214 protein-coding genes, 3 tRNA genes and 2 pseudogenes (2 of these 219 running past the window's edge) are annotated in these 226,718 nt (G+C 60.9%); 88 read left to right on the forward strand and 131 right to left on the reverse strand.

The features are described from left to right. The 5 genes from ACX2DJ_RS08735 to ACX2DJ_RS08755 form a co-directional block, all read left to right on the forward strand. Positions 1–34, forward strand: partial view of an ABC transporter ATP-binding protein gene (locus tag ACX2DJ_RS08735; RefSeq protein ID WP_462572102.1) — the 3' end only. It extends 905 nt beyond the left edge of the window; the window shows 34 of its 939 coding nt (coding positions 906–939); its start codon lies off the left edge, out of view; it ends in the stop codon at positions 32–34. Then, positions 34–801: an ABC transporter permease gene (locus tag ACX2DJ_RS08740; RefSeq protein WP_462572103.1), complete on the forward strand. Its 768-nt coding sequence runs from the start codon at positions 34–36 to the stop codon at positions 799–801. The genes ACX2DJ_RS08735 and ACX2DJ_RS08740 overlap by 1 nt, the downstream gene beginning before the upstream one ends. A 20-nt stretch (positions 802–821) precedes the next feature. Continuing rightward, positions 822–1,946, forward strand: a complete 1,125-nt coding sequence (gene tgt / locus ACX2DJ_RS08745; protein ID WP_462572105.1) for a tRNA guanosine(34) transglycosylase Tgt — start codon at positions 822–824, stop codon at positions 1,944–1,946. A gap of 137 nt (positions 1,947–2,083) precedes the next feature. After that, on the forward strand, positions 2,084–4,075 hold the full coding sequence (locus ACX2DJ_RS08750; protein WP_462572106.1) for an alpha/beta hydrolase family protein: 1,992 nt from the start codon (positions 2,084–2,086) through the stop codon (positions 4,073–4,075). Between the two features lie 53 nt (positions 4,076–4,128). Next, the gene (locus ACX2DJ_RS08755) at positions 4,129–4,440 is read left to right on the forward strand and encodes a chorismate mutase (RefSeq protein ID WP_462572107.1); all 312 of its coding nucleotides are present in this window, start codon (positions 4,129–4,131) and stop codon (positions 4,438–4,440) included. 73 nt (positions 4,441–4,513) lie between these two features. On the opposite strand, the gene rpsD is transcribed toward ACX2DJ_RS08755, so the two are convergent. The 7 genes from rpsD to rpiB all read right to left on the reverse strand — a co-directional run bounded on the left by rpsD (position 4,514) and on the right by rpiB (position 8,943). After that, the gene (rpsD, locus tag ACX2DJ_RS08760; RefSeq protein ID WP_462572108.1) at positions 4,514–5,128 is read right to left on the reverse strand and encodes a 30S ribosomal protein S4; all 615 of its coding nucleotides are present in this window, start codon (positions 5,126–5,128) and stop codon (positions 4,514–4,516) included. Between the two features lie 194 nt (positions 5,129–5,322). Continuing rightward, positions 5,323–5,637, reverse strand: a complete 315-nt coding sequence (locus tag ACX2DJ_RS08765) for a hypothetical protein (RefSeq protein WP_462572109.1) — start codon at positions 5,635–5,637, stop codon at positions 5,323–5,325. Positions 5,638–5,751: 114 nt separating this feature from the next. Beyond that, on the reverse strand, positions 5,752–6,480 hold the full coding sequence (locus tag ACX2DJ_RS08770) for an RNA methyltransferase (RefSeq protein ID WP_462572110.1): 729 nt from the start codon (positions 6,478–6,480) through the stop codon (positions 5,752–5,754). Then, complete coding sequence (gene nrdR / locus ACX2DJ_RS08775) at positions 6,467–6,937, reverse strand: transcriptional regulator NrdR (protein ID WP_462572111.1); 471 nt, start codon at positions 6,935–6,937, stop codon at positions 6,467–6,469. The genes ACX2DJ_RS08770 and nrdR overlap by 14 nt, the downstream gene beginning before the upstream one ends. 8 nt (positions 6,938–6,945) lie before the next feature. Further along, entirely contained in the window at positions 6,946–7,164 is a 219-nt protein-coding gene (locus ACX2DJ_RS08780; protein WP_462572112.1) for a hypothetical protein, read from the reverse strand. 4 nt (positions 7,165–7,168) lie between these two features. Next, a complete protein-coding gene (glyA, locus tag ACX2DJ_RS08785) occupies positions 7,169–8,482 on the reverse strand; it encodes a serine hydroxymethyltransferase (RefSeq protein WP_462572113.1) in 1,314 nt (437 codons plus the stop codon). Beyond that, positions 8,479–8,943: a ribose 5-phosphate isomerase B gene (gene rpiB / locus ACX2DJ_RS08790; protein ID WP_462572114.1), complete on the reverse strand. Its 465-nt coding sequence runs from the start codon at positions 8,941–8,943 to the stop codon at positions 8,479–8,481. Before rpiB ends, glyA begins: the two co-directional genes overlap by 4 nt. Before the next feature lie 497 nt (positions 8,944–9,440). Between rpiB and ACX2DJ_RS08795 the strand changes: the two genes are divergently transcribed. Further along, on the forward strand, positions 9,441–10,358 hold the full coding sequence (locus tag ACX2DJ_RS08795) for a hypothetical protein (protein WP_462572115.1): 918 nt from the start codon (positions 9,441–9,443) through the stop codon (positions 10,356–10,358). 33 nt (positions 10,359–10,391) lie between these two features. On the opposite strand, the gene rpoD is transcribed toward ACX2DJ_RS08795, so the two are convergent. The 3 genes from rpoD to ACX2DJ_RS08810 are packed head-to-tail and all read right to left on the reverse strand — an operon-like array spanning position 10,392 to position 14,813. Beyond that, the gene (gene rpoD / locus ACX2DJ_RS08800; protein ID WP_462572116.1) at positions 10,392–12,455 is read right to left on the reverse strand and encodes an RNA polymerase sigma factor RpoD; all 2,064 of its coding nucleotides are present in this window, start codon (positions 12,453–12,455) and stop codon (positions 10,392–10,394) included. A 9-nt stretch (positions 12,456–12,464) separates the two neighbouring features. Continuing rightward, positions 12,465–14,348 (reverse strand): DNA primase, encoded by a 1,884-nt coding sequence (gene dnaG, locus ACX2DJ_RS08805; RefSeq protein ID WP_462572117.1) that lies wholly within the window; start codon positions 14,346–14,348, stop codon positions 12,465–12,467. Between the two features lie 12 nt (positions 14,349–14,360). Next, the gene (locus ACX2DJ_RS08810; protein ID WP_462572118.1) at positions 14,361–14,813 is read right to left on the reverse strand and encodes a GatB/YqeY domain-containing protein; all 453 of its coding nucleotides are present in this window, start codon (positions 14,811–14,813) and stop codon (positions 14,361–14,363) included. Positions 14,814–14,991: 178 nt separating this feature from the next. On the opposite strand from ACX2DJ_RS08810, the gene carA reads away from it, so the two are divergent. From carA to greA, 3 genes are all read left to right on the forward strand, one after another. Further along, on the forward strand, positions 14,992–16,236 hold the full coding sequence (gene carA / locus ACX2DJ_RS08815) for a glutamine-hydrolyzing carbamoyl-phosphate synthase small subunit (RefSeq protein ID WP_462572119.1): 1,245 nt from the start codon (positions 14,992–14,994) through the stop codon (positions 16,234–16,236). Between the two features lie 268 nt (positions 16,237–16,504). After that, positions 16,505–19,828 (forward strand): carbamoyl-phosphate synthase large subunit, encoded by a 3,324-nt coding sequence (gene carB / locus ACX2DJ_RS08820; RefSeq protein WP_462572121.1) that lies wholly within the window; start codon positions 16,505–16,507, stop codon positions 19,826–19,828. Between the two features lie 113 nt (positions 19,829–19,941). Beyond that, the gene (greA, locus tag ACX2DJ_RS08825) at positions 19,942–20,418 is read left to right on the forward strand and encodes a transcription elongation factor GreA (protein WP_462572122.1); all 477 of its coding nucleotides are present in this window, start codon (positions 19,942–19,944) and stop codon (positions 20,416–20,418) included. A gap of 71 nt (positions 20,419–20,489) precedes the next feature. On the opposite strand, the gene ACX2DJ_RS08830 is transcribed toward greA, so the two are convergent. The 6 genes from ACX2DJ_RS08830 to ACX2DJ_RS08855 all read right to left on the reverse strand — a co-directional run bounded on the left by ACX2DJ_RS08830 (position 20,490) and on the right by ACX2DJ_RS08855 (position 23,080). Next, entirely contained in the window at positions 20,490–20,981 is a 492-nt protein-coding gene (locus tag ACX2DJ_RS08830) for a GNAT family N-acetyltransferase (protein WP_462572124.1), read from the reverse strand. A gap of 11 nt (positions 20,982–20,992) precedes the next feature. Further along, the gene (locus ACX2DJ_RS08835; protein ID WP_462572125.1) at positions 20,993–21,223 is read right to left on the reverse strand and encodes a DUF4170 domain-containing protein; all 231 of its coding nucleotides are present in this window, start codon (positions 21,221–21,223) and stop codon (positions 20,993–20,995) included. Between the two features lie 115 nt (positions 21,224–21,338). Beyond that, the gene (locus ACX2DJ_RS08840) at positions 21,339–21,686 is read right to left on the reverse strand and encodes a hypothetical protein (protein WP_462572126.1); all 348 of its coding nucleotides are present in this window, start codon (positions 21,684–21,686) and stop codon (positions 21,339–21,341) included. Then, on the reverse strand, positions 21,676–22,065 hold the full coding sequence (locus ACX2DJ_RS08845; protein WP_462572127.1) for a hypothetical protein: 390 nt from the start codon (positions 22,063–22,065) through the stop codon (positions 21,676–21,678). Before ACX2DJ_RS08845 ends, ACX2DJ_RS08840 begins: the two co-directional genes overlap by 11 nt. Continuing rightward, positions 22,062–22,502 (reverse strand): phage holin family protein, encoded by a 441-nt coding sequence (locus ACX2DJ_RS08850; protein WP_462572128.1) that lies wholly within the window; start codon positions 22,500–22,502, stop codon positions 22,062–22,064. The genes ACX2DJ_RS08845 and ACX2DJ_RS08850 overlap by 4 nt, the downstream gene beginning before the upstream one ends. A 23-nt stretch (positions 22,503–22,525) precedes the next feature. Further along, on the reverse strand, positions 22,526–23,080 hold the full coding sequence (locus ACX2DJ_RS08855; RefSeq protein ID WP_462572130.1) for a hypothetical protein: 555 nt from the start codon (positions 23,078–23,080) through the stop codon (positions 22,526–22,528). A 170-nt stretch (positions 23,081–23,250) separates the two neighbouring features. On the opposite strand from ACX2DJ_RS08855, the gene eno reads away from it, so the two are divergent. Then, the gene (eno, locus tag ACX2DJ_RS08860) at positions 23,251–24,537 is read left to right on the forward strand and encodes a phosphopyruvate hydratase (protein WP_462572131.1); all 1,287 of its coding nucleotides are present in this window, start codon (positions 23,251–23,253) and stop codon (positions 24,535–24,537) included. Here eno and ribH read toward each other — a convergent pair. The 4 genes from ribH to gyrA all read right to left on the reverse strand — a co-directional run bounded on the left by ribH (position 24,534) and on the right by gyrA (position 29,995). Then, entirely contained in the window at positions 24,534–24,956 is a 423-nt protein-coding gene (ribH, locus tag ACX2DJ_RS08865) for a 6,7-dimethyl-8-ribityllumazine synthase (protein WP_462572132.1), read from the reverse strand. The genes eno and ribH overlap by 4 nt on opposite strands. A 4-nt stretch (positions 24,957–24,960) precedes the next feature. Then, positions 24,961–26,208, reverse strand: coding sequence for a 3,4-dihydroxy-2-butanone-4-phosphate synthase (gene ribB / locus ACX2DJ_RS08870; RefSeq protein ID WP_462572133.1), 1,248 nt, complete (start codon positions 26,206–26,208; stop codon positions 24,961–24,963). Between the two features lie 107 nt (positions 26,209–26,315). After that, positions 26,316–27,158 (reverse strand): TauD/TfdA dioxygenase family protein, encoded by an 843-nt coding sequence (locus tag ACX2DJ_RS08875; RefSeq protein ID WP_462572134.1) that lies wholly within the window; start codon positions 27,156–27,158, stop codon positions 26,316–26,318. Next, entirely contained in the window at positions 27,155–29,995 is a 2,841-nt protein-coding gene (gene gyrA, locus ACX2DJ_RS08880) for a DNA gyrase subunit A (protein ID WP_462572135.1), read from the reverse strand. Before gyrA ends, ACX2DJ_RS08875 begins: the two co-directional genes overlap by 4 nt. Positions 29,996–30,298: 303 nt before the next feature. On the opposite strand from gyrA, the gene ACX2DJ_RS08885 reads away from it, so the two are divergent. Continuing rightward, positions 30,299–31,669, forward strand: coding sequence for a hypothetical protein (locus ACX2DJ_RS08885; protein WP_462572136.1), 1,371 nt, complete (start codon positions 30,299–30,301; stop codon positions 31,667–31,669). Between the two features lie 70 nt (positions 31,670–31,739). On the opposite strand, the gene ACX2DJ_RS08890 is transcribed toward ACX2DJ_RS08885, so the two are convergent. Genes ACX2DJ_RS08890 through ACX2DJ_RS08905 form a run of 4 tightly spaced genes read right to left on the reverse strand, consistent with a single transcriptional unit; the run spans position 31,740 to position 34,448 of the window. Continuing rightward, complete coding sequence (locus ACX2DJ_RS08890) at positions 31,740–32,453, reverse strand: NYN domain-containing protein (RefSeq protein WP_462572137.1); 714 nt, start codon at positions 32,451–32,453, stop codon at positions 31,740–31,742. Positions 32,454–32,493: 40 nt separating this feature from the next. Beyond that, positions 32,494–33,135 (reverse strand): carbonic anhydrase, encoded by a 642-nt coding sequence (locus ACX2DJ_RS08895; RefSeq protein WP_462572138.1) that lies wholly within the window; start codon positions 33,133–33,135, stop codon positions 32,494–32,496. A gap of 24 nt (positions 33,136–33,159) precedes the next feature. Beyond that, positions 33,160–33,468 (reverse strand): P-II family nitrogen regulator, encoded by a 309-nt coding sequence (locus ACX2DJ_RS08900; RefSeq protein WP_462572139.1) that lies wholly within the window; start codon positions 33,466–33,468, stop codon positions 33,160–33,162. Further along, a complete protein-coding gene (locus ACX2DJ_RS08905; protein WP_462572140.1) occupies positions 33,465–34,448 on the reverse strand; it encodes a sodium-dependent bicarbonate transport family permease in 984 nt (327 codons plus the stop codon). The genes ACX2DJ_RS08900 and ACX2DJ_RS08905 overlap by 4 nt, the downstream gene beginning before the upstream one ends. A gap of 81 nt (positions 34,449–34,529) precedes the next feature. Here ACX2DJ_RS08905 and lipA point away from each other — a divergent pair, with 81 nt between their 5' ends. Both lipA and ACX2DJ_RS08915 read left to right on the forward strand, forming a co-directional pair. Further along, complete coding sequence (gene lipA / locus ACX2DJ_RS08910; protein ID WP_462572142.1) at positions 34,530–35,486, forward strand: lipoyl synthase; 957 nt, start codon at positions 34,530–34,532, stop codon at positions 35,484–35,486. Beyond that, a complete protein-coding gene (locus tag ACX2DJ_RS08915) occupies positions 35,486–35,947 on the forward strand; it encodes a type II toxin-antitoxin system RatA family toxin (RefSeq protein ID WP_462572143.1) in 462 nt (153 codons plus the stop codon). The genes lipA and ACX2DJ_RS08915 overlap by 1 nt, the downstream gene beginning before the upstream one ends. Here ACX2DJ_RS08915 and ACX2DJ_RS08920 read toward each other — a convergent pair. Continuing rightward, positions 35,908–36,414: a CinA family protein gene (locus tag ACX2DJ_RS08920; RefSeq protein ID WP_462572144.1), complete on the reverse strand. Its 507-nt coding sequence runs from the start codon at positions 36,412–36,414 to the stop codon at positions 35,908–35,910. The genes ACX2DJ_RS08915 and ACX2DJ_RS08920 overlap by 40 nt on opposite strands. Positions 36,415–36,427: 13 nt before the next feature. Continuing rightward, positions 36,428–37,576, reverse strand: coding sequence for a bifunctional 2-C-methyl-D-erythritol 4-phosphate cytidylyltransferase/2-C-methyl-D-erythritol 2,4-cyclodiphosphate synthase (locus ACX2DJ_RS08925; protein ID WP_462572145.1), 1,149 nt, complete (start codon positions 37,574–37,576; stop codon positions 36,428–36,430). Between the two features lie 80 nt (positions 37,577–37,656). On the opposite strand from ACX2DJ_RS08925, the gene dusB reads away from it, so the two are divergent. The 7 genes from dusB to hflX all read left to right on the forward strand — a co-directional run bounded on the left by dusB (position 37,657) and on the right by hflX (position 46,890). Next, complete coding sequence (dusB, locus tag ACX2DJ_RS08930; RefSeq protein ID WP_462572146.1) at positions 37,657–38,673, forward strand: tRNA dihydrouridine synthase DusB; 1,017 nt, start codon at positions 37,657–37,659, stop codon at positions 38,671–38,673. Next, complete coding sequence (locus ACX2DJ_RS08935; protein WP_462572147.1) at positions 38,670–39,767, forward strand: two-component system sensor histidine kinase NtrB; 1,098 nt, start codon at positions 38,670–38,672, stop codon at positions 39,765–39,767. Before dusB ends, ACX2DJ_RS08935 begins: the two co-directional genes overlap by 4 nt. Further along, on the forward strand, positions 39,764–41,176 hold the full coding sequence (locus ACX2DJ_RS08940) for a sigma-54-dependent transcriptional regulator (protein ID WP_462572148.1): 1,413 nt from the start codon (positions 39,764–39,766) through the stop codon (positions 41,174–41,176). The genes ACX2DJ_RS08935 and ACX2DJ_RS08940 overlap by 4 nt, the downstream gene beginning before the upstream one ends. Before the next feature lie 59 nt (positions 41,177–41,235). Further along, positions 41,236–43,479, forward strand: a complete 2,244-nt coding sequence (locus ACX2DJ_RS08945) for a sensor histidine kinase (RefSeq protein WP_462572149.1) — start codon at positions 41,236–41,238, stop codon at positions 43,477–43,479. Further along, on the forward strand, positions 43,479–44,852 hold the full coding sequence (ntrX, locus tag ACX2DJ_RS08950; RefSeq protein WP_462572150.1) for a nitrogen assimilation response regulator NtrX: 1,374 nt from the start codon (positions 43,479–43,481) through the stop codon (positions 44,850–44,852). Before ACX2DJ_RS08945 ends, ntrX begins: the two co-directional genes overlap by 1 nt. Before the next feature lie 179 nt (positions 44,853–45,031). Next, positions 45,032–45,574 carry an RNA chaperone Hfq gene (gene hfq / locus ACX2DJ_RS08955; protein WP_462572152.1) on the forward strand — a complete coding sequence of 181 codons (543 nt, stop codon included), beginning with the start codon at positions 45,032–45,034 and terminating at the stop codon, positions 45,572–45,574. A gap of 26 nt (positions 45,575–45,600) precedes the next feature. Next, on the forward strand, positions 45,601–46,890 hold the full coding sequence (gene hflX, locus ACX2DJ_RS08960; RefSeq protein WP_462572154.1) for a GTPase HflX: 1,290 nt from the start codon (positions 45,601–45,603) through the stop codon (positions 46,888–46,890). Here the strand turns inward: hflX and mazG are convergent. From mazG to ACX2DJ_RS09000, 8 genes are all read right to left on the reverse strand, one after another. Continuing rightward, a complete protein-coding gene (gene mazG / locus ACX2DJ_RS08965; RefSeq protein WP_462572155.1) occupies positions 46,885–47,646 on the reverse strand; it encodes a nucleoside triphosphate pyrophosphohydrolase in 762 nt (253 codons plus the stop codon). The two genes, hflX and mazG, sit on opposite strands and share 6 nt — an antisense overlap. Positions 47,647–47,903: 257 nt before the next feature. Beyond that, positions 47,904–48,671 carry an MBL fold metallo-hydrolase gene (locus ACX2DJ_RS08970; RefSeq protein WP_462572156.1) on the reverse strand — a complete coding sequence of 256 codons (768 nt, stop codon included), beginning with the start codon at positions 48,669–48,671 and terminating at the stop codon, positions 47,904–47,906. Then, positions 48,668–49,444 (reverse strand): TatD family hydrolase, encoded by a 777-nt coding sequence (locus ACX2DJ_RS08975; RefSeq protein ID WP_462572157.1) that lies wholly within the window; start codon positions 49,442–49,444, stop codon positions 48,668–48,670. The genes ACX2DJ_RS08970 and ACX2DJ_RS08975 overlap by 4 nt, the downstream gene beginning before the upstream one ends. Beyond that, on the reverse strand, positions 49,444–51,015 hold the full coding sequence (gene metG / locus ACX2DJ_RS08980) for a methionine--tRNA ligase (RefSeq protein ID WP_462572159.1): 1,572 nt from the start codon (positions 51,013–51,015) through the stop codon (positions 49,444–49,446). The genes ACX2DJ_RS08975 and metG overlap by 1 nt, the downstream gene beginning before the upstream one ends. Next, the gene (locus tag ACX2DJ_RS08985) at positions 51,008–51,970 is read right to left on the reverse strand and encodes a DNA polymerase III delta subunit-related protein (RefSeq protein WP_462572160.1); all 963 of its coding nucleotides are present in this window, start codon (positions 51,968–51,970) and stop codon (positions 51,008–51,010) included. Before ACX2DJ_RS08985 ends, metG begins: the two co-directional genes overlap by 8 nt. A 5-nt stretch (positions 51,971–51,975) precedes the next feature. Next, positions 51,976–52,608, reverse strand: a complete 633-nt coding sequence (tmk, locus tag ACX2DJ_RS08990; RefSeq protein WP_462572576.1) for a dTMP kinase — start codon at positions 52,606–52,608, stop codon at positions 51,976–51,978. Beyond that, entirely contained in the window at positions 52,605–53,786 is a 1,182-nt protein-coding gene (locus ACX2DJ_RS08995) for a D-alanyl-D-alanine carboxypeptidase family protein (RefSeq protein ID WP_462572161.1), read from the reverse strand. The genes tmk and ACX2DJ_RS08995 overlap by 4 nt, the downstream gene beginning before the upstream one ends. A gap of 75 nt (positions 53,787–53,861) precedes the next feature. Beyond that, positions 53,862–54,914, reverse strand: a complete 1,053-nt coding sequence (locus ACX2DJ_RS09000) for a lytic murein transglycosylase (RefSeq protein WP_462572577.1) — start codon at positions 54,912–54,914, stop codon at positions 53,862–53,864. A 146-nt stretch (positions 54,915–55,060) separates the two neighbouring features. Here ACX2DJ_RS09000 and ACX2DJ_RS09005 point away from each other — a divergent pair. Then, a tRNA-Ser gene (locus ACX2DJ_RS09005) sits at positions 55,061–55,150 on the forward strand. A 111-nt stretch (positions 55,151–55,261) separates the two neighbouring features. Here ACX2DJ_RS09005 and ACX2DJ_RS09010 read toward each other — a convergent pair. From ACX2DJ_RS09010 to ACX2DJ_RS09025, 4 genes are all read right to left on the reverse strand, one after another. Next, positions 55,262–55,453, reverse strand: coding sequence for a hypothetical protein (locus ACX2DJ_RS09010; protein ID WP_462572162.1), 192 nt, complete (start codon positions 55,451–55,453; stop codon positions 55,262–55,264). Between the two features lie 359 nt (positions 55,454–55,812). Beyond that, on the reverse strand, positions 55,813–57,684 hold the full coding sequence (locus tag ACX2DJ_RS09015; RefSeq protein ID WP_462572163.1) for a cation:proton antiporter domain-containing protein: 1,872 nt from the start codon (positions 57,682–57,684) through the stop codon (positions 55,813–55,815). Positions 57,685–57,707: 23 nt separating this feature from the next. Continuing rightward, positions 57,708–59,117: a dihydrolipoyl dehydrogenase gene (gene lpdA, locus ACX2DJ_RS09020; protein WP_462572165.1), complete on the reverse strand. Its 1,410-nt coding sequence runs from the start codon at positions 59,115–59,117 to the stop codon at positions 57,708–57,710. Positions 59,118–59,289: 172 nt separating this feature from the next. Further along, positions 59,290–60,585, reverse strand: a complete 1,296-nt coding sequence (locus ACX2DJ_RS09025; protein ID WP_462572166.1) for a pyruvate dehydrogenase complex dihydrolipoamide acetyltransferase — start codon at positions 60,583–60,585, stop codon at positions 59,290–59,292. A 123-nt stretch (positions 60,586–60,708) separates the two neighbouring features. Here ACX2DJ_RS09025 and ACX2DJ_RS09030 point away from each other — a divergent pair, with 123 nt between their 5' ends. Next, complete coding sequence (locus ACX2DJ_RS09030) at positions 60,709–61,155, forward strand: universal stress protein (protein ID WP_462572167.1); 447 nt, start codon at positions 60,709–60,711, stop codon at positions 61,153–61,155. 12 nt (positions 61,156–61,167) lie between these two features. Here the strand turns inward: ACX2DJ_RS09030 and rnr are convergent, their stop codons facing one another. The 8 genes from rnr to radA form a co-directional block, all read right to left on the reverse strand. Next, positions 61,168–63,423, reverse strand: a complete 2,256-nt coding sequence (gene rnr / locus ACX2DJ_RS09035) for a ribonuclease R (RefSeq protein WP_462572168.1) — start codon at positions 63,421–63,423, stop codon at positions 61,168–61,170. 34 nt (positions 63,424–63,457) lie between these two features. Then, positions 63,458–65,002: a proline--tRNA ligase gene (proS, locus tag ACX2DJ_RS09040; RefSeq protein WP_462572169.1), complete on the reverse strand. Its 1,545-nt coding sequence runs from the start codon at positions 65,000–65,002 to the stop codon at positions 63,458–63,460. Positions 65,003–65,059: 57 nt separating this feature from the next. Further along, positions 65,060–65,614: a polyhydroxyalkanoate synthesis repressor PhaR gene (gene phaR, locus ACX2DJ_RS09045; protein WP_462572170.1), complete on the reverse strand. Its 555-nt coding sequence runs from the start codon at positions 65,612–65,614 to the stop codon at positions 65,060–65,062. A 66-nt stretch (positions 65,615–65,680) separates the two neighbouring features. Continuing rightward, complete coding sequence (gene alr / locus ACX2DJ_RS09050) at positions 65,681–66,730, reverse strand: alanine racemase (protein ID WP_462572171.1); 1,050 nt, start codon at positions 66,728–66,730, stop codon at positions 65,681–65,683. Next, positions 66,720–68,357: an MFS transporter gene (locus tag ACX2DJ_RS09055; RefSeq protein WP_462572172.1), complete on the reverse strand. Its 1,638-nt coding sequence runs from the start codon at positions 68,355–68,357 to the stop codon at positions 66,720–66,722. Before ACX2DJ_RS09055 ends, alr begins: the two co-directional genes overlap by 11 nt. 38 nt (positions 68,358–68,395) lie before the next feature. Continuing rightward, positions 68,396–68,839: an iron-sulfur cluster assembly scaffold protein gene (locus tag ACX2DJ_RS09060; RefSeq protein ID WP_462572173.1), complete on the reverse strand. Its 444-nt coding sequence runs from the start codon at positions 68,837–68,839 to the stop codon at positions 68,396–68,398. Then, positions 68,836–69,357, reverse strand: coding sequence for a CvpA family protein (locus ACX2DJ_RS09065; RefSeq protein ID WP_462572174.1), 522 nt, complete (start codon positions 69,355–69,357; stop codon positions 68,836–68,838). The genes ACX2DJ_RS09060 and ACX2DJ_RS09065 overlap by 4 nt, the downstream gene beginning before the upstream one ends. A gap of 12 nt (positions 69,358–69,369) precedes the next feature. Further along, entirely contained in the window at positions 69,370–70,737 is a 1,368-nt protein-coding gene (gene radA / locus ACX2DJ_RS09070; RefSeq protein WP_462572175.1) for a DNA repair protein RadA, read from the reverse strand. 70 nt (positions 70,738–70,807) lie between these two features. Here radA and ACX2DJ_RS09075 point away from each other — a divergent pair, with 70 nt between their 5' ends. Beyond that, positions 70,808–73,126, forward strand: a complete 2,319-nt coding sequence (locus ACX2DJ_RS09075; protein ID WP_462572176.1) for a patatin-like protein — start codon at positions 70,808–70,810, stop codon at positions 73,124–73,126. Positions 73,127–73,143: 17 nt separating this feature from the next. Here the strand turns inward: ACX2DJ_RS09075 and dnaJ are convergent, their stop codons facing one another. Beyond that, complete coding sequence (gene dnaJ, locus ACX2DJ_RS09080) at positions 73,144–74,274, reverse strand: molecular chaperone DnaJ (RefSeq protein WP_462572177.1); 1,131 nt, start codon at positions 74,272–74,274, stop codon at positions 73,144–73,146. Between the two features lie 76 nt (positions 74,275–74,350). Next, a complete protein-coding gene (dnaK, locus tag ACX2DJ_RS09085) occupies positions 74,351–76,276 on the reverse strand; it encodes a molecular chaperone DnaK (protein ID WP_462572178.1) in 1,926 nt (641 codons plus the stop codon). 177 nt (positions 76,277–76,453) lie between these two features. Between dnaK and ACX2DJ_RS09090 the strand changes: the two genes are divergently transcribed. From ACX2DJ_RS09090 to ACX2DJ_RS09105, 4 genes are all read left to right on the forward strand, one after another. After that, on the forward strand, positions 76,454–76,936 hold the full coding sequence (locus ACX2DJ_RS09090) for a copper chaperone PCu(A)C (protein WP_462572179.1): 483 nt from the start codon (positions 76,454–76,456) through the stop codon (positions 76,934–76,936). Positions 76,937–76,959: 23 nt separating this feature from the next. Continuing rightward, on the forward strand, positions 76,960–77,460 hold the full coding sequence (locus ACX2DJ_RS09095) for a vgr related protein (protein ID WP_462572180.1): 501 nt from the start codon (positions 76,960–76,962) through the stop codon (positions 77,458–77,460). Then, entirely contained in the window at positions 77,457–77,951 is a 495-nt protein-coding gene (locus ACX2DJ_RS09100; protein ID WP_462572181.1) for a GNAT family N-acetyltransferase, read from the forward strand. The genes ACX2DJ_RS09095 and ACX2DJ_RS09100 overlap by 4 nt, the downstream gene beginning before the upstream one ends. A gap of 111 nt (positions 77,952–78,062) precedes the next feature. Next, positions 78,063–79,235 carry a PrnB family protein gene (locus tag ACX2DJ_RS09105; RefSeq protein ID WP_462572182.1) on the forward strand — a complete coding sequence of 391 codons (1,173 nt, stop codon included), beginning with the start codon at positions 78,063–78,065 and terminating at the stop codon, positions 79,233–79,235. 51 nt (positions 79,236–79,286) lie between these two features. Here ACX2DJ_RS09105 and ACX2DJ_RS09110 read toward each other — a convergent pair whose 3' ends face one another. From ACX2DJ_RS09110 to hrcA, 4 genes are all read right to left on the reverse strand, one after another. Beyond that, complete coding sequence (locus ACX2DJ_RS09110) at positions 79,287–79,727, reverse strand: c-type cytochrome (RefSeq protein WP_462572183.1); 441 nt, start codon at positions 79,725–79,727, stop codon at positions 79,287–79,289. A 162-nt stretch (positions 79,728–79,889) separates the two neighbouring features. Continuing rightward, a complete protein-coding gene (locus ACX2DJ_RS09115; RefSeq protein WP_462572184.1) occupies positions 79,890–81,119 on the reverse strand; it encodes a threonine synthase in 1,230 nt (409 codons plus the stop codon). 8 nt (positions 81,120–81,127) lie between these two features. Further along, positions 81,128–81,712 carry a nucleotide exchange factor GrpE gene (gene grpE, locus ACX2DJ_RS09120; RefSeq protein WP_462572185.1) on the reverse strand — a complete coding sequence of 195 codons (585 nt, stop codon included), beginning with the start codon at positions 81,710–81,712 and terminating at the stop codon, positions 81,128–81,130. Between the two features lie 17 nt (positions 81,713–81,729). Continuing rightward, positions 81,730–82,773, reverse strand: a complete 1,044-nt coding sequence (gene hrcA, locus ACX2DJ_RS09125) for a heat-inducible transcriptional repressor HrcA (RefSeq protein ID WP_462572186.1) — start codon at positions 82,771–82,773, stop codon at positions 81,730–81,732. Positions 82,774–82,927: 154 nt separating this feature from the next. Between hrcA and rph the strand changes: the two genes are divergently transcribed. Further along, the gene (gene rph, locus ACX2DJ_RS09130; RefSeq protein ID WP_462572187.1) at positions 82,928–83,641 is read left to right on the forward strand and encodes a ribonuclease PH; all 714 of its coding nucleotides are present in this window, start codon (positions 82,928–82,930) and stop codon (positions 83,639–83,641) included. Beyond that, positions 83,638–84,267 (forward strand): RdgB/HAM1 family non-canonical purine NTP pyrophosphatase, encoded by a 630-nt coding sequence (rdgB, locus tag ACX2DJ_RS09135; RefSeq protein WP_462572188.1) that lies wholly within the window; start codon positions 83,638–83,640, stop codon positions 84,265–84,267. Before rph ends, rdgB begins: the two co-directional genes overlap by 4 nt. On the opposite strand, the gene ACX2DJ_RS09140 is transcribed toward rdgB, so the two are convergent. Then, positions 84,268–84,801 carry a CAP family protein gene (locus tag ACX2DJ_RS09140; protein ID WP_462572189.1) on the reverse strand — a complete coding sequence of 178 codons (534 nt, stop codon included), beginning with the start codon at positions 84,799–84,801 and terminating at the stop codon, positions 84,268–84,270. 49 nt (positions 84,802–84,850) lie between these two features. Here ACX2DJ_RS09140 and hemW point away from each other — a divergent pair, with 49 nt between their 5' ends. Together hemW and ACX2DJ_RS09150 are read left to right on the forward strand one after the other, a co-directional pair. Beyond that, positions 84,851–86,002, forward strand: coding sequence for a radical SAM family heme chaperone HemW (hemW, locus tag ACX2DJ_RS09145; protein WP_462572190.1), 1,152 nt, complete (start codon positions 84,851–84,853; stop codon positions 86,000–86,002). Further along, positions 85,999–86,901, forward strand: coding sequence for a tyrosine recombinase XerC (locus ACX2DJ_RS09150; RefSeq protein WP_462572191.1), 903 nt, complete (start codon positions 85,999–86,001; stop codon positions 86,899–86,901). The genes hemW and ACX2DJ_RS09150 overlap by 4 nt, the downstream gene beginning before the upstream one ends. Before the next feature lie 113 nt (positions 86,902–87,014). On the opposite strand, the gene gshB is transcribed toward ACX2DJ_RS09150, so the two are convergent. From gshB to rsmI, 3 genes are all read right to left on the reverse strand, one after another. Next, positions 87,015–87,971, reverse strand: a complete 957-nt coding sequence (gene gshB / locus ACX2DJ_RS09155; RefSeq protein ID WP_462572192.1) for a glutathione synthase — start codon at positions 87,969–87,971, stop codon at positions 87,015–87,017. Positions 87,972–88,098: 127 nt separating this feature from the next. Beyond that, positions 88,099–88,449: a YraN family protein gene (locus tag ACX2DJ_RS09160; RefSeq protein ID WP_462572193.1), complete on the reverse strand. Its 351-nt coding sequence runs from the start codon at positions 88,447–88,449 to the stop codon at positions 88,099–88,101. Then, the gene (rsmI, locus tag ACX2DJ_RS09165; protein WP_462572194.1) at positions 88,446–89,303 is read right to left on the reverse strand and encodes a 16S rRNA (cytidine(1402)-2'-O)-methyltransferase; all 858 of its coding nucleotides are present in this window, start codon (positions 89,301–89,303) and stop codon (positions 88,446–88,448) included. The genes ACX2DJ_RS09160 and rsmI overlap by 4 nt, the downstream gene beginning before the upstream one ends. 39 nt (positions 89,304–89,342) lie before the next feature. On the opposite strand from rsmI, the gene ACX2DJ_RS09170 reads away from it, so the two are divergent. Further along, the gene (locus tag ACX2DJ_RS09170; protein ID WP_462572196.1) at positions 89,343–90,512 is read left to right on the forward strand and encodes a penicillin-binding protein activator; all 1,170 of its coding nucleotides are present in this window, start codon (positions 89,343–89,345) and stop codon (positions 90,510–90,512) included. Positions 90,513–90,671: 159 nt separating this feature from the next. Continuing rightward, a complete protein-coding gene (gene parE, locus ACX2DJ_RS09175) occupies positions 90,672–92,648 on the forward strand; it encodes a DNA topoisomerase IV subunit B (protein ID WP_462572197.1) in 1,977 nt (658 codons plus the stop codon). Here the strand turns inward: parE and ACX2DJ_RS09180 are convergent. Both ACX2DJ_RS09180 and ACX2DJ_RS09185 read right to left on the reverse strand, forming a co-directional pair. Beyond that, positions 92,645–92,950 carry a putative quinol monooxygenase gene (locus ACX2DJ_RS09180; protein WP_462572198.1) on the reverse strand — a complete coding sequence of 102 codons (306 nt, stop codon included), beginning with the start codon at positions 92,948–92,950 and terminating at the stop codon, positions 92,645–92,647. The genes parE and ACX2DJ_RS09180 overlap by 4 nt on opposite strands. Continuing rightward, positions 92,947–94,167, reverse strand: a complete 1,221-nt coding sequence (locus ACX2DJ_RS09185; protein WP_462572200.1) for a bifunctional alpha/beta hydrolase/OsmC family protein — start codon at positions 94,165–94,167, stop codon at positions 92,947–92,949. The genes ACX2DJ_RS09180 and ACX2DJ_RS09185 overlap by 4 nt, the downstream gene beginning before the upstream one ends. Before the next feature lie 177 nt (positions 94,168–94,344). On the opposite strand from ACX2DJ_RS09185, the gene ACX2DJ_RS09190 reads away from it, so the two are divergent. Next, positions 94,345–95,223: an AAA family ATPase gene (locus ACX2DJ_RS09190; protein WP_462572201.1), complete on the forward strand. Its 879-nt coding sequence runs from the start codon at positions 94,345–94,347 to the stop codon at positions 95,221–95,223. A 9-nt stretch (positions 95,224–95,232) separates the two neighbouring features. Here the strand turns inward: ACX2DJ_RS09190 and ACX2DJ_RS09195 are convergent, their stop codons facing one another. Continuing rightward, positions 95,233–96,633 carry a methyl-accepting chemotaxis protein gene (locus ACX2DJ_RS09195; protein ID WP_462572203.1) on the reverse strand — a complete coding sequence of 467 codons (1,401 nt, stop codon included), beginning with the start codon at positions 96,631–96,633 and terminating at the stop codon, positions 95,233–95,235. A 125-nt stretch (positions 96,634–96,758) separates the two neighbouring features. Here ACX2DJ_RS09195 and ACX2DJ_RS09200 point away from each other — a divergent pair, with 125 nt between their 5' ends. From ACX2DJ_RS09200 to ACX2DJ_RS09210, 3 genes are read left to right on the forward strand one after another with little or no spacing between them, the layout of a single operon-like run. Continuing rightward, positions 96,759–97,943: a vWA domain-containing protein gene (locus tag ACX2DJ_RS09200; protein WP_462572204.1), complete on the forward strand. Its 1,185-nt coding sequence runs from the start codon at positions 96,759–96,761 to the stop codon at positions 97,941–97,943. After that, complete coding sequence (locus ACX2DJ_RS09205) at positions 97,940–98,599, forward strand: immunity protein Imm33 domain-containing protein (RefSeq protein ID WP_462572205.1); 660 nt, start codon at positions 97,940–97,942, stop codon at positions 98,597–98,599. The genes ACX2DJ_RS09200 and ACX2DJ_RS09205 overlap by 4 nt, the downstream gene beginning before the upstream one ends. Beyond that, positions 98,596–99,456: a DUF817 domain-containing protein gene (locus ACX2DJ_RS09210; protein WP_462572206.1), complete on the forward strand. Its 861-nt coding sequence runs from the start codon at positions 98,596–98,598 to the stop codon at positions 99,454–99,456. The genes ACX2DJ_RS09205 and ACX2DJ_RS09210 overlap by 4 nt, the downstream gene beginning before the upstream one ends. On the opposite strand, the gene ACX2DJ_RS09215 is transcribed toward ACX2DJ_RS09210, so the two are convergent. The 3 genes from ACX2DJ_RS09215 to ACX2DJ_RS09225 are packed head-to-tail and all read right to left on the reverse strand — an operon-like array spanning position 99,450 to position 102,225. Further along, on the reverse strand, positions 99,450–100,466 hold the full coding sequence (locus ACX2DJ_RS09215; RefSeq protein ID WP_462572207.1) for an aspartyl/asparaginyl beta-hydroxylase domain-containing protein: 1,017 nt from the start codon (positions 100,464–100,466) through the stop codon (positions 99,450–99,452). The two genes, ACX2DJ_RS09210 and ACX2DJ_RS09215, sit on opposite strands and share 7 nt — an antisense overlap. 2 nt (positions 100,467–100,468) lie before the next feature. Continuing rightward, positions 100,469–101,683, reverse strand: a complete 1,215-nt coding sequence (locus ACX2DJ_RS09220; RefSeq protein ID WP_462572208.1) for an exo-beta-N-acetylmuramidase NamZ family protein — start codon at positions 101,681–101,683, stop codon at positions 100,469–100,471. Beyond that, positions 101,680–102,225 (reverse strand): DOMON-like domain-containing protein, encoded by a 546-nt coding sequence (locus ACX2DJ_RS09225; RefSeq protein WP_462572211.1) that lies wholly within the window; start codon positions 102,223–102,225, stop codon positions 101,680–101,682. The genes ACX2DJ_RS09220 and ACX2DJ_RS09225 overlap by 4 nt, the downstream gene beginning before the upstream one ends. Before the next feature lie 47 nt (positions 102,226–102,272). On the opposite strand from ACX2DJ_RS09225, the gene tyrS reads away from it, so the two are divergent. The 4 genes from tyrS (at position 102,273) to cysK (ending at position 106,319) form a co-directional block, all read left to right on the forward strand. Next, on the forward strand, positions 102,273–103,502 hold the full coding sequence (tyrS, locus tag ACX2DJ_RS09230; RefSeq protein WP_462572212.1) for a tyrosine--tRNA ligase: 1,230 nt from the start codon (positions 102,273–102,275) through the stop codon (positions 103,500–103,502). Positions 103,503–103,653: 151 nt separating this feature from the next. Next, positions 103,654–103,992, forward strand: a complete 339-nt coding sequence (locus tag ACX2DJ_RS09235) for a PilZ domain-containing protein (protein ID WP_462572213.1) — start codon at positions 103,654–103,656, stop codon at positions 103,990–103,992. Positions 103,993–104,080: 88 nt separating this feature from the next. Then, positions 104,081–105,397: an MFS transporter gene (locus ACX2DJ_RS09240; RefSeq protein WP_462572214.1), complete on the forward strand. Its 1,317-nt coding sequence runs from the start codon at positions 104,081–104,083 to the stop codon at positions 105,395–105,397. A 1-nt stretch (position 105,398) separates the two neighbouring features. After that, complete coding sequence (cysK, locus tag ACX2DJ_RS09245; RefSeq protein ID WP_462572217.1) at positions 105,399–106,319, forward strand: cysteine synthase A; 921 nt, start codon at positions 105,399–105,401, stop codon at positions 106,317–106,319. A 140-nt stretch (positions 106,320–106,459) separates the two neighbouring features. On the opposite strand, the gene ACX2DJ_RS09250 is transcribed toward cysK, so the two are convergent. The 5 genes and pseudogenes from ACX2DJ_RS09250 to ACX2DJ_RS09270 form a co-directional block, all read right to left on the reverse strand. Then, a complete protein-coding gene (locus tag ACX2DJ_RS09250) occupies positions 106,460–108,265 on the reverse strand; it encodes an acyl-CoA dehydrogenase C-terminal domain-containing protein (RefSeq protein WP_462572218.1) in 1,806 nt (601 codons plus the stop codon). A 44-nt stretch (positions 108,266–108,309) separates the two neighbouring features. After that, positions 108,310–108,768: a MerR family transcriptional regulator gene (locus ACX2DJ_RS09255; RefSeq protein WP_462572219.1), complete on the reverse strand. Its 459-nt coding sequence runs from the start codon at positions 108,766–108,768 to the stop codon at positions 108,310–108,312. Between the two features lie 32 nt (positions 108,769–108,800). Beyond that, positions 108,801–109,184 carry a phosphoribosyl-AMP cyclohydrolase gene (hisI, locus tag ACX2DJ_RS09260; RefSeq protein WP_462572220.1) on the reverse strand — a complete coding sequence of 128 codons (384 nt, stop codon included), beginning with the start codon at positions 109,182–109,184 and terminating at the stop codon, positions 108,801–108,803. A 347-nt stretch (positions 109,185–109,531) separates the two neighbouring features. Continuing rightward, entirely contained in the window at positions 109,532–110,128 is a 597-nt protein-coding gene (locus ACX2DJ_RS09265) for a ComF family protein (RefSeq protein WP_462572578.1), read from the reverse strand. A gap of 54 nt (positions 110,129–110,182) precedes the next feature. After that, positions 110,183–110,353 (reverse strand): annotated as a pseudogene (locus ACX2DJ_RS09270) (double zinc ribbon domain-containing protein); the annotation flags it as partial. Positions 110,354–110,407: 54 nt separating this feature from the next. On the opposite strand from ACX2DJ_RS09270, the gene ACX2DJ_RS09275 reads away from it, so the two are divergent. Further along, positions 110,408–111,157 (forward strand): methyltransferase domain-containing protein, encoded by a 750-nt coding sequence (locus tag ACX2DJ_RS09275; protein ID WP_462572221.1) that lies wholly within the window; start codon positions 110,408–110,410, stop codon positions 111,155–111,157. 14 nt (positions 111,158–111,171) lie between these two features. Here the strand turns inward: ACX2DJ_RS09275 and ppdK are convergent, their stop codons facing one another. The 3 genes from ppdK to ACX2DJ_RS09290 all read right to left on the reverse strand — a co-directional run bounded on the left by ppdK (position 111,172) and on the right by ACX2DJ_RS09290 (position 117,165). Then, on the reverse strand, positions 111,172–113,835 hold the full coding sequence (ppdK, locus tag ACX2DJ_RS09280; RefSeq protein ID WP_462572222.1) for a pyruvate, phosphate dikinase: 2,664 nt from the start codon (positions 113,833–113,835) through the stop codon (positions 111,172–111,174). A gap of 60 nt (positions 113,836–113,895) precedes the next feature. Beyond that, a complete protein-coding gene (gene glyS / locus ACX2DJ_RS09285; RefSeq protein WP_462572224.1) occupies positions 113,896–116,133 on the reverse strand; it encodes a glycine--tRNA ligase subunit beta in 2,238 nt (745 codons plus the stop codon). A 117-nt stretch (positions 116,134–116,250) separates the two neighbouring features. Further along, positions 116,251–117,165 (reverse strand): glycine--tRNA ligase subunit alpha, encoded by a 915-nt coding sequence (locus ACX2DJ_RS09290; RefSeq protein WP_462572225.1) that lies wholly within the window; start codon positions 117,163–117,165, stop codon positions 116,251–116,253. Positions 117,166–117,344: 179 nt separating this feature from the next. On the opposite strand from ACX2DJ_RS09290, the gene ACX2DJ_RS09295 reads away from it, so the two are divergent. From ACX2DJ_RS09295 to ACX2DJ_RS09305, 3 genes are all read left to right on the forward strand, one after another. After that, positions 117,345–118,277 carry a TraB/GumN family protein gene (locus ACX2DJ_RS09295; protein ID WP_462572226.1) on the forward strand — a complete coding sequence of 311 codons (933 nt, stop codon included), beginning with the start codon at positions 117,345–117,347 and terminating at the stop codon, positions 118,275–118,277. Next, the gene (locus ACX2DJ_RS09300) at positions 118,274–119,158 is read left to right on the forward strand and encodes a TraB/GumN family protein (protein WP_462572227.1); all 885 of its coding nucleotides are present in this window, start codon (positions 118,274–118,276) and stop codon (positions 119,156–119,158) included. Before ACX2DJ_RS09295 ends, ACX2DJ_RS09300 begins: the two co-directional genes overlap by 4 nt. A gap of 118 nt (positions 119,159–119,276) precedes the next feature. Further along, positions 119,277–119,960: a 50S ribosomal protein L25/general stress protein Ctc gene (locus tag ACX2DJ_RS09305; RefSeq protein WP_462572228.1), complete on the forward strand. Its 684-nt coding sequence runs from the start codon at positions 119,277–119,279 to the stop codon at positions 119,958–119,960. An 81-nt stretch (positions 119,961–120,041) separates the two neighbouring features. Here ACX2DJ_RS09305 and ACX2DJ_RS09310 read toward each other — a convergent pair whose 3' ends face one another. Further along, on the reverse strand, positions 120,042–120,251 hold the full coding sequence (locus ACX2DJ_RS09310; RefSeq protein ID WP_462572230.1) for a hypothetical protein: 210 nt from the start codon (positions 120,249–120,251) through the stop codon (positions 120,042–120,044). 112 nt (positions 120,252–120,363) lie between these two features. Here ACX2DJ_RS09310 and pth point away from each other — a divergent pair, with 112 nt between their 5' ends. The 6 genes from pth (at position 120,364) to ACX2DJ_RS09340 (ending at position 125,350) form a co-directional block, all read left to right on the forward strand. Further along, entirely contained in the window at positions 120,364–120,933 is a 570-nt protein-coding gene (gene pth, locus ACX2DJ_RS09315; RefSeq protein WP_462572231.1) for an aminoacyl-tRNA hydrolase, read from the forward strand. Positions 120,934–120,976: 43 nt separating this feature from the next. After that, positions 120,977–121,972, forward strand: a complete 996-nt coding sequence (locus ACX2DJ_RS09320; RefSeq protein WP_462572232.1) for an SDR family oxidoreductase — start codon at positions 120,977–120,979, stop codon at positions 121,970–121,972. A gap of 64 nt (positions 121,973–122,036) precedes the next feature. Beyond that, entirely contained in the window at positions 122,037–123,137 is a 1,101-nt protein-coding gene (ychF, locus tag ACX2DJ_RS09325) for a redox-regulated ATPase YchF (RefSeq protein ID WP_462572233.1), read from the forward strand. Between the two features lie 17 nt (positions 123,138–123,154). Further along, positions 123,155–124,438 carry an alkaline phosphatase family protein gene (locus tag ACX2DJ_RS09330; protein WP_462572234.1) on the forward strand — a complete coding sequence of 428 codons (1,284 nt, stop codon included), beginning with the start codon at positions 123,155–123,157 and terminating at the stop codon, positions 124,436–124,438. An 18-nt stretch (positions 124,439–124,456) separates the two neighbouring features. Beyond that, complete coding sequence (locus ACX2DJ_RS09335) at positions 124,457–124,915, forward strand: MaoC family dehydratase (protein ID WP_462572237.1); 459 nt, start codon at positions 124,457–124,459, stop codon at positions 124,913–124,915. A 96-nt stretch (positions 124,916–125,011) separates the two neighbouring features. Continuing rightward, positions 125,012–125,350 (forward strand): GIY-YIG nuclease family protein, encoded by a 339-nt coding sequence (locus ACX2DJ_RS09340; RefSeq protein WP_462572579.1) that lies wholly within the window; start codon positions 125,012–125,014, stop codon positions 125,348–125,350. A gap of 63 nt (positions 125,351–125,413) precedes the next feature. Here the strand turns inward: ACX2DJ_RS09340 and ACX2DJ_RS09345 are convergent, their stop codons facing one another. Next, complete coding sequence (locus ACX2DJ_RS09345; protein ID WP_462572238.1) at positions 125,414–125,656, reverse strand: hypothetical protein; 243 nt, start codon at positions 125,654–125,656, stop codon at positions 125,414–125,416. Between the two features lie 62 nt (positions 125,657–125,718). After that, positions 125,719–127,542, reverse strand: coding sequence for a DNA mismatch repair endonuclease MutL (gene mutL / locus ACX2DJ_RS09350; protein WP_462572239.1), 1,824 nt, complete (start codon positions 127,540–127,542; stop codon positions 125,719–125,721). Positions 127,543–127,731: 189 nt separating this feature from the next. On the opposite strand from mutL, the gene ACX2DJ_RS09355 reads away from it, so the two are divergent. The 8 genes from ACX2DJ_RS09355 (at position 127,732) to ACX2DJ_RS09390 (ending at position 135,358) form a co-directional block, all read left to right on the forward strand. Further along, a complete protein-coding gene (locus tag ACX2DJ_RS09355) occupies positions 127,732–128,775 on the forward strand; it encodes a rod shape-determining protein (protein WP_462572240.1) in 1,044 nt (347 codons plus the stop codon). Between the two features lie 12 nt (positions 128,776–128,787). Next, positions 128,788–129,693: a rod shape-determining protein MreC gene (locus ACX2DJ_RS09360; protein WP_462572241.1), complete on the forward strand. Its 906-nt coding sequence runs from the start codon at positions 128,788–128,790 to the stop codon at positions 129,691–129,693. Further along, positions 129,690–130,250, forward strand: coding sequence for a rod shape-determining protein MreD (locus tag ACX2DJ_RS09365; protein ID WP_462572242.1), 561 nt, complete (start codon positions 129,690–129,692; stop codon positions 130,248–130,250). Before ACX2DJ_RS09360 ends, ACX2DJ_RS09365 begins: the two co-directional genes overlap by 4 nt. After that, positions 130,250–132,388, forward strand: coding sequence for a penicillin-binding protein 2 (gene mrdA / locus ACX2DJ_RS09370; protein WP_462572580.1), 2,139 nt, complete (start codon positions 130,250–130,252; stop codon positions 132,386–132,388). Before ACX2DJ_RS09365 ends, mrdA begins: the two co-directional genes overlap by 1 nt. Beyond that, a complete protein-coding gene (rodA, locus tag ACX2DJ_RS09375) occupies positions 132,385–133,500 on the forward strand; it encodes a rod shape-determining protein RodA (RefSeq protein WP_462572243.1) in 1,116 nt (371 codons plus the stop codon). Before mrdA ends, rodA begins: the two co-directional genes overlap by 4 nt. A 121-nt stretch (positions 133,501–133,621) precedes the next feature. Then, positions 133,622–133,697: transfer RNA gene (locus ACX2DJ_RS09380), tRNA-Lys, on the forward strand. 153 nt (positions 133,698–133,850) lie between these two features. Then, a complete protein-coding gene (locus tag ACX2DJ_RS09385) occupies positions 133,851–134,774 on the forward strand; it encodes a hypothetical protein (RefSeq protein WP_462572244.1) in 924 nt (307 codons plus the stop codon). After that, positions 134,774–135,358, forward strand: a complete 585-nt coding sequence (locus tag ACX2DJ_RS09390; protein ID WP_462572245.1) for a fasciclin domain-containing protein — start codon at positions 134,774–134,776, stop codon at positions 135,356–135,358. Before ACX2DJ_RS09385 ends, ACX2DJ_RS09390 begins: the two co-directional genes overlap by 1 nt. Before the next feature lie 120 nt (positions 135,359–135,478). Here ACX2DJ_RS09390 and ACX2DJ_RS09395 read toward each other — a convergent pair whose 3' ends face one another. Further along, positions 135,479–136,177, reverse strand: coding sequence for a lysoplasmalogenase family protein (locus tag ACX2DJ_RS09395; protein ID WP_462572246.1), 699 nt, complete (start codon positions 136,175–136,177; stop codon positions 135,479–135,481). A 25-nt stretch (positions 136,178–136,202) separates the two neighbouring features. Between ACX2DJ_RS09395 and trmFO the strand changes: the two genes are divergently transcribed. Next, positions 136,203–137,585, forward strand: coding sequence for a methylenetetrahydrofolate--tRNA-(uracil(54)-C(5))-methyltransferase (FADH(2)-oxidizing) TrmFO (gene trmFO, locus ACX2DJ_RS09400; RefSeq protein ID WP_462572247.1), 1,383 nt, complete (start codon positions 136,203–136,205; stop codon positions 137,583–137,585). 19 nt (positions 137,586–137,604) lie between these two features. Here trmFO and ACX2DJ_RS09405 read toward each other — a convergent pair whose 3' ends face one another. After that, positions 137,605–138,069: an EF-hand domain-containing protein gene (locus tag ACX2DJ_RS09405; protein ID WP_462572248.1), complete on the reverse strand. Its 465-nt coding sequence runs from the start codon at positions 138,067–138,069 to the stop codon at positions 137,605–137,607. 36 nt (positions 138,070–138,105) lie between these two features. Further along, entirely contained in the window at positions 138,106–138,765 is a 660-nt protein-coding gene (locus ACX2DJ_RS09410) for a squalene/phytoene synthase family protein (RefSeq protein WP_462572581.1), read from the reverse strand. A 177-nt stretch (positions 138,766–138,942) separates the two neighbouring features. Here ACX2DJ_RS09410 and ACX2DJ_RS09415 point away from each other — a divergent pair, with 177 nt between their 5' ends. The 3 genes from ACX2DJ_RS09415 (at position 138,943) to ACX2DJ_RS09425 (ending at position 141,124) form a co-directional block, all read left to right on the forward strand. After that, on the forward strand, positions 138,943–140,226 hold the full coding sequence (locus ACX2DJ_RS09415; RefSeq protein ID WP_462572249.1) for a pilus assembly protein TadG-related protein: 1,284 nt from the start codon (positions 138,943–138,945) through the stop codon (positions 140,224–140,226). Beyond that, the gene (locus ACX2DJ_RS09420) at positions 140,223–140,687 is read left to right on the forward strand and encodes a TadE/TadG family type IV pilus assembly protein (RefSeq protein WP_462572250.1); all 465 of its coding nucleotides are present in this window, start codon (positions 140,223–140,225) and stop codon (positions 140,685–140,687) included. Before ACX2DJ_RS09415 ends, ACX2DJ_RS09420 begins: the two co-directional genes overlap by 4 nt. 95 nt (positions 140,688–140,782) lie before the next feature. Next, a complete protein-coding gene (locus ACX2DJ_RS09425) occupies positions 140,783–141,124 on the forward strand; it encodes a hypothetical protein (protein WP_462572582.1) in 342 nt (113 codons plus the stop codon). Positions 141,125–141,173: 49 nt separating this feature from the next. Here ACX2DJ_RS09425 and ACX2DJ_RS09430 read toward each other — a convergent pair whose 3' ends face one another. From ACX2DJ_RS09430 to grxC, 8 genes are all read right to left on the reverse strand, one after another. Beyond that, the gene (locus tag ACX2DJ_RS09430) at positions 141,174–142,574 is read right to left on the reverse strand and encodes a pyruvate dehydrogenase complex E1 component subunit beta (RefSeq protein ID WP_462572251.1); all 1,401 of its coding nucleotides are present in this window, start codon (positions 142,572–142,574) and stop codon (positions 141,174–141,176) included. Positions 142,575–142,577: 3 nt separating this feature from the next. Next, complete coding sequence (pdhA, locus tag ACX2DJ_RS09435; RefSeq protein ID WP_462572252.1) at positions 142,578–143,657, reverse strand: pyruvate dehydrogenase (acetyl-transferring) E1 component subunit alpha; 1,080 nt, start codon at positions 143,655–143,657, stop codon at positions 142,578–142,580. A gap of 131 nt (positions 143,658–143,788) precedes the next feature. After that, positions 143,789–144,088, reverse strand: coding sequence for an FtsB family cell division protein (locus tag ACX2DJ_RS09440; protein ID WP_462572253.1), 300 nt, complete (start codon positions 144,086–144,088; stop codon positions 143,789–143,791). Between the two features lie 71 nt (positions 144,089–144,159). Then, on the reverse strand, positions 144,160–145,320 hold the full coding sequence (locus ACX2DJ_RS09445) for an acyl-CoA dehydrogenase family protein (RefSeq protein ID WP_462572254.1): 1,161 nt from the start codon (positions 145,318–145,320) through the stop codon (positions 144,160–144,162). A gap of 206 nt (positions 145,321–145,526) precedes the next feature. Further along, a tRNA-Arg gene (locus ACX2DJ_RS09450) sits at positions 145,527–145,603 on the reverse strand. Between the two features lie 37 nt (positions 145,604–145,640). Beyond that, entirely contained in the window at positions 145,641–146,102 is a 462-nt protein-coding gene (locus ACX2DJ_RS09455; protein ID WP_462572255.1) for a DUF1178 family protein, read from the reverse strand. Between the two features lie 9 nt (positions 146,103–146,111). Continuing rightward, entirely contained in the window at positions 146,112–146,930 is an 819-nt protein-coding gene (locus tag ACX2DJ_RS09460) for a carbon-nitrogen hydrolase family protein (protein ID WP_462572256.1), read from the reverse strand. 8 nt (positions 146,931–146,938) lie between these two features. After that, positions 146,939–147,202, reverse strand: coding sequence for a glutaredoxin 3 (gene grxC, locus ACX2DJ_RS09465; RefSeq protein WP_462572257.1), 264 nt, complete (start codon positions 147,200–147,202; stop codon positions 146,939–146,941). A 185-nt stretch (positions 147,203–147,387) separates the two neighbouring features. On the opposite strand from grxC, the gene ACX2DJ_RS09470 reads away from it, so the two are divergent. Next, complete coding sequence (locus tag ACX2DJ_RS09470) at positions 147,388–147,864, forward strand: Hsp20 family protein (protein ID WP_462572258.1); 477 nt, start codon at positions 147,388–147,390, stop codon at positions 147,862–147,864. A 414-nt stretch (positions 147,865–148,278) separates the two neighbouring features. Here ACX2DJ_RS09470 and ACX2DJ_RS09475 read toward each other — a convergent pair whose 3' ends face one another. The 3 genes from ACX2DJ_RS09475 to tpiA all read right to left on the reverse strand — a co-directional run bounded on the left by ACX2DJ_RS09475 (position 148,279) and on the right by tpiA (position 151,256). Continuing rightward, positions 148,279–149,913: a CTP synthase gene (locus ACX2DJ_RS09475; RefSeq protein ID WP_462572260.1), complete on the reverse strand. Its 1,635-nt coding sequence runs from the start codon at positions 149,911–149,913 to the stop codon at positions 148,279–148,281. A gap of 91 nt (positions 149,914–150,004) precedes the next feature. Then, positions 150,005–150,379, reverse strand: a complete 375-nt coding sequence (secG, locus tag ACX2DJ_RS09480) for a preprotein translocase subunit SecG (RefSeq protein ID WP_462572583.1) — start codon at positions 150,377–150,379, stop codon at positions 150,005–150,007. A gap of 115 nt (positions 150,380–150,494) precedes the next feature. Continuing rightward, complete coding sequence (gene tpiA / locus ACX2DJ_RS09485) at positions 150,495–151,256, reverse strand: triose-phosphate isomerase (RefSeq protein ID WP_462572261.1); 762 nt, start codon at positions 151,254–151,256, stop codon at positions 150,495–150,497. Between the two features lie 221 nt (positions 151,257–151,477). Between tpiA and ACX2DJ_RS09490 the strand changes: the two genes are divergently transcribed. The 9 genes from ACX2DJ_RS09490 to lexA all read left to right on the forward strand — a co-directional run bounded on the left by ACX2DJ_RS09490 (position 151,478) and on the right by lexA (position 160,891). Continuing rightward, positions 151,478–153,412, forward strand: a complete 1,935-nt coding sequence (locus tag ACX2DJ_RS09490; RefSeq protein WP_462572262.1) for a peptidylprolyl isomerase — start codon at positions 151,478–151,480, stop codon at positions 153,410–153,412. Between the two features lie 37 nt (positions 153,413–153,449). Continuing rightward, a complete protein-coding gene (gene trpE, locus ACX2DJ_RS09495; RefSeq protein WP_462572264.1) occupies positions 153,450–154,949 on the forward strand; it encodes an anthranilate synthase component I in 1,500 nt (499 codons plus the stop codon). After that, the gene (locus ACX2DJ_RS09500; RefSeq protein ID WP_462572265.1) at positions 154,949–155,767 is read left to right on the forward strand and encodes a phosphodiester glycosidase family protein; all 819 of its coding nucleotides are present in this window, start codon (positions 154,949–154,951) and stop codon (positions 155,765–155,767) included. The genes trpE and ACX2DJ_RS09500 overlap by 1 nt, the downstream gene beginning before the upstream one ends. Next, on the forward strand, positions 155,764–156,363 hold the full coding sequence (locus ACX2DJ_RS09505; protein ID WP_462572266.1) for an anthranilate synthase component II: 600 nt from the start codon (positions 155,764–155,766) through the stop codon (positions 156,361–156,363). Before ACX2DJ_RS09500 ends, ACX2DJ_RS09505 begins: the two co-directional genes overlap by 4 nt. Further along, positions 156,360–157,352: an anthranilate phosphoribosyltransferase gene (trpD, locus tag ACX2DJ_RS09510; protein ID WP_462572268.1), complete on the forward strand. Its 993-nt coding sequence runs from the start codon at positions 156,360–156,362 to the stop codon at positions 157,350–157,352. Before ACX2DJ_RS09505 ends, trpD begins: the two co-directional genes overlap by 4 nt. A 106-nt stretch (positions 157,353–157,458) precedes the next feature. Next, positions 157,459–158,247: an indole-3-glycerol phosphate synthase TrpC gene (gene trpC / locus ACX2DJ_RS09515; protein WP_462572269.1), complete on the forward strand. Its 789-nt coding sequence runs from the start codon at positions 157,459–157,461 to the stop codon at positions 158,245–158,247. 185 nt (positions 158,248–158,432) lie between these two features. After that, the gene (gene moaC, locus ACX2DJ_RS09520) at positions 158,433–158,906 is read left to right on the forward strand and encodes a cyclic pyranopterin monophosphate synthase MoaC (protein ID WP_462572270.1); all 474 of its coding nucleotides are present in this window, start codon (positions 158,433–158,435) and stop codon (positions 158,904–158,906) included. A gap of 2 nt (positions 158,907–158,908) precedes the next feature. Next, entirely contained in the window at positions 158,909–160,117 is a 1,209-nt protein-coding gene (locus tag ACX2DJ_RS09525) for a molybdopterin molybdotransferase MoeA (protein ID WP_462572272.1), read from the forward strand. Positions 160,118–160,204: 87 nt separating this feature from the next. Then, a complete protein-coding gene (lexA, locus tag ACX2DJ_RS09530; protein WP_462572273.1) occupies positions 160,205–160,891 on the forward strand; it encodes a transcriptional repressor LexA in 687 nt (228 codons plus the stop codon). A gap of 31 nt (positions 160,892–160,922) precedes the next feature. Here lexA and ACX2DJ_RS09535 read toward each other — a convergent pair whose 3' ends face one another. Next, entirely contained in the window at positions 160,923–163,130 is a 2,208-nt protein-coding gene (locus tag ACX2DJ_RS09535) for a ComEC/Rec2 family competence protein (RefSeq protein WP_462572274.1), read from the reverse strand. 28 nt (positions 163,131–163,158) lie between these two features. Between ACX2DJ_RS09535 and gltX the strand changes: the two genes are divergently transcribed. The 3 genes from gltX to ACX2DJ_RS09550 are packed head-to-tail and all read left to right on the forward strand — an operon-like array spanning position 163,159 to position 166,129. After that, complete coding sequence (gltX, locus tag ACX2DJ_RS09540; RefSeq protein ID WP_462572275.1) at positions 163,159–164,592, forward strand: glutamate--tRNA ligase; 1,434 nt, start codon at positions 163,159–163,161, stop codon at positions 164,590–164,592. A gap of 28 nt (positions 164,593–164,620) precedes the next feature. Further along, the gene (locus tag ACX2DJ_RS09545; protein ID WP_462572276.1) at positions 164,621–165,907 is read left to right on the forward strand and encodes a citrate synthase; all 1,287 of its coding nucleotides are present in this window, start codon (positions 164,621–164,623) and stop codon (positions 165,905–165,907) included. A 12-nt stretch (positions 165,908–165,919) separates the two neighbouring features. Next, complete coding sequence (locus ACX2DJ_RS09550) at positions 165,920–166,129, forward strand: hypothetical protein (protein WP_462572277.1); 210 nt, start codon at positions 165,920–165,922, stop codon at positions 166,127–166,129. Positions 166,130–166,154: 25 nt separating this feature from the next. Here ACX2DJ_RS09550 and ACX2DJ_RS09555 read toward each other — a convergent pair whose 3' ends face one another. The 4 genes from ACX2DJ_RS09555 to ACX2DJ_RS09570 form a co-directional block, all read right to left on the reverse strand. Continuing rightward, positions 166,155–167,534 carry a sensor histidine kinase gene (locus tag ACX2DJ_RS09555; RefSeq protein ID WP_462572278.1) on the reverse strand — a complete coding sequence of 460 codons (1,380 nt, stop codon included), beginning with the start codon at positions 167,532–167,534 and terminating at the stop codon, positions 166,155–166,157. A 3-nt stretch (positions 167,535–167,537) separates the two neighbouring features. Next, positions 167,538–168,494, reverse strand: a complete 957-nt coding sequence (locus ACX2DJ_RS09560) for a hypothetical protein (RefSeq protein WP_462572279.1) — start codon at positions 168,492–168,494, stop codon at positions 167,538–167,540. A gap of 23 nt (positions 168,495–168,517) precedes the next feature. Further along, on the reverse strand, positions 168,518–169,702 hold the full coding sequence (locus ACX2DJ_RS09565; protein WP_462572280.1) for a hypothetical protein: 1,185 nt from the start codon (positions 169,700–169,702) through the stop codon (positions 168,518–168,520). A 104-nt stretch (positions 169,703–169,806) separates the two neighbouring features. Then, positions 169,807–170,130, reverse strand: a complete 324-nt coding sequence (locus ACX2DJ_RS09570; RefSeq protein WP_462572281.1) for an Hpt domain-containing protein — start codon at positions 170,128–170,130, stop codon at positions 169,807–169,809. 70 nt (positions 170,131–170,200) lie between these two features. On the opposite strand from ACX2DJ_RS09570, the gene ACX2DJ_RS09575 reads away from it, so the two are divergent. Next, the gene (locus ACX2DJ_RS09575; RefSeq protein ID WP_462572282.1) at positions 170,201–172,819 is read left to right on the forward strand and encodes a coiled-coil domain-containing protein; all 2,619 of its coding nucleotides are present in this window, start codon (positions 170,201–170,203) and stop codon (positions 172,817–172,819) included. A gap of 21 nt (positions 172,820–172,840) precedes the next feature. Here the strand turns inward: ACX2DJ_RS09575 and ACX2DJ_RS09580 are convergent, their stop codons facing one another. The 20 genes and pseudogenes from ACX2DJ_RS09580 to ACX2DJ_RS09675 form a co-directional block, all read right to left on the reverse strand. Beyond that, positions 172,841–173,131, reverse strand: coding sequence for a DUF1467 family protein (locus tag ACX2DJ_RS09580; protein WP_462572584.1), 291 nt, complete (start codon positions 173,129–173,131; stop codon positions 172,841–172,843). Further along, a complete protein-coding gene (locus ACX2DJ_RS09585; protein ID WP_462572283.1) occupies positions 173,131–174,786 on the reverse strand; it encodes a ribonuclease J in 1,656 nt (551 codons plus the stop codon). The genes ACX2DJ_RS09580 and ACX2DJ_RS09585 overlap by 1 nt, the downstream gene beginning before the upstream one ends. A 13-nt stretch (positions 174,787–174,799) precedes the next feature. Next, positions 174,800–175,576: a type III pantothenate kinase gene (locus ACX2DJ_RS09590; RefSeq protein WP_462572284.1), complete on the reverse strand. Its 777-nt coding sequence runs from the start codon at positions 175,574–175,576 to the stop codon at positions 174,800–174,802. A 23-nt stretch (positions 175,577–175,599) separates the two neighbouring features. After that, entirely contained in the window at positions 175,600–176,310 is a 711-nt protein-coding gene (locus ACX2DJ_RS09595) for a biotin--[acetyl-CoA-carboxylase] ligase (protein WP_462572285.1), read from the reverse strand. After that, positions 176,307–177,770 carry an NADH-quinone oxidoreductase subunit NuoN gene (gene nuoN / locus ACX2DJ_RS09600; protein WP_462572286.1) on the reverse strand — a complete coding sequence of 488 codons (1,464 nt, stop codon included), beginning with the start codon at positions 177,768–177,770 and terminating at the stop codon, positions 176,307–176,309. Before nuoN ends, ACX2DJ_RS09595 begins: the two co-directional genes overlap by 4 nt. Beyond that, positions 177,770–179,323 (reverse strand): NADH-quinone oxidoreductase subunit M, encoded by a 1,554-nt coding sequence (locus tag ACX2DJ_RS09605; RefSeq protein WP_462572287.1) that lies wholly within the window; start codon positions 179,321–179,323, stop codon positions 177,770–177,772. Before ACX2DJ_RS09605 ends, nuoN begins: the two co-directional genes overlap by 1 nt. After that, positions 179,323–181,314, reverse strand: coding sequence for an NADH-quinone oxidoreductase subunit L (nuoL, locus tag ACX2DJ_RS09610; RefSeq protein ID WP_462572288.1), 1,992 nt, complete (start codon positions 181,312–181,314; stop codon positions 179,323–179,325). The genes ACX2DJ_RS09605 and nuoL overlap by 1 nt, the downstream gene beginning before the upstream one ends. A gap of 118 nt (positions 181,315–181,432) precedes the next feature. Continuing rightward, on the reverse strand, positions 181,433–181,738 hold the full coding sequence (gene nuoK / locus ACX2DJ_RS09615) for an NADH-quinone oxidoreductase subunit NuoK (protein WP_462572289.1): 306 nt from the start codon (positions 181,736–181,738) through the stop codon (positions 181,433–181,435). Continuing rightward, positions 181,735–182,358, reverse strand: a complete 624-nt coding sequence (locus tag ACX2DJ_RS09620; protein ID WP_462572290.1) for an NADH-quinone oxidoreductase subunit J — start codon at positions 182,356–182,358, stop codon at positions 181,735–181,737. Before ACX2DJ_RS09620 ends, nuoK begins: the two co-directional genes overlap by 4 nt. Before the next feature lie 143 nt (positions 182,359–182,501). Then, positions 182,502–182,990: an NADH-quinone oxidoreductase subunit NuoI gene (gene nuoI / locus ACX2DJ_RS09625; RefSeq protein WP_462572291.1), complete on the reverse strand. Its 489-nt coding sequence runs from the start codon at positions 182,988–182,990 to the stop codon at positions 182,502–182,504. Next, positions 182,987–184,042 carry an NADH-quinone oxidoreductase subunit NuoH gene (gene nuoH, locus ACX2DJ_RS09630; protein ID WP_462572292.1) on the reverse strand — a complete coding sequence of 352 codons (1,056 nt, stop codon included), beginning with the start codon at positions 184,040–184,042 and terminating at the stop codon, positions 182,987–182,989. The genes nuoI and nuoH overlap by 4 nt, the downstream gene beginning before the upstream one ends. Positions 184,043–184,175: 133 nt before the next feature. After that, positions 184,176–186,194, reverse strand: a complete 2,019-nt coding sequence (gene nuoG / locus ACX2DJ_RS09635; RefSeq protein WP_462572293.1) for an NADH-quinone oxidoreductase subunit NuoG — start codon at positions 186,192–186,194, stop codon at positions 184,176–184,178. After that, positions 186,194–187,489, reverse strand: a complete 1,296-nt coding sequence (gene nuoF / locus ACX2DJ_RS09640; RefSeq protein WP_462572294.1) for an NADH-quinone oxidoreductase subunit NuoF — start codon at positions 187,487–187,489, stop codon at positions 186,194–186,196. Before nuoF ends, nuoG begins: the two co-directional genes overlap by 1 nt. Beyond that, complete coding sequence (locus ACX2DJ_RS09645; RefSeq protein ID WP_462572295.1) at positions 187,486–187,647, reverse strand: hypothetical protein; 162 nt, start codon at positions 187,645–187,647, stop codon at positions 187,486–187,488. The genes nuoF and ACX2DJ_RS09645 overlap by 4 nt, the downstream gene beginning before the upstream one ends. Positions 187,648–187,699: 52 nt before the next feature. Beyond that, the gene (gene nuoE, locus ACX2DJ_RS09650) at positions 187,700–188,368 is read right to left on the reverse strand and encodes an NADH-quinone oxidoreductase subunit NuoE (protein WP_462572296.1); all 669 of its coding nucleotides are present in this window, start codon (positions 188,366–188,368) and stop codon (positions 187,700–187,702) included. A 438-nt stretch (positions 188,369–188,806) separates the two neighbouring features. Next, positions 188,807–190,018 (reverse strand): NADH-quinone oxidoreductase subunit D, encoded by a 1,212-nt coding sequence (locus tag ACX2DJ_RS09655; RefSeq protein WP_462572297.1) that lies wholly within the window; start codon positions 190,016–190,018, stop codon positions 188,807–188,809. Between the two features lie 11 nt (positions 190,019–190,029). Further along, positions 190,030–190,644, reverse strand: a pseudogene (locus tag ACX2DJ_RS09660) (NADH-quinone oxidoreductase subunit C); the annotation flags it as partial. After that, on the reverse strand, positions 190,641–191,204 hold the full coding sequence (locus ACX2DJ_RS09665; RefSeq protein ID WP_462572298.1) for a NuoB/complex I 20 kDa subunit family protein: 564 nt from the start codon (positions 191,202–191,204) through the stop codon (positions 190,641–190,643). The gene ACX2DJ_RS09665 and the pseudogene ACX2DJ_RS09660, both read right to left, overlap by 4 nt. Then, complete coding sequence (locus ACX2DJ_RS09670; RefSeq protein WP_462572299.1) at positions 191,201–191,575, reverse strand: NADH-quinone oxidoreductase subunit A; 375 nt, start codon at positions 191,573–191,575, stop codon at positions 191,201–191,203. Before ACX2DJ_RS09670 ends, ACX2DJ_RS09665 begins: the two co-directional genes overlap by 4 nt. 175 nt (positions 191,576–191,750) lie before the next feature. Beyond that, a complete protein-coding gene (locus ACX2DJ_RS09675) occupies positions 191,751–193,181 on the reverse strand; it encodes a coniferyl aldehyde dehydrogenase (RefSeq protein WP_462572301.1) in 1,431 nt (476 codons plus the stop codon). Between the two features lie 178 nt (positions 193,182–193,359). On the opposite strand from ACX2DJ_RS09675, the gene ACX2DJ_RS09680 reads away from it, so the two are divergent. From ACX2DJ_RS09680 to ACX2DJ_RS09690, 3 genes are all read left to right on the forward strand, one after another. Beyond that, on the forward strand, positions 193,360–194,559 hold the full coding sequence (locus ACX2DJ_RS09680; RefSeq protein WP_462572302.1) for a thiolase family protein: 1,200 nt from the start codon (positions 193,360–193,362) through the stop codon (positions 194,557–194,559). A gap of 72 nt (positions 194,560–194,631) precedes the next feature. After that, positions 194,632–195,018: a hypothetical protein gene (locus ACX2DJ_RS09685; RefSeq protein WP_462572303.1), complete on the forward strand. Its 387-nt coding sequence runs from the start codon at positions 194,632–194,634 to the stop codon at positions 195,016–195,018. A 37-nt stretch (positions 195,019–195,055) separates the two neighbouring features. Beyond that, positions 195,056–195,442 (forward strand): hypothetical protein, encoded by a 387-nt coding sequence (locus ACX2DJ_RS09690; RefSeq protein ID WP_462572304.1) that lies wholly within the window; start codon positions 195,056–195,058, stop codon positions 195,440–195,442. A 62-nt stretch (positions 195,443–195,504) separates the two neighbouring features. Here ACX2DJ_RS09690 and ACX2DJ_RS09695 read toward each other — a convergent pair whose 3' ends face one another. Beyond that, a complete protein-coding gene (locus ACX2DJ_RS09695) occupies positions 195,505–195,954 on the reverse strand; it encodes an SH3 domain-containing protein (protein ID WP_462572306.1) in 450 nt (149 codons plus the stop codon). A 124-nt stretch (positions 195,955–196,078) separates the two neighbouring features. Here ACX2DJ_RS09695 and ACX2DJ_RS09700 point away from each other — a divergent pair, with 124 nt between their 5' ends. Further along, positions 196,079–197,095 (forward strand): 2-hydroxyacid dehydrogenase, encoded by a 1,017-nt coding sequence (locus tag ACX2DJ_RS09700; RefSeq protein WP_462572307.1) that lies wholly within the window; start codon positions 196,079–196,081, stop codon positions 197,093–197,095. A 4-nt stretch (positions 197,096–197,099) separates the two neighbouring features. Here the strand turns inward: ACX2DJ_RS09700 and ACX2DJ_RS09705 are convergent, their stop codons facing one another. The 5 genes from ACX2DJ_RS09705 to ACX2DJ_RS09725 form a co-directional block, all read right to left on the reverse strand. Next, positions 197,100–198,503 (reverse strand): NAD(P)H-dependent flavin oxidoreductase, encoded by a 1,404-nt coding sequence (locus tag ACX2DJ_RS09705; RefSeq protein ID WP_462572308.1) that lies wholly within the window; start codon positions 198,501–198,503, stop codon positions 197,100–197,102. Between the two features lie 122 nt (positions 198,504–198,625). Continuing rightward, positions 198,626–199,345, reverse strand: a complete 720-nt coding sequence (locus ACX2DJ_RS09710; RefSeq protein ID WP_462572309.1) for a class I SAM-dependent methyltransferase — start codon at positions 199,343–199,345, stop codon at positions 198,626–198,628. Further along, complete coding sequence (gene prfB / locus ACX2DJ_RS09715) at positions 199,342–200,469, reverse strand: peptide chain release factor 2 (protein WP_462572310.1); 1,128 nt, start codon at positions 200,467–200,469, stop codon at positions 199,342–199,344. Before prfB ends, ACX2DJ_RS09710 begins: the two co-directional genes overlap by 4 nt. A gap of 144 nt (positions 200,470–200,613) precedes the next feature. Next, positions 200,614–203,133 carry a penicillin-binding protein 1A gene (locus ACX2DJ_RS09720; RefSeq protein WP_462572311.1) on the reverse strand — a complete coding sequence of 840 codons (2,520 nt, stop codon included), beginning with the start codon at positions 203,131–203,133 and terminating at the stop codon, positions 200,614–200,616. 70 nt (positions 203,134–203,203) lie between these two features. After that, on the reverse strand, positions 203,204–204,073 hold the full coding sequence (locus ACX2DJ_RS09725; RefSeq protein WP_462572313.1) for an N-acetylmuramoyl-L-alanine amidase family protein: 870 nt from the start codon (positions 204,071–204,073) through the stop codon (positions 203,204–203,206). 448 nt (positions 204,074–204,521) lie between these two features. On the opposite strand from ACX2DJ_RS09725, the gene ACX2DJ_RS09730 reads away from it, so the two are divergent. Beyond that, on the forward strand, positions 204,522–207,245 hold the full coding sequence (locus ACX2DJ_RS09730; RefSeq protein WP_462572314.1) for an Rne/Rng family ribonuclease: 2,724 nt from the start codon (positions 204,522–204,524) through the stop codon (positions 207,243–207,245). A 104-nt stretch (positions 207,246–207,349) separates the two neighbouring features. Here the strand turns inward: ACX2DJ_RS09730 and ACX2DJ_RS09735 are convergent, their stop codons facing one another. Next, a complete protein-coding gene (locus tag ACX2DJ_RS09735) occupies positions 207,350–207,985 on the reverse strand; it encodes a class I SAM-dependent methyltransferase (protein WP_462572315.1) in 636 nt (211 codons plus the stop codon). Positions 207,986–208,131: 146 nt separating this feature from the next. Beyond that, positions 208,132–208,878: an SDR family NAD(P)-dependent oxidoreductase gene (locus tag ACX2DJ_RS09740; protein ID WP_462572316.1), complete on the reverse strand. Its 747-nt coding sequence runs from the start codon at positions 208,876–208,878 to the stop codon at positions 208,132–208,134. Positions 208,879–209,122: 244 nt separating this feature from the next. Between ACX2DJ_RS09740 and ACX2DJ_RS09745 the strand changes: the two genes are divergently transcribed. Genes ACX2DJ_RS09745 through zapE form a run of 3 tightly spaced genes read left to right on the forward strand, consistent with a single transcriptional unit; the run spans position 209,123 to position 211,492 of the window. Continuing rightward, entirely contained in the window at positions 209,123–209,905 is a 783-nt protein-coding gene (locus tag ACX2DJ_RS09745; RefSeq protein WP_462572318.1) for a succinate dehydrogenase iron-sulfur subunit, read from the forward strand. Positions 209,906–209,909: 4 nt separating this feature from the next. After that, entirely contained in the window at positions 209,910–210,368 is a 459-nt protein-coding gene (locus ACX2DJ_RS09750; RefSeq protein ID WP_462572319.1) for a PaaI family thioesterase, read from the forward strand. A gap of 5 nt (positions 210,369–210,373) precedes the next feature. Next, positions 210,374–211,492, forward strand: coding sequence for a cell division protein ZapE (zapE, locus tag ACX2DJ_RS09755; protein ID WP_462572320.1), 1,119 nt, complete (start codon positions 210,374–210,376; stop codon positions 211,490–211,492). 3 nt (positions 211,493–211,495) lie between these two features. Here zapE and ACX2DJ_RS09760 read toward each other — a convergent pair whose 3' ends face one another. The 4 genes from ACX2DJ_RS09760 to ACX2DJ_RS09775 form a co-directional block, all read right to left on the reverse strand. After that, positions 211,496–212,419, reverse strand: coding sequence for a crotonase/enoyl-CoA hydratase family protein (locus ACX2DJ_RS09760; protein WP_462572321.1), 924 nt, complete (start codon positions 212,417–212,419; stop codon positions 211,496–211,498). 303 nt (positions 212,420–212,722) lie between these two features. Then, on the reverse strand, positions 212,723–212,953 hold the full coding sequence (locus ACX2DJ_RS09765; RefSeq protein WP_462572322.1) for a hypothetical protein: 231 nt from the start codon (positions 212,951–212,953) through the stop codon (positions 212,723–212,725). Positions 212,954–213,013: 60 nt separating this feature from the next. Continuing rightward, positions 213,014–214,240, reverse strand: a complete 1,227-nt coding sequence (locus ACX2DJ_RS09770; protein ID WP_462572323.1) for a pyridoxal-dependent decarboxylase, exosortase A system-associated — start codon at positions 214,238–214,240, stop codon at positions 213,014–213,016. Continuing rightward, positions 214,237–215,763 carry an acyl-CoA ligase (AMP-forming), exosortase A system-associated gene (locus ACX2DJ_RS09775; RefSeq protein ID WP_462572324.1) on the reverse strand — a complete coding sequence of 509 codons (1,527 nt, stop codon included), beginning with the start codon at positions 215,761–215,763 and terminating at the stop codon, positions 214,237–214,239. Before ACX2DJ_RS09775 ends, ACX2DJ_RS09770 begins: the two co-directional genes overlap by 4 nt. Before the next feature lie 147 nt (positions 215,764–215,910). Between ACX2DJ_RS09775 and ACX2DJ_RS09780 the strand changes: the two genes are divergently transcribed. Then, the gene (locus tag ACX2DJ_RS09780) at positions 215,911–216,213 is read left to right on the forward strand and encodes an acyl carrier protein (protein WP_462572326.1); all 303 of its coding nucleotides are present in this window, start codon (positions 215,911–215,913) and stop codon (positions 216,211–216,213) included. 11 nt (positions 216,214–216,224) lie between these two features. Here ACX2DJ_RS09780 and ACX2DJ_RS09785 read toward each other — a convergent pair whose 3' ends face one another. The 7 genes from ACX2DJ_RS09785 to ACX2DJ_RS09815 all read right to left on the reverse strand — a co-directional run bounded on the left by ACX2DJ_RS09785 (position 216,225) and on the right by ACX2DJ_RS09815 (position 224,564). After that, positions 216,225–217,421 (reverse strand): class I SAM-dependent RNA methyltransferase, encoded by a 1,197-nt coding sequence (locus tag ACX2DJ_RS09785; protein ID WP_462572327.1) that lies wholly within the window; start codon positions 217,419–217,421, stop codon positions 216,225–216,227. After that, positions 217,414–218,802, reverse strand: coding sequence for an NAD(P)H-hydrate dehydratase (locus ACX2DJ_RS09790; RefSeq protein ID WP_462572328.1), 1,389 nt, complete (start codon positions 218,800–218,802; stop codon positions 217,414–217,416). The genes ACX2DJ_RS09785 and ACX2DJ_RS09790 overlap by 8 nt, the downstream gene beginning before the upstream one ends. After that, complete coding sequence (gene ilvD / locus ACX2DJ_RS09795) at positions 218,799–220,658, reverse strand: dihydroxy-acid dehydratase (protein ID WP_462572329.1); 1,860 nt, start codon at positions 220,656–220,658, stop codon at positions 218,799–218,801. Before ilvD ends, ACX2DJ_RS09790 begins: the two co-directional genes overlap by 4 nt. 55 nt (positions 220,659–220,713) lie before the next feature. Continuing rightward, positions 220,714–221,439 carry an N-formylglutamate amidohydrolase gene (locus tag ACX2DJ_RS09800; RefSeq protein WP_462572330.1) on the reverse strand — a complete coding sequence of 242 codons (726 nt, stop codon included), beginning with the start codon at positions 221,437–221,439 and terminating at the stop codon, positions 220,714–220,716. Next, on the reverse strand, positions 221,436–222,233 hold the full coding sequence (locus tag ACX2DJ_RS09805) for a 4-(cytidine 5'-diphospho)-2-C-methyl-D-erythritol kinase (RefSeq protein ID WP_462572331.1): 798 nt from the start codon (positions 222,231–222,233) through the stop codon (positions 221,436–221,438). Before ACX2DJ_RS09805 ends, ACX2DJ_RS09800 begins: the two co-directional genes overlap by 4 nt. Further along, entirely contained in the window at positions 222,233–222,664 is a 432-nt protein-coding gene (locus ACX2DJ_RS09810; RefSeq protein ID WP_462572332.1) for an endonuclease domain-containing protein, read from the reverse strand. The genes ACX2DJ_RS09805 and ACX2DJ_RS09810 overlap by 1 nt, the downstream gene beginning before the upstream one ends. 238 nt (positions 222,665–222,902) lie before the next feature. Then, positions 222,903–224,564 (reverse strand): electron transfer flavoprotein-ubiquinone oxidoreductase, encoded by a 1,662-nt coding sequence (locus tag ACX2DJ_RS09815; protein WP_462572333.1) that lies wholly within the window; start codon positions 224,562–224,564, stop codon positions 222,903–222,905. A 194-nt stretch (positions 224,565–224,758) separates the two neighbouring features. Here ACX2DJ_RS09815 and ACX2DJ_RS09820 point away from each other — a divergent pair, with 194 nt between their 5' ends. Beyond that, positions 224,759–225,412 (forward strand): uracil-DNA glycosylase family protein, encoded by a 654-nt coding sequence (locus tag ACX2DJ_RS09820; RefSeq protein ID WP_462572334.1) that lies wholly within the window; start codon positions 224,759–224,761, stop codon positions 225,410–225,412. Further along, on the forward strand, positions 225,412–226,718 hold the 5' portion of the coding sequence (locus tag ACX2DJ_RS09825) for a lytic transglycosylase domain-containing protein (RefSeq protein ID WP_462572335.1). It continues 463 nt past the right edge of the window; the window shows 1,307 of its 1,770 coding nt (coding positions 1–1,307); its start codon is at positions 225,412–225,414; the stop codon falls past the right edge of the window. Before ACX2DJ_RS09820 ends, ACX2DJ_RS09825 begins: the two co-directional genes overlap by 1 nt.

Genomic DNA, 226,718 nt, shown 5'->3' on the forward strand with positions numbered 1-226,718 from the left:
CGTCTCACTTGTCAATGAAGTGGAGGCCGCCTGATGCCGTTCAATTTCCGCGGTGCCTGGTCGATTTTCACCCGCGAACTGCTGCGCTTTCTGCGGACGGGATTCCAGTCAGTACTGGCGCCCGTGCTCACCACCTCGCTCTATTTCATCGTCTTTGGCGCCGCGATCGGCAACCGCATGCCTGATCTGGGCGGGGTTGAATATGGCGCCTTCATTATCCCCGGCCTGCTGATGCTTACGCTTCTTGGTGAAACCACCTCCAACGCCAGCTTCGGCATTTATATGCCGCGCTTTACCGGCACGATCTATGAACTGCTCTCCGCGCCTGTCGGCGTGGCCGAGACGCTCATCGGATTTGTCGGGGCCGCGGCGGTGAAAAGCCTGATCCTGGCCAGCATCATCCTCGCAACCGCGCACCTGTTCGTCGATTATTCGATCGCGCATCCATTGCTGGCGGTCATTTACGTCGTGCTGGTGGCCGCTGCGTTCAGCCTCTTCGGCTTCATCCTGGGTATCTGGGCGGATAATTTCGAAAAGCTCGGCATTATTCCGATGCTTTTCCTCACCCCGCTCACCTTTCTTGGCGGCACCTTTTATTCGATCGATATGCTGCCCAAACCATGGGACACGATCGCGCTGTTCAATCCCATCGTCTATCTCGTCAGCGGGTTGCGCTGGACGTTTTATGGCAGCGCCGACGTCGATTTCGGCGTGTCGCTTGCCATAACGCTCGGCTTTCTAGCCTTCTGCACTGCGATCATTGCATTTATCTTCAAGACGGGCTGGCGCCTGAGAGCGTGAGACGCTAGGCGCGCGGCGCAATGGCACAGCGCTTCAACTTCACCATCCACGCAACCGACGGCAAGGCGCGCACCGGCAGCATATCGATGCTGCGGGGGGAAATCCGCACACCGGCCTTCATGCCGGTGGGAACTGCGGCAACGGTCAAAGCGATGAAGCCCGAAAGCGTGCAGGCGACGGGCGCGGACATCATCCTGGGTAATACCTACCACTTGATGCTGCGCCCCGGTGCGGAACGGGTCGCAAAGCTGGGCGGATTGCACAGCTTCATGAACTGGCCGCGTCCTATCCTGACCGACAGCGGCGGCTACCAGGTGATGAGCCTTTCAGAACTGCGCAAGCTGACCGAGCAGGGCGTCGAGTTCCGCAGCCATATCGATGGCTCCAAACACATGCTCACGCCCGAACGCAGCATGGAAATCCAGCGCTTGCTCGGCTCTGATATCGTGATGGCGTTCGACGAGTGCCCCCGAGCTGACCAGTCGCGCGACGTGATCGCGCGCAGCATGGAGCTGTCGATGCGCTGGGCCAGGCGCAGTCGCGATGGGTTTGACGGCGGCGAAGATCACGCCGGCCGCGCCGCGCTGTTCGGTATCCAGCAGGGCGCGCTTCACGAAGACCTGCGCCGTATCAGCGCCGACAAGCTCACCGAGATCGGTTTTGATGGTTATGCCGTGGGCGGGCTGGCGGTGGGCGAGGGGCAGGAGGCGATGTTCGCCACGCTCGATTTCGCGCCCGAGATGCTACCGCAGGACAAGCCGCGCTACCTGATGGGGGTGGGCAAGCCAGATGATCTGGTCGGGGCGGTCGAGCGCGGGATCGATATGTTCGATTGCGTTCTGCCGACACGCTCAGGCCGCAACGGGCAGGCCTTCACCAGGAACGGCCCGCTTAACCTCAGGAATGCCCGCCACGCGGAGGATACCGGCCCGCTGTGTGAGCGCTGCACCTGCCCCACCTGCGCCACCTATTCGCGCGCTTACCTGCATCATCTGGTTAAATCAGGGGAGATCCTCGGCGCGATGCTGCTAACCGAACATAATCTGTCCTTCTACCAGCAGCTTATGCAAGCGATGCGCGATGCGATCGGGGAGGGGCGGTTTGCGGCTTTCGCTGCGGATTTCCGGCGCGATTATCAGCCCTAAAAATTTGATGTTTACGCAGCACAAGCAGTTTGAATTTCTATTCAACGGTTTACACGTCTAGCTCTTTGACTAGATTCCCTCACTGGGAGTCACACACAGGGAGTCACACACAGGGAGTCACACACAGGGGGTCGCACATGACGAGATTGCTGAAGTTTACCGCCGGGGTCATGATTCTTGGTGCAGAATTGCCTCTGGCGGCACAACCCGGGGTTACAGAGGCTGAGATATTCGGCGCGCGATCGGACGTTATCGATATCAGTCTGTCACCTTCAGGCGAAAAGATTGTCCTCGTCTCCGCCGGGCCAGCGCATACCGAAATCGTCAACGTCATCGATTTCACCAAGGGCGCTGAGATCAAGCCGGTGCTGACCAACAGCGAGAAGATCGTCGACATCGACTGGTGCCAGTGGGCCAGCGATGTGCGACTCGTCTGCCAGTTTTCGGGCATGGGCGGCGGGGATGGCGGTTTGTTGGTTCCCTTTGACAGGCTGATCGCGCTCAATTCCGACGGCACCAATGTGAAAATGATCAGCCAGCGCGATTCGCTGCGCGCGCTCGGCTTCAACCAATTCGGGGGTGATGTCCTCGCGCTCGATGTGGCAGGCGAGGATGGCATGATCCTCATGACGCGCAACTTCGTGCCGGAAACCACGATTGGCACCCGGCTCGGCAACGACCGGAGCGGACTGGGGGTCGAACTGGTCGACACCGCCAATGCGCGACGGCGCTTGCGCGAGCAGCCCGACGATGCGACGATGCGCTACATCGCCGACGAGCAAGGACAGGTGCGGATCAGGATGCAGGCCCAGAGGGATTCGAACGGGCTCCTCACCGGAAACTTCCGCTATTTCTTCCGCAGGCCCGGCAGCAGCAGCTGGTCGCCGCTCGAATCCCTCCTGATTGATGGGCAAAGTACCGAGCGGATGACCCCGCTTGCAGTCGACAATGCTCGCAATGTGGTGATCGGCTTTGTCAGCAAGGGCGGCTATGACGCGATTGCCGAAGTGGCGCTCGATGGCACGGGCACGGGCAAGGTGCTGATGGCGCGCGGCGATGTTGACGTTGACCGGCTGATCCGGATCGGCCGCAAGAACCGCGTGGTGGGCGCAAGCTATGCTACCGAAAAGCGCCAGATCGTCTATTTCGACCAGGCACTGGCGAAGCTCGCCGCCGATCTTGGCAAGGTTTTGCCCGATCAGCCGCTGGTCAACATCGTCGGAGCCAGCGCGGACGAGCAGAAGTTGTTGCTGATCGCATCGAGCGATACGCAGCCAGGGATGGTTTACCTCTTCGACCGGCAGGCTCGCGCGCTTGAGCCGCTGTTGCCGCTTCGCCAGCGGCTCGAAGGGATGGCAATGGGTAAGATGCGCCCCGTGACCTATCCGGCACGCGACGGGACGGTGATCCCCGCCTATCTCACCCTTCCGTCGGGTTCGGACGGAAAGGGCCTGCCCGCCATTGTCCTGCCCCATGGCGGTCCTGCCGCGCGCGATGAATGGGGCTTTGACTGGCTGGTGCAGTACTTCACCGCCAAGGGCTATGCCGTGCTCCAGCCTAATTACCGCAGCTCGGCCGGGTATGGCGATGCCTGGTATGGCCGCAACGGGTTCAAGGCGTGGGACGTGGCCATCGGCGACATCAATGATGCCGGCCGCTGGCTGGTGAGCGAAGGGATCGCGGTTCCCGAGAAGCTTGCCATCGCAGGCTGGTCTTACGGCGGCTATGCGGCGCTGCAATCGCAGGTGCTCGATCCCACGCTGTTCAAGGCCGTGGTGGCGATTGCGCCGGTGACCGACCTCGGCTTTCTGGCCGAGGATGCGCGCGGGTACACCAATGTACGGATCGTGCGCGAACATGTCGGGGAAGGTCCGCATATCGCCGCAGGAAGCCCGCGCCGCCACGCCGAGAAGTTTTCCGCACCGGTCGCACTGTTCCACGGCACGCGCGATCTCAATGTCGAAGTGCGCCATGCGCAGGAGATGGAGAAGGCGCTCAGCCAGGCCGGCAAATCGGTCATCTACCGCGAATATCCCGATCAACAGCACGCGCTCGACGACAGCAAAGTGCGGGCCGAGATGCTGGCTGACATTGGTACGTTCCTCGACAAGGCGCTGGCGGGCAACTGAGGTGACCGGTAGCCCCTCGACAAGAGGCGCATCCTGCCTCTAGGACGCTGGCCATGACCGATAGTCCCTTGAACCCCGAAGATTGCACCAGCTTGGCCGAGGTGCGCGCCGGGGTCGATGCGCTAGACCGTGCGCTGGTGGCAATGCTCGCCACGCGGTTCGGCTACATGCGCGCCGCTGCCCGTATCAAGCCCTGCCGTGAAGCGGTGCGCGACGAGGCGAGAAAAGCGGGGGTCATCGCGGCGGCTGTCGCCGAGGCTGAAGCGCACGGCATCCCGGCCGATGTCGTCGGCGATATCTGGGAGCGCCTGGTCGAAGGCTCAATCGCTTACGAATTTGCCGAGTGGGACTGGATCAGGGGTTGACGCCTTCCTGAAGCAACAAAGAACAAGGGCGGCCCCGCAGGACCGCCCTCTTGCGTGACGATATCGTCAGATCTTAGCGCGAATAGAACTCGACCACCAGGTTCGGTTCCATGGTCACCGGGTAAGGCACTTCGTCCAGCTTGGGCACGCGGGTGAAGGTCACCTTGTCGTTGCCGTCGGGCGAGACGTAGTCGGGAATGTCACGTTCGGGGAGGCTCTGCGCCTCGATCACAAGCGCCATTTCCTTGGCCTTGCTGCCCAGGCTGATGACATCGCCGACCACAATGCGGCGGCTCGCGATGTTGCACTTCACGCCGTTGACATAGATATGGCCGTGAGAAACGACCTGGCGTGCCGAGAAAATCGTGGGCGCAAACTTCGCGCGATAGACCACCATATCGAGCCGCTGTTCGAGCAGGCCGATCAGGTTCTGGCTGGTGTCGCCCTTCATGCGCGACGCTTCCTGATAGGTGCGCTTGAACTGCTTTTCGGTCACGTCACCGTAATAGCCCTTGAGCTTCTGCTTGGCGCGCAGTTGCAGGCCAAAGTCGCTGACCTTGCCCTTGCGGCGCTGGCCGTGCTGGCCGGGGCCATAAGAACGCTTGTTGACCGGGGAATTCGGGCGGCCCCAGATGTTTTCACCCATCCGGCGGTCGAGCTTGTACTTGGCGCTTTTGCGCTTCGACATAAGTCGTATCCTTCAATCAGCTGGATCGCCCCACATGGCGACCATTCAACCCGGCATCGCACCGTCTGGCCGTTCACCAGGCGCGGCCACTGCTTCACCGGGGTGCAGGGCCAATTCGCGAAGTTGGGCGCTTAAAGGTTGACGATAATCAAGTCAAGCGTGCTGGTCTTGTCCAATATCGGCCTGTATCCGTTTCAACCAGAATTGAGCGTGCCAGTCTTCATCCGAAGGTCTTCGCCATTCTCAACCTTGGTATCTTCGTCATTCCAATCGTCCTGTGTCTTGCACTGGCGCGCGCCAGTGCGGAAACCGGTGTTCCGGATGGTCCTGCAAATCAGCTTCGGCTTTGGCTTTTTCTTTTCCGGTTGCTGGACTTGAGCTTCTGTCGCTTCCTCAATTTTGGAGGCGGTAGCTTGCGGAGTGCCTTCAGCGGCAGGCGGCGTAGCCAGCGACGGAGTGCCCGCTAGTAACAGGGCAGGGATCAGTATGGGGCAGGAGAAAAGGCGCATGAATAGGCTCCGATTGAGAAGACGTGGCTATGGTTGCGACTGCCTGACCGCCAGATGAATGTCGCCGCCATCTTTGGATAATTTATACAATGATTCAAAGATACTACAAGGGGATCAGGCTTGACGATCGGCTCGGCCGAGCGATGACAGCACGCCGCGCAGTGTCCTGATTTCCAGGTGATTCCAGCCTGGCTTGGTAAGCACGGTACGTAGCGTGCGCCGGGTTGCGTCCGCCCGCGCATCGGGCAGGAAATAACCTTTTGGCTCAAGCATGGATTCGAGATGGGCTATGAGCGCGTCAAGCTGCTCCTGCGGGGCAGGAGGCAAGTTTGCCTCATCTGCCGTTGGCTGAACCAACCCGGTTTGTTTTGACCATTCATAGGCGCACAGGATCACCGCCTGCGCCAGATTGAGAGAACCGAATTCAGGATTGATGGGCACCGTGAGTACGCTGCGCGCGAGCGCGACGTCTTCCGTCTCCAGCCCCGAACGCTCGGGCCCGAACAGGATCGCGCTCTTGCCCGGCTCTTCATGGATCGCTTGTGCAGCTTCATCCGGCCCCACAACCGGCTTGGTCACTCCGCGCTTTCGCACCGTGGTAGCATAGACATGGGCGCAATCGGCCACGGCCTCTGCGGTGGTCGCGAATACCTTCGCTCGTTCCAGTACGATATCTGCCCCGGCGGCCGCAGGGCCAGCATCAGGATTGGGCCAGCCATCGCGCGGAGTCACGAGGCGCAACTCGGTCAGGCCGAAATTGAGCATCGCGCGCGCCGCCTTGCCTATATTCTCTCCCAACTGTGGCCGGACGAGGACGATAGCAGGCTGGTTAGCTTGTCCCATCTTGCGCCGCTTCCTGCACCGTGCTGGCGAATTCCTTGAAGTCCTTGGCCTCGCTGAAATCGCGATAGACGCTGGCAAAGCGGATATAGGCGACACTGTCGATCTGCCTGAGGCCGTTCATCACCATTTCGCCTATCCGGGCAGAGGGTATTTCGGCATCGCCGGTGGTTTCTACCTGTCGCTGGATTCCCGAAACAAGTTGGTCGATCCGTTCCTGTTCGACCCCGCGCTTGCGGCAGGCCAGGGCAACAGATTGTTCAAGTTTGCCGCGGTCAAAGGCTTCGCGGCGGTTCCCGCTTTTGACAACGGTCACTTCACGCAATTGCACGCGTTCGAAAGTGGTGAAGCGAGCGCCGCAACTCGAACACTGCCGTCGGCGCCGGATCGAGGCGTTGTCCTCCGTCGGGCGACTGTCTTTTACCTGACTATCGTCATGGGCACAAAATGGACAGCGCATTCAGATGTTTATTTCTTGATACGTGAGTAGAGTGCAATGCCGGCTCCTGCTGCCAAGCCCAGAGGCCAGCTAACCACGGGCAGCAAAATGCCCGCTACGGCACCGATTGCCGCTCCGGTCAAAACCGGCTTGGTCGAGGGGTGCTTGACGCCCTGCTTGGCCATGCCGACGATTTCATCCTTCGCATCGCCAAGCAAGCCGCGGTCTTCAGGTTGATTCTCGCTCATGATGTTATCCTTCCGGGTAAACGGGGAAGGCTGCGCACAGGGCTGACACACGGCCGCGCACGGCCTCCTCTATTTGAGCATCGCCTTCCGGGCCGTTCTTGGCAAGCCCATCAACCACTTCGGCGATCAGCTTGCCGATCTTGCGGAATTCCGCCGGGCCGAAGCCGCGCGTAGTGCCCGCAGGCGTGCCCAGGCGGATGCCGCTGGTCACAAAGGGGCTGCGCGTATCGTAAGGGATGCCGTTTTTGTTGCAGGTGAGCCAGGCGCGGTCGAGGCCTTTTTCGGCGTCCTTGCCGGTCACATCTTTGGCGGTAAGGTCAACCAGCATCGAGTGGTTGTCTGTCCCGCCCGAGACGATCCGCAGGCCGTTTTCCTCAAGGCTTGCAGCAAGTGCGCGGGCATTTTCGACTACGGCATGGGCATAGGCACTGAAATCAGGGCGAAGCGCCTCCTGGAAGGCCACGGCCTTGGCCGCGACAATATGCATCAACGGGCCGCCCTGCAGGCCGGGGAATACCGCCATGTTCAGCGGTTTGGTCAGTTCTTCGTCATCCCACAGGATAACGCCTGAGCGGGGGCCGCGCAGGCTCTTGTGTGTAGTGGTGGTCACGACATGCGCGTGCGGGAAGGGTGAGGGGTGCGCGCCGCCCGCTACCAGCCCCGAAATATGGCTCATGTCGACCATCAGCCAGGCACCGACGGCATCCGCGACCTTGCGGAAGGCTTCCCAGTCCCAGATGCGCGAATAGGCGGTGCCGCCAGCGATGATCAGCTTGGGCTTGTGCTCCTTCGCGATTGCCATGACATCGTCCATGTCGATGCGTTCGTCATCCTTGCGGACGCCATAGGCGACGGGATTGAACCACTTGCCGCTCATATTGACCGGCGATCCATGGGTCAGATGGCCGCCCGAATTTAGGTCCAGTCCCATGAATGTATCGCCGGGCTGCAGGAGCGCCAGGAACACCGCCTGGTTCATCTGGCTGCCTGAATTGGGCTGCACATTGGCGAAATTGCAGCCGAACAGCTTCTTCGCGCGCTCGATCGCCAGCGTCTCGACGACGTCTGCATAGTCACAGCCGCCGTAGTAACGCTTGCCGGGGTAGCCCTCGGCATATTTGTTGGTGAAGACGCTGCCAGCAGCTTTCAGTACTGCCTTCGATGCGATGTTCTCGCTGGCGATCAGCTCGATCTTGTCCTGCTGGCGCTTGAGTTCGTTAGCTACGGCAGCTGCGACTTCAGGGTCGGCCTCGGCCAGGCTGTCATGCCAGAAGCGGTGCATGATGTCGGAATTCGCGGTAGGCGCGGTACTGCTCATTGAAGGGGCTCGATCGTATCAGTGTCAAAGGGCGGGTTGGAAAGCTTGTCGACGCGGCGCTGGTGGCGGCCGCCGGCAAATTCGGTGTCGAGGAAGGTGGTGACGCAAGCCTTTGCCATATCGATACCGATCAGCCGCGCGCCCAAGGCAATGCAATTGGCATCATTGTGCTCGCGCGCGAGCTTGGCGGAAAGCGGCTCGGAAACCATGGCGCAACGCACCGCGGGATTGCGGTTGATGCTCATCGAGATCCCCAGCCCGCTACCACACAGGCCGATACCGCGTTCGGCGGTACCTTCGGCGAGGACCGCAGCCAGCTTGTAGCCATAGTCGGGGTAATCGACACTGTCGTTCGAATGGGTTCCAAGGTCCGCCACTTCGTGGCCAAGCTCCATCAGCCATTCGGCTAGCTCGGCTTTAAGATCGGTGGCGGCGTGGTCAGAGGCAATGGCAATACGCATGGTTGGCAAATAGGGATGAGGGGCGATTCTTGCCACCCTTTATTGGGTTAAGCGCACAACTGCCTGGCGGCTTTCCGCCCTGCCGTTCCCGGAACAGGCGACTACGTACTCTTCTTGGTAATTATCAACGACGGCCGCTATTTTGTCATTAGCCCAATGTAACCATGATAACATATTCTCCGAATAGAAAATTGAAGTGGGTTGAGTCCTACTTCTATTTCAGGAGTCGAATAAGATGAAGAGGATACTGATAGGAATTGTTGCCTGTGCGGCCAGCCTTGGCGGTCTTGGTGCCACGGCTGCGTTGGCTGACGACGTTTTCACATTCCGCGATGGCGACGATTGTGTTACCGTTTCATGCGGCGCAGGTGGCTGCCAAGTCATCGATCGATTTCCATGCCCCAAAGAAGTCAGCGAGGGCGGTTGATATAAGCATTCGGGGAGCGGGCAGGCCGTTCCTCCCTTCAATCATTCGGTTGTGACTGCGAGGTTCCGCAATGAAATCCTGCAAGCTTCTTGCGCTGCTGGCCGCATTGGCGCCGGTTTCCGCATCGGCACAGAGTGCGAATGACAACGGCGACCCGGTTGCGGAATCCCCGCAGGCAAAAGATGGTCAAGCGATCATCGTTACGGGAGATCGCGAAAAGCAAGAGCGGGCGGTGCGTGATCTCACGCGGCGGGTTACGGCGCGCGCGCGAATAGACAAGCCGCTATCGCGTTTCTACCAGCCTTTTTGCCTGAAGATCATCGGCATCAAGCCCGAATATGCCAGCGCTCTGGCAGAGCGGATCGAGGACAATGCCCGCAAGGCCGAAGCACCTGTCGGGCGCGAAGGCTGCACGCCCAATGCATTGCTCATATTCACAAACGACGGGCGCGAGACCGTGGAGGCGCTCCGGCAGGATGAACCATGGCTGTTCACCGGTTTGCTGGACCATGAATTCACGCGCATGATGGCCGGTACCGGCGGTGCCTTTGCCTGGGAAACCACGGAATTGAAGGGGGTGGATGGGAGGCCGATTCGAATCCAACAAATTGAAATCAATGGCGTCAGGCGCGATGTGCCAATAAACGAGCAGTTCCAGACTGGTCGACTCAACCCCCCGATCCGCCTCGATACCATTGGATCAGTTGTGTTGATCGATAACGGCCATTTGCCGGGCAAGACGCTGGTCCAGCTTGCCGACTATGCCACCGTCCGATTGATATCACCCGGTGAGGATGCGCCTGCGGGCATGGAAAACGGCATCTCCACCATATTGTCGTTATTCACCGCACCCGAAACGGCGCCGCCTGAACTGACACGGTTCGATCTGAGCTATCTGGGGGCGCTATATCATCAGCGCCCAAATGCCAGGGCGGAATCGATCATGGATGCAACCGCTGCGGCCTATCGTCGCAGCGACACAGATTAAAGCCGACGACGATTTGCAGATAGCTGGCCCGCTTCACTGATCCAGGAAACTGCGCATCTTCCGTGAGCGGCTCGGGTGCTTCAGCTTGCGCAGCGCCTTGGCCTCGATCTGGCGGATACGTTCGCGGGTCACGCTGAACTGCTGGCCGACTTCTTCCAGCGTGTGATCGGTGTTCATGCCGATGCCGAAGCGCATCCGCAGCACACGCTCCTCACGCGGGGTGAGGCTGGCGAGCACGCGGGTGACCGTTTCCTTGAGGTTGGCCTGAATCGCAGCATCGACCGGGATGATTGCATTCTTGTCCTCGATGAAATCGCCCAGATGCGAATCTTCCTCGTCACCGATTGGTGTCTCGAGGCTGATCGGCTCCTTGGCGATCTTCATCACCTTGCGCACCTTCTCGAGCGGCATGGAAAGGCGGGCCGCCATTTCTTCCGGCGTCGGCTCGCGGCCTTCCTCGTGCAGGAACTGACGGCTTGTGCGGACCAGCTTGTTGATCGTCTCGATCATATGCACGGGGATGCGGATGGTGCGCGCCTGATCGGCGATGGATCGGGTGATCGCCTGCCTGATCCACCATGTAGCGTAAGTGCTGAACTTGTAGCCGCGGCGGTATTCGAACTTGTCGACCGCCTTCATCAACCCGATGTTGCCTTCCTGAATAAGATCAAGGAATTGCAGGCCGCGATTGGTGTATTTCTTGGCGATCGAGATCACCAGGCGCAGGTTCGCCTCGACCATTTCCTTTTTGGCAATACGTGCCTCGCGTTCGCCCTTCTGCACCATGTTCACGATCCGGCGAAGCTCGGGGAGCGACATACCGGTTTGGCTGGCGATATCAGCGATCTCGGCACGAATGCGTTCGATCGCGTCGGCTTCCTTCTCTGCAAAGGCAGCCCACTTCTTGTCCTTCTTCGCGTTATTCGCAAGCCAAGCTTCGTCAAGCTCGTTGCCGACATAGGCCTTGAGGAAATCCATCCGCTTGACCTTGTGACGCTCGGCCAGGCGCAGCATTTGTCCGCCCAGCGCGGTGAGGCGACGATTGAAGGCATAAAGATTGTCGACCAGAAATTCGATCTTGGTCGCGTGGAATTGCATGCTTTCCACTTCGGCCGTCAGCTCTTCACCCAGCTTTTCGTAGCGGTTTTCCTTAGCCTTGGGGAATTCCTTGCCCGCAGCTAGCGTATCGACACGTTCGGCTTGCAGCTTCTCAAAGGTCTTGAACAGTTTGGTAATGCGTTCAAACCGCTCAAGCGCCTCAGGCTTGAGTGCAGCCTCCATCTGCGCGAGCGACATTGTGTTATCTTCTTCGTCGTCATCGTCGTCGTCGCGCTTCTTGGACGAACCTTCTTCTCCGTCTTCGTCTTCGCCCTCATCTTCTTCTTCCACGTCGTCGTCATCGTCGCGGATCGTCGGGCCGGCGGTTTCCTCGGAAATCTCGCCGTCATCATCATCCTCGGCGCCTTCGGCCAACTTGTCAGGCGGAGGCTCTTTCGAAAGCATGGCGTCGAGGTCGAGAATCTCGCGCAGCTGCATTTCTTCATTATTGAGCGCTTCGGACCACTGGATAATGGCATGGAAAGTAATCGGGCTCTCGCACAGGCCCATGATCATCATGTCGCGGCCAGCTTCGATGCGCTTGGCGATGGCAATTTCGCCTTCGCGGCTGAGCAGTTCGACTGCACCCATTTCGCGCAGGTACATGCGCACCGGATCATCGGTGCGGTCGCCTGTCACGGTTTTCTTGGCAGATGCAGCAGGAACTTTCCTGGCGGCTTTCCCGCTATCTTCGTCGGCGTCATCGTCGGTGTCGTCGTCAACGGCCAACTCATCGCCTTCGGCGTCCTGCTCGACGTCGGCCTCCTCGTCATTCTCGACGATCTGCACACCCATTTCGGACAGTGCGGTCTGGACATCTTCGATCTGGTCAGGACTCATCTCGCCTGAAGGGAGCGCTTCGTTGAGCTCGTCATAAGTGACGTAACCCTTCTTCTTTGCCTTCGAGATGAGTTTCTTGATCAAAGATTCGTTGAGATCGATCAGCGGCGCATCATCGTCCTTGCCGTTGCCACCACCGCTCTTTGCTTTTGACGCCATAGGTCCGTGTCAGTCCGTTTTCATGTCGGAGACCGGCCCGTCAGCCGGTTCGCGAGAAATTTCCATGTTTGCCGCGACTGCGGCCTTCTTGCGCCCGAAGTTTTTCAGGCGTTCATTCAAAGCGGATAGCCGTTCTCGCAATCGGGTCTGTTCAGCGAAAGCCCCTTCAGGGTCATTATCAAACCGGGCCCTTGCTGCTTCAAGCGCAACAAAAAGGGCCGGCCTTTCGACCAGCAGCGATACAGCTTCAGCCAATTCCTCGCGCGCATCAACCGGGTTGGTGCCTTCTCTCAGGAAAGCGTATCGATTTTGATCCGGTGGGGCAGGAAGGCCTTTCTCCGCTGATATGGCGATGTCGGCTCGCGAATCAAGCGTTTCTGACAGTTCCAGCAAAGTTTCGACAGTTTCATGCATTTCCGGCTCGAGCCGAGCAAGGCGGCCCAGCGCCTCGGTATGGCGCAAAATTTCGCCCGGATGGCGCAGCAGGCCGTGAAGTACTGCGCGGGCAAGGTCATTGCGCGCACCGCCCGCCAAAGCCTTGCGCAGGCGGGCCGCTACATCGCCCGTCAGGCGTGGCGCCGGTTGTTGCCAGCCGGGCCTGGCCGTGCCGCTCCATTGGCGCTGCGGACGCGGGGGGAAGGCAAAGTCGGAAAAGCGTTGCAACAATTCGCGCCGGTAAAGCGCGCGAATATCGGGATCCTGAATGGCGTCTGCGTGCACGATCAGTCGTGCTTTCAACCCAGCCTTGTCTTCCGGTGTGCTTAGTTCCTGCGCATCGCGTTCGTAAGCCCACAATGTGTCGAGCAGGCTGGCAGGGGTTGCCAGCAGCTTCTCAATTGCCGCCGTCCCTTGCTGCCTGATCAGATCATCGGGGTCCAGCCCGCTTGGGAGATGCACCATTGAGAGGCTCTTGCCCGGTTGCAGCATCGGTAGCGCCCGGCCGATCGCGCGCATCGCCGCACGCTGGCCCGCAGCATCGCCATCAAAGCACAACACCGGGACATCGGCCATGCGCCACAGCATGGAGAGTTGAGTTTCAGTGAGCGCGGTACCAAGCGGCGCAACGACATCGGCAATCCCGGCATTGGCGAGCGCGATCACATCCATATAGCCTTCAACCACCACGATGCGGTTGGTCTGGCGGCTTGCAGGTCCAGCGCGGTGCAAATTGTAAAGAGTGCGGCCCTTGTCGAACAAAGGCGTGTCGGGAGAATTGAGATATTTCGCCGCGCCTTCCCGGTTTTCAAGAATGCGCCCGCCAAACGCAATCACCCGCCCGCGCGCGTCATGGATCGGCAGCATCAGCCGGTCGCGGAATCGGTCGTAAGGCGGTTTGTCATCCACGCTGATGAGCAGGCCGGTTTCGACCAGCATCGCCTCGTCAAATTGCGACAGCGCACCCTTCATTGAAACCTTGCTGTCGGGCGCATAGCCAAAACCGAATTGCTCGACGATACGGCGGCTGAAACCGCGGGTGCGCAGATATTCACGCGCGCGCTCACCATCGGGGCCGTGCAGATTGGCAGCGAACCATTCCTGCGCAGCGTCCATCGCATCGACCAGCGTGGCGCGCTTTTCGGCTTGCTGTGCCTCGCGCGGGTCAGGGCGGGGCACTTCCATTCCCGCCTGCTGCGCCAGTTCTTTCACCGCATCCATGAATTGCAACCCGCGCTGGTCGGTCATCCAGCGGATCACATCGCCATGCGCCCCGCAGCCGAAGCAGTGATAGAAGCCCTTCTCGTCATTGACGGTGAAGCTGGGCGACTTTTCGTTGTGGAACGGGCAGCAGGCCTTCCATTCGCGCCCCGCGCGCTGGAGCTTGGTCGTGCGCATGATGACGCTGGAAAGCGTCACCCGTGCGCGCAATTCGTCAAGCCACTGCGGGGAAAGCATTGCGGGACGATATTAGGAAAGCGCGGCTTTAACCAGCCCGCTTGCCTTGCCCATGTCAAGCTGTGCACCGTGGCGTGCCTTGAGCTCGGCCATAACCCGGCCCATGTCCTTGATCGAGCTGGCATCCAGTTCTGCCTTGATGGCTTCGATCGCCGCCGTCGTTGCGGCTTCGTCCATCATGGCGGGGAGGAATTCCTCGATCACGGCAAGTTCGCCGCGTTCCTGGTCGGCTAGTTCCTGCCGGCCGCCCTGTTCATACATCTCGATCGATTCGCGCCGCTGCTTGGCCATTTTCTGCAGCACTTCGATGATCAGATCATCGTCTGCTATCTCCTTGGACGAAGTGCGCATTTCGATGTCGCGGTCCTTGATCTTGGCGCCGATCAGCCGGAGCGCGGCGGTGCGCTCTTTCTCGCCCGCTTTCATGGCGGCAATGGTGGCGGCTTTGATGTCATCGCGAAGCATGAATTGGTATCCTTTGGTTGGTGCTTGCTGGGGCTGATAGGGCCAAATCGCGAAAATGGGAATTGTGCCCCGATTAGTCGTTATTTCAGCGCAAGTGCGGTTGACGCGGCAGGAAGGGATGGCTAGCGGCTCAAGCTTAGCGACATTGCCGGAAAACCCCTTACTCGGAGAGCCCCAAATGGCTTCTGCTGCCTCTCGACCTGCGCAACCAAAAGGTGCGACGGGTTGCCTCGTTCTGGCCGATGGCACGGTGGTCTGGGGCAGGGGCTTCGGCGCTACGGGGGAAGCGGTGGGCGAGGTGTGCTTCAACACCGCGATGACCGGCTACCAGGAAGTGATGACCGATCCCAGCTATGCAGCGCAGATCATCACCTTCACTTTCCCTCATATCGGCAATGTCGGCACGAACCCGGAAGATGTTGAAAGCAAGGTTGAAGGCGCGGTGGGCTGCATTGTGCGCGAGGACGTGACCTCGCCGAGCAATTTCCGCAGCTTGCAGGGCTTTGCCGAATGGCTGGCGGCGAATGGCAAGATCGGCCTGTCCGGCGTCGATACGCGCGCGCTGACGCGCCGCATCCGTATGAACGGCGCGCCCAATGCGGTGATCGCGCATTCGCCGGATGGCAAGTTCGATATCCCCGCGCTGCTCAATCGTGCGCAGGGCTGGGCCGGGCTGGAAGGGATGGATCTGGCGCAGGTCGTCACGCGCGAGACCAGCGAGGAATGGACCGGCGGGATTTGGCACCTGGGCGAAGGGTATGAGACGATGACGTCACCCCAGCGAAAGCCGGGGTCGGGTTCAGACCAGGACGAGAGCGATCCCAGCGTGCGCTGGGATGACGGTAGCCCGCATGTCGTCGCCCTCGATTACGGCGCGAAGGACAATATCTTCCGCAACCTCGTCCGCGCCGGGGCAAAGGTGACCGTGGTACCGGCCAAGACCTCGCTGGAGGATTTGCTGGCGCTGGGGCCAGATGGCGTTTTCCTGAGCAACGGCCCCGGCGATCCGGCCGCGACGGGCGAATATGCCGTGCCGGTGATTCAGGGCCTGTTAGAGCGCAATGTGCCCCTCTTCGGTATCTGTCTGGGGCACCAGTTACTGGCCCTTGCGGCGGGCGCGAAGACAGTAAAAATGCACCAGGGCCACCGCGGCGCGAACCATCCGGTCCAACGTGTGGGGGCAGGGTGGGGCGAGACCGCCGGGCTGGTCGAGATCACTTCGATGAACCACGGCTTCGCTGTCGACGCTGCTACTCTGCCTGACAGTGTGGACGAAACCCACGTATCCCTGTTCGACGGCTCCAACTGCGGCATCGCCATCAAGGGCAAGCGGGCCTTTGCGGTGCAATACCACCCCGAGGCATCGCCGGGGCCGCAGGATAGTTTCTACCTGTTCGAGAAGTTCGTGGGGATGTTGAGGTGAGAGTCGGACTCTTACTTGCCACAGCAGTGGTTCTCACGAGCGTCGGATGCACTGACGATCCGCGACCCTCTGCTTCACGCGAGCAGATCGAGGCAGGCTTGAGCACATGCGGGGTAACCGATGCGCAGATCAAGAAAGGGCTCGAAGACGTGACGACCGAGTTTGTCGTGAACTTCAGTAGCGAAACAGATTACACGGCACGCGAGTGCTTCGATGAACAAATGCAAAGCATGGATGTTTTGCAGACTACAGCTTGGTCAGGATAATAATGCCCAGACGCACTGACATCTCCTCCATCCTCGTCATTGGCGCCGGCCCGATCATCATCGGCCAAGCCTGCGAGTTCGACTATTCCGGCACGCAGGCGATCAAGGCGCTCAAGGAAGAGGGCTATCGCGTCGTGCTGGTCAATTCGAACCCGGCCACGATCATGACCGATCCCGAGTTTGCCGACGCGACCTATATCGAGCCGATCACGCCAGAAATCGTCGAAAAGATCATCGCCAAGGAACGGCCTGACGCGCTGCTGCCGACCATGGGCGGGCAGACCGCGCTCAATTGCGCGCTGTCGCTCAACAAGATGGGCGTGCTGGAGAAATACGGCGTCACCATGATCGGCGCCGATGCGGAAGCCATCGACAAGGCCGAGGACCGCCAGAAATTCCGCGAGGCGATGGACAAGATCGGGCTCGAAAGCGCGCGCAGCGGCATCGCGCATTCGCTGGAACAGGCGCTTGAAGTGCTTGAGACGACCAAGCTGCCCGCCATCATCCGCCCCAGCTTCACGCTTGGCGGCACCGGCGGCGGCATTGCCTATAACAAGGCCGAGTTCGAGCTGATCGTGCGCGAAGGGCTCGACGCTTCGCCTACGACTGAGGTGCTGATCGAAGAATCGCTGCTGGGGTGGAAGGAATACGAGATGGAGGTCGTGCGCGACCGCCATGACAATTGCATCATTATCTGCAGCATCGAGAATGTCGATCCGATGGGCGTGCACACCGGGGATTCGATCACGGTTGCGCCCGCGCTGACGCTGACCGACAAGGAATACCAGATCATGCGCAATGCCAGCATTGCTGTGCTGCGCGAGATCGGGGTCGAAACTGGCGGCTCGAACGTGCAATTCGCGGTCAATCCCGCCGATGGCCGGCTGATCGTGATCGAGATGAACCCGCGCGTATCGCGCAGCTCCGCGCTCGCCTCAAAGGCGACCGGCTTCCCGATCGCGCGCGTCGCGGCCAAGCTGGCGGTGGGCTACACGCTGGACGAGATTACCAACGAGATCACCGGCGCTACGCCCGCCAGCTTCGAGCCCACGATCGACTATGTCGTGACAAAGATCCCGCGATTCGCCTTCGAGAAGTTCAAGGGCGCCAAGCCCGAACTTGCCACCGCGATGAAGTCGGTCGGCGAGGTCATGGCAATCGGGCGCAATTTCCAGGAAAGTGTGCAGAAGGCGTTGCGCGGGCTCGAAACCGGGCTTGACGGGTTCAACCGCGTGCCTTCGCTCGAAGGCGTATCACGCGAAGTCGTTACCGCCGCGCTGAGCAAGCGCACACCCGACCGGCTGCTCTATGTCGGGCAGGCTTTCCGCGAGGGGATGAGCGTGGAGGAGATACACGCGCTTACATCCTATGATTCGTGGTTCCTGCGCCAGATCGAAGGCATCATCGCGGCGGAAAAACGGATTTCGGAAGACGGGCTGCCGCGCGATGCAGCCGAGTTGCGGCGGCTGAAGGCGATGGGCTTTTCGGACAAGCGGCTCGCCACGCTGGCGGTGCGCTCTGTCGGTGTCGCAGGCGGGCTGGGCGAAACGCAGGCCAAGCGTTCGGGACTGCTGCACGATGCGCTGCAAGCGATGGCAGGAGCCACCAGCGAGGATGAAGTGCGCAAGCTTCGTGAAAAGCTCGGCGTGCGCCCGGTGTTCAAGCGGATTGACAGCTGCGCGGCCGAATTCGAGGCAATCACGCCCTACATGTATTCGACCTATGAAGCGCCCAGCTTTGGCGAGCCCGAATGCGAGGCCAACCCCTCAGACCGCAGGAAGATAGTGATCCTTGGCGGCGGCCCCAACCGGATCGGGCAGGGTATCGAGTTCGATTACTGCTGCGTCCATGCCTGTTTCGCGCTTGCGGAAGCCGGGTTCGAGACGATCATGATCAATTGCAACCCGGAAACAGTCTCGACCGACTACGACACATCGGACAGACTCTATTTCGAGCCGTTGACAGCAGAGGACGTGCTCGAGATCCTGCGCGTCGAACAGTCGAAGGGCGAGTTGGTCGGCGTGATCGTGCAGTTCGGCGGGCAGACCCCGCTCAAGCTGGCGCAGGCGTTGGAGGATGCGGGGATTCCGATCCTTGGCACATCGCCCGATGCGATCGACCTTGCGGAAGACCGCGAGCGCTTCGCGCGGCTCGTCAACAAGCTCAAGCTCAAGCAGCCCGAAAATGGCATCGCCTATAGCCGTGACGAAGCGGCAGCAGTGGCTGCGCGGATCGGCTATCCGGTATTGCTGCGTCCCTCCTACGTGCTGGGCGGGCGAGCGATGGAGATCGTCGACAGCGAGGCGCAGCTTGACGATTATATCCGTACCGCCGTGAACGTATCCGGCGATAGCCCGGTGCTGGTCGATCAATATCTGCGTGATGCCATCGAGTGCGATGTCGATGCGCTGTGCGATGGCGAAGAAGTGCGGGTTGCCGGGGTAATGCAGCACATCGAGGAAGCTGGTGTCCACTCGGGCGATAGCGCCTGTACCCTACCGCCCTATTCGCTCCCCAAGGATATCATCGATCAGATGGAGCAACAGGCCGATGCACTGGCCAGGGCCTTGGGGGTCGTAGGCCTGATGAATGTCCAGTTCGCGGTGAAAGATGGTGAGGTTTACCTGATCGAGGTCAATCCGCGTGCATCGCGCACCGTACCCTTCGTCGCCAAGGCGATCGGCCAGCCCGTGGCCAAGATCGCGGCGCGGGTGATGGCAGGCGAAATGCTTGCCAATTTTGAACCCTTCAAGCGCGACCTGCCCTATATGGCGGTGAAGGAAGCGGTGTTCCCTTTCAGCCGCTTCCCGGGCAGCGATCCGGCCCTTTCCCCCGAGATGAAATCAACCGGCGAAGTGATGGGAATCGATCGCAGTTTCGATGCCGCTTTCTTCAAGGCCCAGCTTGCTGCCGGGATGGTCCTGCCATCTCAAGGCACGCTGTTCGTATCGGTAAAAGACAGCGACAAGCCGCATATCCTTCCGGCGGTGCGCACGCTGATCGAACAGGGCTTCTCTGCCATCGCCACCGGCGGAACGCAGGCCTATCTGGCCGAGCAGGGACTGCCGGTGGAGCGCATCAACAAGGTGGCCGAAGGGCAGCCGCATGTGGTTGACCGGATCATCGATGGAGACGTCGATCTGATCTTCAACACGACTGAAGGGTGGCAGAGCTTGCTGGACTCGAAATCGATCCGTGCATCAGCGCTGACGGAGAAGATTCCCTATTATACAACGGCGGCAGCCTCTGTTGCGGCGGCAAATGCAATTAATGCAGTAAACGCAAGCCAGCTTGAAGTCCGCTCGTTGCAGGACTATTATAGCTAGCGAACATTAGCTCTTTCCCCAAATTTCGACGCTCCCAAGGTTGCCTCGGCAGAAGCAGCCACGTCCGAAATAACTCTGAATATCAAAGGGAAGGGCGCTGGAGGAAAGACTGGATGGCTACGATGGAAAAGGTTCCGATGCTGGCTGAGGGCTATGAGCGGCTGACGGCCGATCTCAAGGTTCTGCGCGCGGAACGCCCGAAAATTGTCGATGCGATCGAGGAAGCTCGCGCGCATGGCGACCTGTCGGAAAACGCCGAATACCATGCCGCCAAAGAGCGTCAGGGCCAGGTCGAGGCGCAGATATCTGAGATCGAAGACAAGGTCAGCCGCGCACAGATCATCGATCCCACCATGCTATCGGGTGACAAGGTGGTGTTTGGAGCCACTGTGACGCTGCTCGATGAAGACGACAAGCCGATAAAGTATCAGATTGTCGGCCAGACCGAAGCGGACGCAAACCGGGGGCGGATATCCTACAACTCGCCTATCGCTCGCGCGCTGATCGGCAGGCAAGTAGGCGACGAGATCGAGGTCACGGTGCCATCGGGCGACCGGTTCTACCTCCTCGACAAGATCGAATTCATCTGATTGCTTATGATTTCCTACGCAAGCAGGAATTCAGCGCGAAGAGACTTTTGAGCTCCTGCTTTCGCAGGAGCTCAGACTAAGGCTTTCTCCATCGCATAATTGTGGATCGGCACTTCCCGGTCGTTGTGCTCGATCGCGAAGTCGCGCCGATGCGTGACGTGGTAGCCCGCTCGCTCGAAAGCGGGCAGGGCCAGCTCGCTAGCTTCGGTGTAGAGGCGGGCACATCCCCATTTGCGCGCTTGATCTTCTGCCGCGGCCAGCAATTGATCGGCGAGCCCTCGGCGTGTGTGATCGGGATGGCAGTAAAGATGGTCCAAATGGCCGTCCTGCTCGCACAGGGTATAGGCAACAGGCATGTCACTGGTTTCGGCTGCGACCATTATCCAATGTCCTTGTTCCGCACGCTCCAGAATACGTTCCCCGGCCGCTGGCGAACGCGCGGCCCAGGCGGCGACTTGCTCCGGTGAATATCCACGCCCACCGATTACGCGAACCGCCTCAGCGAAAATTTCACCGAGGCGCGGAGCATCGCTGCTCCGAAACAGGCGCAGTGTATAGGGCATGTCCCGAGCACTTATTCTTCCGGCTCGAGCAGGCGGTGGAGATGGACCACTACATATTTCATTTCGGCATCGTCCACTGTGCGGTGCGCATTAGCGCGCCAGGCCTCAACCGCGTCGTCATAATTGCTGAAAACGCCCACGACATGGACGCTTTCCGGATCCTGGAATTCCAGTGAACGGGGATCCTTCACGCGGCCACCCATCACCAGGTGCAGCCGCTGCTTTGCCTCATGTTCAGCCATGATCTTTCGTATCTCCTTGGGGAATCGCGCGCGCCATAGCCTAGCCTGCGGCTCAGGCAAGCAAAAGCGGGACGATCGGGAGAATCCGAGCGGTCAAGAGCCCGCTGGCACAGATTCAGTCAGCTGCGAGATCCTGCAGGTAGCCTTCATTCTGTGCCGCTTCATCGCGGCGTTCAGATGCGCGCTCGTACATAGTCAGGGCAAAGGCAATTGCGGCATCGGTGGCAATCCGTCCCAGAAAACCGGTGGCGGTGGCCGCCTTGCGCCCTCCGCGCGACAAAGTCCCCAAGGCTAGCCCAAGGGCGGCTGCGGCCCCAATCACCAGCAGGGGATTGGCTTTGACAAAATCGATCGCTTCGTGCGCTGCGTCGCGGGCATATTCGCTCGCTGGGCGGTTCGTGAGGCGCTGCTGCGCCTTCTCGATCCGTTCGCGCAAGGCTGTTCGATTTGCTTCACTGGTCATGATAGTCTTCCGCTTTCGGGTTTGCTTCTTGAACGCTGGCGTCGGCCTCGTCGGACGATTCTGTTGTCTGAGGCCCTCCATCGTCGCCTTCGGTCGCACCACCAACCAGTGCGGCAATCGGTTTACGTGCCAGCCACAGCGCTACACCCGTTCCCACAACTCCCGCGATCGCCGTGATCAGGCCACGATTGGCGCGCGCAGCACTCCCGGCGCGGTCAGCCAGATCAAGCGCATCATCGACCACCTTGTCGGCCAGTTCGGTGCCGATCCTCTTGCCGGAAACGGCTTCGCGTACACGCAGGAATTGGCCGAAAATGATCGATCGCGCAGTATTACGCATCTCCCGATCCTCGGATAACTGTCGCTTGAGGTCGCTCATTTGTCGGCATCCTCGTTCGCGTTATTGAATGCTTCTCCAATTTCGCGGGTGGAGCTTTGCATGCGCATCACAAGGATAAAGGCGCCAAGCAGCAGAAGGCCCACGACAATCGCTGTCGCGCCCCATGCGGTGACATGGGGAGTCAGGGCGATGACAAGGCCAACCACCAGCGCAATGAGCGCAAGGTGGATAAAGGCCAGCGCGAAGAGGCCTGACAGCACGGCTGACTTGCTGCGATTCGCCGCAAACGCGAGTCGGGTTTTCTGGAATTCGACTTCAGCCTGCACGAAGTTGCGGCCGTCCGAAACTAACGCCGCGACATCGTCGACCAGCGAAGGGCCGGACGGCGAACCGGCACGCTCGTCACCGCGCACCGCGGCTTCGAGTTCGTCATCTACATCGTCGGGGCGCGGATCAGGCCGATCCTCATCACGCATATCCAACCCCCTATGTTAAACGATCAGCCGCGCCCGCCGCGGAACAAACGGGCTACCAGAAATCCGAAAATCGCGGCAATGCCGATCGCGGTTCCAGGACTTTTGCGTACGAGTTCGCGCGCGTCCTCGCCGATCTCTTCGACGCTCTTGGATTCGAGCTTTGCGCTGGCTTCCTGTAGGCTGCGCGATGCTTTCCGGGCATAATCGCCATATTGTTCGCCAATTCTCTCGTCGATCTGTGGCGCAGTGTCGGCCACTATCTTGCCGAGAGATGCCAAGGCATCGCTGGCACGGGTTTTGCCTTCAACGGCAAGTTCGCCGGCCTTCGCCTTGGCTTCGTTTCCATAGGTCTTGGCTTCAGCAACCAGATCGGTACCTTTGTCACGAACCTGTTCGCGATACACGCCAGCACGCGCGCCAGCTTCTGCCTTCAGTGCGGCTGCGCCTGCACGGGCTTCATCAAGCGCCGCGTTGAAGCGAGATTTGGCTTCTGCAGTATTGTTGCTGGCCGCTTCGGTCTTTGCCGCCTTCTTGGCGGTGGGTTTCTTTTGGGTCTTGCTTTTGGTCGTCTCTACCATGATCCGTCCTTTGCCTTGTAATTCGATTATATCCGGCAAGAATACGTTTGCCGAACTGTTTTATAAGGTAACGCGGCTTGCGCCGCGATGTTCCGGCGCATAGAGCGCTGCCAATCCCCGATATGGTGGTGTCTTAGCCAATTACAACACATCGAGCCAGGAGCTTGCCCATGACCGCGATTATCGATCTGCACGGCCGCGAAATCCTTGATAGTCGTGGCAATCCCACGGTGGAAGTCGATGTGCTGCTGGAAGACGGAAGTTTCGGACGAGCTGCGGTTCCATCGGGCGCGTCGACTGGCGCGCATGAAGCGGTTGAACTGCGCGATGGCGACAAGGCCCGCTATATGGGCAAGGGCGTGCTCAAGGCGATCGAAGCAGTAAATACCGAGATTGCCGATACGATCCTGGGCCTTGATGCCGAAGACCAGCGCGATATCGATCTTGCCATGATCGAGCTCGATGGCACGCCCAACAAGGGCCGAATTGGAGCCAATGCTATCCTCGGCACCAGCCTGGCCGTGGCCAAGGCCGCAGCCAATGCGCGCGGGCTGCCGCTCTATTCCTATCTCGGCGGGGTGGCCGCACACGTCCTGCCGGTGCCGATGATGAACATAATCAACGGCGGCGAGCATGCCGACAACCCGATTGATATCCAGGAATTCATGATCATGCCGGTGGGGGCGGATTCTCTGGCAGAGGCAGTGCGCTGGGGCTCGGAAATTTTCCACACGCTGAAGAAGGGTTTGTCGGACAAGGGGCTATCGACCTCGGTTGGCGATGAAGGCGGCTTTGCCCCCAATCTTGCCAGTTCGCGCGCCGCGCTCGATTTCATCATGGCTTCAATAGAACAGGCCGGATTCAAGCCCGGCAGCGAAGTCGCGCTCGCGCTCGATTGTGCGGCGACCGAGTTTTATGCCGATGGCCGCTATGACATGGCGGGTGAGGGCACCTCGCTGTCGAGCGAGGAAATGGCGGACTATCTTGCGGCGCTGTGCTCCGATTATCCGATCCGCTCGATCGAAGACGGGATGGGCGAAGACGACCTTGATGGCTGGAAAATCCTGACAGACAAGATTGGCAGCAAGGTCCAGCTGGTGGGTGACGATCTGTTCGTGACCAATCCAAAGCGACTTGAAATGGGGATCGGCAATGGTCTTGCCAATTCACTGCTGGTGAAGGTCAACCAGATCGGCTCGCTCACTGAAACGCTGGCCGCGGTCGAAATGGCACACCGCGCCGGCTACACTTCGGTGATGAGCCACCGCTCTGGCGAGACCGAGGATTCGACGATCGCCGATCTCGCGGTTGCGACCAATTGCGGGCAGATCAAGACCGGCTCGCTCGCGCGGTCTGACCGGCTTGCCAAATACAATCAACTGATCCGGATCGAGGAAGAGCTGGGGGCCAGAGCGGTCTACGCCGGCCCGCAGTGCTTCGGAAGGCTGGCTGGCTAAGCCCCGAAGCGCTGCTGCAACTCGAGCAGGGCGAGCGCGGCCTTGGCAGCTTCGCCGCCCTTGTCCTTCTGCGCAGGGTCGGCGCGGACCAGCGCCTGCTGCTCGTTCTCGACCGTCAGGATTCCATTACCGATAGCGATCCCGTCCATCGTCAGCGCCATGATCGCGCGGGCGCTTTCCCCGGCGACGATCTCGAAGTGATAGGTTTCGCCGCGGATCACCACGCCGATCGCCACGAAGCCGTCATACTGGCCGCTTTCGGATGCGAGCGCGATCGCTCCCGGAATCTCGAGCGCGCCGGGCACGGTAATGACTTCCACCTTATGCCCCGCAGCTTCGATGGCAGCGCGCGCGCCGGCGATCAGCAGGTCATTGAGATGACCGTAGAAACGGGCTTCGACTATCAGGATGCGTGCCATCGGTTTACTCCGGGATTGGCATGAGACTGGCGATGTTGAGGCCAAAGCCTTCGATCGCCACAACATTGGGCTGCGAGTTGGTCAGCAAGATCATTTCGTGAATATTGAGATCGGCCAGTATCTGCGAACCGATCCCCACATTGCGCTCTTCGTCGCTATCGCTGTAAGTGCCGGTAGCCGAGCGATCGCGCAGGATCACGATCACGCCCGAGCCATGCTCGCCCACCGCAAGCATCGCGCGCTGGAGCGTACGCTTGCGCGGGCCGGGTTGGCCCAGCACATCGTCGAGTACCGAGATCGGATGAACACGGGTAAGTGTGGGCTCTCCCGCTACGACATGCCCCTTCTGCAGGACATAGGCCTCGCTGCCGTCAACTTTGTTTCGATAGGTGAGGAGGCGCCATTGCCCGCCGTAATCGGATTCAAAACTGCGTTCGTCGACCCGCTCGACCAGGTGATCGTTACGCCGGCGGTATTCGATCAGATCACGGATAGTGCCGATCTTGAGGTCGTGCTTGCGGGCAAAGCCGATCAGATCGTCGAGCCGTGCCATCGAACCGTCTTCGTTCATGATCTCGCAGATCACGCCGGAAGGATTGAGCCCTGCAAGGCGCGAGATATCGACCGCCGCCTCGGTGTGGCCAGCGCGCACCAGCACGCCGCCATCGCGGGCGGCAAGCGGGAATACATGGCCAGGGGTGACAATATCCTCCGGTCCCTTGCTGGAATCGATCGCCACCGAAACGGTGCGCGCGCGATCAGCCGCCGAGATACCTGTGGTTACGCCTTCTTTCGCCTCGATCGAGATCGTGAAAGCGGTCTGCATGCTTTCCTTGTTGTTGCGGCTCATCGGTTCAAGCCCGAGCTGCTCCACGCGCTTGCGAGCGAGCGCCAGGCAGATCAATCCGCGCCCATGCGTCGCCATGAAGTTGACCGCATTGGGTGTTGCCATTTGTGCAGGGATGATCAGGTCGCCTTCGTTCTCGCGATCCTCATCATCGACCAGGATATACATGCGGCCATTGCGTGCCTCGTCGATGATTTCCTCGATTGAAACGAGGGCGGGGCGGTCGTCGCTTTGCAGCAGGAAATTCTCCAGCTTGGCAAGCGTCTCTGCAGTTGGATTCCAGCTGGCATCTGTGCAGTCGCGCAGCGTATTGGCATGCAGGCCCGCAGCACGGGCCAGGCCAGCGCGGGTAAGTTTGCCTCTGTTTACGAGATCGCGGACTTGTTCAATGATCGTTGTGCTCATACGGCAATTCTAGCACATTATAATGTGACTACAAGATCAATTTGTAACATGTTAATGTGATTGGGTCGGCGCTGGAATATCGCCACCAAGCTTCTGTATTCAACTATCTAGGCCGTCCAACCCGCAATGGTCGTGCGGTGCAGCTCACGCCGGTAGCCTTCGTAACCACCAGTTGCCTTGTGGAGGACAGAGCGGTTGTCCCACATAACCAGCATGTCCGGTTCCCACCGGTGGCGGTAGATAAACTCCTCCCGGCCTTGCCATTCGGCAAGTTCAGACAGAATGCCGATCGCATCGGCTTGTGCCATGCCTTCGATCCCGACGATATAGCCTAGGGTAGAAAACAGCGCTTCCTCACCGGTTTCAGGATGGCGTTGCACCAGCGGATGAAGCTGCGTGGCGCGCGCGCTTTCATCTGGCCGAATCGCCATGCTACGGCCCCGGTCCTTATCGCCATAAGCCCCTTCAGGGGCATAGGCCATTTGGGCGCTATGGATCGCGATTAGCGTCCGCAGATACTCCTTGCGGTGGTCAGGCAGCGCTGCGAATGCCGCAACCTGATCCGCGAACAATGTGTCGCCACCGGTCGGCGGAATTTCGATCGCCAGCAAGCAGGTTCCGGCCGGCGGAGCCGCAAGAAAGCTCCAGTCGCTATGCCAGTTTTCGGCAAAGAGGGGTGTCTGCTCGTCGGCCTCGCGCAGGATTGCAGCAATGTGTTCGCGCCCTTCGATGGGAGCGAAGAACGGATCCTCGCCAAATCCGCCCATCGCAATAGTGAAGCGTTCAAGCGCGTCATCGTCCATGCTCTGGTCGGCAAGGGCGAGCACTTTGTACTTGAGCCATGCTGTTCGGATCTGAGCAACCAGCGCAGGCGAGAGCTCTTCCATCAGGTCAATTCCAGAGACGCGCGCGCCGCAAATCTGGCCTGACGGAATCACGGTTAGCGTCATCCGCCTGGCTCGCCTTCGATGTCCCGGTCGGATTGCGGCGGCGTGTAAGGTGTCGTCTCTTCGCTGCCGCGCCCTGCCATTTCCTCGACCACGGCTTCTTCCGCTTCGTTTTCGGGCGCCTCGGTTTCATCGATCAACACTGCGCTGACAATGGTTTCGTCTTCTGACACGTTGAACAGCCGCACGCCGGCCGAGCTTCGCCCGATCACGCGGAATGCTTTTTCAGCAGCATCTTCGTCATCGGTCAGATGGCGCAGGCCAAGCGGCAAGCGGATCAGCTTGGCCTGGTCGGTTACCAGCATCAGTTGTTGGTCGTGGCGAACCGGGAAGCTCGCCACCACCGGGCCGTTGCGCTTGATATTGTCAATGTTGACGATGCCTTGGCCGCCGCGCCCGATGCGGCGATATTCATAGGCGGACGAAACCTTGCCATAGCCATTGGCGCAGACAGTTAGGATGAATTGCTCATTCTCGACGAGCTCCGCAAAGCGCGCGGGATCGAGTTCGGGCTCACCTTCTTTCTCGGCCTTCCACGGCGCGAATTTCACATATTGCTCGCGTTCGTCTGCGTCGGTGCCGACACGGTGGAGGATCGAAAGCGAAACAACTTCATCATCGGCCTTCAATTTCATGCCCCGAACGCCGGTTGAGGTGCGCGAGGTGAACTCGCGGACATCATCACCCGCAAAGCGGATCGCCTTGCCCTGGCGCGTGGCGAGCAGCACATCATCGGTGGCCTCTAGCAAGGCCACTCCGATCAGCTTGTCATCGCTGGCATCGTCGAACTTCATGGCATATTTGCCGTTCGATGGAATGTTGGTGAAGGCGTCCATGCTGTTGCGCCTGGCGTTGCCTTTGGCAGTGGCGAATACCACCGAAAGCGCACCCCAGCTTGCTTCGTCTTCCGGCAGCGGCAATACGGTGCGGATTGTCTCGCCATCTTCAAGGGCAGGAAGCATGTTCACGATCGGCCGACCGCGCGTATTGGGCCCGCCTTCGGGCAGTTTCCAGACTTTAAGCCGATAGACCTTGCCCGATGTCGAGAAGAACAGCACGGGATTGTGCGTGCTGGTAACAAACATCTCTCGCACGGCATCTTCGTCCTTGGTGGACATGCCTGCGCGGCCCTTACCCCCGCGGCGCTGCGCGCGGAAGGTGGAGAGCGGGGTACGCTTGATGTAGCCATCATGGGTGACGGTGACGACCATCTCGTCGCGCTCAATCAGGTCCTCGTCTTCGAGCCCATCCCATGCGGGAGCGATTTCGGATACGCGCGGCGTCGCATAGGTGGCGCGGATTTCCTCTAGCTCTTCGCGCATCAAGCCATACAGCTTGGCGCGGTCCGCCAGAATCGAGAGGAATTCCTCGATCGCCAGGGAAAGCTCTTTCAGCTCACCGCCTATCTCATCGCGGCCAAGCCCAGTAAGGCGATGCAGGCGCAGATCGAGGATGGCCTTTACTTGCCGCTCACTGAGGCGATATGTGCCTCCCTCTTGATCTGCATCGGGGTCCATCGCTTCAATCAGGCGGATATATTGGGCGATATTGCCTATCGGCCAGTCACGGGTGAGCAATTTTGCCCGTGCTTCGGCGGGATTGGACGAACCGCGGATTATTGCGACCACTTCATCAAGGTTCGAAACCGCAACCACCAGGCCCAGCAATATATGCGCACGGTCGCGAGCCTTGTTGAGTTCGAACTTGGTACGCCGGGTGATGACCTGTTCGCGGAACTGGATGAAGGCCTGGATGATGTCACGCAGGGTGAGCACTTCGGGGCGCCCCCCCTTGATCGCCAGCATATTGGCCGGGAAACTCGCCTGAGCTGGCGTGTATCGCCATATCTGGTTGAGCACGACTTCGGGTGACGCATCGCGCTTCAGATCGATCACCACCCGCACGCCCTCGCGCGAACTTTCGTCGCGAATATCGGAAATGCCCTCGATCCGCTTGTCCTTGGCCGCCTCGGCGATCTTCTCCACCAGCCCGGATTTGCCGACCTGGTAGGGAATCGAAGTGAAGATGATCGACTGACGGCCTTCGCTTTTTGCGCCCCGCGTCGCTTCGATCTCGTGCCGCGCGCGCATAAGCACCGAACCGCGCCCGGTGGTATAGGCGGCCCGCGCGCCCGATTGTCCCAGTATCAGGGGGGCGGTCGGGAAGTCTGGCCCCGGGATATATTCGATCAGTTCCTCAGTCGTGATCGCAGGGTTGTCAATGAATGCCAGGCAGCCGGCGATCACTTCACCCAGATTGTGGGGCGGAATATTGGTAGCCATGCCCACCGCGATCCCACCTGCACCATTGACGAGCAGATTGGGGAAGCGCGCCGGCAGGACCGTAGGCTCTCGGCGCGAACCATCATAGTTATCGGCGAAATCGACAGTATCCTTGTCGAGATCGTCAAGCAGGCTATTGGCGACTCTGGCAAGGCGCGCTTCGGTGTAGCGCATCGAGGCCGGGGGATCGGGATCCATCGAACCGAAGTTCCCCTGGCCATCGACCAGTGGGACGCGCATCGACCAAGGCTGCGTCATACGCGCCAGCGCGTCATAGATCGCACTGTCGCCGTGCGGGTGATAGTTACCCATCACGTCGCCCACGATCTTGGCGCTCTTGCGATAGGGACGGCCCGCGACAAAGCCGCCTTCCTGGCTGGCGAACAGGATCCGGCGATGCACCGGCTTCAATCCGTCGCGCACGTCAGGCAGGGCGCGGCTCACAATTACGCTCATCGCGTAATCGAGATAACTTGCCTTCATCTCATCGACGATGTCGATGCGTTCGAATTCACCCAGTGGGTGAGGCGGCGGAAGGGTTTCGGTATCGTCGGTCAAGATGGGTCCGATCTAGCGCTGAGTGCGGGCTAAAGTCTGGTCCTTTATGTAGGCGCAGGCAGGTGCTTTCGCCACCGCTTGTCCGGCTCAAAAGCCGGACACAGGGTGTTTTTTCCACACATAGCGGCCCTTCTGGCACTTAAGCTGGCACGAGTTTGCTGCGTGTTCCATTCAAAGCGCGTTCAGCACGATTGACATAGGGAGAATTGCAAATTCGGCAAAGGCAGGCCATGGCACCGCCCGCATGTAATAATCCAGACGCCTGATCGAGGCGTTGTATCTTTGGTTTCAGGAGGCATCACAATGCGTTTTCTCATTTCCAATTCGCGTACCCGCAAGAAAGCCGGCTCGCATTTCGCTATGGCGATCGCGCTGGCGACTGGCACTGCGATGCTGAGCGGCGTGGTTGCAGAGCCTGCACAGGCTCAGCGCGAAAAGAAGGATCGCAAAAAAGAAAACAAGCCGGAATATTCGAAGGAGTTCATCGAAATGTTCCAGCCCATGCAGGAAGTCGTCAATGCAGAAGGCGGCGATATTGCATCGATCAGCCCACAGTTTGGCAATCTGATTGCCTTGTCGGTGTCGCCAGATGAAAAGATCGTGGCCGGCGGACTGATTTACAATGCTGGTGCAAAGACCGGTGACCGGGCTGCGCAGCTCGAAGGAATGAAGTTGATGCTTTCGAGTGGGAAGGTGGAAAGCGAGAATGTCGGGCGTTACAACTTCATTTCCTACCAGCTTGCCAACGCTCTGGGGCAGTATTCAGATTCGCGTACCTATCTACAGCGAGCGATCGATGGTGGTTTCACAGCCGACAATGTATCCAAGCCGATCATGCAGATCGCAATGGCGGAAAGCTTCATTACCGAAGAACGTTTTACCGAAGGTCTCGACTATCTCTCGAGAGCAATCAGCGAAGCCAAGGCGGAAGGCCTGCAGATCGATGAAGCGTGGTATCGCCGCGGCTTGAGCGTGGGCTACAACAACGAGGTTGTGCCGCAGGTCTATGACTTCGCTGCGGGCTGGGTTAAGGATTATCCTTCGCCCACCAATTGGCGCGACGCGATCAACATTGCCCGCAACCTCAACGAGTTCGATTCTTCTGCGATGCTTGATCTGCTGCGCTTGTCACGGCGTGTTGATGGGCTCCAGAACAAACAGGAATTCATCGCCTATGTCGAAGCTGCCGATCCGCGTCGACTGCCCAAGGAAGTGAAGCGGGTGATCGAGTTCGGCTACTCCTCCGGCCGGGTCAGCCGTGACGATATCTATCTCTCGGATTCGCTGAAAACCGCCGATTCTCGCATTGCCGCTGACCAGGCCGAACTGCCGGCACTGGAACGCGATGCCAATGCAGCTGGCGCCGGATTGCGCACGGTCGTTGCGGCGGGTGATGCCTTCCTGAGCTATGATCAATATGCCAAGGCTGAAACCTTCTATACCAAGGCGCTTGGAATACCCGGCGTTGATACGAATATGGTGCTTACCAGGCTTGGCCTCGCCCAGGCTGAGCAGGGCAAGTTCGATGAAGCTCGCGCAAACTTCGCCAAGGTTACGGGCCCACGGGTTCCGATTGCGAAACTGTGGACCGCCTATGTGGATCAACGCGACAAGGCTGCGCCTGCAGCACCGGCAGAACCGGCGGCTGCTACCGCAGTTGACAGCCCTGCCTGATTTCGAAGGCTGATTGCCCGATCAAGCGCGGTCCCTTCAGCGGGGGCCGCGCTTTTTTGCGGTCAATTCTTCAGCGCAAGCGCTTGACGTAGACCTGGCCATCCGAGCCGCGCTTCATTTCGAAACGGTCAAGCGAACGGATCAACTCCGATAGCCGGCGAAAGCCATAGTTGCGGACATCGAAGCTGGACCGGTTGCCGGCGATCTGGCCGACTTCCTGCAGTTTGGCGAAGCCTTCATCGTCGCGGTTAGAGGCCTTCCAGGCCCCGCCAAGAAGCTCGATCAGCTCCTCATCTACCGTGTTCTCGCCGGTTCCTGCAGCCGCACCACTGGTACCTTCACCCTTGATCAGTTTACCAATGTCGATGAAGCGCGTGCACGCGGTGCGCAGCGCTTCCGGCGTCTTGGCATCGCCAAAACAATAAACCGGCAAACCATCTTGCCGAAGCCGAGTAATCAGCGGGGTAAAATCGCTGTCGCTGCTCATGATCCCGAAGCCGTGGACCTTGCCCTGGTAAAGCAGGTCTACCGCGTCGATCGTCATCGCCATGTCAGTGGCGTTCTTGCCGCGAGTAAGATCGAATTGCTGGTGCGGACGAATGCCATAGCGATTGGTAATATCGGCCCAGCGTTTGAGCGCATCCTTGGCCCAATTGCCATAGGCGCGGCGGATGTTCACCTGTCCCAGCTCAGCCAGGACGGTAAGCACGGCATTTATTCCGCCCGGATCGACATTGTCGGCATCAATCAACAGGGCGATGTTCTTGGCGTTCATTTCAGACATGTCGCATTACTTGGAGTTAACGACACGCCCGGGCAAGGGATTAATCGACAGCCTTGAAATCACCGCTGGCATCATCATGCACATACAGCACTCCCTCGGAAATAGCGAAAAAGGCACCGCGAAGTTTAAGTTCGCCGCTGATTTCCTTTTCAGCCACCCATGGAAATGTGCGCAAGTTGGCCAGGCTCACCTTTACCGCTTCAAGTTCCATAGCGCGTTCTGCCTCGCGGCTCTGAGTGCCATATTGCGCGGCAACGGGCTCACGCGCTTCATCAAGCAAATGGATCCAGTCGGCCATGAACCCGCCTTTGCCAGGATCGTTGCCGTGGAAATCTTTCGTCAGCGCTGCCTTGCAGCCGCCGCACATCCCATGGCCCATGACCACGATCTGCTTTACCCGCAGCATCTGGACGGCAAATTCAACCGCCGCAGACACCCCGTGATGCCCGGCGCTAGTCTCGAATGGCGGAACCAGAGCGGCGACATTCCGCACGACAAATATCTCGCCCGGGTCCACATCGAAAATCTGCGCAGGATCAACCCGGCTGTCGCTGCAACCGATGATCATCAACTTAGGACTCTGCCCCTCTGCCACCAGCCTGTCGAAGCGGGCCCTCTGGCGCTGATAGCCATCGGCACGAAAACGCTTATAGCCTTTCAGCAGTTCGGCAAACTCAGGCATCGATAATCAAACCTTCCACGGGTGTTAGAAACGTTCGCCGCGGATTACCTGCACGTCCCACATGCTCAGCAATAATCCATGTGACGTCAGGATTGGGGCGATCTCTTCCGCGAGACGCATGGCCTTGTCTTCAGGCGCAATCGTCAAGATTAGCACCTTGTCGGTGCCCATTACGCGTTCTTCGCGCCAGTGCCCATCGCGGCCCTTGCCGGATTGCACCGGAACAATCGTCCAACCTGTGATTTCGGCTCGTTCAATTGCTGCCGTGACACGCTTTACCAGCGCGGTATCTGAAAGGATTTCGATCCGCTTGCGAGTAACAGTCTCGATCATGGTGCGGAGCCTCCCAAGCTTGCGAGCGCCGAGGCGAGGGCGCTGATCAGGCCGATGTTTATGAGTATGTTGAACGGGAAAGTGATGCTGAGCGACATGGTGAGGTAAATCCCCGGATCCGCTTCAGGTAACGCAAGCCGCATGGCTGCGGGCACCGCGATATAGCTGGCGCTTGCGCACAGTACGCCAAGCGCAGCCGCTGAACCGACGTCGAGGCCTATTACGGTCCCGAGGGCTGCGCCCAGTGCGCCATTTACCAGAGGCAAGCCAATCGCAATCACGATCAATCGCAAGGTCAGCGCGCGGGCATCCATGATCCTGCGCGCTGCGATCAGCCCCATGTCGAGCAGAAACAGGCAGAGGACGCCTTTGAAGCCCGCCTCGAAGAAGGGGCTGACCTCGGAGAAACCATCCGCTCCGCCGATCATGCCGATTGCAAAGGCGCCCAGCAGCAGCACCACCGAAGCATTGAAGAATACCTCGTGCAACAGTTCTCCCTTGGACTGATCGCCATTGGCGCCAAGGCCCCTTGCAAGCAGCAAGCCTGAGAGGATTGCAGGCGTTTCCATCGCTGCCATTACCGCCACCATGTAGCCGCCGGGCGGTTTGCCCTGAGCTTCAAGGATTTCAACTGCGGTGACGAAGGTTACCACGCTGACCGAACCGTAATGCGCTGCAACAGCGCCCGCATTGATCCGATCTAGACGGCCAAAGCCCTTCAGGACCGCTTGCGCATAGAATGGTATCAGGAAACTCGCGGCGATCCCGGCAGCCAGCGCCGCCAGCACCGTTCCATCGATACCTGATTTGGAAACCGCGACACCACCTTTGAGGCCAATGGCAGCCATCAAATAGAGCGACATGCCCTTTGCAATCGCCTCTGGGATCGCAAGGTCGGATCGGGCGAAAGCCGCGAGCAATCCGAGAACAAAGAACAACACCACCGGGGAAGTGAATGTTTGCAGAGCGCTTGCGTCCATGAGCCTGCCGTTAGCCAAGCATAAGTATTTGGGCAAGATGGAGCCATTGCGCGGCGCAACGGCTTTCCCTAGATGAGCGCCATGAACGACCTCTCGTCCAATCCGCCGGGCAGCGAAAGCCCGCGCCCCGCTCGCCAGCGCAAGCCAGACTGGATCCGCGTAAAGGCGCCCGTCAGTGAGGGTTATAATGAGACACGCAAGTTAATGCGTGAACTCAACCTCAACACGGTGTGCGAAGAGGCGGCATGCCCCAATATTGGTGAATGCTGGACCAAGAAGCACGCAACGGTGATGATCCTGGGCGATGTCTGCACGCGGGCCTGCGCGTTTTGTAACGTCAAGACCGGTATGCCGCGCTTGGTAGATCCGATGGAGCCTGAGAATACTGCGATTGCCGCAGCCAGGATGGGGCTGGAACACATCGTCATCACCAGCGTCGACCGCGACGATTTGCCCGATGGCGGGGCAGGGCAGTTCGTGAAGGTGATCAAGGCGCTGCGGCGCGAGACGCCCGATACCACGATCGAGATCCTCACGCCCGATTTCCGCGGCAAGATGCGCGCTGCTGTGGAAGCCATTTGCGAAGCCGGCCCAGACGTTTACAACCACAACCTCGAAACTGTTCCAAGGCTGTATCCGACCATCCGGCCCGGTGCTCGCTACTATGCTTCTTTGCGCCTGCTGGAAGAGGTGAAGCGCCACGATCCGATGATCTTCACCAAATCCGGCATCATGTTGGGGCTGGGCGAGCAGCGGCTTGAAGTGCATCAGGTGATGGACGACATGCGCAGCGCCGAGGTCGATTTCATCACCATGGGGCAATATCTCCAGCCGACACCGAATCATGCGACGGTTGAGGAATTTGTGACGCCTGACGCGTTCAAGGCCTTTGGCTCGATCGCTCGCGCCAAGGGTTTCCTGCAGGTTGCCGCAAGCCCGCTGACGCGCTCGAGTTATCACGCTGGCGACGACTTTGCGCAGATGAAGGCCGCGCGTGCTGAAAAGCTGGCCAAGGCACAAGCCCCCCAGAAGGCCTGATGCCAGGAGTCCGCGAGACCAGGCGATTGCCATATAGCGCCGAGCAGATGTTCGATCTGGTGGCTGATGTAGGTCGCTATGCCGAATTCTTGCCTTGGGTGATTGCCACGCGCGTGCGCTCCAACACTGAAACCGAGATGATTGCTGACATGGTGGTCGGCTTTAGATCACTGCGCGAAAAATTCACCTCGCGGGTCGAAAAGGATCGCCCGCATGTGATCGATGTCCATTACGTCGATGGCCCGCTCAAGGACCTCGACAACACATGGAAATTCCGGGCACGCCCCGATGGCGGTTGCGAAATAGATTTCTCCGTCGAATTCACGTTTAAAAGCCGGGTGTTTGAACGGCTCGCCGGACAGTATTTCGACCGCGCCTTTCACAAGATGGTAGCTGCGTTCGAGGCGCGCGCCGACGAGGTCTACGGAAGCAGCAACTCGAGTGCGCATAGCGTCGCCTGATGGCGAACACCAGCGCGGTCGAGGTCGTTGAACAGCTTGAGTTCGCCTTCGGGCTTGTCGTCGCCATTACGGGTTGCCCGGGCAAAGACAACCGTGCCGACCGGCTTGAGCTTGGTTCCGCCGTCGGGCCCGGCCACCCCGCTGATAGCTACCGCCACATCGGCATTGCTGCGCTCAAGCGCGCCCTTGGCCATGGCCCAAACGCAGGCAATCGACACCGCGCCGAATGTCTCGATAATGTCGAGCGGGACACCCAGGCTCTCCATCTTGGCCTCGTTGGAATAGGTCACGAAGCCGCGATCGAGCACGGCGGACGAACCTGGCACTTCGGTCAAGGCTGCCGCCACAAGGCCGCCAGTGCAGCTTTCGGCGAGTACGATCTTGCGCCCAGCCGCACCGTTTTGCTCAACCACCTTGCGGGCCAGCTCCTCAATGTCGGCGGGCAACAGTTTACCTGCGTCTATCATGCCTCTCTGCCTCCTAGTAACACTCAAGGCAGGCCACTGCCTGTGCCGCAATTCCTTCTCCGCGACCAGTAAAGCCAAGCCGCTCGGTTGTCGTCGCCTTGACGCTGACCTGTGTCAGATCAACGCACAAGAGCGCGGCCAGTTTCTCGCGCATCGCATCCCGATATGGGCCAATTCGCGGTTCCTCGCAGATGACCGTCACATCAAGGTTGGAAATCCGGTATCCGGCGGCATTGACCAGAGTCACTGCATGTTCGACAAACAGGGGGGAGGGCGCACCCTTCCATTGCGGGTCCGAAGGGGGGAAATGGGTGCCGATGTCGCCATCTCCGATCGCGCCCAGCAGGGCGTCGACAACGGCGTGAAGTGCAACATCGGCATCGGAATGCCCGGCCAGACCGCGACTGTGCGGGACATGTACCCCGCAGAGCCAGAGTTCCTCACCTTCCACGAGCCGGTGGACATCGAATCCCTGACCAATCCGCATTGGGGGAAGTGCAGCCATCAAGTCCTCCGCAAAGGTTACTTTCCTAAGCAGTTCGTCGCCTTCGACAAGTGCGACATTGCCGCCCGCTGCGATCAGTACCTGCGCATCATCCCCAGCGTCGGGTGCGCCCTGCCACGCGCGATGCGCGGCCAGGATGGCGTCAAACCTGAATGCCTGCGGGGTCTGCACGCGCCGCAATTGCTCGCGCGCGGCTGCACCGCTCATCATATTGCCAGCTGCAATCGCCAGGCTGTCGACTACCGGCAGGACCGGGATCGCCCCGGCATACTGGCCAAGCGTAGCGAGCAGGCGATCGATCACGGTACGGGCCAAGCCGGGACGCGCCGCATCATGGATGAGCACCCGCTCCGGAGTTTGAGACGCGAGCGCCTCTAGCCCGCTACGCACCGATTCCTGGCGTGTTGCGCCGCCGGTGACGAGGCGACAGCTATCGAGCCCGGTCAGTGCGAGCCGGGCGAGCTCCTCGGCGTCGTCGGCGATCACGACAATCACCTCGCTGGCCCCGCCATCCAGCATCGCCTCCACCGAGTGGCGCAACAAGGGCTTGCCGCGCCACCTGGCAAACTGCTTGGGCACATCGCCACCCGCGCGCAGGCCTTTGCCGGCCGCGACTACGATGGCCGCAAAGGAGGGAGGAGTGGAGCTATTGTTCACGGGCGCTCGCGCTTAAGGACTGGACGGGCCAAGTGCAATCCACTATGCGCTGCCCAAATTTTAGGCAACTGCATCAATTCATGACCGCGCTCCCAGCTCCGCCGGCCTTAAAGCCGATAAAGATCGGGCCTGTCACCATCGACACACCGGTGGTGCTTGCGCCGATGACGGGTGTCACTGATCTACCGTTCCGGCGGCTCGTGCGGCGCTATGGTTCGGGCCTTAATGTCACGGAAATGATCGCAAGCGAGGCGGCAATTCGCGCCACGCGGATCAGTATTCAAAAGGCCGAATGGGATCCGGCGGAGGAGCCGGTATCGATGCAACTGGTGGGCTGCGATCCGGCCAGCATGGGCGAAGCCGCCAGATTGCAGCAGGGCAATGGTGCGGCGATCATCGACATCAACTTCGGCTGTCCCGTGCGCAAGGTCGTGGGCCAATATGCCGGCAGTGCGCTGATGCGCGAAGTGCCGCTGGCGACAAGGCTGATCGAAGCGACAGTCAAGGCAGTGGACGTGCCGGTAACCGTGAAGATGAGGATGGGCTGGGATCACTCCAGCCTCAATGCCCCTGAACTGGCCAGGATTGCCGAGGATCTGGGGGTCAAGATGATCACCGTCCATGGCCGTACCCGCAACCAGATGTACAAGGGGCATGCCGATTGGGCCTTTGTCCGCAAGGTAAAGCAGGCGGTTTCGATCCCCGTGATCGTCAATGGCGACATCTGCACGATCGACGATGCGGCGCAGGCGCTCGAACAATCGGGCGCCGACGGATTGATGATCGGGCGGGGCGCCTATGGCAAGCCGTGGCTGCTGGGCCAGGTAATGCATTGGTGGAAGACCGGTGAAAAGCTCGAGAGCCCGGATTTCGACGAACAATACGCAACCTTGGTCGAGCATTACAACGACATGCTCGAACATTATGGCCGCGAAACCGGGGTCAAGATCGCGCGCAAGCATCTGGGCTGGTATACCAAGGGCATGCATGGCTCGGCAGAGTTTCGCAATCAGGTCAATTTCATCGACGATGCCGACCAGGTTCTGGGTGAACTGGAACGCTTCTACGTTCCGTTCCTGCGGCGCCGTGCTGCGTGAACCGGGTGGCTGACGTCGCTGGCGCCATCCCCGACCACGCGGCGCAGATCGGCGGCCTGGTATTCGCCGTGCTGCTGATCGACGGCCGCGGCAGGATCGCGCAAACCAACCACGCCGCAGAAATGCTGCTGGGCAAAAGCGAGAAGCGGATGTCCCGCCAGTGTTTGACTGAAGTTGTCACTCTTCACGACGAGCGCGTGCTCGATCACCTGGCCCGGCCCGACGCTTCGCTGGTTGCGCGCGACATAAGCCTTTTTGTCGATGGGCAGGAACACCGCGTGAATCTCACCCTCTCGCCGCTGTCAGCCTTTCCCGGTTGGCGCGTTGTCACGCTTTCCGAAACGGGGCATGATGATGCTTCGGGCGAGCAGGAGGGTGAAGCCGCGAGCCTTGGTGCTCCGGCAATCCTCGCGCATGAAATCCGCAATCCACTGGCCGCGATCCGCGGTGCGGCGCAGCTGGCCGCGCGCAGGCTTGAGCCCAAGGACCGCGGGCTCGCCCGCGTGATCACCGATGAAGTTGACCGGATCGCGAGGTTGATCGACCGGATGCAGCAGCTCGGGCGTTCGACACCGGAGGAATTGGGGCCCACCAACCTGCACGAAGCGATCCGTTCCGCGATCGCCACAGTGCGAGCGGCGGGAACCGAAGGCATCGAGATCCACGAGGAATTCGATCCCTCATTGCCGCCGGTGCTGGCCAATCGTGACGCGCTGGAACAGGTGCTCATCAACCTCATTTCCAATGCGCGCGATGCGCTTTTCGGAGGCGAGGTGGAAAATCCGCAGATCAGTGTGCGCACTCGCTTTGTCAGCGGATTTGCCTTCAGCGCGGTTCGCCTTGGACGCACTGTGAAACTGCCGATCGAGATCACCGTGACTGATAATGGTCCCGGCATCGATGAAGCGCTGCGCGATCACATCTTCGAGCCCTTCGTCACCTCTAAGAAGTCGGGGCAGGGGCTGGGGCTGGCGCTGGTGCGCAAGCTGGTGCGCGACATGCAGGGGCGCATCGGGCACGAGCGCGATACACGCGAAGGCTTGACCCATTTCCGCATTCATCTTGCGGTTGCATCTGGGGAGAAGGGCGCATGAGCGGATCGATCCTGCTGGTCGAGGACGACCGTTCTATCGCCACCGTGATCACGGCAGCGCTGGAGGATGAAGGCTTCTCGCTGCATCATTGCGAAAGCATCGCGGCGCGCGATCGCCTGCTGGCGGAGCATCGCTTCGATGCCATGCTGACCGATGTCGTTCTGGGCGATGGCGACGGGATCGAGACTCTCGATGCCGTGCGCGCGGCAGACCCGGACATGCCGGTGATCGTGTTGTCGGCGCAGAACACACTCGACACCGCAGTGCGGGCAAGCGAAACGCACGCCTTCGAATATTTTCCCAAGCCGTTCGATCTCGACGAGCTTGTGCGTGCGGTGAAGCAGGCTGCCGGCCAGCGTTCTGGGGCGGAGCCGGCACCCGCTACCGAAGGTGACGGCATGCCGCTGGTTGGGCGCAGCCAGGCGATGCAAGGCGTTTACCGCATGATCACGCGGGTTTTGCGTAATGATCTAACCGTGCTGGTGACCGGCGAATCGGGCACGGGCAAAGAACTTGTTGCCGAAGCGATCCACCAGCTCGGCGCGCGCAAGTCCGGCCCCTTCGTTGCGGTCAACACTGCTGCGATCCCCTCCGAACTGATCGAGAGCGAGCTGTTCGGCCATGAGAAGGGCGCCTTCACCGGGGCCGTGGCGCAGGCGATCGGCAAGTTCGAGCAGGCCAATGGCGGGACCTTGTTCCTTGACGAGATTGGTGACATGCCGGCAGAAGCGCAGACCCGCCTGTTGCGGGCCCTCCAATCGGGGCGGATCCGCCGGGTTGGTGGACGGCAGGAAATTTCCGTAGACGTTCGTATCATTGCGGCGACCAATCGCGACCTGGCCCCGCTGATAGCCGAGGGGAAATTCCGCGAAGACCTGTTTTACCGACTTAATGTGGTTCCGATCGAGATACCGCCGCTGCGCGAGCGGCGCGAAGATATCGAGGTGCTTGCCCAGCACTTTCTCAACCTCGCAGCTGAAGATGGTTTACCGCGTCATCAGATTACGCGCGACGCACTGGGGCGCCTTGAACAGCGGCATTGGCGCGGCAATGTGCGCGAGTTGCGCAATGTCATCTATCGACTTGCGCTGCTGGCGCGCGAGGATGTGATTGAGGGCAAGGTACTAGACGAGATCATCGGCCCTGAACGCGAGACCACGCCTGCCGATCGGCAGATCGACTTCGGGGGCGCGCTGCAATTGTGGCTCGCCGCCAATCATCCGCCGCCTGGAGCGCTCTATCATCATGCGCTTGCTGCATTCGAAAAGCCGCTGATGGAATATGCCCTTATGCAGACCGGCGGCAACCAGTTACGCGCCGCGAAACTGCTTGGAATCAATCGCAATACCTTGCGCAAGCGGTTGGGTGAATTGGCGATCAACGCTGACCGTTTCACCCGAGCGACCTGACCCGAGCGACAAAAAAACAACTTGCATAACTGCAACAATACAGTTGTATCTATGCAACTATGCAGCCACCCGCAGGTCAAGTTCTAAAAGGTGCTCCGCGATGGTGGCGTCGGTTCTCCCTCACCGCTCGCCGTGCAAACCTGTTCGTGTGGCTCGAAGTGGCTTCGGCCCTGGCGTTGCTGGTTGCGGTTTGGAGCGCATGGTACGCCTTTACCAGTGCGCCGCCCGACGGGACGATGCTGCCATCGCCCCAGGTCTCTTTTCTGTTGGTCGGCGCCTTGGTTCCTGCGATGGCCCTGGCGGTGCTGTTCGGAAGGCGCCTGGCGATGCGCCGCGCCGCTGGCAGCACGGCACGCTTGCATGTGCGACTCGTGTTTTTTTTCTCGCTTATTGCAGCCGTCCCAACTCTGCTGGTGGCAGGATTCGCGGCCTTCCTGTTTCAATCGGGCGTCGATTTCTGGTTTTCTGATGAGTCGCGCGGCCTGATGAACAATGCCAATGAGCTGGCTCAGGGTTATTATGACCAGAACCAGCGCGATGTTGCGGAAGAAACCGTCACCATGGCGGGGGACATGCGGTACTATCTCCAGCGGGGATCGCTGGCTGAAGAGGGCTTTGCCGATGTCTATGCCTATCAGGCGCAGGCTCGCGAAATCTCGGAAAGTGCGATTCTGCAACAATTGCCCGATGGCTCGCTGCGCACAGCGGCAATCCTGAATTTGGCTGAAGGCAGCCGTCCCCTGGAATTCAGCAAAATGGCTTTGCCCAAGCTCGACAATGGCGAGTTGGTGGTGGTTGAAGGCAGTTCGGAACGCATCGCGGCCCTGGCACCGATCGATCGCGAGGCCGGGATATATCTCTACAATGCGCGCAGCCCCGAAGAGGATTCGTTCAACTATTGGGAAAAGGCCCGTTCGGTTGCCGCGACCTATGAAGTTCTGACCAAGCGGGCGAGGGCGCTCCAGCTACGCTTCAATCTTGCCTTGTTCGTTGTCAGCCTGGCGCTGGTTGGGATCGCGGTTTGGTTCGCGCTGCGCTTCGCAGATCGTCAGGTTCAGCCGTTGACCGACCTGGTTGCGGCCGCGCGTGAGGTGGGTTCGGGCAATTTCTCGATGCGGGTTGCGGGGCGCACAGGGGCGGATGAAATTGGCCTGCTGAACCGCGCCTTCAATCGCATGACTTCGCAACTTGAGAAGCAAACCCAGGCGCTCGTCAACGCCAATCGCCAGATCGACGATCGACGAGTTTTCATGGAAGCGGTGCTGGATTCGGTTACTGCAGGTGTGATCTCGACCGATCCAAGGGGTCAGGTGCAATTGATGAACGGGTCTGCGCAAGCATTGCTCCAGCAACACGGCCAGCAGAGTTCGGCAGTCGGCATGCAGCTGAGCGATCTTTCTCCGCAAATCTCGGCAATGATCGAAGCCGGTCTACGCAGCGGGATCGTAACTCACTCCAATAACAATGAATTGCTGACGCTGGCAGTCAAAATTGTGCCCGAAAATGGCGGTCATGTCATAACGTTTGAGGATATCACTCGCCAATTGCTCGACCAGCGCCAGGCGGCATGGTCGGATGTCGCGCGCCGGATCGCGCATGAAATCAAAAACCCGCTTACCCCGATCCAGCTTGCCACGGAGCGGCTGAAACGGCGCTATCGCCGCCAGATAAAAAGCGATGGCGAACTGTTTGACGAATTGACCAACACCATTGTCAGGCAGGTAGGCGACCTCAGGAAAATGGTTGATGAATTCAGCTCTTTCGCGCGTCTGCCCAAGCCGACTTTCCGCCACGAAGACGCGCTTGACCTGGTACGTCAGGCGCTGTTCTTGCAGGAAGTGGCGCACCCGCAGGTGAATTTTGCGCTTACGCACGATGATCTCGAAACCGCTGCGATCAATTGCGACCGCCACCAGTTCGGCCAGGCGATGACCAATGTGATCAAGAATGCGGTTGAAGCTGTGGAGGCACGCCAACGCAATGCCGAGCCCGATTTTCGTGGCAATGTGTCAGTGACCATGAGCGACGATTTGTCGCATCTCACAATCACAATCGAAGACAATGGTGTTGGCTTGCCGCAGGAACGCGACCGCATAACCGAACCCTATGTGACAACGCGGGAAAAGGGCACCGGACTGGGCTTGGCGATCGTCAACAAGATCGTCGACGAGCATGGCGGCGACATGAGCTTTTCCAATGGGGAAGGGGGGGGAACGCGCGTTGTGATGCGGTTTGCGCGCGATCCGCTGGAACACGGATCTGGCAAAAGAAACGAAAGCAATGAACAAAGGGAGATGCCGTAATGGCACTCGAAATCCTGATCGTTGACGATGAACGCGACATTCGCGAGCTGGTTGCCGGTGTACTGAGTGACGAAGGCTATATCTGCCGCACCGCAGCTGACAGCACAAGCGCACTAGCCGCGATCGACGAGCGCCGCCCCAGCCTGGTATTGCTAGATGTATGGCTTCATGGCAGCCAGATGGACGGGCTCGAAGTGCTTGATGCAATCAAGGCTCGCGAACCCCAGCTGCCGGTGATTATCTTTTCAGGCCACGGCAATATCGACACGGCGGTGTCTGCGGTCAGCCGCGGTGCGATGGACTTTATCGAAAAGCCCTTTGAAGCCGAGCGCCTGTTGCTGCTGGTCGAACGGGCCACAGAAACCGAACGGTTGCGGCGGGAAAATATCCAGCTTCGCGAAGGATTTTCGCGCGGCGAGGAATTTACCGGCAACTCGTCGGTCATCAATGCAGTGCGCGCAACCCTCAAGCGAGTCGCCAGTACCGGCAGCCGCGTTCTGATCTCCGGCCCGGCGGGCGCGGGCAAAGAGGTTGCCGCCCGCCTGCTGCATAGTTGGAGCCCGCGTTCCGGCCACGCATTCGTGATCGTCAACTCCGCCCGCATCACCCCGGAGCGCTTTGAGCAGGAGCTTTTTGGTGAGGAAGCAGACGGTAAACTCGTGCGGCCGGGACTGCTTGAGCTGGCCGATGGTGGCACGCTTTATCTCGACGAAGTCGCTGACATGCCGCTTTCGACTCAGGCGCGCATACTGCGCGTTCTGACCGAGCAGAGCTTTGTGCGCGTTGGCGGCAGCAGGCAAATCGGGGTTGACGTTCGGGTGGTTTCTTCGACTTCGCGCAACCTGGCGCAGGAAATGGCCGACAAACGTTTTCGCGAAGATCTGTTCTATCGGCTCAATGTGGTGCCGGTTTCGATTCCCTCACTGGCCGAACGGCGCGACGACATTCCGGCGCTGGCTGAACATTTCTTCACGCGCTACGCCAGTGAGCAGGGGGTTCAGCCGCCAGAGATATCCCAACCGGCAATGGCGGCATTGCAGGCACATGACTGGCCCGGCAATGTGCGCGAATTGCGTAATGTGGTTGAACGCACGATCATCATGACCCCGCGCGATGAATTGAGCATGGTCGAGCCGCAGATGCTGCCGAGCGAGATTACCGGCGCGGCGGGTGAGCCGGTTGGCCCAACTATCTCCGATGTCATGGGCGTGCCCTTGCGTGAGGCGCGCGAAAGCTTTGAACGCGAATATCTGATGGTGCAAATTCGCCGTTTCTCGGGGAATATTTCGAAAACGGCGAGCTTCATCGGTATGGAGCGCTCTGCCTTGCACCGAAAGCTGAAGCTGCTGGGGATGACTGATCGTAAGGATTAGGAGCAGTACCGTTAGGCGCTTGGATCACCATGGCGCGGGATTTTACGCGATAAACTCCATTGCCCAAGGCGCTGAAAACCGTCATTGTGCATGACTGACACGGCGCCATGCCGGAGCAATCCGATCGGGCGCCAGATCGCGGACTGCAAAAAGCAGCCGCCAATAACAGGAGCATATCAATGTCTAGTGGGCGAATTCTCTCCGCACGTGCCCCGTCGGAAACTCCGGCCAAGCCCGATAATTCCGGCAAGCAAGCCAAGCTTCAAGACGCATTTCTCAACTTGCTGCGAAAGAACAAGTCACCGGTCACGGTGTTCCTGGTCAAGGGCGTGAAACTGCAAGGAATTGTAACCTGGTTTGACAATTTCTCGCTGCTTTTGCGGCGCGATGGCCAGTCGCAGCTGGTTTACAAGCATGCGATCTCTACCATCATGCCTGGGCAACCGATCGACGCTGAGCAGTTCGCCAGCCAACACGGCAATGCCCGGCAGCGGTTGCTGCAGGATGTTTTTCTTTCACGCGTCAGCGAAGCGGAAGTTCAGGTAACCATGTTCCTGGTCAACGGCGTGATGCTGCAAGGGCGGATTGCCGCCTATGATCTGTTCTGTGTGCTGCTTGAGCGCGACGGTTTCGTGCAATTGGCCTATAAGCATGCTGTATCGACCATTCAGCCCGCTTCGCCGGTGGATCTGGCCGATGATGACTGGGATGGCGACGACTGAGCTTCGACGATGATCTTCTGGGCGAGGTGACGCGCGGCGCGCGCGCACTCGTGCTGTGCCCCGATATCCGTGGCCAGTCCTACGCTATCGACGCTGCCGAACGGCTTGAGGAAGCATGCGGGCTGGCACTGGCGATTGGTGTGGTGATTGCAGATGCGCGGGTGGTGCCGGTGCGCACCATGCGCCCGGGCACGCTGTTCGGTTCAGGACAAGTCGAACAGATCCAGGCCGATTGCGAATTGCACGAAGCCGAGCTGGTCATTGTGGACGGCGCGCTGTCGCCGATCCAGCAGCGCAATCTTGAAGAAAAGCTCAGGCGCAAGGTGATTGACCGCACGGGCCTCATCCTGGAGATATTCGGCGAGCGTGCCGTTACCGCCGAAGGGCGGCTGCAGGTCGAATTGGCGCATCTCGATTACCAGCAGAGCAGGCTCGTGCGCAGCTGGACGCACCTTGAGCGGCAGCGTGGTGGTTTCGGCTTCCTTGGCGGCCCCGGCGAAACCCAGATCGAGGCTGACCGGCGCATGATCCGCCAGCGGATGGCGCGGTTGCGCAAGGAGCTGGAGCAGGTCCGCAAGACCCGCGGTCTGCATCGCAAACGCAGGGGGCGGGCGCCCTGGCCGGTCATCGCGCTGGTGGGTTACACCAATGCCGGCAAGTCGACCCTTTTCAACCGTCTGACAGGCGCGGAGGTGATGGCCGAAGACCTGTTATTCGCCACACTCGATCCAACCATGCGCGCGATTGAGCTGCCAGCGGTCGAAAAGGCGATCCTGTCAGACACAGTCGGTTTCATTTCGGACCTGCCAACCCAGCTGGTCGCAGCTTTCCGAGCTACGCTTGAGGAGGTTACTGGCGCGGATATAATCCTGCACGTTCGCGATATGGCTAACCCGGCCCATGAATCGCAGAAAAAACAGGTGTTGTCCGTGCTGGCAGAGCTTGGCGTAACTGACGACAATGGGGAGAGCACCATCCCGATCATAGAAGCCTGGAACAAGGTTGATTTGGTGTCGGCGTCGCGCGCAGATGAGCTGCGCGAAATGGCCGCGCTTCAGGGTGATGCCTTGGTCATTTCAGCGCAGACCGGCGAAGGTATCGACGCGCTGCTCGAGTGGATCGGCTCGATCCTCACCAAGGAATCGCGCGTTGTCGAGCTGGAATTACCTGCAAGTGATGGCAGGCGCATCGCCTGGCTCCACGCTAATGGCGAAGTGCTGGCAGAACAAGATCTTGGCGGGGGCAGGGAAGGGCCGCTGAGGCAATTCACGGTGCGTCTCAATCCCAAGCAATTGGGACAGTTCGCGCGATTATGACTTGTTTTCGGTGGCCTTGACCCGCTGCCAAAGTGCTTCCTGCTCATCCAGTGACAGGGCGGAGAAATTCCCGTCGGCCAACTGTTCCATTCCACGAAAGCGCCGTTCGAACTTGCGATTGGCGCCGCGCAGAGCCTCCTCGGCATCTATACCATGTGCGCGAACCAGATTGACTGCAGCGAACAGGAAGTCACCCGCTTCCTCAAAACGTTCGGAACTTGAGGTGGCAGCCGCAAGTTCCTCAAGCTCTTCGTTTATCTTTTCAATTGGGCCACTTGGATCGGGCCAATCGAAACCGGTGCGCGCGGCGCGCTTCTGTAGTTTCTGCGCCCGCATCAGCGCGGGAAGCGCATTTGCGACGCCGTCGAGGGCGCTGTTGGCGCCTTTTTGTTTACGTTCAGCGGCCTTGAGCGCTTCCCAGCGGCGATCTTCCATCCGGCCGCTTTCGCCGCCAAAGATATGCGGATGGCGCGCTTCCATCTTGTCCGATATTGCCTTTGCAACGTCCTCGAATGCGAAATAACCGGCTTCTTCCGCCATTTGGGCATGAAAAACTACCTGTAGCAGTAGATCGCCGAGTTCCTCACGCAGTTCGATTATATCGTTACGCTCGATGGCATCGGCGACTTCGTACGCTTCTTCGATCGTGTACGGTGCAATGCTGGAGAAGTCCTGCTTAATATCCCATTCGCAACCGCACTCAGGATCACGCAACCTGGCCATGATCGCCAGCAGGCGGGTGGTTTGCTCGATCACACCAGGATTCCCTGCATCACTCGATTGCGTAAACGGATAATATATATTATGTTAAATGTAAGATGGGTGCTCGTTGGCATATTGGCATTATCCCCCGGGGCCTACGATACTGAAAAGCAGGGCTACAGCGGTAAAGATCGCAGCCCATATCAACCCCATACGCAAGGCTTTGCTCCAACTCAGACGATATGAAGCCAAGGCACTGCCAGCCAAGATCAGCCAACCAAGCAAGGCTACAATCTGGACCGTATTTTCACTCACGCGTACAACTCCATACCGTCATAACCCACAATTACATTTTCCGGTGTTTCAGCCTCAAGCGACGCATAATCCATGGTTTTATCCAAATGGCTCAAGACCAAGCGCCGTGCACCGCAAAGTTTGAACATTTCCAAAGCCATTGCCAAATTTGCATGAGTTGGATGCGGCTCTCGCCTCAAACAGTCACTCACAAGAATATCCACATCGCTAAATAACTTGACCATCTCGTCAGTTATTTCACTGTAATCAGTGGCATAAGCGATGCTCTTTCCATCTGCTTCGAAACGGTAGCCGGTCGTCTCGCTTGGGCCATGCGGCATCTGACACCACTTTACCCCAAAACCAGCATGCATGCGAAGCCGGTCGAGCACTTCAAGCGTAGCAATTGTGGGATAACCGTGCTGCCCAGAGAATATATAGCCGAAGCGCTGCCTCAGCCGATATGCTGTGTCCTGACCAGCAAACCCCGAAATCGGTCCGCTCCGGTCGTACCGTAACGCGCGCAGATCATCGATCCCGTGGCAGTGATCAGCATGGTCATGCGTCCAGAATACACCGTCGAGCCGGTTGATATTGTTATCGAGCAATTGCTGGCGCAGGTCGGTAGAGGTATCCACCAGAAGGCGGTTGCCTGCCGCGCTTTCGATCACGATGGACACCCGGCTGCGTCGGTTACGCGGTTCATCGGGATCGCAATCGCCCCAGTCATTGCCGACGCGTGGTACGCCCATAGAAGTGCCACAACCGAGGACAATCAGCTTCAAAACGCCGCCTTGCTGAATAACTTGCGGAAATTAGCGGTCGTATAGTCGGCCAGAGCTTCGAATTCCTCGCCGCGCAAATCAGCCAGAAATTGAGCTGTATTGGCAACGAAGGCCGGTTCACACGGTTTGCCGCGATGCGGCACCGGCGCCAGGAATGGGCTGTCAGTTTCCACAAGAAGTCTGTCTTGCGGAATTTCACGCGCAATTTCATGTAGCTCGCGGGCATTCTTGAAGGTGACTATGCCCGAAATAGAGATGGTGAGCCCCATTTCGAGCACGCGTTTGCCGAATGCGGCGGAGGCAGTGAAACAATGGATCAGCGCGGGGAAGACGCCCCTCCCCAGCTCGTCTTCGAGAATTTCCAGAGTATCCGCTTCTGCATCGCGAGTGTGGATGATCAACGGCAGTCCGATTTCGCGTGAGACCGTGATATGCATGCGGAATAATTCGCGCTGCGTCGCGCGGTCCGAATGGTCGTAATAATAGTCGAGCCCGGTTTCGCCGATGCCGATCACCCGCCGGTTCTCGCTCGCGGCAAGCAACGCGTCACGCCCCAGATCGGCGTGCTGGTCTGCCTCGTGCGGATGGATCCCGACGCTGGCCCAGACATCACTTTCGCGCTCGGCTGTGGCAACGATCTGTGCCCATTCGCTCTGGCGGGTCGAGATATTGAGGAACTGGCCAACCCCGGCATTGCGCGCCCGCGCTAGCACTTCGGCCTGATCCTCGACCAGGCCTTTGTACTCGAGGTGACAGTGGCTATCGACCAGCATCAGGCGGGCTCGCCTTCAGGCAATTCTAGGCGCGGGAACACGCCCTGTGGCTGTTCGAGCCGGAAACCACTGGCGACAAGACGCGCGAACCATTCATTGTCATCCAGCGCGGCAAAATCACGCTCTCCGGCCAAAATTCCCAACTGGTCGAGCAAAAGGTCGGCAGATTGCGGCACCACCGGTCGAACAGCAATGGCGAGGTGGCGGACGCAGCGGAACAGCGTCATCAGCACTGCCTTCATCCGCTCAGGATCGGTCTTGCGCAGCGCCCAGGGGGCCTGCTCGTCCACATACTGGTTGCAGGCGAAAACCGCGCGCATCCATGCCTCAAGCCCTGCGCTGAAGTTCAACGCCTCGAATTCGCGCGGCAGTTCGGTGCGGCAGGCATCGCGAACGGCACTCTCGAGCGCAAGATCGGCATCTGTCGGCGTGTAGGCATCGCTCAAGGCGCCATCGCAGTTCTTGAAGATCATCGACAGCGTTCGCTGCGCCAGATTGCCGAAGCTGTTGGCCAGTTCGGCATTGGCGCGGTTGACGATCGCTTCGGGCGAATAGCTGCCGTCCTGGCCGAAAGCGATTTCGCGCATGAAGAAATAGCGCAGATTGTCGACCCCGAAGCGTTCGGCAAGTTCCATCGGGTCGACCACATTGCCCGCGCTCTTGCTCATCTTCTCGCCGCCGCGGGCTAGCAGGAAACCGTGCGCGAACACCTGCCGGGGCACGGGCAGGCCCGCGCTCATCAGGAAGGCCGGCCAGTAAACCGCGTGGAAACGCACGATATCCTTACCGATCATGTGGATGTTGGCGGGCCAGTATTTGCGGAACATCTCGCCATCGGCGTCGGGAAAGCCGACGCCAGTCATATAGGTCGTGAGCGCATCGACCCACACATACATCACATGGCCTTCGGAATTCGGCACCGGCACACCCCAGTCGAAGCTGGTGCGCGAAACGCTCAGGTCCTTCAGCCCGCCCTCGACGAAGCGCATCACTTCGTTGCGGCGGCTTTCCGGACGGATGAAATCGGGGTTGTCGCGATAATATGCGAGCAATTTGTCCTGATAATTCGACAGGCGGAAGAACCATGTCTCCTCCGCCGTCCAATCCACCGGCGTACCCTGGGGCGAGAGCATGTCGCCCCCTTCCCCCTCGATCAGCTCGCTTTCGTCATAAAAGGCTTCGTCACGGACTGAGTACCAGCCTTCATAGCGGTCCAGGTAGAGATCGCCTGCCGCTTCCATTCGGCGCCAGAGTTCGACGCTGGCCGCATGGTGGCGCGGTTCGGTAGTGCGCACGAAATCATCGTATGACAGGTTGAGCCTGTCAGCCATTTCGCGGAAATAACCCGACATTTCATCAGCCAGGGCTATCGTCGCCCGGTCCAGTTTGCGGGCGGTCTGGTCCATCTTGAGCCCGTGTTCGTCCGTGCCGGTGACGAACCGCACATCGCGCCCCCGCGCACGCTGGAAACGTGCCATCACATCGGTCGCTATCCCTTCATAGGCATGGCCGATGTGCGGCCGACCATTGGGATAGTTGATTGCGGTGGTGATATAGAATGGTTCAGCCATGGGCCGGTTCGCTAGCGCCAGCAGCGCGCGCAAGCAAGCTGGCGATTTCACCCGCCAGCAGGCCGGGATCGAAATTATAGGTCGGCGCTTGCCCTGCCAGAACTACCAGTTCCTGATGTGCTTCAATCAGCGCAGTCTGGCTTTGCGGATCGGCATCCGGCAATGCCTGTGCCAGCGTGGTCCGCGCAAGCTCGAGCACGGCACGCATTCGGTCACGATCAGGCCGCGGCCCGATTGCTGCAGCCAGCTGACCTCGCAGTTCAAAGCCGGGGTCGCCCTGGGAGGCCAGGCGGCGCATGGCGTTCGCTACGGCACCAAGTTCCTGTTCAAGGAAATTGCGCGCGGAGACAAGCGATCCACCGGACATCTTGACGGCCAATTCACACTGTTCGGCTTTAATGCCTGGGAATTCCTGTGCCAGCTGCTGCGCAATTTCAGCATCGCCTAGCGCTACGAAGCGCAGCATGCGGCAGCGCGATCGGATCGTCGGCAGAAGACCTGCCGGGCGGTGTGTGACGAGTAGAAAAAACGTGCCCACGGGCGGTTCCTCGAGGCTCTTCAACAATGCGTTCGAGGCGCTGCGCTCCATGTCGTCTGCCGGGTTGACAATGATCACCCGCCGCGCGCCAAGTGTTGGGCGGGTCGTCAGCCGCTGCTGCATCGCACGGATCTGGGATACGGCAATGTTGCGCTTTACCTCGAAGGGCTTGCCTTCGTCACGCTTGCGCTCTTCCTGGTCGTCTTTGGGCAGGTGCGTCAGGATCAGGATATCGGGGTGTTGACCGGCGGGCTGCGGAATACCCTCCTCCGCCACCAGCGCCCTCGCAGCCGCCAACGCAAAGTCATGTTTGCCGATGCCCGCTTTGCCTGCCAATATCCACGCATGGTGCATCCGCGCGCCGTCCATGGCATTGCGCCATTGCGCCCAGGCTGTAGCGTGATTGGGCCATTCCATCCGCCTCAACCCTCCAGAATCGGGGCTAGCGTATCCATGATGCGCGCATGGACAGTCTCGGGATCGCCTCCGGCGTCGATCACTGCAAAACCCTTTGGGTCTTCCTCGGCATAGCGCCGGAAGGCATCCGCAACTGCCCGGTGATAGGCAGAATTGCGTCCGCCGATGGCGTCGCTGCTGTCCCCGTCCCGGGCCGCGAGCCGGGCGGCAACCTGCTCGTCATCAGCCTGGAGCAGGATGGTAAGATCGGGGCGGAGCCCGCCGCTGCCGATCTCATGTAGCGTGGTGATTGCCGTATCGCCCAATGCGCCGGCGCTACCCTGATAGGCCCGGCTTGAATCGACAAAGCGGTCCGAAATCACCCATTCCCCGCGCTCCAGTGCTGGACGGATCCGGCGCGCAACATGGTCTGCGCGGGCAGCGGCAAATAACAGCGCCTCTGCCTGCGGTCCCCATCCCTCTCCGGGTGGATCGAGCAGCAATTTGCGGATCGCTTCAGCGCCGGGAGTCCCCCCCGGTTCGCGCGTAAGTTGAACTTTCAGCCCACGGGCCTCAAGCGCATCAACCAGCAGTTTTGCCTGGGTTGACTTGCCTGCCCCCTCCCCCCCTTCAAGAGCAATGAATCGGCCGCGCATTATCCGAACCACCCCAGAACGCCATTAACTACGCGCGCGAAAACACCGGCTTCGGCAACATCTTCACCAGCTGCGAGCGGAAGGCGCGAGGGCTCCATCCCCTCAACCGATATTTCGAGGTCAGCCACATGTTGCCCCTTTCTGATCGGCGCGCGCAATGGCCCGTTATACCTCACGGCCAACCGAATTTCGGGGTTTTCCCCTAGAGGAAGCGTGGCCGCGATGGCCTGCGGAGCAAGCAAAGGAACCTTGCGGCTCTGGCCACCTTGAACCCGGGCTTGCTCAATCACCTCACCCGCCCTGAACAGCGGGCGGTTCTCGAACGCCTTAAAGCCCCATTCGAGATAGGCGCGAGCTGCCCTGTCGCGCACTCTCGGACGATCAGCGCCCGCGACCACCAAGATCAAACGGCGGCCATCGCGCTGGGCAGAACCAAGGAAACCAAAGCCCGCCTCGTTGGTAAAGCCCGTCTTGATACCGTCACCCCCTGGCACCTGGCCGGTAAACGGATCATGGTTGGGCTGGGTGATGCCGCGATAAGTGAGTTGGCGGTGACCGAAAAAGCGCTTGTATCGCTGCGGATGGCGCTGGACCAGCGCGGCACCCAATTTTGCCAGATCGCGCCCCGTCACGAAGGTCCGCCCCTCGTCCGGCCAACCATTAGGGGTGCCGAAATGACTGTTCGCCATCCCGATTTCGCGCGCCTTGGCATTCATCAATCGCGTCCATTCCGCCAGGGAACCCGCGGTACCTTCTGCCAGCACAACCGAAGCATCATTGGCCGAAACCGTGGTGATGCCGAACAAGAGAGCTGATACCGGAAGTTCATCACCCGCGCTCAGGAACATGGTCGAACCGACCCCGCCCCATTTGCGAAACGCGGCAGGATCAAAGCGCATTCGCTGGTCAAGCTTCAGGCGACCTTCCTCGATCATTTCGAAGGCGAGGAAAGCGGTCATGGTCTTGGTGATCGAGGCAGGCATGAAGCGGCGATCGGCATTGCGCTGGTGCAACACCTGCCCGCTTGAGAGGTCGACCAGGATAGCGATGGCGGCTTCATCATGCGCAGGTGGCGCACGAACGAGATCGCGCGCATTCGCTGGCTGCGCAGCTGCCAAAACGACACTGCACAGCATCGCAATCATGTAGGAAATGTGCCGCAATCCGCGCTCCTTAAGCATGCCAGTGGCTATAACCACTCGCCTGCGTCAATGCGAGCTTTTGCCCGGGGCTATCCCCTTTGCTCTTGCCGGGTTTCAGCGGGCAATCTCGTCGCCGAGCAACCCCACGCTAATGGCATAGTAATTGGAGCAATTATATTCGAGGATCGCGCGATAGTTCGAGGTGAGCAGCCATGCAGGCGTGCCTGGCCCGTCAGGCTGGAACAGGGTTGCCAGCACATCATCGCCAATCGTGCGCTGGGCCTTAACGCCCAATGCGCGCCATTCGGCCACCGTCTTCCATTGACTGTGCCGTTCATGGACACGGGGGCAGACCTGGGCGACCAGCCTGGTCTTGAGCGCGTCTATATCGAGATCATCGGGGACGGTCGCCGGCACCCCCCATGGCTGGCCTGCCCGCCAACCGGCAAAGCGCAGGTAGTTGGCGATCGAAGCGAAAGTGTCGGCGCGGTTGGTGAAGATGTTCGCGCGCCCATCCCCGTCGCCATCCCTGGCCAGCTTGAGATAGATGCTCGGGAGGAATTGCGGGTTTCCCATAGCGCCTGCCCAGCTACCGACCAGCTCTTCGCGGCCGTAACCCTTGTCAGCTACCTTCATCAAGGCAATAAATTCATTGGCAAAAAGCTCCCGCCGGCGCCCTTCCCAGGCTAGTGTTGCGAGCGAGCGGGCGAGATCGAAATTCCCCCGGATGCGGCCGTAGCTGGTTTCGTGTCCGAAAATCGCGATGATCACTTCGGCAGGCACGCCATATTCGGCCTCGACTGCGAGCAGGGCGGCGCGGTTGGCGGCGAAAACCTCGCGCCCGCCCGCGATTCGCACCGAATTGACATGGGTCGCAATATAAGGCGCCAGCGCCGGATATCCGCTGCGCGTGGGCGTTCCCGGCTGCGCCCGGTCGAGCCGGATTACCCGGTCATTGGGCGAGAGGTCCGAGGTCATGCGCTGGAGGGTGGTTTCGCTGACCCCTTCGGCGCGCGCGCGGGCGATCAGGAGCTGGAGATAGGCGTCAAACGACAGTTCTCCCAAATTTTCTGGCTGATCAGGACCTGCAACTTGCGCTTGCGCCGGCACCGGATTCACCGCGAGGCTGGACAGCGCAATTGCGCAGAGGAAGGGTTTCAGGGCCATGACGGCGTTCTGCCATGGCAGCGATGAACGGTCCATGATCTCGGATCGCTTATCCTTAATTCGCATACCCATTCTTCATCGCGCTGCGAACGGCGCACGATCAGTGGTGACAATAACCGATTCGCACGCTAGCGAGCGTCGCCAGCGGACAGGTGGCAGAGCGGTTGAATGCAGCGGTCTTGAAAACCGCCGTGGGTGAAAGCCCACCGTGGGTTCGAATCCCACCCTGTCCGCCATCGCTCCAATAAAATCAATTAGTTAGAGGCCATTTTGGGGCTTTGCCATACCGCTTGGCCTAACTGAGGTTTTCCACAGGCAAACCTATCCCTTTGCGCGTTTGGACCTGTTCAGGCGCTGGCTTGGCGGGAATCGGCCTCGCTCAATGCCAACACCACCTCCGGCGCTAGGTTCCGCAGCTCAATCAGCAACATCATCTTAGCCCCGTCAATCGTGAACGTGCCATCGCCGTTGTTGCATTCGCGTAGGTCTGCGCAGGCACGGAAAGCGCCTTCAACACGGTTGGCTAGGTCAGCGTCCATTGTTAGTTCTTAAAGCCAGACAATATCCATCTGGATGCGCGATAGATAACCACGACAACGAGTGTCACCATTGGGCCAAGAATTAGCCAAGCAGCCGCAGCCAATACCTCGCCCTCAATGAAAAGGCCGACCATGGCAAAGAGGCAGAAGATCGCCCAAGCTACGCCAGCAACAATGCCAAAGCGTCTGATTCCCTCATCCCAATTCATCGAAATCCTCAACTCTTCTAAGGGGTTAGGGATAGCTTCAGGTGGACGGCATTGCAATCCTAATCTGCGCGCTCAAGTCGCTGGCTTGGCGGGAATAGGTGATCGTCTGCCGCGCATCTCTGGCCCGGAAAAGCCCTCCAAAGCTCCGCCCTACTCGCGCCCGCGCTTGATGATTGCGTCGATCTGATCGCGCAGCTTCGGATCCCATTCCGACCGCAATTCCCGTATCCTGGCCAGTAGCGGCTCGTTTTCCCACGAGGGGATGTCGAGCCGGTAAAGATCGGCCACCTCGACCATTGAGCGGCGGTCCATTTCCTGGAAGGCATCAGCCATGGCCCGCGACGATTGCTGATCGGCCCCCAGCGCTTCGAAAGCGGAGCGCCCCATTCGCAGCGCACCGTCATAGGTTTCCCGGATTATGTCGCGACAGCCCATCGCCCACAGGTGATAGACATGATCGCGATCCTTGGCCCGGGCGATCACGTGCAGCCTGGGAAAATTGCTGGTGGCATAGCGCACGAGCTTGTCGATCTGTTCGCGCTCATCCAGTGCCACGATCAGCAGCTTCGCCCGCTCGATCCCGGCACTGGCGAGCAGGTCAGGCCGGGTTGCATCGCCGTAGAAGCTCCTGACTCCGAATTTCTTGAGCTGCTCGATATGCTCGCTGTCATAGTCGATCACGGTCGCGCGGTGCCCCGCAGCATCGAGCATCCGGTCAACAATCCCGCCCATGCGCCCGCGCCCGGCAATGATGATCGGATGCTCCTCGTCGATCGTGTCCGCCACACGCTCGGCCTGTGCCGTGCAATAGGCACGCGCCACGAATCTGTCGTAGATGATGAACAGCAGCGGCGTGAACAACATCGTCAGAGCGACAACCAGCAGCAGCAGGTCGGCCAGTTCACGGGTGAGAACGAAGTTGGCGGCGGCGAATGCAATCAGGACAAAGGCAAACTCGCCCGCTTGCGGGAGGCTGAAAGAGAATAGCCAACCAGCTTGCCCGCGGATGCCAGCGACGCGGGCCACTGCCGCCAGCACCAGCAGCTTCACCGCAATGACCACAGCCGCCCAGAATACGACCGTGCGCCACTCCTGTGCAGCCAATTCGAAATCGATCCCGGCGCCTACGGTGATGAAGAACAGGCCCAGCAGCAGGCCCTTGAAAGGGTCAATATCGCTCTCAAGCTCGTGCCGGTATTCGCTATTCGCCAGCACTACGCCGGCAAGGAACGTGCCCAGCGCGGGCGAGAGGCCGACCAAGCTCATCAGCAGCGCGATCCCGATGACAAAGACAAGCGCGGTTGCGGTGAAGAGCTCGCGCAGGTTGGCCCTGGCGATATAGCGAAACACCGGTCGGGTGAGATAAGCCCCGATGAAGACTACTGCACCGATGGCACCCAGTGTGACCAGCCCTCCCAGCCACGCGGGCATCCCCCCAGTGATGTCCAGCGCCGGGCCATGCGCCTGCCCCGCCTCCTGTGCGGCGGCCCCTGCCATCGCGGCAATTTCGGGCAGGGCCAGCAGAGGCAAAATGGCAAGGATCGGGATCACCGCGACGTCCTGAAACAGCAGCACTGCGAAGCTCGCCTGCCCGCCCTCGCTTCGCAGCAGGCCCTTTTCGGTCAGCGACTGCACCACAATGGCCGTGGATGAGAGCGCCAGGATCATGCCGATCGCCAAGGCGGTCTGCCATTGCTCGCCTGCCAGCAAGGCGGTCCCGGCAATGGCCAGTGCCGAAAACAGCACCTGCCCGCCGCCAAGGCCGACCAGCCGCCGCCGCATCTCCCACAATTTGCGGGGTTCCATCTCCAGCCCGATGATGAACAGCATCATCACCACGCCGAATTCGGCAAAAACCTGGAGCGCCTCGACATCGACCTTCAGCGCGCCCAGCACCGGCGCGATGGCCATGCCCGCAAGCAGGTAACCAAGCACCGAGCCAAGGCCAAAGCGTGCCGCCAGCGGTACGGCGACCAGCCCGGCGGCCAGGATCAAGAAGGCGAGGATCAGGAAGCCGGTCATTACGCCTTCCTGTCAGCCTCCACTCAGATGTGCAACGCCCGCCCGTAAGCGCTTAGCACGCTTTCGTGCATCATTTCGGACAGCGTGGGGTGCGGGAACACGGCCTGCATCAGCTCCGCCTCGGTCGTCTCGAGTTGTTTGCCCACGGTATAGCCCTGGATCAGTTCGGTTACTTCGGCGCCGATCATGTGCGCGCCCAGCAGTTCGCCGGTCTTCGCATCGAACACGGTCTTGGTGAAGCCTTCCGCCTCGCCCAGCGCAATCGCCTTGCCATTGCCGATGAAGGGGAAATTGCCGACCTTAACCTCGTATCCGGCTTCCTTGGCCTTGGCTTCGGTCATGCCGACGCTGGCGATCTGCGGGCGGCAATAGGTGCAGCCGGGGATGTTATTGCGGTCGAGCGGGTGCGGGTGCGTGTCCTTGTTGCCCAGCTCCTGCGCGATCGCTTCGGCTGCGGTCACGCCCTCATGGCTTGCCTTGTGCGCCAGCCAGGGGCCGGGCGTGCAGTCGCCGATCGCCCACAGCCCCTTGGCTTTGGTGCGGCCATAGGGATCGATCTGGATGAAACCGCGGTCCATCTCCACCAGCTTGTCGAGCCCGATATTCTCGGTGTTCGGCACGATGCCGATGGCGACGATGGCGTGGCTGAACTCGTGCTCAGCGACCTTGCCGTCCTTGTCCTTGATTTTCGCCTTCACTCCGGTGGCGCTGGCCTTGAGGTCCTCGACTCCCGCGCCAGTCATGATCGTCATGCCTTGCTTGGTGAGCGATTTCTCGAGGAAGGCGGAGACATCCGCATCTTCCACCGGCACTACCCGGTCGAGCATTTCGACCACAGTCACGTCCGCGCCCATGTCGTTGTAGAAGCTGGCGAATTCGATCCCGATCGCGCCAGAGCCGATCACCAGCAGCTTCTTCGGCATTTCGGGCGGCGTCATGGCGGTGCGATAGGTCCAGATGCGCTTGCCGTCTGCGGGCGCAAAGGGCAGGTCGCGCGCACGGGCTCCGGTGGCGACGATCACGTGCTTGGCGGTGAGCTTTTCCTCACCCTTGTCTGATTTCACCGTCAGCGAGGTCGCGCCGGTCAGCGCGCCCTCGCCCATGTGGACGGTGATCTTGTTCTTCTTCATCAGGTGCGTGACGCCCTGATTGAGTTGTTTGGCCACCCCGCGGCTGCGCTTCACCACCGCCTCAAGATCGGCCTCTATCCCTTTGGCAACAAGGCCATAATCCTTGGCGTGCTGTATGTAATGGAATATCTCGGCCGAACGCAGCAGCGCCTTGGTCGGGATGCAGCCCCAGTTGAGGCAGATACCGCCCAGATTCTCACGCTCGACGATGCCGGTTTTCAGGCCCAGCTGCGCACAGCGAATCGCCGCGACATAGCCGCCGGGTCCGGAGCCGAGAACGATGACGTCATAACTAGCTGACATTACTGCATTACCTCTTTCAGAGTCCTACAGGATGGAACACATGGAACACGGTCCTGATGATGAATTCGCTCCGGACAGAGCGGCCCATTACTATCGCAAAGCGGCGGCTAGAGTGGTGAGCGGACATCCCGAACTCATCGCATGAATTGCGTTTTGTAGGACAGCCAGCTGATCACACCACCAGCCCCATCGGGTTTTCGCAGAGCTGCTGGAACGCCTGCATCAGCGCCGCGCCGTCGGCGCCGTCGATCGCACGGTGGTCGAAGCTGCCAGTGGCGCTCATAACCGTCGCCACGGAAAGCGCGCCATCGACCACCCAGGGCCGCTGCTCACCCGCGCCCACCGCCAGGATCATGCCCTGCGGCGGGTTGATCACCGCGTCGAACTGTTTGGTTCCGAACATGCCGAGGTTGGAGAGGCTGGCGGTGCCGCCCTGGTATTCGTGCGGCTGAAGCTTGCCTTCCTTGGCCTTGCCCGCCAGTTCCTTCATCTCGGTGCTGATCTGCGCCAGCCCCTTGCGGCCTGCATCGCGGATGATCGGGGTGATGAGGCCCGAAGGCGCCGCCACCGCAACCGAGATATCCTGCCGCGAATATTGGTGCAGCACATCGCCCTGGAAGCTGACATTGCATTTGGGCACGCGGGCCAGCGCGCGGGCGAGCGCCTTGATCAACAGATCGTTGACCGAGAGCTTGACCCCGTCGGGTTCGAGCGAGGCGTTGAGCTGCGAACGCAGCTTCAAGAGCGCATCAAGCCGCACGTCCACGGTAAGGTAGATATGTGGAACGGTCTGCTTGGCCTCGGTCAGGCGGCGGGCGATGACCTTGCGGACATTGTTGAGCTTCTGTTCTTCGTAAGGCGCGTCAAGATCGCCGCCAAGCTGCGGTGCTGGTTGCTGGGCCTTGGCTGCCTGTCCTTCGGCAGGCTCAGTACGAGCGGAGGGGGCTGCAGATGCTCCCTCGAGATCGGCCTTGACGATGCGCCCGTTCGGGCCGCTGCCCTTGATGGCCGAAAGATCGAGCCCTTTTTGCTCAGCAATGCGCTTGGCCAAAGGTGATGCAACGATACGATCACCGGATGGCGCGGGTGCAGCTGAAGCCGGTGCCGGAGCTGACGCCGCCGGCGCGGGTTCTGACGCCGCCGAAGCCGGGGCGGCATCTGTCGCAGGTGACGGCGTAGGTGAAGGTGCAGGTGCAGGCGCCGAGGCCGCCGCGTCCACATCTTCGCCTTCCTCCGCAAGCACGGCGATAACCGTGCCAACCTTGACGTTTTCGCTACCCTCTTCGACCGCGATCGATACCAGCGTGCCTTCATCGACGGCTTCGAATTCCATCGTCGCCTTGTCGGTTTCGATTTCCGCCATGATATCGCCAGACTTGATCTGGTCACCCGGTTTCACCAGCCACTTTGCAAGCGTGCCTTCTTCCATGGTGGGCGAGAGAGCGGGCATCTTGATTTCAATCGGCATCGCTGGAGAGATTCCCTTTCCTTTACGCGACGTAAGCCTGTGCCGAATTCGCGAGGCTGGGGCAAGGTTCTTGCGAAGAATACGTTTTCAGCAGATACCCTGCGACAAAGGGAGCCACAATTCATGCGCGTCTTTTTGGTAGTGATTGACGAGACCGATGAGGCCCGTTCGGCCTTGCGGTTTGCGGCGCGCCGCGCGGGTGCTGTGGACGGCGGCGTGCACATCCTTGCGCTGGTTCCGCAACAGAACATCAGCGCCTTTGGCGGGGTGCAGGCGACGATCGAACAGGAAGCGCGCGACCGCGCGGAAATGCTGGCGCATGGTGCGGCCGGCAGCCTGCTGGCCGAAATGGGCGTGATGCCCACGATTTCGGTGATCTTGGGCGGGGGGCAGCGCGTGATTCGCGAATATCTTGATCAGCATAAAGAGGTGGCTGCGCTGGTGCTCGGTGCTGCATCGGGAAGCAATCCCGGCCCGCTCGTGACGCATTTCTCTGCCAATGTCGGCACCCTGCCCTGCCCGCTCTACATAATTCCAGCGGACTATGACGAGGAAGCAGGCGCAATCTAGCGTTTTGGCCAGTTAACGCTTGCGGCGCCCCTGGTGGCGAATGTTGCCTGGTCTGCCGCGTTTTCCGGCCATTCGCTTGCCTTCTGGTTTTTCGCTGCGGCGCGGCGGCGGCCGGTGGCCGCGCGGTTCGATTTCCTGCCCCTCGCCATCAACCGGCACGAATTTGAGCGCGCCGGTAAGCGGATTGGCCTCTGCCAGCTTGAGCTTGAGCTTGTCGCCCATGGCATAGCGGGTGCCGCTGCTTTCGCCGACCAGCACCTGCGCCGCCTCCTCATAGCGAAAGTGCTCGCGGCCCAGTGTGGAGACCGGCACCAACCCGTCGCCGCCCAGCCCCGTGATCGTGGCGAAGAAGCCGAAGGCCTGCACCCCGGTGATGCGGGTGTCGAAAATTTCGCCCACCCGGCTTGAAAGCCAGGCCGCGACATAGCGATCGATCGTATCGCGTTCGGCCTCCATCGCGCGCCGCTCTGCCTGGCTGATCGCGTCGGAAACCTGCTGCAGGCTGGAACGGTCGCGGTCAGAAAGTCCGGTGCTGTCCGGGAGATGGCCCTCCGGCTTGGGTTGCTCGAGCTTGTAGGCATCGACCAGCGCGCGGTGCACCAGCAGATCGGCATAGCGCCGGATCGGCGAAGTGAAATGGGCGTAGCTGCCCAGCGCAAGCCCGAAATGCCCGGCATTGCTCGGCCCATAATAGGCCTGCATCTGGCTGCGCAGCACCGCCTCCATCACCTGCGCCTTTTCGCCCTCGTCGCTCACATCCTTGAGCATGCGATTGAACAGCGAGGGGGTGATGACCTGGCCCAGCGCCAGCTTGCGCCCGAAGGTGGCGAGATAGTCACGCAGCGCCAGCAGCTTCTCGCGCGCGGGCGGTTCATGCACTCGGTAAACCACCGGCGCGGTCTTGGCCTCGAGTGCCTTGGCCGCCGCAACATTGGCGGCGATCATGAAATCCTCGACCACGCGGTGCGCGTCGAGCCGTTCGCGAACTGCGATTTCCGCGATCTGGCCTTGCTCGTCGAGCACCACGCGGCGTTCGGGCAATTCGAGTTCGAGCGGATCGCGCGCATGGCGCGCCTTTTCCAGCGCCCGCCAGCAGGCCCATAAATGCTTCAGGTGCTCTGGCGCGGTGCCATCATCTATCGCCGTCTGCGCATCTTCATAGGCGATGTTGTGCGTGATCCGCACCAGCGCGCGGGTGAAATGGAACTTCGTAACATTGCCCTGCCCGTCGACCCGCAGATGGCACGCCATCGCCGCGCGGTCCTCGCCTTCGCGCAGCGAGCATACATCGGCGCTGAGCACTTCGGGCAGCATCGGCACGACCCGGTCGGGGAAATAGACCGAATTGCCGCGCTTGCGTGCTTCGCGGTCGAGTGCGCCGCCGGGTCGCACATAGTAGCTGACATCGGCAATCGCGACGAGCGCGTTGAAACCGCCCTGCCCGTCAGGTTCTGCCCAGATCGCATCGTCATGGTCACGCGCGTCGGCCGGATCGATTGCAATGATTGGCAGGTGTCGCAAATCCTCGCGGTGTTCGCTGCTGAGCGCCAGTTTGGCCGCCTCTTCCGCTTCGCGCAGCGCCTCTTCCGGGAACACATGCGGGATGCCGTGCTTGGCAATGGCAATCAGGCTGAAACTGCGCGGCGCCAGTGGATCGCCCACCACTTCGATGACCTTGACGCCTGAACGATCAGAGCGCCCCACCCGCTCGGCGATCACCAGCTGGCCTTCCTCCGCCTCGCCCAGATCGGCGATTGGCGACGAATTGCGGACGCGCTTGTCGACCGGGGCAAGCCAGGCCTTGCCGCTGCCATCGATTTCCACCACGCCCATCAGCCCTTCGGTGCGCGCGGGCAGTTTTTTCATCGGATGCGCGATCCAGCCGCGCCCGGTTTCCTCGGTCCGCGAGAGCACGCGGTCCCCGCGTTTGAGCGCCGGCATCCGTTTTCCGCCTTTGCCCTTCAATTCGCGCATGGTCAGGCGCGGTGGTTCACCGGGCGCGTCAGGCGACCAATTGTCAGGAATGGCGATCGCTTCGCCATCCTCGATCTCGATCACGCGCAGCACGGTTACCTTGGGCACACCGCCCATGCGGTGATAGGCGGCTTTCTTGCCGTCGATCATGCCTTCTTCGGCCATGTCCTTGAGCAGCCGTTTGAGCGCGATCTTTTCCTGGCCCTTGAGGCCAAACGCCTTGGCAATCTCGCGCTTGCCAGCCGGAATGTCAGACGATTGAAGGAATTCGAGTATCTGTTCCTTGCTGGGCATGCCTTGAGGGCGCTTGGTTGGAGCTTTCGCCAAATCAGTAAGCCCGTCCGATCAAAATCCGTTCAACCGCAGCCTCGCCGGTGAAGATACACTTATCGTCGGCAGGCGCCGCGTCGCGCGGTACGTTGCGGATCGTCAGCTTGTGTGCCTTCAATGTTTCGACCACCCTTTCCAGCACGGCACCAGTCGGTTTCGACCATTGCACCTCGAGCCAGCCGGGGAATTTCCTGGAACCGTCATAGAAGGCGGCGACTTCATCGAGTGAAGTGACCCCGCGGGTGATATTGGCATCGCGGCGCGCGGCAGCCTCGTCGAACAGGGACTGCTGGATATCGGCCAACAGTGCATCGATTCCGCTGACGCATTCTTCGCGCGCCATGAACTGGAACGAGGCCTTGCCAGTTTCCGTGTTCCACAGCCTGTCACGACGGATCATCGCCACCTTGCCTTCCGCCATGTCGCGCGGGCCGACTTCGATAATCACGGGCGCGCCCTTGCGTACCCAGCCCCAGCGCTTGGCCGCAGCCTGGCCAGGCTTTTTGTCGAGCAGCACGCGCACCGGTTCGCCCATCGAATGTTGAACGGCCAGTTGACGATGGAGCTCTTCGCAATATGCCAGCACGTCCGCATCCTCAGGCTTGTCACGCAGCATCGGAATGATCACCACTTGCTGTGGCGCGATCCTGGGCGGCACACGCAGCCCGTCATCATCGCCATGGGTCATGATAACGCCGCCGATCATGCGGGTCGACATGCCCCAGCTGGTGGTGTGGCAGAATTGCTCGCGGCCTTCGCGGTCCTGAAACTTGATCCCCGCAGCATGGGCGAAATTGGTGCCGAGATAATGACTGGTGCCGGCCTGCAGCGCCTTGCCGTCCTGCATCATCGCCTCGATTGACCAGGTTTCAACTGCGCCTGGAAAACGCTCGTTCTCCGGCTTTTCTCCCGCGATCACCGGCAGCGCCATATCCTCTTCAGCGCAGGCACGATACATTTCCAGCGCACGGTGGGTTTCCTCCAGTGCCTGCTCGCGGTTTTCATGCGCGGTATGCCCTTCCTGCCACAGGAACTCGCTGGTGCGCAGGAACATGCGGGTGCGCATTTCCCACCGGACGACATTGGCCCATTGGTTGGTCAGCAGCGGCAGGTCACGCCAGCTCTGTATCCAGCGCGCCATGGCATCGCCGATGATCGTTTCAGAAGTCGGCCGCACCACCAGCGGCTCTTCCAGTTTCGCCTCAGGATCGGGGATCAACCTGCCCTTGCCATCGGAGATCAGCCGATGATGGGTGACAACCGCCATCTCCTTGGCGAAACCCTCGACATGTTCGGCCTCGCGCTCGAAATTCTTCAAGGGGATGAAGATTGGAAAATAGCAGTTCTGGACGCCTGCAGCCTTGATCCGGTCATCCATCAGGCGCTGGATGCGTTCCCAGATACCATAGCCCCACGGCTTGATGACCATGCAACCGCGCACACCCGATTCCTCGGCCATGTCGGCGGCGGAGATGACCTCCTGATACCATTGGGAAAAGTCGTCCTCGCGTTTGACGTCGAGGGCATGGCGGATCTGGGACAAGGGGAATTTCCTGCTTTGGGTGGACGCGGCGCCTGCCTTGCGGCGGCGCAAATTGCGCTATTTGCTGAGTTCGTCGAGCTTCTTTTGCATGTCGGCCATCTGCTTGCGGAGTGCCGCAATCTCGTCAACCGATGCGCCATCACTCTTGTCGCTTCGCTTGCCGGAGCCGGGCAGAAAAGCCTCGGTTGCGGCGCGCATCATTGCCATGTTCGTTTCATGGATCCTGGCCAGCGGATTGTTCGCCAGCCCCTTTTCGAATGCTTCGCGGATCTTGCCCTGATTCTCGCGGAAATTGGCCATTGCCGCTTCGAGATAGGACGGCATCATCGCCTGCATCGAATTGCCATACATGCTGATCAACTGGCGCAGGAAACTGACGGGCAGCATCTGCTCGCCGTTCGATTCCTCGTCCATGATGATCTGGGTAAGAATGGAATGGGTAATGTCATCGCCGGTCTTGGCGTCGAGCACCTGAAACTCCACATTGTCGCGCACCATCGCCGCCAAGTCGTCAAGCGTGATATAGCTCGAGGTGCTGGTGTTGTAGAGCCGCCGGTTGGCGTATTTCTTGACGATCACGGTTTCGCCTGCGCCCGCGTTTTTCTTGGCCATTTGCTGCAGTCCTGCTGAATTGATGCTGCGGCCTTAGCACCTGCACAATGTGCAGCGCAACATGGGTTAGGGGGATTTGAGGCGCTGCCCCAAAACGGTAAGCAATTCATATTGCGAAAGGCCGCTAATCTGCGCTGCGTCGGGCAGGTGATAGGGGATCTGGACCCAGTCGCCCTCTGCCACTTCCGGGGCCTGTGACAAATCCACCACCACCATATCCATCGACACCCTGCCCAGCAGCGGCAGGCGCTTATCGCCGCGCAGCAGGAAAGCGCCCTTCCCGCCCCAGGATCGCAGCAGACCATCGGCATAACCGATCGAGACGACACCCACGCGCATTTCGCCTGGAGCAGTGAAGGTGGCGTTATAGCCCACCTTGTCGCCTGCGGACAGCTGGCGGGTCTGGATTATCGCAGCTTCCGGCGCCGCGACCTGGCGGATTTCCCCGGCCAGTTCCTTCCGCGGGACCCCGCCGTAAAGCGCCAGGCCGGGGCGGGTTACGTCGAAGTGATAGTCGCGCCCCAGTGCAATCCCTGCGCTGTTGGCGAGGCTGGCAAATTGGTGCGGTATCGCGGGGAGCAGGGCGCGGAAATTGCCGAGCTGCTGCGCATTCATGGCGCTGTCCTCGTCGGCGCAGGCGAGGTGCGAGATGAGGCCGATCACTTCGAGTTGGGCGATCAGCGTATCGCCTGTTTCGTGGGGCGAAATGCCGAGCCGGTTGATTCCCGTATCCAACATCAGATGGCACGGCCCGCCCCCGCTCTCGATCCACAACTTTGACTGTGCCAGCGAATTGATTATCGGCAGCACCTTGCGCGCGCGGGCATAAGCGGCGTCGCCAGCGGTCAGCGGACCGTGCAGCACGGCAATCTGGTCTGACGGCACATGATGCGCGACCCCGCCTACCTCACTCCAATGTGCGACGAAAAACAGCTCCGCCCCGGCAGCACGCAGCGTGGGCAGGCAGGCATCGACGCCCAACCCGTAACAATCGGCTTTCACCGCCGCGCCCGCCCGCGCGCTACCGCTCATCCGGTCAAGCGTGCGCCAGTTGTGAGCAAGCGCTTCCCGGTCGATCCTCAGGCGCAGGCTGGGGGTAGGATGATCAACCTGCATCGTCGGCGAAATCTCGCGGCGGCCCGTCAGGCAGGCCCCACCATGCCACGACGATACCGAATGCAACCACGCCCCAAGTGTACCACAGGCCGGAATAGATATCGCCAGTGCTGGCCACGATCACGCCAGCGATCAATGGCAGGAAGCCGCCGAGATAGCCGGCCCCGATATGATAGGGGATCGACATCGAGCTGTAGCGAATGCGCGGCGGAAACATTTCCGACAGCAGCGCCGCAACCGAGCCATAGGTCAGCGCCGAAAGCGCGCTGAGTACCAGCAGAATGGCAACAATCCCGACGATATTGATGAACGGCGGCGTCTGACGCGAGAAGTCGAAGCCCGCCTGGGTCAGCCGGGCTTGAACTGCCTCGCTCCGCAGCTTGCCGTCATCGAACCAGGCCGGATCGATTGCGACAGGGGCGCCGCCGATCGAGAGCGCGAGCGCATCGTCGGGCTGAAGCTGATAACTCACCCCGCTCGAAATAAGCGTGCCAAGCAGCTTGCCGCAATCGCTCTGCTCGCGGTCGAACAGCTCGGCAAAGGGATCGGTCGAACATTGCGGACCGCTTACCACCACCGGGCTGCGTTCGGAGGCTTCGGCCAAGCCTGGGTTGGCCAGGCTGCCCATCGCCCAGAAGCTGGGAAAGATCAGCAGCAGGGTCAGGGCCGCACCGATCATGATCGGTTTCTTGCGGCCCACCCGGTCTGACCACCTGCCGACGAAAATATAGAAGGTCATGCCAATCAGGCCCGCGACAAGCAACGTCAGCTCAACGGTCAGCTCATCCAGCCGCATTTCGCGCTGAAGGAATGACAAGCTGGAGAAGAAGGCCGAATACCAGATCGTGGTGAGGATACCCGTGACGCCGAACAGGGCCACGAAGATGCGCTTCTTGTTGCCGGGATAGGTGAAGCTTTCGACAAACGGATTACCGGCAATCTGGCCCTCTGCCTTCATCGCCTGGAACACCGGGCTTTCGGACAGCTTGAGCCGCATCCACAGCGATATGCCGAGCAGAACGATCGACAGCAGGAACGGCACGCGCCAGCCCCAATCGTTGAACTCCTGTTCCGGGATCAGGAAGCGGCAGGCAAGCACGACAATGATCGACAGGATGAACCCGCCCACCACCGATGCCTGGATGAAGCTGGTGTAGAAGCCCCGCTTTTCCGGTGGAGCGTGCTCCGCAACATAGATCGCCGCGCCGCCATATTCGCCGCCCAGCGCCAGTCCCTGAAGAATTCGCAGCACGATCACAATTGCCGGAGCCCACAGCCCGATACTTTCCGCGCTTGGCACCAGGCCGACCCCCGCAGTGGCAATACCCATCAGTGTAACCGTCACCAGGAAGGTATACTTGCGCCCCAGCCGGTCACCCAGAAAACCGAACATGATCGCGCCCAGCGGGCGGAAACCGAAGCCGATCGCGAAACCGGCCCACACCAGCAGAACCTGCAGGGTCTCGTTGTCGCTGGGGAAGAAGGCCTTTCCGATCAGCGCGAAAAGCGTGCCGTAGATGAAGAAATCATACCATTCGAAAACGGTGCCTGCCGAACTTGCCCCGATAACCAGCCTTATCTCTTTCTCGCTGGGCTCCCGGATGGCCGGCTGTACAGTCTTTGACATGGTTTTTGCGCTCTCCCCGTTGCCACAAGGTCGTGGCTCTAGCCGTTGCCATCCGCCTTGCAAAGCGCCTCTGCTGCGGCCCTCCACGGCAATAGCAGGGCACCGTGCCGCGCCGGATAGTGGCGCGCGGTACGCAGGGCAGCGAAACCTGGCCAATCGGGCATTGGTGCGTCAGCCGAGTCCAGCCAGTTTTCGAGCGCGCGCAAGGTTGTTGCGAGTTCCGACGCGTTGCGACCGCACGCATTCGCTGCAAAAATCGCTGCGGAACCCTGACCCACCGCGCAGGCGGTAACCGCCATTCCCAAACGGGAAATCCCGCCCCGGTCATCGGTTTCGAGAGCGATCCTGATGCTGCTGCCACAGGTTTTCGAGCGTGCCTCACCGCTGTGCGAAAACACACCCGAGAGCGGATAGTTCGCCAGCTCGGTTGCGAGTGACAGGAGTTCGGGAGTGTATAGTTTGCCTGCGCTGGCGGCGCTCATCCCGCAACCTTCGCTTCAGCCAGCAAGCGCGCGCGGCGTTCGGCGATCATTTCTACCAGCTCGCGTGAGCTCGCATCGATCACGTGATAGGTGCGCGCGGTAGTGATCCAGACCGGGCGGCCCTTGTATCCCCACACGGTATCGTAGCCCAGCACCAGCAGCGAGAAGGCGAACACCACGATCAGCCCGCCCTTCAGCATACCGAAGCCGAAACCGAGAACGCGATCGATTGGCCCCATGATGGAATTGCGCGATGCCTGGCCCACGTTGTTTGCGATCAGCTTCATCGCTGCATAGGGAATCAGCAGCAACAATGCGAATGCCAGAAGGGCGGTGGTCGTTTCCGAATCAAAAAATTCAAGTAACTGGTTGGTCAGCGGCGTATGCAGCTGATGAATCGCAAAGGCGGCCAGCACCCAGGCTGCCAGTGACAGGACTTCCTGCACCAGCCCGCGCATGAAGCCACCGATCGCGGCAATGCCGACGATCGCGAATACGATAAGGTCAAACCCGTTCATGGGTTGGGAGGATTATGTCTTTGCCATCACCCGGTCAACGAGGTTCGCAACTTGTCCTAAACCACGATAGTTAATCCCCGATGGTCCGTTATCTGCGCCGGATGGACCGAATGCAGAGGTAAAGCCGAGCTTTTCGGCTTCGCGCTGGCGCAGAGAGGAATGCGCAACCGGGCGAATCTCGCCGGCCAGCGACAGTTCGCCGAAGAATACAGAGCGATCTGGTAAGGGCTTGTTTGCCAGCGCCGATACCAACGCAGCGGCCACCGCAAGGTCGGCGGCCGGATCGGACAGGCGATATCCCCCGGCAATGTTCAGATAGACCTCGGCCGAACTGAAATTGAGCCCGCAGCGTGATTCCAGCACCGCGAGCAACATCGCCAGCCTGCTGCTGTCCCAGCCCACCACCGCTCGCCGCGGGGTTGCGCCCGATTGCAAGCGCACAATCAACGCCTGGATTTCAACCAATACCGGGCGTGTGCCCTCTAGCGCAGGGAATACCGCGCTGCCCGCCAATGGCTGATCACGCCCAGAAAGGAACAGCATGGATGGATTGCTGACTTCCTCCAGCCCTTCGCTGACCATCGAAAAAACGCCAATTTCGTCAACCGCGCCAAAGCGGTTCTTGAGCGCGCGCAGGATGCGATATTGATGACTGCGCTCTCCCTCAAAGCTCATCACCACGTCCACCATGTGCTCAAGCACGCGCGGCCCGGCGATACTGCCGTCTTTGGTGACATGGCCTACCAATACCAGCGCCACGCCATGTTCCTTGGCATAACGGATCAGTTCGAAGGCGCAGCCACGAACCTGACTGACCGTTCCGGGCGCGCCTTCGATCGTGTCAGAATACATGGTCTGGATCGAATCGATCACCAGTAATGAAGGCGGTGCCATCCGGCCCAGCGTGGTCAAGATGTCGCGCACCGAAGTTTCCGAGGCGAGCTGGATCGGCGCATCGGCAAGGCCAAGCCTTGCGGCGCGCATCCGCACCTGGCCTGCGGCCTCCTCACCGCTGACATAGATAACGCTCTGCCCGGTGCGCGCGATAGTTGCTGCAGTTTGCAGCAGCAGGGTTGACTTGCCGATCCCTGGATCGCCGCCCATCAGCACGGCCGAGCCGGGCACCAGCCCCCCGCCCAATGCCCGGTCAAATTCCTTGAGGCCGGTGCTGCGCCGAACAGGCAGCTCTGCCGGTGAGTTGAGCTCCACAAATTCCACCGCGCGGCCACCGCGCGAAAGATCGTGCTTCTGCGAAAATACCGTTGCCGGGGCATCTTCTGTCAGAGTGTTCCACTCGGCGCAGTCAGGGCATTGCCCTTGCCAGCGGTGAGCAACACTGCCGCATGCCTGGCAGATATAGCGCTTTTTAGTCTTGGCCATGCCGGATTGATAAACAGAACATTATAGGAACGCAATTGCCAAGATGCTGGCAGCACGTCACTATCCCCCAATGCACCAGAAGGAACTTCGAATTGCCCTGGTCTGCTATGGTGGCGTGAGCCTGGCGGTCTACATGCATGGCGTCACCAAGGAGCTTTGGCACCTTGCCCGGGCAAGCTGCGCCTACCACTCCGGGGATGTGCCGTTGAATGGAGTGGCAAAGGTCTATCATGACCTTCTGGCCCATATCGAGCAGGAACGTGGGATGCGGCTGCGAGTGCTGCCTGATATCCTGTCCGGTGCCAGTGCCGGCGGGATCAACGCGGTGTTCCTGTCTCAGGCTGTTTACGCGGGGCATTCGCTCGAGCCCCTGACAGAACTATGGCTGGAAAATGCCGATGTCGACCGGCTGCTTGATCCCGATGCGCGCCCGATGTGGCGCTTTGCCAAATTCTGGGCACAGCCGATCGCCTGGTGGCTGATTTCCCGACCTGGCAATGTCGTGTCGGAAAGCGTCGCGCCTGAAACCCGCAGCGAAGTACGGCGCAAAGTCTCGCGCTTTATCCGTGGGCGCTGGTTCGAACCTCCGTTTTCGGGCGACAATTTCTCCTGCCTGCTGTTCGACGCACTGGAAGCCATGCGCAAGGCGCCAGCAGGTCCGCCATTACTCCCGCCTAATCATCCGCTTGACCTGTTTGTGACCGCAACCGATTTCCGCGGGCATATCGAAATGCTGCGGCTCAACAGTCCGCCGGTAGTTGAGGAAAGCGAACACCGCCTGCCGATCCAATTCCGCGGGCTGACGCCGGGCAAGGCAAATGGCAAGCTGGCCGATACGCTTGAGCTGACCTTTGCTGCCCGGGCAACCGCAAGCTTCCCCGGTGCCTTTCCCGCGCTTGAACTCGCCGAAATTGACCGGATTGCAGCAAAGCGCAAACATGAATGGGCAACGCGCGAAGACTTCCTCCACCGGATCATGCCCGTGCACGTGCAGCGCGGAATTACCGAGCGGGTGGCGCTGATCGACGGTTCGGTACTGATCAACGCGCCGTTTGAAGGCGCAATCGAGGCATTGCAGGGCCGCCCCGGACACCGCGAGGTTGATCGCCGCTTCGTCTATATCGATCCGCGACCGGATCGGATCGCAACAATGAAGGACGAGGACCAGAAAGCGGTGGGATTCTTTTCGGCCATATTGGGTTCGATTTCGGCCTTGCCACGCGAACAACCAATCCGCGACAATCTTGAACAACTTGAGCGGCAATCACGCGATGCGGCGCGGTTGCAGCAGATATTGTTAGGCTTGCGGCCCGATGTCGAGCGCGCGGTTGAAAAGCTTTTCGGGCTAACTTTCCTGCTCGACTACCCGACAACCAAACGGTTGAAAGGCTGGCGCGCCAAGGCCCAACAGGCGGCTGCAGAAAATGCCGGATATGCTTTTCAGGCTTACGTGCAGGTCAAATTCACCGGTATTATCGATCGACTCGCACAGCTTATCCATCAGGCTGCTCCCCAACTCGATTTGCCCGATCCCGATCCAATCGCCGCGATCCTGCGCGCGCAGCTTGAAAAGCAAGGGTTGGACGAATTGTCTGATCCGAAGAAGGGCGGCGCAAGCGCCCAGGCGATCGCCTTTTTTCGCGCGCATGACATCGGATTTCGTATCCGGCGATTGCGCCTGCTTGCGCGGCGGTTGGCGCGCGATTGGGAACGCGATCCGGAGGTTTCCGACGATGCGCTCGACCTCGCACGCAACGAGATATACGGCATCCTGAGCCTTTATTTCGAGCGTGACACGTTGGCGGCATTGGGAGAGGGTTTCAGCGAAGTTGCATCCCGGGTGTTCGAGGATCCGCAGGCCGTGCTCGAACATCTCGCGCAGGTTCGCCTGCTTCCCGAGGTGGACGATCTGGCCGAGGAACGCTTTGCCGGTGCGCTGGCACAAATGCCCAAGGAGCTCAAACGCCGTGTGCTGCTCGCATATCTTGGCTTTCCGTATTACGACGTAGCCACGCTCCCCCTGCTACGGCATGAGGGACTTACCGAATATGACCCGGTAAAGGTGGACCGGATTTCACCTGATGACGCTCCCTCCATTCGCGAAGGCGGTGCGCGTGCAACCTTGCGCGGGATAGAATTTTACAGTTTCGGCGCATTTTTCAGCCGCACCTATCGCGAGAATGACTATATCTGGGGTCGGTTGCACGGTGCCGAACGGATGATCGACCTGGTCTGTTCAACGCTTGAAGAAGATATCGATCATACCAGGTGCAAGAAGTTCAAGCGCGAGGCGTTTGATGCCATCATCGATGAGGAATTGGCCGCCGGACGCTGCGCGCGCGGACTGCTTGAAGGCCTGCGGGCAGAGATAGCTGAGCGGTTGCCATAGGCGATCCGCCCGCGCAATCAGCCTCCGAAAGCGTCTTTCAGCCGATCAAGGAAGCCCTTGCTTTCCGGGCATTCATCGCCGGTTTCGGTTTCGCGAAATTCCTGCAGCAGCTCTTTTTGCCGCTTCGAGAGCCTAGTGGGCGTTTCCACCGCAATCTCGACCACCAGATCACCCCGACCGCGACCCTGCAATACCGGCATACCCGCTCCGCGCACGCGCAATTGCTTGCCAGACTGGATGCCAGCGGGGATTTCGACCGCGTTCGTCTCACCGCCAAGATCGGGAATATCCACCGTGCCGCCTAGCGCGGCAGTGGTGAAGCTGATCGGAAGGCGGGTGGCCAGCGTGGTGCCTTCGCGCTGGAATACAGCGTGTGGTTTGACATGCACGAAGATGTAGAGATCGCCCGCGGGTGCGCCGCGTGGCCCAGCCTCGCCCTTGCCTGACAGGCGGATGCGGGTGCCGGTATCCACGCCTGGCGGGACTTCCACTTCCAGCGCGCGCGGCTTGTCCACCACGCCCTCGCCGCGGCAATCCTGGCATGGATTCTCGATCACTGCGCCGCGCCCGTGGCAAGTGGGGCATGGCCGCTCGACCACGAAGAAACCCTGTTTGGCACGCACTTTGCCATGTCCGTCGCACATGCGGCATTCACGCTCACCCGTGCCCGGCGTTGCCCCTGAACCTGAGCACGTCTCGCAGCCTTGCGAGACTTCTATTTCAAGTTCCACGGTTTTGCCGTGAAAAGCTTCATCAAGCGAAACTTCAAGGTCATAGCGCAAATCAGCACCGCGCCGCGGCTGTGCGCGGCCGCCGCCCCCACCTCCGAATGCACTGCCGAAAATTGTTTCGAAAATGTCGCCGATATCGCCGAAGTCGCTGCGCCCGCCGTGGCCACCGCCGCCGCCCATGCCGTTCTGGAATGCCGCATGGCCAAAGCGGTCATAGGCCGCGCGCTTTTGCGGATCCTTGAGGCAGTCATAAGCCTCGTTGATCGCCTTGAACCTGGCTTCGCATTCGCTATCGCCCGGATTGCGATCAGGATGATATTTCATCGCCAGTTTGCGATAGGCGCTCTTCAGCGTGCCGCCATCGGCATCACGCGAAACCTCGAGCAATTCGTAATAATCGATGTCTGTAGAAGGCATTAACTGTTCCCGCCCCGAAAGCTAATCGCCACCGGAGCGTTGAGCGCCGGCGGCGATTGCTTGATCCATCAGGACATCAGCCCTTGTTGTTGTCTTCGTCGACCTCGGAGAATTCGGCGTCGACCACCTCTTCATCCCCACCGGATTCAGAAGCCGTCTCAGCGCTGGCATCAGCGCCTGCCGCCTGCTGCTTCTCGTAGATCTGCTGACCCATCTTCATGGCTACTTCAGTCAGCGCCTGCGCCTTGGCATTGATGGCATCGACATCATCACCTTCCAGCGCAGTCTTCGCTTCAGCCAAAGCCGCCTCCACCGCCGACTTCGTCTCCGCGTCAACCTTGTCGCCATGCTCTTCAAGCTGCTTCGCGGTCGCGTGGACCAGGCTGTCTGCCTGGTTGCGCGCTTCGGCAGATTCCCGGCGTTTCTTGTCTTCTTCGGCGAACTTTTCGGCGTCCCGCACCATCTGGTCGATGTCGGAATCGGACAGGCCGCCAGAGGCCTGGATCTTGATCTGCTGTTCCTTGCCGGTTCCCTTGTCCTTGGCGCTGACATTGACGATGCCATTGGCGTCGATGTCAAAGGTAACTTCGATCTGCGGCACGCCGCGCGGGGCCGAAGGGATGCCGACGAGGTCGAACTGGCCGAGCAGCTTGTTGTCCGCCGCCATTTCACGTTCACCCTGGAACACGCGGATGGTCACCGCCTGCTGATTGTCTTCAGCGGTCGAGTATACCTGCGTCTTCTTGGTCGGGATGGTGGTGTTGCGGTCAATCATGCGGGTGAATACGCCGCCCAGCGTTTCGATGCCCAGCGAAAGCGGGGTAACATCGAGCAGCAGCACGTCCTTCACGTCGCCCTGCAACACGCCGGCCTGAATAGCAGCACCCATGGCCACAACTTCATCGGGGTTAACGCCGGTATGCGGCTTCTTGCCGAAGAATTCCTCTACCACTTCGCGTACCTTGGGCATGCGCGTCATGCCGCCGACCAGGATCACCTCGTCAACGCTGCCCTTGTCGATCCCGGCATCGGCGAGCGCCTTCTTGCAGGGGTCAAGCGTGCGCTTGATGAGGTTGCCGACCAGCTGTTCAAGCTTAGAGCGGGTGATGGTTTCTACCAGGTGCAGCGGGGTCGACGAACCGTCTTCCATCCGCGCAGTGATGAACGGCAGGTTGACTTCGGTCTGCTGCGAGCTGGAAAGTTCGATCTTGGCCTTTTCGGCGGCCTCCTTGAGCCGCTGCAGCGCAAGCTTGTCCTTGCGCAGGTCCATGTTTTCCTTCTGCTTGAACTGCTCGGCCAGATATTCGACGATCGCACTGTCGAAATCCTCACCGCCCAGGAAGGTGTCGCCATTGGTTGACTTCACTTCGAACACGCCGTCGCCGATCTCAAGGATCGACACGTCGAAAGTGCCGCCGCCAAGGTCATAGACAGCGATGGTCTTGCCCTCGTCCTTGTCCATGCCATAGGCGAGCGCCGCCGCAGTGGGCTCGTTGATTATGCGCAGCACTTCAAGGCCCGCGATCTGGCCGGCATCCTTGGTCGCCTGACGCTGAGCGTCGTTGAAATAAGCGGGAACGGTGATCACCGCCTGCGTCACGGTTTCGCCAAGATAGCTCTCGGCGGTTTCCTTCATCTTTTGCAGGATGAACGCCGAAATTTGCGAAGGCGAATAATCCTCACCCCCGGCATTGACCCAGGCATCGCCGTTCTTGCCCTTGACGATGTTGTAGGGGACCAGTTCCATGTCCTTCTTGGTCATCGGATCTTCGAACCGGCGACCGATCAGGCGCTTCACCGCGAAAACGGTATTGTCGGGGTTGGTCACCGCCTGGCGCTTGGCCGGCTGACCGATCAGACGCTCACCATCCTTGGTGAATGCCACGATCGAAGGCGTTGTGCGCGCGCCTTCGGAATTCTCGATAACCTTGGGTTTGCCCCCATCCATCACCGACACGCAGGAGTTGGTGGTGCCGAGGTCGATACCGATAACTTTCGCCATTATTTTCCCATCCATTCAGTTCTTGGACACCACGCAATGTGCTTTCCAATTCAGGCAAAGCAGCTCGGCGGCTCAGTCCGTCCGGTGTGTTATGCGGGTGATATAGGTGTGGTTTCGCTTGGCACAAGGGAATGGACGCACTAGTTTTTCAACCTGTATCAAGGGGAGAAACCAGTCATGAAAATTACCCGCATCGCCGCTGCAAGCCTGTTTGCGGCCAGCCTTGCCCTTGCCGCATGCGGCAGCGAGCCTGAGCCGGCAACGGAATCCGCGCCTGCGGGAATACCTGGCATGACGGTTGAAAACGCCCGGGTGGTGCTCCCGCCGGTGGCAGGTAACCCGGCGGCAGTCTATTTCGACCTCAGCTATGAGGGTGACCGCGGCCTTTCGATCCGGCGCGCCGATGTGGCGGGAGCCGAAAGCGCACAACTGCATAATTACAGTGAGTGGCAGGGGCAAAAGCAGATGGGCGAGGCCATGCCGATTGCCTTGACCAAGGGCACCAAAGTGGCTTTTGAGCCAGGCGGTTATCACGTGATGGTTTTTGGCCTTCCCGATACGGTTGAGCCGGGCGGAACCCTGGAAGTAACACTGACCGTTTCGGGCGGCGACAAATACTCATTTGAAGCCCCGGTACGGGCAGCTGGGGATGAACGCTGAAGCAAAGTGTCGCCGGAAACGGGTTGAGCGAGGGTGAATTCTGTTGCCCGGCAGGCGGCGAACGCCCCCTCACCCCCGGCGAGACAGAGCTGGCACGTTCCATTTTCGGAACCGCTATTGATTATGGTGCCGTCCGCATCCGGCGCCGCAAATGGTTTCCCTTGCAGCCGCAGCGCATCACCATGGCGCCCCGCGGCCACCTGCATTTCCATCCGTTGAGCGGGGCCTATTGTGACGATTTTGCCGCCGCCGGCCTGGATCGGCAGGGCTTTTTTATCCATGAAATGACTCATGTCTGGCAGGCGCAGAGCCGCGGCCGTTGGCACCTGATCCTCAACCGTATGCCATGGGCGCGCTATGATTACTGCCTCAAGCCCGGTTGGCCGCTGGCCCGCTACGGGATCGAGCAGCAGGCAGAGATCATCAAGCATGCCTTCTGGCTCAGAAAGGGAGTAAAAGTTGCAGGCGTGAGCGATCCTGCGGCATATGATATGCTGGTGAACTTTCCGGGAGTGATGCCATGACCGAAAATGGCTGGCGAGTAAGGCCCTTCATGCCAGGCGATGCGCCATCCTTTGCCGCGCTCAACCGGCGCTGGATCGAGGAATTGTTCGGGATTGAAGAGCAGGACATCCGCCAGCTTGAACACCCGCAGGCGGCGATTCTCGACAATGGGGGTTTTATTGCCTGTGCCGATGCCAATGGCTGGGTGATCGGAACTGGGGCAATCCTGCCCGCAGCGCACCCTCCCCATGACGGCCGGAAATGGATGGAAATCATCAAGATGGCGACCGAGCCAGCGATGCAGGGGCGCGGTATCGGCGCGGCCATCCTCACCCGTTTGTTCGATTTTGCACGCGAGAATGGCGCAGACGCGATCTGGCTTGAAACCAATGCCAAGCTGGAGGCGGCAACCGCGCTTTACGAAAAGAGCGGCTTTCGCGCGCTTACCAGCGAGGAGGCCTGGCCCTCGCCATACGATCGCTGCAATTTGCAGATGGTGCTCAAATTTTGAATTGACGCTCCGGCGTTTTTCCACTCGCAGCGCTTGAGTGATCCAGTTTCAATTGATACCAGTTCGACTGTCCAGGCGGCCCAACCCGCGCCTGGCCAATGAGTCACTCACATGGAGATCAAGGACTACGGTTTGAGCCGCGAGCGCGGCTTCCTTTCGCATTACGAAATCGACGAGATCAAGCTGCCCTCCCAATTCGATGGCGTGAGGCAGGCTTCGGCCAATCTGTCGGCATTGCTATCAAGCGGGCGCGTGCGCCACTGGCTTGCCCAGCTTGCGGATCCGCAGCTGGAAGAATGGGCGGTGGAAGCCCCCGAACCAGAAATCCGCACCGCGATGGTGCATTATTCGTTTCTCGTGCAAGCCTATGCCTGGGGCGAAGCGACACCGCCCGAATGTCTCCCCGCCGATCTTGCCCGCCCGATCGTTGCGATTGCCGACCGCCTCGGGCAGGCGCCGCTGCTGCCCTATTCCGCCTATGTGCTCGACAACTGGGCACGGCTCGACAAATCCGGCCCTATCGCGCTCGACAATATCTACATGTTCCAGAACTTCCTTGGCGGGGATGACGAGAACTGGTTCGTGATGATCCATGTCGCGATCGAAGCGGAAGCAGGCGTGCTGCTCGACAATGCGGCCCGGCTGGTGAGCCTTGCCCGGCAAGGCGATGAAGCCGAAGCGGAACGCCTACTGGCCGAAATGGACGCCGCATGGGAGCGGATCTACGGCCATTTCGCGCGTATGGGCGAACGCTGCGATCCCTATATCTATTTCAACCGTGTGCGTCCCTATATCCACGGCTGGGCCAATAATCCGGCGCTTGCGGATGGCGGGCTGATCTATGAAGGTGTCGAGAAATATGGCGGCAAGCCGCAGGCCCTGCGCGGGCAAACCGGCAGCCAGTCAAGCATCGTGCCGGCGATGGATGCGCTGTTCCAAGTGGGCCACAGCGACGATCCGCTGAAATCCTTCCTTGACGAATTGCACCATTATCGCCCGCTTCCGCACCGACGCTTCATCGAGGATCTGGCCGCGCAATCGACATTGCGGGATTTCGTGAGCGCCTCTGACTCATCTTCGCTCAAGGACGCCTTCAATGCCTGCCTCGAGCAATCGGCGCGCTTCCGCACGCGCCACCTTGAATATGCGGCGAGCTACATCAACAAGCAGATGGGCTCGAACGCCGGAAACGACCCCGATGTCGGCACCGGCGGCACGCCATTCATGAAATATCTCAAGAAACACCGCGACGAGAACCGCGATCAGGTGATCTCGGGTTCCTGAACGATATCGAGGTTTGGCTCCGGCCCGGTGTAAATGCGCCAGGCCGGGGCCTTACTCTTCGCGATAGGCTTCGTGGCAGGCGTGGCAGGTGCCTGCCATCGCCTTGAACGCAGCGTCGCTGCCTTCGCGGTCGCCGGTTTCGGCCACGCGCGCAAGTTCCAGCGCGGCATCGCGATAGGCTGCCGCCTTTGCTTCAAAGCCCGCACGATCGCTCCATACCGTGTCGAGTGCGCGCGAACCCTCGATATTGGTGCCTTCGGGGAACATGGTGGGCAGCACCTGCGCCCAATTGGCCAGCATTTTCGCCCCGCCCACGGCGCGTTTCAGATCGCCGCCCTCGGCAAGCGCGCCCTTGATCTGCCCGACCGCCTGCGTGGAGAGGAAATAGGCTGCGCGACGCGCGGCAACCACTTCCGTGGCTGACATGCTCACCTGCGCTTGAGCGGGCACGTCAGCCGCGCCTTCCTGTGCCTGGGTGGAAAATCCCGCCACCGATGCGAGGGCTATGGCCGCAACTCCAAGACTTGCCAATGAATGCATCACATTTCCTCCAGTCCGTCGTTCACGGAATGACGGAGCAAACTTGCGCTGCAAAGTCCCGCTCGACAAACAGGGCACAGCCTTGTTCGAACGTCAAATTTCGCGTCCGAGCCGCTAAAGTGTCACCAGATCGGGCAGCGCATCCTTGTCGAGCAGAGCGGAATTGTCGGCAATCGGATATTTGAGGCCGGTGGCGCAATTGAACAGAACCACCTCATCGCCGGTTTCAACCCATCCCTCGCTCAGTGCCTTGCGATAGGCCGCAAGTGTGGCCCCGCCTTCCGGGCACAGCAGCAGGCCATCGCGTGCCGCGCTGTCGGCCGTGGCCGCGATGATGGCATCCTCGTCGACCGCAATGGCCCTGCCGCCACTTTCGCGCACCGCGCGCAGGATCAGGAAATCGCCTACCGCCTTGGGCACGCGAATGCCGGCCGCCACAGTATGCGCATTTTCCCACCGTTCGGCATGTTCCTCACCCGCTTCAAACGCCTTTACGATGGGCGCGCATCCACTCGCCTGCACGGCAAACATCTTGGGGCGGTCAGGCCCGATCCAGCCCAATTGTTCGAGCTCATCGAACGCTTTCCACATGCCGATCAGGCCGGTTCCGCCACCGGTGGGATAGAAAATCGCCTTGGGCAGGCGCCAGCCCAGCTGCGCCGCCAGCTCCAGCCCCATCGTTTTCTTGCCTTCTATCCGATAGGGTTCTTTCAGGGTCGAGAAATCGAACCACAGCCCTTCGCTTGCGCCTTTGCCTACAATCGCGCCGCACTCATCGATAAGTCCGTTGACGCGATATACCCGCGCGCCTTGCGCGGCGATCTCGCACACATTCACATCCGGCGTGTCCGAAGGGCAGAACACCACCGTTTCAATGCCCGCGCGCGTGGCATAGGCCGCCAGCGCCGCGCCGGCATTGCCGTTGGTGGGCATGGCAATACGGGTCACGCCCAGTTCCTTTGCCATTGCCACTGCCATCACCAGCCCGCGCGCCTTGAAGCTGCCGGTGGGGAGGCGCCCCTCATCCTTGACCAGCACGTTGGCACCACCTGATTGCGGGATCGCGATCAGCGGCGTTTCGATCTCGCCCAGGCTGACAATGCTGGCAGTATGGCGAACTGGCAGCAATTCGCGCCAGCGCCAAAGATCGGTGGGCCTTGCGCAAAGCCGGTCACGCGGCAAAGCCTTGCCCGCAGCTTCAAGGTCATAGCGCACCAGCAGCGGACGCCCGGCTGCGGAAAGCCCGTGCAGCCGGTCCGCATCATATCGCTCTCCAGTGTAGGAACATTCCAGATGGGTCACGAACGTCTGGCGTTCGCCCAACAGATTGCCGTTCAGCGGCATGGCACCCTTCAGGGCTTTTTCGCCACGCCCACCATGGCGGGGCGCAGCAGCCTGTCCTTGATCATGAATCCCGATTGCATTTCCTGCACGATAGTTCCGGCTTCGTGCTCTTCAGTCGGGATCTCCATCATCGCCTGATGCTGGTTGGGATCAAGCGGCAGGCCGACCGAAGCGATCCGCGTGATGCCGTGCTGGCCGAACACCTTGGCCAGTTCGCGCTGGGTTGCCTCGATCCCGGTGACCAGCGCCTTCATCTTGTCGTCTTCGCGCAGGGATTGCGGGATCGCTGCTATAGCTCGCTCGAGATTGTCTGAAACGCTCAGCACGTCGCGGGCAAAACCGGTCGCCGCATAGGCGCGTGCGTCCTGGATATCCTTTTCCATCCGGCGCCGGACATTCTGCGTCTCTGCCTTCGCGTAGAGCACTTCCTGCTTGGCCACCTCCAGATCCTCGCGCAGGCGATCGAGCGCCTTGTCGAGGCTGCTGGTTTCTTCCTGGGCGGTTTCAGCATCCGACTTGTCGAGGAACTCCTCGGGTACGCCTGCCAATTCTTTCTCTACCGCATCGTCCTGCGATTTATCGTTATCGATCATGTCGTAATGTTCCAAAGCTATCCGATAAGCTTGCCCAGTGAGCGGGCGGTCAAATCCACCATGGGGATCACGCGCGCGTAATTCAACCGCGTCGGCCCGATCACCCCCAGCACACCCACCACTCTACCCTCGCGGTCGCGATAGGGTGAGGCGATTACCGACGACCCCGAAAGTGCGAACAAGCGATTCTCGCTACCAATGAAAATCCGTGTAGCCTCGGCCTCGCGCGCGGTTTCCAGCAATTCGGCGACCGATTGTTTGCTTTCAAGATCCTCTATCAGGCTGCGGACGCGCTCGATATCACCGAGCGCAGCCTCGTCCAGAAGGTTGGCCTGGCCGCGCACGATAAGCACCGGGCGTTGCGAGGCATCCTTGCTCCAGATCGCCAATCCGCGTTCGACCAGCTCGCGGCTGGCGTCATCGAGTTGCGTCCGGCCTGCGGCAATCTCGCGCGAAATCGCCCGCGCAGCTTCTGCCAGCGTGCGTCCCGCAAGCCGCGCGGTAATGTAATTGCTTGCCTGCTCTAGCGTTCCGGGTGTTAGCGCCCCACCCAATTCAAGCACGCGATTTTCGATCGAGCCATCTTCGCTCACCAATACTGCAAGCGCCCTTCCTTGCCCCAGATTGACCAGGCTGAACTGCGCCAGGCGCTGTTCGCGCGTGGGCACCATCACCATGCCTGCGGCACCGGAAAGATCGCTCAGCATTGCGCTGGTCTGCTCAAGCGCCTGTTCGATCGGGCCGCCCTCTGACAATCGCCCTTCGATAGCCGCGCGCTCTTCAGGGGTCGGCTCGGCCACGCGCATAATGCCATCGACGAACAGCCTGAGGCCGCTTTCGGTCGGCATCCGCCCGGCGCTGGTATGCGGAGCCGCAAGCAGGCCCGCGGTCTCGAGATCTGCCAGCACCGCGCGGATCGAGGCCGGTGACAGGTTCAGCATGCCCTCGCTTGCCAGGGTTTTCGAACCAACCGGCTGCCCGCTTTCAAGATAGCCTTCCACCACCACGCGAAAAATCTCGCGCGCCCGTTCGGTCAGTTCGGAAATGGATGGTGAAGACATGCGCAACAGGTAGGGTTTTTTTTGCTCATACTCAATTTCCGTTCGTGCTGAGCTTGTCGAAGCACTGTCTTTTCCTTTAGCGCAGTCAGAGAATTGAAAACGGCCCTTCGACAGGCTCAGGGCGAACGGGTCTGGATAATAACTGGAGATCTTCATGCGACCATCCGGCCGCGCACCCGACGAGATGCGCGCTATCACCATCGAAACCGGCTTCACCAAGCATGCTGAAGGCTCGTGCCTGATCAGCTTTGGCGATACGCGGGTGCTGTGCACCGCCAGTGTCGAACGCAACGTTCCGCCATGGCTGCGCGGCAAGGGCGAAGGCTGGGTAACAGGTGAATATTCCATGCTACCGCGCGCCACCCATACGCGCGGCCAGCGCGAGGCGGCCAAGGGCAAGCAATCAGGCCGCACGCAGGAAATTCAGCGCCTGATCGGGCGCAGCTTGCGCGCCGTGGTTGACCTCAAGAAGCTCGGCGAGCGTCAGATCACGCTCGATTGCGATGTTATCCAGGCTGACGGCGGTACGCGCACCGCCTCCATTTCGGGCGCATGGATCGCGCTGCGCATGGCAGTGAATGGCCTGATGGCATCGGGTGATCTAAAGCAGGATCCGATCACCGGCCAGGTCGCGGCAATCAGCTGCGGTATCTATAACGGCACGCCCGTGCTTGACCTTGACTATATCGAGGATTCTTCCGCCGACGCGGACGCCAATTTCGTGCTGATTACCGGCGGGCAGATTGCCGAAGTGCAGGCAACGGCAGAGGGTGCGACCTATGACGAGGAAGGGCTGCTGCGCTTGCTGCGCCTCGCGCGGATGGGCTGCGACCGGATATTCATTGAACAGATGGGCGCGGTGAAATGACCCGCAAGCTGGGCGGCGGCTCGCTGGTGATCGCCACCCATAATGAGGGCAAGCTGCGCGAGATTTCCGCCCTGCTGGCGCCCTATGGGCTCAAATGCATTTCGGCGGGCTCGCTCGGTCTGGCCGAACCGGCGGAGACGGGGACGAGTTTCGCACAGAACGCGCTGATCAAGGCGCGTGCGGCGGCCGAGGCATCGGGGCTAGCAGCCCTGGCGGATGACAGCGGACTGTCGGTCGATGCGCTGGGCGGGCGCCCCGGCGTCTACACCGCCGACTGGGCGGAGCGGCAATGGTTCGAAGGCGATCCCGGCCGCGACTGGTACATGGCGATGGGCAAGGTAGAGGGCATGCTGCAGCAGCTTGGCCCCGGTGTTGATCGCAGCGCCGCGTTCCACTGTGTGCTGGCAATCGCCTGGCCCGATGGCGAGCAAGCGGTTTACGAAGGGAAGTGTGCGGGTGCGCTGACCTGGCCGCCGCGCGGCACGCTGGGATTCGGCTATGATCCGGTGTTCGTGCCGCAGGGCCGCGACAATACCTTCGCCGAGATCGACCCGGATGAGAAACATCGTATCAGCCACCGCGCCGATGCCTTCGCAAAGCTGGTGTCAGACCAGTTTGGCGCCTGATCAGCGCGCGGCGAGGCGCCTGATTTCAACCCCATGGGTATTGCCTGCGGGCCAATACCGGCAGACCAGGAAATCGTCGCGCGCATTGCGGGCCACTGCGCAGCCGACTTCGCGCGTGCCGGGCCACACAACCTGCGTGTAATGCCCGACATCGCGCCAGTTCCCGGTGGTGGCGATGTTGGGGAAAGTGCCGGGACGGAATGCGCGCTTTTCCTCGATGAATGCCTCAACCATGAAGCGCGCGGGATAGGCGCCGGCGCTGCCCATCCACAAGTTCTCGCCCGCTCCGCCGCGCTCGTCATTGGGGGCATGGCGCATGCGGCCTTCGCTGGCGAGAACTTGCGCCCATTGTTGCGCCTCGCGCGCCAGCTTCGGGCTCCAGCCAAGTGGCGGCACGCCAAACTGCACGCGCTCTGAATTATGGCTGTCGAGCAGCTCTGCAGCAAAGCGGTTGGCGGGCCGTTCTCCCCCGCCATTTGCCGCGGCGGCCCCCGCAATGGCCAGTGCTGCAAGTGTCGCAATCGTCTTGTGCATAGGCACAGCTTGACTTGCAGCGCTTAACAGAGCGTGAAATAGGCGCATCGTGGCACGCGCTCTCTATATCCATTGGCCCTTCTGCCTGAAGAAATGTCCATATTGCGACTTCAACAGCCATGTCCGCGACGGAGTTGACATGGATCTGTGGCAACGAGCCCTGCTCGCAGATATGCGACACGAAGCGGAAATTGCGGGCGGTGAGAAACTGCAATCGATCTTTTTCGGGGGCGGAACACCCTCGCTGATGCCGCCCGCTCTGGTCGCTGCATTGCTAGAAGAAGCCGAGCGTTTGTGGGGCTTTGATCCCGCAATCGAAATCACGTTGGAGGCCAATCCCAGCTCGGTCGAGGCGGATAATTTCGCTGCGCTTGCTGCTGCGGGAGTAAATCGTGTTTCGCTTGGTGTTCAGTCACTTGAGCATGATACCTTACAGTTTTTGGGACGTTTGCATGGCGTCAGGGAAGCACTGGAAGCCGTCGCGACGGCACAGCGCCATTTCGCCCGCGTAAGCATCGATCTGATCTATGCCCGGCCTGGCCAGACCGGCGAACAATGGTCCGCCGAATTGCAGCGCGCGCTGGCGCTCGGCACTGATCACATGTCGCTCTACCAGCTCACGATCGAGCCCAACACGCGCTTCGCTACCGATGTAAGACTCAATAAATTCAATCCCTTGGGAGACGATCCCGCGGCCGATCTCTATGCATTGACGCAGGAACTGACCGCGGCGGCAGGCCTTCCCGCCTATGAGATCAGCAACCACGCAAGGCCGAGCCAGCAAAGCCGCCACAACCTCGCCTATTGGCGTTATCAGGACTATTGCGGCATCGGCCCCGGTGCTCACGGACGGCGACAGAACGCGGCCACAGAGCGACACAAGAAGCCAGAGAACTTCCTCGCCGCGATCGAACGGCACGGCCATGGCATCAGTCACGAGCGCGCACTGGGCAAGGCCGAACAGGCCTCCGAAGCACTGCTGGTTGGCCTGCGGCTTACCGAAGGAATCGATCTGGCCGAACTGGCGGCACGTTTCGGAATCGACCGTGCCTTGCTGGTCGATGAGAAGCGCTTGGCGCTACACCGGGATCTAGGGCTGGTGCAACAAACCGGTGAGCGGATCGCCCTTACCCCGGCAGGAATGCCGCTGCTCGATGCGCTGCTGGGCGAGATCGTGGCTGACGGGCTGGTCAGCGCATGAGCGGCGCGGCAGAAATGCTGGAGATGTGGCGCGCCGAACTCACCAACAGCCGCCGCCGCAGCCCGCATACGGTGCGCGCCTATCTCGGTTGTGCCGATCGCCTGCTCAAGGCACGCGAGCTTGGCGATTGGGATTCTGTCGCCCGGCTCGAAGCGCATGATCTGCGCCGCCATCTTGCCTCACGCCGAGCCGAGGGGATCGGCAATGCCAGCGCCGCGCGCGAGCTGTCCGCGCTCAAGGCCTTCATCGCCTATGCGCGCCAGCAGGCCGGCGATCCCGATCCCGCTGCACCGCGGCTGCGCGGGCCGCGCATCAAGAAGGGCCTGCCCCGCCCCGTCACCCCCGATGAGGCGAGCAATCTGGCGGAGCTTGTTGGGGAGAGCGCAGCGGCCGATTGGATCGGCGCGCGCGACCGCGCGGTGCTGCTGCTGCTCTATGGTTCGGGCCTGCGGATTGCCGAGGCGCTGTCGCTGAAAGGGCGGGATGTGCCGCTGGGCGAAGTGCTGCAAGTCACCGGCAAGGGCGGCAAGCAGCGGATGGTGCCGGTGCTGCCGATCACCCGAGCGGCGGTGGCGGATTACTGCGCCCAATGCCCCTGGCCGCTTGGCGCCGGAGAGCCCCTGTTTCGCGGTGCCAAGGGCGGCGCGCTCAGCCCCGGCATGGTGCAGAAGGCGACCGCGCAGGCGCGCCGTGCACTGGGATTGCCGGATACCGCCACGCCGCACGCGCTGAGGCACAGTTTCGCGACGCATCTGCTGAGCGCGGGGGCCGATTTGCGCAGCTTGCAGGAGCTGCTTGGCCACGCCTCGCTTGGCTCGACGCAGATCTACACCAAGGTCGATGCGGCAGTGATGCTGGAAAATTATCGCGACGCGCATCCAAGGGCGAGGAGGAAGTAGTCAACGTCATTGCGAGCGTAGCGAAGCAATCCAGCTTCCAACCGTGCCATTCAACGAGGCGCCGGAAGATGGATTGCCGCGTCGCCGCTTGCGCGGCTCCTCGCAATGACGAACTACTTCGCTGCCACCCGCGCTTCAATCGCGTCCCAGATCATCCCCGGCGTGTCGGTGCCGTTAAAGCGGTCGATCGCCATGATCCCGGTGGGCGAAGTGACGTTGATTTCAGTGAGGTATTTCCCGCCGATCACATCGATCCCCACGAACACCAGGCCAAGCCGTTTCAGTTCCGGCCCCATGGCATCGCAAATTTCCTGCTCGGTGGCGGTTAGATCGGTCGCCTTAGCACTGCCGCCCATCGCCAAATTGGAGCGGAATTCGCCCTTGCCCGGCCTGCGATTAATCGCGCCCGCGACCACGCCATCAACCAGCACGATGCGCTTGTCGCCCTGCGCCACTTCGGGCAGGAAGGGCTGGAGCATGTGCGGCTCGGGCCAGGTCTGGTTGAAAACCTCGAACAGGGCAGAGAGGTTTTCGCCATTTTCCGGAATGCGGAAGATCGCCTTGCCGCCATTGCCATGGATCGGCTTCATCACCACCGCGCCATGCTGCTCCATGAAGGCGCGCGCTTCGTCCACATTGCGCGTCACCAGAGTGGGCGGCATGAAGCGGCGGTAATTCAGCACCATCACCTTTTCAGGTGCGTTGCGCACGCTGACCGGATCATTGACCACCAGCGTTTCGTGCTTGATGCGCTCGAGCAGGTGGGTGGCGGTGATATAACCCATGTGGAATGGCGGATCCTGCCGCATCAACACCACGTCAATATCGCGCCCCAGATCAAGCCGAACCGGATCGCCCTTGGTGACATGGTCCCCCTGTACCCGCTGCACCTTCACCGGAAAGCAGTTCGCGTGCAGCCGGTCATCGGCGTCGAGGGTGAGCGATTCGACATGGTATTCGAACACCGTGTGCCCACGCTTTTGAGCTGCCTCGATCAATGCGAAGGAGGAATCGCCAGCAATATTGACGGTCTCGATGGGGTCCATCTGGACGGCTATTCTCAGGGACAAGCTTTGATTCTCCGTTCGTCATTGCGACCCCGGACTTGATCCGGGGGAAGCAATCCAGGGCCTCGTGCTCAATGTTTCTGGATTGCCGCGTCGCTACGCTCCTCGCAATGACGAGGCAAGTAAGTGATCAGGGCATCCAGGCGTTGACGATGTGGCGTGGGAGGGCGCCCGGCGCAAGCAGGATGACATCGATTCTGATGTCTTCCCCATCGGGCGCATAGTCGCAGGCGACGCATTCGACCGCGGCGGCAACCCGGCGCAGGCGATATTCATCGATTGCGTAATCGAGATCGGTGGCGCGCTGGCGCCATTTCACTTCAACGAAAGCAACTACGCCGCCGCGCTTTACCACCAGGTCAATCTCGCCGCGCGGAGTCTTGACCCGCTGCGCCAGAACCTGCCAGCCCTTGAGCTTGAGCCATGCGGCGGCGCGCCATTCGCCCTTTCGGCCGGCAGTTTCGGCAAGCTGGCGCTTCATCCGGCCTTGAGCTCCATTGCCCGGGCATAGAGCGCCTTGCGATCCAGCCCTGTGGCCCTGGCCACATGCGCTGCAGCCTGCGAGGGTTTGAGCGTTGCCAATGCTTCGCGCAGCAGGTCGTCCGGGTCGATTTCTTCTGTTGCCTCGTCCGGCGGGCCGACCAGCAACACAATCTCACCCTTGGGCGGATTAGTGGAATAATGTTCGGCGAGCTCGGCGGCGCTGCCAGTCCGGCATTCCTCGTAGAGCTTGGTCAGCTCGCGCGCGACCGCAACTCCGCGTGTGGGCCAAATCCCGGCAATCGCGTTAAGCGTCTTTACCAGGCGCGGACCGCTTTCGTAGAATATCAACGTCGCATGTATCTGGGCCAATCCCTCCAGCGCTTCGGCGCGTGCCTTTTCCTTTGCAGGCAGGAAACCGGCAAACAGGAAGCGGTCATTGGGCAAGCCCGACAGGGTCAAACCGGCAATCGCAGCGCAAGCACCCGGCAAGGTCGTGACCGGCACCCCCGCCTCTCGCGCGGCCCTGACCAGGCGATAGCCCGGATCGGAGATCAGCGGTGTTCCGGCATCGCTGACCAGCGCAACGGCCTCTGACCCTGCGCGCGTAATCAGCGCGGCACAGTTTGCTTCGCTCGCGTGATCGTCATAGCGGATCAATGGCTTTGAAAATCCCAGATGCTTCAGCAGTTTGCCCGTGACTCTGGTGTCTTCACAGGCGACAACATCGCAGCGGCGCAATATATCGACCGCACGGAGCGTTATATCGCCTAAATTGCCAATCGGCGTGGCAACGATATAGAGGCCATGAGCAAGCGGTGCAGACAGGTCTGATTCAGGACGATTGTTGTTCACGCATTGCTCTTTGGAACAGCGGATATGGGGTCGGCAAGCATGAAGCGGAATTTGTTCAATCGGCGCAACCTTGTGGTGGGCGGCACAGCGCTGTTGCTGGCCGGCTGCCAGGTGATCCCGAAATCCGGCCCCGCGCCCACCGCGCCCACGCCAACGCCTACGCCGGAACCCAGCGCCACCGCCCTGCCGACAGACGAGACCCGGCACCGCATCGCCATCCTCGTCCCGCTTACGGGCCAGAACGGCGCAGTGGGCCAGTCTATCGCCAATGCCGCGAACATGGCTGTGCTCGACACCAGCGCGGACAATCTGCGCATCACCACTTACGACACGTCGAGCGACCCGCGCGGTGCCGCAGCGAAGGCGGTGGCGGATGGCAACCGGCTGATTCTGGGGCCGATGCTGGCCGACAATGTGCCCGCGGTGCTGGCAGAGGCGCGCCGGGCGGGTGTGCCGCTGATTTCCTTCAGCAACAACACCAGCGTGGCTTCGGGCGACGTGTTCGTGATGGGGCATATCCCCGAACAGTCGATCGCGCGCTCGGTCGCCTATGCCCGTTCGAAAGGCGCAAGCAATTTTGCGGCGCTGCTGCCCAGCGGCGATTATGGTGATCGCGCGGCCAGCGCCCTTGGCAATGCACTTCGCGAATATGGCGGGCTTTTGACGCAGACTGAACGCTATGGTCGCACCAGCAGCGCAGTGATCGGCGCGGCCGGCAAACTGCGTGAGAAGGGCGGCTATGACACCGTGCTGATTGCCGATGGCGTGCAGCTCGCCGCGCAAGGGGCCAATGCGCTGCGCGAAGACGGCGCGGGGCGCTCGCCGCGCATCCTTGGCACGGAGCTGTGGAGCGGCGAAAACGCGGTCACCCGCACCAATGCGCTGCACGGGGCGCTGTTTTCGGCAGTTTCGAGCCAGCGCTTTGCCCGTTTCCGCGACAGTTACCAGAACCGCTTCGGCGGTGCGCCCTATCGCATTTCGACGCTGGGTTATGACGCGGTGCTGCTGACCTTGCGGATCGCGCGCGACTGGCGCGTGGGCCGCCCCTTCCCCACCCGCAGCCTCACCGCAAGGGATGGTTTCCTCGGCCTTGACGGGGCATTCCGCTTTGGCACCAACGGGGTGGTCGAGCGGGCAATGGAAGTTCGCCAGGTCGCGGCCGACGATGTAAAGGTGGTCGATCCGGCGCCTGCGCGCTTCAGCGACTGAGCCCGACCACAGATTCGTCATTGCGGGCCGCCGCGAGGCGGCGCAGCAATCCATGGTCAGAAGCTGGATTGCTTCGTCGACATTGGTCTCCGCGCAATGACGAGGATAAGATTCTTCCCGAGCTTGTAAGCCCGGCTCAACCAGAGATACTGGCAAGTCATGTCCAACGATCTGTTCGAAAACACACCCGCGTCGAGCGGCGATTATGACTCATCCTCGATCGAGGTGCTGGAAGGGCTTGAGCCTGTCCGCCGCCGCCCTGGCATGTATATCGGCGGGACTGACGACCGCGCGCTGCACCACCTCGCCGCCGAAGTGCTCGACAATTCGATGGACGAAGCAGTGGCCGGCCATGCGAGCCGTATCGAGGTGCGGCTTGAGGAAGGCAATCGCCTCTCGATCAGTGACAATGGCCGCGGTATCCCGGTAGACGAGCACCCCAAGTTTCCCGGCAAGTCCACGCTCGAGGTGATCCTCTCGACGCTCCATTCGGGCGGCAAATTTTCCGGCAAGGCCTATGCCACCAGCGGGGGCCTGCACGGCGTGGGCGTGAGTGTGGTCAATGCTCTCTCAAGCCACACCCGCGTTGAGGTCGCCCGCGACCGGCAGCTTTACGCGCAGGAATTCGCGCGCGGGCAGACGCTCGGCCCGCTGCAGCAGCTTGGCCCCACGCCCAACCGGCGCGGCACCACCGTCTCATTCACCCCTGACACCGAGATCTTCGGCGATCGCCAGTTCAAGCCCGCGCGGCTGTTCAAGCTGGCGCGCTCGAAGGCTTACCTGTTCGCCGGGGTCGAAATCCGCTGGAAATGCGCGCCTTCGCTCGCGAGTGACGACGTGCCCGAAGAGGCCACTTTCAAGTTCCCCGGCGGGCTCGCGGATCACCTTGCCGAACAGATCGGGACGCGCGAATGCGTTACTGCCCAGCCCTTCACCGGCAGCCAGGACTTTCCGGAGGACAGGGGCCGCGTCGAATGGGCGGTGGGCTGGCCGCTGTGGTCAGATGGATCGACCAGCTGGTATTGCAACACCGTGCCCACCCCCGATGGCGGCACGCATGAGCAGGGATTGCGCGCGGCGCTGACCAAATCCTTGCGTGCATTCGGCGAACTCACTGGCCAGAAGAAGGCCAAGGACATTTCGGCTGACGACGTGATGACCGGGGCCGAGGTAATGCTCTCCGTCTTCATCCGCGACCCGCAATTCCAGAGCCAGACCAAGGACCGGCTGACCTCGCCCGAGGCGACGCGACTGGTCGAAAATGCGATGCGCGACCATTTCGACCATTTCCTCACCGCCAATATGGAGCGCGGACGGGCGCTGCTTGGCAGCGTGATGGAGCGCATGGACGAGCGGCTCAAGCGCAAGCAGGAACGCGAGATCAAGCGCAAGACCGCGACCAATGCCAAGAAGCTGCGCCTGCCGGGCAAGCTAACCGATTGCAGCGGCGAAGGCGATCGCGAGACTGAACTGTTCATCGTCGAAGGCGATTCGGCCGGTGGCAGCGCCAAGCAGGCGCGCGACCGCAAGAGCCAGGCGATCCTGCCGATCCGCGGCAAGATCCTCAACGTCGCCAGCGCCACGGCGGACAAGATCCGCGCCAACCAGGAAATCGCCGATCTCTCGCTCGCGCTCGGCTGCGGTACGCGCAAGGATTGCGACCCTGAAAACCTGCGTTATGACCGCATCATCATCATGACCGATGCCGATGTTGACGGGGCGCATATCGCCACGCTGCTGATGACCTTCTTCTTCCAGGAAATGGCCGAAGTGGTGCGCGGCGGTTATCTCTACCTGGCCCAACCGCCGCTCTACAAGCTGACCAGCGGCAAAGAGACCCGCTACGCCCGCGACGATGCGCACCGCGCGGAACTGGAAGAAAGCGTGTTCAAGGGCAAGAAGGTGGAGGTCAGCCGGTTCAAGGGCCTGGGCGAAATGAACCCGCAGCAATTGCGCGAAACCACGATGAGCCCGGAAACCCGCGGCCTGATCCGCATCACCCTGCCGCAGGAATTCGAGCAGCGGGCAACGGTCGCAAGGCTGGTGGACGAGTTGATGGGCCGCAACCCGGAACACCGCTTCAACTTCATCCAGAACCACGCGGGCGACGTGGATCGCGACTTGATCGATGCCTAGAAAGGCTTTGCATCGACAGCAGAGGCTTCGAACAGGTTTATCGTCGGGGGGGAAGCTGCCAGTTCCGACATCTGCCTGACGAACTGGCCCGATGCGGGCGCAGCGAAATGCGCCCTGAGGGCGTTCATGTCAGCCCATTCTTCATGGAAGACGAGCCGATTGACATCCTCTGCATCGACCATGCAATTATGGGCGAGACACCCGCTTTCTTGCCGTGATCGCCGTGAATGTGCGCAGCCAAGCTCGATCGCTTGTTCGCGTGTTGCAGGAATCATCTGCACGCTTCCGGTTACCATGATCATTCAACTGCCTCCGTATGAATATGCAAATGCCCTTCCAACGTCCGGTGCACCGGGCATTTGTCGGCAATCTCCATCAGCTTCTCGCGCTGTTCGCCGGATAGCTCGTCACCCAGCAGCTCGATCTTGCGATAGAGCGCCTGAATCTGCACGCCCTCACCCTCTTTCTGGCAATGGTCGCAATCCTCGGCATGGTCCCGCTCATGAGTGAGATGCACGCGCGCGCCTGCGAAGGGCCATTGTTTGCGATCGGCATACATCTTCATCGTCATCGCGGTGCAGGTGCCGAGCGCGGCCAGCAATAGGTCATATGGCGTTGGCCCGCTGTCATCGCCGCCAAAGCTGGCCGGCTCGTCCGCCACGAAACGATGGCTCACAGTATGCACCTCGGTCCCGAATTTGCCGTTCCCGGTCTGCACCACCACGCCCTCATCCGGCATGGCGGGCGCTCCCTTGTTCGGCAGGTATCGCGCCGCCCAGGCCGCGATCATCCGCGCGGCAAAGCGCGCGTCTTCCTCATCCAGCAGCAGGTGATCCGCCCCTGCCAGGCTGACAAAGCTCTTGGGATGTTTGGCCGCATCGAACAACTTGCCGGCATGATCGATACCCACGATCTCATCGGTCGGGGAATGCATGATCATCAACGGCACGCGCAATTTTTTCATCTCTCCTGCAAGATCGACCTCGCGGGTTTTCTCGAGGAATTCGCGCCCGAGCAGAAACTTGCGCCCGCCGATTGAAACTTCGCCTTCGCCATCCTTTTCAATCTGCTCCAGGTCACCCTTGATATTGTGCAGCACATGCGGAACGTCGGAAGGCGCGCCAATAGTGGCAACGGCGGCCACATTCTCGCGCCCCAGCTCGGCCGCAGCCGCCAGCACCGCGGCGCCGCCCAGGCTGTGGCCCACCAACAGGATCTGACATTCAAACCGCTCGATCAGATACTGCGCAGATGCAACCAGATCCTCCACATCACTGGCGAATCCGGCGCGGCCAAATTCGCCTTGGCTCGCACCCAGGCCGGTAAAATCGAACCGCAGCGACGCGATCCCTTCACGCGCCAGTGCGCGGGTTACCGCGGTGGCCGCCTTCGATTGCTTGGTGCAGGTGAAGCAATGCGCGAACAGTGCCGCCCCGCGCACCAGCCCGGTGGGCAGTTCCAGCGCGCCGGATAGCTCGTGCCCCTGGGAAGTGACGATCTTCAGGCTTTCGGTCGGCATTGGCAATCTCCTTTGGCGCAGGTGTAGTGGCTAATTCGGGTTGTTGCGGCAAAAGTTTCAATCAAACCGGCAATAGCACCGCAGCTCGCCTCGCCAATTCGATAGCTTGCATAGCGACACCCTTGCACCAAACCGCTCGGTAACTTAACGCGCACGGAAAGTTTCAAGGGAAAACCGATGGCAGAACAATCCACCACCCAGTCCGATGTAGGGCGCTTTGAAGGCACCAGCTCCTATATTGCGACCAACGATCTCAAGGTCGCCGTGAACGCCGCAGTAACCCTGCGGCGCCCGCTGCTGGTCAAGGGCGAGCCTGGCACCGGCAAGACGGTGCTGGCGCATGAAATTGCCAAGGCCACAGGCGCGCCGCTGATCGAATGGAACGTGAAATCAACCACCAAGGCGCAGCAGGGCCTGTATGAATATGACGCCGTGGCGCGCCTGCGCGATGGCCAGCTGGGCGATGAGCGCGTCCATGACATCTCGAACTACATCAGGAAGGGCAAGCTTTGGGAAGCCTTCACCTCGCCCGAGCTGCCGGTGCTCCTGATCGACGAGATCGACAAGGCCGATATCGAGTTTCCCAACGATCTACTCCAGGAACTCGACCGGATGAGCTTCGACGTTTACGAAACGCATGAGCGGATCGAAGCGAAAGAACGTCCGATCGTGGTGATCACCTCGAACAATGAAAAGGAACTGCCCGACGCTTTCCTGCGCCGCTGTTTCTTCCATTACATCAAGTTCCCAGATCGCGAGACGATGGCCGAGATCATCGATGTGCATTACCCCGGAATCCAGAAAAAGCTGGTCAGCAAGGCGATGGATATCTTCTACGAGCTGCGCGAGGTGCCCGGCCTGAAGAAGAAGCCCTCCACCAGCGAGCTGCTCGACTGGCTCAAGCTGCTGCTCAACGAAGACATGCCGATGGAAGTGCTGCAGGACAGCAACCCCAATTCGGCGATCCCACCGCTGCATGGTGCGCTGCTCAAGAACGAGCAGGATGTGATGATGTTCGAACGGCTTGCCTTCATGGCGCGCCGCAACCCGGGCTAAGTCAGGGAATCAACCAAAGGAATAGGCGAGCTCGAAATCGCCCCAGCGCTTACCGTTGATAATCAGCGGAATGTAGACATTGCGCACGACCTTATAGCGCTCGCCATCGCCTTCCTGCCGGTAAACTGCCATCATATAGGGCGCGGAAGAATTCTTCGCCTTCTGGTCGATCGGATCGAAGATGATGCGCCCGTTACGGCAGAAAGCCGTATCATGCGCCAGATTGCCGGTTGGCGCTTGCGACCATTCGGAAAGGTGCGTGGGCAGGAAGCCCTTCTTGTCGGTGCAGGCTGCGGCCATCACGCGGGCGTTGGTCTGCTTGGCGCGGTCGAGGAACGGGCGCCAGTGCGCGTCTGCCCAATCGCACAACCTGGTGCGATAGCGCTTGGGATTGCTACCTTCGATCAGCTGATAATTGCTATCGAACAGCACGGCTTCGCTAAGTTCGCCGGACTCGATCGCCTGGCTGGTAATGTCGGCCAGTTCGTGCGCAAAACCCTGTGCCGCCTCGACCATCGCACTGTCTTCAGGCGATAGCCCTGCCTGCACGATGCGGTCGAACATCTCGCTGGCGGTCATTTCCAGCTCTTCCATGCGCGTGTGCGCGCGTTGCAGTTTGGTCTCGTTGTCGAGCGCCGCATTGTCGAAACTGTCGAGCACATCCTGCACCCGCACCACATGATCGCTGATTGTGGAGGTCGAACGTGCAATCTGGTCATTCTGCTTGTCGACCTCTTCCACCAATTCGCCCACGCCAACGATCGTACGTTCGATCTGGGCAACGGAAGCCTTGGCCTCGCCGCTGGCTTTTGAGCCGGTTTCGATCCGTTCAATCACCTGTGACGCTTCGCTGCCAAGTGCGTCGATGGTCGAAGTGATTTCTTCGGTTGCCTTGCGGGTGTCATTGGCCAGGCTTTTCACCTCGCCCGCCACCACTGCAAAGGTGCGCCCGGCATCGCCTGCGCGCATCGCCTCTATGGTGGCGTTGAGCGCCAGGATATTGGTCGTTTCGGCGATCTGCTCGATATCTTTCGAGCTGCGCCGCACCTGTTCCATCGCGGCGGCAAAGCTGGTGACATGCTGCGACAGCGCTTCAACCAGTTCGAGCAGCGAATTGATCTGGCCAAGCGAAGAATGGATCAGTGTGGTGCCTTCGCCCAGGCGTTCGATCGCGCGTTCGGACAGTAGCCGGGCTTCGTCGCTGGCTTCCGCCACCTTGGCCTGATCAGCCTCAAGCGCGGTAACGGTTCCGCGCAGCGCCGTGTGCTCTTCGCGCAGCGCCTCGGATGAACGGATGACCGCCTCGACAATGCCGGCCACATCGGTGCAGCCAACCGTAACATCCCCGCAGATTTCGGGTATTCTGTCGAGCGCTGTTGCGCCGTTGGTATCGATCGCGATCGGCTTCATCAGGTGGATCCTCGGTTATAGCTTCAGCCAGCGCAGTAACCTTACGTGGTTAGCAACCGGTTAATTTGGATAGGGGGAGTTGAGTAAGGCTGGCGCGTTGCAAAGCGGATGGCTAAGACAAGCGCATGTTCTTCAATTTCGTCGACGAATTGCGCGCCGCGGGAATTCCCGCCAGTTTCAAGGAGCACCTCACCCTGCTGGAGGCGCTCGACAAGGATGTGATCGAGCAGACGCCCGAGGCATTCTATTACCTCAGCCGTGCCACCTTCGTGAAGGACGAGGGTTTGATCGACCGTTTCGACCAGGTCTTCAACCGCGTCTTCAAGGGCATCCTCAGCGATTATGGCCAGAACCCGGTCGACATTCCCGAAGACTGGCTGAAGGCGGTGGCCGAGAAATTCCTTTCCGAAGAGGAGATGGAAAAGATCAAGGCGCTGGGCAGCTGGGACGAGATCATGGAGACGTTGAAGAAGCGGCTCGAGGAACAGGAAAAGCGCCACCAGGGCGGCAACAAGTGGATCGGCACCGGCGGCACCAGCCCGTTCGGCAATTCGGGCTACAACCCCGAAGGGGTGCGGATCGGCGGCGAAAGCAAGCACAAGCGCGCGATCAAGGTGTGGGAAAAGCGCGAGTTCAAGAACCTCGACAACACCAAGGAGCTGGGCACCCGCAACATCAAGATGGCGCTGCGCCGCCTGCGCCGCTTTGCGCGCGAGGGCGCGGCGGACGAGCTTGACCTTGACGCCACGATCGACGGTACCGCCAAGCAGGGCTGGCTTGACATCCACATGCGCCCGGAACGGCACAATGCCGTGAAGCTGCTGCTGTTTCTTGACGTGGGCGGTTCGATGGACCCCTTCATCAAGCTGTGCGAGGAATTGTTCAGCGCGGCCAATGCGGAATTCAAGAACCTCGAGTTCTTCTATTTCCACAACTGCCTTTACGAAGGCGTGTGGAAGGACAACAAGCGCCGCTGGCAGGAACGCACCAAGACCTGGGACGTGCTTCACAAATATGGGCATGACTACAAGGTGATCTTCGTGGGCGATGCGGCGATGAGCCCGTATGAGATCACCCATCCCGGCGGCAGTGTCGAGCATATGAACGAGGAAGCAGGCGCGGTGTGGATGAAGCGGGTGGCCGACACCTATCCCGCGACCGTGTGGCTCAATCCTGTGCCTGAAAAGCAATGGGGTTATTCGCAGAGCACCAAGATGCTCAAGCAGCTGGTCAATGACCGGATGTATCCGCTGACGCTCGACGGGCTGGACGATGCCATGCGCGAGCTGAGCCGGAAACAGGGGCATTGAGTGAAGGGATCGAACTGCCCGAGGGGATCGAACTTGATGATCCCCGGCCGATTGCCGCTTCAGCGCCCTACACTTACGACATGCCATGGCCTGAGGAATTGGCTGCCCTCGAACCCGGTGATGGGGCACAAGCCATCTTTCGCGAAATCGCTGGCGGGCGCAGATATCACGCCGAACGCATGTGGGTCATGGTTCAGCGTATCGAGGATGGCTTCATTGTGGGTCGGCTCGATAACGAACCCTCGGACATGCCATCCATCAAGCTCGGCGATCTTGTCCGCATCCCACTCACGCACATAATTTCGTGCACCTACATCAAGGGGAAGCAACGCCCGAAGGTACCCGAGCGGCGTTCGTACTGGCAGCGATGCTTTGTTGATGCCTGCGTGGTCGAGGGACGTAGTCACGCCGATTACTTCTACCGCGAAGAACCCGACATGACGCGTGAGGGCGACAAGGAGCCGGACAGCGGTTGGCGAATTCGCGGGACCGACGAAGCCATCGCCGAAGACAAGCATCTCGGGAAAGATCCGATGTACATCGAGCTCGGCAAAGTTCTCAATGAGGATGACCGTTGGATCCACCTGATCGACAGTCCCATCGGTAGTACCTTCCAATGGGATGTCGAACGCGGCGATTACATCGAATTGGAATGACGTCACCTCGCCACACCCGCTTCGAGTGGGTGCGCCATCGGCTCGAAGCCTTCGATCCGGGCACCGGTTGGCGCCTCGCGCTTTACGAATTCCTGCTGTTCGGCTTCAAGCAGGCTTGGGCCTGCCTGTTCGGCGGCCTGCTGCTGGCGCTGCTGCTGGGCACGCACCTGTTTTATCCCGATGATGGTCTGCTTGGGGCGCCGCTCCACCGCTATGACTTCCTCACCCTCGCCGCCATCACCATTCAGGCGGGCATGCTCGCTTTCCGGCTCGAGACCTGGCGAGAAGCTCGCGTCATCCTGATCTTCCACGTAGTCGGCACGGTGATGGAGCTGTTCAAGACCGCTGCCGGATCTTGGACCTACCCTGAGGCGAGCGTGCTCCACATCGGCGCAGTGCCGCTGTTCTCGGGCTTCATGTATGCCGCCGTCGGCAGCTACATCGCGCGGGTCTGGCGCATCTTCGACTTTCGCTTCAGCCATTATCCGCCGCGCTGGGCGACGTGGCTCCTGTCGGCGGCAATCTACGTCAATTTCTTCGCCCACCACTGGACCGTGGACATCCGTTATCTGTTGTTTGCAACGACCGCGCTGCTGTTCTGGCGCACGCGGGTTCATTTCCGCAATTTCCGCGTGCATCGCTGGATGCCGCTGCTGGTCGGCTTCGGCCTCGTCGCATTATTCATCTGGTTTGCCGAGAATATCGCCACCTTTGCCAATGCCTGGAACTATCCGGGGCAACAGGATGGCTGGCAGATGGTCGGCCCGGCCAAGCTGGGTAGCTGGTATCTGCTGATGCTGATCAGCTTTGTGCTGGTGGCGTCAGTGCAAAAACCGCAACCACCAGCCATTCAATAGGCATCGACCGTTTCGAACAGCGCGCGGATTTGCGCCCGTTCGTCCTCGCTGACTTCCGGTCGCCAGATATCGAAGATCAGCACCAACCGATCTTCGGTGGCATTATTCCAAGCCTCGTGCTCCACGGTATCATCAAACAGCATGACCTTTCCGTAATCCCACGCCCGCTCGCTGGTGCCGACCCGAAGTGCTCCATCCCCCGGCACTATCAGGGGCAGATGACCGATAAAACGAGCGTTGATCATTCCGGTATGCGGCGGGATGCGCGATCGTGCCCGTAACAGCGAGAACATCACCGATGGTGCGCGCTGGGGAATGTCGCAAAGTGGGGCGTTGCTCTGCATCGTGACCCAGGTTTTTGGCGCCAGTGCGATTCGCTCGGGCACCGGGATGCCGCGATCGGTCAGATCGAGAGTGCTCCAGGAAGGGTCTTCGAGCAGGCCATGGACATCCCCTTGCGGCCTGTCCGTCGCCGTTCTGACATAGGGCCCGAAGCCCTGGCCCTGTTCGAGCAGCACTTGCGCTTCCGCCAGGATCGAATCAGTCTGTGCCTCGACCGCGTCGATCCAGTGATGCCGCGCGGGATCAACGTATTCGACATGCGGCAGATCGGGATAGAAGTACATGTTGGGCAGCTGCGGAAACCGCTCATAAACGGGTTCGCGTTGCTGCTCACCGAACATGATCGCCAGCGACTTGGCGAAGCGCGGATGCATCGCCTTCCGATCCATACCGCGAGATTCCAACCCATCGAGGATTGAATTTCGAAACCGCTCCGCCAGCCAATGCGTTGCATCGCGCGCGCGCAGCAATTCGCTTTGCGCGATGGGCTCCCCTTCGCCCGCGAGCCGAGCAACCTGTCTATAATATGCATTTGCTGCACGGTGATCGCCCGCGCACATCAGATTATCGGCCTTGGCCAGCATGGCCATGATATCGCGCCGGTTGGCTTGCAGCCTGCGGTCAGCTTCGGCCTCGTCAAAGGCAGGATCTGGTTGGTCGATGGCCATAGTCAATACAACTGGATATCGCTGGTCTGTTCGCGCCAGAAAGCCTCGTCCCGGTTCGCCATTTGGTCAAGGTCGCCTGGGCGTGCCGCTGGATCATCAACCCATTCGCGCAAGGCTGGCCCGCCGTTGATTACATCGATCGCAAGGCGTTCCAGCTCGTATTCATAGGGAAAATCACGCCACAGATCATATTCGGGGTAGAGCCGCCGGATCGCCTTGAACGCCAGCGCCTGCAACCGCCACGGCTTGAAGGCTGAATGGGTGTAGAACCTGCCTTCTGCGTGGATCATCAATGCATTGCACAGCTTTCCTGCATGTTTGTGGAAAGTCGGCTCGAACCAGCATTCGCGTAAGGCACAGCCAGCCATCCAGTCAGGCGCGAGCGCGTGCATTTCCGCCAGTACCGCCTTGGCATCGACATCGGGCGCACCCAGCAGCACTTCCAATGGCCGCGTCGTCCCCCTGCCCTCGCTCAGCGTGGTGCCTTCCAGCATCACGGTGCCGGCATAGCATCTCGCCATGTTGACATTTGCGGCATTGGGCGACGGATTGATCCAGATCCGGTCCTGCGGCCAGCCATACCCCCCCATGCCGCCATCGGGCCCGGCTTCAGGGAGCCAATAATGCATCTCGACTACGCGGTAATCCACGTCGAGGCTGAACTGGCGGATGAACCAATGCCCCATCTCGCCCATGGTGAGGCCGTGGCGCATCGGCATTGGCGCGGCGCCAACAAAACTTTCCTGCCCCGGCACCAGCAGCGTGCCCTCAACCGGGCGCCCGGCCGGGTTGGGACGGTCAAGCACCCACACGCTCTTGCCGTGCTTTGCGGCTTCTTCGAGCAGGTAGAGCAGAGTGGTGACGAAGGTGTAGATGCGGCAGCCAAGGTCTTGCAGGTCAAACAGGAATACGTCGGCAGTGCCCATCATCTGCCCGGTGGGGCGGCGCACCTCCCCATAGAGTGAAAAGATCGGGATGCCGTAATGCGGATCGAGTTCGTCCGCAGTCTCGACCATATTGTCCTGCTTGTCGCCCTTCAGCCCGTGCTGGGGGCCGAATGCGCTGGTCACGTTCACGCCCGCCGCGATCAGCGCATCAAGGCTATGCGTCAGGTCGGCCGTGACCGAGGCTGGATGCGCCACCAGTGACACCCGTTTTCCATCAAGTTCGTGCAGCAGTTCCGGCTCTGCCAGCAGCCGATCAATCCCGAATTTCATGGGTTTCGAGGTGCCGGAAGGCTCGCCGCAAAGCAAGCCGGATCGTGGAAATCCGGCGCATCGCATTGTGGATGCGCAAGCGCCCAATAGCTTTTGTTGCCACCCGCTTCCTCTATCACCGCGCTCAGGCCCATGGCGCAGTGCATCCCGAGGAGCTGCGAACGCGCGATGAAAGCATCGAAAATGGCGAATTTCGAGCCGGGCCGCATCACGCAATCTGGGGCGCGCGCGATTTCAAGCGGCTCCATTCCGTCGCGGTATCGGGTAAAACCATAGGCGTTCCATTCGCGCGAGGGCGAGAGGTTCCATTCATGATAGGACTCGCCTCCCTCAGGGCGCAGGAACAGTTCGAAACAGGTCGTTTGCCACAGCCCGTCCGCCCTGCCTTTGCCCGTGATCGGGGGCAGGACCAGCGTGCCCGCCTCCTCTATCCGCCATCGCAGGTGCAGCCAGTTCGGGTCATCCAGCCCCACCCGCGCCTCTACCGCGCTCACCGAAGAGGGCGGAAATGCCGGGTGGGGAATCAGGCGATATGCTTGCATTGTCCCTCCCCCATGCTAACCGCGCTTTCCCAAGGCAAGAGAGCACGATGTCGGAACACAAGTCCACCCTGCTGCGCCTGCTCGGCGAGCGCGGCTATATCCACCAGATGACCGATGCGGCCGGGCTGGACAAGCTCGCCCAAAACCAGATCGTGCCCGGCTATATCGGCTTCGATGCCACCGCGCCCAGCCTGCACGTCGGATCGCTGGTGCAGATCATGATGTTGCGCCGCCTGCAGCAGGCCGGCCACAAGCCGATCGTGCTGATGGGCGGCGGCACCACCAAGGTGGGCGACCCTTCGGGCAAGGACGAAAGCCGCAAACTGCTCACGCCCGAAGCCATCCAGGCGAATATCGCGTCGATCCGCACGGTATTCGAACGGCTGCTGACCTTCGGTGACGGTCCGACCGACGCGGTGATGGTCGATAACGATGATTGGTTGAACAAGCTCGGCTATATCGAATTGCTGCGCACGGTTGGACCTCACTTCACTATCAACCGCATGCTCACGTTTGATTCGGTCAAGCTGCGGCTCGAACGCGAACAGCCGCTGACCTTTCTCGAATTCAACTACATGATCCTGCAGGCCTATGATTTCCGCGAACTGGCACTGCTGCACGATTGCCGGCTGCAAATGGGTGGCAGCGACCAGTGGGGCAATATCGTCAACGGGATCGAGCTGACCCGCCGGATGGAGGGCAGGGAAGTATTCGGGCTTACCACGCCGCTACTGACCACGGCTGACGGGGCCAAGATGGGCAAGACTGCGGCAGGCGCGGTTTGGCTCAACGAAGATCAGCTGCCCAGCTATGATTTCTGGCAATACTGGCGCAATTGCGATGACCGCGATGTTGGCCGCTTCCTGCGGCTGTTCACCGATCTGCCGCTTGACGAGGTGGCGCGGCTGGAAGCGCTCGAAGGCGCGGAAATCAACCAGGCCAAGGTAGTGCTGGCGAACGAAGTGACCAGGCTGGTGCGGGGCGAGGAAGCAGCACTGGCTGCCGAAGCTACCGCGCATGAAACCTTTGCCGGCGGCGGTGCTGGCGAAGATCTCCCAACCTTAGCCGTGGGCATTGAAGGAATGCGCATCGGTGCCTTGCTGACTGCGATCGGCTTTACTGCGTCGAATGGCGAAGCCAAGCGCAAGCTGGCTGAAGGTGCGGTGAAGCTTGATGACCTGGTCATAAGCGACCCTGGCTTGCTGATCGAAATTGCTGAAGGCGAACAGCGCAAGCTCAGCCTGGGCAAAAAGAAACACGGCATCATTACGCGTTAACCGCCGTAAGCCTTTCAAAAAGCGGTTAATCGAACCCGGATCAGGGCTCAAACGGGCCGTCCGTCCCGTTTTGGCGCAGCGCATCTTTACCAAATGTCAGCCTTTCTCCAGCATCTAGCGATAGAAGAACAATGCTTGGAGGCTTGTAACCGTGAACGCCGGAGCCAATCTCAGTGTGACCGACCTGCGCCGCGCCGCGCGGCACCCCGTCGATTTCCCGGTCATTGCCGAACATCGCCGCTTGGGTGACCTGAAGCTGCATGTCGCCAATCTTTCTGCGCACGGCTTCATGGTCGACGATGCCGAAGGGCTCCAACGCGGCGACCGGGTTATTATCCGCCTGCCGGTGGTGGGCCGGATCGAGGCTTATGTGATCTGGTGTCATGACGAGCGCGCCGGGTTCCAGTTCGAAAGGATCATCCGCCTTGACGATTTCATGGCAGTGATCGACCAGTTGCAGCCCAATCCACGCTTGCGCCGCCTGCGCTGACTGGGGCGCCGCCCGCAAAAAACTTACTACGAAGCTGGATAGCTTTTGATGGCTTGGCAGCGGGCCTGCCCGCTGCCATTGCACGGTGGTGAGCGACACTCCACTGACATCGTCCAGCCCGCCAGAAGCGACGCACCCCTTTCGCGTAGCCAATTTCCGCGCCTATTGGGTCAGCCGCCTCAGCATGACGCTGGCGCAATATGCCATGCTGCTGATCATCGGATGGCAAACCTACAATATCGCGCGCGATGGCGGGATGAGTGTCGCCGCAGCATCGGGGCAACTGGCGCTGATTGGCCTGCTGCAATTTGCGCCGCTGTTCGTGTTGACGCCATTCGTGGGCCTGGCCGCAGACAAGTTCGATCGCAGGAGCCTCGGCCGGTTAACGGTTGTTCTGCAACTCGTCTGCTCTGCCGCTCTTGCCTGGGCAACCTGGCACAACGCCATCACCTTGCCGATCCTGTTCACTGTGGCGGTTTTGCTGGGTGTTGCACGCGCCTTTTCCGGGCCGGCATTGTCAGCGCTGGCCCCCAACCTCGTTCCCCGGAAAATACTGCCCAACGCCATCGCACTATCCAGCATTTCATGGCAGGTGGGCATGATCGTGGGGCCTTTCATCGGCGGGTATACCTTTTCGGTGCTGCCCTCCCTCCCCTATATCGCGGCGAGTGTACTGTTCGGCGTTGCGATCATTGCCTTGAGCCTGATTGGCAAAGTGCCACAGCCGCCGCTGCGCAAAGGGCAACATCCGATTGGCCAGATGCTCGACGGCATTCGCTATGTCCGCCACAACAAGATGGTGCTGGGCGCGATCACGCTTGATCTGTTCGCAGTGTTCCTGGCCGGGGCAACCGCGCTGTTTCCGGTCTATGCGCGGGACATCCTGGAGGTTGGAGAGACGGGCCTGGCCCAGCTTGCCATGGCGCCTGCTGCGGGCGCTGCGCTCACTGCCGCCTGGTTCAGTTTCAAACCGCTTGAAAACAACGTTGGCCCCAAGATGCTGTGGGCGGTATTCGTGTTCGGGCTCGCCACGATCGTATTCGGCCTTTCCACTTCGATGCCGCTTAGCCTGGCGATGCTGTTCATTGTCGGCGCGGGAGACATGTTCAGCGTGTATATCCGCCAATCGCTGATCCAGCTTCACACCCCGGATGACAAGCGCGGGCGGGTATCCTCGGTCAGCTTGCTCACGATCAGCGCGTCGAATGAGTTCGGCGATTTTTTCTCCGGCAGCCTGGCATTCCTGTTCGGCCCCGTGGCGGCGGTGGTCACCGGCGGCGCTGGCGCGATCATCACTGTGGCGCTGTGGAGCAGGCTGTTTCCTGTGCTAAGAACCACCAGGACATTTGATCCGCCCGATGAAATCGTGCTCAAACACGCAGAAAGCAAAACCCAGGAGGCCTGACATGAAAGCCGCAAACATCCTCGAGACCATCGGTCGCACTCCGCATATCCGCCTGTCACGCATGTTCCCCGATCACGAAGTCTGGATCAAATCGGAACGCGCCAATCCTGGTGGCTCGATCAAGGACCGCATCGGCCTTGCCATGATAGAGGATGCAGAAAAGACTGGGGCGTTGAAGCCCGGCGGCACGATCATAGAGCCTACCAGCGGCAACACCGGCATCGGCCTGGCGATGGTCGCCGCGGTCAAGGGTTACAAGCTGGTTCTGGTAATGCCGGAATCGATGTCGCTTGAACGGAGGCGGTTGATGCTCGCCTATGGCGCATCGTTCGACCTCACGCCCAAGGAAAAAGGCATGAAGGGCGCGATCGAGCGCGCCAGCGAGCTGGTCGCACAGACCCCCAATTCGTGGATGCCAAGCCAGTTCGACAATGAGGCGAACTGGAAGGTTCATGCCAATACCACCGCAAAGGAAATCATCGCCGACTTCGCCGACGCACCGCCTGCAGTGCTCATCACCGGCGTCGGCACCGGCGGACACCTGACGGGGTGCGCCGAGGTGCTGAAGCGCGAATGGCCCGAGATGAAGGCCTATGCGGTCGAGCCGACGCTCAGCCCGGTAATCAGCGGCGGCCAGCCCGGCCCCCACCCGATCCAGGGGATCGGTGCCGGTTTTATTCCGGGCAACCTTCATACTCAGTCGATCGACGGTGCAATCCAGGTCGAGCCGGAAGATGCCAAGGAAATGGCGCGCCGCGCCGCGCGTGAAGAAGGCATGCTGGTGGGTATCTCATCGGGCGCCACGCTGGCCGCGATCGCTCAGAAGCTGGCGGATTTCGATACCGGGACCCGCGTGATCGGCTTCAATTACGATACCGGTGAACGCTATCTGTCGGTCCCCGATTTCCTGCCGGTGGAATGAAGCGCTTCGTGGTGAGCGACTTGCTCGACTTCAGCATGCCGCGTGGCGCGATGCTGGGCCTCTTCGTCGAAGTGCTTGCCTGCAACTAAAAGGCCCGGGCTATTGACCCGGGCCTCTTGGGTTGCCGCCAGCCAGCGGCATCACGCCGCCGTCTGGAACGCCTCCGCATCCAGCGCCATCATCGCTTCCGCGCCCGCTTCGAGTTTGCGGCGCAGCGCACCGGCATCGGGCAGGTAGCGTTCGGCATAATAGCGAGCCGAAACCAGCTTCGCCTCGTAAAAGCCCTTGTCCGATGGCTCGCTGGCAAGCTTCTCGAGCGCCACCTTGGCCATGCGCAGCCACATCAGCCCCAGCGTCACGATACCCATGATGTGCATATAATGGTGCGCACCCGCGCCCAGATTGTTGGGATTGGCCATGGCATTCTGCATGAACCACATGGTTGCGGCCTTCTGCTGCCCCAGCGCCTTGTCTAGCGCTTCGGCAATATCCTTGAGCCCATCCACTTCCTTGGCAGCGGCAATGTCTGCATCGCACATGGCGAAGAATGCCTGGATCGCCGCGCCGCCATTCTGCGCCAGCTTGCGACCGCACAGATCCATCGCCTGCACGCCATTGGTGCCTTCATAGATCATGGCGATACGGGCATCGCGCACGAACTGGCTCATGCCCCATTCCTCGATATAACCGTGCCCGCCAAAAACCTGCTGCATATTGGTGGCGACTTCATAGCCCTTGTCGGTGCCATAGCCCTTGATCACCGGGGTGAGCAGACTGATCATGTCCATCGCCGCCTTGCGATCACCTTCATCGGGCGCCTTGTGGCTAAGGTCTTCCTGCAACGCTCCCCACAGACACAGCGCGCGCATGCCTTCGTTGAACACCTTGGCATCCATCAGCATGCGGCGAACGTCGGGATGGACGAAGATCGGATCGGCCTTGGCCTCGGGATCGGCCGGGCCGGTCAGCGCGCGGCCCTGGCGCCGGTCAAGCGCATAGGCGACCGCATTCTGGTATGCGACTTCGGCCTGTGACAGCCCTTGCATACCCACACCCAGGCGCGCTTCGTTCATCATGATGAACATCGCTGCCAGGCCCTTGTTCTCCTCGCCGACAAGCCAGCCTTTGGCCTCGTCATAATTGAGCACGCAGGTCGAATTGCCGTGGATGCCCATCTTGTGTTCGATCGAGCCGCAGCTAACGCCATTGCGATCGCCCAGCGAACCGTCGTCATTGACCAGGTACTTGGGCACCACAAACAGCGAGATACCCTTGGAACTGTCGGGCGCGCCCGGTGTCTTGGCCAGCACCAGGTGGATGATGTTGTCCGCCAGGTCGTGCTCTCCGGCGGAAATGAAGATCTTGGTGCCGGTGATCAGATAACTGCCATCGGCCTGCGGCTCGGCCTTGGTGCGGATCAAGCCCAGATCGGTGCCGCAATGCGGTTCGGTCAGGTTCATGGTGCCGGTCCACTCGCATGAGACCATGCGCGGTACATATTTCTCGATCTGCTCAGGGCTACCCTTGGCCAGCAACGCCGCGATCGCGCCGTTGGTGAGCCCGGGATACATACCGAAGGCCATGTTGGCAGAGCTCATCATTTCCTTGAGCGCAAAGCCGATCACCTGCGGCAAGCCCTGTCCGCCCAGCTCCTCCGGCTGGGTCAATGTGCCCCAGCCCGCCTCGCGATACTGGTCAAATGCCTGCTTGAAACCGGTTGGTGTGGTTACCGAACCATCTTCATGACGGACACAACCTTCACGGTCGCCGATCTGGTTGAGCGGAGCGATCACTTCAGAAGTGAATTTGCCCGATTCCTCCAGGATCGAATTGACCATATCTTCGCTGGCATGCTCGAAACCGGGCAGATTGCCATGGCTTCCAAGATCAAGCATCTCATTGATAATGAATCGGAAATCGCGGTTTGGGGCGGTGTAGCTGGGCATCTGTGTGTCCTTGGTATTGATTTGGATTTTTGCTGGGTCAGCGATCAGAAATCGAAGTCAAGATTCTCGATCAGTTTGATGAACTCTGTCAGTTCCTTGATCGAGGAATCGATGTCGGTGCGTTGCCCCTTCAACTTGGCCACATGCGACTTGCACTTTTCCACCGTGACGCGGCGTTGCTCAACCCGGCCATCGCCGAGATCGTATAGATCGATCATCTCGCGAATTTCGTTGAGGCTGAAGCCGACGTTTTTCGCTCGCATGATCCAGGCAAGTCGGGCCCGGTCGCGCTTTGAATAGACGCGGGTCAATCCCACGCGGGCGGGAGAGATAAGGCCCTCGTCCTCGTAAAAGCGCAGCGCGCGGGCGGTGCAATCGAACTCCGAGGTCAAGTCGGAGATCGAATATTGCTCGCGCTCCAACTTGTCAGGGCGTTCGAGATGAGCTCCCGCGTGCTTTGTATCGCCATTGGAGGGAGGTTGGTTTGCTTGTGCTGTAGCCATGCAAAAGGATATAACTTCCCTTTACGTTAGCGTCAAGAATTGACCCTAACGAGAGCGCCGTTCTCAAGCCGGCGATAAAAGCAAGAGCGCGCGCCCGTGTGGCATGCCGGGCCTGCAGGCTCGGCCCGGATCACGATCGCATCCTGATCGCAATCGACCAGCAATTCCGCCACCTTCAAGACGTTTCCTGAAGTTTCACCCTTCTTCCACAAACGTTGCCGCGATCGCGACCAGAAATGGGCGACGCCGCTGGCGATGGTGGCATCCAGCGCCTCGCGATTCATATACGCAACCATTAGAACGTCCTTCGATCCGGCATCCGTCACCACCGCGCTTAGCAATCCTTGCGAATCAAACTTTGGCATGAAGGTGGAAGTCTCATCGCGCGGAACTTGTTTCTGGGTTTTATTGATCACTCAAAATCCCTTCTGTGGACGGGTATTTAGCAGCCTTCGCTTGTTGCACGATAACCACAGATGGCTCGCAAAATCCACGCGCAATCCAATTCTGGCTATGAAGTTGAGCCGCCCAGTGAGAGTTAACGCCCGCGAGCACTTGCTCGCCCGCCGAATACAGGTGCGACATAAGCGCCAGGTTCAGGGGGCAATCCGGGATGCCGATCTCCGGTAAGGATGAGCGCTTCCGGCGAAACGATGAGGGATAGAGCCCGGGTGGCCGCAAAGGGGGAGGCCACCTTAGCTTCATTGAAGCGGGTTCGTATTTTTTCGTCACGTGGCGCCCGGGGTCTTCCAGACCTCGGGCGTTATGTTTTCCCAGACCTTCCGCGCTGCTCCACAATCGCACTGATCCCGGCGGTGTTTCCGTGCAGGGCCTCGTCCAGAACCCGTGCAAAACAGCACATCGTGACTTCTGCCGCGCCTGCCTTTTTCAGCGCCGTGATGCAGGCATCGCTGGTCGCTCCGCTGGTCAGGACGTCATCAACCAGGATTACGGATCGCCCTTGAAGTTTCGCCGCACGCGGGCGGTTGATGCGAATAGCTCCGCCTAACGCCCGCTGCCGCGCCTGCTTTCGCATTCCGCCCAGCATGGGCGTGGCCTTAGCGCGCACCAACGCATCCACCAACAGTTCCCCTTTGCCACTGCGCGCCAGTTCCCGTGCCAGCAATGCGGCCTGGTTGAACCCTCTGCGCCAAAGCCGCCAGCGATGCAGAGGCACCGGAATAATCAACGGGGGTGATGCTTCAGAATCGGGCAATTTCGCCGCCATCAGCCTGGCCAGCTGCGGCGCAAGCGCGATTTTGCGCCCGTGCTTGAAAGCAAGGATGAGGCGGCGCGAGGTATCGTTATAGAGCGTTGCAGCAGCAATCCCGGCGTGGCTTGGCGGCACGGCGATGCACATAGCACATTGGCTGTTTTCAAGACCGCTGCCGGGCGCAAACGGCCTGCTGCAACGGATGCACGCCGGTTCGCCCGGAATAACGAGCTGACCCCAACACGCGCCGCACAGCCCTGCCTGGGCTGCTGTCGCTTCGCCGCACAGCGGGCAACGCGGGGGAAAAACGAGGTCGACGAGCGGCGCGAAAACACGCGAAAACGAAGCGGAAATCCATTTGGCGCGACCCATTGCAGCATGCTGCACCTCTTGCGCATCACTGGCAAGCACGGCAGGGCGCCACAGATGACCGAAGCCCGCGTTCCACGGATCTTTTCGAACCGCCGCAGGAACGCCCGCGCCATGCGGGCGGCGTCGCTGTCACGGCGGAGCGAAACTGCAAGCTGGCTGGCAGAGGAAATGCAGCGCGACATCATCGAACGGCTCGATTTCATGCGCTTTGAGCCATCGCGCGCGCTGATAGTCGGCCACCGGACCGGAGAAATCGCCCGTCACCTTGGGCAACTTGGCAGCAGAGTCATCTCCCTTCCCGGCATCGATGAGGAGCAGCCGATTGACGAGGGACCCTTCGATCTGATCCTCACTTTCGGGCGGCTCGATACGGTCAACGATTTACCCGGTGCGCTGCTTCATATCCGCAATGCGTTGACGCCCGAGGGGCTCCTGATTGCGCAGTTCGTGGGCGCGGGGAGCCTTACTGCGCTGCGCCGGATCATGCTCGCCGCCGATGGCGAGCGCCCTTCGGCCCGCATCCATCCGCAGATCGACGACCGCGCCGCCACTTCGCTGATGCAGCGCGCAGGCTTCGCCAAGCTGGTCATCGATACGCACAGGCTCAGCGTGCGCTATCGCAGCCTTGATCGCCTTGTCGCCGATCTGCGCGAGCAGGCGCTGACCAATGTGCTGGCCGATGCGCCCCCGCCGCTGGGCAAGGCGGCTTTCGCCCGGGCGAAATCTGCGTTCGCGGCACTCAAGGACGAAGACGGCCGCGTGGCCGAAACCTTCCAGATCCTGACGCTTACGGGCTGGCGCTAAGCCTGCAACGCCAGCTATTTGAGTGCGGCTTGGGCCGCCGCAAGCCGTGCAATCGGCACCCGATATGGCGAGGCCGAGACATAATCGAGCCCGACCTGCTCGCAGAACGCTATGCTCGCCGGGTCGCCGCCATGCTCGCCGCAGATGCCCAGCTTGATGTCGGGCCGCGTCGCCCTGCCCCGCTCCGCCGCCATTTCGACCAGCTGGCCGACGCCATCGATATCGAGGCTGACGAAGGGATCGCGCGGGAAAATGCCCTTTTCAACATACTGCGCAAGGAACCGTGCTGAATCATCGCGCGAAAGGCCCAGAGTGGTCTGCGTCAGATCGTTGGTGCCGAAACTGAAGAAGGCGCCTTCCTTCGCGATATCGCCCGCCATCAAGGCGGCGCGCGGCAATTCGATCATGGTGCCGACAAGGTAATCGACCGGGCAGCCGGTCTCCTCAAACACTTGCCGTGCGGTCCTGTCGATTAACGCCTTGAGAAGTTCGAGCTCGCGCCTGGTTGCGACCAGCGGGATCATGATTTCCGGCACCGGCGTATCGGCCCCGCTCCTGGCGATTTCGCAAGCCGCTTCGAAAATCGCGCGCGCCTGCATCTCGTAGATTTCGGGGAAAGTGATTCCCAACCGGCAGCCGCGATGGCCCAGCATGGGATTGAATTCGTGCAATTCCGCCGCCCGGCGCTTGAGATGATCGACCCCCAGCCCGGTGGCATCGGCCAGCTCGGCGAAGTCCGCATCCTCATGCGGCAGGAATTCGTGCAGCGGCGGATCGAGCAGCCGGATCGTGCACGGCAGGCCCGCCATCACTGCAAATATCTCGCGGAAATCCGCGCGCTGTTCGGGCAGCAGTTCGGCCAGTGCGGCACGGCGAGTCTTCTCGTTCTCGGCCAGGATCATCTGGCGTACCGCGCGTATCCTGTCGGCATCGAAGAACATGTGTTCGGTACGGCACAGCCCGATACCCTCGGCCCCGAACTGGCGCGCCATGCGGCAATCGGCCGGGGTTTCGGCATTGGTGCGCACGCGCATGCGCCGGTGCCGGTCTGCCCATACCATCAGCGTGCCGAAATCGCCCGCCAGTTCGGGTTCTACGGTACGCACTTCGCCCGCCATCACCTGCCCATTGCTGCCATCGATGGTGATGACATCGCCCTCTTTCAGTTCGCGCTGGCCGATCCGCAGGGTCTTGCTGGCTCGGTCAATCGAGACAGCGGACGCGCCCGACACGCAAGGGCGCCCCATCCCGCGCGCCACCACGGCGGCGTGGCTCGTCATCCCGCCGCGCGCGGTCAATATGCCCTGCGCCGCGTGCATGCCGTGAATATCCTCAGGGCTGGTTTCGACGCGGACAAGGATCACCTTGTCGCCGCGCGAAGCGAACTGTTCCGCCGTATCGGCATCGAGCACGATCTTGCCCGATGCCGCGCCCGGCGATGCGGGCAGGCCGCTGGTCAGCACATCGCGCGGCGCATCGGGATCGAGCGTGGGGTGGAGCAACTGGTCGAGCGCCATCGGATCGACGCGCAGGATCGCGGTCTTCTCGTCGATCAGTCCCTCGCCTGCCATGTCGACAGCCATCTTCAGCGCTGCCTTGGCGGTGCGCTTGCCGCTGCGGGTCTGCAGCATCCACAACTGGCCGCGCTCCACGGTGAATTCGATGTCCTGCATGTCCTTGTAGTGGCGTTCGAGCAGGTCGAACACACGGGCCAGCTCGGCATAGGCATCGGGCATCGCCTCTTCCATGCTCAGCGGCTTGGCGCCTGCCGCCTCGCGCGCCGCCTTGGTCAGGTATTGCGGCGTGCGGATGCCCGCCACCACATCTTCACCCTGCGCATTGATCAGATATTCGCCGTAATAGGCGCGCACGCCCGTCGAAGGATCGCGGGTGAAGGCAACGCCGGTGGCGCTGGTTTCGCCCATATTGCCGAACACCATCGCCTGGACATTCACGGCGGTGCCCCAGTCGCCGGGAATATCGTTGAGGCGGCGATAGACCTTGGCACGGTCAGAATCCCAGCTGTCAAACACGGCGCGGATCGCGCCCCACAGCTGCTCGGTCACATCCTGCGGGAACGGATGCCCCAGCTCCTTTTCAGCCAGTGCCTTGTATTCGGCGACCAGTGCCTTCCACTCGCTCGCCTCCATCTCGGTATCGGCGTAATAGCCCTTGTCTTCCTTGGCCACTTCGAGCGCTTCCTCGAACAGCCCGTGATCGAGGCCCAGCACCACGTCCGAATACATCTGGATGAAGCGGCGATAGCTGTCCCAGGCAAAGCGTTCATCGCCCGATGCGCTGGCCAATCCTTCAACCGTGGCGTCATTGAGGCCGAGATTGAGCACGGTGTCCATCATGCCGGGCATTGAAACCCGCGCGCCCGATCGCACCGAAACCAGCAGCGGATCGGCAGCATCACCAAATTTCTTGCCCACGGTCGCTTCGATATGCTTCAGCGCATCTGCCACTTGTGTGCGCAATTCTTCGGAAAAATCCGCACCTTCCTGCAGGTACTTCACACATTCCTCGGTGGTGATGGTGAAGCCGGGAGGAACCGGCAGTCCGATGCTGGCCATTTCGGCAAGGTTTGCGCCCTTGCCGCCGGTGACGGTCTTGTCCTTCTGGCGCGGGTCGGAGTGATCCGCTGAGCCGCCGAATGTATAGACCGTCTTGTTCATTCTAATTCCTGTTTGCCTGAACCGATGGAACACATGGAACAGTGTCTTGACGTTAATTCCTCAACCTTCGATGCGGCTGAAGTCCGCCACCTGGTGCACCGCACCGCGCAGGCGGGCTAGCAGGTCGAGGCGGGCTGCGCGCACATGCTTTTCTTCGGCGTTCACAATCACCTCTTCAAAGAACCGGTCGATCGGCGCGCGTAAGCTGGCCAGGGCCGACATGGCGGCGGCGAAATCCTCGGCTTCGATCGCAGCCACAGCCTTCGGCTCGGCAGCGTCAAGCGCATCGATCAGCGCCTTTTCCGCATCTTCCAGCGTGTAGGAAAGCGGGGATAGCTGCTCCGCGTAGATTTCGCGCATCTGCGGATCGTCTACGTTTTCGAGCGGGTCTTCGTCTCCGGTTGATCTGATCTCCCCGCGCGACCCGTGCCAGTCTTCCTTTTTCAGGATATTCGCCGCGCGCTTGTATCCGGCGAGCAGATTGGCGCCATCTTCGGTTTCCATGAAAGCCTGGAGGGCGTGGACGCGGGCGAGCAGGCGAACAAGGTCATCCTCGCCGCCCAGCGCAAACACAGCGTCGATCAAATCGTGGCGGACACCGGCCTCGCGCTGCTGGACCTTGAGCCGGTCAGCGAAGAATTCGAGGAGTTCGCCCGAAGCCACGCTGAAGCGCAGGCCGTTTGATTGAATAATTCGGATGGCACCAAGCGCAGCCCGGCGTAGTGCGAAGGGGTCTTTAGACCCCGTTGGCTTTTCGTCGATGGCGAAAAAGCTTCGCAAAGTATCCAGTTTGTCCGCCAGGCTCACTGCCACCGTCACCGGAGCGGTGGGAACGAGGTCGCCCTGGCCGACCGGCTTGTAGTGATCGCGGATCGCGTCCGAAACTTCCTGCGGCAGACCTTCCTTCGCGGCATAATAGCCGCCCATCAGGCCCTGCAATTCGGGGAATTCGCCCACCATTTCCGTGACGAGATCGGCCTTGCACAGGCGAGCAGCCTGTTCGGCGAGATCGGCCAAGGAAGCCCCTTCCCTTGAGGGAAGGGGTTGGGGATGGGTGTCAGGCGCCTGAGGAGTGGGAACCCCCACCCCCGGCCCCTCCCCACCGGGGAGGGGAGAATTCGTAACAATCCCCTCCTCGCAAAGCCAGCGCGCGAGTTTGGCCACGCGCTTGGCCTTGTCGGCGACGGTGCCCAGCTTCTCGTGGAAAGTGATCCGTTCCAGCTTCTTCGCATGTTCAGCGAGCGGCGTCTTTTGATCCTGCTCCCAGAAGAAGCGCGCATCGGAAAGCCGCGCGGCGAGCACCTTGCGGTTACCGTCAACCACTACTGCCGGGTCTTCAGCATCAATATTGGCGGTGCAGATGAAGGCGTTGGCGAGCGGGGCAGCCGAGGGTGCCCCTCCACCATCCTGCGGATGGTCCCCCTCCCCATTTCGGGGAGGATTGCACACGAAATACTTCTGGTTCACCCGCGCGGTGAGCTGGATCACTTCAGGCGGCACATCAAGGAAAGCCTCGTCAAAGCGCCCGAGCAGCGGCACCGGCCATTCGGTGAGCCCCGCGTTCTCGATCACCAGCCCCTCATCCTCGACCAGCACCATCCCTGCATCCGCCGCGAGTTTTGCCGCACCCTCGCGGATCAGCGCGGCGCGTTCCTCATGGTCGACGATCACATGGCAGGCGCGCAGTTTCTCCTGATAGTCGTCCACACCGCCAATGGTAATCTCGCCGGGGCAATGGAAACGGTGGCCCCTGGTGGCATAACCGCTGGCGATCCCGTCAATCTCGCAATCGACCAGCTCCCTGCCCAATATTGCGACGATGCCCGAGAGCGGGCGCACCCAGCGCAGGCTCTCCGTGCTGATCGAGGCAGCGCCCCAGCGCATAGATTTGGGCCAGGTGAAGTCACGGATGATGGCGGGGATCGCTTCGGCGAGCAGGTCTTTCATCGCCCTGCCCGGCTTTTCGATCACTGCAAACCAGGTGCTGCGGCCTTTTACGTCGCGCAGTTCCAGCTGATCGCGGGTGGCACCATTCTTGCGACAGAAGCCGTCGATTGCGGCATCGGGCGCGCCTTCGGGCGGGCCCTTGGCTTCCTCGCTCACCGCTTCGGTGGCTTCAGGCAGGTCGCGCGCGATCAGCGTGAGCCGCCGCGGCGTCGACCACACGGTGACGTCGGCAACCGTAACCCCGGCACTCTCCATCTCGCGACGGAACAGCTTTTCCAGCTCCGCCCGCGCACCGGCCTGCATCCGGGCGGGGATTTCTTCGCAGCGCAATTCGAGGAGGAAGTCAGGCATTGGCCCAACCACCGTCATTGCGAGGAGCCGAAGGCGACGCGGCAATCCAACGCACAGGTCCATGGATTGCTTCGCTACGCTCGCAATGACGTGCGCCAGATTCGAAGGCTACCGAACTCATGCCGACCACTCCGGATATTTCTCGGCCCAGATCGGCGCTTCCTTGGCCATGTGCGCCTCGCAGCTGCCCCGCGCCAGATCGCGTACCCGGCCCATGTAGCTGGCGCGTTCCTGCACGCTGATCACGCCGCGCGCCTGCAACAGGTTGAAGATGTGGCTGGCCTCGATCGCCTGCTCATAAGCGGCGATGGGCAAGTCGTTGGCGAGGCAGTTGCGGCATTCCGCCTCCGCCTTGCCAAACAGGTCGAACAGGGCATCGGTATCGGCCACCTCGAAGTTCCACTTCGACATCTGGCGTTCGTTTTCGAGGAACACATCGCCATAGGTAACGCCCTGCGTGTTGAAGGCGAGATCGTACACATTGTCGACGCCCTGGATATACATCGCGAGGCGTTCGAGCCCGTAGGTCAGCTCGCCCGCCACCGGCTTGCAATCGAACCCGCCCATCTGCTGGAAATAGGTGAACTGGGTCACCTCCATCCCGTCGCACCAGACCTCCCAGCCCAGCCCCCAGGCGCCCAGCGTGGGCGATTCCCAATCATCTTCGACGAAGCGGATATCGTGCTTCAGCGGATCGATGCCGATTACTTCGAGGCTCTTTAGATAGAGCTCCTGCAAATCGGGCGGGCTTGGTTTCAGGATCACCTGATATTGGTAGTAATGCTGAAGCCGGTTGGGGTTTTCGCCATAGCGCCCGTCGGTCGGGCGGCGGCAGGGCTGGACAAAGGCGGCGTTCCAGGGCTGCGGTCCCAGTGCGCGCAGCGTTGTGGCGGTGTGAAAAGTACCCGCGCCCATGCGCATGTCATAGGGCTGCAGGATGACACAGCCTTGCGCGCTCCAGTAATCGTGGAGCGCAAGGATCATGTCCTGGAAAGACGCCTGCGGATTGCGTGTGGCCGGTTGAGCACTCATGGGCAGCGCCCATGGCTCATGCCCCGCCCACCGTCAATGCCGCATCGCAGCATCTGCGGCGATGGAAATCGTCCGTTTCCAACAAAAGGAAACGCCGCATCAATCCTTTTCATTGAGTGTTCAGTCATCCTGCGGCTATCACCTATCGCATCAACCGACTGCAACAGGAATATCAATCAATGACGGCAATCATCCGCAGGATCGCTTTAGCCATGGGGGCAGCCACCACGCTGCTGACCGCACCGGCTCTCGCGCAAGATGAAGCGAGCGCGGCGGCGGCATCAGGTGCGGTGCCCGTGGCCGAAAGTGCGTTTGCGGGCCCGGCCCTGTGGAAGGTGGCGGATGAAGATACCACGATCTACCTGTTCGGCACCGTCCATGCGCTGCCCAGCAATGTCGAATGGTATTCCAGCGCGATCGAGAATGCACTGGCATCGGCCGACAGCATCGTCACCGAGATCAAGATCACCCCGGACATGGCCGCCCAGATGCAGCAATTGGTGATGACCAAGGGCGTGCTTCCTGAGGGGGCCACGCTGCGCAGCTTGCTGAACGAGAAGCAAAATGCATCTTACGAGGCGGCAATGGGGCAGCTTGGCATTCCGGCGGCGGCGTTCGATCGGTTCGAACCGTGGTATGCCGGCATGATGATGACAATGCTGCCCTTGTTGCAACAGGGCTATTCCCCCGATGCCGGTGTAGAAAAGGTAATTCTGGCCAAAGCGGGTGAAAAGGAACAGCAGGCGCTGGAAACGATCGAATTCCAGATCGGCATCTTCGATGAACTGCCACAGGCATCGCAGGTCAAATTCCTGATCGAAGCAGCCGACGGGATCGATGAAATCAAGCCGATGCTCGACAGGATGGTGGCCGAATGGATTAAGGGTGATGCCGAAGCGCTGGCGGCCCTTATGAATGAAGGCCTGACCGATCCCGACATTGCCGAAGCGCTGCTCTATTCGCGCAACCGCAGCTGGGCACAATGGATTGACGAGCGGCTCGACACGCCCGGTTCGGTATTTGTAGCGGTGGGCGCAGGTCACCTTGCCGGCGAGCAAAGCGTGCAGGATGCGCTCAAGGCTCGCGATGTCGAGGTAGTGAGGATCCAGTGATCTGGCGAGCGGCCTTTGCTGCGCTGGCGGCGCTGGTTCTGGCGGGTTGCCAACAGGACAATGCGCCGATTGACGATGGATCGCGGGCCTCGCCCCTGCTCTATCGGGTTTCCGTCGGTTCGGGCGAACCGCAGGCATGGCTGTTCGGTACGATCCACTCGCTGCCAAGCCGTACCCAATGGCGCACCCCGGAACTCGAAACAGCAATTGCCGATGCCGGCATGTTGATGGTGGAAATCGCAGCGCTGGAAAACGAGCCCGGGATTCGCGCGATCTATTCGCGACTAGCCACTACGCCAGGGCAACCCGACGTGGGACTCAAGGTTCCACAAAGCCACCGCCCCAGACTGTTCAGCATGATTCACGAATCCGGCTTCACCCCGGGCGAACTTTCCGGCACGGAAACCTGGGCAGTGGCGCTGCTGCTGGCGCAATTGGGCGATACGGGCGAATCCGCCAATGGCGCTGATCGCGCAATCATCCGCGAGTTTCTGGGCAGGGAAATCGCCGAATTCGAAGGCGCCGAAAAGCAGCTGGGCATATTCGACAGCCTTCCCGAAAGCGAGCAGCGTGATCTTCTGACTGGAGTGATCGACGATTTCGACCGGCACCGGAAGGACCCCGGCGAATTACGGCGTGCCTGGCTGGCCGGGGATGAAACGGCGCTGGTCAAGGCTACGGAAAGCGGCATTCTGGCCGATCCGGAGCTGCGGGCGGCACTTTTGACTGATCGCAACCGCGACTGGATCGGGCAGTTACTTCCCGAAATCGAGCGCGGCCGTAAACCGATGGTGGCAGTGGGCGCAGCGCATCTGGTAGGGCCTGACGGGCTGGCCGCCATGTTGCGCCAGCGCGGCTACAAGGTCACCCGCGTTCAGTAGCGAGAGAGCTTGCCATTCGGCGCCAAGCACCCTAAAGGGCCGCCCTTCGGCGTCATGGTCATCCCTGGAGGCGTGGCGCGCGAAGTGAACCAAGCAAGCAATTCGAAAGGTAAGTGACATGAGCGATGCTCTGACCCTGCCGGCCGAAGCGCGCGAACGGGCTGGCAAGGGAGCCTCCCGTGCATTGCGTCGCGATGGCCGTGTACCCGCTGTGATTTACGGCGGAAAAGAAGAACCCGTGATGATCCACGTCGAGGCGAAGGAACTGGCCCGCCAGCTGGGCACCGGCCACTTCATGAACTCGATCGTCGAGATCGACCTTGGCGGCAAGCGCATCCGCACCCTGCCAAAGGACGTGGCGCTCCATCCGGTCACCGATCGCCCCGAACATGCCGATTTCCTGCGCATGACCAAAGGCGGCAAGATCGAAGTTTCGGTTCCGGTCGTGTTCGCCAATGAAGAAGCATCGCCCGGCCTCAAGAAGGGCGGCGTGCTCAATGTTGTACGTCACGAGATCGAGCTGATCTGCGAAAACGACAAGATCCCCGGCGAGATCGTGATCGACGTCACCGGCAAGGAAGTGGGCGATTCGATCCACATCAGCGAAGTCAACCTGCCCGAAGGCAGCGAGAGCGCGATCACCGATCGTGACTTCACCATCGCTACGCTGGTCGCTCCGTCTGCGCTCAAGAAGGCCGAGGGTGCCGAATCTGACGCTGAGGAAGAAGTTGCGGCTGACGAAGTCGAAGCCACTGAACAGGGCGGCGACGAAGCAGATGAAGCTGAAGGCGAAGCCGAGTAAGCCACGCTTCGCAAAAGCGCGAAATCACCAAGGCGCCGGGGTTCGAAAGAGCCCTGGCGTTTTGCTTTTGGGAAAGCGACCTTAGTCGCGCGTCCAGCCTTTGGACGCCATGCAGTCTGTCATAGCATCATGGCGCGCCCCTTCACCATCTATGCCGGCAGTGGAGCTTTCGCAGGCGGCTTTTGCCTCACCAAAGGGAACGGCACCCTGCCCCGTCCAGCCCGGCTCGGTGGTTGCACATGCCGTCAGGGCAAGCAGCGCCATGGAGGCGAAAACGATATTGAACTTCATTGGCGATCATCCCGAAAATATTGCCAGGCCCAGTTACATTCCGGATGAAGCCACAACAATCGGAATTCGCAAGCGTAGTTTGCATTTTGCGAGCTTATGCTAGGGCGCGCAGATGCAGATTTGGGTTGGCCTTGGAAATCCCGGACCGGGTTATGCGATGCACCGGCACAATGTCGGTTTCATGGCCGTGGATGTCATCGCCGACATGCATGGATTCGGCCCGGTGCAAAAGAAGTTTCAAGGATGGGTGCAGGAAGGCCGCATTGGCACGCACAAGATCCTGATCCTGAAGCCCGCGACCTTCATGAACGAAAGCGGGCGCTGCGTGGGTGAAGCGCTGCGCTTCTACAAGCTCGGTATCGATGCCCTCACCGTGTTTCATGACGAGCTCGACCTTGCCCCGTTCAAGGTCAAGGTGAAGCAGGGCGGCGGCACGGCGGGGCATAATGGTTTGCGCTCGATCGACCAGCATCTCGGAGCCGATTTCCGCCGTGTCCGGATCGGGATCGGCCACCCCGGCCACAAGGACCGGGTCACCGGCCACGTGCTGGGCAACTACGCCAAGAGCGAGCTGGACGAGCTTGCCCATATGCTCGGTGCCATCGCGGCGGAGGCTGAATGGCTTGCCAGCGGCGACGATGCGCGGTTCATGAGCGACATTGCCTTGCGCATGCAGGGATAGACCTGCCATCTTGTGCGTTGTGGCTTCCAAGGAGCTTTTTGCCATGCCTCAAATCGATCGTCGTTCCCTGCTTGCCGGGGCCGCAGCAACCGGCGCCTTTGCTGCCACCGCTTCCTTTGCACAGCCCGATCAGGTTGCTGCCGAACCGGGCCTGTCGGGCAAGTCGATCCTGATCACCGGATGCTCATCCGGTTTCGGACGGCTCGGTGCTGAACATTATGCCCGCCTTGGCGCTCGCGTATTCGCTACAATGCGGGGCCTCCCCCGCCCCGAGGCGGACGAATTGCGCCAGCTGGCGGAAAAGGAGCAGCTCGACCTGCATGTTATCGAGATTGACGTGACTTCCGACGAGCAGGTCGGGGCCGGCGTGGCCGAGGCCGAGCGGATCAATGGCGGCCCGATTGATGTGCTGATCAATAACGCCGGAGTCGGCTATGCCGGGCCGATCGAGCTGCAGGACATGATCGCGACGCAGCTGATCTTCGACACCAACGTCTATGGCCCGCACCGCATGGCGCGCGCGGTGCTGCCCGGAATGCGTGCAGCGAAAAGCGGGCTGGTGTTCAACATCTCCTCGCAGCTTGGGCGGGTAATCGTGCCTTCCTCAGGCCACTATTCGCCCACCAAGTTTGCGCTCGAGGCCATGAGCGAGGCGATGGCCTATGAACTCGTGCCCCACGGCGTCGAGGTATGTGTGATTCAACCCGGCGGCTATCCCACCAAGGTGTGGGTCAACCGCAACCAGCTTGCGAGCGAGCTCAAGGACCGGCTGACGCCCGAACAGGCCGACGCCTATCCCGCGCTGGTTGACCGCATGGGCAAGGAAGACGGCACACGCCGCACCGCCGATCCGATGGACGTTCCCCATGCCATAGCGGACATCATCGCCATGCCCGCGGGCACTCGCCCGCTGCGCCGCGCTGTGCATCCAGGCGCCAAGCCGCAGGAAGCGATCAACAAGGTGAGTGCGGAAACGCAGGTCGCCATGCTGGGCAATTCGCCCTTCGGTCCGTGGGTGAAGGCGGTGCACAACGTCTGAAGCTCTGGCCATTGGCACCTTCGCCCGCTAAGGCGCGCTCCAACATTCTATTCCGGAGTTTTCGATGGGTTTCCGTTGCGGGATCGTGGGCCTGCCCAATGTTGGCAAGTCCACCCTATTCAATGCATTGACCGAGACGCAGGCCGCGCAGGCCGCGAACTATCCTTTCTGCACGATCGAGCCCAACGTTGGCCAGGTTTCCGTGCCTGACGAGCGGCTGGACAAGATCGCCGCGATTGCGGGTTCGGCCAAGGTTATCCCAACCCAGCTGGCCTTTGTCGACATCGCGGGCCTGGTGAAAGGCGCGAGCAAGGGCGAAGGCCTGGGCAACCAGTTCCTGGGCAATATCCGCGAGGTCGATGCCATCGTTCACGTGCTGCGCTGCTTCGAGGATGACGACATTCAGCATGTCGCCAACAAGGTCGATCCGCTGGCCGATGCAGAAGTGGTCGAGACCGAACTGATGCTGGCTGACCTTGAAAGCCTCGAAAAGCGTGTGCCCGCCGCAGCCAAGCGCGCCACCGGCGGCGACAAGGAAGCCAAGCTGATGGCTTCGGTGCTCGGGCAAGCTCTCGACCTGCTGCGCGAGGGCAAGCCTGCGCGGCTGACCGAACCCAAGGATGATGAAGAAGCGCGCATCTTCCGCCAGGCGCAGCTGCTCACCGCCAAACCCGTGCTCTATGTCTGTAACGTGGCAGAGGAAGACGCGGCAGAAGGCAATGCGATGTCTGCCACGGTGTTCGACAAGGCCAGGACCGAAGGTGCACAGGCCGTGGTCGTTTCCGCCGCCATCGAGGCCGAACTGGTCACGATGGATGAAGGAGACCGCGCCGAATATCTCGCGGAACTGGGCCTGAGCGAAAGCGGCCTCGCCCGCGTGATCCGCGCCGGATATGAACTTCTGGGCCTCAAGACCTTCTTCACCTGCGGCCCCAAGGAGGCGCGCGCGTGGACCTTTCCGGCGGGCGCCAAGGCGCCGCAAGCGGCGGGCGAAATCCACAGTGATTTCGAGAAGGGCTTCATCCGCGCAGAGACCATCGCCTATGACGACTATGTCGCGCTGGGCGGAGAATCCGGTGCCAAGGAAGCCGGCAAGCTGCGCCAGGAAGGCAAGGAATACGTCGTGCAGGACGGTGATGTGCTGCACTTCAAGTTTAATGTTTGATCCCGGGAGTTAGGGCAATGCAGATATGGGCAAGGTTCGCTGCGCTGTGGATGGCGGGCTTGCTCGCGGCGTGCGCCCCGCAATTGGCGCAGGCCCCTGCCCCGGCTTCAAGCGCGGCGAGCCAAGCGGACCAGCGCGCGCCGGTCACTATCCTTGTCTCGATCGACGGTTTCCATCCCGATTATCTCGAGCGCGGCCTCACCCCGGCGCTGGATGCGCTGGCTGCAACCGGCGCCAGCGCGGCGATGCGCCCCTCCTTTCCGACCAAGACCTTTCCCAATCACTGGACGCTGGTGACGGGGCTCGTGCCCGACAAGCACGGCATCACCGCCAACAAGATGGAGGATGCGCGGCGACCAGGCGAAGTCTTCACCATGGCCACGGTCGATCCGTGGTGGTGGAGCGAGGCCAAACCACTGTGGGTAGAGGCCGAGCAGGCCGGTGTGCGCAGCGCCGCAATGTTCTGGCCCGGATCGGCTGTGCCATGGGGCGGCACCATGCGCGGTTGGGGGCCGGTGGATGACGGTATAATGGCGCAGGACTGGCAGGCGTTCAGCATGCAGGTGAGCAACACCCAGCGGGTCAACAGCGTGCTCGATTGGCTGCGCCGCCCAGGCAATATCCGTCCGCGCTTCGTGACGCTATATTTCGACACGATCGACACCGCCGGGCACGATGGCGGGCCGGAGAGCGAAGAGGTTCACGCCGCGCTGCGCGATGTCGATAGCCATATCGCCATGCTGATCGCCGGGCTGGCCGATCTGGGGCAACCGGCCAATCTGGTGATTGTATCCGATCACGGCATGGCACCGACCAGCAGCGAGCGGGTGATCGCGATCGAGGAAATTGTCGACCCCTCGCTCTATCGCATGGTCGAAAGCGGTGCCTATGCGACCTTCGAAGCCACCGATGGCAATACTGCGGCGCTCGAAAAGTTGCTGCTTGCGCCGCATGATCGCATGACCTGCTGGCGCAAGGAAGAAATCCCCGCGCGCTTTGATTACGGCACGCATAGCCGCATCCCGCCCTATCTCTGCCTCCCGGAAACCGGATGGACCATAACCGCCTCGCGCCCTGCAGGCGAATGGAGCGGCGGGAACCATGGCTATGACCATGAGGCGCCGGAAATGCGCGCCCTGTTGATCGCCAACGGCCCTGCCTTCCGCAGCGGCGTGAAGCTTGAGACTTTCGACAATACGGCAGTGGCTCCTCTATTACGCCAGTTGCTGAATTTGCCCGGTTCTGCTCCATCACAGCCTGCGCTGGCGCCTTTGCGCCCTGCCCTTGCCATGGATGAATGACACAGCGGAACGCCAGACATGATCTATTTCGAAGACCTGCAAATCGGCGCAAGGCAAAGCTTTGGCCACTATGAGGTAACGCGCGAGGAAGTGCTCGAATTCGCACGCAAATATGATCCGCAACCCTTTCACCTCGATGACGAGGCTGCGGCGAAGACCCATTTCGGCAGGCTTTCGGCCAGCGGCTGGCATACCTGCGCCATGACCATGGCGATGATGGTCGAGAATATGAAGAGCACGAAACAGGCCGGGCTCGGCTCGCCGGGTGTCGACAACCTCCAGTGGAAGAAGCCGGTCTATCCCGGTGACAGCTTGCGCGTCGAAAGCGAAGTGATCGAGAAGCGCCGCAGCAAGTCTCGGCCCGAGATGGGCATCTTCAAGAGCCGCGCGCAGGTATTCAACCAGAACGATGAGATCGTGCTGGAAATGACCTCTAACGGGTTGATCGCGGTGCGGGAGCCGGGTGCGCCGATTTAGGGGTGACAGTCCGACCTTGGGTGGGAAGTGGACGTCGGTGTGCAATTCTTCTCCTCGTCATTCCCGCGAAAGCGGGAATCTACTATCAACCCTTTGATGTGCAATGACTTCCACCCGACTGTTTACCTGTTTGCGTCAGGCTATAACGGCACGCTCTACCTAGGGGTGACATCACATTTACTCCGACGCATCGCCCAGCATCGAAACGGCACATTCGAGGGCTTCTCGAGCAAGTATGGCGTGCGCAAGCTCGTCTGGTTCGAGCAGCATTCGACGGTAGAACGGGCGATCCTGCGCGAGAAGCAGATCAAGAAGTGGCGCCGCGCATGGAAGATCGAATTGATCGAGGCGGGAAACCCGAGATGGCGCGACCTCGCCGAAGAATTCGGGTTTGAGCCCTTGCTCCGGAATGGATTCCCGCTTTCACGGGAATGACGAGTTGTGGGTGGCCAGCGAACTTTCCCGTTTTTCAAACGTGGTATGTCTGCAATTGGGTGGTTAGCTGCCATTCCCACGGTTAGAACGGGCACGCTTAATTCGCTCCAGATTGCGTTTCACATCTTGGACCATGAGCCAGCGCGACACGCCTCCGGCGCCAAGTATAAAGCCGGTCAACAAAATGAAACGATGCAGGGGCGAAACCGCATCTTTAAGCAGTTCGTTCGCAAATCCGACGTAGGCTATCGCGGCCAAGAATAGCGCGCCCGCCAGCGCCAGCGTCAATCGTGTTCGAGTAAGCATCCAGTTCCGAATGGCAGATACAATTAATGTCCGCAATGTCGTCGTTAGCGGTCATTCCCTCTTCAATGCCGCCCGAACAGTTTCTCGACGTCTTCCATACTCAGCTTGACCCAGGTCGGGCGGCCGTGATTGCATTGGCCTGAGCGCGGGGTCCGCTCCATCTCGCGCAGCAAAGCATTCATTTCCTCGACGCGCAGCACCCGCCCCGCCCTCACCGATCCGTGGCAGGCCATGGTGGCGAGCACATGTTCGAGCTTTTCCTCCAGCAGCAACGCCTGCCCGTGCTTGGCGATATCGTCGGCCAGATCGGTCAGCAGCGCCTGCGGATCGCCCTTGCGCAGGGCATGCGGCATTGCGCGCACCAGCATCGCGGCGGGGCCGAAGCGCTCGATCACCAGGCCGAACTTGGCAAAGCCATCGGCCGCTTCCTCCAATCGGTCACAATCGACCTCGTCCAGCTCGACCACATCGGGCACCAGCAGCGCCTGCGAGCGGGCGACCGCATCCCCTGCCCCCGCCGCGCGCAGTCGCTCCAGCACGAGTCGTTCGTGCGCGGCGTGCTGATCGACCAGCACCAGCCCGTCTGCCGCCTCGGCGACGATATAGGTGCCCGCGACCTGCCCGCGCGCAATGCCGAGGGGGAAATCATTTGCGGCGTCCGCCCGTTCTTCGGCCTCTGTAGCCCTGCCTTGCGGCGCATAGTCATCGCGCGCCATGATTTCGCCTTCATAGGCGCGCCAGGCCTGCCCCGCTTCGCTGACGCGCGGCTTTTGCGCCGACCAATCGCGCCCCTCGAATATACTTCGCAGCGCTGAAGCGGGTTCCTGGACAGGTTCCTGCTGCCAGCGCTCCATCGCACCGCGATCCGGGCCCTGCGCGCTGCGCCGGTCCCCCGTGCTGAGCGCCTGCCGAAGCCCCGAAACGATAAATCCGCGCACGCCCGCCGCATCGCGGAAGCGCACCTCGGTCTTGGCCGGATGCACATTCACATCGACATCTTCGGGCGGCAGGTCGAGAAACAGGGCCAGCACCGCGTGCCGATCACGCGCCAGCATATCGGCATAGGCGCCGCGCACCGCGCCCACCAACAGCCGGTCCTTCACCGGGCGCCCGTTGACGAACAGATACTGGTGATCGGCAACCCCGCGATTGTAGGTTGGCAGCCCCGCGATGCCGGTAAGCCGCATAATGCCGCTTGGCCCGTCACGCTCGGCAGTGATCGCCACACTGTTGTCTTTCAGCTCGCGCGCGATGATCCCCGCAACCCGATCAGCCAGGGCTTCACCCGCCTGAAGCCCCAGAATACGCCGGTCACCATGGGTGAGCGAAAATGCCACATCGGGCCGCGCCATTGCCAGGCGGCGCACCACATCAAGGCAGGCGGCATATTCGCTGCGCGCCGTGCGCAGGAACTTTCGGCGTGCGGGCACCTTGGCAAACAACTGTTCCACCCTGACCCGCGTACCCGGCGGCAGCGCGGCTGGCCCTTCCTCGACCAATTGGCCATGATCGACCACTCGCCTCCAGCCATTGTCAGCCCCGCGCACACGGCTCTCGATGCTCAATCGCGCCACGCTGGCGATCGAAGGCAGCGCTTCGCCGCGAAAGCCCAGGGTGTTTACCTGCTCGATTGCGTCATCGGGCAGTTTGGAGGTGGCGTGCCGTTCCAGCGCCAGTGCGATCTCGCCTGCAGACATGCCGCAACCGTCATCGACCACTTCGATCTTGCCGAGCCCGCCCTCGACCAGCCTGACATCGATCCGCCGGGCGCCAGCATCGATGGCGTTTTCAACCAGCTCCTTGAGCGCAGCGGCGGGCCGCTCAACCACTTCGCCCGCCGCGATGCGGTTGACCAGGCTTTCAGGAAGGCGGCGAATTTCGGGCATTGTCCGCACGCTAGCGGCCAAGCGCCACAAATTCGAGGCCAGCAGTGGAAAATACGCCTTGCTGTAAACAATTATTTTGGCCTTTTGCGTAGCTATGGACTAGAGCTTGTCCATCCCGTCAATTGCGGATCGCAGGGCTTGCGCTGGCTCGACCACCGACGCGATCATATCCATGGAACACCAACTAGAATGAGTTTCTTTTCCAACCTGCTGAAATTCCGTTCACACAACATGGCCATTGACCTGGGGACGGCCAATACGCTGGTCTATGTCCAGGATCAGGGCATCATCCTGAATGAACCCTCGGTGGTCGCGATCGAGACCATCAATGGCGACAAGCGGGTCAAGGCGGTGGGCGTTGACGCAAAGATGATGATGGGCAAAACGCCCGACACGATCCAGGCGATCCGCCCGCTGCGCGACGGGGTGATTGCCGACATCCAGATCGCCGAAGAGATGATCAAGCACTTCATCCGCAAGGTTCATGGCAAGCGCAGCCTGTTCCGCTATCCCGAAATCGTGATCTGCGTGCCTTCGGGCGCGACTTCGGTTGAAAAGCGCGCGATCCGTGATGCCGCATCGAATGCGGGTGCTTCCGAAGTCTACCTGATCCTGGAACCGATGGCTGCGGCAATCGGGGCTGATATGCCGGTGACCGAACCGGTTGGCTCGATGGTGGTCGATATCGGCGGTGGCACCACCGAAGTCGCAGTGCTCTCGCTGCGCGGGCTTGCCTACACCACCTCGGTGCGAACCGGCGGTGACAAGATGGACGAAGCAATCGTTTCTTACATCCGCCGCCATCACAATCTGCTGATCGGAGACGCTACGGCAGAGCGGGTCAAGAAAGATTACGGGATTGCCGTTGCGCCCGAAGACGGGATTGGTGAAACCTTCTCGATCAAGGGCCGTGACCTTGTGAACGGCGTGCCCAAGGAGATTATGATCAACCAGGCGCATATCGCCGAAGCATTGTCCGAGCCAATCGGGGCGATCGTGGAAGGCGTGCGTATCGCCCTGGAGAATACGGCGCCCGAACTGGCCGCCGATATTGTGGACCAGGGTATCGTCCTGACCGGTGGAGGGGCGCTTATCAAGCGGCTCGACGAACATCTGCGCGAGGAAACCGGGCTTCCGGTGAGCGTTGCGGAGGATCCGCTGTCATGCGTGGCAATCGGCACCGGGCGCGCGATGGAAGATCCGATCTATCGCGGCGTCTTGATGCAGGAATAAGGAGCGGACCGCATGGCGCCGCCTTCGTCCCGGCGTTCCGGCCATTCTCGCAGGGCGCAGTATTCGCTTTTCACCAGCTATTTGGTTGCCGCAATCGGTGCCCTGATCGGGGCAGTGTTGCTGGGCATTTCGCTGTGGCAGCCGTCAGCCTTCAGTGGACTTCGCGGCGTGGCAAGCGATGCGGTCGAGCCGGCGGGTCAGGCAACATCTGCTGTACGCAGCGGGTCTGGCAGCATTGTCGGCACGATCACCGCATATTTCCGTGCGGGCAGCCAGAATGCGGCGCTGCGCCAGGAGTTGGAACTGGCCCGCATCCGCTTGGCTGAAGCGGAGGCAACAGAGCAGGAGAACCTGCGCCTGAAGGGGTTGCTCGGACTCAGCGAGACGGAAACGGCACCGGTCGCGGTGACCACGATCACAGGCTCTACTGCAGCCAGTGCCCGCCGCTTTGCATATATCGGAGCGGGGCGGCGCCAGGGGGTCAAGGTTGGAATGCCGGTGCGTTCCGCGCGGGGGGTTATGGGGCGCGTTCTCGAAACTGGCAGCAGCACATCGCGCGTCATGCTGCTGACTGATAGCGAGAGCGTGTTGCCCGTGCGCCGTGCAAGCGATGACCTGGTTGCGTTTGCCGAAGGGCGCGGCGACGGCTTGCTGCGCATTCGCCTGATCAATCTGGGGATCAATCCGCTCGAGCCTGGTGACGTGTTTGTGACTAGCGGAGCGGGCGGATATTATCGCCCCGGCGCGGCAGTGGCAATTCTTACAGAAACCCGCCCCGATGGCGGCCTGGCGCGGTTGGTCGCGGATCCCGCCGCAAGCGAGTATGTCAGCATCGAGCCGATCTGGCAGCCCGAACAGGTCGAAGCCTCGCGGCAATCGGCCGATGAGGCGCTTAGCGAGCCGGTGACGGACCAGTGATACAGAACAACCTCAAATACACGTCACGGCCCAACCCCTATCGCAAGCGGATCAACCGCGAGCCTTCGCCTCTGCTGGCAAATACAGTGCCCTACGCCACGATCATGCTCGGCTCGCTTGTGCCGATCTTGTTCATCAGCACCACCGGCGCGCTGGTTCCACCGTTCGGGTTCATGATGCTGGTGGGTTGGCGGTTGATGCGACCCGGATTGCTGCCCAGCTGGGCGGGCCTGCCATTGGGCGCCTTTGACGATCTGTACAGCGGCCAGCCCTTCGGCAGCGGAATTCTGCTATGGTCGCTAGCTATGCTTATCATCGAATGGGTTGAAGCACGTTTTCCCTGGCGCGGATTCTGGCAGGATTGGGGAGCGGCAGCAATCGCACTGGGGGTCTATATCCCGGTTGCACTGGCGTTTTCCGGCACGTGGCTCACTGGCCCGCTGCTGGTGGCAAGCCTGCCTCAGCTTGCCGTCTCACTGGTTCTGTTTCCGGTAACCGCAGGCCTGATTGGCTGGTTTGACCGGCTGCGGCTCCTACGTATCCGTGAGGTTGCGTGATGGGGCGGCTTGGGGCGCGCAATTCCGTTACCGCCAATCAGCTCAAGAACAGGTTTGACCGGCGCAGCTTTGTTGTAGGCACGATGATGGGCGGGATTGGTGTGCTGCTCGCCGCGCGCATGTCTTACCTGGCGATTGCCGAGAACGAGAAGTATCGCACCGAATCCGAAAGCAATCGGGTCAATCTGACGCTGATCCCCCCGCGCCGCGGCTGGATTCTTGATCGCAACGGCGCGCCGCTCGCTTCGAACCGGGCTGATTTCCGCGTTGACGTGATCCCCGAACGGCTGCGCAATCCCGATCGTACCGTCGATCAGCTGGGCCAGCTGTTATCGCTCAGGCCGGACCGGATCGCGGATATCAAGGCCAAGATCAAGGATTCGCGCGGGTTCCAGCCCATCGAAGTCGCGAGCGGGCTTGACTACGAACAATTCGCAACGGTCAGCGTGCGCCTGCCCGATCTGCAGGGCGTGGTGCCGCAGCGCGGTTTCTCGCGGTTCTATCCCACCGGCCCCAGCGTGGGCCACCTGATCGGCTATGTCGGCCCCGCTTCGGCCGAGGAATATGAGCTGGACCGCAATCCGTTGCTGATCACGCCCGGCTACAAGATCGGCAAGGACGGGCTGGAAAAGCAATTCGAGCAAACCCTGCGCGGCGTCCCCGGCGCGAGGCGGGTCGAAGTGACCGCATCCGGGCGGATCGTGCGCGATCTCGAATCCCGTGAGGATGTCCAGGGCGAAACGGTGCGCCTCACCATTGACGGCCCTTTGCAGGACTACGCCGCGCGCCGCATTGGCCTGGAATCCGGATCGGTGGTGGTAATGGACTGCCGCAGTGGTGACCTGTTGTGCATGGCATCCATGCCCAGCTTCGATCCCAACAGTTTTTCTGACGGGATTGGCAGCATCGAATATGCCATGCTGCGGGATGACGATCGCGTGCCGCTGCGCAACAAGGTGCTCAAAGGACTGTATCCCCCCGGTTCGACGGTGAAACCAATGGTCTCGATGGCGCTGATGGGCCAGGGGATCGATCCCGAGGAAACGGTGTTCTGCGGCGGCGGCTTGCGGGTTGGCAATCGTGTGTTCGGCTGCTGGAACCGGCGCGGCCACGGCCATGTCAATATGGCCAAGGGCATCTACCAGAGCTGCGACGTTTATTTCTACGCCATGGCGCAGCGTGTGGGGATGGATCCGATTGCGGCGATGGCGCGCAAATGCGGCATGGGGCAGGAATTCCCCTTGCCCGTCACCAGCCAGTTCTATGGCACTGTCCCCGATCCGGCCTGGAAACAAAAGAAATATAACCGTGAATGGCAGGCGTTCGACACTGTCAATGCCACCATCGGACAGGGCTATATGCTGGCTAGCCCGCTGCAACTGGCGGTGATGGCCTCACGCCTTGCTACGGGCCGCCACGTGATGCCCCGGCTTTCCCTCGACACAAAGCCGCAAGGCTTCAACGAAATCGATTTCCCGTTGGAGCAGGTGCAATTTGTGCGCCAGGCGATGAGCGACGTCGTTAACGGACCGGGCACCGCCGGTCGGGCGCGCCTGCCAATTCCCGATGTGCTGCTGGCAGGCAAAACCGGCACTGCGCAGGTGGTGTCGCTAAGCAAGTCTGACGGCAAGAGCGGTCCATGGAAATATCGCGACCACGGGTTGTTCATCTTCTTCGCCCCGTTCGACAACCCGCGCTATGCCGGGGCAGTGGTGATTGAACATGGCGGAGGATCGGGCGCGGCCTATCCCATCGCGCGCGACGTAATGACCTTTATGTTTGATCCGGCAGAAGGGCTGGCGCGGCTCAAGGCGTTTGAAGAACAATGGGGCGGGAATGCGCAGGAACGGCTCGCCGCCAAATACGCAGCCTATGCTGCTGAGCGCGGGGAATTTGTCAGCCCCGCACCGCGGCGCGATGAAGAAATATTCGATCGGGTGGAAGCCGAAGCGCGCGCTGCTGCCACCCAGGCGGAAGAGATTGCCAACGAGGCGGTGACACCGCGGCCTGAAGCGAACCCCGCCGCCACGCCGGTTCCTTCTCAAACTCCCTTACCATCGCCCTCGCCAGCTCCCCCGCCATCTCCCCCGTCATCTCCTTCTTCAGTCGGGCAGGTGTCCACGGGAGCGGGCGAATGAACTCCCTCATCCCCCAACCCATTGCGCGCCAGCCCTGGGCCATGCTGATCCCGCTTATCCTGCTTGTCGGTTTCGGAGCGGCGGTGCTTTATTCTGCGGCGGGCGGCTCGATGCAGCCCTTTGCCGCCTCGCACCTGCTGCGCTTCGGAATATTCCTGGTGATGGCTTCGATCATCACCATGGTGCCAGTCGAATTGGTCAAGTTCCTGACCTATCCTGGCTATTTGATCGTGCTGCTGCTGCTGATGGCGGTCGAAATCGTTGGTGCGATTGGCGGTGGCAGCCAACGCTGGCTCGATCTCGGCCCGATCGTGCTCCAGCCATCCGAACTGATGAAACCGATGATCGTGCTGGTGCTGGCGCGCTTCTTTGCCACCATGCCCGCCGGGATGATCGGGAGTTGGCAGGCACTGGCAATACCGGCAGTGCTGATCGGCATGCCGATGGGGCTTGTGCTGATGCAGCCCGATCTGGGCACAGCGCTGGCGATCGCTTTCGGGGGGGCGGTGGTGATGTTGCTGGCGGGCTTGCCGATGCGCTGGTTCGTGATCGGCGCAGGAGTGGCAGCGGTGGCCGCGCCCTTGGCGTTCATCTTCGGCCTGCAGGAGTACCAGCAGCGGCGCGTGACAACTTTTCTAGATCCGGAAAGCGACCCACTGGGGGCGGGATATCACATTACGCAGTCCAAGATCGCGATCGGTTCGGGCGGGATTACCGGCAAGGGCTTCAACAACGGCTCACAAAGCCACCTGCAATATCTGCCCGAACCCCACACCGATTTTGTTTTCTCGACCATGGCCGAGGAATGGGGCGTGGTTGGCGGCGTGTTTGTGTTGGTGGTCTTTGCGCTGATCATGCGATGGGGCTGGAAGGTTGCCATTCGGTCGCAAGACCGCTTCGGGCGGCTGCTGGCTGGCGGAATGACCGCCACCATTTTCTTCTATGTGGCGATTAATCTGATGATGGTGATGGGCCTGGCGCCTGTGGTGGGGATTCCGCTTCCCTTCATGAGCCACGGCGGTTCTTCCATGCTCACCAACATGCTCTGCATAGGTACGCTGATGATGGTCAACCGCTGGAATCGGGAGACGCCCCGGCGCGGGCTGGGTTGATTGCCGACACCTTGCGAACTGCCCCTTCCCTTTATTTGCATGGGCGCTATATGAGCGCCTCTCCTGATTCGGACAGCGGCCTTGGGCCTACCGGAACAGGTCGATCTCAAAGGTCGGGTGTGGACGCATAGCTCAGTTGGTAGAGCAGCTGACTCTTAATCAGCGGGTCCTAGGTTCGAGCCCTAGTGCGTCCACCATCCTCCCCAAAGGCTAGACGGGTTTTTGCACGCTCTTTGTGAGGCTGTGCAAAGCAACGCGGGTCTCGGCGGCCAGAACCGGAACACCGATATTCTTAGTTTCGCGGAACAATTTCATGCATGCGACGTTTAATAGTGTCGAGGAGCATTGATATGCGAAATAAAATACTTCTAGCCGGAATTGCACTGCTTAGCCTTCCATTGGCACTCCCTGCGCACGCACAGAACAACGGGAATGACAAACAGGGTAGCGAGAAAAGCAAACCAGCCGACAACAAGGGCGGCCCGGGTGCAGTAGCCAACCGCGCTGACAAGGCCCAGAACAAGGCGCAGAACAAGGCCAAGGCGCGCACACCGGACGTCGCAAATCAAAACGCTCAATCCGGCAACAATGCCGGCCCGAACAATGACAGGCCTGTAACTAATTCGCGCCGTCAAGATGGGCGCATTGAGAATTTCCCGAGGCGTACCGTAGAGAACGGCCGCTACATCAGGCCCGAACCCAGCTTCCAGGGATGTCCTCCAGGGCTTGCGAAGAAGGACAACGGCTGCCTACCCCCCGGTCAAGCACGCAAGTTTGGTGAGGGAACGCGTTGGGACCGCTATTCAAACCTGTTTGGCAGAAATCGCAGCGATGACTGGCGTTACGACCAAGGATTTGCATATCGCATCGATCCGGCGACAAGCCTCGTACAGGGCATCGTGCCGCTTCTTGGCGGAGCGCTATTCAACGGCAATGCGTGGCCCCAGAGTTTCACTGATTACCAGGTTTCGCCTTATTATGAGCGCTACTATGGATCGGGTGCAAACAGCGGCGTTCGTTATGCAGATGGCGCGATTTTCAGGGTAAATCCTGAGACCCAGAGGATCAGTTCCATCGCCGGTTTATTGACTGGCGACAATTGGAACGTCGGCTCGCCAGCGCCGCCGGGCTACGAAGTTTATAATGTGCCCTACAATTACCGAGACCGATATACCGACGACGAGGCGAACTATTACCGCTATAATGATGGCTACGTTTACGAGATTGATCCGACAACGCAGCTTGTCCGTCAAATCATCGAATTGGTCGTCTGATGGCGTACGGTAACAAATCTCGTCGCCCGGCAATCCAGAAATTGTCGATCGTTATTGCGCTTGCCGCCATGCTTGGCGCTTGCCAGGACAATGACAAGCAAGCAGCTGACAATGAGCGTGCCGATCCAATCGCCAACAGCGAAATGGTGACAACGGCCATTGGCAATGATGCTGACCTGTCAATATCAACCAGACTTATCGGCGCAGCCCAGCTAGGGGCCGCGCTCGACGGGGAAGGAAGTTACACCGTATTTCTACCGGTTGATGGTGCATGGAACTCTCTCGATTCGGCTGAGCGTCAAGCTATTGAAAGCACGGAGAATCGCCCGCAACTGATCGCAGTTCTACGGCAGCATATAGCGCCTGGTTATGTCCTTGCTTCGGATCTGGAAAAAAGCTTGTCGGATGAGGATGGATCGGTGGAGCTGGCTACAATGGGCGCCGCGCCAATCACATTGTACCGGGACGGCGCGACCATCACGATTGGGCAAGGCAATGAAGCACCGCGAATAGTCGGTGCACCAATCGTCGCCGGGAACGATGTGGTCTATCGCATCGATCGCCTGATCCCCCCGCCCGAATGACAACCCACGTCTATCGCTAATTTGTAGAGCGACCATCCGGGTGTCGGCACATAATCTGTAGGTCTGGGGTGAGGACCCTAGACCTACAGACCCGTAAACAGGATTCCCAAACTGCTGGCTCTAATCGTCTTCGTCAGCCAGTTCGTGGCGCAGGGTCTGCACCACACCAGTTGCGATCATGAATTGCCCGGCAAAATAGAGCGGCCAGATCAGGTAATGCGGCAGCACGCCTAGATCGACCGGGCCCATCCGGCTGAAGATCAGCCAGTCCGAGACGACGAACAGCACAGCCCCAATCCCCACGCGATAGCGCGGAAAGTGGCTCATCCAGGCAGTCGATGCCATGCCGCCCAGTGCCAGCCCGTAAAGCGTTACCGCCCAGTCATGGCTCAAGAGCCAGCTGATCGCCGGCGTGCCCAACAGCAGCACGACCGCCAGTGCCTTCTGGCTGGGCGAGCGGTGCTCGCGCGGATTGCGCAGGTACAGCCAGATCGCCAGCACATGTCCGATGAAGAACAACCCGCCGCCAAGGGCGAAATCGAACTCGATGCCCATGTCGCCCAGTGCCCCGAACATCATCACCGCAGCAATGATCGCGGCGTCAGGCCCCGTCGCCCGCCGTATCGCGTAGAACGCCAGGCAGCCGACCGCGAGGCCCTTGATCATTATCAGCCACACTTCGCCCAGCGGATTGTCGCGCAGGAAATAGAAAGCGATTGCCGCGATAATGCTGGCGAGCAGCCAGGGCCGGTGTTCGATAAGAGCGCGTTTGGGCATGGTTTCCCCCTTGGAGGCACTCTTGGACTTGAAGAATGACATCGGCAAGCTCTAGGTGCAGCCTGTAATGACCCAATCAGACACTCATGACGTGCATATCATCGGCGGCGGCCTGGCCGGAAGCGAAGCCGCGTGGCAGCTGGCAAGGCGCGGATTCAAGGTGCGCCTGTCCGAAATGCGCGGTTCGGGAGAATTGACACCCGCTCACCAGACCGATGGCCTGGCCGAGCTGGTATGCTCCAACAGTTTCCGCAGCGATGATGACGAGAGGAACGCCGTCGGCCTGCTGCATCACGAAATGCGTCGACTCGATTCACTGATCATGCGCGCGGGCGAGATGGCACGGGTGCCCGCTGGCAGCGCGATGGCGGTCGACCGCGATGTATTCTCGCACGAAGTCACCCGCACGCTGGCAGAGCATCCCAATGTCACAATTGTGCGCGAGCGGATCGATCGCCTGCCCGATGCGGGGATGACGATCGTCAGCACCGGGCCGCTTACCGCCCAGGCGCTGGCGGGCAGTATCGTTGCCGCTACCGGACAGGAGCGGCTGGCATTTTTCGATGCCATCGCCCCCATCGTCCACCGCGATAGCATCGACATGTCAAAATGCTGGATCCAGTCGCGCTGGAACAAGCGCACTGCGGCCTCGAACGAGGGGGGCGATTATATCAATTGCCCGATGACCAAGGAGCAATATCTCGCTTTCCATCAGGGGCTGATCGATGGCGAGAAGACCGAGTTCCGCGAGTGGGAAAAGGACACTCCCTATTTCGATGGGTGCATGCCGATCGAGGTCATGGCGGCGCGCGGGGTCGAAACGCTGCGCTACGGGCCGATGAAGGGGGTCGGGCTGGATAACCCCTATGACACCAGCGAAGAGCACCCGCAGGGCCGCTGGCCCTATGCCGTGGTGCAGCTGAGGCAGGATAACAAGCTGGGCACGCTGTGGAACATGGTCGGCTTCCAGACCAAGCTCAAATATGGCGCTCAGATCGAATTGTTCCGCACCATTCCGGGTCTGGAAAATGCCGAATTCGCGCGGCTTGGCGGGCTGCACCGCAACACCTTCCTCAATTCGCCGCTGGTGCTCGATCGGCAATTGCGGTTGCGAAACGCGCCGCATATCCGCTTCGCGGGGCAAGTGACGGGATGCGAGGGTTATGTGGAATCGAGTGCGGTTGGGCTGATTGCGGGGATGATGGCTGCATTCGAGCTTGCCGGTCGCGAATGCCCGCCCCTGCCCCGCACCACGGCAATCGGTGCGTTATTGAGCCACATCACCGGCGACGCGGAGGCCGATACATTCCAGCCCATGAACGTCAATTTCGGGCTGTTCCCGCCGCTGCACGAAGTGAAGAAGAAGCAGCGCAAGGAAGCTTATACAAGCCGTGCCAAGCAGGATTTCGGCGAGTGGCTGGCCAGCATATTGGAGCCGGCCACCGCCTAAACGGGCGCGCCAGTAGCTGTCAGCACCGGCAAGATGCCTTCTTCGCGCCCGGTTTGGGGGCTGTTGTAGCGAACTCCTTGGGTGTAAGTTTCCCGTCACCATCAGCATCGGCGCCTTCAAACCGCTCTGCCGTAGTCACCGCCCATTCCTCGAAGGTCAGCAGGTTGTTGCCGTCCTTGTCGAGGTCGCGAAACCCGTCGCTGCGCGTCGATAACATTTCGATGCGGGTGATCACCCGGTCGCGATTGCGATCGTAACGGAAGAAGCGGCGCTGCTCGCGGGTCAGTTCGGTAGCTTCCGGCGGCACGGGGCCCTGCATGTCGCCAGGGTTGGTGATCGGCAATTCATCCGGCGATGGGCCAGCCTGTTCGGGACTGGGCGGTGGCGGCGCTTTTTCCTCGACTTGTGCGCGCCCCTCCCACCAGTAAAGCCCCACACTTGCGAGCGCGAGACCCAGAAAAAGACCCAATAATATGCGCGACATACGACCCTCCTGCCACACTCGGCAGGATACCGTTTTTCAGCGCCCGAGCAATCCCGCCCGCAATGCAACCAACGCAGCACCTCGCCCATCCATCAGTGGCTTTCCTCCGCGCCGCAATGAGCGCAGCGCAAGCGCTTCGAGCACCGCCAGCCCGCGCATGCCCCGCGCAATACCGCCCTTCCCCGAAGCCCGGCCCAGCCCGGTTGCAAGCAAAACTTCGCGTTCCTCATCGCTGCTGACATGCACCGCAGCGTCGGCGGCGGCCCAGCGCTCACCCGCCGCCTGTGCACGTACACCTGCCCCGTTGCCGCAAGTGGCCGCCATCAGCGATAGCGCGCGGGCGCGCCTGGTACAGAATCGCGCGGCAACGGCGGGCGTCAACGTGGGGACCACCAACAGCTCTTCCCATCCATCGACCAACGACAGCAGAACCTCTTCCTGACCAGCCCAGTGTTGACTGACCGCATCGAGCAGCAAATCACCCGCAGGGCGATCACTGACCGGCTTTTCAAGCTGTTCGCGCCACCAGGCGAGCCGCATCTGCCCCATTACCGGCTCGCTGGTCTTGGCCACAATCTGCCCAAACCGGCGGTCCAGCGCGAAGAAACTAGCCAACGCGGGCCGCAAATCAGGCCTTGTATAAGACAGCGCAAGGCGCTGCTCGGGAGGCAGGGCCTCGTGATCTTCTTTCAGCATCGCTTGCGTTACGCCGTTGCCAGGCCGCGGCGTCAACCGAATATTCAGGATAAGTCCACGTTTTCTGGGAATTTCTGCCAGACCTTAGCAGGTCGTTAACTCATTTCGGGCACTAACTACACCAAACCTGCCGTGATTACGCTTGCGGCTGGCCGATTGATTTGAGGTTATGCGCCGATGTCCAGATTGAACAAGCTGTTCCAGAAGCTGCGGAAAAATACCCGCGGAAACGCCGTTCTTCTTGTGGCGATGGGAACCCCTGCCCTTATTGGAGGTGCAGGCCTGGCCGTCGATACCGCGCAGTGGTACCTGTGGAAGCGTGAACTGCAGCAGGCTGTCGACCAGGCCGCCTATGCTGGTGCATGGGCGCTCACCAATGATGATTCGGCCGGTTTCTACGAAAAACGCGCGAAACAGGAATATGATGCCAATCTCGCGGTGATCTCTGATTTTGCATCGGAACCCGTGATCACACTGGCAAGTTTCGCCGGCGGCAGCAACAACAGCGTGCTGGTGCGGGCAAGCGCGACCCGAACACTGCCCTTTTCAAGCTTTCTGACGGGCAATGGGGTGACCGTAACCGCTTCGGCCCAGGCCAGCTTCGCCGAAGGCGGCCACTTCAGCGCCTGCCTCGTCTCGCTTGCCAAGGACGGTGAAGGCACGATCATCGGCGGCAATGCGTCGGTCAAGGCGCAATGCGGCATCGCCGCCCTTTCGTGCAGCGAAGATGCCATTACCGTCGACGGATCGGCAACGGTCGAGACTGATATCATCGTTGCTTGCGGCAAGGTTGAGGCTCCCGATGAGCTCAAGCACCTGGTGGTCGAGGATGCATCGGGTTTGACGGATATATACTCCGATCTGGAACCGCCGACGAACGATACACCCCGCACCTATAACTGCACCGGCAAGGGCAAGAATGTACAGGCATCGTTGCTTCCGGGCACATATTCGTCACTCGTGATTTCCTGCACCACGGTGCTGGCGTCGGGCGTCTATGTGATCGACGGGGGCGAACTGGATCTTTCCGCCAACTACAATGTCACGGGCACCGGCGTGATGTTCGTGCTGAAAAACGGCGCACGGGTGAAGCTGGGCGGCAATGGCAACGACAATTCGATCCGCCTGTCACCCATGACCGCAAACGATGTGATCAACGCCGGATACCCGGACATGGCCGATCGTTATGCGGGAATGCTGATCTTCGAAGACCGCGAGAACGACCCGCCCAGCCCCGGCCATATCATGAACGGCAATTCGAACTCGCTGGTCGAAGGACTGATCTACATGCCTTCGGGAACGTTGACGATCAACGGTACCGCCGACGTCAGCTCGCAGTGCCTGCTGGTTTCGGCCTATCGCATCGATATCAAGGGCGGCGCCAAGCTCGAAACGCTATGCCCTGTGAATGAAGCGACTGAGGTCGGTTCGAGCAGTGGCAAGGTGAGGATGGTCGCATGATCTCCCGCTGGCGAAACCTTATTGGCACTCTTCGCGCGAGCGCGCAGGGCTCGATGGCGATCGAAACCGCGCTCGTGCTGCCGTTGCTGATCCTGATGTCGTTTGGCACTTTCGAGGCGAGCATGGTCGTTTCGCGACAGTATGAACTGCAATCCGCCGCCGCAGAGGCAGAGATCATCGCTGTCGCTGCAGCAACCGGTGCGGCGACCGATGCAGACAAGATCAAGGCGATTCTGGCGCAATCGGTTGGCCTGCGCGAAGAGCAGATCACGGTGACGCGGTTCTATCGCTGCAACGACAGCGAGACGCTCGTCAGCACAAAAGAGAGCTGCGGTGTGGACGATGTGGTGAGCAATTATGTCCGCCTGCAAATGTCTGACAGCTATACGCCGGTCTGGACCGAATTCGGCATCGGTGAGACGATCAATTACAATGTCGTTCGCACTGTGATGTTGTCATGACGATCAGGGCACGCCTCAAACGCTTCCTGCGCGACGCGCGCGGCTCGACCATTATCGAGTTTGCGCTGTTGGCGCCGGTCCTCATCGTTGCCACGATCGGCGTCTTTCATGTCGCGATCTACATGCAGAACTACAATTCACTGCGTTCGATCGCTTCCGATACTGCGCGCCGCGTGATGATCGAATATCAGAAGGAAAACAATATCTCGCCCGTCGAGATAGAGGCAATTGCCCTCAGCATTGCGGTCGGCGCACCCTATCTGCTCGAAACCGACCAGTTGCAGATAACCGTTACCGAAGCCGGCACCAGCAGGGTTCAGGATGCCACCGAAATGGACATAGCGATTTCCTATCTCGGCGAGGATTTCCTGCCGCTGGTGAATTTGGACGCGCTGAACATGACCTATAGCCGGCCCATCTTCGTCTTCGAAGAATAGCTGAAGCAAGTCCGCTGCAAGGGCGGGGGCACACCGCCCCGCCCATGCCTCAATCGCGGTAACATACCTTTCTTGCCGCAGCGACAATGCGCGAGGCGTCGATCAGCGCCAGCTTCTCAAGATTCGCGGCATAGGGCAACGGCACATCTTCGTTGCAGACCCTCAGCACCGGCGCATCGAGATGGTCGAAGCCTTCCTCCATGCAGATCGCGATCACTTCTGACGCAATCGAACAGGTCGGCCAGCCTTCCTCCGCAATCACCAGGCGGTTGGTCTTGGCCAGGCTGTCCAGGATCGCCTGCCGGTCGAGCGGGCGCAGCGTGCGCAGATCGATCACTTCGGCGTCGATGCCATCTTCGGCAAGTTGTTCGGCAGCTTCGAGCGCAAAGCCGACCCCGATCGAATAGCTGACGATGGTTACATCGCTGCCCTCGCGCATCACCCGCGCCTTGCCGATCGGCAACACGTAATCGTCAATATCCGGCACATCGAAGCTGCGCCCATAGACCAGTTCGTTCTCGAGGAAGACCACCGGGTCTTCGGTGCGGATTGCCGCCTTGAGCAAGCCTTTGGCATCGGCAGCATCATAGGGCGCGATCACAATCAGTCCGGGCACGCTGGCGTACCACGGGCCGTAATTCTGGCTGTGCTGCGCACCCACGCGGCTGGCCGCGCCATTGGGGCCGCGGAAAACCACCGGGCAGCGCATCTGCCCGCCCGACATGTAATTGGTCTTGGCCGCGGAGTTGATGATGTGATCGATCGCCTGCATGGCAAAATTGAAGGTCATGAATTCCACGATCGGACGCAATCCGCCCATCGCCGCGCCGGTGCCGATCCCGGCGAAACCGTATTCGGTGATCGGCGTATCGATCACCCGCTTGGGCCCGAATTCGTCGAGCAGGCCCTGGGTAACCTTGTAGGCACCCTGGTATTCGGCCACTTCCTCGCCCATCACGAACACACGTTCGTCGCGGCGCATTTCTTCGGCCATGGCATCGCGCAGCGCTTCGCGCACCGAGACCTGGGTAAAGCTGGTGCCTTCGGGGATCGCTGGGTCAGCCTTGGGTTCGGCTTTCGGGCGCGCCGGAACGGGTGCGGGGCTGGCTTCGGGTTCGGAGCTGGCTTCGGGTTCGGAGCTGGCTTCGGGTTCGGGAGCCGGAGCGGGCGCAGGCGCCGGAGCGGCTTGGGTGGAAGCGCTGTCATCGCCTTCGCCCTCAAGCGTCGCGATAACTGTGCCGACCTTCACGTTCTCGGTCCCTTCAGCGATCAGGATCTTGCCCAGCACGCCTTCGTCGATCGCCTCGAATTCCATCGTTGCCTTGTCGGTTTCGATTTCGGCGATGATGTCACCCGGGGCGATTTCATCACCTTCCTGCTTGAGCCAGCGCGCAAGCGTGCCTTCCTCCATGGTGGGCGAAAGCGCCGGCATTTTCAGTTCGATAGCCATGGCTCAATACTCCTCCACCAGAACATCGGTGTAGAGTTCGGCTGCCTCTGGCTCGGGCGAGTTTTCAGCGAAGTCGGCACTTTCTGCAACGCGCGCGCGGATAGCCTTGTCGATCGCCTTCAGATCGTCCTCGGTCTTGCCCTTTTCGAGCAGAAGCTTCTTCAGGCCCTCGATCGGGTCCTTGTGCTCGCGCACGTCCTGCACTTCCTCGCGGCTGCGGTATTTCGCCGGATCGGACATCGAGTGGCCGCGATAGCGATAAGTGCTTAGCTCCATCAGTACCGGCCCACCGCCCTCGCGCACGTGCTTGAACGCGATCTCGGCCGCTCCGCGCACTTCCAGCACGTCCATTCCATTCACTTTCATGCCCGGAATACGAAAAGCGGTCCCGCGCCGGTGGAATTCTGTTTCCGCGCTCGACCGCGCCGTGCTGGTGCCCATCGCATACTGGTTGTTCTCGATCACGAACACGATCGGCAGGTTCCACAGCGCGGCCATGTTGAAAGTTTCGTAAACCTGCCCCTGGTTCGAAGCGCCATCCCCGAAATAGGTGAGGCAAAGCCCGCCGTCCTCGTTATACTTATGCGCCAGCGCCAATCCGCCGCCGAGCGAAACCTGCGCCCCCACGATGCCGTGCCCGCCATAGAATTTGTGCTCGGTGCTGAACATGTGCATCGAGCCGCCCTTCCCCTTGGAAATGCCAGCCTGGCGCCCGGTCAATTCGGCCATGATCACGTTGGGATCGATGCCATAGGCAAGCATGTGACCGTGATCCCGATAGCCGGTGATCACACTGTCACGATCATTGTCGAGCGCACTTTGCAGCCCGATCGCGACCGCCTCCTGGCCGATGTAAAGGTGGCAGAAGCCGCCGATCAGGCCTAGACCGTAAAGCTGCCCGGCTTTCTCTTCGAAACGACGGATGAGGAGCATCTGCTCGTAAAGCCTGAGCATTTCCTCTTCGCTGGCGTCATACCGGCCCTGCTTCTCATGCGCTTCCTGGAGCGAATGGAGAATAAAATCCGGATTGTCCGATGCCGATTTCCTGGGCGTTTTTACTTGCGTCTTCGCGGCTTTGGCCAAAGCTCAAATCCTTGCAGTTGCTGGTCTTCCCGGGGAGGCGGGACAATAGCTCCGCTATAAGCGCAAGCGACACAGTGACGCAACGTCAAGCGCCGTCCCTGCATACGAAATCTTGCTGTAATTGCGCGAAGCTACTCGTCTTCCAGTGTGATCACCACTTCATCGGGGTGAACCACATTCATGTTCCGGCGCAGCAGTTCGCCAACCAGGTCAGGATCTGCCCCTTCAGGGTTGAGGCGGTCAACCTTGTTCCTGAGCGCATCGCGCTCAAGCCGAAGTTGCGCAATCTGCGCCTGCCGTTCTGCGAGCAGTTCCTCGCTTTCGCTCCAGGCCAGCAAACCGGTTGGCCCGGCGATTGCGAAACCGGCGATAAGAAGCAGTGCGGCCAGCGCCAGCATCTGCCTTATCTGATCCTTTGGTGGCTTGCGCATTTCTATCCCGCCCTGAGCTGTACACACAGAATCATAGTTAACGCGCGCGATCAAGCGCTTTATGACAAGAATCAGTAAGAACGCGGCAGGCCAAGCACATGCTCGGCCAGATAGGAGAGGATCAGATTGGTTGAAATCGGGGCCACAGTATAAAGCCGTGCCTCGCGGAACTTGCGCTCGACATCATATTCTTCAGCGAATCCGAAGCCGCCAAAGGTCTGCACGCACATGTCCGCCGCGGCCCAGCTCGCCTCGGAGGCGAGCAGCTTCGCCATATTGGCTTCTTCACCCGGATTGCCTCCCGCATCGTAAACCTGCGCAGCATGGTGCACCATCAGCTCGGCTGCGCGCATCTGCGCATAGCAGCGCGCGATCGGGAACTGCACGCCCTGGTTCTGCCCGATCGGGCGGCCGAACACTTCGCGCTCGCGCGCATAGCCGCCTGCCTTCTCGATGAACCATTTGGCATCACCGATACATTCGGCCGCGATAAGGATACGTTCCGCATTCATGCCCGAGAGGATGTAGCGGAAGCCCTTCCCTTCCTCACCGATCAGCGCACTAGCCGGGATGCGCATGTCGTCGAAGAATACTTCGGTGGTGGAATGGTTCATCATCGTGCGGATCGGTTTGATCGTCAGCCCGCCTGCCTCGCGCGCGGCGCGCATGTCCACGAGGAAGATCGAGAGGCCATCGGTGCGCTTTTCCAACTGGTCACGCGGGGTCGTGCGCGCGAGCAACAGCATCAGGTCGGAATGTTCGGCCCGGCTGGTCCAGATTTTCTGGCCGTTGACCACATAATGGTCGCCGTGCTTGACCGCGCGCGTCTTCAGCGAAAGCGTGTCGGTGCCGCTGGTCGGCTCGGACACGCCAAACGCCTGCAGCCGCAGCTCGCCGCTGGCAATCCTGGGCAGGTATTCGGCCTTTTGCGCATCGCTGCCATAACGCAGCAGCGTATTCATGATGTACATTTGGGCATGCGCCGCGCCGCCATTGCAACCGGAAGCCTGGATTTCCTCCATGATCACCGCCGCCGCATCCAGCTTCAACCCGCTGCCGCCGAACTCTTCCGGAATCAGCGCAGCAAGGAAGCCCGAATGCGTCAGCGCATCGACGAATTCTGCCGGATAGTCGCGTGTGCGATCCTTATCGCGCCAGTATTCACCCGGAAATTCGTCGCACAGGGCCCGCACCGCGCGGCGGATTTCAGCAAGGTCTTCGCTTTCCTGCATTTCAGAGGGGCTTTCCAAATTAAGCGCGTGCGTTGCTTGCCCACGCACGGCAGCCAAGTCCACCTCATCAAGTTGATAAAGACGGTTGGAGTGCGCTTGCTAGACTGGCCTCGCGCCGCATGCCAGTCACGAAATTTTGTCCGAATGAGGATCGAACAGTCAACAGCAACAAAAAAAGGGCCTGCCCGACTGGCAAGCCCCTTTTATGGTGCGCCCGACAGGATTCGAACCTGTGGCCCCCAGATTAGGAATCTGGTGCTCTATCCTGCTGAGCTACGGGCGCCCGCGGCCCCTTTACGCAGGCAAATCGAGCAAGGCAATCAGTTGAGTTTGCCGGGCGGCGCAACCGGGAAAGGCAGCGGGGCAATTTGAATGCCCTCCTCCACCAGACCCTTGGCCTCTTCAATACTGGCCTGCCCGTGGATCGCCTTTTCGTCAGCCTCGCCGTAATGCATCTTGCGCGAGACTTCGGCGAATTTGTCACCAACCCAGGTGCTTTCCTTTAGCGCCTTCGCCTGCGCCTGAGCGAGCTTGGCCAGCGCTTTCTCCACCTCGGGCGTCATCGGCCGGTTGGAAAGCTGCTTGGCATCCAGAACCGCTTCGCTGCGTGTATTGCCCTTGGCCGGAACGGCCGGCGCCATCGGCGCCTTGGCTACTTGCTGGCTGCCGCATTGCGGGCAAGACACAAGCCCGCGCTCACGCTGCTGCGCATAGTCAGCCGACGAACCGAACCAGCCCTCGAATCGGTGGCCAGCGTCACACTGAAGGTCGAAAACGATCATTTCACTCGCCTAATTGGCGATTGCGCGGCGATTGGCAAGGCTTGGCAGCTGCGCACGGACCGCGTCGATACGGTCTAGGTCGATCTCGGCAAAGCCCAGGCCCGGCGCCTCTCCACCCAGATCGAGCAGAACTTCGCCCCATGGATCGATCACCAGGGAATGGCCGTATGTCAGGCGGCCATCCTCATGCTCGCCCACCTGCGCGGCGGCAATCACGAAGGCGCTGGCTTCGATCGCGCGGGCGCGCTGGAGTACATGCCAATGGTCGCGCCCTGTCGGCACAGTGAAAGCGGCCGGAATGGCGATGGCATCGCAGCGCCGCCGCCCCAGTTCCTCAAACAGCGCGGGAAAGCGGATGTCGTAGCAGACCGTCAATCCGAGCCGCCCCAGCGGAGTGCCCTCCACCGTCACCACCAGTCCGCCCGGTGCATAGGCAGAGCTTTCGCGCCAGGTTTCGCCAGTTGCGAGTTCCACGTCGAACATATGGATCTTGTCATAGCGCGCCTGGATCGCGCCATCAGGGCCGATCACGAAGCTGCGATTGACCCACCGCCCATCCTCACGCGCAATCGCCAGCGATCCTAGCGCAACCGAAATCCCGGCCTCTGCCGCCGCTTGCTTTGCTCGCTTGAGCACCGGGTTTTCAGATTCAGCCACGATGTGTGCCGCCGCCCGAGACCGGTCACGATCAAGCAGGCCGCACATTTCAGGGGTGAAAAGCATTTCCGCCCCGTCCGCCTTGGACTGCGATACCGCCGATTCGATTGCATCCGCATTGGCTTCGGGATCAATTCCCGAATTCATCTGCAAGACGGCGATACGCAGCACAGTGAGGATCAGCCCCCGAGTAGCGCGTCAAGCTTGCCCGCACGCTCCAGCGCAGCGAGTTCGTCAGAACCGCCAACATAGACATCGTCGATAAAGATTTGTGGAACCGTCCTCGCGCCCGGCGCCCGCTCCAGCATTTCCTGGCGCTTGGGGCCGCCCAGCGTGATGTCATACTCGTTGAAGCTGGCACCCTTGTTTTTGAGCAAGTGCTTGGCCCGCACACAAAAAGGGCACGCGAATTTGGTGTAGATGTCGATTTTGGGCGTTGTCATTGCGATCCCTGTTCTACCTTTGTCTTGCGCTTGCCGAAACTCCGAAAGCGATCTTGAACACGAATTTTCTCTAACTATCTGGGTAACGCCAGGGCTTGCCGCAATGGGAGCCTTGGTTTGGTTGATGAAAGCGCTGCTTTGGCAGGCTTTTGATCGTTCAGATTGCTCTAGTGAGGATTTGTATCATGTCACGATTTGATTTTACTCCCTATCGCCGCAGCACGGTTGGTTTTGACAGGCTATTCGACCTGCTCGAGAATCAGGCCCGGCTGAATTCGGGCGATAATTATCCCCCTTTCAATATCGAGCGCCGCGGTGAAGATGAATACCGCATCACCCTGGCGATAGCCGGGTTCCGTCCGGATGACGTTGACATTACCGCCCAGCAGAACTTGCTGGTGGTCCAGGGCAAGAAGCGCGCCGACGCGCCGTCGGGCGAAATGCTGCATGTCGGCATCGCCAATCGCGGGTTCGAACGCCGCTTTGAACTGGCTGACTATGTCCGCGTGGACGGCGCCGATCTGGCTGATGGATTGCTGACCATCGATCTCGTACGCGAAGTCCCCGACGCGATGAAACCGAAGAAGATTTCGGTGAACGGCCAGCCCAAGCTCAAGGCCGTAACGAACGAAAAAGGTGATGATGCGGCAGACGCCGCCTAACAGCATGAGCGCAAGGCGCCGTACTGCGTCTTCGCATTGCCGGAAACGAAATGGGGGCGGATTATTCATCCGCCCCCGCGACTCTGAAGTCGCCTCTACCAGCCTGTGACGTCCGGGTCGCAGAAGACGACACCAGCCGGATTGAGCTCGTATAATATCCCCGCCGACTGATTTCAGCCGGTTTCAGATTTATAGCTTTGAAACCCCCTGTTGGATCAACGATCCAACACAGTACGTAACTTACGCGCTGTTTGAGCATCCTGTGCCATAAATCACTGACTGACTTGTATAAATGCGACAGCGCGTTGCATTTTCTTTAGGGGCAACCGGGATAATCTGATATTTCAGTATCTTGCGAGATATCGCTTTTTGTCCGGCCTGAAAATTCAGTGCATTACTGCCTGAATTTACCACTCAGACGAGGCGCGATTGATCAACTGCTGCCGCCACGAATCCGGCGAACAAGGGGTGCGGATCAAACGGCTTGGATTTCAGTTCGGGGTGGAACTGTACCCCGATGAAGAACGGGTGGTCCGGCCGTTCCACGATTTCAGGCAACAGCCCGTCCGGCGACATTCCCGAAAAGATCAGGCCATGCGCTTCCAGCGGCTCGATGTAAGCGGAGTTGACTTCGTAGCGGTGCCGGTGCCGTTCGGAGATCATTTCCACCCCGCCATAGATCCGCGAAACATGGCTGTTGAGTGAAAGCTTTGCATCGTAGGCGCCAAGCCGCATCGTGCCGCCAAGGTCGCCGCCTGCTTCGCGGGTCTGCAATCCCTCCTCGCTCATCCATTCTGTGATGATCCCCACTACAGGCTCTGAGGTCTCGCCAAATTCGCTTGAGGTTGCAGCCTCGAAACCGGCAGAGCGTGCCGCTTCGATGCAGGCCATCTGCATGCCCAGGCAAATGCCGAAAAAAGGAACCTTGCGCTCACGGGCGAAGCGCACACTGGCAATCTTGCCTTCGGCCCCGCGCTCGCCGAAACCGCCTGGCACCAGAATACCGTGGAGCGGCTCGAGCCTTGAGGTGATCTCCGCGTCGTCGCCCTCGAAGATTTCGGCATCGATCCACTTGATATTGACCTTGACCCGGTTGGCGAGCCCGCCGTGGACCAATGCCTCGTTGAGTGACTTGTAGGCGTCGGGAAGGCCGACATATTTTCCCACCACGCCAATCGTCACCTCGCCTTCGGGGTTGAAATAGCGATCGGTAACGTCATCCCAGGCCGACAGATCGGGCTCGGGCGCATCGGTGATGCCAAAAGCGCGCAGCACCTCTGCATCGAGGCCTTCCTGGTGGTATTGCAGCGGCACCGAATAGATCGACGGTGCATCGAGCGCGGGGATCACCGCTTCGGCACGCACGTTGCAGAATTGCGCGATCTTGCGCCGCTCGCCCTCGGGAATCGGGTGTTCGGCGCGGCACAGCAGCACGTCGGGCTTGATCCCCAGGCTGGCCAGTTCGCGAACCGAGTGCTGCGTCGGCTTGGTCTTCAGCTCGCCTGCCGCGGCGATATAGGGGACGAGCGTGACATGCACGGACACGGTCTGGAAGGGTTCGAGCTCGTTCCTGAGCTGCCGGATCGCTTCCATGAACGGCAATGATTCAATGTCGCCCACCGTGCCGCCGATCTCGCACAGGATGAAATCATGATCGTCCTGGCCCGCCAGCGCGAATTCCTTGATCGCGTCGGTCACATGCGGGATCACCTGCACCGTGGCGCCGAGGTAATCCCCGCGCCGCTCCTTGGCGATGATATCGCGATAGACCCGGCCCGAAGTGATATTGTCGCTCTGCCGCGCGGAAACCCCGGTAAAGCGCTCGTAATGGCCCAGATCCAGATCGGTTTCCGCCCCATCATCAGTGACATAGACTTCACCGTGCTGGTACGGGCTCATCGTGCCCGGATCGACATTGAGATAGGGATCGAACTTGCGGATGCGAACCTTGTAGCCGCGCGCTTGCAGCAGCGCGCCGAGGCTTGCCGCCATGAGACCTTTGCCGAGCGAGGAGACCACGCCGCCGGTGATGAAAATATACCGCGCCATGGGGGTCGGGCCTTAAGCGGTGAAACGGATTCGTGGCAAGCGATTTGGCGCGCGGGATCACCCGCAATCCACAATCGTGGTCAGTTTGTGGCTATTCGGTCGCGCCGACTAGCGGATCGTCGCTGGTCGGTTCACCTTGCACCGGCGCCGGCGCCGGAGCGAGCGGATCAACCGGTGCGGCAAGCGGATCAGTTGCCGGAGCCACCGTGCGCTCAAGCGTGCTGCTGATTTCTTCGCCTCCAGCGGTTTCCACCGCCACTGCGGCAAGCGCGATCGACAAGGCTACGAACAGGATCGCCAGCCAGCGCGTCGAGCGGGTCAGGAAATCCGCCGCGCCGCGCGCGCCCATCAGGCCGCCGGGGCTGCCACCAATGCCAAGTCCACCGCCCTCTGAACGCTGCATCAGGATCACGCCGACCAGCCCGGCTGCGACCAGCGTTTGAACGACAGTGAGGAACAGGAACAGTGACATGGTAATCCTATCTAGCTTGCAGGCCCGCATTTAGGGCAGCGGTGCGCAATCGACAAGGGCTGCTGCGCCAGGCGATCCCGCGCACGCAATGCCCGCAGGACGCCGCGCATCAATTGTCGAGCATATCTCCGGCAGCGAGCGCGATGCCCATGAAGCTATCAGCCGTCAGGCTTGCTCCGCCAACCAATGCACCGCCCACTTCTTCAGTGGCAAAAATCTCGCGGGCGTTTTCCGGGTTTACCGAACCGCCATAAAGGATGCGCACGCCGCCGCCCTGCTCCTCGCCGTAAAGCTCGATCAGCAAGTTGCGAATTTCCCGATGCATCTCGGCGATGTCCTGCGGGCTTGCGGTGTTGCCGGTGCCGATCGCCCAGATCGGCTCATAAGCCACGGTCAACCGGTCAGCAGCGTTTTCAATTCCCGGCAGCGAATCCTTCAGCTGATGCGTAACAAAGCTGGCCGCCTTGCCTGCACCGCGCGTTTTGGCGTCCTCGCCGCAGCACATGATCACCCGCATCCCCGCATCCAGCACGGCCTGCGCCTTCTCGCGCACCAGAGCATTGCTTTCACCATGCCCCTGTCGGCGCTCGCTATGACCCACGATCACGAATTTGGCACCGGCATCGGCCAGCATGCTGGCGGAAATGTCACCGGTGAAGGCCCCATCGGTGCCCGGGTGGCAATCCTGCGCACCCACACCGATTTGTTCGACTTCGCGGTGCACCGCATGGATCAGTGTGTATGGCGGTGCAATCGCCACCTCGACCTTCATGTGCCGCTGCGCCGCACGGTCGATCGCGCGCGCTTCTGACAGCATGGCACGCGTGCCGTTCATTTTCCAATTGCCAACAATATAGGGCCGTTCGGCCATGGGAGATATCCTGCTATCTACGAATCCAGCCCTTTCAACATAGGGGCTGCGCGGCGGGCCCCGCTAGCCGACCTTTCTTTTCCAGTCAAAACCGTTTCTTCACTGTTGCGGCAAGAACGCGTCTCGGCTGTTGCGGCAGCGCCGCTGGGCCGATAAGGCGCGAGCCATCAACTTCGTTCTCGCAACTGCGCGAGGCATCTAGCTGCGGATCGCCTAAATCCATGATCACATTTTTTCGTAATTTCTTCAGTTCGAAACTTGGCCTCGGCCTGACGCTGGGTTTTCTGGTCCTGATCGCATTCGCCTTTGCCAGCAGCGATGTGGCGAATCAAAACGTTTTCGGGGGGGTGTCCGGGGGCGACCGGGTTGCCGTGGTGGGCGACGAAAAGATTGGCAATGCCGAGTTCGGACGCGCGGTAAGCAACGCGGTTGACCAGGTGCGGCAGGAAAACCCGGCCATCACAATGGCCATGTTCACCGCACAAGGCGGACTTGACGAAGTGCTTCAACAGATGATCGATCGTTATTCCGTGGGCAATTATGCGGAGAAATACGGCCTCAGGGCAGGCAAGAACCTGGTCAATAGCGAGATCCTGCAAATCGGTGCCTTTCGCGGTCCGGATGGCAATTTCAGCAGTGCCGCCTTCCAGGCGGCCCTGCGGCAGCAGGGATTGAGCGAAGCGATGCTGCGGCAAGATCTTGCCGACAGCATTCTGGTCACGCAGATTCTGGCACCGGGCCTCAGCGGCATACAGATGCCCCGTAAGCTGGCAACGCGGTATAGCGCCTTGCTGCTTGAGCGGCGCGACGGTGCGGTGGGTTTCATTCCATCAGCGCAATTTGCCCCGAAGGATGATCCAAGCGAAACTGCACTGGCCGCCTACTACAAGGAAAACCGTGACGATTACATCCGGCCAGAACGCCGCGTGTTGCGTTACGCCACTTTCGGGCTGGACAACCTCGATACGGATCTTGCTCCGACAGAAGCCGAGATTGCAGCGCGTTACCAGCGCGACCGGGCCCAATATGCCGCGCGCGAGCAACGCACCTTCACGCAATTGATTGTGCCGACCGAGGATGCGGCCAAAGCCTTGCTCCAGCAGGCCAGCGGTGGATCAGCCCTGGCGGCGGCGGCGCGCAGTGCGGGGTTCAGTACAACCGTGGTCGGCCCGGTCGAACGCGAGGAATTTGCCAATACCACGAGCGGCGCAGTGGCTGACGCGGCGTTTGCCGCCGCGCAAGGCAGCATCGCTGAACCCGCGCGCAGCCCGCTTGGCTGGCATTTGGTGCGAGTCGACAGGATCAACCGGATACCGGAGCGTAATCTTGCCCAGGCCACCCCGCAAATCCGCGAGGCATTGACTGAAGAAAAGCGCGCGCAAGCCCTCGCAGATCTGAGCGCAAGGGTCGAAGAAGAGATTTCAGGCGGCGTAGCCCTTTCGCAAATGGCCGAGGAACTTGGTGTCGCGCTGGAAACCACCGCGCCGATTACCGCAGATGGCCGAATCTACGGCAATCCTGCGGCCACCTTGCCACCGCAATTGCAGGGTGCCATCAGCACCGCTTTCCAGATGGAAGAAGGCGAACCGCAACTAGCCGAATTGGTTCGTGGAACCACTTTCCTGATTTTCGAGGTTTCGGATACCACGCCTTCCGCCGCCGCCCCGCTCAAGGAAATTCGCGAACAGGTGGTGTTCGACTGGAGGCTCCATGAAGGCGCCCGCAAGGCGCGCGAGGCAGCCGACCGGGTGATCAAGCGCGTGCGCGATGGCGCTACATTGGCGGAGGCGCTGCGCGAAGAGCCAGTAACCCTTCCCCCGCCGGACCTTCTCAGCCTCGATCGCCAGGACCTGCTCGCCCAGGGCCAGCAGATTCCGCCTGCGCTGGCGTTGATGTTCAGCATGGCCGAAGGCTCTACCAAGCGGCTCGAAGCACCGAATGATATCGGCTGGTTTGTGGTTGACCTGCAGAATATCGAGACGCCCAAAGTTGCGCCCGACAATCCGTTGATCGCTTCCGCGCAGCGGCAAATGCGCGGCCCGATGGGCGATGAACTGGCATCGCAGCTGACCCGCGCGATTCGAGCCGAAATCGGCGTCGAGACCAATCCGGCGGCGGTCGCTGCAGTGCGGCGTCAGCTCACCGGCGAAAATTAGAGGAAACGCCCGCTTGCCCCCTGCCGCAGGCCCCCGTTTGACGGATAATTCCGCCACCGCAGCCGCCGCGCTTGCCGCGGGCAAGCCTGCGCTGGTGTGGCGCAAGGTCATCGCGGATACCGAAACACCAGTGGGTGCGGCAGCCAAGCTGATCGAGCCGGGGCGTGGGGACTTCCTGCTTGAATCGGTCGAAGGCGGCGAGGTGCGGGGGCGCTACAGCCTGCTCGGCCTTGACCCTGACCTGGTTTTTCGTGCGCGCGGGAACACGGCAGAAATCAATGCCGACTGGCAACACGATCGCGCTGCGTTCGAACCATGCGAGACGGGCAGCCTTGATGCCTTGCGTGCACTGGCCGATTCCTGCCGTATCGACGTGCCAGAGGGGCTGCCACCCGCGCTCGCTTGCCTGGTCGGCTATTTCGGGTTTGAAACCGTCGGCCTGGTTGAAGATCTGCCGCGCGCGCCCGCCAGCCCGCTTGACCTGCCCGACATGCTGTTCGTGCGCCCGACTGTGATCCTGGTGTTCGACGGGCTCACCGATGCACTCTTCGCCATCGCGCCGATCTGGGCGGCGAAGAATCCCGATACAGCGATCGAGCGCGCAGGCGAGCGGATTGACGATGTGCTGCGGCGCCTTGCCGGTACCATTGCGCCGCACACACCGGCGCAGGGCCTGCCAGATATGGCGCTTGAACCGGTGATCGCAGCCGAAGATTACAAGGCGATGGTGCTGCGCGCCAAGGATTACATCACGGCGGGCGACATTTTCCAGGTGGTGCTGGCCCAACGCTTCACCACGCCGTTCCCGCTGCCGCCGATCGAACTTTATCGAGCATTGCGGCGGGTGAACCCTTCGCCCTTTCTTTATTTCCTCGACCTGCCGGGTTTTGCCGTAGTCGGATCAAGCCCGGAGATACTGGTGCGCGTGCGAAATGGCGAAGTGACCATCCGCCCCATCGCGGGCACGCGGCCGCGCGGTGCCACGCTAGCAGAAGATGCCGCCAACGAAACCAGCCTGCTTGCCGATCCCAAGGAACGGGCGGAACATCTCATGCTGCTTGATCTGGGGCGTAATGATGTCGGCCGGGTGGCCACCACGGGATCGGTCGAGGTGACCCAAAGCTTTACCATCGAGCGCTACAGCCACGTCATGCATATTGTCAGCAATGTCATCGGCCAGCTCGATTCTTCGCACGATGCGCTTGACGCGCTGTTCGCGGGCTTCCCGGCGGGCACGGTCAGCGGTGCGCCCAAGATCCGCGCCTGCGAAATCATCGCCGAGCTCGAGCCAGAGGCGCGCGGGGCCTATGCCGGCGGCGTCGGCTATTTTTCGCCAGATGGATCGGTCGACAGTTGCATCGTGTTGCGGACCGCCGTGATCAAGGACGGGATGATGCATGTGCAAGCAGGTGCCGGGATCGTGGCTGACAGCGACCCGGACGCCGAGCTGGCCGAATGCAAGGCCAAGGCCGGCGCGTTGATTGCGGCTGCAAGGGAAGCCGCCCGCGTCGCCAGCGAACCGGGGTTCGGCCAGTGATGCGTGCGCTGCTGCTTACTGCGCCTTTGCTGGCGCTTACCGCTTGCGACGTTGAGGGCGGCGAGCCGGTGACCCGCACCGAAATCGGCTCAAAATCCGAACAGCGCGTGGCACTGCGGCGCGAGGCTTCGGCTTGCGAGGTCGTGGTGTTCGAGGCTGTGCCGCTGACCCATTGCGTTGCCGATCCGGCCAAGCACCGGATTGCCATGGTGCTGTCCGATCCTAACGGGGTGAGATACCGTTCGCTACGCACCTATGGCAAGGCGCTGGGCGAGCAAGCGGCGGTGGTGGCCTTCGCCATGAACGGCGGCATGTTCAAGGATGATGGCAGCCCGCTGGGCTATTACGTCGAGGAAGGCGAGCGGCTTGTGGAGCTCAACCGTGAGGAGGGTGATGGCAATTTCCACCTCCAGCCCAACGGTGTGTTTTTCGGCAGCGATGGCAAGTGGGAAATCCGCACGTCGAACAACTTCCTCTACAATGTCAGTGACCGCCCGAAATTCGGTACCCAATCGGGCCCGATGCTGGTGATCGACGGCGAGTTGCATCCCGAATTCCAGGATGACGGCCCTTCGCGCAGCATCCGCAACGGGGTGGGTATCGATGCCGAGGGCAAGGCGCATTTCGTCATTTCCGAAGCAGCGATCAGTTTCGGGCAATTCGCGCGCTATTTCCGTGACGAACTCAAGACGCCCGCCGCCCTCGCTCTTGATGGGGGGGTGTCCGCCTTATGGGACCCGGTGACCGAGCGGCTTGACGACGGTGCCGCGATCGGGCCCTTGATTGTCGTGACAAAACGCGACACGGCGGCGCCATGACCTGCGCACCGACCATATTGGTTATCGACAATTACGACAGCTTCACTTTCAACCTGGTCCATTACCTGTTGGAGCTGGGCGCCAAGGTGCAGGTGGAACGCAATGACGCGCTGAGCGCCGCGCAAGCGATCAGCACCAATGCCGCGGGTTTCCTGATCTCGCCCGGCCCCTGCACGCCCAATGAAGCGGGGATCAGCCTCGATCTCGTTTCCGCTTGCGCCGATGCCGGCAAGCCGCTGCTTGGCGTGTGCCTGGGCCATCAGGCGATCGGTCAGCAATTCGGCGGTATGGTCGAGCGCGGCGGGCTGATGCACGGCAAGACTTCCCCGATCAGCCATGATAGCAGCGGTGTGTTCACGGGGCTCCCCTCGCCCTTCACCGCCACCCGCTATCACAGCCTGGTGGTGCGCAATCAGCCGGATGATCTCGCCGTCAACGCCACTTCCGACGATGGCTTCACCATGGGTTTCCGCCACCGCGAGCTGCCGATCCACGGGGTCCAGTTCCACCCTGAAAGCATCGCCACCGAGCACGGCCACGCGCTGCTGGCCAACTTTCTGCGTATCTGCGGGCTCGAGGTGAAGGAGGCGGCATGAAGACCCTGCCCCTTGCCGTACCGCATATGACCGAAGCCGAGGCCGAAGAGGTGTTCGGCTGGATCCTTGACGGCGAGGCCAGCGATGAGGAAATCGCGCGGTTCCTGCTGGCAATGACAGAGCGCAGCGAAACCGCAGACGAGATCGCGGGTGCAGCCCGCGCGCTCAGGGCCCGCTATATTCCGGTCGCTGGACCCGCAAATGCGATCGATGTGTGCGGAACCGGCGGGGATGGCCACCATACGCTGAACGTGTCAACCGCAGTAGGCCTGGTTGTCGCGGCCTGCGGTGTGCCGGTCGCCCGCCACGGCAACCGGGCGATCTCCTCGCTTTCGGGCGTGGCCGATACGCTCGAAGTCCTGGGGCTCGACATGGCCGCCGCCGGGCGCACCGCGGAAAAGACGCTGGCGGAAATCGGCATCTGCTTCCTGTTTGCCCCCAATCACCACCCGGCGATGGTGCGCATCCAGCCCATCCGCAAGAGACTTGCCCGCCGCACGATCTTCAACCTCATGGGGCCGCTGTCCAACCCGGTTGGCGTGCGGCGCCAACTGATCGGCATTGCCCGCCCCGGCTACGTCTCGATCTATGGCGACGCGGCAGCGCGGCTTGGCAGCGATCGCACCTTCATCGTCTCGGGCGACGAAGGGCTGGACGAGCTGAGCCTTGCCGGGGGTAACGAATTGGCCGACGTAACCGGCAATGATTTCGAAATGCGGCGTGTGGATGCGACAATGGCCGGGCTGGAGCACGCGCCGCTTGAAGCTATTCGCGGCGGAGATCCGGCCCATAATGCAAAGGCACTCGCCGCCTTGCTGGCAGGCGAGCCGGGTGCCTATCGCGAAACCGTCAAGTTCAATACCGCAGCGGCCCTGATGGTTGCGGGCAAGGCCGAAGACTGGGTCGAAGGCGCGGCCATGGCGGCCGAAGCGCTCGACAGCGGCAAGGCGGCGGCATTGCTGGCGCGCTGGATCGAGATGGCAAAATGATGACCAATTACACTCGCTGTTCGTCATCCCCGCGAAAGCGGGGATCCACAGCGGAGCCGTTCCCCTCGCAATCTGGATTCCCGCATACGCGGGAATGACGAGGAAAATGATGAACAAACTCGAAGAAATCTGCGCCACCAAGCGGATCGAGGTTGCGCAAAGGCGCGCCGAATCCTCGGTCACCGCGCTCGACCATCTCGCCGCCGGGCAAAGCGCACCGCGCGGCTTTGAAGCAGCGCTGCGCATCAAGTCTGTCGGTGGCTTTGCGCTGATCGCGGAGGTCAAGAAAGCCTCGCCTTCCAAGGGCCTGATCCGCGAGGATTTCCGACCTGATCAGCACGCCCGCGCCTATCAGGCCGGCGGCGCCGCATGCCTCTCTGTCCTGACCGACGCGCCCTATTTCCAGGGTCATGAGGATTACCTCAAGGCGGCGCGCGCAGCATGCGGCCTGCCGGTTCTGCGCAAGGATTTCATGGTTGATCCATGGCAGGTGGCCGAAGCGCGCAGCATCGGGGCGGACGCGATCCTGATCATCGTTGCTGCGCTTGGCGACGCTGAAATGGCAGAGATCGAAGCTGCGGCAATTGAACGCGGCATGGATGTGCTGGTCGAGGTACACGACGAGGCCGAGATGGAGCGCGCCGCCCGGCTCGCCTCTCGGCTGATTGGCGTCAACAATCGCGATTTGAAGACTTTCAGGACTGATCTTTCTACGACCGAACGGCTTTCTTCACTCGCACCGCCCGGCGCATTGCTCGTCAGTGAAAGCGGGATCAACAGCCATGACGATTGCACGCGTTTGGCGAATTCAGGCGTGCGTGCTTTCCTGGTCGGGGAGAGCCTGATGCGGCAGGATGATGTCGAAGCGGCCACGCGGGCGCTGCTGCAAGGCTAGGGTCCTGACCCTGGACTGTCCTACAATCTGGATCTGCGGCATAAGCAGCGACATGTTCCGTCGATCCCCACTCGCAGAGCCCGGCTTGCAAGCCCTTTCATCAGCGCCCGGTTTTCCTTTCTCATGACTGTGTTCCATGTGTTCCATCCTGTAGGGTTTCGATTCGCCAAGGTATTGTAGAAAGCATGAGCAAAAGCCTGACCCATCTCGATGAAAGCGGTAATGCGCGCATGGTCGACGTGAGCGCCAAGCCTGCCACAGGGCGCATGGCGCGGGCGGGCGGCGTGATCCGCATGAGCGCAGAGGCGCTCGCTGCGATCAAGGCAGGTGATGCCCCCAAGGGCGACGTGCTGGGCACCGCACGAATCGCGGGGATCATGGCGGCGAAGAGAACCGGCGAATTGATCCCGCTGTGCCACCCGCTCAGCCTGGATGCCGTCAATATCGACTTCGCCTTTGAAGATGACGGCGTGCGGGTAACCGCAGTAGCTACGTTGACCGGCAAGACCGGCGTGGAGATGGAAGCAATGGTGGCCGCTTCCACCGCGCTGCTGACAATCTACGACATGGCCAAGGCGCTCGACAAGGGCATGGTGATCGGCGAGGTTCGCCTGCTTGAAAAGCGCGGCGGCAAGTCAGGCCACTGGACCGCCGATTGATCATGGTGGCAATGCTTACCCCTGAAGAAGCGCAGGCCCGGGTATTGGCGCTGGTGCAACCCATGCCGGTGAGGCGGATTTCGTGTGAGGATGCGGTCGGCCTTTATCTCGCGCATGACTTGCGAGCGCGGCGAACTCAGCCGCCTGCCAACCTTTCGGCCATGGATGGCTATGCGATTGGCGGCGAAGCAGCCGGGCCATGGCGCCTGGTAGGTGAAAGCCGCGCGGGGGCACCCTTCGCTCGTGCGCTTGAAGCTGGCGAAACCGTGCGCATTTCAACCGGGGCGCATATTCCCGCTGGTGCGGATCGTGTGCTGATCCAGGAAAATGCGAAGGTCGAAGGCGAGACTGTCTCATGTGTGGAGGATTTTCCCGATTCACTGCGTCACGTTCGCCAACGCGGTTCCGACTTCGCCGAAGGGGATGTCGTAGTTTGCGCCGGAACCAGAATTGGCCCCGCCCAGCTTGCGCTTGCGCTGAGCGCTGGCCACGCCGAGCTTGAGATACGCCGCGCGCCATCGGTGGCAGTGCTCGACAGCGGCGATGAATTGGCCGCTGACCCGATGGATTGCGCTGAGCACCAGATCCCAGCCAGCAATGGCGCGATGATCGCGGTAATGCTCAAGGCGCTCGGTTGCCGGGTAACGCGGCTTGGCCCTGTGCCGGATGACGCCGATGCGCTGGCAAAAGCGCTGGCCGAAGCTGAGGGCGCTGACCTCCTGGTCACTACTGGCGGCGCCTCGGTTGGAGATCACGATCTGATGCGCCCTGCGCTTGAGGCCTGGGGCGCCAATCTAGATTTCTGGAAGGTCGCGATGAAGCCGGGCAAGCCGATCATGGTGGCAACGCGCGAGCACAGCGATGGCAGGCAGGTGATTTTCGGTTTGCCCGGCAATCCGGTGTCGAGCTTCGTTACATGCTTCCTGTTCGTGCTGCCGCTGATCCGCGCCGCAATGGGAGCCGCTGACCCCCTGCCGCGAAGGGCGCTGCTGCCATCGGGATGCGAATTGCCAGCGGTTGGCACACGCCATGAATTCCTGCGCGCCCGCTGGGATGGCAAGCACGTTACGCTTGCCGATTCGCAGGACTCGTCCGCGCTGGGCGCACTTGCCAACGCAAATTGCCTGATCGATCGTGCGCCGAACGGTGGCCGGATCGAAGCAGGAACGTCTGTTCCGGTTATCCTGCTTGAAAATGGCGGAATTGCTTGACTTACCGAATCGTGTTGCCTAATTGTTCCTCATTCGTTCACCATATTTATGGGAACGCAGGACAGGCGGCCAAGGGAGGTTTTCGCCATGCTGACGGCAAAGCAGCACGAACTGATCCGGTTTATCCAGCAACGGCTTGAAGAGACCGGCATCTCGCCAAGTTTCGAGGAAATGAAGGAAGCGCTCGATCTCAAGAGCAAATCGGGCGTGCACCGCCTGATTTCGGCGCTTGAGGAACGCGGCTTCATCCGCCGGCTGGCCAATCGCGCGCGGGCGCTTGAAGTCATCAGGATGCCGGAGAATTCTACCCCTGCAGGGCGCAGCGTCATGGCGAATGCTGTCATTGCGCGCACGGCCAGCCCCGCATCGACCGCGCCGGAAGCTGCCAATGACGTGATCGAAGTGCCGCTGCACGGCCGCATCGCGGCGGGTGCACCGATCGAAGCCCTGGAAGGCCGTTCTAGCATGCCGGTTCCCGCGGCGCTGCTCGGCCCGGGCGAGCACTACGCGCTCGAAGTTTCAGGCGATTCGATGATCGAGGCCGGGATTTTCGACGGCGATTATGCGCTGGTGCGGCGCACCGATACCGCGCGCGATGGTGAAATCGTGGTGGCTCTGATCCGCAACGAGGAAGCTACGCTCAAATATCTGCGGCGCGAAAACGGGATGATCCGTCTCGATCCTGCCAATGGCGCCTATGACCCGCAAATCTATGCTCCGCATGAGGTTGTGGTGCAGGGCAAGCTTGCAGGGCTCTTGCGTCGTTATCACTAGGGGTGAGATTGCGCGCCGGGCCTTGTCCTCCTCAATCCCCGGCACCGGCGCGCCACCAGCCATGCTGCCCTTGATGCTCGGCCACGGTCTGTATCTCGCGCCGGCCAAGCATTATCGTGAGGCCGCCTGACTGCTCCAGAAAGCGCTTGTCCGCTTTGAGCCAACGCGGGCGGCATGATGCGGGAAGCCAGCGATCTGCCACAACAATGTCGGCGCGCTCGCAGGCGGCAGCAAGCGCACGCTCTTCCACCCGCAGATTGCTGCGGGAAAGGAGCAGGCTCCAGCTACGCCCGCCGCGCTTGATCACCACGGAGCAGAATTCCCGGCTACATCGCGCGCCCGGCCAGTCTTCGATCGTGACCGGCTCACCCTGAACTCCCGCCAGTTCGAGCAAGTTGTCGCGCGCATATTCGGACCGGCTGTGGCGCAAGCTCGCCAACCGGCTCTTGTTGCCATCCGCATCGAACATGGTGATCCCGACATGCCGCCCGTCACGCGAAACAAGCACATCGGGAACCGGCGTGATCATCAGCAACAGCGTCGCAATCGCCACCGGCACCAAGCCAGCCAGCCTCCTGCGCCCTCGCCACAGCGCCAGCCACAATCCACCCGCGACATAAAGCGCGAAAGTCGGCCCGCTCATTTGCGGCATCAGCTTGATCGCGCCGGGCTGCGCTGCCGTCCAGTGCGCAATAGCCAGCAACAAATCGAGCGATTTGCCTGCCAGCCACCATACCGGAGCCCCTAGCCCCACCAGGTCGAGCAGCAGCGCAATGGCGATCAGCGGCATCGACACAAGCGTAACAAGTGGGATGGCAACCACATTGGCGAAGGCTCCATAGACCCCGGCCCGGTGAAAGTGGAACAGCACGATTGGCATCAGCGTAAGCTCGATTATCAGGCCGGTCACAAGCAGCATCAACCCGCGCCGCGAAACCCACGCCAACCAGCCTTCTTCGCGCGGCGCGAGAAAAGCCTTCACCGGCCCGGCATCATGCAACGCCACTATCGCCAGAACAGCGGCAAAGCTCATCTGAAAACTGGGACCGGCAAGCGATTCCGGCCACATCAGCAGCACGACAAAAGCAGCCGTAGCCACCATCCGCAGCGACAGTGCATCGCGGCCCAGTGCCAGCGCCAAAAGCACCAGAAGGGCACCGATGCAGCTGCGCACCGTTGGAACCTCGGCTCCGGTGAGCAAGGTATAGCCGATCCCCGCCAGCGCCCCGGCCGCTGCCGCGACAATCGGCAACCGAAAGCGCAGAGCCAGCGTTGGCCACAGCGCCAGCAGCTTCAACGCCAACAAATATGCGGCAGCGATAACTGCGCTGACATGCAGGCCGCTGATCGACAGCAGGTGGGTGAGCCCCGCGTCGCGCATGGCCTCCTCGTCAGCGTTCGATATGGCCCCGCGATCGCCGCTGGCAAATGCGGCGGCAATGGTACCGGCAGGCCCGCCAAGCTCACCGCGCACATGCCCGGCCAGTGCGCGCTGCACTGCCTTGAGGTGCTGCGAGCGCTGGGCCGAAGCAATCACCTCCACCTCACCAATGGCACTGCCGGTTGCAGAAAGACCCTGGAACCAGGCTGCTCGGGCGAAATCATAACTACCGGGGAGCATTGGCGAAGCTGGCGGCATCAGCCGCGCGCGCAGCTTCACCACTGCCCCCTCCGCCATTTCATCGCGCGCCTGATCGAGCGGTACATTGATCCGAAATTTGCGAGCTTCGGCGGTTTCGGCATCGCGCACCGCCAAGGTCAGCCGGATGCGACCCTCTGCCGCGCGGTCCTCACGTTCAAGGACATAGCCCTGCAACAGCTCGACCCTGGGGCGCTCTATCGGCTCAGCGCCGGCGATCTCCGAACGCATCCAGATTACCGCAAGTCCGGCGGCGAACAATAGTCCGAGCGAAATCAGCGCCTGGCGCAGATGCGGCCTGCCTGACACGCCGTGATTGTCCTGCCACAATGCCGCTCCCGCCAGGGCTGCGATCAGCCCCGCGCCCGCTGCCGCACTCCATTGCCATGGCCCGGCAAGCACAAACCAGCACGCAATGCCCATCGCAAATGCTACAGTGAGCCATGGCGCACGGTCGAAGCCAGAGCTGGCCAGGAACCGGTCGGCGAGTTCAGCCACGCTGGACAAGCGCGGCGCCATGCGCCAATGGCGCTGCAATGCAGCATCGCCGCTGTCGGCACCGCCCCCGATAGGCACCACAGGCGGGTTAGATATCGCCATCAAGGCATTGGAAAGGAAACAAAGACTTATGGCAAGCGAAAGCGGGGTGCAGGCCGGCGCAGTGGTTACCCGCTTTGCCCCCTCCCCCACTGGTTTCCTGCATATTGGCGGCGCGCGAACCGCGCTGTTCAACTGGCTTTTCGCGCGGCATCATGGCGGTAAGGCGCTGCTCAGGATCGAAGACACCGATCGCAAGCGCTCCACCCAGGAAGCAATTGACGCGATTCTTGATGGGCTGGACTGGCTTGGCCTCGATTATGACGGCGACACTATTTACCAGTCAGAGCGGGGCTCGCGTCATGTCGAAGTTGCTGAGAAGCTGCTCGAACACGGCTTTGCCTACAAATGTTATGCCAACCAGGAAGAACTGGAAGAGATGCGCGCGGCCCAGCGCGCCGCCAGGCAGCCGATCCGCTATGATGGCCGGTGGCGCCACCGCGACCCCTCCGAAGCACCCGCCGGAACGCCTTTCGTGATCCGCCTGAAAACGCCAGAGGACGGCGAAACCACCATCGCTGACCAGGTCCAGGGCCAGGTGACAGTCCGCAATGCCGAGCTTGACGATTACATCATCCTGCGCGCTGACGGCACACCCACCTATATGCTCGCCGCCGTGGTCGACGATCGCGATACGGGCGTGACTCACATCATCCGCGGTGACGATCACTTGAACAACGCCTTCCGCCAACTGCCAATCTATCGCGCAATGGAGCAGATTGAAGGCGGCTGGGGCGATCCGATCTATGCGCATATCCCGCTGATCCATGGCTCGGATGGCGCCAAGCTGTCCAAGCGTCATGGTGCACTGGGCGTGGACGCCTATCGCGACGAAATGGGCATCCTGCCGGAAGCCTTGTTCAACTATCTGTTGCGGCTTGGCTGGGGACATGGCGACCGCGAGGAGTTTACCCGCGAGGAAGCGATCGAGTTGTTCGATCTCGACGGTGTCGGCAAAAGCGCCTCGCGCTTCGACCTCAAGAAGCTCGAAAACCTCAACGGGCATTACATCCGCGAGGCAGATGATGCGCGTCTGGCCCGGATTTGCGCGCCGATGATCGCAGGCGAAGTCGATATTGCCCTGCTGACCCGGGCCATGCCGGTGCTGAAGGTGCGCGCGCGCAGCATGATGGAACTGGCCGAAGGTGCCGCCTTCCTGTTCCGCAAAAGCCCGCTGGAAATGACCGAAAAAGCTGCCGCCCTGCTCGATGGCGACGCGCGGCAGCGGCTCGCACTTGTTGCCGACCGTTTACGGGCGGAAAATGACTGGACAATCGAAGCACTCGAAGCCACTACGAAAGCACTCGCCGAGGAACTTGAATTGGGCCTTGGCAAGCTCGCGCAGCCCCTGCGCGCAGCCCTTACCGGTACGACAACCTCGCCCGGTATCTTCGATGTTCTGATCCTTTTAGGACGGGCAGAGGCGTTGGCACGGATCGACGCGCAGGCTGTTGCGGCGGGCTGAACACGAGCACGATTAAAGGAGACAGAATTTGGCGGACAAACACGCGAAACTCGAACTTGGGGGCCAGAGCCACGAATTCCCTGTCCTGGAAGGAAGCGTTGGGCCCGATGTCATCGATATCCGCAAGCTCTATGGGCAGACAGGCGCGTTCACTTTCGATCCGGGCTACAAGTCGACCGCGAGCTGCGAAAGCGCACTTACCTATATCGACGGCGAAGAAGGGGTGCTGCTGCACCGCGGCTATCCCATCGGCCAACTGGCCGAACATTCCAGCTTCATGGAAGTCGCCTATCTGCTCCTGAATGGTGAACTGCCAAGCAAGGATGAATTCGAGGATTTCGAATACACCATAACGCGGCACACCATGCTGCACGAGCAGCTTTCGGTGCTCTATCGCGGCTTCCGCCGCGATGCGCACCCGATGGCGGTGATGTGCGGGGTGGTTGGCGCACTGTCGGCCTTTTATCATGACAGCACCGACATTTCCGATCCCGAGCATCGCAAGATCAGCAGCCACCGGCTGATCGCCAAGATGCCCACGATCGCGGCAATGGCTTACAAATATGCCGTAGGTCAGCCGTTCATGTATCCGGACAATTCGCTCAGCTATACGGGCAACTTCCTGCGCATGACCTTTGGTGTTCCGGCCGAGGAATATGAACTGCATCCCGCCGTTGAGCGCGCGATGGACCGGATATTCATCCTCCACGCCGATCACGAGCAGAACGCATCGACATCCACCGTCCGCCTGGCCGGATCGTCTGGTGCCAACCCCTTTGCCTGCATCGCGGCCGGCATCGCATGCCTGTGGGGCCCGGCACATGGCGGCGCCAATGAGGCCGCGCTCAACATGCTGCGCGAAATCGGCACGCCGGACCGTATTCCGCAATATATCGAGCGCGCGAAAGACAAGAACGACCCGTTCCGCCTGATGGGCTTCGGTCACCGGGTGTACAAAAACTACGATCCCCGCGCGACCGTAATGCAGAAAACCGTGCGCGAAGTTTTCGAGGCGCTCAAAGTTACCGATCCGGTGTTCGAAACCGCGCTGCGGCTAGAAGAGATGGCGCTCAACGACGATTACTTCAGGGAAAAGAAGCTGTTCCCCAATGTCGACTTCTACTCGGGCGTAATCCTATCCGCGATCGGTTTCCCGACCACCATGTTTACCGCACTGTTTGCACTCGCCCGCACAGTTGGCTGGGTTGCGCAGTGGAACGAAATGATTTCCGATCCCGGCCAGGTTATCGGCCGCCCGCGCCAGCTCTACACCGGCCCGACGCAGCGCGACTACGTTCCGCTCACCCAGCGCTGAGGCTGCGCAGGCATGGGCAGACGGTTCATCAAGCTCGTCCTGCAGGTATTCGGTTTAGCACTGATCCTGTCGGGCGGGCTATGGACGCTGCAAGGCCTGGGCATCGTGATGTGGCCTGCCAACAGCTTCATGCTGGCAGATCGCAGCTGGGCTTTTTACGGTTCGATCACCGTGCTTGTCGGCGCAATCCTGCTGTGGGGATCGGGACGCATAGAGCGATGAAATACGGCTCCTTGCCTGCCAACAGTCAGGCTTTTTTGGGCAAAACCAGGGTGAAGGTTGCCCCCTTGCCTACCTCGCTTTCGACCGCAAGCGAGCCCGACATGGCCAGGGCCAGCTTGCGCGAAATGTAAAGCCCAAGGCCTGAGCCGCCATCGCCCGAACGGCCAAGCCGCTCGAACTTCGCAAACATCCGCTGCTGATCTTCGCGTGAGAGGCCAGGGCCCTGATCGCGCACGCTGACGCTGGGCAAGCCACTGCGCCACGGCCCCACCGAAATCTCAACCCGGCTATCCCTGGGCGAATAGTTGATCGCATTCGCGCCCAAATTGAGCACGATCTGCAAGACCCGCCGGGCGTCACCGGTTGCGGGACAAGTCTCGTCACTGCCGGGGCTGACCAGTTCGATCCGCTTGTCATTGGCCCTGGCCGTCAGCATGCTGGCAGCCTTGCGGGCGATATCGGCCAGATCGATCGCCTGCTTTGCGGCGGTAAATCCGGGTGCCTCGACAGCCTCGAGATCACCCAGATCATCAAGCAACCCGGCCAAATGTCTGCCCGCTGACACGATGTCGGCAGCATAATTCGAATATTCGGCGCGCAAGGGCCCGGCCAGTTTCGATCGGATAGTTTCCGCATTGGCGATGATCCGCGCTACCGGCTGGCGCAGAGCAGGCATCAGCGCATCCCCGATCAGACCGGTGCCGCCTGCTTGCGTATCTTCGTTTTGCGGCTCGGCTTGCGGCGGCGGCTGATCGGCCACCAGCAACAATTCAAATCCGCGCGGCATGGCGGCTACCGTGCCAAGTGGAATGAGGCGAGCCCGCCAGTCACGCTGCGAACCTGCTAGCTTGCACCGCACCCCGTCAAGCAGGCGCCAATGCAGGGGCTGACGGTGCGCGATCCCGATCAGTTCGACATAGTCCACCCAGGGCTTGCCGGCGTGCTTGCGGGTCTCATCAATCAATTCCGCCAGATCCGGCGCGCTGCCCTCACCGGCGAGCAGGCGCTGTTTGCCGTCGAGTCGCGCAGTAAATTCCGCTGTTGCCCTGTCGATCGCGTCCTGCCTTGCGGTGGTCTCGCGGTCATCTTGTGCCCCGACAGTTTCCCGCCGCCAGTTCTCGATCAGGATCTCACAACCATCGCCGCGATCCGCCGTCAAAGGATGTATGCGGACAAAGCCGCTCACGCGCGCATCGCCATCCTGCGCAGAAAATTCACGCGCCAGGCGCAAGCCCATTCGGCGCCCCTGCCGCACCAGTTCGAGCAGTTCTGGGATGGCAAGCCTGCCGGGAACCTGGCCTCCACAGCGCTGCTGCAGCTCCGACAGGGGCTGGTCAGCCGAGACCAGGCGGTCCTCACCATCGGTAAGGCCGCGCGCGGCCAGAAGCGAATCGGGAGCCGCCACGGCCTAGCGCCCGCGCCCCGCCGCGGTTCCCTTGAGCAGAGCTTTCGCCTGGTCCGCAGAAATGTCATGCAGCTGCGTGGGAAGCGCAAAATCCTGGTGGATCAGCGCAAATTGGCGGGTGATTTCATCAGGCTTGAGTGCTCCGGCACGCAGCGCCAGGGCAAGTCGCACTTGCTGGCGTTCGTGGCACGAGAGTATCGCCAGTTCGCGCGGTTGCTGCGAAAGCCGCGCCATTGCGGTCGCGAAGAGTGCCAGCCCGGCGTGCTCAAGATCGAGCGCGGCGCGCATTCCTCCTGCCAGGCCGCCTACCAGACGGGTAAGCAGGGCCAGCCTGCTACGGCCTTCATCGTAGCCGGCGCGCAGCTGTTGCGCCGCCCGTTCTGCCACACCGCCATCCTCTGCGACGGCGGCCTTTTTTGCCAGCGCCAGCACCTCGTGAAACAGCTCTGCCGGAAGTTCGACCAGCGGCAGGTCCATTCTGCGCTGCGCCTGGATGAAACGCGCCTGCGCGCTCATGGTAGCCATGGCCAGTTCCGCGACGTTTTCGTCCGGTGAGGCGATCAGTTCCTGCAACAGCGGCGTAAGCACCTGGTCGATCGCCGCGCCTTGCTCAAGCCGCTCGCCAAGCTGGCTTTCCATCGCGATGGCATAACAATGGCTCACCAGGATGCTGCTGGCAGCAAACCGGCCTGCAAGATCGCTTGCCGCTGCCGGGTCTATCTCCTGCTTTGCCCCTTCTGCCCTTGCCTGCGCCGCCAGCACCTGCCGCGCCAGATCGCCCAGCATGCCGCGCATGCGCGCAAGCACATCTTCGCTCACCAGGGCCTGGCCGGGAGAGGCGAGCAAGTGGCTGAGAACAGGCGCAACTCCGGCAAGCGCAAGGTCGCCACGCGCCAGCTCATGGCGCAAGGCGTCACTTGCCTCCGTCTGCTCCTGCGGTTTCATCACAGCCTCGCTCATCGCCTGCTCATAGCGCGGCTTGGTTAAGCCCGCGTTATCTTCGATTCTCGCCGAAAAAACAGGCATAATCCGAGTGCCAGCAAAGAGAGGCCGGCAACTGCTTGATCCAGCACGCCAAACCATGCCGCCGGAAGCAAAACCGACGCTGCGACGAGGCGATCACCCCAGGCCGCACGCCATTTTTCAGGGGCCAGACTTTCTCCAAGGCGCAAAAGCCCCACAAACATCAACGGCAGAAACATCCGCTGCGGCAAGGAATCCAGTTCGAACGGCAGCGAAAGAGCCATCACAAGCGAGAAATCCAGGATATTTCGCAGCAGGCCTGCGCGCCGCGTTCCCGGCCCAATTCCGCGCAGCCTGGCCTTGAGCCTGCCCAGTGCCTCACCCAGTTTAAGCGTAAAAGCGCCTACAATGAAGCTCGCCAAACCTGCGAAACTCAGGCCAATTTGCGAGAGCACCGCAGCACCCAGCAGACCCAATGCCCCAAGGCCCAGTGCCGTAGCGGGCCCCCGATCCAACGCATCGGGCGCCAATGCCCGGGCGAACCGGCGGCTGAGTGCAGTGCCCGGCGCGCTCCAAACGGCGCTCTCGACACTGCGATCAAGCAAAGCTTCCTCGCGCAGTGCCAACACCGCGCGGTCTCGCACCAACAGCCATTCTCCGCTATCGAGCGCCTCCGCGCTCACATCCACCAGCCTTGCCCCGGCCTGCAATGCGAGCCGCAGCAAAACCGAGATTGTGTCACAATCGGGCGGCATGTCCGCCAGTTGTTCCGCAATCCTTGCCCGCGTGACCAGCACACCGCCCCAGGCATGTTCCGCATCGATCCGCTCGAACCCAGCGGCCAGGCCTTCCTCAGCTGGCAAGGCTGCAACGCCGCGTTGCTCTCCTATGGTCGCGGCCAAGCGCTCACGATCGATCACCAGGCCATCGGCAATCACCACCAGCTCCTGATCGGCGGAAAGCAGCCGCGCCAGTGGCAACGGCCCCCGCACCAGCTGGAACTCCAAACCTGCGCTTTCCACAGCCTCGTGAAGGTCCTGCAACGGTTCGCTGTCGCGCTCTGCGAGGCAGATTATCCGCGTGCAGCCAAGGTCGCGCGCCATGTCCACCTGCCAGGCGATCAGCGATCGCCCACCAAGCCGCTCGAACGCGCGCGGCCTGCCCGCTTGCGTCAGTTCCAGTGTCGATAGCAATGCGCTGCGCACAGCGGCCTGTCCCCCGTTTGCCTTTGGTTAGTCGGATTTAGGGGAGACAATAGGCGCGGCAAGGCAGGCCTGCCAAGCGCCAGATTGGGCGGAATTGGGCAGTTTCAGCCGTGCGCAGGAATAAGCGGCCGCCCCGCTAGCCGCGCGATCTCCTGCTCCACCTCGCGCAGCACGCCAGGTTCGCCCGGAACAGCTTCCAGCGCCGCTTCGGATATGTTGAGCAATTCCTCCGCGTGGAAGCTTGCGGCAAGCCCTTTCAGACGCATCGCAGCAACACGCCAATTTCCGTCACAACGGGCGCGGCGCATCAGGTCAAGCTGCCGCTCAGCACTTTCGACCAAAGCGTTGCGTAGCTCAGCCAGCAAGGCGATGTCCTCACCCGCAGCCGCAGCCAATGTTGCATCAAGGGAACCGCTTTCATACGCCATTGGATGGCGGATATGCGCACAAGCGTTAAAGCGGGGTTTATCCTTTCTCAAAATCGAGTAGTTTCCGCAAATGACGACTGGATCGCATATCCGGGCTATCGGGCCTGAAGCCGCGCAGAACGCGCCTGAACAATCCGCTCAGAATGCTGGCGATGAACCGCTAATTCTGGACGAAGAACCGGGCGACGAGATTGATGAACCGGCACCACGCAGGCGCTGGTATGACTGGTTTGTACCCGCATTGGCGATGCTTGCCATGGCGGGGTGGACCGGGTTCTTTGGCTGGGCATTTCAAGCGGAAATTCTGACAGGCGGGACGCCGCAACAGTGGGCGGGATGGATCATGGACTGGTCTGTCCCGATCCTGCTGGTCGTAGCCTGCTGGCTTCTCGCCATGCGCCTGAGCCGCCGCGAAGCTGTCCGTTTCGGCGATACGGCTCTTTTACTGCGGCAAGAGGCGAGCGCGCTTGAGAACCGGCTGGCAGCGGTCAATCGCGAGCTTTCGCTGGCGCGCGAATTCCTGGGCACACAATCGCGCGAGCTGGAATCTTTCGGGCGCATAGCCAGTGAACGGCTGTCTACCCATGCCGGCGAGCTTCAGGCGTTGATCCACACCAATGGCGCTCAGGTAGAGGCGATCGCAACAGTCAGTGATACCGCGTTGATAAATATGGGAAAACTGCGTGACGACCTGCCAGTTATTGCAACTTCGGCGCGCGATGCCTCCAACCAGATCGGCCAGGCTGGCCGCACCGCACATGAACAGATTGAAAAGCTGGTGACCGGGTTCGAACGGCTCAACCACTTCGGTGCCGCAAGCGGCCAGCAGGTCAACACATTGACCGAACAGGTGAATGACACGCTGGCCCGATTCGAAGCTCAACTCGATCGGCTCAATCAGATTACCGAGAGCCGCTTCGCCGTTTTGAACGCGAAAAGTGACGAATTCCGCGCAGAAATAGACAGCCATGAAGCCGGCGCGTTCGCCGCGATGCACGGCCGCGCCGAAGAGCTGCGCGTTATGGTGGCCGCGCTAGGGGCAGAATTCGAAACCCAGGAGCGTGCCCGCGTCAACACTTTCCAGGACCAGATCGCCAGTTTGCGCGATGAAATCCAGGCGGTGAGCGCCGCGCTCAACCAAACGCAGCACGATTCCGTCACCATGCTCGATGAACATCGCGACCGGCTTTATACCGATCTCGCCAAGGTCGTCGGCAAGCTCGACCAGCTCGATCAGCACGCTGTAGCGACCGGGAGAAGGCGGATCGAAGCGCTGGAACTGGAAAGTAACCAGTTTGCGGCCAGGCTTGCGGCACACGATGCCGACTTCGCCGAAAAAATGGCCCGCAGGCAGGATGAATTCGATACTCGCGAGGCGCAGGCCAGCGAAGTGTTGGCGCAGCGCCTGTCAGAGCTCGACGAAATGCTGTCGGAGAGGACCGAAGCGCAGCTTGCCCGCCTCGAGAAACTCGTAACACAAGGCACTGATATTACATCGAAGGTTGAGGAACTGAATACCCTGCTTGCTTCAGTTTCTGAACAAGCGCAGCTTACCACCAGTACTCTCGGTCAAGGTCTTGGCGATACGACCGAGAAGCTTGCGCATAGCCGCAACGAACTCGCCGCCACCGGCACGATCCTTGGCGAATTGACCGAGGCCGGTATCCGCCTGCTCGAAATTATCCAGTCGGGTGCGCGCGAAAGCCGCGAAGCCCTGCCCCAGGCGATCGACAAGGCGGGGGCAATGCTGGGCGATGTTGAGCAGCGCGCGGCCATGCTCAAGGGCACGGTTGAAGCCGCACATGAGCGCAGCAGCAGCCTATCCGATTATGTCATTGCCGCCCGCGAAACTGTTGAGGAAACCGATCAGAAGATCGCGGCGCTCAACGCGCGCCTTGCCGAAGGTGCGGATGAAGGCCTGGCGCGGATTTCCGCCCTGCGCGGCGCCTTGAGCAAACTGGAGCAGGAAAGCGATCATGTCTCGTCGCGCACCAACGAGGAATTGCGGGCCGCGATTGTCCAGCTGGAAGATGCGGCAAGGCACGCCTTTGCGGCGATCGAGGACGGCACGGAAGAGCGGCTTGGCACACTGGCCAAAGAAATAGGGATCAAGGCCAGCGCAGCGATCGAGCAATCGTTGCGTGAAGAAGGCGCGCATGCTGCCGAGCGCATTGAGGAAGCAAACCTGCGGGCTTCCACCAGCGGACGTGAGATTGTCGGCGCCCTACGTGACCAACTCGCCAAGGTAAATGAGTTGGTTGGCAATCTGGAGCAACGCGTAGCCCGCGCGCGAGAACAGGCGCAGGAAAAGGTCGATAATGATTTTGCACGGCGGGTGGCCTTGATCACCGAGAGCCTCAATTCAAACGCCATCGACATCGCCAAGGTGCTATCACACGATACCACAGACACTGCTTGGGCATCTTACCTCAAGGGCGATCGCGGCATTTTCACGCGGCGGGCAGTGCGGCTTGTCGACAATTCCCAGGCAAGGGAAATCATGGAACTGTTTGAGGCGGATGACAGCTTTCGCGAGCATGTCAGCCGCTATATCCATGATTTCGAAGCCATGCTGCGCTCGGTACTTTCAACCCGCGATGGCAACACAATGGGGATCACGCTGCTTAGCTCGGATATGGGCAAGCTCTATGTCGCGCTCGCGCAATCAATCGAACGGCTGCGCGATTGATTATTGCCGCGCCACGGTTGTTCAACCAGGCGTTTCGCCTGTGCCGGGTGGCGGCGGGAAAAAATTCAGATCCTCGGCAGTGACCCAGCCAAACTGGTAATTCAGCACATAAATCCCGGTTAGGAGCACCGCAATAAAGGTCGCCCTCAAAGCGTGATAGCCGGGGCGGAAATGCGCGGGCGCGCTATCTGCCTGCCCGGGAATTTTCTCGATCCCCGCTTCGTCATGCGTCTTCACGCCAAACGGCAAGGTGACGAACGCCGACATCACCCAGAACAGCGCATAAATCGCGAGGATCGAGGTCCATTCCATCATTGCGCTTCACCCAGCATGATGATTTTGACTTGCGGCTTCTTTCCTGACCAGCGCTGTGCGGCGCGGCGCGCAGCAAGACGGGCTGCCTCGTGCACCGCATCACGATCTCGCGCTGCCTTGCCGCGCAGCGAGGCGATGGCCGAGACGACATCCTCGGCTGCCTCTTCGACAAACCCAGCCAGATCCTCGTCAAGCGGCAAGCCGATCGCTTCAACGGTCGGGGCATAGCTCTCGTCCAGAACCACTATCACCAACCCGTCGCGCGCCACGCGGCGGCGCATGGTCACCGCTTCACCATCTGCCGCCACGATAATGTCGCCATCGAGCACAAGCCGCCCTGCCTTCACCTCGGCCAGCTTGCCAGGGGCGCCGGGCGCGAGCCGGACAAGGTCACCATTGCTTTGCACCAACGCCGCCGGGATGCCGCTCTTGCGCCCAAGCCGGGCCTGTTCGTGCATGTGGCGCATCTCGCCATGGACCGGCACCAGCAATTCCGGGCGAATCCAGCCATATAGCGCCTGGAGTTCCGGCCTGCCGGGGTGGCCGGAAACGTGGATAGCACTCTGGCGGTCAGTCACCATCACGATCCCGCGCGCGGCAAGCTGGTTCATCACCCGCCCGATGGCGAGCTCGTTGCCGGGAATCTGGCGGCTCGAAAACAAGATCACATCGCCCGGCACCAGCTCGATCGGGTGGTTGCCTTCGGCAATGCGGGCCAGCGCCGCACGCGGTTCGCCCTGCCCGCCGGTGGCGATGATCAGTACTTCGCCGCGCGGCAGGCCCATCGCCGTGTCGAAATCGATCGTTTCAGGGAAGTCCTGCAGGTAACCTGTCTGCTTGGCCACGTCGATGATCCGATCGAGCGAGCGCCCGGCCACGCACAACTGCCGCCCGGTTTCACGGGCGACATCGCCCAGGGTCTGCAGCCGCGCCACATTCGAAGCGAAGGTCGTTACCAGCACGCGCTTACCGACATGCCGCGCCACCTCCTCCATCAGCGATCGGTGCACGCCGCCTTCTGAACCGCTGGGCTTGGCATTGAATACATTGGTCGAATCGCACACCAGGGCCAGCACACCCTCATCCCCGATGGCGATCAGTTCTTCCTCAGTTGTTGGCTCACCAATGATCGGTTCCTCATCAAGCTTCCAGTCGCCGGTGTGGAACACCTTGCCAAAAGGGGTCTCGATCAGCAGCGCGTTTCCTTCTGCTATGGAATGCGCCAGCGGAATATATGTCACGCCAAACGGGCCAAGGTTGAACGCGCCATGATCGTCATCGATGACAAACAGATCGACCGATTTGGCCAGCCCCGCCTCTTCCAGCTTGCGCTGAACCAGTTCAGCCGTGAATGGCGTGGCATAAAGCGGCACACCCAGTTCGGCGGCGAAATAGGGGACGGCACCGATATGATCCTCGTGCCCGTGGGTCAGCACGATCCCCAGCAGATCCTTCGCGCGGTCTTCGATGAATTCGAGATCGGCAAAAACGAGTTCAACCCCCGGATATACATCGCCCGAGAAGGTCATCCCCAGATCGACCATCAGCCACTTGCCGTTGCAGCCATAGAGATTGACGTTCATGCCAATCTCGCCCGAGCCGCCCAGTGCCAGAAACAGCAGTTCCTTCTCGGGAGTGAAATCCTTTTTCATCAACTGGTTCCGATCAGTTCGCTGCGCGGCGCGCCAGAATGGCAAGCCCGTCAAGCGTCAGGTCTGTATCAACCGCGTCGAACATGTCCGTATGCTCGTCAAACAGGATTGCCAGCCCGCCGGTCGCCACCACCTTGGCCGGTCGGCCGATCTGTTTACGCATCCGGGCGATCAGCCCTTCGATCAGCGAGACATAGCCCCAGAAAACACCGATCAGCATCTGTTCTTCGGTGTTGCGGCCGATAACGTTGTTATTGCCGGGGTTTTCGATCGCAATGCGCGGGAGCTTGGCCGTATTGTTGACCAGCGCATCGAGCGACAGGTTGATGCCAGGGGCGATGATCCCGCCCTTGTAGGCGCCGGTAAAATCCACCGCATCGAATGTCGTAGCAGTGCCGAAATCGACTACGATCAGATCACCCTGGTATTTGGCATGTGCCGCGATAGCATTGAGCGCACGGTCCGCACCGAGCGAACGCGGCTCGTCCACGTCCACTGAAATTCCCCAATCGGCATCGCCCTGCCCCGCGATCAGCGGCGTAACGCCGAAATACTTCTCTGCCAGCACAGCGATATTGTGGATCGCGCGGGGCACCACCGAGCCCACAATGATCTGTGTGATTTGCGCCTTGTCGAAGCCCTCGATCGCCAGCAATTGCAGCAGCCACACGGCATATTCATCGCCAGTACGGCGCGGATCGGTGGCGATCCGCCAGCGCGCCTTGATCTCCATGCCATCGAACAGCGCAAAGACCACATTTGTGTTACCGACATCGGCTGCAAGCAGCATCGAGCTTCCCCTATTCGATCAGGCTAATCGAGCGCCACGTCACCGGCGTGGATGGTGTGCGTCTTGCCATCGGGAGCGCGCAACAGCAAGGAGCCGCTTGCGTCGAGCCCGGCGAAGGCGCCGCTGATGGTGGCGCCCGAGGGATCATGCACCTTCAGCGCTGTGCCCACTCTATGGGCCGCCGCCTGCCAGCGCCTGAGAAGCAGCTCAAGCCCGTGAATGCGCCAGCGCTCGAGTTCGGCGTCGAAGGATGCTGCGAGCCGTCCGGCAAAATCCTCAGGCGAAGGTGCCGGTGCGACCTCAGCCAGGGCTATCGTCTTGCGGTCCGGCAGTTCGGGCGCCGCGCGCAGGTTCACGCCGATTCCGATGACTACGGCTCCCTTGGCCGTTTCCAGCAATATCCCGGCAAGTTTCGCGTCCCGCAGCAATATGTCGTTCGGCCATTTCAGCATGAGAGCGCCGGGTTCGGGACAGAATGGCAATAGCGCCTCGTAGACTGCGAGCCCGGTCATCAACGCCAATGTTGCTGCGGGCGGATCGCCAGCAGCAGGATGAACCACTGTCGAGCCCATGAAATTGCCCGACCCGTCAAACCACTGGCGCCCCTGTCTCCCGCGCCCGGCATTCTGGCGGCGTGTAACCAGCCAATCGCCCTCGCGCATATGCTCGCCTGCGACAAGCCGCGCAAGCAGGTCTGCATTGGTGGAGCCGGTTTGCTCGACGAAAGTGATCACACCGCCAGGAACAGCGCGCTTGCCGCCTTGTCCGCCAGATCGCCCAGCGACGGCGTAAGCAGGTAGCCGAGCGGGGAAATGATCAACGAGGTTATCGCCAGAACAGCCCAATGGCTGGCGTTGCTCTTGCCGGTCACCAGGCCCGCCGAATCGTCGAACATGATCACCTTGCACACCTTGAGGTAGTAGAAGGCGCCGATCACGCTGGCGGCGATACCGAGCGCGGCGAGCGCGATCATGTCCGCTTCAACCGCGGCCTGGAACACCACGAACTTGCCCCAGAAGCCGAACAGCGGCGGAATGCCTGCCAGGCTCAGCATCAGGAAGAACAGGCACCAACTCAGCAATGGTTGCTCGCGCACCATGCCGGCCATGCTCGAAATGTTCTCGACGGGCACGCCATCGGCATTTTTGAGCATCAGCACCGCAACAAAGCTGCCGAGCGACATCGCCAGGTAAATCCACAGATAGACCAGCATTGCGCTCGCACCCTGCTCAGTCGCGGCGGCAAGCCCGATCAGGATGAAGCCAACATTGTTGATCGATGAAAAGGCCAGCAGGCGCTTGATATTCTCCTGCCCGATGGCGCCCAGCGCGCCGACGACGATCGAAGCAAGCGCCAGGAAGATCACGATCTGCTGCCAGGCGTCGACCTGGCTGCCGAACACCTCCAGCGCCACCCGGGCGGTCAAGGCAACCGCTGCCACCTTGGGCGCAGTAGCGAAAAAGGCGGTAACCGGGGTCGGCGCGCCTTCGTAGACATCGGGCGTCCACATATGGAACGGAACTGCCGAGATCTTGAACGCCAGGCCTGCAAGCACAAACACGATGCCGATCAGCGCGCCGTTGGACAAATCACCGGCTATCGCTGCGGAGACGCCAGCAAAGCTGGTGCTGCCAGTGAAGCCATAGAGCAGGCTCAGCCCGTAGAGCAGGATGCCGCTGGCAAGCGCACCAAGCACGAAATATTTGAGGCCCGCTTCGGCCGATTTGTCATCATTGCGCAGGATCGAGGCGAGCACATAGGCCGCGAGACTGTTGAGCTCCAACCCAACATAAAGCGTCAGGAAATCGCCCGCCGAAACCATGATGCTCATGCCCAGCGAAGCAAATACAACCAGCACGGGATATTCGGCGCGCATGGCCTTGAGGCGATCGAAATAGGCAGGCGCGACCAACAGGCAGCCGATCGCGCCGAGATAGATCAGCGATTTGGCGAATGCGGCATAGGCATCGGCACGGAACAAATCGCCAAAAGCATAGGTGGCCGGGCCAACCAGCCCGTCATGCAGGGTCGGCACAAGCAGCACGCCCGCTGTGAACAGCCCTGCTACTGCAAGCCACGTTACCAGCTTAGCGCTCTTGTCTCCGCCCCAGGCCGCGATCAACAGCAGCACAAGCCCTGAAACTGCAAGGACGATTTCGGGCGCAATCAGCGAAAGCGAGGTTGCGTAGTCCATCAGTGGGCCCCCTCCTCGAGCTTCTCACTTGCATGCGGCATTTCGTTGGCAATCCTTCCAGTCGGCTCGCCCACCACAAGCTGGCTGTCACCTTCGGGTGCAGCACGCGCCACCCGCGCTTCGAGCGCGGCGATATCCTGCCGCATCGGTGCCAGGAAGCTTTCGGGATAGACGCCCATCCACAAAACTGCAGCGGCGATCGGGGCAAGCATTGCCCATTCACGCTTGTCGAGATCGAGCATGGCTGCCGCATCGGCGTTTTTCTGCTCGCCGAAGGCCACGCGCCGGTACAGGTAAAGCATGTAGGCCGCGCCCAGGATGATGCCCGTGGTGCAGGCTAAGGCAACCCAGGTGGAAACCTGATAGATACCTGCCAGCGCCAGGAATTCGCCGATGAAATTGCTCGTGCCCGGCAAGCCCACGCTGGCCATGGTGAAAAGCATGAAGAACAGCGCATATTTGGGCATGTTGATGGACAGCCCGCCGTAACGGTCAATCTCGCGCGTGTGCAGCCGGTCATAAATCACGCCCACGCACAGGAACAATGCACCCGAGACCAGCCCGTGGCCCAGCATCACCATCATTGCGCCTTCCAGCCCCTGCACGTTGAAGGCGAACAGGCCTGCCGTCACGATCGCCATATGCGCGACCGATGAATAGGCGATCAGCTTTTTCATGTCGTGCTGAACCAGCGCGACCAGCGAGGTATAGATCACTGCCACGATCGACAGCGCGAAAATCAGCCAGGCAAGCTGCGCGGAGGCTTCGGGGAACATCGGCAGGCTGAAACGGATGAAGCCGTAACCACCCAGCTTCAGCAGCACACCCGCCAGGATGACGGAGCCCGCAGTGGGCGCCTGCACATGCGCGTCGGGAAGCCATGTATGCACCGGCCACATCGGCATCTTCACCGCGAAGCTGGCGAAGAACGCCAGCCACAGCCATGTCTGCGCCGCTGGCGCGAAGTCATACTGCATCAGCGTGGGGATGTCGGAAGTGCCTGCAACATTCACCATCCAGAACATCGCAATCAGCATCAGCACCGAGCCGAGCAGCGTGTAGAGGAAGAACTTGTAACTCGCATAAATGCGGTTGTCCCCTCCCCATACACCGATAATCAGGTACATCGGGATCAGGCCCGCCTCGAAGAAGATGTAGAACAGGAACATGTCCTGCGCCGCGAACACGCCGATCATCAGCACTTCCATGATCAGGAAGGCGGCCATGTACTCGCCCACGCGCCTGGTAATCGTTTCCCAACTGGCGAGGATGCAAATCGGCATCAGGAACACGCTTAGCATGATCAGCATCAGCGCAATCCCGTCGATCCCCAGCGCATAGCTGAAGCCCGAGAACAGCGGCGCCTTCTCGACGAACTGCCATTGCGCTCCGCCGATATCGTAATTGAGCCACAGCACCACGCCGAGCGCGAGATTGGCCAGCGTTGCCGCCAACGCGGTCAGCCGCGCAGCCTGCGCCTCAAGAAAGAAGCAGGCGATGCCTGCCACCAGCGGGACCAGCAGCATGGCCGAAAGGATCGGAAACCCGTCCATCAAAAGAGCACCCAGGTAATCGCGGCGACCAGGCCGAGCAGCATGATCAGCGCGTAGCTATAGAGATATCCGGACTGCACCTTCTTCGCGACCAGCGCGCCGCGCTGCACCAGCCAGGCGGCACCATCGGGGCCGAAACGATCGATCGTGCCGATATCGCCCCTTTGCCAGAACAGGCGGCCCAGCCAGAAGGCAGGCTTGACGAAGATCACATTGTAAAGCTCGTCAAAGTACCATTTGTTGTAGACGAAATTGTGGACCACGCGGAATTGCGCCACGAATTTGCCCGGAATGCTCGTGTTCCTGATATAGGCCCACCATGCCCCGGCAAAGCCCAGCACCATCACGATGAAGGCGGCATATTTCACCGGCATCGGCACTGCGTGCATCGCGTGGATCAGCGGCTCGTTATAGAAGATCGAATTGCTCCAGAACGATGCATCGTCAAGGAATGTCGGCGCAAACACCTGCCCGGCGGCGATTGCCCCCACTGACAGCAGGCCAAGGGGGACCAGCATTGAAGGCGGGCTTTCATGTGGATGATAGCCGCCGGTAGTGTCTTCTCCGGCCTGCGCGGGCGTCCTGTGAACCGAATGCTGGATATGCTCGCTCTCGATCCAGCGCGGCTTGCCCCAGAAGGTAAGGAACATCAGGCGCCAGCTATAAAAGCTTGTCAGCAGGGCGGCGAAAACGCCCATCCAGAAGGCGAAACTGGCCATGCCGGTGCCGCGGGCATAGGCGACTTCGATGATCGCATCCTTCGACCAGAAGCCGGCGAAGCCAAGGTGCAGGTCATAGATGCCGACACCGGTGATCGCCAGCGTACCCGCCATCATCGCCCAGAAGGTAAGCGGGATGTGTTTACGCAGGCCGCCGTAATAACGCATGTCCTGTTCGTGATGCATGGCGTGGATCACGCTGCCAGCGCCTAGGAACAGCAGCGCCTTGAAGAAAGCATGGGTGAAGAGGTGGAACATGGCCACGCCATAGGCGCCGACACCTGCGGCAAAGAACATGTAACCGAGCTGTGAGCAGGTGGAATAGGCGATCACCCGCTTGATGTCCCACTGCGTGGTCCCGATCGTGGCGGCGAAGATGCAGGTGGCCGCTCCGACAAACACCACCATGCCCAATGCAATCGGTGCTGCCTCGAACATAGGTGACAGCCGGCAGACCATGAACACACCGGCGGTCACCATGGTTGCGGCGTGGATCAGCGCCGAAACCGGGGTCGGGCCTTCCATCGCGTCGGGCAACCAGGTGTGCAGGCCCAGCTGCGCCGATTTGCCCATCGCTCCGATGAACAGAAGGATGCACAGCAGGTCCATCGTTTGCATGCGATAGCCGAGGAAGCCGATGGTCGAACCCGTCATCCCCGGCGCGGCGGCCAGGATCTCGGGGATCGAGGTGGTCTGGAACACCAGATAGGTGCCGAAAATGCCCAGCATGAAGCCGAGGTCGCCCACGCGGTTGACCACGAAGGCCTTGATCGCGGCGGCGTTGGCGCTCGGCTTCTTGAACCAGAAACCGATCAGCAGATAGCTGGCCAGCCCCACCCCTTCCCAACCGAAGAACATCTGCACCAGATTGTCGGCCGTCACCAGCATCAGCATGGCGAAGGTGAACAGCGAGAGATAGGCGAAGAAGCGCGGCTGGTCCGGGTCCTCTTCCATGTATCCCCATGAATAGAGGTGCACGAGCGCGGAGACAGTGGTGATCACCACCAACATCACGGCGGTCAGCGCATCCACCTGCAGCGCCCAGTCGAAACTCAGCGTGCCTGAATGAACCCAGGTCATGACCGGAACGACTTCCGCGACCGCATTTCCGGCGACGAAGCTCAGGAAAATCGGCCAGCTCAGTGCGCAGGAAATGAACAGCGCGCCCGTGGTGAGCGACTTGGTGACGGTGTTGCCGAGCATGCGATTGCCGAGCCCTGCCACGATGGCCGCGAGCAATGGCAGGAACACGATGAAGAGGATGGAGTTCACTTGGCAACTCCCTCGTCATTGCGAGCGTAGCGAAGCAATCCAGCGCGGGTCGCACAACGGCTCTGGATTGCCGCGTCGCCTGCGGCTCCTCGCAATGACGGGATTGTGAAGTTCATTTTTACCCCTTCATCTGCGTGGCATCGTCGACCGCGATGGTGCCGCGGTTGCGGAAATAGATGACCAGGATCGCCAGCCCGATCGCCGCCTCTGCCGCAGCCACGGTCAGCACCAGCATGGCGAACACCTGACCGACCAGATCGTTCATGAAGGCGCTGAATGCGACGAAGTTGATGTTCACCGAAAGCAGGATCAGTTCGATCGCCATCAGGATGACGATCACGTTCTTGCGGTTGAGGAAAATGCCCAGCACGCCCAGCACGAACAGGATCGCACTGACGGTGATATAATGTTCGATGCCAATCACAGCTCGACCCCCTGCCCTACGCCGGGCTGCTTCATCACGGTCGCATCTTCGGGGCGGCGGCGGACCTGCTTGCCGATGTCCTGCCGGGCGCGCGTACCATCCGGGCGCTGGCGATGGGTCAGCACGATGGCACCGATCATCGCCACCAGCAGGATGATGCCGGCCACCTCGAACAGGAATATATAGCGGCTATAGAGCAGCGCACCGATTGCCTCGATATTGTTCGCACCCAGCGGGGCCGCACCACTGCCGTCGGGAGTCCCCAGCTTTACCCCGCCCGCGCTCCACGCCACCAGCCCCACGAACAGCTCGAGGAACAGGATCAGCGCCACCAGCAGGCCGAGCGGAAAATTCTTGACGAAACCGGCCCGCAACGCGGCGAAATCGATGTTGAGCATCATCACCACGAACAGGAACAGCACGGCGACTGCACCAACATAAACAATCACCAGCAGCATGGCGATGAATTCGGCGCCAACGAGCACCATCAGCCCCGCGGCGTTGAAGAATGCCAGGATCAGCCACAGCACGGAATGCACCGGGTTGCGCGACGTGATGACCATCAGCGCGCTGGCGATCATCAGCCCTGCGAACAGGTAGAAAGATAAGGTTTGGATCATTTTTCCTTCACACCCCTCTCGTCATCCCCGCGAAAGCGGGGATCCAGAGCGGAGCCAATGCCGCTGGAAGGCGGATTCCCGCTTTCGCGGGAATGACGGTGTTCATGGTATTGACCTTGCCCCTCATCATCTCGCGCGGCCCCCTAACGATACGGCGCATCGGCTTCAAGGTTTGCGGCGATGGCGCGCTCCCACTTGTCCCCGTTGGCCAGCAGTTTTGCCTTGTCGTAGAGCAGTTCCTCGCGTGTTTCGGTGGCGTATTCGAAGTTCGGCCCCTCGACGATGGCATCGACCGGGCAGGCCTCCTGGCAAAAGCCGCAATAGATGCACTTGGTCATGTCGATGTCATAGCGGGTGGTGCGGCGGCTACCGTCTTCGCGCGGTTCGCTCTCGATCGTGATCGCCTGCGCCGGGCATACCGCCTCGCACAGCTTGCAGGCGATGCAGCGTTCCTCGCCATTGGGATAGCGGCGCAGCGCATGCTCGCCCCGGAAACGCGGCGAGATCGGGTTTTTTTCGAACGGATAGTTGATCGTCACCTTGGGCTTGAAGAAATACTTCAAGGTCAGGGCGTGCGCCTTGAGGAATTCCCACAGGGTGAACGATTTGATGAGGTGGAGGGCGGTACTCATCCCAGCTGCCCTCCGAAATGACCGGTTGCCATCAGATATCCGGAAATCAGCACCACGAAGATCAGGCTCATCGGCAAAAACACCTTCCAGCCAAGCCGCATCAGCTGGTCATAGCGATAGCGCGGCACGGTCGCCATCACCCAGCTGAACATGAAGAAGAACAGGAATGTCTTGCCCAGGAACCAGATGATGCCCGGCACATAATAGAGCGGCGCCCAGTCCACCGGCGGCAGCCACCCGCCAAAGAACAGCAGCGTGTTGAGGCTGCACATCAACAGGATGTTGGCATATTCACCGAGCCAGAACAGCGCGAAGCTCATCGAGCTGTATTCGGTCTGGTAGCCGGCTACGAGTTCCGATTCCGCTTCGGTCAGGTCAAACGGCACGCGCGCTGTTTCCGCCAGCGAGGAGATGAAGAACACCACCCATATCGGGAATAGCAGCAGGTTGAACCAGTAGCCGTTGACGAAGCCCAGCCCGTGGCCGCGCTGACCCTCAACGATTTCGCTGAGGTTGAAGCTGCCCGCCAACAGCACCACGCAGATCAGGATGAAGCCGATCGAGACCTCGTAACTGATCATCTGCGCAGCCGAACGCATGGCAGAGAAGAAGGGGTATTTCGAGTTCGAGGCCCAGCCCGCCATCACCACGCCGTAAACCGACAGCGAGGAGATCGCGAGGATATAGAGCAGGCCGACGTTGATGTCTGCCAGCACCACGCCCGCATCGAACGGGATTACTGCCCATGCGGCCAGCGCCACGGTGAAGGTGACGATTGGCGCAAGGATGAAGATGCCCTTGTTCGCGGCCGAGGGAATGATGGTTTCCTGCAGGAACACCTTGAGCCCGTCAGCAAAGCTTTGCAGCAGGCCGAATGGGCCGACCACGTTGGGTCCGCGCCGCAGATTGATCGCCGCCCATACCTTGCGATCGACATAGATGATCATCGCCACCGCCAGCATCAAAGGTAGCGCGATCAGCAGGATGCCGCTGATCGTGGCGACGAACCACGCCCATTCATAGGGCATCCACTGGTCAAAGAATGCAGTCATTGCGCGCGCCCCTCGTCATCGCGAGGAGCGAAGCGACGCGGCGATCCATTGCGCAGGTCCATGGATTGGTTGGCCTCTGGCCGACTTCGTCTCGCTTCGCTCGCAATGACGACCGAAAGGTTGCACTTGGTCCTCATTCCGCCGCCTCCTTCAACTCGTCGCCGTGGAGCAATTCCGCCGAGCATTGCTGCATCACCGCGCTTGCCCGTGCGATCGGGTTGGTGAGGTAGAAATCCTTGATCGGGTACGCCTCGATCACGCCTTCTGCCTTGGCGCCTGCAGGAGCCGCCGGCAGTGCGCCGTAATCGGCCAATCCTTCTTCGCCCAGCGCGGGCACTTCCTTGATCATCGCGGCCTGCAATTCGGCGAAGCTGTCAAAGCCCACGGAAACGCTCAGACTATCCGCCAAAGCGCGCAGGATCGTCCAGTCTTCGCGCGCATCGCCCGGCGCGAACACGGCCTTCTCGGCGAATTGCACCCGGCCTTCCGTGTTGACGTAGGTCCCGTCCTTTTCGGCATAGGATGCAGCAGGCAGCACGATGTCGGCCGTATGTGCGCCCTTGTCGCCGTGATGGCCGATATAGACCTTCAGGCTGTCGGCAAAGGGTTCGAAATTCATCTCGTCCGCGCCGAGGCTCAGCAGCACCTTTGGCTTGGCCTTGGCGATATCCGCCATGCCGCCCTTCTGCGCAAAACCAAGCATCAGCCCGCCCATCCGCGCGGCCGAGAAGTGGAGCACGTTGAAACCGTTCCAATCGCCTTTGACGACACCGAGCTTGTCGGCAGCGGCGAGGCCAGCGTGGAGCGCGCCGCGCGCAATCGCCGCACCGCCCATGATGATCGCGGGACGTTGCGCCTCGTTGAAATGCTCGATCAGGTCGCCTGGCAGGTTCGACAATAGCGAGAGATCATTACCCAGGAAGGTCGCGTGATAGGTCGGTTCCCAGGCCGGGCCGATGATATAGATCCTGGCGCCGCGTTTCGCCGCCTTGCGCAGGCGCGTGTTCACCAGCGGCGCTTCCCAGCGAACGTGGCTGCCCACGATCAGGATGGCGTCGGCTGTCTCGATGCCCGCAAGCGTCGAGTTGAAATTGACCGCCGCGAGGTTCGACACGTCGTAATCCATACCGGTCTGGCGGCCTTCGATCAGGCTTGAACCGCACGCCCTCAGCAGCGCCTTCGCCGCGAACATTGTCTCGCAATCGACCATGTCGCCAGCGACAGCCGCGATGCTCGACTTGTCCTTGCCTTTCAGCTGCTTGGCGATCGCTTCGAATGCTTCGTCCCAGGTCGCCTCGGCCAGCCCGCCGCGCTTCCTCATGAACACCTTGTCAAGCCTGCGCTTGCCAAGCCCATCGACCATGTAGCGGCCCTTGTCAGACAGCCACTCCTCGTTGACGTCATCGTTGATGCGAGGAAGCGCGCGCATGACTTCGCGCCCACGGCTGTCGAGCCGGATATTGGTGCCCACCGCGTCCGAAACGTCGATGCTGAGCGTTTTCTTCAGCTCCCATGGGCGCGCCTCGAAGGCATAGGGGCGGCTGGTAAGCGCGCCGACCGGGCACAAATCGATCACATTGGCGGAGAGTTCATGCTTCGCCGCCTGCTCCAGATAGGTGGTAATCTGCATGTCTTCGCCGCGGCCAAGCGCGCCGATTTCGTCAACGCCCGCGATTTCCTCGCTGAACCGCACGCAGCGTGTGCAGTGGATGCAGCGGGTCATGATCGTCTTGATCAGCGGACCCATGTATTTCTCGGTCACCGCGCGCTTGTTCTCGTGATAGCGGGAACCGCCGCGACCATAGGCAACCGCCTGATCCTGAAGATCGCATTCGCCGCCCTGATCGCAGATCGGGCAATCGAGCGGGTGGTTGATGAGCAGGAATTCCATCACCCCCTCGCGCGCGGCCTTGACCATCGGGGTGTCGGTGCGGATTTCCTGGCCTTCCTGCGTCGGCAGGGCGCAGCTCGCCTGCGGCTTGGGCGGGCCGGGCTTCACCTCGACCAGGCACATACGGCAATTGCCCGCGATGCTCAGCCGTTCGTGATAACAGAAGCGCGGGATTTCCTTCCCCGCCAGCTCGCACGCCTGCAGCACGGTGGCGCCATTGGGGACTTCGATTTCCACGCCGTCTACGGTGACTTTAGGCATTATTCGGCCGCCTCCGCGAATTTCGCGTTATGCTCATGAATCCGCCGCTCCAGCTCCGGCCGGAAGTGGCGGATCAGGCCCTGAATCGGCCATGCCGCCGCATCGCCCAATGCGCAGATGGTGTGGCCTTCGACCTGCTTGGTCACCTGCTGCAGCATGTCGATCTCTTCGATCGCCGCATCGCCGGTGCGCAGCCGCTCCATCACGCGCCACATCCAGCCCGTGCCCTCGCGGCAGGGGGTGCACTGGCCGCAGCTTTCGTGCTTGTAGAAATAGCTGAGGCGGGCAATCGCGCGGACGATATCGGTCGATTTGTCCATCACGATCACGGCGGCGGTGCCAAGGCCCGAACCCACTTCGCGCAGCCCGTCAAAATCCATCGGCGCGTCCATGATCTGCTCCGCCGGGACCAGCGGGACTGACGATCCACCGGGGATCACCGCGAGCAGATTGTCCCACCCGCCGCGAATGCCGCCGCAATGCTTCTCGATCAATTCGCGGAAGGGGATGCTCATCGCTTCCTCGACCACGCAGGGCTTTTCGACATGGCCGCTGATCTGGAACAGCTTGGTGCCCTTGTTGCCATCGCGCCCGAAGCTGGAGAACCACGAAGCCCCGCGCCGCAGGATCGTTGGCGCGACCGCGATGCTCTCGACATTGTTCACCGTGGTCGGGCAGCCATAGAGGCCCGCACCCGCCGGGAACGGCGGTTTGAGGCGCGGCTGGCCCTTCTTGCCTTCCAGGCTTTCGATCATCGCGGTTTCTTCGCCGCAGATGTATGCGCCTGCGCCGCGGTGCATGAACACGTCGAAATCGTAGCCGCTGCCGCTGGCATTCTTGCCGATCAGCCCCGCCGCGTAAGCCTCGTCGATGGCCGCCTGAAGCGTTTCAGCCTCGCGGATATATTCGCCGCGGATGTAGATGTAGGCCGCGCGCGCGCGCATGGCATAGCCGGCAACCAGCGCGCCTTCGATCAGCTTGTGCGGATCGTGGCGGATGATCTCGCGGTCCTTGCAACTGCCCGGCTCGCTCTCGTCGGCATTGATGACAAGGAAACTCGGGCGGCCGTCACGGCTTTCCTTGGGCATGAACGACCATTTGAGCCCAGTCGGGAAGCCCGCCCCGCCCCGCCCGCGCAGGCCCGATTCCTTAATCTCATCGATGATCGCGTCCTGCCCGCGTTCGAGCAGCGCCTTGGTATTGTCCCAGTCGCCGCGCGCCTGAGCAGCGGCGAGATTCCAGGGTTGGAAGCCGTAGAGATTGGTGAAAATGCGGTCCTTGTCCTGCAGGCTCACTGCTCCGCACTCCTGCGCCATAATACAACGAGCATCACCCCGACTATGGCGAGCCCAACCAGCTTGGCCGCGAGCGGTTCCACTCCAGCTGCTTGCAGGCCCCAACTCGCAGCGATCCCGGCCATGACGGCGATCAGCGGTTTGATGAACTTGCGCATCAACCCATTCTCCCAGTCACAAAGTTAGCCGTTGTCGCGATGAGGAGTTCCATCACCAATCCCCCCGGTAATCGTGGTTTTCGCTGACCATTTCCTTGAGCGTAGTCGGCCCGCCGCTGGGCTCGGAGGTGTGCCGCCCCGGCTCCTGCGTGCCGGTTTTCGGCTGTTGCCCGGCAGCCAGCGCATCAAGCACCGCGTCGAGCCGTTCGGGCGTCAAATCCTCGTAATTGTCGTCATTGATCTGGACCATTGGCGCGGTGGCGCAATTGCCCATGCATTCGACTTCGGTGAGCGTCCACATGCCGTCTTCGGTGGTGTGGCCCTTCACCATCCCGCGCTTCTTGCAGGCCGAGATGATATCATCGCTGCCGCGCAGCATGCACGGCGTGGTGCCGCACACCTGGACGTGGAATTTACCCACCGGAACAAGGTTGTACATGAAGTAGAACGTGGCGACTTCGAGCACGCGGATCACCGGCATGTCGAGATATTGCGCCACGTATTCGATCACCGGCAGCGGCAGCCAGCCCTGCGTCTGCGTTTCTTCGCCGACCTGACGCTGGGCAAGGTCGAGCAGCGGCATGACGGCGCTGCGTTGGCGGCCCGCAGGGTATTTGGCGATATGCCAGTCCGCCTTCTTGCGGTTCTCGTCCGTGAAAGCGAACGCGCCCCAGCGCGCGCGCAGTTCGGGGGTATCGGGTGCGGGGGTACGGTCAGCCATCAGTTCACTCGTAACCGATTGTGTTCATCGGCAATCTTGCGCGCGCGCAGATAGCACTGAGCGCAAAGGATTGAGAGACCGTCAGGTACCTTGACCTCATCTGTCCATTCACCGCCATTCGCGTTCAAGAAATCTTCGCAGTCGAAGCACCACGCGTCGGTCAAACCGTCGTCATCAGGTCCGGGATAGCAAACAAAGCCACAGTCTACACCGTGATCGATCCGAGGGGGAATGTGTGCACAAACAAAAGTCTCGCGCTGTGCACCGTGCATTTCGCACTCGCAAAGGTCTCTGGCCTCGCTCACCGGTCACACTCCCCGAACAAGCTCGTCATTGCGAGGAACGAAGTGACGAAGCAATCCAGTCCCGGCGCTGGCGAGCTCTGGATTGCCGCGCCTCGCGTTGCGAGGCTCGCAATGACGGGAGAAGTCAAAATCTTCACCGGTCGCACTCCCCGAACACCACGTCGATTGCGCCGAGGATGGCGGTCGCGTCGGGCAACATGTGGCCCTTGCACATGAAGTCCATCGCTTGCAGGTGCGAGAAGGCAGTGGGGCGGATCTTGCAGCGATAGGGCTTGTTGCTGCCGTCGCTGACCAGATAGACGCCGAATTCGCCCTTGGGGCTTTCGGTCGCCACGTAAACTTCGCCCGCAGGCACATGGAAGCCCTCGGTATAGAGCTTGAAGTGGTGGATCAGCGCTTCCATGCTCTGCTTCATCTCGGCGCGGTTAGGCGGCGAGACTTTGCCGTCAGTGTTGGCGATGGGGCCCTGAGGCATTTCCGCAAGGCACTGCTTGATGATCTTCGCGCTTTCGTAAACTTCCTTCACGCGCACCATGAAGCGGTCATAGCAGTCCGAATTGGTGCCGACTGGAATGTCGAACTCCATCCGGTCATAGACATCGTAAGGCTGGCTCTTGCGCAGGTCCCAAGGAACGCCCGCAGCGCGGATCATCGGGCCGGAAAAGCCCCAGGCAATCGCATCATCGCGGCCAACCACCGCGATATCGACATTGCGCTGCTTGAAGATACGGTTGTCGATCACCAGGCTCATCGCATCGCCGAACAGTTCGGGCAGGCGCGTGTCGACCCAGTGGCCGATATCGACCAGCAGCTTTTCGGGCACGTCCTGATGCACGCCGCCGGGGCGGAACCAGGCACTGTGCATGCGTGCGCCGCTGGCCCGCTCGAAGAAGTTCATGCAGTCTTCGCGCAGCTCGAACACCCACAGATTGGGCGTCATCGCGCCGACATCCATCACATGCGCACCGATATTGAGCATGTGGTTGGAAATGCGCGTTAGTTCGGCGAACAGCACACGCAGATATTGCGCGCGGATCGGCACTTCGAGATTGAGCAGCTTCTCGATCGCCAGCACATAGGAATGTTCCTGGCACAGCGGCGAAACGTAATCGAGCCGGTCGAAATAAGGTAGCGCCTGAAGGTAGGTCTTGTGCTCGATCAGTTTTTCGGTGCCGCGGTGGAGCAGGCCGACATGCGGATCGATCCGTTCGATCACCTCGCCGTCAAGCTCCATCACCATGCGCAGCACGCCGTGCGCGGCGGGATGCTGCGGCCCGAAATTGATCGTGTAATTGGTGATGACTTCATCGCCGGTGGTGGGCGATTCCTCGAGCTGGATGCTCATGCCTTGCCCTCCTCAGCCTTTTCATCGCCGGGCAGCACGTATTCTGCGCCCTCCCACGGGCTCATGAAGTCGAATTGCCTGAGGTCCTGCGCCAGCTCGACCGGTTCATAGACGACGCGCTTTTCCTCTTCGGAATAGCGCAGCTCGACATAGCCCGTGAGCGGGAAGTCCTTGCGGAACGGGTGCCCTTCGAAGCCGTAATCGGTGAGGATGCGGCGCAGATCGGGATTGCCCGCAAACTTGACACCGTAAAGGTCGAACACTTCGCGCTCGAGCCAACCCGCATTGGGCCACAGCGTAGTGACCGTGGGCACCGGCGTAGCCTCGTCAGTCGAGACCTTCACCATCACGCGGTGGTTCTTCGTGAGCGAAAGCAGCATGTAAACGACTTCGAAGCGTTCGGCGCGGTCAGGGAAATCGACCCCGGCAATCTCCATCAACTGCTGGTATTGGTGCTCGTCACGCAGCAACCGCAGCACGTCTCCGATTGCGGCGCGCTTCACGTTAATAACGATCTCGCCGTGCTCTTCCCTGGCGGACACGGCCATGTCACCAAGTGCGGTGACGAGCGCGTTGCACACGCCATCGTTGCTGGCGAATTTCGGGGCGGAATGGAGGATGCTCACCGTTCTATCGTCCCGATCCGGCGGATCTTGCGCTGGAGTTGCATCACGCCGTAGAGCAGCGCCTCGGCCGTGGGCGGGCAGCCGGGCACGTAGATGTCGACCGGCACGATCCGGTCACACCCGCGCACCACCGAATAGCTGTAATGGTAATAGCCGCCGCCATTGGCGCAGCTGCCCATACTGATCACATATCTGGGTTCCGACATCTGGTCATAGACCTTGCGCAGCGCCGGGGCCATCTTGTTGCACAGCGTGCCCGCCACGATCATCACGTCCGACTGGCGCGGGCTCGCGCGCGGGGCAACGCCGAAGCGCTCCATATCATAACGCGGCATGTTGACGTGGATCATCTCGACCGCGCAGCAGGCGAGGCCAAACGTCATCCACCACAGGCTGCCAGTGCGCGCCCACTGGAACAGATCCTCTGTGCTGGTGACAAGGAAACCCTTGTCGTTCACCTCGGTCTGCAAAGCATGGAAATAATCAGCATCGGGCTGGCGGACCTCGCCGCCCTTGGCAGCCAGCGGAAGCGTGTTCGGTGGAGTGATGATAGTGCTCATTCCCAGTCCAGCGCCCCCTTCTTCCACTCATAGGCGAGCCCGATGGCCAGAATGCTCAGGAACACCATCATGCCGATCCAGCCTGCCCAACCCGTTTCACCCAGGCTCACGGCCCATGGAAACAGGAAGGCCGCCTCAAGATCGAAGATGATGAAGCTGATCGCGACCAGGTAAAATCGCACGTCGAACTGGCTGCGCGCATCATCAAAGGCGGGAAAGCCGCATTCATATTCGCTCAGCTTCTCGGCATCGGGCTGGTGCGCCCCGGTCAGCCGCGCCACGCCCATCGGCAGGAACACGAACAGCGCCGACAATCCCCCTGCGATGAACAGAAAGATCAGGATCGGAAGATATTGGCTCAGATCAACCACAAAGGAATCCTAGCGGGCATAGTCTGGCCGCGCCTCTAGGCTGCTCATTTCATCAGCGCAAGGGCACGAATCGTGTAATTCATAGCATGCGCATATCGTATGGTGCGATCAACCGCACGCAGCGCCTTGCCTTGACAAATGGAAGCACGCACGGCGTTACGGATCGGCCACCAGCCTATTTCATCATCGTCGCGGCGGCCTTTTCGGTTGCCTTTCCATAGGGCGGCTTGAACCCGCCCAGCTTGGCGATGTCGATCTTCGGCTGGTGATAGACCGCGCGGGCGTGGCTGAATTCGCGGAAACCCTCGATCGAATGGTAGCTGCCCATGCCCGAGGGGCCGACCCCGCCAAACGGCAGATCTTCCATCGAAACGTGGAAGATCACGTCATTGGTGGTCACCCCGCCGGAGATGGTCCTGGTCAGCACGCGCTCCTGCTCGGCCTTGTCCTCGCCGAAATAGTATAGGCCCAGCGGGCGATCATGCTCGTTCACATAATCGAGCGCCTCATCGATCTGGCTGTAGGTTTTCACCGGCAGCACAGGACCAAATATCTCTTCCTGCATCACCTTCATCTCGTCAGTGACATTGCGCAGGATGTTGAGCGGCATCTTGCGCATGTTGGCATTGGAGAAATCCTCACCGCCGGGGTTTACCTCGATCACTTCAGCGCCTTTCTCGCGCGCATCCTCGACCAGGCCCTGGAGCCGTTCGAAATGGCGGTCACTTACGATCGAGGCATAATCGTCATTCTCCAGCAGCGCGGGATACATGTTGCGCACGCCCTGGCTGACCCCGGCGATCGCTTCATCCTCCTTGTCCTGCGGCACATACATATAGTCAGGCGCCAGGCAGATTTGCCCGGCATTCATCATCTTGCCCAGCGCGATGCGTTCGCCCGCCTTGGCGAAATCCGCGCTGCGACCCATGACGACCGGGCTCTTGCCGCCCAGTTCAAGCGTGACCGGCACCAGATTGGCCGCGGCAGCCTCCATCACGCGGCGCCCGGTAGCGGTCGATCCGGTAAAGACCAGATGATCGAAAGGCAGCGACGAGAATGCCGCCGCGACTTCCGGGCTGCCGGTGATCACCGCCACTTCATCAGGAGTGAAATATTCGCTGACCAGTTCCTTCATCAGCAGGGAAGTGCGCTCGGTAAATTCGCTTGGCTTGATCATCGCCCTGTTGCCCGCAGCCAAAACCTGCATCAACGGACCAAGTGCCAGCTGCACGGGGAAATTCCACGGCGAAAGGATTCCGATGACCCCCTTGGGTTCATAGCGCACCTCGGCCTTGGCGCCGAGCAGGCCCAGCGGAAACTGCACCTTGCGTTTGCTGGTTCTGGCCCATTGGTCCATATGCTTGAGCGCATCTTTCCCCGCGCTCACTGTGGCCGCAATATCGGTCAGCATTGACTGGTGCATGCTGCGATTGCCGAAGTCCGCGCTCATCGCCTTGGCCAGATTCTCGCCGTGATCCTTGACCATTGCCATCGCACGCTTGATGCGGTCCTTGCGCATGCTCATAGGCTCGGGCCGTGAAGCGGTGAAAGCTGCGCGCTGTAGCTTCAGGATACGTTCCATTTCCTCGCGGCGATCGTCAGCCATTGTTCTCTCCTGTAAAATTGCACGCATCTGGGTTGCGATTTGCCATCGGTTCTTGCGCAACCGCGCCTGCATGACAAGCTAATACGTATGCCGATGCGTTCGTGCGTTTGCCTTTGCCGCATCGCAGCATTAGATCGCAAAGCGAATCTTCCCCCCTCTTCCACCCGAGGACAAAGCCATGACCCAGTTTTCTGCCGCCGATCCGATCGTAATCCTGTCTTATGCGCGCACGCCGATGGGCGGCATGCAGGGTGCACTGGCCGATGTTTCGGCCACCGATCTTGGCGCGACTGCGGTGAGGGCCGCTGTCGAGCGTTCAGGTGTTCCGGGCGAGAAATTCGACCGCGCCTATATGGGCTGCGTCCTGCCCGCCGGCCTGGGCCAGGCCCCGGCGCGCCAGGCTGCGCTAAAGGCAGGGCTGCCCAAGTCGGTCCAGGCGACCACCGTCAACAAGGTGTGCGGCAGCGGCATGCAAACCGTGATCATGGGCGCAGAGGCACTCGCCAGCGGTACGATCGACTATGTCATTGCCGGCGGCATGGAAAGCATGACCAACGCACCCTACCTGCTCAAGAAGCACCGCTCGGGTGCGCGCATCGGCCATGACACCGCCTATGATCACATGTTCCTTGACGGGCTGGAGGATGCCTATGAGGAAGGCCGCGCGATGGGCACCTTTGCGCAGGACACCGCCAACGCCTATCAGCTCACGCGCGAAGACATGGACGGTTATTCGATCGAATCGCTCCGCCGCGCGAACGAAGCTATCGCCAACGGCGCCTTTGCCGATGAAGTCGTGCCGGTCAGCTTCGCCACTCGTGCCGGTGAAGTAACCGTCGATACCGATGAGCAGCCCGGCAAGGGCAAGCCCGACAAGATCCCGACACTGCGCCCTGCCTTTGCCAAGGACGGCACGATTACGGCTGCAACCTCGAGCTCGATCTCGGACGGAGCGGCAGCGGTTGTGCTCACCCGCGAGAGCATGGCGAAGGAAAATGGGCAGAAACCGGTAGCGAAGATCGTTGCCCTGGCGGCGCATGCACAGGAACCAAAGGACTTCACCGTTGCCCCGGTGGGCGCGATCCAGAAAGTGCTCGATCGCGCAGGCTGGACGACCGACGATGTCGACCTGTGGGAAGTGAACGAAGCCTTTGCCTGCGTGGCGATGTTCGCGATGCGCGACATCGGCATCCCGCACGAGAAGATCAACGTCAATGGCGGCGCGACCGCGCTGGGCCACCCGATCGGTGCGAGCGGCACCCGCATCATCGTGACGCTGCTCAATGCGCTCAAGCGGCAAGGCAAGACCCGCGGCGTGGCATCGCTGTGCATCGGCGGCGGCGAAGCGACTGCGGTTGCGGTGGAACTGGTTTCCTAACGTCGCATTTCTCTGTCTCGAATTTGTGTGGTATCTCCGCGCGCGGGTCGCGTGATTAGGGAGATTCACGCAATGAAGAAACTCATCGTCGCCACTGCCGTATTGGCGCTGGCCGCTTGTGCGGAACCGGCAACCGAAGAAGCTACGCCGGTTGCTGAAGGGACAACTGCGCCTGCCGCCAATGAAGGGCCGGGCATCTTTGAAGTAACCTATGCCGATGGTTCGGTAGGTACTGTCACTACAACCGAAGAAGGCACCTTTACCGCCATCCTTGGCGATGAAACGGGCAGCGGAACTGTCACCGAGCAAGACGGCAAGCTCTGCTTCGACCCTGAAGGCGACGACCCCGAACAGCCGACACGCTGCTGGACAAACAGCGAAGTGGGCGAAGACGGTAGCTGGACTTCTACTTCAGACGACGGCGAAACCGTAACCGTACGGCCCGCACCCTCGGCCTGATTGCAGGTTCCCGCGATAACTAGGAAAGGAATTTTCGATGCGAAAACTCTTGACACTTGCCAGCGTCCTGGCGCTGGCGGCCTGCTCGGAAGCGGAGGCTCCAGCACCTGAACCTACCGAAGAAGCCGCGATGGCGCCAACCGCCATTGATGGTGGCCCGCTTGCTGCCACTTATAACGTCGTTGGGCCAGACGGGGCTGCCTCAGTCTGGATTCTGGCCGAGGACGGGACCTTTACTTTGACCGCCGAAGGGGTCGATCCGGTCACGGGCACATACACATCCGAAAACGAAGTGTTCTGCGCCGATCCCGTTGGCGAAGATGCGGCCGAAATCTGCTACACACAGGCGATCGCTGCGGATGGCACATGGACATCCACTGATCCTGATGGTGCCACATCAACGGTCACGCGCGCGGCTGAATAAGCCTCACCGTCAAGGAACTGAAGTGGGCGGTCCTGCGGGGTCGCCCATTTCACATCCCCAACTCAGGGTTCCCCCACGCCCCATAGCCGATCCTCGCGGATCCAGCCCTCACGCCCCCCGACGTCAATCATGCACCAGCCCGCTTCGCACTTGCCTAGCCTGCCGACTACACCGGGCTTGGCATTCCATTTGAGCTTTGCCTCGGCCTGCGGGGCTTCGCGGATGGCAGCCAGGCCTTCACCGATTACCAATGCGGAGCGAGCGGGATCGAGCAACCGCGCCACGATCCATCCCTGCGCCCCGTCGGGATCGCTGACGAGCCGCCAGCCTTCCTGGACCCGGATTACCTTAACTGGCAGCCCCTGCCGCTTGTAGATCCACTCAATCGGATAGTCCTGGCTTGGGCCAACCCGCATGTTGACCTCTTCGGCACGGATCGATGCCCAGTAAGGGACCTCGCGCGTCTGGGCTTCAACTACCCCCGGCGTGGCGAGAAAAAGCGTCGCAAACAAGGCTATTATGGCAATGCGCATGAGCAACCGCATACAGCGTGACCATGCCCCGCTTCAAGCACGCTTTGGGTTAGTTTCGCACAAGCGCTTGACCGCCCCGCCTTTGCCGTCCTAGCCCGCAAACATGGCTCAAGACACGGCATCCCCGCGCAAACCGATCGACCATGCTCCAAAGGTGATTGTGACCCGTCACCTGATGCCCTCGGTCGAACATCGCATGCGCGAGCTGTTCGATGTGAAGCTGAATGAAGGCGACGTGCCATTTACGCGTGACCAGCTCATCGCTGCGATGCAGGAAGCCGATGTGTTGGTCCCAACAGTGACCGACCGCATCGATGCCGAAATGATCGAACGGGCGGGCGACCAACTCAGGCTGATTGCGAGCTTCGGTTCGGGAATCGAGCATATCGATCTAGGGGCAGCCGCCAAACGCAAGATCATCGTCACCAATACGCCGGGCGTGTTCACCGACGATACCGCCGATCTCGCCATGTGCGGGATCATCGGCGTGCCGCGCCGCATCCGCGAAGGCGTGGGGCTGGTGCGCAGCGGCAAATGGACCGGCTGGGCGCCGTCGGGAATGCTTGGCCGCAGGCTTGCCGGTAAAGTGCTGGGCATTATCGGCATGGGCCGGATCGGGCAGGCTGTTGCGCATCGCGCGCGCGCATTCGGGCTGGAGATTGCCTATACCAACCGCAAGCCTCTGCCCGAAGCGATTGAGCGGATGCTGGGCGCACGCTTCGTTCCCGATGTGGATAGCCTGGTTGCCGAAGCAGATATTCTGACCCTGCATTGTCCGCTTACGGAGGAAACGCGCGGGCTGATTGATGCGCGGCGCATTGCCCTGATGAAACCCGGCTCCTCGATCATCAATACTGCGCGCGGCGAACTGATCGACCAGGAAGCGCTGATCGCTGCACTCGAGAGCGGGCACCTTGCCGGTGCCGGGCTCGACGTCTATCCAGACGAGCCCCATGTCGACAAGCGGCTGCTGAAGATTCCCAATGTGATGACCCTGCCGCACATCGGCAGCGCCACAGCCGAAGGGCGCGAAGCCTCCGGCGAGAAGGTGATCGCCAATATCCGTTTCTGGATGGACGGCCATCGCCCCCCAGACCAGGTGCTCGAAGCTTTGGTCTAGGGTTTCAATCGCCCGTCAGAATCCGGTCGACCAGTTCCTTCACCGTGGGGGTGAAGTTGTTCGAATAGAACGGATCCTGCTTGAAGCGATAGGCTGAGTGCCCCGCAAAGGCGAGATTGTTGTCCGGGTCGCCGCCATGCGCGATATCCTGCAGCGTCTTCTGGATGCAGAAGCTTCGCGGATCGGCCAGCCTCCCGGTGGTGTGATCGTCATGGTCCTTCCAGCTGCTGAACTGGCAGTGGCTGAGGCACCCCATGCAGCCCTGCTGGTCGGCACGGATCTGCTCGGCACTTTGCGGAGTGACGAAAACCACGGTGTTGTCGGGCGTCTTGAGCGGTTCGCTGAAGCCTTCGGCGATCCAGGCCAGCGCCTTACGTTGGTCGCCCGGGTGGACCCAGAAATATTTGGCCTTGCCGTGATCGAGCAGCGGGACGGTGCCACCCTCCTCGTCTCGCTTGAAGATTGGGATCTGGCGATCGCTACGATGCATCAGATCGTAGAGAAATGGCGTCTTCACCGCGCTGGAATAGAAGCCAGTGGGGCTGAACTTGTGCAGCAGCACATCGCCCGGTTCGACCGTACGCAGCATGTCTTTCCACACCTGCGGGATCGGGCTTTCCTTGGTCAGCAAAGGCCGCGTGCCGAACTGGAACACGATCTTGCCGAGCTCGGGATTATCGATCCAGTCGTTCCATTCGCGCAGGAACCACACGCCGCCGGCCATGACGATCGCAGTGTCCTCGCTAACGCCCTCGGCGCGCATGGTTTCGCGCAGGGCCTTGACGCGCGGATAGGGATCTTCCGGCTTGGTCGGGTCTTCGGCGTTCGAAAGGCCATTATGGCCGCCCGCCAGCCATGGGTCTTCATAAACCACCGCAGCCATGAGTTCGGGCACCTTGGAATAGCTGCGCTTCCACAGCGCGCGGAAGGCGCGGGCAGAGCTGATGATCGGCAAGTAGTTGACGTTATACCGGGCCGCGATTTCGGCCAGCTTGTAAGGCATGCCCGCACCGCATGTAACGCCGGTGATCAGGCCTTTGCAGTTCTCCAGCACGCCCTCGAGGACCTGCTGGGCACCGCCCATTTCCCAAAGCACATTGATATTGATTGCGCCTTTGCCGTCGGCGATTTCATGGGCGCGTTTCACCTGTTCGCTGGCGCCGTCGATGGCGTAACGGACGAGCTGCTCGAAACGTTCTTTACGGGTCGCCTGCGGATAAACCTGCGGGATCGGATTGCCGTCCTCGTCATAGCTGTCGGCATTGACTGCACTGACGGTGCCAATTCCGCCCGCAGCAGCCCATGCGCCCGAACTGGCATGATTGGTTGCCGATACACCCTTACCGCCTTCCACCAGCGGCCAGACTTCGCGCCCACCATAAATAATTGGGCTTAATCCCTTAAACAATGAATTGCTCCCCTCGAGCCGCGCAATCTTTCGCGCACCATAAGTTTTTCCGGTCTTAGACCATTAACGGCCCGTATGTTTAGTTGTTTCTGACCATCCGCTGCGCAGGCACCGTCAACCCGCTATGGCCGCATTGAACAAGGGCGGATTTCCGACGGGTCAGGGCGTTTTTCAGCTCGCTCGAAGCGGGCAAAATAACCGCGAAGGTCAGGCTTCTCGACAAACTCGACCAAACGAAAACCCACCGCCTTGAACTCGCATGACAAAAGCAGCGGCGGAATCCCGTGCTTATCAGTCGGGCGATCGGAATCGACCACTATGACTTGCCCGCCTTCTGCCAACGCCGGCCATAGCCGCCACAGGAAGGCATAGGGTTCTGTTACCTCGTGGTACATATGGACCAGGAAAATGCGGTCAAAACTGTCTGCCGGTAGTTGCGGATCGTCTTCCCGCCCCAGCTTGATCGACACATTATCCAGCCGCTCGCGTTCAACCCGCTGGCCAAGCCGGTCAAGCGCTTCGCGGTCGATATCCTGCGCCAGCACTCGCCCGTCCTCGCCCACGCGTTCTGCAAGGCGAATGGTATAATAGCCCTCGCCAGCGCCAATATCCGCAACGGTCATGCCATTGGTGATTCCGGCCAGATCCATCACCTCCTGGGCTTCGCCTCGCTCATCGCGAGCGTCTTCGGTCGAGAACTGGTTGGCGGTGACACCGGATACCGGCCGATCGGCCTGCGGGAATTCGCGAGACGTCTCGGGTCGCTCGTCACCCTGGCCCAGCGGTTCGCAGCCGGCCAAGCCCGCCAGTACCGCGAGCGAAAGGAATGCTGTGCGCATCATTCGACGTCGTCCACCTCAACCTTCTCGCCGGTGACGCGCTGCGCCAGCGCGGCGGAAATGAAATCATCAATCGCACCGTCAAGCACCGCATCGGGATTGGTCGAGATCACGCCGGTGCGCAAATCCTTCACCATCTGATAAGGTTGCAACACATAGGACCGGATCTGGTGGCCCCATCCGATATCGCTCTTTTCCTGATATTCGCCACTGGCCGCAGCTTCGCGTTCGGCCATCTCGCGCTCGAACAACCGCGCCTTCAGCATACTCATTGCAGTGGCGCGGTTCTTGTGCTGGCTGCGGTCGTTCTGGCTGGCAACAACTATCCCGGTCGGCTGGTGGGTTATCCGCACGGCAGAATCGGTGGTGTTGACATGCTGTCCGCCCGCGCCAGACGCGCGATAGGTATCGATCTTGAGATCGCTCTCGTTGATCTCGATCTCGATATCGTCATCGATCACCGGATAGACCCAGACCGAACTGAACGAAGTATGGCGGCGGGCACTACTGTCATAGGGGCTGATGCGAACCAGGCGGTGGACCCCGCTTTCGGTTTTGGCATAGCCATAGGCGTTCTCACCCTTGATCAGCAGCGTGGCTGACTTGATCCCGGCTTGATCGCCCGCCTGATATTCAACGGTTTCAACCTTGAAGCCGCGCCGCTCGGCCCAGCGCGCATACATGCGAAACAGCATCTCGGCCCAATCCTGGCTTTCAGTGCCACCTGCGCCGGCATGGATTTCCAGGTAGGTGTCATTGCCGTCAGCCTCGCCCGAAAGCAGCGCGTTGACCTTGTCTGCGTCAGCACGCTCGGCCAGCCTGGCCAGGCTTTGCAGTCCTTCCTCGACAATGGCGCCTTCGCCCTCGGCCTCGCCCATCTCGACGAATTCGACCGCGTCAGCCATCTCGGCGGAGATATGCCTTACAGTATTGATGGCGTTCTGGAGCAGTTTCTGCTCGCGGGTTATGGCCTGGGCCTGCTTGGGATCGTCCCACAGTTTGGGATCCTGTACACGGGCGTCCAGTTCATCGAGGCGGCGCAGCGCACGATCCCAGTCGAGCGACTGACGCACAAGATCAAGCGCTGCTTCAATGCGGTCGATGTGAGCCTGCCCCTCGGCACGCATAATTCTTCCTTCGTCAAAATGAGCAGACGCGCTTAGCGGACCGCATGTGATTGTAAAGCGGCCAGGGCACGCAGATGCTGGCCCCGGGCGCAACCGCGATCGGGCGCAACCGCCCCAAGGCAGGTTCCGCGGGAGCAGAGCAAATCAATAGATTCCGCCCTGTTCCTCGACAAAATTGCTAGGTTGACCGTCGCTGGTCGCCCCGCGGCCCTCCCTAGCGCGGCGGATCAATGCGAGCAATTCATCGCGCAAGGCCGTAATCCGGTCCTGGCGGGTGGCGCGCGGAGGTTCGGTATCAGGCTTGAACGCTTCCCAGATTACCGCCGAAAGCGGATCGTCAGTCGGCCATTGGTCGAACACACGCTTTCCACTGCGCCGGTCGATCCGCACCATGCGGATTCCGGCAGGGGCAACCGCAGGCCGATCGCTCCAGCGGTCCCGCGTCGCCTGGACAAATTCCTTGAAGATCGGCGCCGCCGTATTGCCCCCCTGCACCCAGCCGCCCAGGTTGCGCGGCTGGTCATATCCGACATAAACACCGGCAATGATTTCAGGCGAACCGCCCACAAACCAGGCATTGGTGGGCCCGTTGGTGGTGCCGGTTTTTCCGAACAGCGGCAAATCGAGATCACGCAGGCGCACTGCTGTTCCGCGCTGGACCACGCCCTCGAGCATGTGCACCACCTGATAGGCGGTGCGCGGGTCCATCACTTCCTGCCCTTTGACCCCGAAGCGCGGCATCGGCTGGCCATCCCATTGGGCCATGTTGCACTTGTCACAGCGGCGCTTGTCCGCACGCCAGATAACCTTGCCGTGCCGGTCCTGAACATAATCGATCACGCTGGGTTCATTGCGGCGGCCGTGATTGGCCAGCGCGGCGTAAGCGCCGACCATCTTCATCACAGTGGTGTCACCGGCGCCCAATGCGAATGCGGGATAGGGTTCATAAGAACCGATCCCCACCCGTTGAAAGGTTTCGACCACTTCGGGCATGCCGGTTTCCATCGCAACATGCACTGTCATCAGATTGCGCGACTGCTCCAGCCCCCAGCGCATGGTGTGCACCCCGCCCGATTCCCCGCCGAAGTTACGGAAACATTTTTCGCCCAGATTGGCGCCCTGGTAAACGCAGTATGTCTGGTCTGGCACTTCGGTGGCCGGGGTCATCCCGTGATCCAGCCCGCTTGCATATACGAATGGCTTGATAGTCGATCCGGGTTGACGTTCGGCCTGTGTTGCCCGGTTGAAATCGCTCAGGCGAAAATCGAACCCGCCCTGCATCGCCAGCACTCGGCCGGTTTGCGCTGACTGCGCCAGGAAGCCGCCTGATACCTCGGGGATAATGGCCACGCGAAAGCCGGACGATGAGGGGTCTACCGCAATCACATCGCCCGCCTTGAGTGAGCTCGGCGGATTGACGAGCGGCGCCTCTTTACCATCGGAAAAGCCGACCCGCGCGCTATCCCCGGAACGTGCCGTAACAACTGCGATGCGCCAGTCCTGATACCGGATCGACAGGAATGAGCTTTGCAACTGGCTCGTCCAATTGCCTTTGCTGACGTCAATGGTGGCGATCGGTCCAGTCCACCCGCGATTTCCGTGATAGCGCAGCAAGCCTGCGCGCAGGGCATTGCGCGCCGCATCCTGCAACTCGGGATCAAGCGAAGTGCGGACCCACAAGCCACCGGCATAGACGCTGTTGGGGCCGTCCTCGGCATTTTCGCCGAACTGATCGAGCAACTGGCGCCGGACTTCTTCCATGAAATAACCGGCATCTACCGATCGTTCGCGACGCAGGCTGACAACCCCCAATGGCCGAGCCTGCGCCGCGCGCATTTCCTCAGCACTGATATATCCGTTGCGCTCCATCTGGCTGAGCACGAAATTGCGGCGCTCGATCGCCAGATCGGCATAGCGAGAGCGTCCGTAACGTTCCGGCGCCTTGGGCAGGATCGCAAGAAAGGCCATTTCGTTGAGATCGAGCTGGTCAACATCCTTGTCGAAATAGGCTTGAGCTGCCGCCTGCACGCCGAAACTGCGCCGCCCGAGCGGAATCTCGTTAAGGTAAAGCTCAAGGATTTCCTGCTTGGTCAGCACGCCTTCGATACGGCGCGCGAGAATCATCTCCTTGAGCTTGCGGGTGACCGAATATTCATCCCCCAGAAGCAGGTTCTTGGCCACTTGCTGGGTAATCGTCGAACCGCCAACCGCTCGCTCGCCGGAGCCGAATTTGCGGGCGTAATCGAACACCGCATTGAGTGTGCCGGTGATGTCGACACCGCCGTGACTGAAGAAAGTCTTGTCCTCGGCTGACAGGTAAGACTCGATCAATTGTTGGGGGAAATCGGCATATTGCAACTGCACACGGCGTTCGCGGGCATAGGAATAGACGATCCCGCCATCCGCCCCGCGCACCACCGTGGGCAGCGGGGTTTCGTAATCGAGCAGGCTTTCCGCATCGGGCAAATCACGCGCGAGCAATATCCACACCGCCACCATCAGCAATGCAAAGGCGCCCACTCCCGCCACGCCCCAGCGGAAGAGACGATGCGCCTGCCAATTGGCACGGAACCAGGCCAGCGCCATCGCGCTGTCGCCCTTCAGGCGTGCCTTAACATAGGCGAGATCGATGCGGGCGGTGTCAGTCATGGCGGGATCGTTCATTCGTATTGGGCAATAGCATGGGAATTTCGGGATAGGCTAGGCGCTAATCGACGAATGAAGGTGCAATGTGTCAGGGCGAGCTGCGACGAACAAAATAAATCCGGATCGCGCGCGCCATGATTGTCGCAAACTCCTCCTGCCAGTCAGACGATGTGAGCCGCGCCGAGTCCGCTTCGTTGGTAACAAATCCTGCTTCGAACAGCACCGATGGCAAATCAGGTGTACGCAGCACGACAAGGTCCGCGGCTCGCTGGGCCTGAGGGTGGAACGCCAGCTTGCCCTCGCCTTCCCGGATCACGAGATTGGCGAATTCGGTTGAAGCAACCTGTGACCGGCGCTGCGAAAGATCGACAAGGATGGCGCTTACTTCGTCACTCTGGTCTTCGATCGAAATGCCGTTGAGGCGGTCGGCATCGTTCTCCGCGCGTGCAAAACGGGCTGCTGCTGCACTCGAAGCGCGTTTCGAAAGCGTGTAGAGGCTCGCTCCGCTGATCGCACTTTTTTCGCCTGCCGAATCGGCATGGATTGACAGGAAAAGGTCGGCATTCATCCGCCGCGCGATATCCGGTCGCTCTGCCAGGGCCAGCAAGCGATCATCTTCGCGAGTGAGGGCAACACGAATACCGCCTTGCTGCACCAGCTCGTCCCGCAGGGCCAGCGCAAGGCCAAGCGTGATATCCTTCTCAAGCACATCCGCGCCCATCGCACCCGGATCGCGCCCCCCGTGCCCCGCATCGATCACAACCAGCGGCAGCGTTGGGTCTTGCGGACCATAGATCGGCGGCAGCGCGACTGCTTCGGCGATCTCCGGCATCAAGAAGCGTAGCACGTATTCGCGGCCCCATTGCGGGACAGGCACCTGGATTCCCGCGCCCACCAGCCCGCCGATCACGGCCAGCGGAATCAGCACGATTGCAGCAATGTGGGCACGCCAGCTCATTGCGAAGCATTGTTACGGCGTTGATGCGGCAAAGCGCAATATGGTTGCGGCCTGAAACCCACGGTGCTAGCAGCGCTGGTGGCGGTGCCAGTTGGCCGAAAGCCCTTTAGTGGGGCAAGGCTTGGCCGGATAAAGCCGCTGTCTGGCGAAAATCTTTCCCGGACTTCACAACAGGTTGATGCAGTGACTAGACAGCCCACCCAGCAATTCCGGACGCCGCGCCAGGTGCGCGCGACGGAGTTTGCCGGCCGGGCCGCAGCAGAATGCTGCAATCTCGCACTCGCAGACACGCATTTGGTTTTTCCGCTCGTCACGCTTAGCGGCGCGGGCAGAACACATCCCGCTGCGCGGCCAGATATGGCCCGCAGCACATATATATCTTCACACACACATCGGCGCGCGCAGGCCCTTTTCAGGCCACCCTGCCCCCGCGCCCGGAGAATTTACAATGTCAACGCGCATGCTCATCGACGCGCGCCACCCGGAAGAAACGCGGGTGGCGGTGCTCAAAGGCAACCGGATCGAAGAATTTGATTTCGAATCTGCCGAACACAAGCAAATCAAGGGTAATATCTACCTCGCCAAGGTAACCAGGGTCGAACCGTCGCTGCAGGCAGCGTTCGTCGATTTCGGCGGCAACCGGCACGGCTTTCTCGCCTTCAGCGAAATCCACCCGGACTATTATCAGATCCCGCAGTCCGACCGCGAAGCCTTGCTTGCCGAGGAAGCAGAGGCAGCCGAAGAAGAAGCTCGCCTGCGTGCCGAAGAGGAAGATCGCGGCGAAATCCCCGGCGACGAATATGACGCCGAGGACGACGAATCAGCCGAAGCGCTGGCCGAAGACCTGGCCGAGGACGGGGTCGAGGAAATCTACACCGGTGACAAGGACAAGGTTTCCACGATCGAAGATGGCCATGTCGATGGCAATGGCGACGATGATGACGGCGAGTATTCGGACGATGGAGCGGATGAAGACGATTCAGCCGACGACGCCGAAAATGACGGCAGGAAATCCGGGCATGATCGCGGCCGCCGTGGCCGCCGCCGCCAGGGAGGCGGCAAGAGCCGCGCCAAGGAAGTCGACGAAGTGCGCGCGCGCCGCCAGGCCTTGCGCCGCCGCTACAAGATCCAGGACGTTATCCAGCGCCGCCAGGTGCTGCTGGTGCAGGTCGTCAAGGAAGAACGCGGCAACAAGGGCGCTGCGCTAACCACTTATCTCAGCCTTGCGGGGCGCTACACCGTGCTGATGCCCAATTCATCGCATGGAGGCGGGATCAGCCGCAAGATCAGCTCGGCCAATGACCGCAAGCGGCTCAAGACAGTCGTCTCCGATCTGGAGCTGCCCAAGTCGATGGGGCTGATCGTGCGTACTGCCGGGCTCAGCCGCACGAAGACCGAAATCAAGCGTGACTTTGACTACCTCGCCCGCCTGTGGGACGAGATCCGTGAAAAAACGCTATCCTCGACGGCGCCCGCGTTGATCCATTCGGATTCGGATCTCATCAAGCGCGCAATCCGCGACATCTACAACAAGGAAATCGAGGAAGTCGTTGTCGAAGGCGAGGAAGGATACAAATCCGCGCGCGCTTTCATGAAGCTGCTAATGCCCAGCCATGCGCGCCGGGTGAAGGCATATTCCGATCCGGTTCCGCTGTTCCAGCGTTATGGCGCTGAAGACCAGCTGCGCGCGATGTATGATCCGGTGGTGCAGCTCAAATCGGGCGGCTACCTGGTAATCAACCCCACCGAAGCGCTGGTTTCGATCGACATCAACTCGGGCCGCTCGACCAAGGAGCACGGGATCGAGCAGACTGCGCTTTCGACCAATCTCGAAGCGGCCAAGGAAATTGCCCGGCAATTGCGCCTGCGTGACATGGCCGGCCTGGTAGTGATCGACTTCATCGACATGGAATACAATTCCAACATCCGCAAAGTCGAAAAGGCGATGAAGGATGCGCTCAAGAACGATCGTGCGCGCATCCAGGTAGGCCGCATTTCGGGTTTCGGCCTGATGGAAATGAGCCGCCAGCGCCTGCGCACCGGTGTGCTCGAAGCGACCACCCGCGATTGCCCGCATTGCGACGGCACTGGCCTGGTGCGCACCGCATCCTCGGCCGGACTTTCGGCGCTCCGCCTGATCGAAGACGAAGCCGCCAAGGGCAAAGGCGCGCTGATCCGCCTTGGTGCAAGCACCGAAGCCGCCATCTACCTGCTGAATGCCAAGCGTGCCGATCTGGCAGAGATCGAATCCCGCTATGGCGTGACCGTGGAAGTGGTCCCCGAAGGCGAGGATGAAGGCGCCAAGATGAGTGTGTCCAGCGCCGGCCCACGCCCCACCCAAGCACCGAAGTTCGAACCGATCCACGTCGAAGATGATGACGACGACGAGTTGACGGACGAAGAGTTCGACGAGGAAGATCGCGAAAACGAAGATGACGATGGCGGTTCATCGAAGAAGAAGCGCCGCCGCCGCCGTGGCGGGCGCGGCCGCAACAAGAAGCACCATGACGAGCGCGATGAGCGTGATGAGCATGACGAGGATGATTCTGACGCGGGCGAGAATGGCGAAGATCGCGAAGATCGCGATGAAGCCCCTTCTCGCAAGGACGAGGACGATGAAAAGCCCAAGAAACGTCGGCGCCGCGGTGGGCGCGGTCGCCGCCGGAAAGAACGGGGCGATGGCGATGAAGCCGGAGTAACCGAAGAAGCGGCGGCAGAACGCGGCGAATCCAGCGAGCAGGTTTCAGGAGACGTCGCGGTTTCTGGCGAGCAGGAAGCCGAATCAGAACCCGCAGCGAAAGAGAAGCCCAAACGCAAGCGCGCTCCGCGCAAGAGCAAGGCCGGCGAAGCGGTGGCTGCGGCAGAGGCGGAAACCGAAGCCGCGCCGGAAACCGAGCCAGAGGCCAAAGTTGAAGAAAAGCCCAAGCGCAAGCGCGCTCCGCGCAAGAACAAGGCGAGCGAAGCAAAGGCAACAGAAGCTCCTGTTGACACCGCTCCGGAAGCTGAGGCCGAACCCGCAGAAAAGCCCAAGCGCAAGCGTACACCGCGAAAGGCAAAGGCTAGCGAAGATGCGGCTGAGACGGCATCCGCTGAAGCTGCGCCCGCACAGGACAATGGCGCTGACAGCGGTGATACCAAACGCGGTTGGTGGCAGCGCACATTCGGCGAATAAAAGGCAAATCTGCAAATCTGGCGCGGCGGTGCGGCTCAGGCCGTGCCGCCGTTTGCCGTCAAAGGTCAGGCGTCAGGGCTCAGATCTAGTTCGGAACCGTCGGGTCAGAGTCCGGTTCTACGCGCGACGCCCCACTCGTTCCATGCGGCAAAACGGGGCGCTTTGGGCAGATAGCCCTGCCCCAGTGGCTCGACCTCGAAGCCCGCCCCCCGCAGCGCTGCGCCAATCGGCCGCGTAAGGTGACAATTGCCCGCGATCTTTTTCCACACCGGCTCGATCCGGTCCTGCCACCGCGCGACATCTGGATCGGGCGCGCGGCCATGCTCGAGGAAAAGCAGCCGCCCGCCCGGCCGTAAAATTCGGCGCATTTCCGACATAACCTGTTGCGGATCGTCGACCGAGCACAAGGTGAATGTGCACACCACCGTGTCAAAACTGGCGTCACGGAACGGGATGTCTTCGCCCACGCCTTCGCGAATATTTCCATCCCATCCCCTGGCTCGCGCTCTTTCCCGTGCCGCATCCAGCAAGCTGGCGTGCGGATCAATCCCGCTAAAGCTGGAAATCAAGCTGGTTTGGTAGAATTCCTGGTTCAGACCGCCGCCGCAGCCAAGCTCGAACACGTCACCGCTTGCGAGGGGCACCAGCTGCGAACGCCGCTTCATCACCTGGCCCTGCCCGCAAGCAAATGTGACGAGGCGCGGCATGAGATGCGCATCATACCATTGCTTGAATGACATCGAACTGGGCCTCGTTATTCACATTGGATGCAAAGGCTATGACGCATCACCTTGGATGGCAAGAAGCCTTTCATTGGAGCGCGTGCCTGTTTGAACGAACATTCTTCCGTCAAATGCATCCTGCACCGGCACGGGCAAGGCTTACCCTAGGCAGCTATTTCCTCGCCCTTCCAGTCGAATACCTTTCCCGACTGCGCCGGGCCAAGCGTATCCAGCACGCCAAGCAGGTTGCTTGCCGCTTGTTTCGGGGCGGCAAGCTGGCCTTCCGGCAGGTTTGACTGGAACGGCTGCGACAGCGCGGTGTCCACCGTACCTGGATGCAATCCAACGACTACTGCCTGGCCATGGGTGCGGCCCAGCTCGATCGCGAAGTTCTTCAGCAGCATGTTGAGCGCGGCCTTGCTGGCGCGGTAGCTGTGCCAACCGCCAAGACGGTTGTCGCCGATTGAACCGACGCGGGCGGAAAGCACAGCAAACACGCTTCGCCGGTCACGTGGCATCAATGGCAGCACGTGCTTGGCGATCAGCGCAGGACCAATCGTGTTCAGCGCAAACGCTTGCGCCATGGCCCCGGGGTCAAGTTTTCTGTAGCTCTTCTCAGGGCCGGTTCCGGTGCCCAGGCTCAGAGCGCCGGTGGCGACGATCACCAGATCGGGCGGTTCGCCGCGCATCAGGCTGACTGCATCGGCGATGCTACCTTCCTGCTCGAGATCGAAGCTGAAAGGCGTTATCGAGGCACCTTGCGGCACCTTGCCACTGCGCGAACCGGCATAGATCCACCCTGCCCCGCGTTCCTGCAATGCCTTGCAAAGCGCGCGGCCAATCCCGCCCGACGCCCCGAACACCGCCGCAGCTTGCGGCCAGTTACCGCCTTGCTGTCCTACATTACCCATGGCGTGTAGACGCGCGGCATGGCTGCAAGGTTCCCTCCCTTCCCGCATTTGACTGCGCGCGATCCCCCGGGAATTTTCTTGTTCCAGGACTGTGTTCCATGTGTTCCATCCTGCTGAAGCCCCGAGCTATCATCTGCAGTTCGAATTCGCTCAATCGCCCTGTCAAAAGTCTCAACATGCCCCCGCTTGCCCTCAGCGGTGAAGCCGCTAGATAGGGGGCGCAAAGCAACAGGATTATCATCTCATGGCGACCTTCACCCTCCCCAAGAACTCGAAGATCACCGGCAAGGGAAAAACCCACAAGGCCGATGGCGGCAAGCGGGTGAAGAGTTTCAAGGTCTACCGTTATGATCCCGACAGCGGCGAGAACCCGCGTTATGACAGGTTCGAGCTCGATCTGGACCAGTGCGGGCCGATGGTGCTCGACGCGCTAATCAAGATCAAGAATGAGGTCGATCCCACGCTGACCTTCCGCCGGTCCTGCCGTGAGGGAATTTGCGGCTCATGCGCGATGAACCTGAACGGCAGCAACGGCCTTGCCTGCACCACCGCAATTGAAGATCTGCCGGGCGAAATCCGCATCACTCCGCTGCCGCACATGGAAGTGATCAAGGATCTGGTGCCCGATTTCACGCATTTCTATGCGCAATATGCCTCCATCCGCCCATGGCTCCAGACCGTCACTCCCACGCCAAGCGGCAAGGAGCGGCTGCAATCGCCCGAGCAGCGCGAAAAGCTCGATGGTCTTTACGAGTGCATCCTGTGTGCCTGCTGCTCAACCGCCTGCCCCAGCTACTGGTGGAATTCGGACAAGTTCCTGGGCCCGGCCATCCTGCTGCAAGCCTATCGCTGGCTGGCAGACAGCCGCGACGAGATGACCGGCGAACGGCTCGACCAGCTTGAGGATCCGTTCCGGCTTTATCGCTGCCACACCATCATGAATTGCGCCAACGTTTGCCCCAAAGGCCTCAGCCCGGCCAAGGCAATCGCAGAAACCAAGAAGATGATGGCTGAGCGCGCGATCTGATCCGGTGGCTTTGAAGGACGACGTATTCGATCACCGGCCCGATCCGGATAATCCGGGCTGGTATAACTGGAACCTCAAGGACGAAACGCTGTTCAACGGGGCGGTGATGGGCAAGCTCATCACCCGTCAGGAAGGCGACAAGTGCCGCCTGCGCATGTTTCCAGAGCGCAAGCATGAAAACCTTCAGGGGATCATTCATGGGGCGATCACGCTGTCCCTGATCGACATCTCGCTGTTCACCACCATGCATGTGTTGGGCAGCGGCAATGCCGGCCCGTCCGTGACGCTGGAACTCTCGACCCAGTTCATCGGCGGCGGTGATCCGTCACGCCCGCTCGACGCGGTGACCGAGATCATGCGCGAAACCGGTAAGCTGGTGTTCGTGCGCGGCGAAGTTGTGCAGGAAGATGACCGTATCGCCGCCTTCAGCGGAATCATTCGCAAGTTCGTGCCGCGGGATTGAATTCAATGAGCGGCGTTCTTGCCCGCTATGAAGCGCTGATTGCGGCCGGTGAATTGCAGCCTGACCCCGATCAGCGGGCCGCTGCCAAGCGGCTGGCGCGGTTGCAGGCCGAGCTGGAATCCGTTCCGAAGCGAGGTTCGGTGCTGTGGCGGGCGCTCAACCGCAAGCCTGAGGCACCGCAGGGCGTCTATATGTGGGGCGGTGTGGGCCGCGGTAAATCCATGCTGATGGACCTTTTCATCGAAACGCTGGACATAAACCGCAAGCGCCGCGTGCATTTCCACGCCTTCATGCAGGAAGTCCACGCGCTGCTGCGCGATGCCCGCAAAGGCAAGAGCGGCGATCCGATCCCCCTTGTGGCCAGGGCGCTGGCAGAAGACATTCGCTGCCTCGCCTTTGACGAGATGGTGGTGAACAATTCCGCCGATGCCATGATCATGAGCCGGCTCTTCCGCGCGCTGATCGTGGATGAGGCGGTTGCCATCGTCACCACCAGCAATCGCCCGCCGCGCGATCTCTACAAGGACGGGCTCAACCGCGAGCACTTTCTGCCTTTCATCGACCTGATCCATGACCGGCTCGACGTTTTGCCGCTTAACGGCCCGGTCGATTACCGGCTTGACCGGTTGGCGGGGATCGCCAGCTGGCACACGCCGCTTGGCGATGAGGCGACGGCGCAGGTACGCGAGGTGTTCTTCCGCCTGACAGACTACAAACCCGAAGACGCCGAACATGTGCCCAGCGGATCGCTCGACCTTGGCGGCGGGCGGGTGCTGCATGTCCCCAAGAGCCTAAAAGGCGTTGGTGTGTTCAGCTTCAAGCGGCTGTGCGGCGAGGCGCGCGGCGCCCCCGATTACCTGGCGATTGCGCGCGCCTATCACACTGTGATCATTGTCGGAATCCCGCAGATGGGGCCGGAAATGCGCAACGAGGCGGCGCGTTTCGTAACGTTGATCGATGCTTTATACGAACATCGCGTGAAACTGTTTGCAACCGCCGCTGCCGCCCCGGACGAGCTATATGATTCGGGCGATGGCGCATTCGAATTCGAACGCACGGTCAGCCGACTCAAGGAAATGCAAAGCGCCGATTACATGGCGCAAGGTCACGGCAGCAAGGAATAGGGATCAAGCGGCCGCGATCCGCTCCGCGAGGCGGGCCTGTGCAGCGACGAGCCGGTTCATGACCTTCAGGTCCTGCTCGCGCAGCTCAAGCGCAGTATCGGCCCAGATTTCGGTAATCCGGTTGAGCTCTTGCAGATCGAGTTTCCACGCATGCTTCATCGCCCGGCGCGATCCGACCAGCCCGGCATGGCGCCGTTCGGATTTCTTGATGAACTGCTTGCAGGCGCCGATCCCGTCACCCGGTTCCGCCAATTCGTGCACCAGGCCCAATTCATACATCTGTTCGGCCGTGAAAGTTTCGTTCGAGAGGATGATCCGTTCGGCCATGGCGCTTCCCAGCTTGCGGCTAAGCAATGCATGGGCCCCCATACCGGGAAACAGGCCGAACATGATTTCAGGAAGGCCAAACGTTGCCGTCTTCTCTGCAACGATGAAGTCAAAAGACAGCAAAGCTTCGAAACCGCCTCCCAAGGCAGCTCCTTGCACCAGCCCAATAGTCAACATCTCCAAGTCAAGACAACGGATATTGCGATCAAGGATAGCGCAGCAGCGGTGCCCGTATGCCACCAGCCCTTCGCGATCACGGTTGCGAATGAGCTGCTCGAACAATGCGAGATCGCCGCCAAAGCAGAACACGTCGGGTGCGCGGCTGCCAAGGATCAGATAACGCAAGGGAACCTTTCCTTCGCCAAATCCGTCTGCGATAAGTTCCTGCCAACGCTCGAAATCATGCAGCATCGGCGGGGTGAAACTGGGCCGCCCATCAGGTTTCATGAAGGTCCACAGCGCAGCAGACCGATCGTCATACAGGATATCAAGCTGTTCGAGTGCGAGCAGATCGACCGGAATCGACTGGTGGATTGCGCTTTCGGCAAACAGTTCCTCGTCATCGGACAAGGATATGACTCGCGAAACACCACTATCCATAATTACGCGCCCTCTTGTCCCCCCGAACAGCATATTTACTGCAAAACAATTACATTGTTTCCAGTAAAACCCCGAACCCAAATGGAATCTAGGCGACACCGGACTCGCTTGGCAAACGGAAAATTTCAACGATGGGGCGAACGGACTCGCAAATCTGATCAGGCGAGACCTGCCAGCACCATGCGCGCCGTTGGCCGCGCAAGTCTAAGCCGCAGTTTCGCTGGGCTCGCGGCATGACTGCGGCCTAAAGGCCACACATGGATTTCAATATGGTTTTCAAACCGTAAACTGCGGGCAAGCGGCTCAGTCTTGATGGGCGCCCGTGCGTATCCCCGGGCGAGGCTCTTCTTCGAGCCATTCGATCAACATATCGAGCACACGGCGCACGGAATATTCCTGCTCATCAAGTCGCTTTTCAAGCGCAACTATCTTCGCATCGCGCGCGGTCAACTGACGCTCGATCTCGGCCATCGCCTGATTGATGAACGATGCCGGTTCGGCGCTCGCCGGGTCAAGATAGACGTGTTCACTCATGCCTGATGCTCCCTATGGGTGGAATGCTAGGCAGATTTGGTGAACAATCGGTTTAGGCTATCAGACCAGCAATTCCGCGGCTGGCCCATGGCCAAGGAAACTGGCGGGAGAGGCGCTGGCGCCATAGGCTCCGGCACAGAATACCGCGACCAGATCACCCACGTCCGCAAATGGCAAGTGCGCCTGGTCGGCCAACCGGTCAAGCGGGGTGCACAGGCATCCGACCACATTGACCTCTTCATCAGGCCTTGCTTCGTAGCGGGATGCAATGGCGAGCGGATAGTTGCGCCGCACCACCGTGCCGAAATTGCCTGATGCCGCAAGCTGGTGATGCAGCCCGCCATCGGTGACGAGATAGGTCACACCATGGCTTTGCTTACGATCGACTATCCGCGTGAGATAGACCCCTGCCTCGCCAACAAGGTAACGACCCAGTTCGATGCACAAATCGGTGCCATCCAGATTGTCAGGCAGCGAAGAAAATTTTTCCTTCAGTGCAGATCCGATCGCAGCGATATCGAGCGGCTCGTCACCATGGAAATAGGGAATTCCGAACCCCCCGCCCATGTTGAGCTTGGGCAATGGCCTGCCAATCCCGGTCGCAAGCCGATCGGCGAGCGCCAAGACATTGGCCTGCGCTTCAATGATGGCATCTGCGCTCAAAGCCTGGCTGCCGGTGAAAATATGGAGGCCGCGCCATTGCGCACCAGCCCCGATCACTTCGCGCGCGAGTGCCGGTACGCGCTCGGCGTCCACGCCAAAGGGCTTGGCACCGCCGCCCATTTTCATGCCGGAACCCTTAAGCTCGAAATCGGGATTGACCCGGATCGCGATAAGCGGCGCCACACCCAGTCGCTCGCCGATTGCGAGCGCGCGGCGCGCCTCGCCCTCGCTTTCGCAATTGAGCGTTACCCCGGCGCCGATCGCCGCTTCGATCTCCTCGTCGCGCTTACCCGGCCCGGCAAAGCTGACGCGCGCGGGATCAATCCCCGCAGCTTGAACCAGTGCCAGCTCACCTGCAGATGCAATATCGAAACCATCCACCAAACCGGCCATATGCGCGATGACCGGTGGAAACGGATTTGCCTTCACCGCATAATTGATCCCGAGCCGCGCCGGCATTGCCGCACGCAGGTCCGCAACCCGGCGGTCGATATGTGACCGGGAATAGACGAAGCACGGCGTGCCGCCCGCCTCCGCCACCAGCTCGCTTGCCGTTTTGCCGCCAATCGCCAGCTCACCGCGAAGCGCTTCGTATCCCGCAGGGATCGGACCAAGCGGCTTCACGCGCCAAGCTCCTTGGTCAGTGCCGTGCGATCGATCTTGCCGTTGGGGTTGAGCGGCATCGCGTCGCGCCAATGTATAAATTGCGGTTGCATGAAATTGGGCAGCTCCCTTGCCAGCAGCTTGGGCAGGCGCGCCTGCGGATCCTCCGCACCAAGTTCTGCCCGCACCACCAGATGCACCGCCTGCCCTAGCCGCTGATCGGCAATTCCCAAAGCGACAGCTTCCGCGACAAGTCCGGTGGCGAGCGCGGCTTCCTCGATCTCCTGCGGGCTGATGCGATTGCCCTGGCTCTTGATCATCGCATCTCGCCGCCCGGCGAAATACAGCAAACCGTCTTCGTCTCGCCGGACCCTGTCGCCCGACCAGACCGCGATTCCGCCATATTTCGACGTGGCTGGCGCAGGTTTGAACCGCTCCGCCGTTCGTTCGGGATCCTGCCAATAGCCTTGCGCCACCAGCGGGCCGCAATGGACCAGTTCGCCTTCCTCTCCCGGCGCGGCGAGCTCGCCCGCATCGTTCATGATCAGGATTTCGGCAAAGGGGATCGCCCGGCCCATCGAAGTGGGGTGGCTCTCGACCAGCGACGGATCAAGATAGGTCGAACGGAATGCTTCCGTCAGCCCGTACATCGGGAAAAGTCGCGCATCGGGGAAGATACGGCGCAGACTGCGGACAAGATCGGTTGTCAGCGCGCCGCCGCTATTGGTCAGCCGCCGCATCGGTGCCACCGCCTCATCGCTCCATTCGAGCTCGGTCAGCTGAACCCAGAGCGGCGGAACCGCTGCCAGAGTGGTGATGTTATGCCTGGCGCAAGCCTTTATAACGTCGCGCGCAAACAGGTAGTCGAGCGGCACCACCGATCCGCCTGCATACCAGGTGCTGAGCAACTGGTTCTGGCCATAATCGAACGACAGCGGCAGTAGCGCCAAGGTCACATCATCTGCCGCCATGCCGAGATAATGGGCTACGCTGACCGCGCCGAGCCACATGTTGGCGTGGCTCAGCATCACCCCTTTGGGCCTGCCGGTCGAACCACTAGTATAAAGGATCGCCGCCAGCGTATCTGGACCAGCTGCAGAAGGCGGCAAGTGCCCGCCCAGTTCAGCGGCGGCATAGAGTGCGGCCTGCTCATCCATCAGGCGGCATTGGGCAGGGACATCGCCCTCACCCAGCGATTTGAGCCGCGCGGGCGTGCCGATCAGCAGTTTTGCGCCGCTGTCGGCCAATATGTGCGCCACCTGCATATGTTTGAGCAGCGGATTGACCGGCACATGCACCAGCCCCGCCCGCGCTGCCGCCAGGGGCATCAGGCAGGTCAGTTCGCCTTTGGCGGCCCAGCTTGCCACCCGTGCGCCCTTCTCCGGCACTTCATGCGCCAGCCATGCGGCAAGCCGCCCCACCTGCACACGCAAATCGGCATGGCTCAGGGTCTCGTCGCGCAGCACAAGTGCGCGATCGCTATCGGCCCCGCATTCCGCGATGTGGTCGATCGGCTTCGGGGCAAGGTCCAGCACAGCGGTCATTGTGGCGCACCAAACCCAAGGATCGGTGCGCGGTCAATCACGGATTCGCCACATTTTCGCTATCTTGCACCAGCTTGCCCCCACCGCTAATGGGAGCGCCCGTTTTACGCGATTGCGAGGGACCGCCAAAGGATGGCCGCCAACAGCATGTCAGACGAACAGGAACAGCAATCCGGCCTTGGCCGGAGCCGTGTCGAAATTGACCGCATGCTCAAGGCCATATTGGTCGATGTGCTGGGGCTCGCCCCCGATGTCGTTGCGGCTTTCGAGGGGGATTCGGGCCTGTTCGGCCACTTGCCGGAACTCGATTCCATGGCTGTCGCGGGGCTCTTCACGGAGATCGAGGACCGCTTTGAAATCCTCATCGATGACGATGATGTCGATGCCGAAATGCTCGAAACCTACGGCGGGCTGCTCGCTTTTGCTGAAATGAAGGTCATCCAGGGCTAAGCCCTCCTGCGCTAGCGGGTAAAATAGCTCGCGAGCTCGACATGCGTTGACCACCTGAACTGGCCAACCGGGCGCAATTTCTCCAGCCTGAATCCTGCTTCGATGAGCCGCGCGATGTCACGCGACCAGCTGACCGGATTGCAACTGATATAGACGACGCGGTTGATGCTGCTGTCGGCAATCTGCCCGACCTGCTCCTTCGCACCAGCGCGCGGCGGGTCCAGCAGCACTGCCTCAAAGCGGTTCAGTTCTTCGGGCTGGAGCGGATTGCGAAACAGGTCGCGGTGCATTGCAGCAATTGGCAGGCCAGCGGCTCCCGCCGCTGCTTTGCAAGCCAGATGGGCATCGCGTGCAGCCTCCGCTGCCAGCACCTTCGCAGGCCCGGCAAGCGCAAAAGCGAATGTACCCAGCCCAGCGAACAGGTCAGCCACACTGGTCGCATCCCCGATCCAGTCTTTTGCATCGGCGGCCAGCCTGTCCTCGCCGTCCTGCGTGGCTTGCAGGAAACTGCCCGGCGGGAACCCGACCGGGCGGCCCGAAAGCGTAATAGTGACCGGCTGCGGCTCCCACATGATTTCAGCGCCATAACCCTGGTCGAGCGACAACCGTGCCAGACCACATGCCTGCGCCAGCTCCAGCGCGGCCTCTGTCGCGGCGAGCCCCTCGAGCGTCAGGTGCTTAAAACTGCAATCAACGCCCTGATCAGCCAGTGTAAGCTCTATATCGATCGGGCGCTTGTCCGCGTGGGACGCAATGAAGCTGCGCAGCGCAGGCAAGACCTGCGCCAGCTCTGGCCGCAGAACGAGGCACTCATGAAGATCGACGATCCGGTGCGAGCTCGCTTCGCGAAACCCGATCACCGCGCCATTTGCAGCGCGCAAGGCGTGCAGCGTCGCACGGCGGCGGCTGAGCGGCGGCGAGAGATGCGTCGGCAGAAGCTCCCCGATCTCGATGCCCTGTTTCCTGGCGGCGAAGGTCACACGCTCGGTAACGAATTGCGATAGTGCCTGCTCGTCGGCGTGTTGCAACTGGCATCCGCCGCAGTTGGCGTAGTGCCGGCATGGCGGCTCCACATGATGCGGGCCATGCTCCAGCGAGCCATTGGCGCGCAACATGTCGCCCGGAACGCCGCCCGGCGCGTGCCTTCCATCAGCGGTTACGCCGTCGCCCTGCGAGGCGATACGAATAATCTGGTCAGGCTCAGTCACAGGCTGCGGCGATAGCGCCGGAAACGGCCAGCGCAAGATCATCCGCTGTGAAAGCTGCACCGCACTGCCGCGCCGCCTCACCATGCAACCAAACTGCCTGGCACGCGGCCTCGAACGGATCAGCGCCGGTCGCCATGCGGCTGATCGCGATCCCGGCCAGTACGTCGCCCGATCCCGCGACTGACAGCCAGCTTGGTGCAGGCGGCGCCACGGCAAGCCGCCCATCGGGCGAGGCAATCAGCGTATCAGGCCCCTTGGCCAGGATCACCATGCCGCTCGCCCTCGCAAGGGCCAGCGCGCGCGCCTGACGGCCCGATGCAACCACCGCAAAGCTGTGGCAGAGAGCTTCAAGCTCGCCGTCATGCGGCGTTGCCAGCAACGGCACTGCTTCAGGCAGCATCTGCGGTTTTAACAGCATCAGCGCATCCGCATCCAGCAGCGCGGGTTTGCCGCAAGCAAGTGCCCCTTGCAGGCGTTCTTCCGCCTCGCGGTCCCTCCCCAGCCCCGGACCAATCAGCAATGCCGTGATCCGCCTGTCCCCTGTGGCTTCATCAAGCGGGGATTGATCAATCACCAGGCCCGGCGGCGCAGCGATGGGAACATGGTGCGCCAGCAATTTCACGTAGCCAGCCCCTGCACGCATCGCAGCCTGGCTGGCGAGAAGCGCCGCGCCGGGCATCGTCCCAGCCACGATGGCACATAGCCCGCGGGTGTATTTGTGCGCATCTTGCGCGGGCCTTGAGATGCGCGGTTTGCAGATCAATTGCGCAGCACCCCTGACCGCACCGACCCCGATCGGGACGAGCTTCAGATCGCCCATCATCGCACGGGCGGGCAAGCGGTGATGAGCGAACTTCCACGCGCCAAGCGCAATCGTCAGCCGGTATTCGGGCAATTTATCGTTGAGCAGCGCACCGCTGTCACTCTCGACGCCCGAAGGCAGGTCAATTGCAATGCGCACCGGGTGGCGTTCGGCCAGATCGCGCAGCAGCAATGCATGTTCGGCACTTAGCGGGCGGGTAAGCCCGGAACCGAACAGGCAATCGACCAGCACATACCCCTTCGCCTGCTTGCCGGAACTAAGCAAAACACCCCTGTAGGAGCGGCGGGCATTTCTTGCCGTGTCTGTCTTTGGTGCGATCGGGGCCACCACTTGCACCGGCAAGCCCCGCGCGCGCAGGCTCTCGGCTATCACATAGCCATCGCCGCCATTATTGCCGGGCCCGCAGAGCACGGTCACCGGTCTGCCTGCTACCAGGCGCCAGACCCACTCGGCCGAACCCTGGCCGGCTACCGCCATCAAGGCATCGGCGCTGGTCCAGCCATCGATCAGCGCCTTTTCGGCGGCCTGCATCTGGGCAACTGTGAGAACCTGATTCAAGGTTCCCCCTGGTTCCGATCAAGCTGCGAAATATCCCGTATGGCCCCGCGTGCTGCGCTGGTCGCCATGGCAGCGTAAGCCTTGAGTGCGGTGGAAACCTTGCGCGGGCGTTCGTGCGCGGGCTGCCAGCCCTTCACCTCTTGCGCGGCACGACGCTGCTCGAGCACTTCCTCGTCAACCTCAAGCGAGATCGAACGGTTCGGAATATCAATTGCGATGATGTCGCCTTCTTCGACCAGCCCGATTTCGCCGCCTTCAGCCGCCTCGGGGCTTACATGGCCGATCGAAAGGCCCGAAGTTCCGCCCGAAAAACGTCCGTCGGTCAAGAGAGCGCAGGCCGCACCCAGCCCCTTGGATTTGAGGTAGCTGGTGGGATAGAGCATCTCCTGCATGCCCGGCCCGCCGCGCGGCCCTTCATAACGGATCACCACCACATCGCCTTCTTGCACCTTGTCTCCCAGGATGGCTTCGACTGCGGCATCCTGGCTCTCATAAACCTTGGCAGGGCCGGAGAAGGTGAGGATGCTTTCGTCAACCCCTGCAGTTTTTACGATGCAGCCATCGCGCGCGATATTGCCATAAAGCACCGCCAGCCCGCCATCCTGGCTGAAAGCGTGTTCAGCGCTGCGGATCACGCCATTCTCGCGGTCGAGATCAAGCGCGTCCCAGCGGCGCGACTGGCTGAAAGCGGTCTGGGTCGGCACACCGCCCGGCGCTGCTGAATAGAATTCGTGCACCTTGTTGTTCTGCGTGCGGCTGATGTCCCAATCGTCCAGCGCATCGCCCAGTGTCGGGCTGTGGACGGTGGGCAGCGCGGTGTGCAGCAGGCCGGCCCGATCAAGTTGACCCAGGATCGCCATGATCCCGCCCGCGCGGTGGACATCTTCCATGTGGACGTCGCTCTTCGCCGGGGCAACCTTGCTGAGGCATGGCACGCGGCGGCTGAGCCGGTCGATATCCTTCATGGTGAAATCGACCTCTGCCTCGTAAGCGGCAGCGAGAAGATGCAAAACCGTGTTGGTCGAGCCGCCCATCGCGATATCGAGCGACATGGCATTCTCAAAAGCTTCGAAACTGGCGATGCTGCGCGGCAGCACGCTGGCATCGTCTTCTTCGTAATGGCGACGCGCGAGTGTGACTATCAACCTCCCGGCGCGGCGGAAAAGTCCTTCACGGTCAGCATGGGTCGCAAGTACGGAGCCGTTGCCAGGCAGTGACAACCCAAGGGCTTCGGTGAGGCAGTTCATCGAATTGGCGGTGAACATTCCGCTGCATGATCCGCAAGTCGGGCAAGCGCTACGCTCAATCTCAGCCACTTCTTCGTCCGTGTAGCGCTCATCTGCGGCGGCGACCATGGCATCGACCAGGTCGAGCGCCTGGGTCTTGCCGTTCAGCACCACCTTGCCCGCCTCCATCGGCCCGCCACTAACGAAGACCACCGGAACATTGATCCGCAGCGCCGCCATCAGCATGCCGGGAGTGATCTTGTCGCAATTGGAAATGCACACCATCGCGTCCGCGCAGTGCGCGTTGACCATGTATTCGACGCTGTCGGCGATCAGATCACGGCTGGGCAGCGAATAAAGCATGCCGTCATGCCCCATCGCGATCCCGTCATCGACCGCGATGGTGTTGAATTCCTTGGCGACGCCGCCTGCTGCTTCGATCTCGCGTGCCACAAGCTGGCCCAGGTCCTTGAGATGCACGTGCCCCGGCACGAACTGGGTGAAGCTGTTGACCACTGCGATGATCGGCTTACCGAAATCGTCATCCTTCATGCCGGTGGCGCGCCACAGCCCGCGCGCGCCGGCCATGTTGCGGCCATGGGTTGTGGTGCGGGAACGATAGGTAGGCATGGTGGGCTCCGGAAGAAAATTGCGCGAATGCCGCGCTTGCAGTGCCCCTACACGGCTATTCGGCCAGCTTCAACGCCACTTCATTGCAGATTTTGACCAACCGCTGCGCCCACTCGCTTTGCCCCGCCGCACCGGTAATCTGGTCCTGGCGGATCTCGATGCCGAAATAGGGCCGCCCATGCGCCTCGGCATGGCGGTTCATCGTGGCGTTTAGGAGCTTGCCCGAATAGGGCTGCTGGTCGCCGACTATCAGCCCCTCTGCCTCGAGCAGCGGAATGGCGATGCGCGCCGCGCGGTCATCCTGATTGTACAATACCCCCACCTGCCAAGGGCGCTGCTCGTCGCTGCTGGCAAGGCGCGGGGTGAAGCTGTGCAGCGAGAGGATCAGCGCGGGTGGGACTGCATCGAGCAACTCTTCTAGCGCGTGATGATAGGGGCGAAAGAACCGCGCCAGCCTCGCCTCGTGACCGGCATGGTCGATAGCGTTGCCGGGTATCGCATGCCCGTCGCTGGCGATGGGGATAGTCGCGGGCTGATGCTCATCGCGGTTGAAGTCACACACAAGGCGGCTGACATTGCCCTGAAACGCAGCAAAACCAGACTGGCGCACCATTAATTCCGCCACTTCGGCAACCCCGATATCGATCGCGATGTGTTCATCCAGCAATGCCGGATCGATGCCAAGGTCGATATCTTGCGGAACTCGATTGCTGGCGTGATCGGAGACGATAAGCACGCCGCCTGCGCGCGGAGTTCCAAGGATGCGGAATGCTTCGCTCATCGCAGCGCACCCGCCATGGTCCACCAATCGCCGGGCATTGCGGCTTGTGCGCCGTCGCGCTGCGCTGCGCTGTCATAAAGCGCAAAGCAGGTGGCGCCGGAGCCGGACATGCGGGCAAGCCATGGGTTGGTCTGTGCTAGCGCCGCGAGCACCTCGGCGATCACCGGACACAGGGCGATGGCGGGGGCTTCGAGGTCGTTGCGCCCTTCGCGGGCGATCCGTGAGGCCGGGCCAACGGGAAGCGCCCCGCGATCCGTGCCGTCCCATTCCTTGAACACTGGCCCTGTGCTGAGCGGCACGCGCGGGTTGACCAGCAGCACCGGGGTTCCGGCAAGGTCGTTCTCGACAGGCTCAAGCTCGGTGCCAACACCGCGCCCGATGCAGGCGACGCTTTCGACGCAGGCTGGCACGTCGGCGCCGAGTTTTGCCGCCCTCGCCTGCCAGTCATCGGGCAGGCCGTGAAGCGCCTCGACAAGGCGGAACACCGCGCCCGCATCGGCCGACCCACCGCCCAACCCGGCTGCGACCGGCAGGTTCTTTTCGAGCTCGATCGCCAGCCCGCCGGGACGCGGCAGGCTTGAGAGTGCCTTGGCGACGAGATTGTCAAAGGGATCAGAAAGTTGCGAGGCAAACTCGCCAAAGCATCGAACTTCATCCTGCTCCGCCGATTGAGCAGTCAGCACATCGCCTTGGTCAACGAATGCGAACAGGGTTTCCAGATCGTGATAGCCATCCTCGCGCCGCCGCCGGACATGCAGCGCGAGGTTGATCTTGGCGTAAGCGGCTTCGCGCATCAATCCTCCCCCATTGGGGGAGGGGGACCAGCCGCAGGCTGGTGGAGGGGCACGGGCCGCTGGCCCAATATCCGACCCTTTCGCTCAAGACATATCTCGACAATGCGTTCCACGACCGGATTGACGTCCTCAAGCACCAGCTGCGCAGGAATTCGCGTGGTCGCTATGTGTTGTGATCGCAACCATTCCGAGCGCCGCTTGTCCCGACGGGCGACTGGGGCATTGTCATGCGCGAAGCCATCGACTTCGATCGCCAGACGAACCGAGGCGCAGTAGAAATCGAGCACATACGGTCCCGCAGGATGCTGGCGGCGAAACTTGAACCCTCCGGGGCGCTTTCGCAGCTCGCGCCAAAGTGTCGCTTCGGGCAAGCTCAATTCGCTGCGCAGCTTCCTGGCCAGCTTTACCGATTGGCGAGGTCCGGTGATCACGATGGTGCCCCTCCACCACACTTCGTGTGGTCCCCCTCCCCGTTTCGGGGAGGATATGACCGCCGCCGTACACGCAGCGCGAGGTTGATCTTGGCGAAGGCGGTTTCGGTGAGGCTCAAACTTCAGACTTTCGTCATTGCGAGGAGCCGAAGGCGACGCGGCAATCCAGTTTCCGGCGCCTGACCAAAGCGAAACGTTCGAAGCTGGATTGCTTCGCTACGCTCGCAATGACGAGCTCCTACATATTCGGATAGTTCGGGCCGCCGCCGCCTTCGGGCGTCACCCAGTTGATGTTCTGGTTGGGGTCCTTGATATCGCAGGTCTTGCAGTGGACGCAGTTCTGGCTGTTGATCTGGAACTTCATCTCGCCCGTCGCTTCGTCCTCAAGCCATTCATAGACGCCCGCCGGGCAATAACGCGCCGATGGGCCTCCGAACACCTTGAGTTCGCTTTCCTTCTGCAGCGCGAGGTCACCGACCTGCAAATGACACGGCTGGTCCTCGGCGTGGTTAGTGTAGCTGTAGGCGACGTTGGTCAGCTTATCGAAGGTGATCACTCCGTCGGGCTTGGGATAGTCGATCTTCGGATATAGGTCTGCCCTGCCCGTCTTGGTGTAATCTGGATCGTGCTTCATCGAGACCGGCAGGCCGATCTTGAGCGTGCGCATCCACATGTCCGCTCCAGCCAGCAAGGTGCCGATGTCGGCCCCGTATTTGGCAACCGCCGGCTGCGCATTCTGAACCAGCTTGAGCTCGTCGGCGATCCAGCTGCTGCGCACTGCCGCGTCATAATCGGCCAATTCGGTATGCTCCTGGCCCGCGCCGATCGCCGCAGCGATGCTTTCAGCTGCCAGCATCCCGCTTTTCATGGCGGTGTGGCTGCCCTTGATACGCGGCACGTTGACGAAGCCTGCCGCACAGCCGATCAGCGCGCCGCCCGGGAATGCCAGCTTGGGCACGCTCTGCCACCCGCCCTCGTTGATAGCGCGTGCGCCATAGGCCACGCGCTTGCCGCCTTCGAGATATTCGCGGATCGCCGGATGCTGTTTCCAGCGCTGGAATTCCTGATAGGGCGAGACCCAAGGGTTCTTGTAATCAAGCGCGGTAACAAAGCCCAATGCCACCTGGCCACTGGCCTGGTGGTAGAGGAAGCCGCCGCCCCAGCTATCGCTTTCGCTGAGCGGCCAGCCTTGCGTGTGGATAACGCGACCCGGCACATGCTTGTCCGGGTCGATATCCCACAATTCCTTGATGCCCAGGCCATAGACCTGCGGTTGGCAGTCTTTCTCGAGGTCGAATTTGGCCTTCATCTGCTTGGTCAAATTGCCGCGGGCCCCCTCTGCCAACAGCGTATATTTGGCGTGGATCTCCATGCCCGGCTGGTAATCACCCTTGTGGCTGCCATCGGCAGCAACACCCATGTCCTGCGTCACCACGCCGATGACGGCGCCCGCATCGTCGAACATCACCTCGGCGGCGGGGAAGCCGGGGAACACCATCACCCCCAGCGCTTCGGCCTGCTCGGCCAGCCAGCGGCACAAATTGCCGAGCGAGCCGGTGTAGCAGCCATGATTGCTCATCAGGGGCGGCATCATGAGATGCGGCAGAGAGGTCTTGCCCGTCTTCGAGAGCACCCAGTGCCAATTGTCCGTCACCGGCGTTTCAGCCATCGGGCAATTCATGTCGCGCCAGTCGGGAAACAGCTCGCTGAGCGCCTTGGGGTCGACCACCGCGCCCGACAGGATATGCGCGCCGATTTCGGAACCCTTTTCGAGCACCACGACCTCTAGTGCCTCATTGATCTGCTTCAATCGGATCGCCGCCGCAAGGCCAGCAGGCCCGCCGCCGACAATCACCACGTCGCAGGGCATCGATTCGCGTTCAACAGCTTCGGCGCTCATGAGGGGCTCATCCTTCGAAAATTCCGTGACCAAACTCCCGGCAAGCCTTGATTGCTGCGCCGGGGAAGGTCAAGACCGCATTGGATAGTATGACCCAGGCAGGATGCCTTGAACCGCGCGCAATCGCTGCTGCCCTTGACTGGTGGCGCGAAGCGGGCGTTGATTGCGACTATGCCGCTGACGCTACGGACTGGTTGGCAGCTGCAGCGGTATTGGAGGCCGAAAAGCCTGCTCCCCCGCCAATGTCGCCAGAGCCGCGTGCCGCCCCGCCACTGGCGATTCAGGAAAGCGATTTACTGGGCACTAATCCGCCTTCCGATCTCGCGAGTTTCCGCGAATGGTGGCTCAGCGAGCCAATGCTCGACACGATCGGCCCACGCGGCCGCGTGCCGCCGCGCGGTTCAGCGGGTGCGCGGCTGATGGTGCTGGTGATGGATCCCGAACAAGGGGACAGCGAAACCCTGCTGTCGGGAACACTCGGAAACCTGCTGGCCAAGATGCTGGAGGCGATGCAGTTGCGCGCAGATGAGGTTTACCTCGCCTCCGTGCTGCCCCGGCATACTCCGATGGCAGATGGCCCTGCGTTGGCCTTGCAGGGATTCAGTAAAGTATTACAACATCATATCAAACTGGCTGCACCGCAGGCCGTTCTCGCGCTCGGCACCAACACCCTGCCGCTTTTGGGGCACAATGCAGCGCAAGAGCCTGCCTCTTTACAAAATATTAACCATGAAGGCTTCAGCGTGCCGATGCTGGCGGCAGAAGGGCTCGATGCCATGATGGCAATGCCCCGGCTAAAGGCCCGCTTCTGGCGCAGATGGCTCGATTGGACAGGCAGACCGGCGTAATGAAAGCCACAAAGCTGATAGCACTGGGAATCTCCATCGTGAGCGGCTTAGCCGTGCTAAGTGCTGTGCCAGCCTCCGCCAACGCCAACAGCGCAGCGGAATATTTCCGCGCCCGCGCCCAAAGCAAGAACGTACCGCAAGTCCTGAGCGAGCCTGACCAGCAATATTACCGCGATATCTTTACCGCGATCGCGCAAGAGAACTGGACCAAGGTCGATGATCTGCTCGACGACCGTGAACCCGGCCTGCTGCATCAGGTAGCGCTGGCCGAATATTACACCCATGCCAACAGCCCGCGCGTATCTGCCGAACAGATTACGGCCTGGTTCGGGTTGGGCACAAACCTGCCGCAGGCTGAACAACTCGGCCGCCTTGGCCTCAAGCGCGGGCTCGAATTCGTGCCTCCTCTGCCGCAAGAGCAGACCTTCGTGCGCCAGCCCTATGCCTCGAAGCGCTTGCGCCCCCGCAGCGTTGACGATGGCACCATGCCAGAGGAGATCTCCAAAGAGATCCTCCAGCGCATCGTCAATGACGATCCCGATGGTGCACGCCTGCTGCTTGACGGAATCGATGCCATGCTTAGCCCCGCTGCCCGCGCCGAATGGCGGCAGCGGGTTGCCTGGAGCTATTACATTGAAAACCGCGACGCGGCGGCGCTTGCTATAGCGCAAACCGTCGCTGAAGGCAGCGGCGCCTGGGTTGCAGAGGGTGAGTGGGTGGTAGGCCTGGCCGCATGGCGGCTTGGCGATTGCACCACTTCCGCGCGCGGCTTTGCCCGCGCTGCCGAAATCTCGACCAATGCCGAGTTGACCACGGCTGCTCATTTCTGGGCCGCGCGGGCGCTGACAAGGTGCCGTCAACCTGCGCAAGCTGCCGATCATCTTCGCGCCGCTTCTCGCCAGGACGAAACGCTTTACGGTATGCTGGCGCTGGAGCAGCTGGGCCAGGATGTACCCGCCGCCTATGCCGATGCTGACTTTGCTCCGTCAGAATGGCAGCAGCTGCGCGGCATAAACAACGTGCGTGTGGCCGTGGGCTTGTTGGAGATCGGACGGGACGATCTTGCCGACGAGGTGCTGCGGCATCAGGCAAGAATTGGCAACCCAGCCGAATTCGTCGCGCTTTCCCGCCTCGCCCGCGAGCTTGGCCTGCCACAGACCCAATTGTGGATGGCACACAATGCGCCGCGCGGGGCGCAGCCGCTGCCCGCGCTTCGCTATCCCACCGCGCGCTGGCTGCCCACCAAGGGTTGGCAGGTAGATCCGGCGCTTGCCTTCGCCCATGCGCTGCAGGAATCGAATTTCCA

The sequence above is a fragment of the Altererythrobacter chaiwopuensis genome (assembly GCF_054957755.1).

Excerpts from the sequence above, each read along its gene's own strand:
- ilvD (WP_462572329.1), bottom strand. The coding sequence starts at position 220,658 with ATGCCTACCTATCGTTCCCGCACCACAACCCATGGCCGCAACATGGCC.
- ACX2DJ_RS09105 (WP_462572182.1), top strand. The coding sequence starts at position 78,063 with ATGGAGATCAAGGACTACGGTTTGAGCCGCGAGCGCGGCTTCCTTTCG.
- glyS (WP_462572224.1), bottom strand. The coding sequence starts at position 116,133 with ATGCCTGACTTCCTCCTCGAATTGCGCTGCGAAGAAATCCCCGCCCGG.
- tpiA (WP_462572261.1), bottom strand. The coding sequence starts at position 151,256 with ATGGCCGAACGGCCCTATATTGTTGGCAATTGGAAAATGAACGGCACG.
- ACX2DJ_RS09815 (WP_462572333.1), bottom strand. The coding sequence starts at position 224,564 with ATGAGCGCCGAAGCTGTTGAACGCGAATCGATGCCCTGCGACGTGGTG.
- nuoH (WP_462572292.1), bottom strand. The coding sequence starts at position 184,042 with ATGACTGCATTCTTTGACCAGTGGATGCCCTATGAATGGGCGTGGTTC.
- trpD (WP_462572268.1), top strand. The coding sequence starts at position 156,360 with ATGAAGACCCTGCCCCTTGCCGTACCGCATATGACCGAAGCCGAGGCC.
- ACX2DJ_RS08830 (WP_462572124.1), bottom strand. The coding sequence starts at position 20,981 with ATGCCCTATACACTGCGCCTGTTTCGGAGCAGCGATGCTCCGCGCCTC.
- ACX2DJ_RS09685 (WP_462572303.1), top strand. The coding sequence starts at position 194,632 with ATGAAGAAACTCATCGTCGCCACTGCCGTATTGGCGCTGGCCGCTTGT.
- ACX2DJ_RS09760 (WP_462572321.1), bottom strand. The coding sequence starts at position 212,419 with ATGGATAGTGGTGTTTCGCGAGTCATATCCTTGTCCGATGACGAGGAA.
- ACX2DJ_RS08900 (WP_462572139.1), bottom strand. The coding sequence starts at position 33,468 with ATGATCGAGACTGTTACTCGCAAGCGGATCGAAATCCTTTCAGATACC.
- ACX2DJ_RS08945 (WP_462572149.1), top strand. The coding sequence starts at position 41,236 with ATGCAGCCACCCGCAGGTCAAGTTCTAAAAGGTGCTCCGCGATGGTGG.
- ACX2DJ_RS08885 (WP_462572136.1), top strand. The coding sequence starts at position 30,299 with ATGCGTTTTCTCATTTCCAATTCGCGTACCCGCAAGAAAGCCGGCTCG.
- ACX2DJ_RS08985 (WP_462572160.1), bottom strand. The coding sequence starts at position 51,970 with ATGGAATGGCCCAATCACGCTACAGCCTGGGCGCAATGGCGCAATGCC.
- gltX (WP_462572275.1), top strand. The coding sequence starts at position 163,159 with ATGGCAAGCGAAAGCGGGGTGCAGGCCGGCGCAGTGGTTACCCGCTTT.
- ACX2DJ_RS09060 (WP_462572173.1), bottom strand. The coding sequence starts at position 68,839 with ATGAGCGCCGCCAGCGCAGGCAAACTATACACTCCCGAACTCCTGTCA.
- ACX2DJ_RS09575 (WP_462572282.1), top strand. The coding sequence starts at position 170,201 with ATGACGACTGGATCGCATATCCGGGCTATCGGGCCTGAAGCCGCGCAG.
- ACX2DJ_RS08855 (WP_462572130.1), bottom strand. The coding sequence starts at position 23,080 with ATGGTAGAGACGACCAAAAGCAAGACCCAAAAGAAACCCACCGCCAAG.
- ACX2DJ_RS09490 (WP_462572262.1), top strand. The coding sequence starts at position 151,478 with ATGATCACATTTTTTCGTAATTTCTTCAGTTCGAAACTTGGCCTCGGC.
- ACX2DJ_RS09215 (WP_462572207.1), bottom strand. The coding sequence starts at position 100,466 with ATGGCCATCGACCAACCAGATCCTGCCTTTGACGAGGCCGAAGCTGAC.
- ACX2DJ_RS09735 (WP_462572315.1), bottom strand. The coding sequence starts at position 207,985 with ATGTCATTCAAGCAATGGTATGATGCGCATCTCATGCCGCGCCTCGTC.
- ACX2DJ_RS09440 (WP_462572253.1), bottom strand. The coding sequence starts at position 144,088 with ATGCGCAAGCCACCAAAGGATCAGATAAGGCAGATGCTGGCGCTGGCC.
- ppdK (WP_462572222.1), bottom strand. The coding sequence starts at position 113,835 with ATGAACAAGACGGTCTATACATTCGGCGGCTCAGCGGATCACTCCGAC.
- dusB (WP_462572146.1), top strand. The coding sequence starts at position 37,657 with ATGACCGCGCTCCCAGCTCCGCCGGCCTTAAAGCCGATAAAGATCGGG.
- ACX2DJ_RS09455 (WP_462572255.1), bottom strand. The coding sequence starts at position 146,102 with ATGATCGTTTTCGACCTTCAGTGTGACGCTGGCCACCGATTCGAGGGC.
- mrdA (WP_462572580.1), top strand. The coding sequence starts at position 130,250 with ATGGGGCGGCTTGGGGCGCGCAATTCCGTTACCGCCAATCAGCTCAAG.
- moaC (WP_462572270.1), top strand. The coding sequence starts at position 158,433 with ATGAGCAAAAGCCTGACCCATCTCGATGAAAGCGGTAATGCGCGCATG.
- ACX2DJ_RS09535 (WP_462572274.1), bottom strand. The coding sequence starts at position 163,130 with ATGGCGATATCTAACCCGCCTGTGGTGCCTATCGGGGGCGGTGCCGAC.
- ACX2DJ_RS08995 (WP_462572161.1), bottom strand. The coding sequence starts at position 53,786 with ATGCTTAAGGAGCGCGGATTGCGGCACATTTCCTACATGATTGCGATG.
- ACX2DJ_RS08975 (WP_462572157.1), bottom strand. The coding sequence starts at position 49,444 with ATGCTGGTCGATAGCCACTGTCACCTCGAGTACAAAGGCCTGGTCGAG.
- ACX2DJ_RS09250 (WP_462572218.1), bottom strand. The coding sequence starts at position 108,265 with ATGCCCAGCTACACCGCCCCAAACCGCGATTTCCGATTCATTATCAAT.
- ACX2DJ_RS09065 (WP_462572174.1), bottom strand. The coding sequence starts at position 69,357 with ATGAACGGGTTTGACCTTATCGTATTCGCGATCGTCGGCATTGCCGCG.
- ACX2DJ_RS09090 (WP_462572179.1), top strand. The coding sequence starts at position 76,454 with ATGAAAATTACCCGCATCGCCGCTGCAAGCCTGTTTGCGGCCAGCCTT.
- ACX2DJ_RS09310 (WP_462572230.1), bottom strand. The coding sequence starts at position 120,251 with ATGAAGTTCAATATCGTTTTCGCCTCCATGGCGCTGCTTGCCCTGACG.
- ACX2DJ_RS09505 (WP_462572266.1), top strand. The coding sequence starts at position 155,764 with ATGACCTGCGCACCGACCATATTGGTTATCGACAATTACGACAGCTTC.
- prfB (WP_462572310.1), bottom strand. The coding sequence starts at position 200,469 with ATGCGTGCCGAGGGGCAGGCTCACATCGACCGCATTGAAGCAGCGCTT.
- ACX2DJ_RS09560 (WP_462572279.1), bottom strand. The coding sequence starts at position 168,494 with ATGAGCGAGGCTGTGATGAAACCGCAGGAGCAGACGGAGGCAAGTGAC.
- ACX2DJ_RS09445 (WP_462572254.1), bottom strand. The coding sequence starts at position 145,320 with ATGCAGGAAAGCGAAGACCTTGCTGAAATCCGCCGCGCGGTGCGGGCC.
- ACX2DJ_RS09320 (WP_462572232.1), top strand. The coding sequence starts at position 120,977 with ATGCCTCAAATCGATCGTCGTTCCCTGCTTGCCGGGGCCGCAGCAACC.
- ACX2DJ_RS09385 (WP_462572244.1), top strand. The coding sequence starts at position 133,851 with ATGCGAAATAAAATACTTCTAGCCGGAATTGCACTGCTTAGCCTTCCA.
- ACX2DJ_RS08795 (WP_462572115.1), top strand. The coding sequence starts at position 9,441 with ATGAAATCCTGCAAGCTTCTTGCGCTGCTGGCCGCATTGGCGCCGGTT.
- ACX2DJ_RS09295 (WP_462572226.1), top strand. The coding sequence starts at position 117,345 with ATGACGGCAATCATCCGCAGGATCGCTTTAGCCATGGGGGCAGCCACC.
- ACX2DJ_RS09525 (WP_462572272.1), top strand. The coding sequence starts at position 158,909 with ATGGTGGCAATGCTTACCCCTGAAGAAGCGCAGGCCCGGGTATTGGCG.
- ychF (WP_462572233.1), top strand. The coding sequence starts at position 122,037 with ATGGGTTTCCGTTGCGGGATCGTGGGCCTGCCCAATGTTGGCAAGTCC.
- ACX2DJ_RS09335 (WP_462572237.1), top strand. The coding sequence starts at position 124,457 with ATGATCTATTTCGAAGACCTGCAAATCGGCGCAAGGCAAAGCTTTGGC.
- tyrS (WP_462572212.1), top strand. The coding sequence starts at position 102,273 with ATGTCGGAACACAAGTCCACCCTGCTGCGCCTGCTCGGCGAGCGCGGC.
- grpE (WP_462572185.1), bottom strand. The coding sequence starts at position 81,712 with ATGATCGATAACGATAAATCGCAGGACGATGCGGTAGAGAAAGAATTG.
- ACX2DJ_RS09645 (WP_462572295.1), bottom strand. The coding sequence starts at position 187,647 with ATGCGCAAGTTCATCAAACCGCTGATCGCCGTCATGGCCGGGATCGCT.
- ACX2DJ_RS08765 (WP_462572109.1), bottom strand. The coding sequence starts at position 5,637 with ATGCGCCTTTTCTCCTGCCCCATACTGATCCCTGCCCTGTTACTAGCG.
- ACX2DJ_RS09010 (WP_462572162.1), bottom strand. The coding sequence starts at position 55,453 with ATGGACGCTGACCTAGCCAACCGTGTTGAAGGCGCTTTCCGTGCCTGC.
- ACX2DJ_RS09550 (WP_462572277.1), top strand. The coding sequence starts at position 165,920 with ATGGGCAGACGGTTCATCAAGCTCGTCCTGCAGGTATTCGGTTTAGCA.
- radA (WP_462572175.1), bottom strand. The coding sequence starts at position 70,737 with ATGGCCAAGACTAAAAAGCGCTATATCTGCCAGGCATGCGGCAGTGTT.
- ACX2DJ_RS09690 (WP_462572304.1), top strand. The coding sequence starts at position 195,056 with ATGCGAAAACTCTTGACACTTGCCAGCGTCCTGGCGCTGGCGGCCTGC.
- ACX2DJ_RS09345 (WP_462572238.1), bottom strand. The coding sequence starts at position 125,656 with ATGCTTACTCGAACACGATTGACGCTGGCGCTGGCGGGCGCGCTATTC.
- ACX2DJ_RS08940 (WP_462572148.1), top strand. The coding sequence starts at position 39,764 with ATGAGCGGATCGATCCTGCTGGTCGAGGACGACCGTTCTATCGCCACC.
- ACX2DJ_RS09805 (WP_462572331.1), bottom strand. The coding sequence starts at position 222,233 with ATGCGCGAAGCCGCTTACGCCAAGATCAACCTCGCGCTGCATGTCCGG.
- ACX2DJ_RS09190 (WP_462572201.1), top strand. The coding sequence starts at position 94,345 with ATGGCAGAACAATCCACCACCCAGTCCGATGTAGGGCGCTTTGAAGGC.
- ACX2DJ_RS09765 (WP_462572322.1), bottom strand. The coding sequence starts at position 212,953 with ATGAGTGAACACGTCTATCTTGACCCGGCGAGCGCCGAACCGGCATCG.
- pth (WP_462572231.1), top strand. The coding sequence starts at position 120,364 with ATGCAGATTTGGGTTGGCCTTGGAAATCCCGGACCGGGTTATGCGATG.
- rpiB (WP_462572114.1), bottom strand. The coding sequence starts at position 8,943 with ATGCGTATTGCCATTGCCTCTGACCACGCCGCCACCGATCTTAAAGCC.
- trpC (WP_462572269.1), top strand. The coding sequence starts at position 157,459 with ATGATGAACAAACTCGAAGAAATCTGCGCCACCAAGCGGATCGAGGTT.
- ACX2DJ_RS09195 (WP_462572203.1), bottom strand. The coding sequence starts at position 96,633 with ATGAAGCCGATCGCGATCGATACCAACGGCGCAACAGCGCTCGACAGA.
- rodA (WP_462572243.1), top strand. The coding sequence starts at position 132,385 with ATGAACTCCCTCATCCCCCAACCCATTGCGCGCCAGCCCTGGGCCATG.
- trmFO (WP_462572247.1), top strand. The coding sequence starts at position 136,203 with ATGACCCAATCAGACACTCATGACGTGCATATCATCGGCGGCGGCCTG.
- rnr (WP_462572168.1), bottom strand. The coding sequence starts at position 63,423 with ATGCCCAGCAAGGAACAGATACTCGAATTCCTTCAATCGTCTGACATT.
- ACX2DJ_RS09000 (WP_462572577.1), bottom strand. The coding sequence starts at position 54,914 with ATGGCCCTGAAACCCTTCCTCTGCGCAATTGCGCTGTCCAGCCTCGCG.
- ACX2DJ_RS09115 (WP_462572184.1), bottom strand. The coding sequence starts at position 81,119 with ATGCCGCTGAACGGCAATCTGTTGGGCGAACGCCAGACGTTCGTGACC.
- nuoN (WP_462572286.1), bottom strand. The coding sequence starts at position 177,770 with ATGGACTACGCAACCTCGCTTTCGCTGATTGCGCCCGAAATCGTCCTT.
- ACX2DJ_RS09075 (WP_462572176.1), top strand. The coding sequence starts at position 70,808 with ATGCACCAGAAGGAACTTCGAATTGCCCTGGTCTGCTATGGTGGCGTG.
- ACX2DJ_RS09680 (WP_462572302.1), top strand. The coding sequence starts at position 193,360 with ATGACCCAGTTTTCTGCCGCCGATCCGATCGTAATCCTGTCTTATGCG.
- metG (WP_462572159.1), bottom strand. The coding sequence starts at position 51,015 with ATGGCTGAACCATTCTATATCACCACCGCAATCAACTATCCCAATGGT.
- ACX2DJ_RS08840 (WP_462572126.1), bottom strand. The coding sequence starts at position 21,686 with ATGACCAGTGAAGCAAATCGAACAGCCTTGCGCGAACGGATCGAGAAG.
- dnaJ (WP_462572177.1), bottom strand. The coding sequence starts at position 74,274 with ATGCCTTCTACAGACATCGATTATTACGAATTGCTCGAGGTTTCGCGT.
- ACX2DJ_RS09500 (WP_462572265.1), top strand. The coding sequence starts at position 154,949 with ATGCGTGCGCTGCTGCTTACTGCGCCTTTGCTGGCGCTTACCGCTTGC.
- ntrX (WP_462572150.1), top strand. The coding sequence starts at position 43,479 with ATGGCACTCGAAATCCTGATCGTTGACGATGAACGCGACATTCGCGAG.
- ACX2DJ_RS09470 (WP_462572258.1), top strand. The coding sequence starts at position 147,388 with ATGTCACGATTTGATTTTACTCCCTATCGCCGCAGCACGGTTGGTTTT.
- ACX2DJ_RS09410 (WP_462572581.1), bottom strand. The coding sequence starts at position 138,765 with ATGCTGAAAGAAGATCACGAGGCCCTGCCTCCCGAGCAGCGCCTTGCG.
- ACX2DJ_RS09185 (WP_462572200.1), bottom strand. The coding sequence starts at position 94,167 with ATGCCGACCGAAAGCCTGAAGATCGTCACTTCCCAGGGGCACGAGCTA.
- ACX2DJ_RS09255 (WP_462572219.1), bottom strand. The coding sequence starts at position 108,768 with ATGGCTACAGCACAAGCAAACCAACCTCCCTCCAATGGCGATACAAAG.
- lexA (WP_462572273.1), top strand. The coding sequence starts at position 160,205 with ATGCTGACGGCAAAGCAGCACGAACTGATCCGGTTTATCCAGCAACGG.
- ACX2DJ_RS09015 (WP_462572163.1), bottom strand. The coding sequence starts at position 57,684 with ATGACCGGCTTCCTGATCCTCGCCTTCTTGATCCTGGCCGCCGGGCTG.
- ACX2DJ_RS09265 (WP_462572578.1), bottom strand. The coding sequence starts at position 110,128 with ATGTGCATCGCCGTGCCGCCAAGCCACGCCGGGATTGCTGCTGCAACG.
- ACX2DJ_RS08875 (WP_462572134.1), bottom strand. The coding sequence starts at position 27,158 with ATGACGCTAACCGTGATTCCGTCAGGCCAGATTTGCGGCGCGCGCGTC.
- ACX2DJ_RS09150 (WP_462572191.1), top strand. The coding sequence starts at position 85,999 with ATGAGCGGCGCGGCAGAAATGCTGGAGATGTGGCGCGCCGAACTCACC.
- mutL (WP_462572239.1), bottom strand. The coding sequence starts at position 127,542 with ATGCCCGAAATTCGCCGCCTTCCTGAAAGCCTGGTCAACCGCATCGCG.
- nuoG (WP_462572293.1), bottom strand. The coding sequence starts at position 186,194 with ATGCCTAAAGTCACCGTAGACGGCGTGGAAATCGAAGTCCCCAATGGC.
- ACX2DJ_RS09775 (WP_462572324.1), bottom strand. The coding sequence starts at position 215,763 with ATGACCGCTGTGCTGGACCTTGCCCCGAAGCCGATCGACCACATCGCG.
- ACX2DJ_RS09025 (WP_462572166.1), bottom strand. The coding sequence starts at position 60,585 with ATGCCGATTGAAATCAAGATGCCCGCTCTCTCGCCCACCATGGAAGAA.
- zapE (WP_462572320.1), top strand. The coding sequence starts at position 210,374 with ATGAGCGGCGTTCTTGCCCGCTATGAAGCGCTGATTGCGGCCGGTGAA.
- ribB (WP_462572133.1), bottom strand. The coding sequence starts at position 26,208 with ATGAGCACAACGATCATTGAACAAGTCCGCGATCTCGTAAACAGAGGC.
- ACX2DJ_RS09170 (WP_462572196.1), top strand. The coding sequence starts at position 89,343 with ATGAAGCGGAATTTGTTCAATCGGCGCAACCTTGTGGTGGGCGGCACA.
- ACX2DJ_RS08835 (WP_462572125.1), bottom strand. The coding sequence starts at position 21,223 with ATGGCTGAACATGAGGCAAAGCAGCGGCTGCACCTGGTGATGGGTGGC.
- ACX2DJ_RS09330 (WP_462572234.1), top strand. The coding sequence starts at position 123,155 with ATGCAGATATGGGCAAGGTTCGCTGCGCTGTGGATGGCGGGCTTGCTC.
- ACX2DJ_RS09160 (WP_462572193.1), bottom strand. The coding sequence starts at position 88,449 with ATGAAGCGCCAGCTTGCCGAAACTGCCGGCCGAAAGGGCGAATGGCGC.
- nrdR (WP_462572111.1), bottom strand. The coding sequence starts at position 6,937 with ATGCGCTGTCCATTTTGTGCCCATGACGATAGTCAGGTAAAAGACAGT.
- ACX2DJ_RS09290 (WP_462572225.1), bottom strand. The coding sequence starts at position 117,165 with ATGAGTGCTCAACCGGCCACACGCAATCCGCAGGCGTCTTTCCAGGAC.
- ACX2DJ_RS09200 (WP_462572204.1), top strand. The coding sequence starts at position 96,759 with ATGTTCTTCAATTTCGTCGACGAATTGCGCGCCGCGGGAATTCCCGCC.
- ACX2DJ_RS09780 (WP_462572326.1), top strand. The coding sequence starts at position 215,911 with ATGTCAGACGAACAGGAACAGCAATCCGGCCTTGGCCGGAGCCGTGTC.
- ACX2DJ_RS09395 (WP_462572246.1), bottom strand. The coding sequence starts at position 136,177 with ATGTCATTCTTCAAGTCCAAGAGTGCCTCCAAGGGGGAAACCATGCCC.
- hfq (WP_462572152.1), top strand. The coding sequence starts at position 45,032 with ATGTCTAGTGGGCGAATTCTCTCCGCACGTGCCCCGTCGGAAACTCCG.
- greA (WP_462572122.1), top strand. The coding sequence starts at position 19,942 with ATGGCTACGATGGAAAAGGTTCCGATGCTGGCTGAGGGCTATGAGCGG.
- ACX2DJ_RS09605 (WP_462572287.1), bottom strand. The coding sequence starts at position 179,323 with ATGGACGGGTTTCCGATCCTTTCGGCCATGCTGCTGGTCCCGCTGGTG.
- ACX2DJ_RS09220 (WP_462572208.1), bottom strand. The coding sequence starts at position 101,683 with ATGAAATTCGGGATTGATCGGCTGCTGGCAGAGCCGGAACTGCTGCAC.
- ACX2DJ_RS09700 (WP_462572307.1), top strand. The coding sequence starts at position 196,079 with ATGGCTCAAGACACGGCATCCCCGCGCAAACCGATCGACCATGCTCCA.
- nuoE (WP_462572296.1), bottom strand. The coding sequence starts at position 188,368 with ATGGCTGACCGTACCCCCGCACCCGATACCCCCGAACTGCGCGCGCGC.
- ACX2DJ_RS09180 (WP_462572198.1), bottom strand. The coding sequence starts at position 92,950 with ATGATCATGGTAACCGGAAGCGTGCAGATGATTCCTGCAACACGCGAA.
- ACX2DJ_RS09355 (WP_462572240.1), top strand. The coding sequence starts at position 127,732 with ATGAGTTTCTTTTCCAACCTGCTGAAATTCCGTTCACACAACATGGCC.
- cysK (WP_462572217.1), top strand. The coding sequence starts at position 105,399 with ATGAAAGCCGCAAACATCCTCGAGACCATCGGTCGCACTCCGCATATC.
- ACX2DJ_RS09655 (WP_462572297.1), bottom strand. The coding sequence starts at position 190,018 with ATGAGCATCCAGCTCGAGGAATCGCCCACCACCGGCGATGAAGTCATC.
- ACX2DJ_RS08850 (WP_462572128.1), bottom strand. The coding sequence starts at position 22,502 with ATGCGTGATGAGGATCGGCCTGATCCGCGCCCCGACGATGTAGATGAC.
- ACX2DJ_RS09420 (WP_462572250.1), top strand. The coding sequence starts at position 140,223 with ATGATCTCCCGCTGGCGAAACCTTATTGGCACTCTTCGCGCGAGCGCG.
- ACX2DJ_RS09140 (WP_462572189.1), bottom strand. The coding sequence starts at position 84,801 with ATGCACAAGACGATTGCGACACTTGCAGCACTGGCCATTGCGGGGGCC.
- ACX2DJ_RS08750 (WP_462572106.1), top strand. The coding sequence starts at position 2,084 with ATGACGAGATTGCTGAAGTTTACCGCCGGGGTCATGATTCTTGGTGCA.
- ACX2DJ_RS08895 (WP_462572138.1), bottom strand. The coding sequence starts at position 33,135 with ATGCCTGAGTTTGCCGAACTGCTGAAAGGCTATAAGCGTTTTCGTGCC.
- rdgB (WP_462572188.1), top strand. The coding sequence starts at position 83,638 with ATGACCCGCAAGCTGGGCGGCGGCTCGCTGGTGATCGCCACCCATAAT.
- ACX2DJ_RS09570 (WP_462572281.1), bottom strand. The coding sequence starts at position 170,130 with ATGGCGTATGAAAGCGGTTCCCTTGATGCAACATTGGCTGCGGCTGCG.
- ACX2DJ_RS09800 (WP_462572330.1), bottom strand. The coding sequence starts at position 221,439 with ATGAGCGAAGCATTCCGCATCCTTGGAACTCCGCGCGCAGGCGGCGTG.
- ACX2DJ_RS09100 (WP_462572181.1), top strand. The coding sequence starts at position 77,457 with ATGACCGAAAATGGCTGGCGAGTAAGGCCCTTCATGCCAGGCGATGCG.
- ACX2DJ_RS08915 (WP_462572143.1), top strand. The coding sequence starts at position 35,486 with ATGCCAGGAGTCCGCGAGACCAGGCGATTGCCATATAGCGCCGAGCAG.
- ACX2DJ_RS08890 (WP_462572137.1), bottom strand. The coding sequence starts at position 32,453 with ATGTCTGAAATGAACGCCAAGAACATCGCCCTGTTGATTGATGCCGAC.
- ACX2DJ_RS09430 (WP_462572251.1), bottom strand. The coding sequence starts at position 142,574 with ATGGCTATCGAACTGAAAATGCCGGCGCTTTCGCCCACCATGGAGGAA.
- ACX2DJ_RS08770 (WP_462572110.1), bottom strand. The coding sequence starts at position 6,480 with ATGGGACAAGCTAACCAGCCTGCTATCGTCCTCGTCCGGCCACAGTTG.
- dnaK (WP_462572178.1), bottom strand. The coding sequence starts at position 76,276 with ATGGCGAAAGTTATCGGTATCGACCTCGGCACCACCAACTCCTGCGTG.
- ACX2DJ_RS08810 (WP_462572118.1), bottom strand. The coding sequence starts at position 14,813 with ATGCTTCGCGATGACATCAAAGCCGCCACCATTGCCGCCATGAAAGCG.
- glyA (WP_462572113.1), bottom strand. The coding sequence starts at position 8,482 with ATGAGCAGTACCGCGCCTACCGCGAATTCCGACATCATGCACCGCTTC.
- hrcA (WP_462572186.1), bottom strand. The coding sequence starts at position 82,773 with ATGTCTTCACCATCCATTTCCGAACTGACCGAACGGGCGCGCGAGATT.
- eno (WP_462572131.1), top strand. The coding sequence starts at position 23,251 with ATGACCGCGATTATCGATCTGCACGGCCGCGAAATCCTTGATAGTCGT.
- dnaG (WP_462572117.1), bottom strand. The coding sequence starts at position 14,348 with ATGCTTTCCCCGCAGTGGCTTGACGAATTGCGCGCACGGGTGACGCTT.
- phaR (WP_462572170.1), bottom strand. The coding sequence starts at position 65,614 with ATGGCCAAGAAAAACGCGGGCGCAGGCGAAACCGTGATCGTCAAGAAA.
- ACX2DJ_RS09405 (WP_462572248.1), bottom strand. The coding sequence starts at position 138,069 with ATGTCGCGCATATTATTGGGTCTTTTTCTGGGTCTCGCGCTCGCAAGT.
- ACX2DJ_RS09590 (WP_462572284.1), bottom strand. The coding sequence starts at position 175,576 with ATGCTGCTTGCAGCCGATGTCGGTAACACAAATGTGGTCTTTGCGCTG.
- ACX2DJ_RS09745 (WP_462572318.1), top strand. The coding sequence starts at position 209,123 with ATGGCGACCTTCACCCTCCCCAAGAACTCGAAGATCACCGGCAAGGGA.
- alr (WP_462572171.1), bottom strand. The coding sequence starts at position 66,730 with ATGCAGGTTGATCATCCTACCCCCAGCCTGCGCCTGAGGATCGACCGG.
- ACX2DJ_RS09585 (WP_462572283.1), bottom strand. The coding sequence starts at position 174,786 with ATGAAAAAGGATTTCACTCCCGAGAAGGAACTGCTGTTTCTGGCACTG.
- lipA (WP_462572142.1), top strand. The coding sequence starts at position 34,530 with ATGAACGACCTCTCGTCCAATCCGCCGGGCAGCGAAAGCCCGCGCCCC.
- ACX2DJ_RS09720 (WP_462572311.1), bottom strand. The coding sequence starts at position 203,133 with ATGAACGATCCCGCCATGACTGACACCGCCCGCATCGATCTCGCCTAT.
- nuoI (WP_462572291.1), bottom strand. The coding sequence starts at position 182,990 with ATGAGTACCGCCCTCCACCTCATCAAATCGTTCACCCTGTGGGAATTC.
- carA (WP_462572119.1), top strand. The coding sequence starts at position 14,992 with ATGGCTTCTGCTGCCTCTCGACCTGCGCAACCAAAAGGTGCGACGGGT.
- lpdA (WP_462572165.1), bottom strand. The coding sequence starts at position 59,117 with ATGTCAGCTAGTTATGACGTCATCGTTCTCGGCTCCGGACCCGGCGGC.
- ACX2DJ_RS09030 (WP_462572167.1), top strand. The coding sequence starts at position 60,709 with ATGCGCGTCTTTTTGGTAGTGATTGACGAGACCGATGAGGCCCGTTCG.
- ACX2DJ_RS09055 (WP_462572172.1), bottom strand. The coding sequence starts at position 68,357 with ATGTCAAAGACTGTACAGCCGGCCATCCGGGAGCCCAGCGAGAAAGAG.
- ACX2DJ_RS09210 (WP_462572206.1), top strand. The coding sequence starts at position 98,596 with ATGACGTCACCTCGCCACACCCGCTTCGAGTGGGTGCGCCATCGGCTC.
- ACX2DJ_RS08905 (WP_462572140.1), bottom strand. The coding sequence starts at position 34,448 with ATGGACGCAAGCGCTCTGCAAACATTCACTTCCCCGGTGGTGTTGTTC.
- ACX2DJ_RS09725 (WP_462572313.1), bottom strand. The coding sequence starts at position 204,073 with ATGAGCTGGCGTGCCCACATTGCTGCAATCGTGCTGATTCCGCTGGCC.
- ACX2DJ_RS09275 (WP_462572221.1), top strand. The coding sequence starts at position 110,408 with ATGACCGAAGCCCGCGTTCCACGGATCTTTTCGAACCGCCGCAGGAAC.
- ACX2DJ_RS09620 (WP_462572290.1), bottom strand. The coding sequence starts at position 182,358 with ATGATCCAAACCTTATCTTTCTACCTGTTCGCAGGGCTGATGATCGCC.
- ACX2DJ_RS09730 (WP_462572314.1), top strand. The coding sequence starts at position 204,522 with ATGTCAACGCGCATGCTCATCGACGCGCGCCACCCGGAAGAAACGCGG.
- ACX2DJ_RS08845 (WP_462572127.1), bottom strand. The coding sequence starts at position 22,065 with ATGAGCGACCTCAAGCGACAGTTATCCGAGGATCGGGAGATGCGTAAT.
- carB (WP_462572121.1), top strand. The coding sequence starts at position 16,505 with ATGCCCAGACGCACTGACATCTCCTCCATCCTCGTCATTGGCGCCGGC.
- ACX2DJ_RS08755 (WP_462572107.1), top strand. The coding sequence starts at position 4,129 with ATGACCGATAGTCCCTTGAACCCCGAAGATTGCACCAGCTTGGCCGAG.
- ACX2DJ_RS09340 (WP_462572579.1), top strand. The coding sequence starts at position 125,012 with ATGTGCAATGACTTCCACCCGACTGTTTACCTGTTTGCGTCAGGCTAT.
- ACX2DJ_RS09415 (WP_462572249.1), top strand. The coding sequence starts at position 138,943 with ATGTCCAGATTGAACAAGCTGTTCCAGAAGCTGCGGAAAAATACCCGC.
- ACX2DJ_RS09305 (WP_462572228.1), top strand. The coding sequence starts at position 119,277 with ATGAGCGATGCTCTGACCCTGCCGGCCGAAGCGCGCGAACGGGCTGGC.
- ACX2DJ_RS09710 (WP_462572309.1), bottom strand. The coding sequence starts at position 199,345 with ATGATGCGCACAGCATTCCTTTCGCTCGCGGTACTGGCGGGCTTGGCC.
- ACX2DJ_RS09740 (WP_462572316.1), bottom strand. The coding sequence starts at position 208,878 with ATGGGTAATGTAGGACAGCAAGGCGGTAACTGGCCGCAAGCTGCGGCG.
- grxC (WP_462572257.1), bottom strand. The coding sequence starts at position 147,202 with ATGACAACGCCCAAAATCGACATCTACACCAAATTCGCGTGCCCTTTT.
- rph (WP_462572187.1), top strand. The coding sequence starts at position 82,928 with ATGCGACCATCCGGCCGCGCACCCGACGAGATGCGCGCTATCACCATC.
- ACX2DJ_RS09675 (WP_462572301.1), bottom strand. The coding sequence starts at position 193,181 with ATGGCTGACGATCGCCGCGAGGAAATGGAACGTATCCTGAAGCTACAG.
- ACX2DJ_RS09360 (WP_462572241.1), top strand. The coding sequence starts at position 128,788 with ATGGCGCCGCCTTCGTCCCGGCGTTCCGGCCATTCTCGCAGGGCGCAG.
- parE (WP_462572197.1), top strand. The coding sequence starts at position 90,672 with ATGTCCAACGATCTGTTCGAAAACACACCCGCGTCGAGCGGCGATTAT.
- ACX2DJ_RS08740 (WP_462572103.1), top strand. The coding sequence starts at position 34 with ATGCCGTTCAATTTCCGCGGTGCCTGGTCGATTTTCACCCGCGAACTG.
- ACX2DJ_RS08780 (WP_462572112.1), bottom strand. The coding sequence starts at position 7,164 with ATGAGCGAGAATCAACCTGAAGACCGCGGCTTGCTTGGCGATGCGAAG.
- rpoD (WP_462572116.1), bottom strand. The coding sequence starts at position 12,455 with ATGGCGTCAAAAGCAAAGAGCGGTGGTGGCAACGGCAAGGACGATGAT.
- ribH (WP_462572132.1), bottom strand. The coding sequence starts at position 24,956 with ATGGCACGCATCCTGATAGTCGAAGCCCGTTTCTACGGTCATCTCAAT.
- rpsD (WP_462572108.1), bottom strand. The coding sequence starts at position 5,128 with ATGTCGAAGCGCAAAAGCGCCAAGTACAAGCTCGACCGCCGGATGGGT.
- ACX2DJ_RS09225 (WP_462572211.1), bottom strand. The coding sequence starts at position 102,225 with ATGCAAGCATATCGCCTGATTCCCCACCCGGCATTTCCGCCCTCTTCG.
- ACX2DJ_RS09390 (WP_462572245.1), top strand. The coding sequence starts at position 134,774 with ATGGCGTACGGTAACAAATCTCGTCGCCCGGCAATCCAGAAATTGTCG.
- ACX2DJ_RS09665 (WP_462572298.1), bottom strand. The coding sequence starts at position 191,204 with ATGAGCACTATCATCACTCCACCGAACACGCTTCCGCTGGCTGCCAAG.
- ACX2DJ_RS09580 (WP_462572584.1), bottom strand. The coding sequence starts at position 173,131 with ATGGAATGGACCTCGATCCTCGCGATTTATGCGCTGTTCTGGGTGATG.
- tgt (WP_462572105.1), top strand. The coding sequence starts at position 822 with ATGGCACAGCGCTTCAACTTCACCATCCACGCAACCGACGGCAAGGCG.
- ACX2DJ_RS08920 (WP_462572144.1), bottom strand. The coding sequence starts at position 36,414 with ATGATAGACGCAGGTAAACTGTTGCCCGCCGACATTGAGGAGCTGGCC.
- ACX2DJ_RS09475 (WP_462572260.1), bottom strand. The coding sequence starts at position 149,913 with ATGGCGCGGTATATTTTCATCACCGGCGGCGTGGTCTCCTCGCTCGGC.